Annotated in this window: 220 protein-coding genes and 3 pseudogenes (2 of these 223 only partly in view); 120 read left to right on the top strand and 103 right to left on the bottom strand. The window is 71.5% G+C overall.

The window, feature by feature from the left end; all coding sequences use genetic code 11:
- Together ACH54P_RS25795 and ACH54P_RS25790 are read left to right on the top strand one after the other, a co-directional pair.
- On the top strand, positions 1-2,535 hold the 3' portion of the coding sequence (locus ACH54P_RS25795) for a WXG100 family type VII secretion target (protein ID WP_489905958.1). Its footprint begins 27 nt before the window's first position; the window shows 2,535 of its 2,562 coding nt (coding positions 28-2,562); its start codon lies beyond the left edge, outside the window; it ends in the stop codon at positions 2,533-2,535.
- Positions 2,536-2,554: 19 nt separating this feature from the next.
- Positions 2,555-3,037 carry a hypothetical protein gene (locus tag ACH54P_RS25790; RefSeq protein ID WP_489905957.1) on the top strand — a complete coding sequence of 161 codons (483 nt, stop codon included), beginning with the start codon at positions 2,555-2,557 and terminating at the stop codon, positions 3,035-3,037.
- A gap of 176 nt (positions 3,038-3,213) precedes the next feature.
- Here the strand turns inward: ACH54P_RS25790 and ACH54P_RS25785 are convergent, their stop codons facing one another.
- Positions 3,214-4,038 carry a dienelactone hydrolase family protein gene (locus ACH54P_RS25785; protein ID WP_489905956.1) on the bottom strand — a complete coding sequence of 275 codons (825 nt, stop codon included), beginning with the start codon at positions 4,036-4,038 and terminating at the stop codon, positions 3,214-3,216.
- Between the two features lie 275 nt (positions 4,039-4,313).
- On the opposite strand from ACH54P_RS25785, the gene glmS reads away from it, so the two are divergent.
- From glmS to tsaE, 8 genes are all read left to right on the top strand, one after another.
- Positions 4,314-6,176: a glutamine--fructose-6-phosphate transaminase (isomerizing) gene (gene glmS, locus ACH54P_RS25780; protein WP_489905955.1), complete on the top strand. Its 1,863-nt coding sequence runs from the start codon at positions 4,314-4,316 to the stop codon at positions 6,174-6,176.
- 15 nt (positions 6,177-6,191) lie between these two features.
- Positions 6,192-7,631, top strand: a complete 1,440-nt coding sequence (locus ACH54P_RS25775) for an NAD(P)H-hydrate dehydratase (RefSeq protein WP_489905954.1) — start codon at positions 6,192-6,194, stop codon at positions 7,629-7,631.
- A gap of 56 nt (positions 7,632-7,687) precedes the next feature.
- Positions 7,688-8,524 carry a DeoR/GlpR family DNA-binding transcription regulator gene (locus ACH54P_RS25770; protein WP_489905953.1) on the top strand — a complete coding sequence of 279 codons (837 nt, stop codon included), beginning with the start codon at positions 7,688-7,690 and terminating at the stop codon, positions 8,522-8,524.
- Positions 8,514-9,944 (top strand): xylulokinase, encoded by a 1,431-nt coding sequence (gene xylB, locus ACH54P_RS25765; RefSeq protein WP_489905952.1) that lies wholly within the window; start codon positions 8,514-8,516, stop codon positions 9,942-9,944. The genes ACH54P_RS25770 and xylB overlap by 11 nt, the downstream gene beginning before the upstream one ends.
- A 3-nt stretch (positions 9,945-9,947) precedes the next feature.
- On the top strand, positions 9,948-11,039 hold the full coding sequence (locus ACH54P_RS25760) for an ABC transporter ATP-binding protein (RefSeq protein ID WP_489905951.1): 1,092 nt from the start codon (positions 9,948-9,950) through the stop codon (positions 11,037-11,039).
- Between the two features lie 127 nt (positions 11,040-11,166).
- On the top strand, positions 11,167-12,282 hold the full coding sequence (gene alr, locus ACH54P_RS25755; RefSeq protein WP_489905950.1) for an alanine racemase: 1,116 nt from the start codon (positions 11,167-11,169) through the stop codon (positions 12,280-12,282).
- Entirely contained in the window at positions 12,279-13,376 is a 1,098-nt protein-coding gene (locus ACH54P_RS25750; RefSeq protein WP_489905949.1) for an alpha/beta fold hydrolase, read from the top strand. Before alr ends, ACH54P_RS25750 begins: the two co-directional genes overlap by 4 nt.
- The gene (tsaE, locus tag ACH54P_RS25745) at positions 13,373-13,834 is read left to right on the top strand and encodes a tRNA (adenosine(37)-N6)-threonylcarbamoyltransferase complex ATPase subunit type 1 TsaE (RefSeq protein WP_489905948.1); all 462 of its coding nucleotides are present in this window, start codon (positions 13,373-13,375) and stop codon (positions 13,832-13,834) included. Before ACH54P_RS25750 ends, tsaE begins: the two co-directional genes overlap by 4 nt.
- A 100-nt stretch (positions 13,835-13,934) precedes the next feature.
- Here tsaE and ACH54P_RS25740 read toward each other — a convergent pair whose 3' ends face one another.
- From ACH54P_RS25740 to ACH54P_RS25730, 3 genes are all read right to left on the bottom strand, one after another.
- Positions 13,935-14,897 carry a serine hydrolase gene (locus ACH54P_RS25740; protein WP_489916636.1) on the bottom strand — a complete coding sequence of 321 codons (963 nt, stop codon included), beginning with the start codon at positions 14,895-14,897 and terminating at the stop codon, positions 13,935-13,937.
- A gap of 102 nt (positions 14,898-14,999) precedes the next feature.
- On the bottom strand, positions 15,000-16,328 hold the full coding sequence (locus ACH54P_RS25735) for a carboxyl transferase domain-containing protein (protein WP_489905947.1): 1,329 nt from the start codon (positions 16,326-16,328) through the stop codon (positions 15,000-15,002).
- Positions 16,321-17,745 carry an acyl-CoA synthetase gene (locus ACH54P_RS25730; protein ID WP_489905946.1) on the bottom strand — a complete coding sequence of 475 codons (1,425 nt, stop codon included), beginning with the start codon at positions 17,743-17,745 and terminating at the stop codon, positions 16,321-16,323. The genes ACH54P_RS25735 and ACH54P_RS25730 overlap by 8 nt, the downstream gene beginning before the upstream one ends.
- Positions 17,746-17,844: 99 nt before the next feature.
- Here ACH54P_RS25730 and tsaB point away from each other — a divergent pair, with 99 nt between their 5' ends.
- Genes tsaB through tsaD form a run of 3 tightly spaced genes read left to right on the top strand, consistent with a single transcriptional unit; the run spans position 17,845 to position 20,032 of the window.
- Positions 17,845-18,510: a tRNA (adenosine(37)-N6)-threonylcarbamoyltransferase complex dimerization subunit type 1 TsaB gene (gene tsaB / locus ACH54P_RS25725; protein ID WP_489905945.1), complete on the top strand. Its 666-nt coding sequence runs from the start codon at positions 17,845-17,847 to the stop codon at positions 18,508-18,510.
- Complete coding sequence (gene rimI, locus ACH54P_RS25720) at positions 18,507-18,986, top strand: ribosomal protein S18-alanine N-acetyltransferase (protein ID WP_489905944.1); 480 nt, start codon at positions 18,507-18,509, stop codon at positions 18,984-18,986. The genes tsaB and rimI overlap by 4 nt, the downstream gene beginning before the upstream one ends.
- Complete coding sequence (tsaD, locus tag ACH54P_RS25715) at positions 18,986-20,032, top strand: tRNA (adenosine(37)-N6)-threonylcarbamoyltransferase complex transferase subunit TsaD (protein WP_489905943.1); 1,047 nt, start codon at positions 18,986-18,988, stop codon at positions 20,030-20,032. The genes rimI and tsaD overlap by 1 nt, the downstream gene beginning before the upstream one ends.
- Here the strand turns inward: tsaD and ACH54P_RS25710 are convergent.
- From ACH54P_RS25710 to ACH54P_RS25690, 5 genes are all read right to left on the bottom strand, one after another.
- Positions 20,029-20,466, bottom strand: coding sequence for a hypothetical protein (locus ACH54P_RS25710; protein WP_489905942.1), 438 nt, complete (start codon positions 20,464-20,466; stop codon positions 20,029-20,031). The genes tsaD and ACH54P_RS25710 overlap by 4 nt on opposite strands.
- Positions 20,467-20,557: 91 nt before the next feature.
- A complete protein-coding gene (locus tag ACH54P_RS25705; RefSeq protein ID WP_489905941.1) occupies positions 20,558-21,034 on the bottom strand; it encodes a hypothetical protein in 477 nt (158 codons plus the stop codon).
- Between the two features lie 53 nt (positions 21,035-21,087).
- Positions 21,088-22,239, bottom strand: coding sequence for a non-hydrolyzing UDP-N-acetylglucosamine 2-epimerase (gene wecB, locus ACH54P_RS25700; RefSeq protein ID WP_489905940.1), 1,152 nt, complete (start codon positions 22,237-22,239; stop codon positions 21,088-21,090).
- A gap of 95 nt (positions 22,240-22,334) precedes the next feature.
- A complete protein-coding gene (locus tag ACH54P_RS25695; RefSeq protein ID WP_125307442.1) occupies positions 22,335-22,514 on the bottom strand; it encodes an LAXTG motif-containing small protein in 180 nt (59 codons plus the stop codon).
- An 11-nt stretch (positions 22,515-22,525) separates the two neighbouring features.
- Positions 22,526-23,296, bottom strand: coding sequence for a choice-of-anchor protein CoaP (locus ACH54P_RS25690; RefSeq protein WP_489905938.1), 771 nt, complete (start codon positions 23,294-23,296; stop codon positions 22,526-22,528).
- Between the two features lie 364 nt (positions 23,297-23,660).
- On the opposite strand from ACH54P_RS25690, the gene xrtP reads away from it, so the two are divergent.
- On the top strand, positions 23,661-24,170 hold the full coding sequence (gene xrtP, locus ACH54P_RS25685) for an exosortase P (protein WP_489916634.1): 510 nt from the start codon (positions 23,661-23,663) through the stop codon (positions 24,168-24,170).
- Complete coding sequence (locus ACH54P_RS25680; RefSeq protein WP_489905937.1) at positions 24,167-25,543, top strand: XrtP-associated glycosyltransferase; 1,377 nt, start codon at positions 24,167-24,169, stop codon at positions 25,541-25,543. Before xrtP ends, ACH54P_RS25680 begins: the two co-directional genes overlap by 4 nt.
- 22 nt (positions 25,544-25,565) lie before the next feature.
- On the opposite strand, the gene ACH54P_RS25675 is transcribed toward ACH54P_RS25680, so the two are convergent.
- On the bottom strand, positions 25,566-27,440 hold the full coding sequence (locus ACH54P_RS25675; protein ID WP_489905936.1) for an N-acetylmuramoyl-L-alanine amidase: 1,875 nt from the start codon (positions 27,438-27,440) through the stop codon (positions 25,566-25,568).
- Positions 27,441-27,518: 78 nt separating this feature from the next.
- Positions 27,519-28,037, bottom strand: a complete 519-nt coding sequence (locus ACH54P_RS25670) for a DinB family protein (RefSeq protein ID WP_489905935.1) — start codon at positions 28,035-28,037, stop codon at positions 27,519-27,521.
- Between the two features lie 214 nt (positions 28,038-28,251).
- Between ACH54P_RS25670 and groES the strand changes: the two genes are divergently transcribed.
- Positions 28,252-28,545 (top strand): co-chaperone GroES, encoded by a 294-nt coding sequence (gene groES, locus ACH54P_RS25665; RefSeq protein WP_007031106.1) that lies wholly within the window; start codon positions 28,252-28,254, stop codon positions 28,543-28,545.
- Positions 28,546-28,643: 98 nt separating this feature from the next.
- Positions 28,644-30,257 carry a chaperonin GroEL gene (groL, locus tag ACH54P_RS25660; protein WP_489905934.1) on the top strand — a complete coding sequence of 538 codons (1,614 nt, stop codon included), beginning with the start codon at positions 28,644-28,646 and terminating at the stop codon, positions 30,255-30,257.
- A gap of 119 nt (positions 30,258-30,376) precedes the next feature.
- On the opposite strand, the gene ACH54P_RS25655 is transcribed toward groL, so the two are convergent.
- Positions 30,377-30,679: a WhiB family transcriptional regulator gene (locus tag ACH54P_RS25655; RefSeq protein ID WP_033261506.1), complete on the bottom strand. Its 303-nt coding sequence runs from the start codon at positions 30,677-30,679 to the stop codon at positions 30,377-30,379.
- A 248-nt stretch (positions 30,680-30,927) separates the two neighbouring features.
- Between ACH54P_RS25655 and ACH54P_RS25650 the strand changes: the two genes are divergently transcribed.
- From ACH54P_RS25650 to ACH54P_RS25630, 5 genes and pseudogenes are all read left to right on the top strand, one after another.
- Positions 30,928-31,833, top strand: a complete 906-nt coding sequence (locus tag ACH54P_RS25650) for a MerR family transcriptional regulator (protein WP_489916632.1) — start codon at positions 30,928-30,930, stop codon at positions 31,831-31,833.
- A gap of 390 nt (positions 31,834-32,223) precedes the next feature.
- Entirely contained in the window at positions 32,224-33,078 is an 855-nt protein-coding gene (locus ACH54P_RS25645) for a hypothetical protein (RefSeq protein WP_489905933.1), read from the top strand.
- 131 nt (positions 33,079-33,209) lie between these two features.
- Positions 33,210-33,806, top strand: a pseudogene (locus ACH54P_RS25640) (response regulator transcription factor).
- A 395-nt stretch (positions 33,807-34,201) separates the two neighbouring features.
- Complete coding sequence (locus tag ACH54P_RS25635) at positions 34,202-34,774, top strand: sigma-70 family RNA polymerase sigma factor (protein WP_072474704.1); 573 nt, start codon at positions 34,202-34,204, stop codon at positions 34,772-34,774.
- Complete coding sequence (locus ACH54P_RS25630) at positions 34,775-35,707, top strand: anti-sigma-D factor RsdA (RefSeq protein WP_489905932.1); 933 nt, start codon at positions 34,775-34,777, stop codon at positions 35,705-35,707. It abuts the gene before it with no gap.
- A gap of 66 nt (positions 35,708-35,773) precedes the next feature.
- On the opposite strand, the gene ACH54P_RS25625 is transcribed toward ACH54P_RS25630, so the two are convergent.
- Positions 35,774-36,169, bottom strand: a complete 396-nt coding sequence (locus tag ACH54P_RS25625) for a DUF5319 domain-containing protein (RefSeq protein WP_489916630.1) — start codon at positions 36,167-36,169, stop codon at positions 35,774-35,776.
- 129 nt (positions 36,170-36,298) lie between these two features.
- On the opposite strand from ACH54P_RS25625, the gene guaB reads away from it, so the two are divergent.
- From guaB to ACH54P_RS25600, 5 genes are all read left to right on the top strand, one after another.
- Complete coding sequence (gene guaB / locus ACH54P_RS25620; RefSeq protein ID WP_489905931.1) at positions 36,299-37,810, top strand: IMP dehydrogenase; 1,512 nt, start codon at positions 36,299-36,301, stop codon at positions 37,808-37,810.
- A gap of 79 nt (positions 37,811-37,889) precedes the next feature.
- Entirely contained in the window at positions 37,890-38,348 is a 459-nt protein-coding gene (locus ACH54P_RS25615) for a DUF3574 domain-containing protein (protein WP_489905930.1), read from the top strand.
- A 74-nt stretch (positions 38,349-38,422) separates the two neighbouring features.
- The gene (locus ACH54P_RS25610) at positions 38,423-38,953 is read left to right on the top strand and encodes a hypothetical protein (RefSeq protein ID WP_489905928.1); all 531 of its coding nucleotides are present in this window, start codon (positions 38,423-38,425) and stop codon (positions 38,951-38,953) included.
- A 2-nt stretch (positions 38,954-38,955) separates the two neighbouring features.
- The gene (locus ACH54P_RS25605; RefSeq protein WP_489905927.1) at positions 38,956-39,438 is read left to right on the top strand and encodes a hypothetical protein; all 483 of its coding nucleotides are present in this window, start codon (positions 38,956-38,958) and stop codon (positions 39,436-39,438) included.
- A gap of 76 nt (positions 39,439-39,514) precedes the next feature.
- Positions 39,515-40,648 carry a GuaB3 family IMP dehydrogenase-related protein gene (locus tag ACH54P_RS25600; RefSeq protein WP_489905926.1) on the top strand — a complete coding sequence of 378 codons (1,134 nt, stop codon included), beginning with the start codon at positions 39,515-39,517 and terminating at the stop codon, positions 40,646-40,648.
- Here the strand turns inward: ACH54P_RS25600 and ACH54P_RS25595 are convergent.
- Entirely contained in the window at positions 40,632-40,826 is a 195-nt protein-coding gene (locus ACH54P_RS25595) for a DUF397 domain-containing protein (RefSeq protein ID WP_489905925.1), read from the bottom strand. The genes ACH54P_RS25600 and ACH54P_RS25595 overlap by 17 nt on opposite strands.
- Before the next feature lie 164 nt (positions 40,827-40,990).
- Between ACH54P_RS25595 and ACH54P_RS25590 the strand changes: the two genes are divergently transcribed.
- From ACH54P_RS25590 to ACH54P_RS25580, 3 genes are all read left to right on the top strand, one after another.
- Positions 40,991-42,703, top strand: a complete 1,713-nt coding sequence (locus ACH54P_RS25590) for a GMC family oxidoreductase N-terminal domain-containing protein (RefSeq protein WP_489905924.1) — start codon at positions 40,991-40,993, stop codon at positions 42,701-42,703.
- Positions 42,704-42,713: 10 nt separating this feature from the next.
- A complete protein-coding gene (locus ACH54P_RS25585) occupies positions 42,714-43,424 on the top strand; it encodes a maleylpyruvate isomerase N-terminal domain-containing protein (protein ID WP_489905923.1) in 711 nt (236 codons plus the stop codon).
- 172 nt (positions 43,425-43,596) lie between these two features.
- On the top strand, positions 43,597-45,069 hold the full coding sequence (locus ACH54P_RS25580) for an FAD-binding oxidoreductase (protein WP_489905922.1): 1,473 nt from the start codon (positions 43,597-43,599) through the stop codon (positions 45,067-45,069).
- Here the strand turns inward: ACH54P_RS25580 and ACH54P_RS25575 are convergent.
- Both ACH54P_RS25575 and ACH54P_RS25570 read right to left on the bottom strand, forming a co-directional pair.
- Entirely contained in the window at positions 45,066-46,511 is a 1,446-nt protein-coding gene (locus ACH54P_RS25575; protein ID WP_489905921.1) for an aldehyde dehydrogenase family protein, read from the bottom strand. The two genes, ACH54P_RS25580 and ACH54P_RS25575, sit on opposite strands and share 4 nt — an antisense overlap.
- A 55-nt stretch (positions 46,512-46,566) precedes the next feature.
- Positions 46,567-47,601: a zinc-dependent alcohol dehydrogenase family protein gene (locus tag ACH54P_RS25570; protein WP_489905920.1), complete on the bottom strand. Its 1,035-nt coding sequence runs from the start codon at positions 47,599-47,601 to the stop codon at positions 46,567-46,569.
- Between the two features lie 121 nt (positions 47,602-47,722).
- Between ACH54P_RS25570 and ACH54P_RS25565 the strand changes: the two genes are divergently transcribed.
- Positions 47,723-48,328 (top strand): rhomboid family intramembrane serine protease, encoded by a 606-nt coding sequence (locus ACH54P_RS25565; protein ID WP_489905919.1) that lies wholly within the window; start codon positions 47,723-47,725, stop codon positions 48,326-48,328.
- On the opposite strand, the gene ACH54P_RS25560 is transcribed toward ACH54P_RS25565, so the two are convergent.
- Positions 48,296-48,841 (bottom strand): DinB family protein, encoded by a 546-nt coding sequence (locus tag ACH54P_RS25560; protein WP_489905918.1) that lies wholly within the window; start codon positions 48,839-48,841, stop codon positions 48,296-48,298. The genes ACH54P_RS25565 and ACH54P_RS25560 overlap by 33 nt on opposite strands.
- 109 nt (positions 48,842-48,950) lie before the next feature.
- Here ACH54P_RS25560 and guaA point away from each other — a divergent pair, with 109 nt between their 5' ends.
- A complete protein-coding gene (gene guaA / locus ACH54P_RS25555) occupies positions 48,951-50,507 on the top strand; it encodes a glutamine-hydrolyzing GMP synthase (RefSeq protein WP_489905917.1) in 1,557 nt (518 codons plus the stop codon).
- Positions 50,508-50,575: 68 nt separating this feature from the next.
- Here the strand turns inward: guaA and ACH54P_RS25550 are convergent, their stop codons facing one another.
- Positions 50,576-50,818, bottom strand: coding sequence for a hypothetical protein (locus ACH54P_RS25550; RefSeq protein ID WP_489905916.1), 243 nt, complete (start codon positions 50,816-50,818; stop codon positions 50,576-50,578).
- Positions 50,811-52,097 carry a PspC domain-containing protein gene (locus tag ACH54P_RS25545; protein WP_489905915.1) on the bottom strand — a complete coding sequence of 429 codons (1,287 nt, stop codon included), beginning with the start codon at positions 52,095-52,097 and terminating at the stop codon, positions 50,811-50,813. The genes ACH54P_RS25550 and ACH54P_RS25545 overlap by 8 nt, the downstream gene beginning before the upstream one ends.
- A gap of 133 nt (positions 52,098-52,230) precedes the next feature.
- Between ACH54P_RS25545 and ACH54P_RS25540 the strand changes: the two genes are divergently transcribed.
- Positions 52,231-52,845, top strand: a complete 615-nt coding sequence (locus tag ACH54P_RS25540) for a restriction endonuclease (RefSeq protein ID WP_489905914.1) — start codon at positions 52,231-52,233, stop codon at positions 52,843-52,845.
- Between the two features lie 6 nt (positions 52,846-52,851).
- On the opposite strand, the gene ACH54P_RS25535 is transcribed toward ACH54P_RS25540, so the two are convergent.
- On the bottom strand, positions 52,852-53,589 hold the full coding sequence (locus ACH54P_RS25535) for an SDR family oxidoreductase (protein WP_489905913.1): 738 nt from the start codon (positions 53,587-53,589) through the stop codon (positions 52,852-52,854).
- 58 nt (positions 53,590-53,647) lie between these two features.
- On the opposite strand from ACH54P_RS25535, the gene ACH54P_RS25530 reads away from it, so the two are divergent.
- The gene (locus ACH54P_RS25530; RefSeq protein ID WP_489916628.1) at positions 53,648-54,955 is read left to right on the top strand and encodes a PspC domain-containing protein; all 1,308 of its coding nucleotides are present in this window, start codon (positions 53,648-53,650) and stop codon (positions 54,953-54,955) included.
- Between the two features lie 40 nt (positions 54,956-54,995).
- Entirely contained in the window at positions 54,996-55,664 is a 669-nt protein-coding gene (locus ACH54P_RS25525; protein ID WP_489905912.1) for a response regulator, read from the top strand.
- Between the two features lie 7 nt (positions 55,665-55,671).
- Here the strand turns inward: ACH54P_RS25525 and ACH54P_RS25520 are convergent, their stop codons facing one another.
- Positions 55,672-56,649 (bottom strand): DMT family transporter, encoded by a 978-nt coding sequence (locus ACH54P_RS25520; protein WP_489905911.1) that lies wholly within the window; start codon positions 56,647-56,649, stop codon positions 55,672-55,674.
- A 103-nt stretch (positions 56,650-56,752) separates the two neighbouring features.
- On the opposite strand from ACH54P_RS25520, the gene ACH54P_RS25515 reads away from it, so the two are divergent.
- Complete coding sequence (locus ACH54P_RS25515; RefSeq protein ID WP_489905910.1) at positions 56,753-57,655, top strand: LysR family transcriptional regulator; 903 nt, start codon at positions 56,753-56,755, stop codon at positions 57,653-57,655.
- Here ACH54P_RS25515 and ACH54P_RS25510 read toward each other — a convergent pair.
- The 7 genes from ACH54P_RS25510 to ACH54P_RS25480 form a co-directional block, all read right to left on the bottom strand.
- A complete protein-coding gene (locus tag ACH54P_RS25510) occupies positions 57,652-58,749 on the bottom strand; it encodes a serine/threonine-protein kinase (RefSeq protein WP_489905909.1) in 1,098 nt (365 codons plus the stop codon). The two genes, ACH54P_RS25515 and ACH54P_RS25510, sit on opposite strands and share 4 nt — an antisense overlap.
- Before the next feature lie 13 nt (positions 58,750-58,762).
- Entirely contained in the window at positions 58,763-60,391 is a 1,629-nt protein-coding gene (locus ACH54P_RS25505; RefSeq protein WP_489905908.1) for a serine/threonine-protein kinase, read from the bottom strand.
- 215 nt (positions 60,392-60,606) lie between these two features.
- Positions 60,607-61,467, bottom strand: a complete 861-nt coding sequence (locus ACH54P_RS25500) for a hypothetical protein (RefSeq protein WP_489905907.1) — start codon at positions 61,465-61,467, stop codon at positions 60,607-60,609.
- A 259-nt stretch (positions 61,468-61,726) separates the two neighbouring features.
- Positions 61,727-62,947 (bottom strand): hypothetical protein, encoded by a 1,221-nt coding sequence (locus ACH54P_RS25495; RefSeq protein WP_489905906.1) that lies wholly within the window; start codon positions 62,945-62,947, stop codon positions 61,727-61,729.
- A gap of 334 nt (positions 62,948-63,281) precedes the next feature.
- Positions 63,282-63,599, bottom strand: coding sequence for a hypothetical protein (locus ACH54P_RS25490; RefSeq protein WP_489905905.1), 318 nt, complete (start codon positions 63,597-63,599; stop codon positions 63,282-63,284).
- Between the two features lie 63 nt (positions 63,600-63,662).
- A complete protein-coding gene (locus ACH54P_RS25485; RefSeq protein ID WP_257926867.1) occupies positions 63,663-63,959 on the bottom strand; it encodes a chorismate mutase in 297 nt (98 codons plus the stop codon).
- A 161-nt stretch (positions 63,960-64,120) separates the two neighbouring features.
- On the bottom strand, positions 64,121-64,546 hold the full coding sequence (locus tag ACH54P_RS25480) for a DUF1707 SHOCT-like domain-containing protein (protein WP_489905904.1): 426 nt from the start codon (positions 64,544-64,546) through the stop codon (positions 64,121-64,123).
- 108 nt (positions 64,547-64,654) lie between these two features.
- On the opposite strand from ACH54P_RS25480, the gene pcrA reads away from it, so the two are divergent.
- Positions 64,655-67,075, top strand: coding sequence for a DNA helicase PcrA (pcrA, locus tag ACH54P_RS25475; RefSeq protein WP_489905903.1), 2,421 nt, complete (start codon positions 64,655-64,657; stop codon positions 67,073-67,075).
- Between the two features lie 815 nt (positions 67,076-67,890).
- Here pcrA and ACH54P_RS25470 read toward each other — a convergent pair.
- Positions 67,891-68,571, bottom strand: coding sequence for a M23 family metallopeptidase (locus ACH54P_RS25470; protein WP_489905902.1), 681 nt, complete (start codon positions 68,569-68,571; stop codon positions 67,891-67,893).
- Positions 68,572-70,074: 1,503 nt separating this feature from the next.
- Between ACH54P_RS25470 and ACH54P_RS25465 the strand changes: the two genes are divergently transcribed.
- The 9 genes from ACH54P_RS25465 to ACH54P_RS25425 all read left to right on the top strand — a co-directional run bounded on the left by ACH54P_RS25465 (position 70,075) and on the right by ACH54P_RS25425 (position 79,773).
- Positions 70,075-71,640 carry a hypothetical protein gene (locus tag ACH54P_RS25465; RefSeq protein WP_489905901.1) on the top strand — a complete coding sequence of 522 codons (1,566 nt, stop codon included), beginning with the start codon at positions 70,075-70,077 and terminating at the stop codon, positions 71,638-71,640.
- Entirely contained in the window at positions 71,630-71,962 is a 333-nt protein-coding gene (locus ACH54P_RS25460; RefSeq protein WP_489905899.1) for a hypothetical protein, read from the top strand. Before ACH54P_RS25465 ends, ACH54P_RS25460 begins: the two co-directional genes overlap by 11 nt.
- A gap of 117 nt (positions 71,963-72,079) precedes the next feature.
- Positions 72,080-73,249 (top strand): ADP-forming succinate--CoA ligase subunit beta, encoded by a 1,170-nt coding sequence (gene sucC / locus ACH54P_RS25455; protein ID WP_489905898.1) that lies wholly within the window; start codon positions 72,080-72,082, stop codon positions 73,247-73,249.
- Between the two features lies 1 nt (position 73,250).
- A complete protein-coding gene (gene sucD, locus ACH54P_RS25450; protein WP_489905897.1) occupies positions 73,251-74,141 on the top strand; it encodes a succinate--CoA ligase subunit alpha in 891 nt (296 codons plus the stop codon).
- Between the two features lie 209 nt (positions 74,142-74,350).
- A complete protein-coding gene (locus tag ACH54P_RS25445) occupies positions 74,351-75,118 on the top strand; it encodes a DUF5336 domain-containing protein (RefSeq protein ID WP_489905896.1) in 768 nt (255 codons plus the stop codon).
- A 145-nt stretch (positions 75,119-75,263) separates the two neighbouring features.
- A complete protein-coding gene (locus ACH54P_RS25440; protein WP_489905895.1) occupies positions 75,264-76,742 on the top strand; it encodes a cell division protein PerM in 1,479 nt (492 codons plus the stop codon).
- Between the two features lie 77 nt (positions 76,743-76,819).
- Positions 76,820-77,437, top strand: coding sequence for a phosphoribosylglycinamide formyltransferase (purN, locus tag ACH54P_RS25435; RefSeq protein ID WP_489905894.1), 618 nt, complete (start codon positions 76,820-76,822; stop codon positions 77,435-77,437).
- Positions 77,427-78,986: a bifunctional phosphoribosylaminoimidazolecarboxamide formyltransferase/IMP cyclohydrolase gene (purH, locus tag ACH54P_RS25430; RefSeq protein WP_489905893.1), complete on the top strand. Its 1,560-nt coding sequence runs from the start codon at positions 77,427-77,429 to the stop codon at positions 78,984-78,986. Before purN ends, purH begins: the two co-directional genes overlap by 11 nt.
- A 25-nt stretch (positions 78,987-79,011) precedes the next feature.
- Positions 79,012-79,773, top strand: coding sequence for a hypothetical protein (locus ACH54P_RS25425; protein ID WP_489905892.1), 762 nt, complete (start codon positions 79,012-79,014; stop codon positions 79,771-79,773).
- 99 nt (positions 79,774-79,872) lie between these two features.
- On the opposite strand, the gene ACH54P_RS25420 is transcribed toward ACH54P_RS25425, so the two are convergent.
- Together ACH54P_RS25420 and ACH54P_RS25415 are read right to left on the bottom strand one after the other, a co-directional pair.
- On the bottom strand, positions 79,873-80,616 hold the full coding sequence (locus tag ACH54P_RS25420; protein WP_489905891.1) for a hypothetical protein: 744 nt from the start codon (positions 80,614-80,616) through the stop codon (positions 79,873-79,875).
- 40 nt (positions 80,617-80,656) lie between these two features.
- A complete protein-coding gene (locus ACH54P_RS25415) occupies positions 80,657-81,145 on the bottom strand; it encodes a GNAT family N-acetyltransferase (RefSeq protein WP_489905890.1) in 489 nt (162 codons plus the stop codon).
- Between the two features lie 226 nt (positions 81,146-81,371).
- Here ACH54P_RS25415 and ACH54P_RS25410 point away from each other — a divergent pair, with 226 nt between their 5' ends.
- The 4 genes from ACH54P_RS25410 to ACH54P_RS25395 all read left to right on the top strand — a co-directional run bounded on the left by ACH54P_RS25410 (position 81,372) and on the right by ACH54P_RS25395 (position 87,710).
- Entirely contained in the window at positions 81,372-82,082 is a 711-nt protein-coding gene (locus ACH54P_RS25410) for a hypothetical protein (protein ID WP_489905889.1), read from the top strand.
- A gap of 175 nt (positions 82,083-82,257) precedes the next feature.
- A complete protein-coding gene (locus ACH54P_RS25405; RefSeq protein ID WP_489916626.1) occupies positions 82,258-83,820 on the top strand; it encodes a DNA polymerase Y family protein in 1,563 nt (520 codons plus the stop codon).
- A 2-nt stretch (positions 83,821-83,822) separates the two neighbouring features.
- Positions 83,823-84,404, top strand: a complete 582-nt coding sequence (locus tag ACH54P_RS25400) for a hypothetical protein (protein ID WP_489905887.1) — start codon at positions 83,823-83,825, stop codon at positions 84,402-84,404.
- Positions 84,405-87,710 carry an error-prone DNA polymerase gene (locus ACH54P_RS25395; RefSeq protein WP_489905886.1) on the top strand — a complete coding sequence of 1,102 codons (3,306 nt, stop codon included), beginning with the start codon at positions 84,405-84,407 and terminating at the stop codon, positions 87,708-87,710. It begins immediately after the preceding gene.
- Here the strand turns inward: ACH54P_RS25395 and ACH54P_RS25390 are convergent.
- The 3 genes from ACH54P_RS25390 to ACH54P_RS25380 are packed head-to-tail and all read right to left on the bottom strand — an operon-like array spanning position 87,703 to position 89,672.
- A complete protein-coding gene (locus ACH54P_RS25390; protein WP_489905885.1) occupies positions 87,703-88,431 on the bottom strand; it encodes a class I SAM-dependent methyltransferase in 729 nt (242 codons plus the stop codon). The genes ACH54P_RS25395 and ACH54P_RS25390 overlap by 8 nt on opposite strands.
- Before the next feature lie 31 nt (positions 88,432-88,462).
- Positions 88,463-88,891, bottom strand: a complete 429-nt coding sequence (locus ACH54P_RS25385; protein WP_489905884.1) for an acyl-CoA thioesterase — start codon at positions 88,889-88,891, stop codon at positions 88,463-88,465.
- Positions 88,860-89,672, bottom strand: coding sequence for a helix-turn-helix domain-containing protein (locus ACH54P_RS25380; protein WP_489905883.1), 813 nt, complete (start codon positions 89,670-89,672; stop codon positions 88,860-88,862). Before ACH54P_RS25380 ends, ACH54P_RS25385 begins: the two co-directional genes overlap by 32 nt.
- 73 nt (positions 89,673-89,745) lie before the next feature.
- Between ACH54P_RS25380 and ACH54P_RS25375 the strand changes: the two genes are divergently transcribed.
- Positions 89,746-90,219: a VOC family protein gene (locus ACH54P_RS25375; RefSeq protein ID WP_489905882.1), complete on the top strand. Its 474-nt coding sequence runs from the start codon at positions 89,746-89,748 to the stop codon at positions 90,217-90,219.
- 45 nt (positions 90,220-90,264) lie between these two features.
- On the top strand, positions 90,265-90,852 hold the full coding sequence (locus ACH54P_RS25370; RefSeq protein ID WP_489905881.1) for a pentapeptide repeat-containing protein: 588 nt from the start codon (positions 90,265-90,267) through the stop codon (positions 90,850-90,852).
- Between the two features lie 43 nt (positions 90,853-90,895).
- On the opposite strand, the gene ACH54P_RS25365 is transcribed toward ACH54P_RS25370, so the two are convergent.
- A complete protein-coding gene (locus ACH54P_RS25365; RefSeq protein WP_489905880.1) occupies positions 90,896-93,640 on the bottom strand; it encodes a TNT domain-containing protein in 2,745 nt (914 codons plus the stop codon).
- Between the two features lie 187 nt (positions 93,641-93,827).
- Between ACH54P_RS25365 and ACH54P_RS25360 the strand changes: the two genes are divergently transcribed.
- Together ACH54P_RS25360 and ACH54P_RS25355 are read left to right on the top strand one after the other, a co-directional pair.
- Positions 93,828-94,685 carry a bifunctional methylenetetrahydrofolate dehydrogenase/methenyltetrahydrofolate cyclohydrolase gene (locus ACH54P_RS25360; RefSeq protein WP_470280444.1) on the top strand — a complete coding sequence of 286 codons (858 nt, stop codon included), beginning with the start codon at positions 93,828-93,830 and terminating at the stop codon, positions 94,683-94,685.
- Positions 94,682-95,005, top strand: coding sequence for a DUF3017 domain-containing protein (locus ACH54P_RS25355; protein WP_489905879.1), 324 nt, complete (start codon positions 94,682-94,684; stop codon positions 95,003-95,005). Before ACH54P_RS25360 ends, ACH54P_RS25355 begins: the two co-directional genes overlap by 4 nt.
- On the opposite strand, the gene ACH54P_RS25350 is transcribed toward ACH54P_RS25355, so the two are convergent.
- Both ACH54P_RS25350 and ACH54P_RS25345 read right to left on the bottom strand, forming a co-directional pair.
- Entirely contained in the window at positions 95,002-96,186 is a 1,185-nt protein-coding gene (locus ACH54P_RS25350; RefSeq protein WP_489905878.1) for an MFS transporter, read from the bottom strand. The two genes, ACH54P_RS25355 and ACH54P_RS25350, sit on opposite strands and share 4 nt — an antisense overlap.
- A 195-nt stretch (positions 96,187-96,381) precedes the next feature.
- The gene (locus ACH54P_RS25345) at positions 96,382-96,705 is read right to left on the bottom strand and encodes an ArsR/SmtB family transcription factor (RefSeq protein WP_489905877.1); all 324 of its coding nucleotides are present in this window, start codon (positions 96,703-96,705) and stop codon (positions 96,382-96,384) included.
- 110 nt (positions 96,706-96,815) lie between these two features.
- Here ACH54P_RS25345 and ACH54P_RS25340 point away from each other — a divergent pair, with 110 nt between their 5' ends.
- Positions 96,816-97,994, top strand: coding sequence for an MFS transporter (locus tag ACH54P_RS25340; protein ID WP_489905876.1), 1,179 nt, complete (start codon positions 96,816-96,818; stop codon positions 97,992-97,994).
- Here the strand turns inward: ACH54P_RS25340 and ACH54P_RS25335 are convergent.
- A complete protein-coding gene (locus tag ACH54P_RS25335; RefSeq protein ID WP_489905875.1) occupies positions 97,991-98,179 on the bottom strand; it encodes a DUF1918 domain-containing protein in 189 nt (62 codons plus the stop codon). The two genes, ACH54P_RS25340 and ACH54P_RS25335, sit on opposite strands and share 4 nt — an antisense overlap.
- 123 nt (positions 98,180-98,302) lie before the next feature.
- Between ACH54P_RS25335 and ACH54P_RS25330 the strand changes: the two genes are divergently transcribed.
- The 3 genes from ACH54P_RS25330 to ACH54P_RS25320 are packed head-to-tail and all read left to right on the top strand — an operon-like array spanning position 98,303 to position 100,029.
- Positions 98,303-98,821 (top strand): TrmH family RNA methyltransferase, encoded by a 519-nt coding sequence (locus ACH54P_RS25330; RefSeq protein WP_489905874.1) that lies wholly within the window; start codon positions 98,303-98,305, stop codon positions 98,819-98,821.
- A gap of 12 nt (positions 98,822-98,833) precedes the next feature.
- Positions 98,834-99,475 carry a spermidine synthase family protein gene (locus tag ACH54P_RS25325; RefSeq protein ID WP_489905873.1) on the top strand — a complete coding sequence of 214 codons (642 nt, stop codon included), beginning with the start codon at positions 98,834-98,836 and terminating at the stop codon, positions 99,473-99,475.
- Positions 99,457-100,029 carry a hypothetical protein gene (locus tag ACH54P_RS25320; RefSeq protein ID WP_489905872.1) on the top strand — a complete coding sequence of 191 codons (573 nt, stop codon included), beginning with the start codon at positions 99,457-99,459 and terminating at the stop codon, positions 100,027-100,029. The genes ACH54P_RS25325 and ACH54P_RS25320 overlap by 19 nt, the downstream gene beginning before the upstream one ends.
- Here ACH54P_RS25320 and ACH54P_RS25315 read toward each other — a convergent pair.
- Genes ACH54P_RS25315 through ACH54P_RS25305 form a run of 3 tightly spaced genes read right to left on the bottom strand, consistent with a single transcriptional unit; the run spans position 100,026 to position 101,942 of the window.
- Positions 100,026-100,607 carry an HhH-GPD-type base excision DNA repair protein gene (locus tag ACH54P_RS25315; RefSeq protein ID WP_489905871.1) on the bottom strand — a complete coding sequence of 194 codons (582 nt, stop codon included), beginning with the start codon at positions 100,605-100,607 and terminating at the stop codon, positions 100,026-100,028. The two genes, ACH54P_RS25320 and ACH54P_RS25315, sit on opposite strands and share 4 nt — an antisense overlap.
- Positions 100,608-100,636: 29 nt before the next feature.
- Positions 100,637-101,134 carry a DUF2165 domain-containing protein gene (locus ACH54P_RS25310; protein ID WP_489905870.1) on the bottom strand — a complete coding sequence of 166 codons (498 nt, stop codon included), beginning with the start codon at positions 101,132-101,134 and terminating at the stop codon, positions 100,637-100,639.
- Positions 101,135-101,165: 31 nt separating this feature from the next.
- Positions 101,166-101,942, bottom strand: coding sequence for a helix-turn-helix transcriptional regulator (locus ACH54P_RS25305; protein ID WP_489905869.1), 777 nt, complete (start codon positions 101,940-101,942; stop codon positions 101,166-101,168).
- 50 nt (positions 101,943-101,992) lie between these two features.
- Between ACH54P_RS25305 and ACH54P_RS25300 the strand changes: the two genes are divergently transcribed.
- On the top strand, positions 101,993-102,406 hold the full coding sequence (locus tag ACH54P_RS25300; protein ID WP_489905868.1) for a DUF2000 family protein: 414 nt from the start codon (positions 101,993-101,995) through the stop codon (positions 102,404-102,406).
- Between the two features lie 84 nt (positions 102,407-102,490).
- Positions 102,491-102,979 (top strand): hypothetical protein, encoded by a 489-nt coding sequence (locus ACH54P_RS25295; RefSeq protein ID WP_489905867.1) that lies wholly within the window; start codon positions 102,491-102,493, stop codon positions 102,977-102,979.
- On the opposite strand, the gene ACH54P_RS25290 is transcribed toward ACH54P_RS25295, so the two are convergent.
- From ACH54P_RS25290 to ACH54P_RS25275, 4 genes are read right to left on the bottom strand one after another with little or no spacing between them, the layout of a single operon-like run.
- Entirely contained in the window at positions 102,969-103,655 is a 687-nt protein-coding gene (locus ACH54P_RS25290; protein WP_489905866.1) for a hypothetical protein, read from the bottom strand. The genes ACH54P_RS25295 and ACH54P_RS25290 overlap by 11 nt on opposite strands.
- Positions 103,652-104,269: a class I SAM-dependent methyltransferase gene (locus tag ACH54P_RS25285; RefSeq protein ID WP_489905865.1), complete on the bottom strand. Its 618-nt coding sequence runs from the start codon at positions 104,267-104,269 to the stop codon at positions 103,652-103,654. The genes ACH54P_RS25290 and ACH54P_RS25285 overlap by 4 nt, the downstream gene beginning before the upstream one ends.
- A 9-nt stretch (positions 104,270-104,278) precedes the next feature.
- Entirely contained in the window at positions 104,279-104,659 is a 381-nt protein-coding gene (locus ACH54P_RS25280) for a DUF2203 domain-containing protein (RefSeq protein WP_489905864.1), read from the bottom strand.
- A gap of 25 nt (positions 104,660-104,684) precedes the next feature.
- Positions 104,685-105,194, bottom strand: a complete 510-nt coding sequence (locus ACH54P_RS25275; protein WP_489905863.1) for a hypothetical protein — start codon at positions 105,192-105,194, stop codon at positions 104,685-104,687.
- 257 nt (positions 105,195-105,451) lie between these two features.
- Between ACH54P_RS25275 and ACH54P_RS25270 the strand changes: the two genes are divergently transcribed.
- On the top strand, positions 105,452-106,675 hold the full coding sequence (locus tag ACH54P_RS25270; RefSeq protein ID WP_489905862.1) for an NADP-dependent isocitrate dehydrogenase: 1,224 nt from the start codon (positions 105,452-105,454) through the stop codon (positions 106,673-106,675).
- A 168-nt stretch (positions 106,676-106,843) separates the two neighbouring features.
- The gene (locus ACH54P_RS25265; RefSeq protein WP_489905861.1) at positions 106,844-107,140 is read left to right on the top strand and encodes an SH3 domain-containing protein; all 297 of its coding nucleotides are present in this window, start codon (positions 106,844-106,846) and stop codon (positions 107,138-107,140) included.
- A 501-nt stretch (positions 107,141-107,641) separates the two neighbouring features.
- Here ACH54P_RS25265 and ACH54P_RS25260 read toward each other — a convergent pair.
- Positions 107,642-108,400 carry an MBL fold metallo-hydrolase gene (locus ACH54P_RS25260; protein ID WP_489905860.1) on the bottom strand — a complete coding sequence of 253 codons (759 nt, stop codon included), beginning with the start codon at positions 108,398-108,400 and terminating at the stop codon, positions 107,642-107,644.
- Positions 108,401-108,452: 52 nt separating this feature from the next.
- Between ACH54P_RS25260 and ACH54P_RS25255 the strand changes: the two genes are divergently transcribed.
- The gene (locus ACH54P_RS25255; RefSeq protein ID WP_489905859.1) at positions 108,453-109,259 is read left to right on the top strand and encodes an exodeoxyribonuclease III; all 807 of its coding nucleotides are present in this window, start codon (positions 108,453-108,455) and stop codon (positions 109,257-109,259) included.
- On the opposite strand, the gene ACH54P_RS25250 is transcribed toward ACH54P_RS25255, so the two are convergent.
- Positions 109,256-109,729 carry a cupin domain-containing protein gene (locus ACH54P_RS25250; RefSeq protein WP_489905858.1) on the bottom strand — a complete coding sequence of 158 codons (474 nt, stop codon included), beginning with the start codon at positions 109,727-109,729 and terminating at the stop codon, positions 109,256-109,258. The two genes, ACH54P_RS25255 and ACH54P_RS25250, sit on opposite strands and share 4 nt — an antisense overlap.
- Before the next feature lie 81 nt (positions 109,730-109,810).
- On the opposite strand from ACH54P_RS25250, the gene ACH54P_RS25245 reads away from it, so the two are divergent.
- Positions 109,811-110,308, top strand: coding sequence for a MarR family winged helix-turn-helix transcriptional regulator (locus ACH54P_RS25245; RefSeq protein WP_489905857.1), 498 nt, complete (start codon positions 109,811-109,813; stop codon positions 110,306-110,308).
- A 60-nt stretch (positions 110,309-110,368) separates the two neighbouring features.
- On the opposite strand, the pseudogene ACH54P_RS25240 reads toward ACH54P_RS25245, so the two are convergent.
- Positions 110,369-111,003 (bottom strand): annotated as a pseudogene (locus tag ACH54P_RS25240) (chitinase); the annotation flags it as partial.
- A gap of 561 nt (positions 111,004-111,564) precedes the next feature.
- Between ACH54P_RS25240 and ACH54P_RS25235 the strand changes: the two are divergent.
- Genes ACH54P_RS25235 through ACH54P_RS25210 form a run of 6 tightly spaced genes read left to right on the top strand, consistent with a single transcriptional unit; the run spans position 111,565 to position 116,155 of the window.
- Complete coding sequence (locus ACH54P_RS25235) at positions 111,565-111,918, top strand: hypothetical protein (protein WP_489905856.1); 354 nt, start codon at positions 111,565-111,567, stop codon at positions 111,916-111,918.
- Positions 111,919-111,964: 46 nt separating this feature from the next.
- Positions 111,965-112,999, top strand: coding sequence for a tryptophan--tRNA ligase (gene trpS / locus ACH54P_RS25230; RefSeq protein ID WP_489905855.1), 1,035 nt, complete (start codon positions 111,965-111,967; stop codon positions 112,997-112,999).
- A complete protein-coding gene (locus ACH54P_RS25225; protein ID WP_489905854.1) occupies positions 112,996-113,499 on the top strand; it encodes an AAA family ATPase in 504 nt (167 codons plus the stop codon). Before trpS ends, ACH54P_RS25225 begins: the two co-directional genes overlap by 4 nt.
- A gap of 45 nt (positions 113,500-113,544) precedes the next feature.
- Positions 113,545-114,555 (top strand): inner membrane protein YhjD, encoded by a 1,011-nt coding sequence (gene yhjD, locus ACH54P_RS25220; RefSeq protein ID WP_489905853.1) that lies wholly within the window; start codon positions 113,545-113,547, stop codon positions 114,553-114,555.
- A gap of 56 nt (positions 114,556-114,611) precedes the next feature.
- Positions 114,612-115,721: an acyl-CoA dehydrogenase family protein gene (locus ACH54P_RS25215; RefSeq protein WP_489905852.1), complete on the top strand. Its 1,110-nt coding sequence runs from the start codon at positions 114,612-114,614 to the stop codon at positions 115,719-115,721.
- A complete protein-coding gene (locus tag ACH54P_RS25210) occupies positions 115,718-116,155 on the top strand; it encodes a winged helix-turn-helix transcriptional regulator (RefSeq protein ID WP_489905851.1) in 438 nt (145 codons plus the stop codon). Before ACH54P_RS25215 ends, ACH54P_RS25210 begins: the two co-directional genes overlap by 4 nt.
- On the opposite strand, the gene ACH54P_RS25205 is transcribed toward ACH54P_RS25210, so the two are convergent.
- On the bottom strand, positions 116,152-117,396 hold the full coding sequence (locus ACH54P_RS25205; RefSeq protein WP_489905850.1) for a D-alanyl-D-alanine carboxypeptidase family protein: 1,245 nt from the start codon (positions 117,394-117,396) through the stop codon (positions 116,152-116,154). The two genes, ACH54P_RS25210 and ACH54P_RS25205, sit on opposite strands and share 4 nt — an antisense overlap.
- A 43-nt stretch (positions 117,397-117,439) precedes the next feature.
- Here ACH54P_RS25205 and ACH54P_RS25200 point away from each other — a divergent pair, with 43 nt between their 5' ends.
- Together ACH54P_RS25200 and ACH54P_RS25195 are read left to right on the top strand one after the other, a co-directional pair.
- Positions 117,440-117,676 (top strand): SCO4848 family membrane protein, encoded by a 237-nt coding sequence (locus ACH54P_RS25200; protein ID WP_489905849.1) that lies wholly within the window; start codon positions 117,440-117,442, stop codon positions 117,674-117,676.
- Between the two features lie 63 nt (positions 117,677-117,739).
- The gene (locus tag ACH54P_RS25195; protein WP_489905848.1) at positions 117,740-119,137 is read left to right on the top strand and encodes a S8 family peptidase; all 1,398 of its coding nucleotides are present in this window, start codon (positions 117,740-117,742) and stop codon (positions 119,135-119,137) included.
- A gap of 60 nt (positions 119,138-119,197) precedes the next feature.
- On the opposite strand, the gene ACH54P_RS25190 is transcribed toward ACH54P_RS25195, so the two are convergent.
- The 4 genes from ACH54P_RS25190 to sdhC are packed head-to-tail and all read right to left on the bottom strand — an operon-like array spanning position 119,198 to position 122,599.
- Entirely contained in the window at positions 119,198-119,968 is a 771-nt protein-coding gene (locus ACH54P_RS25190; protein WP_489905847.1) for a succinate dehydrogenase iron-sulfur subunit, read from the bottom strand.
- A complete protein-coding gene (sdhA, locus tag ACH54P_RS25185; RefSeq protein ID WP_489905846.1) occupies positions 119,968-121,722 on the bottom strand; it encodes a succinate dehydrogenase flavoprotein subunit in 1,755 nt (584 codons plus the stop codon). The genes ACH54P_RS25190 and sdhA overlap by 1 nt, the downstream gene beginning before the upstream one ends.
- Positions 121,723-121,740: 18 nt before the next feature.
- Positions 121,741-122,154: a succinate dehydrogenase hydrophobic membrane anchor subunit gene (locus tag ACH54P_RS25180; protein WP_489905845.1), complete on the bottom strand. Its 414-nt coding sequence runs from the start codon at positions 122,152-122,154 to the stop codon at positions 121,741-121,743.
- 1 nt (position 122,155) lies between these two features.
- Positions 122,156-122,599, bottom strand: a complete 444-nt coding sequence (gene sdhC / locus ACH54P_RS25175; RefSeq protein WP_489905844.1) for a succinate dehydrogenase, cytochrome b556 subunit — start codon at positions 122,597-122,599, stop codon at positions 122,156-122,158.
- Between the two features lie 416 nt (positions 122,600-123,015).
- On the opposite strand from sdhC, the gene ACH54P_RS25170 reads away from it, so the two are divergent.
- The 7 genes from ACH54P_RS25170 (at position 123,016) to ACH54P_RS25140 (ending at position 132,132) form a co-directional block, all read left to right on the top strand.
- Positions 123,016-124,986, top strand: coding sequence for an NPCBM/NEW2 domain-containing protein (locus ACH54P_RS25170; protein ID WP_489916624.1), 1,971 nt, complete (start codon positions 123,016-123,018; stop codon positions 124,984-124,986).
- Positions 124,987-125,305: 319 nt separating this feature from the next.
- Positions 125,306-126,445, top strand: coding sequence for a BMP family lipoprotein (locus ACH54P_RS25165; RefSeq protein ID WP_489905843.1), 1,140 nt, complete (start codon positions 125,306-125,308; stop codon positions 126,443-126,445).
- 78 nt (positions 126,446-126,523) lie between these two features.
- Positions 126,524-128,095, top strand: coding sequence for an ABC transporter ATP-binding protein (locus tag ACH54P_RS25160; protein ID WP_489905842.1), 1,572 nt, complete (start codon positions 126,524-126,526; stop codon positions 128,093-128,095).
- Complete coding sequence (locus ACH54P_RS25155; RefSeq protein WP_489905841.1) at positions 128,092-129,189, top strand: ABC transporter permease; 1,098 nt, start codon at positions 128,092-128,094, stop codon at positions 129,187-129,189. Before ACH54P_RS25160 ends, ACH54P_RS25155 begins: the two co-directional genes overlap by 4 nt.
- Positions 129,190-129,236: 47 nt before the next feature.
- Positions 129,237-130,466 carry an ABC transporter permease gene (locus tag ACH54P_RS25150; RefSeq protein WP_489916622.1) on the top strand — a complete coding sequence of 410 codons (1,230 nt, stop codon included), beginning with the start codon at positions 129,237-129,239 and terminating at the stop codon, positions 130,464-130,466.
- Between the two features lie 2 nt (positions 130,467-130,468).
- Entirely contained in the window at positions 130,469-130,858 is a 390-nt protein-coding gene (locus ACH54P_RS25145; protein WP_489905840.1) for a cytidine deaminase, read from the top strand.
- Positions 130,855-132,132 carry a thymidine phosphorylase gene (locus tag ACH54P_RS25140; RefSeq protein WP_489905839.1) on the top strand — a complete coding sequence of 426 codons (1,278 nt, stop codon included), beginning with the start codon at positions 130,855-130,857 and terminating at the stop codon, positions 132,130-132,132. The genes ACH54P_RS25145 and ACH54P_RS25140 overlap by 4 nt, the downstream gene beginning before the upstream one ends.
- On the opposite strand, the gene ACH54P_RS25135 is transcribed toward ACH54P_RS25140, so the two are convergent.
- A complete protein-coding gene (locus ACH54P_RS25135; protein WP_489905838.1) occupies positions 132,129-132,644 on the bottom strand; it encodes a hypothetical protein in 516 nt (171 codons plus the stop codon). The genes ACH54P_RS25140 and ACH54P_RS25135 overlap by 4 nt on opposite strands.
- Positions 132,645-132,845: 201 nt before the next feature.
- Positions 132,846-133,970 (bottom strand): PA containing protein, encoded by a 1,125-nt coding sequence (locus ACH54P_RS25130; RefSeq protein ID WP_489905837.1) that lies wholly within the window; start codon positions 133,968-133,970, stop codon positions 132,846-132,848.
- Positions 133,971-134,182: 212 nt separating this feature from the next.
- On the opposite strand from ACH54P_RS25130, the gene ACH54P_RS25125 reads away from it, so the two are divergent.
- The gene (locus tag ACH54P_RS25125; protein ID WP_489905836.1) at positions 134,183-135,277 is read left to right on the top strand and encodes an adenosine deaminase; all 1,095 of its coding nucleotides are present in this window, start codon (positions 134,183-134,185) and stop codon (positions 135,275-135,277) included.
- Positions 135,278-135,378: 101 nt separating this feature from the next.
- The gene (locus tag ACH54P_RS25120; RefSeq protein WP_489905835.1) at positions 135,379-136,590 is read left to right on the top strand and encodes an MFS transporter; all 1,212 of its coding nucleotides are present in this window, start codon (positions 135,379-135,381) and stop codon (positions 136,588-136,590) included.
- A gap of 60 nt (positions 136,591-136,650) precedes the next feature.
- On the opposite strand, the gene ACH54P_RS25115 is transcribed toward ACH54P_RS25120, so the two are convergent.
- Positions 136,651-137,919 carry a primosomal protein gene (locus ACH54P_RS25115; RefSeq protein ID WP_489905834.1) on the bottom strand — a complete coding sequence of 423 codons (1,269 nt, stop codon included), beginning with the start codon at positions 137,917-137,919 and terminating at the stop codon, positions 136,651-136,653.
- A gap of 151 nt (positions 137,920-138,070) precedes the next feature.
- Between ACH54P_RS25115 and ACH54P_RS25110 the strand changes: the two genes are divergently transcribed.
- Together ACH54P_RS25110 and ACH54P_RS25105 are read left to right on the top strand one after the other, a co-directional pair.
- On the top strand, positions 138,071-140,575 hold the full coding sequence (locus ACH54P_RS25110; protein WP_489905833.1) for a DEAD/DEAH box helicase: 2,505 nt from the start codon (positions 138,071-138,073) through the stop codon (positions 140,573-140,575).
- Positions 140,576-140,613: 38 nt separating this feature from the next.
- Positions 140,614-141,654, top strand: a complete 1,041-nt coding sequence (locus ACH54P_RS25105) for a C45 family autoproteolytic acyltransferase/hydrolase (protein ID WP_489905832.1) — start codon at positions 140,614-140,616, stop codon at positions 141,652-141,654.
- Between the two features lies 1 nt (position 141,655).
- On the opposite strand, the pseudogene ACH54P_RS25100 reads toward ACH54P_RS25105, so the two are convergent.
- Positions 141,656-142,252: pseudogene (locus ACH54P_RS25100) on the bottom strand (NADPH-dependent F420 reductase); the annotation flags it as partial.
- Between the two features lie 59 nt (positions 142,253-142,311).
- Here ACH54P_RS25100 and ACH54P_RS25095 point away from each other — a divergent pair.
- The gene (locus ACH54P_RS25095; protein ID WP_489905831.1) at positions 142,312-142,638 is read left to right on the top strand and encodes a winged helix-turn-helix transcriptional regulator; all 327 of its coding nucleotides are present in this window, start codon (positions 142,312-142,314) and stop codon (positions 142,636-142,638) included.
- Here ACH54P_RS25095 and ACH54P_RS25090 read toward each other — a convergent pair.
- Positions 142,526-143,230: a hypothetical protein gene (locus ACH54P_RS25090; RefSeq protein WP_489905830.1), complete on the bottom strand. Its 705-nt coding sequence runs from the start codon at positions 143,228-143,230 to the stop codon at positions 142,526-142,528. The two genes, ACH54P_RS25095 and ACH54P_RS25090, sit on opposite strands and share 113 nt — an antisense overlap.
- A 196-nt stretch (positions 143,231-143,426) precedes the next feature.
- Complete coding sequence (locus ACH54P_RS25085) at positions 143,427-144,413, bottom strand: sugar-binding transcriptional regulator (RefSeq protein ID WP_489905828.1); 987 nt, start codon at positions 144,411-144,413, stop codon at positions 143,427-143,429.
- A 128-nt stretch (positions 144,414-144,541) separates the two neighbouring features.
- Between ACH54P_RS25085 and ACH54P_RS25080 the strand changes: the two genes are divergently transcribed.
- Genes ACH54P_RS25080 through ACH54P_RS25060 form a run of 5 tightly spaced genes read left to right on the top strand, consistent with a single transcriptional unit; the run spans position 144,542 to position 149,714 of the window.
- Positions 144,542-145,546: a zinc-dependent alcohol dehydrogenase family protein gene (locus ACH54P_RS25080; RefSeq protein WP_489905827.1), complete on the top strand. Its 1,005-nt coding sequence runs from the start codon at positions 144,542-144,544 to the stop codon at positions 145,544-145,546.
- Entirely contained in the window at positions 145,539-146,873 is a 1,335-nt protein-coding gene (locus tag ACH54P_RS25075; protein WP_489905826.1) for an ABC transporter substrate-binding protein, read from the top strand. The genes ACH54P_RS25080 and ACH54P_RS25075 overlap by 8 nt, the downstream gene beginning before the upstream one ends.
- Positions 146,873-147,805: a carbohydrate ABC transporter permease gene (locus tag ACH54P_RS25070; RefSeq protein ID WP_489905825.1), complete on the top strand. Its 933-nt coding sequence runs from the start codon at positions 146,873-146,875 to the stop codon at positions 147,803-147,805. The genes ACH54P_RS25075 and ACH54P_RS25070 overlap by 1 nt, the downstream gene beginning before the upstream one ends.
- Positions 147,802-148,638 carry a carbohydrate ABC transporter permease gene (locus tag ACH54P_RS25065; RefSeq protein ID WP_489905824.1) on the top strand — a complete coding sequence of 279 codons (837 nt, stop codon included), beginning with the start codon at positions 147,802-147,804 and terminating at the stop codon, positions 148,636-148,638. The genes ACH54P_RS25070 and ACH54P_RS25065 overlap by 4 nt, the downstream gene beginning before the upstream one ends.
- Positions 148,639-148,640: 2 nt before the next feature.
- On the top strand, positions 148,641-149,714 hold the full coding sequence (locus ACH54P_RS25060) for an ABC transporter ATP-binding protein (RefSeq protein ID WP_489905823.1): 1,074 nt from the start codon (positions 148,641-148,643) through the stop codon (positions 149,712-149,714).
- Between the two features lie 66 nt (positions 149,715-149,780).
- Here the strand turns inward: ACH54P_RS25060 and ACH54P_RS25055 are convergent, their stop codons facing one another.
- The 3 genes from ACH54P_RS25055 to ACH54P_RS25045 are packed head-to-tail and all read right to left on the bottom strand — an operon-like array spanning position 149,781 to position 152,446.
- Positions 149,781-149,975: a ferredoxin gene (locus ACH54P_RS25055; protein ID WP_489905822.1), complete on the bottom strand. Its 195-nt coding sequence runs from the start codon at positions 149,973-149,975 to the stop codon at positions 149,781-149,783.
- A 37-nt stretch (positions 149,976-150,012) separates the two neighbouring features.
- Positions 150,013-151,212, bottom strand: coding sequence for a cytochrome P450 (locus tag ACH54P_RS25050; RefSeq protein WP_489905821.1), 1,200 nt, complete (start codon positions 151,210-151,212; stop codon positions 150,013-150,015).
- Between the two features lie 10 nt (positions 151,213-151,222).
- Positions 151,223-152,446 (bottom strand): cytochrome P450, encoded by a 1,224-nt coding sequence (locus ACH54P_RS25045; protein ID WP_489905820.1) that lies wholly within the window; start codon positions 152,444-152,446, stop codon positions 151,223-151,225.
- A gap of 179 nt (positions 152,447-152,625) precedes the next feature.
- On the opposite strand from ACH54P_RS25045, the gene ACH54P_RS25040 reads away from it, so the two are divergent.
- Together ACH54P_RS25040 and ACH54P_RS25035 are read left to right on the top strand one after the other, a co-directional pair.
- On the top strand, positions 152,626-153,264 hold the full coding sequence (locus ACH54P_RS25040; RefSeq protein ID WP_489905819.1) for a TetR/AcrR family transcriptional regulator: 639 nt from the start codon (positions 152,626-152,628) through the stop codon (positions 153,262-153,264).
- Between the two features lie 276 nt (positions 153,265-153,540).
- Positions 153,541-154,203: a glycoside hydrolase family 12 protein gene (locus ACH54P_RS25035; RefSeq protein ID WP_489905818.1), complete on the top strand. Its 663-nt coding sequence runs from the start codon at positions 153,541-153,543 to the stop codon at positions 154,201-154,203.
- On the opposite strand, the gene ACH54P_RS25030 is transcribed toward ACH54P_RS25035, so the two are convergent.
- The 6 genes from ACH54P_RS25030 to ACH54P_RS25005 all read right to left on the bottom strand — a co-directional run bounded on the left by ACH54P_RS25030 (position 154,200) and on the right by ACH54P_RS25005 (position 159,102).
- A complete protein-coding gene (locus ACH54P_RS25030) occupies positions 154,200-154,775 on the bottom strand; it encodes a hypothetical protein (RefSeq protein ID WP_489905817.1) in 576 nt (191 codons plus the stop codon). The two genes, ACH54P_RS25035 and ACH54P_RS25030, sit on opposite strands and share 4 nt — an antisense overlap.
- A 122-nt stretch (positions 154,776-154,897) precedes the next feature.
- Entirely contained in the window at positions 154,898-155,764 is an 867-nt protein-coding gene (locus tag ACH54P_RS25025; RefSeq protein WP_489905816.1) for an aldehyde dehydrogenase family protein, read from the bottom strand.
- A complete protein-coding gene (locus tag ACH54P_RS25020; RefSeq protein ID WP_489905815.1) occupies positions 155,757-157,190 on the bottom strand; it encodes an aldehyde dehydrogenase family protein in 1,434 nt (477 codons plus the stop codon). Before ACH54P_RS25020 ends, ACH54P_RS25025 begins: the two co-directional genes overlap by 8 nt.
- A complete protein-coding gene (gene deoC, locus ACH54P_RS25015; RefSeq protein ID WP_489905814.1) occupies positions 157,190-158,164 on the bottom strand; it encodes a deoxyribose-phosphate aldolase in 975 nt (324 codons plus the stop codon). The genes ACH54P_RS25020 and deoC overlap by 1 nt, the downstream gene beginning before the upstream one ends.
- Positions 158,165-158,274: 110 nt before the next feature.
- Complete coding sequence (locus ACH54P_RS25010) at positions 158,275-158,472, bottom strand: hypothetical protein (protein WP_489905813.1); 198 nt, start codon at positions 158,470-158,472, stop codon at positions 158,275-158,277.
- Between the two features lie 15 nt (positions 158,473-158,487).
- On the bottom strand, positions 158,488-159,102 hold the full coding sequence (locus ACH54P_RS25005) for a DUF1707 SHOCT-like domain-containing protein (RefSeq protein WP_489916620.1): 615 nt from the start codon (positions 159,100-159,102) through the stop codon (positions 158,488-158,490).
- An 85-nt stretch (positions 159,103-159,187) separates the two neighbouring features.
- Here ACH54P_RS25005 and ACH54P_RS25000 point away from each other — a divergent pair, with 85 nt between their 5' ends.
- The 3 genes from ACH54P_RS25000 (at position 159,188) to ACH54P_RS24990 (ending at position 161,205) form a co-directional block, all read left to right on the top strand.
- A complete protein-coding gene (locus ACH54P_RS25000) occupies positions 159,188-159,625 on the top strand; it encodes a protein-tyrosine phosphatase family protein (RefSeq protein WP_489905812.1) in 438 nt (145 codons plus the stop codon).
- Positions 159,626-159,630: 5 nt separating this feature from the next.
- Positions 159,631-160,254 (top strand): uracil phosphoribosyltransferase, encoded by a 624-nt coding sequence (upp, locus tag ACH54P_RS24995; RefSeq protein WP_489905811.1) that lies wholly within the window; start codon positions 159,631-159,633, stop codon positions 160,252-160,254.
- 114 nt (positions 160,255-160,368) lie between these two features.
- Positions 160,369-161,205: a pentapeptide repeat-containing protein gene (locus tag ACH54P_RS24990; RefSeq protein WP_489905810.1), complete on the top strand. Its 837-nt coding sequence runs from the start codon at positions 160,369-160,371 to the stop codon at positions 161,203-161,205.
- On the opposite strand, the gene ACH54P_RS24985 is transcribed toward ACH54P_RS24990, so the two are convergent.
- Positions 161,187-162,590 carry a hypothetical protein gene (locus ACH54P_RS24985; RefSeq protein ID WP_489905809.1) on the bottom strand — a complete coding sequence of 468 codons (1,404 nt, stop codon included), beginning with the start codon at positions 162,588-162,590 and terminating at the stop codon, positions 161,187-161,189. The genes ACH54P_RS24990 and ACH54P_RS24985 overlap by 19 nt on opposite strands.
- 109 nt (positions 162,591-162,699) lie before the next feature.
- Here ACH54P_RS24985 and ACH54P_RS24980 point away from each other — a divergent pair, with 109 nt between their 5' ends.
- Both ACH54P_RS24980 and ACH54P_RS24975 read left to right on the top strand, forming a co-directional pair.
- Positions 162,700-163,242 (top strand): RNA polymerase sigma factor, encoded by a 543-nt coding sequence (locus tag ACH54P_RS24980; RefSeq protein ID WP_489905808.1) that lies wholly within the window; start codon positions 162,700-162,702, stop codon positions 163,240-163,242.
- Positions 163,239-164,471, top strand: a complete 1,233-nt coding sequence (locus ACH54P_RS24975; protein WP_489905807.1) for a hypothetical protein — start codon at positions 163,239-163,241, stop codon at positions 164,469-164,471. The genes ACH54P_RS24980 and ACH54P_RS24975 overlap by 4 nt, the downstream gene beginning before the upstream one ends.
- Here the strand turns inward: ACH54P_RS24975 and ACH54P_RS24970 are convergent.
- Positions 164,444-165,061 carry a TetR/AcrR family transcriptional regulator gene (locus tag ACH54P_RS24970; RefSeq protein ID WP_489905806.1) on the bottom strand — a complete coding sequence of 206 codons (618 nt, stop codon included), beginning with the start codon at positions 165,059-165,061 and terminating at the stop codon, positions 164,444-164,446. The genes ACH54P_RS24975 and ACH54P_RS24970 overlap by 28 nt on opposite strands.
- Before the next feature lie 84 nt (positions 165,062-165,145).
- Between ACH54P_RS24970 and ACH54P_RS24965 the strand changes: the two genes are divergently transcribed.
- Complete coding sequence (locus ACH54P_RS24965; protein ID WP_489905805.1) at positions 165,146-165,547, top strand: MerR family transcriptional regulator; 402 nt, start codon at positions 165,146-165,148, stop codon at positions 165,545-165,547.
- 50 nt (positions 165,548-165,597) lie between these two features.
- Positions 165,598-166,521 carry an aldo/keto reductase gene (locus tag ACH54P_RS24960; RefSeq protein WP_489916618.1) on the top strand — a complete coding sequence of 308 codons (924 nt, stop codon included), beginning with the start codon at positions 165,598-165,600 and terminating at the stop codon, positions 166,519-166,521.
- Positions 166,522-166,578: 57 nt separating this feature from the next.
- On the opposite strand, the gene ACH54P_RS24955 is transcribed toward ACH54P_RS24960, so the two are convergent.
- The 9 genes from ACH54P_RS24955 to ACH54P_RS24915 all read right to left on the bottom strand — a co-directional run bounded on the left by ACH54P_RS24955 (position 166,579) and on the right by ACH54P_RS24915 (position 175,396).
- The gene (locus ACH54P_RS24955; RefSeq protein WP_489905804.1) at positions 166,579-167,862 is read right to left on the bottom strand and encodes a HEAT repeat domain-containing protein; all 1,284 of its coding nucleotides are present in this window, start codon (positions 167,860-167,862) and stop codon (positions 166,579-166,581) included.
- A gap of 32 nt (positions 167,863-167,894) precedes the next feature.
- Positions 167,895-169,184, bottom strand: coding sequence for a histidine--tRNA ligase (hisS, locus tag ACH54P_RS24950; RefSeq protein WP_489905803.1), 1,290 nt, complete (start codon positions 169,182-169,184; stop codon positions 167,895-167,897).
- 24 nt (positions 169,185-169,208) lie between these two features.
- Positions 169,209-169,598, bottom strand: a complete 390-nt coding sequence (locus ACH54P_RS24945) for a hypothetical protein (RefSeq protein WP_489905802.1) — start codon at positions 169,596-169,598, stop codon at positions 169,209-169,211.
- Positions 169,599-169,680: 82 nt separating this feature from the next.
- On the bottom strand, positions 169,681-170,847 hold the full coding sequence (locus ACH54P_RS24940; RefSeq protein ID WP_489905801.1) for an amidohydrolase family protein: 1,167 nt from the start codon (positions 170,845-170,847) through the stop codon (positions 169,681-169,683).
- A 1-nt stretch (position 170,848) separates the two neighbouring features.
- Positions 170,849-171,940, bottom strand: a complete 1,092-nt coding sequence (locus tag ACH54P_RS24935) for an MAB_1171c family putative transporter (protein WP_489916616.1) — start codon at positions 171,938-171,940, stop codon at positions 170,849-170,851.
- A 135-nt stretch (positions 171,941-172,075) separates the two neighbouring features.
- Positions 172,076-172,597: a hypothetical protein gene (locus ACH54P_RS24930; protein ID WP_489905800.1), complete on the bottom strand. Its 522-nt coding sequence runs from the start codon at positions 172,595-172,597 to the stop codon at positions 172,076-172,078.
- Positions 172,594-172,998, bottom strand: a complete 405-nt coding sequence (locus ACH54P_RS24925; RefSeq protein WP_489905799.1) for an XRE family transcriptional regulator — start codon at positions 172,996-172,998, stop codon at positions 172,594-172,596. Before ACH54P_RS24925 ends, ACH54P_RS24930 begins: the two co-directional genes overlap by 4 nt.
- A gap of 311 nt (positions 172,999-173,309) precedes the next feature.
- Positions 173,310-173,762 carry a flavodoxin family protein gene (locus ACH54P_RS24920; protein ID WP_489905798.1) on the bottom strand — a complete coding sequence of 151 codons (453 nt, stop codon included), beginning with the start codon at positions 173,760-173,762 and terminating at the stop codon, positions 173,310-173,312.
- Positions 173,762-175,396 (bottom strand): phospho-sugar mutase, encoded by a 1,635-nt coding sequence (locus ACH54P_RS24915; RefSeq protein WP_489905797.1) that lies wholly within the window; start codon positions 175,394-175,396, stop codon positions 173,762-173,764. Before ACH54P_RS24915 ends, ACH54P_RS24920 begins: the two co-directional genes overlap by 1 nt.
- A 30-nt stretch (positions 175,397-175,426) precedes the next feature.
- On the opposite strand from ACH54P_RS24915, the gene ACH54P_RS24910 reads away from it, so the two are divergent.
- Positions 175,427-176,575 (top strand): glycosyltransferase, encoded by a 1,149-nt coding sequence (locus tag ACH54P_RS24910; protein WP_489905796.1) that lies wholly within the window; start codon positions 175,427-175,429, stop codon positions 176,573-176,575.
- 84 nt (positions 176,576-176,659) lie between these two features.
- Here ACH54P_RS24910 and ACH54P_RS24905 read toward each other — a convergent pair whose 3' ends face one another.
- The 3 genes from ACH54P_RS24905 to ACH54P_RS24895 are packed head-to-tail and all read right to left on the bottom strand — an operon-like array spanning position 176,660 to position 178,811.
- Positions 176,660-177,439, bottom strand: a complete 780-nt coding sequence (locus ACH54P_RS24905) for a purine-nucleoside phosphorylase (RefSeq protein WP_489905795.1) — start codon at positions 177,437-177,439, stop codon at positions 176,660-176,662.
- A complete protein-coding gene (locus ACH54P_RS24900) occupies positions 177,436-177,855 on the bottom strand; it encodes an ABA4-like family protein (protein ID WP_489905794.1) in 420 nt (139 codons plus the stop codon). Before ACH54P_RS24900 ends, ACH54P_RS24905 begins: the two co-directional genes overlap by 4 nt.
- Positions 177,852-178,811 carry a hypothetical protein gene (locus ACH54P_RS24895; RefSeq protein WP_489905793.1) on the bottom strand — a complete coding sequence of 320 codons (960 nt, stop codon included), beginning with the start codon at positions 178,809-178,811 and terminating at the stop codon, positions 177,852-177,854. Before ACH54P_RS24895 ends, ACH54P_RS24900 begins: the two co-directional genes overlap by 4 nt.
- A gap of 113 nt (positions 178,812-178,924) precedes the next feature.
- Between ACH54P_RS24895 and ACH54P_RS24890 the strand changes: the two genes are divergently transcribed.
- Entirely contained in the window at positions 178,925-179,566 is a 642-nt protein-coding gene (locus tag ACH54P_RS24890; protein WP_489905792.1) for a MerR family transcriptional regulator, read from the top strand.
- Here ACH54P_RS24890 and ACH54P_RS24885 read toward each other — a convergent pair.
- The gene (locus ACH54P_RS24885) at positions 179,563-181,287 is read right to left on the bottom strand and encodes a serine/threonine-protein kinase (protein ID WP_489916614.1); all 1,725 of its coding nucleotides are present in this window, start codon (positions 181,285-181,287) and stop codon (positions 179,563-179,565) included. The genes ACH54P_RS24890 and ACH54P_RS24885 overlap by 4 nt on opposite strands.
- Positions 181,288-181,439: 152 nt before the next feature.
- Here ACH54P_RS24885 and ACH54P_RS24880 point away from each other — a divergent pair, with 152 nt between their 5' ends.
- The 6 genes from ACH54P_RS24880 (at position 181,440) to ACH54P_RS24855 (ending at position 189,366) form a co-directional block, all read left to right on the top strand.
- Entirely contained in the window at positions 181,440-183,275 is a 1,836-nt protein-coding gene (locus ACH54P_RS24880) for a methylmalonyl-CoA mutase family protein (RefSeq protein ID WP_489905791.1), read from the top strand.
- The gene (scpA, locus tag ACH54P_RS24875; protein ID WP_489905790.1) at positions 183,272-185,440 is read left to right on the top strand and encodes a methylmalonyl-CoA mutase; all 2,169 of its coding nucleotides are present in this window, start codon (positions 183,272-183,274) and stop codon (positions 185,438-185,440) included. Before ACH54P_RS24880 ends, scpA begins: the two co-directional genes overlap by 4 nt.
- A gap of 3 nt (positions 185,441-185,443) precedes the next feature.
- Positions 185,444-186,439 (top strand): methylmalonyl Co-A mutase-associated GTPase MeaB, encoded by a 996-nt coding sequence (gene meaB / locus ACH54P_RS24870; protein WP_489905789.1) that lies wholly within the window; start codon positions 185,444-185,446, stop codon positions 186,437-186,439.
- Positions 186,440-186,488: 49 nt separating this feature from the next.
- On the top strand, positions 186,489-186,794 hold the full coding sequence (locus ACH54P_RS24865) for a hypothetical protein (protein WP_489905788.1): 306 nt from the start codon (positions 186,489-186,491) through the stop codon (positions 186,792-186,794).
- 197 nt (positions 186,795-186,991) lie between these two features.
- Positions 186,992-188,293 (top strand): amidohydrolase, encoded by a 1,302-nt coding sequence (locus ACH54P_RS24860; protein ID WP_489905786.1) that lies wholly within the window; start codon positions 186,992-186,994, stop codon positions 188,291-188,293.
- Between the two features lie 239 nt (positions 188,294-188,532).
- Entirely contained in the window at positions 188,533-189,366 is an 834-nt protein-coding gene (locus ACH54P_RS24855; RefSeq protein ID WP_489916612.1) for a type IV toxin-antitoxin system AbiEi family antitoxin, read from the top strand.
- A gap of 70 nt (positions 189,367-189,436) precedes the next feature.
- Here ACH54P_RS24855 and ACH54P_RS24850 read toward each other — a convergent pair whose 3' ends face one another.
- On the bottom strand, positions 189,437-189,889 hold the full coding sequence (locus ACH54P_RS24850) for a gamma-glutamylcyclotransferase family protein (RefSeq protein ID WP_205660905.1): 453 nt from the start codon (positions 189,887-189,889) through the stop codon (positions 189,437-189,439).
- 126 nt (positions 189,890-190,015) lie between these two features.
- Between ACH54P_RS24850 and ACH54P_RS24845 the strand changes: the two genes are divergently transcribed.
- The 5 genes from ACH54P_RS24845 to ACH54P_RS24825 all read left to right on the top strand — a co-directional run bounded on the left by ACH54P_RS24845 (position 190,016) and on the right by ACH54P_RS24825 (position 194,380).
- The gene (locus tag ACH54P_RS24845) at positions 190,016-191,419 is read left to right on the top strand and encodes an NAD(P)H-quinone dehydrogenase (protein WP_489905785.1); all 1,404 of its coding nucleotides are present in this window, start codon (positions 190,016-190,018) and stop codon (positions 191,417-191,419) included.
- A 73-nt stretch (positions 191,420-191,492) separates the two neighbouring features.
- Complete coding sequence (locus ACH54P_RS24840; RefSeq protein ID WP_489905784.1) at positions 191,493-191,948, top strand: hypothetical protein; 456 nt, start codon at positions 191,493-191,495, stop codon at positions 191,946-191,948.
- A 192-nt stretch (positions 191,949-192,140) separates the two neighbouring features.
- Complete coding sequence (locus ACH54P_RS24835) at positions 192,141-192,707, top strand: hypothetical protein (RefSeq protein ID WP_489905783.1); 567 nt, start codon at positions 192,141-192,143, stop codon at positions 192,705-192,707.
- A 79-nt stretch (positions 192,708-192,786) separates the two neighbouring features.
- Positions 192,787-193,443 (top strand): class F sortase, encoded by a 657-nt coding sequence (locus ACH54P_RS24830; protein ID WP_489905782.1) that lies wholly within the window; start codon positions 192,787-192,789, stop codon positions 193,441-193,443.
- Between the two features lie 133 nt (positions 193,444-193,576).
- Positions 193,577-194,380: a VOC family protein gene (locus ACH54P_RS24825; protein ID WP_489905781.1), complete on the top strand. Its 804-nt coding sequence runs from the start codon at positions 193,577-193,579 to the stop codon at positions 194,378-194,380.
- 91 nt (positions 194,381-194,471) lie between these two features.
- On the opposite strand, the gene glpK is transcribed toward ACH54P_RS24825, so the two are convergent.
- Together glpK and ACH54P_RS24815 are read right to left on the bottom strand one after the other, a co-directional pair.
- Positions 194,472-195,986: a glycerol kinase GlpK gene (gene glpK / locus ACH54P_RS24820; protein ID WP_489905780.1), complete on the bottom strand. Its 1,515-nt coding sequence runs from the start codon at positions 195,984-195,986 to the stop codon at positions 194,472-194,474.
- Positions 195,987-196,017: 31 nt separating this feature from the next.
- A complete protein-coding gene (locus ACH54P_RS24815) occupies positions 196,018-196,767 on the bottom strand; it encodes an MIP/aquaporin family protein (RefSeq protein ID WP_489905779.1) in 750 nt (249 codons plus the stop codon).
- A 198-nt stretch (positions 196,768-196,965) separates the two neighbouring features.
- Between ACH54P_RS24815 and ACH54P_RS24810 the strand changes: the two genes are divergently transcribed.
- Entirely contained in the window at positions 196,966-198,735 is a 1,770-nt protein-coding gene (locus ACH54P_RS24810; RefSeq protein ID WP_489905778.1) for a glycerol-3-phosphate dehydrogenase/oxidase, read from the top strand.
- Positions 198,736-199,050: 315 nt separating this feature from the next.
- Here the strand turns inward: ACH54P_RS24810 and ACH54P_RS24805 are convergent, their stop codons facing one another.
- From ACH54P_RS24805 to ACH54P_RS24785, 5 genes are all read right to left on the bottom strand, one after another.
- A complete protein-coding gene (locus tag ACH54P_RS24805; protein ID WP_489905777.1) occupies positions 199,051-199,581 on the bottom strand; it encodes a GNAT family N-acetyltransferase in 531 nt (176 codons plus the stop codon).
- A 52-nt stretch (positions 199,582-199,633) separates the two neighbouring features.
- On the bottom strand, positions 199,634-200,023 hold the full coding sequence (locus tag ACH54P_RS24800) for a DUF1707 SHOCT-like domain-containing protein (RefSeq protein ID WP_489905776.1): 390 nt from the start codon (positions 200,021-200,023) through the stop codon (positions 199,634-199,636).
- Between the two features lie 7 nt (positions 200,024-200,030).
- On the bottom strand, positions 200,031-200,558 hold the full coding sequence (locus ACH54P_RS24795) for a DUF1707 SHOCT-like domain-containing protein (protein ID WP_489905775.1): 528 nt from the start codon (positions 200,556-200,558) through the stop codon (positions 200,031-200,033).
- A 58-nt stretch (positions 200,559-200,616) separates the two neighbouring features.
- Positions 200,617-202,413: an acetyl/propionyl/methylcrotonyl-CoA carboxylase subunit alpha gene (locus tag ACH54P_RS24790; protein WP_489905774.1), complete on the bottom strand. Its 1,797-nt coding sequence runs from the start codon at positions 202,411-202,413 to the stop codon at positions 200,617-200,619.
- A gap of 107 nt (positions 202,414-202,520) precedes the next feature.
- On the bottom strand, positions 202,521-202,826 hold the full coding sequence (locus ACH54P_RS24785; RefSeq protein WP_489905773.1) for an SAV_915 family protein: 306 nt from the start codon (positions 202,824-202,826) through the stop codon (positions 202,521-202,523).
- A gap of 110 nt (positions 202,827-202,936) precedes the next feature.
- Here ACH54P_RS24785 and ACH54P_RS24780 point away from each other — a divergent pair, with 110 nt between their 5' ends.
- The gene (locus ACH54P_RS24780; protein WP_489905772.1) at positions 202,937-203,659 is read left to right on the top strand and encodes a hypothetical protein; all 723 of its coding nucleotides are present in this window, start codon (positions 202,937-202,939) and stop codon (positions 203,657-203,659) included.
- Positions 203,660-203,706: 47 nt separating this feature from the next.
- Here ACH54P_RS24780 and ACH54P_RS24775 read toward each other — a convergent pair whose 3' ends face one another.
- Together ACH54P_RS24775 and ACH54P_RS24770 are read right to left on the bottom strand one after the other, a co-directional pair.
- Positions 203,707-205,059, bottom strand: a complete 1,353-nt coding sequence (locus tag ACH54P_RS24775; RefSeq protein ID WP_489905771.1) for a dicarboxylate/amino acid:cation symporter — start codon at positions 205,057-205,059, stop codon at positions 203,707-203,709.
- A gap of 100 nt (positions 205,060-205,159) precedes the next feature.
- Positions 205,160-205,789 (bottom strand): Maf family protein, encoded by a 630-nt coding sequence (locus ACH54P_RS24770; protein ID WP_489905770.1) that lies wholly within the window; start codon positions 205,787-205,789, stop codon positions 205,160-205,162.
- Positions 205,790-205,901: 112 nt separating this feature from the next.
- Between ACH54P_RS24770 and ACH54P_RS24765 the strand changes: the two genes are divergently transcribed.
- Entirely contained in the window at positions 205,902-207,761 is a 1,860-nt protein-coding gene (locus ACH54P_RS24765) for a glycoside hydrolase family 3 protein (RefSeq protein ID WP_489905769.1), read from the top strand.
- Positions 207,762-207,837: 76 nt separating this feature from the next.
- Here ACH54P_RS24765 and ACH54P_RS24760 read toward each other — a convergent pair whose 3' ends face one another.
- Both ACH54P_RS24760 and ACH54P_RS24755 read right to left on the bottom strand, forming a co-directional pair.
- A complete protein-coding gene (locus ACH54P_RS24760) occupies positions 207,838-209,451 on the bottom strand; it encodes a DHA2 family efflux MFS transporter permease subunit (RefSeq protein WP_489905768.1) in 1,614 nt (537 codons plus the stop codon).
- On the bottom strand, positions 209,432-210,058 hold the full coding sequence (locus tag ACH54P_RS24755) for a PadR family transcriptional regulator (protein ID WP_489905767.1): 627 nt from the start codon (positions 210,056-210,058) through the stop codon (positions 209,432-209,434). Before ACH54P_RS24755 ends, ACH54P_RS24760 begins: the two co-directional genes overlap by 20 nt.
- Positions 210,059-210,255: 197 nt before the next feature.
- Between ACH54P_RS24755 and ACH54P_RS24750 the strand changes: the two genes are divergently transcribed.
- From ACH54P_RS24750 to ACH54P_RS24740, 3 genes are all read left to right on the top strand, one after another.
- Positions 210,256-211,149 (top strand): LLM class flavin-dependent oxidoreductase, encoded by an 894-nt coding sequence (locus ACH54P_RS24750; protein WP_489905766.1) that lies wholly within the window; start codon positions 210,256-210,258, stop codon positions 211,147-211,149.
- A 9-nt stretch (positions 211,150-211,158) separates the two neighbouring features.
- The gene (locus tag ACH54P_RS24745) at positions 211,159-211,611 is read left to right on the top strand and encodes a MarR family winged helix-turn-helix transcriptional regulator (protein WP_489905765.1); all 453 of its coding nucleotides are present in this window, start codon (positions 211,159-211,161) and stop codon (positions 211,609-211,611) included.
- A gap of 70 nt (positions 211,612-211,681) precedes the next feature.
- Positions 211,682-213,064, top strand: a complete 1,383-nt coding sequence (locus ACH54P_RS24740; protein WP_489905764.1) for a hypothetical protein — start codon at positions 211,682-211,684, stop codon at positions 213,062-213,064.
- On the opposite strand, the gene ACH54P_RS24735 is transcribed toward ACH54P_RS24740, so the two are convergent.
- A complete protein-coding gene (locus ACH54P_RS24735) occupies positions 213,061-213,276 on the bottom strand; it encodes an acyl-CoA carboxylase subunit epsilon (protein ID WP_489905763.1) in 216 nt (71 codons plus the stop codon). The genes ACH54P_RS24740 and ACH54P_RS24735 overlap by 4 nt on opposite strands.
- Positions 213,273-214,910: an acyl-CoA carboxylase subunit beta gene (locus ACH54P_RS24730; RefSeq protein ID WP_489905762.1), complete on the bottom strand. Its 1,638-nt coding sequence runs from the start codon at positions 214,908-214,910 to the stop codon at positions 213,273-213,275. Before ACH54P_RS24730 ends, ACH54P_RS24735 begins: the two co-directional genes overlap by 4 nt.
- Positions 214,911-214,964: 54 nt before the next feature.
- Between ACH54P_RS24730 and ACH54P_RS24725 the strand changes: the two genes are divergently transcribed.
- Positions 214,965-215,747, top strand: coding sequence for a GNAT family N-acetyltransferase (locus tag ACH54P_RS24725; protein WP_489905761.1), 783 nt, complete (start codon positions 214,965-214,967; stop codon positions 215,745-215,747).
- Here the strand turns inward: ACH54P_RS24725 and ACH54P_RS24720 are convergent.
- The 4 genes from ACH54P_RS24720 to ACH54P_RS24705 are packed head-to-tail and all read right to left on the bottom strand — an operon-like array spanning position 215,731 to position 218,789.
- Complete coding sequence (locus tag ACH54P_RS24720; RefSeq protein WP_489905760.1) at positions 215,731-216,381, bottom strand: response regulator; 651 nt, start codon at positions 216,379-216,381, stop codon at positions 215,731-215,733. The genes ACH54P_RS24725 and ACH54P_RS24720 overlap by 17 nt on opposite strands.
- Positions 216,378-217,484 carry a sensor histidine kinase gene (locus ACH54P_RS24715; RefSeq protein WP_489905759.1) on the bottom strand — a complete coding sequence of 369 codons (1,107 nt, stop codon included), beginning with the start codon at positions 217,482-217,484 and terminating at the stop codon, positions 216,378-216,380. Before ACH54P_RS24715 ends, ACH54P_RS24720 begins: the two co-directional genes overlap by 4 nt.
- A 34-nt stretch (positions 217,485-217,518) precedes the next feature.
- Positions 217,519-218,316 carry an SRPBCC domain-containing protein gene (locus ACH54P_RS24710; RefSeq protein ID WP_489905758.1) on the bottom strand — a complete coding sequence of 266 codons (798 nt, stop codon included), beginning with the start codon at positions 218,314-218,316 and terminating at the stop codon, positions 217,519-217,521.
- A 56-nt stretch (positions 218,317-218,372) separates the two neighbouring features.
- A complete protein-coding gene (locus ACH54P_RS24705; RefSeq protein ID WP_489905757.1) occupies positions 218,373-218,789 on the bottom strand; it encodes a MarR family winged helix-turn-helix transcriptional regulator in 417 nt (138 codons plus the stop codon).
- Between the two features lie 79 nt (positions 218,790-218,868).
- Between ACH54P_RS24705 and ACH54P_RS24700 the strand changes: the two genes are divergently transcribed.
- Positions 218,869-219,432, top strand: a complete 564-nt coding sequence (locus ACH54P_RS24700; protein WP_489905756.1) for a flavodoxin family protein — start codon at positions 218,869-218,871, stop codon at positions 219,430-219,432.
- 90 nt (positions 219,433-219,522) lie between these two features.
- Here ACH54P_RS24700 and ACH54P_RS24695 read toward each other — a convergent pair whose 3' ends face one another.
- Positions 219,523-220,125, bottom strand: coding sequence for a TetR/AcrR family transcriptional regulator (locus ACH54P_RS24695; protein WP_489905755.1), 603 nt, complete (start codon positions 220,123-220,125; stop codon positions 219,523-219,525).
- Positions 220,126-220,198: 73 nt separating this feature from the next.
- Between ACH54P_RS24695 and ACH54P_RS24690 the strand changes: the two genes are divergently transcribed.
- Entirely contained in the window at positions 220,199-221,389 is a 1,191-nt protein-coding gene (locus ACH54P_RS24690; RefSeq protein WP_489905754.1) for an FAD-dependent monooxygenase, read from the top strand.
- On the opposite strand, the gene ACH54P_RS24685 is transcribed toward ACH54P_RS24690, so the two are convergent.
- Positions 221,361-221,686, bottom strand: the 3' portion of a protein-coding gene (locus ACH54P_RS24685) for a winged helix-turn-helix transcriptional regulator (RefSeq protein WP_489905753.1). It continues 34 nt past the right edge of the window; the window shows 326 of its 360 coding nt (coding positions 35-360); its start codon lies beyond the right edge, outside the window; its stop codon occupies positions 221,361-221,363. The two genes, ACH54P_RS24690 and ACH54P_RS24685, sit on opposite strands and share 29 nt — an antisense overlap.

Here is a 221,686-nt window from a genome sequence, read left to right as displayed (position 1 = left end):
GTCCTCGACGACCCGAACGTCTCGATGGAAACCAAGTCCAAGCTGATGGAGGAGTACAGCGAGGACACGGTCAACTTCAACGAAGAAGAAGAGGCGTACGCCGCCAAATACATCGAGAACTACACCGACAGCGTCAGCTTCAACGACGACTGGCTGCCGGGTTCGTCGTCCGACGTCGACGAAGCGCTGAAGCAGGCGCAGCAGGAAGCGGCGGCCAAGAAGCAGGAACACGACCGCGACACCGCCGATCGGGACCAGGCGAAGAAGAACCTCGACGGCATCGGCACGCCGACGCTGGGGGCCGGCGCGAAGAGTTCCGACGAACAGCTCGACCAGGGCAACGTCGCGGTCGACATGCTCGCGAAGTGGACCGACGAGGTCTGGAACAAGTTCGGCCAGAAGAAGGATTCCCAGAAGGAGCTCAAGGACAAGTTCCACGAGAACCGCGGGATCCAGTACCAGAAGTTCCTCGCCGACGCCGACGACCTCGGCAAGGCGCACAAGGTCGTCGAGGACGCCCTCACCAAGAGCGACACCGAGCTCCAGACGCTCTTCGGGGAGTGGAAGGGCAAGGGCGCCAACGCGGCGGAGATCAAGTACGACGAGACGATCAAGCCGCACGCCAAGGAGCTGTCGCAGCAGATCGACGGGGCGGCGAAGCTGATCCCGCAGACCGTGACGCACGTCTTCGACGCCGTCAAGAAGAAGGTCGACGAGGTCCTGCAGCTGCACCGCCCGGTGATCGCCGAGGCCGACATCTCGATGGCCAAGGACGTCCTCAAGGTCGCCAACAACGAGACCGAGGAATTCGACGACTTCATGAAGGTCGCCGGCTGGATCGACGCCGTGAACGCCAAGCACGGCAACAACTCGAACCTCGCCGAGCGCCTGCAGAACGACGACGGCTGCTTCAACCAGGAGAACATCGACTACGGCCGGAGCGTCTGCCGCTACTGGCGCGACGGTGCCTTCTCGACCGAGTACCGGAGCCTGATCGCCGCGTTCGACGGTTCCTGCAAGGCCGCCAAGGACACGATCGACCAGCAGTTCGGCGCGCTGGCGCGGTACATGGACGGCTACCGCAACCAGCTGACCGAGGCCAAGAACGACGGCGGCGGCGACAAGGGCGGCAACGACAAGGGCGGCGACAAGCCCGGCAACACCGGCGGCGGCGACAAGACCGGCAACGGCGGCGGTGGCACGACCGGTGGCGGGGGCAGCACCGGCGGCGGCACCACGACGCCTTCGGCAACCGAGCCGCCCAAGACCGAGGACCCGGCGAAGCCGGAAGAAGGCAAGAACCCGATCACCGGCAAGCCCCTCGAGGTCGACCCGGCGACCGGCGAGCCGTACCCGATCGACCCGAAGACCGGCGAAGCCATCAAGGACATGGACGACACGGACACGGTGTCGGTCAAGAAGGGCGACAACACGATCACGATGTCCGAGCCCGACCAGGCGGGCAAGCAGGACATCTCCGTGGACGACGGCCAGGGCCACAAGAAGGACTACCACCTCGACTGGGGTGACGACGACAAGGCCGAGGCCGGCAAGGGCGCGGACGGCAAGGACGGCGCCAAGGCCGACGGCAGCTTCGGCCCGCAGGGCAGCCAGCAGGCGGTCAAGGACGGGCAGCCCTCGGCCGACGGCAGCTACAAGCCGGGTCCGGACGGCAAGATCCACATCCAGGACGGCAACCTCAAGATCACGGCCGAGCGGCCGGAGGGGCCGGACGGCCCGACGATCGTGACCGTCGACGACGGCAAGGGCGAGCCGACCACCTACACGCTGGACGAGAAGGACGACCCCAAGGCGGGCGACCTCAAGGCGGACGCCACGACGGGTTCGGCCGCGGACGGGACCGCCGGTTCCAACGGCTCGGCGATCCAGCACGACGCGGACGCCGAGTCGGCCGTGCTGAAGGACCCGGCGCCGGCCAACCCCGACCCGGGCTTCACGGCTCCCGAGACGGCGTCGGCGGGCGGCGGCGGCTTCAGCTCGCCGGGCGGGCTCGACCTCGGCGGTGACTTCGGCGGCGGCGCCGGCGGTGGCGTCACGGCGGAACCCGCGATGGCGACGGCCGACGCGGGCCTCGGCGGTGGCGACGCCGGCGTCGCCGGTGGTGGCGGCGGGGACGCGACGACGACGGCCGGGGCGAGCGACTTCGGCTCCGCCGTCACCGGCGGCGGGTCGGCGGACTTCGCCGGCGCCGTCTCGCTGGACCCGGGCGCGCAGACGGGCAGCGACGCGTCGCTCCCGACGGCCGACGGCGGCGGGCTCGGCGCGACCCCGGTCGACCCCGGCGGGCACCAGGGCGCCGCGGGCGGCTCGTCGGCCATGAGCGGCATGGGCGGCGGCATGGGCATGATGGGCGGCATGGGCGGCGCGCCGGGTGGCGGCGGCGGGGGCGACCAGCAGCGTGGCCCCAGCCAGTACCGCGTCGAAGGCAATGTCTTCGAAACGAGCGGCGCGAAGGGCCGGATCAGCGGCTCGCTGGACGACGAGGGTGACCGTTCGATCCGGTACGACCGGTGACGAGGGCTGAGGAGGGGCGATGAGCAGCGCCGAAGACCGGTACCGCGCGGCGATCTCGACGATGGACGCCGCGGCGCGGGAGCAGGACGAGCAGCGGGGCCTGCGCGAACGCCGGGTCGCGGAGGCCCAGGAGCAGGCGCGCGCGGGTCTGCAGCGGGAGATGGGTGCCGCGCAGAAGTACGCCGAGCACATGGACGAGCTCAACAAGCGCAAGCAGAGCGCGGGCGGCTGGGCCACGGAGAAGACCCTCGCCGACAAGGGCCGCGAGTCCCTGATGCAGTTCGGGGCCGAGGACGAGGAAGCGGACACGGGCTACACGAACTACCCGACGCCGAGCTACGGAACCCCGGCCCCGGCGGCGGTGGCACCGCCGCGCCCGGAACCGGTGCCGGTGCCGGTGCCCGAGCCGACGGCCCCGGCCCCCGAGCCCCCGCGCCGCGGACGGCACGCGCGCCCGGTGGAGGACGAGGACGACTTCTCCAGCACGAGCTGGCTGGTCTGAGCAGAGGGAAGGGGCCCGGCTTCGGCCGGGCCTTTTTCGCGGGCGAACGCGGTTCGCGCGCCGGGGAGGGGACATCTGCCCGCGCGAGCCGGCCTCGATCCAGCGGGCTGGCCCGGCTTCCGCCCGAGCCGGCCCGATCGGGCGGGCGGGCCCGGCCTCGGCCGGACCTTCCGCCCTCAGTGGGCGGGTTCTTCCTCGCGCTCGATGGGGGCGCGCTTGACGTCCGCGTCGAGAAGGGGGCGGTACTTGTCCGTCCCGGTCAGGTGCGTCAGGAAGAACGCCGTGAACAGCGCGCGCGTCAGCTGCTGCGTGCCGCGGTGGGGCTTGCCGTGCAGGAGCAGCTGGGACCAGTGCCTGCCCTCGGTGACGCCCAGGTGGGTCGCCTTGCCGAGGGTCCGCAGCTGGACGTCATCGCCGCCCCAGGCGTTCGTGATCGCCTCCGCGTGCCCGACCGCCGGGGCGACCAGGTCCTCCTCGGCGGCCAGGTGCAGCCCCGGGACGGTGATGGCCTTCGCCGACTCGGTCGCCGGCGGGAGGGTCTGGGCGGCGGTGATCGTCGCGACCGCCTTGATCCGGGGCTTCTCGGTCCGCGCGTCCTGCGCCGCGGCCAGGACGGCGGAACCGCCGCCGGTCGAGTGGCCGGCGAGGCCGAGCTTGGCCGGGTCGACGCTGATGCCGTCGGGGCCGAGCCGGACCGTCGTGACGACGTCGAGCGTGGTCATCAGGTCGGCGGCGAGCAGCCGGTGCGACGGCAGCGGCCCCCGCTGCGTCGACGGCGCCGCGGCGACGATGCCCCAGCTGGCGAGGTGGTGCAGCAGCTGCCGGTACCGCTCGGGCGGCTGCAGCCAGCCGTGCCCGAAGGCGACGGCCGGCAGGCCGAGGCCGGCGCGCGGCGTGAACACCACGCCGGGCAGCCCGACCAGGGCGAGATTGCCCCGCAGGACCTCGTGCGGACCCGGGTGCGTCAACTCCGCGAGCAGCTGCTTGGGCTTGCTGGCCATGGCCGGAACCCTACTGCCCGCACCCTGCCCCGGCTCGCCCGCCGCCCCGACGAGCCCACGCGCCCCAACGTGGCGTTCGGTGCGTCGAGCGCACCCAATGTGGCGTTCGGTGCGTCGGACGCCACCAGCGCCACGTCGGGGCGCACGGCCGGACGGCGAGGCCACTGTCCGGTTTCCGGTATTGGTCCGAACCACCTGGGGTCAGGTAACTGCAGGTCAACGATCGTTTCCGGACCCCGTCAACCCGCTGAATGTCCCTCGTTAGGCTGGTGCGCGTGTGTGGAATCGTGGGATACGTCGGGCACCGCCCGGCTCTGGACGTCGTTCTCGGCGGGCTCCGGCGCATGGAGTACCGCGGGTACGACTCAGCCGGTGTCGCGGTCCTCGACGGTGACGGCGCGCTGACCGTCGAGCGCAAGGCCGGCCGGCTCGCCAACCTGGAAAGCCGGCTCGACGAGGTCGGCCGGGACGCCTTCACCGGCACCGCCGGCATGGGGCACACCCGCTGGGCCACCCACGGCGCACCGATCGACCGCAACTCGCACCCGCACCGGGACACCTCCCAGCGCGTCGCCGTCGTGCACAACGGCATCATCGAGAACTTCGCCGCCCTCCGCGCCGAGCTCGAGGCCGACGGCGTCGAGATGGCCAGCGACACCGACAGCGAGACCGCCGCGCACCTCATCTCCCGCGCGTACACCGAAGGCGACACCAAGGGCGACTTCACCGCCAGCGTCGCCGCCGTCTGCCGCCGCCTCGAAGGCGCGTTCACCCTGGTCGTGACGCACGCCGACCACCCGGACACCATCGTGGCCGCGCGCCGGTCGTCGCCGCTGGTCGTCGGGGTCGGCGAGGGGGAGCACTTCGTCGCCTCCGACGTCGCCGCGTTCATCGAGCACACCCGCGAGGCCGTCGAGCTCGGGCAGGACCAGCTCGTCGTCATCACCCGCGAGGGCTACGAGGTCACCGACTTCCACGGCGACGCCGCCCAGGCGAAGCCGTTCACCGTCGACTGGGACCTCTCCGCCGCCGAAAAGGGCGGCCACGAGTACTTCATGCTCAAGGAGATCGAGGAGCAGCCCGAGGCGCTGGCCAACACGCTGCGCGGGCACTTCGAGTCCGGCCGGATCATCCTCGACGAGCAGCGCATCTCCGACCAGGACCTCCGCGACGTCGACAAGGTCTTCGTCGTCGCCTGCGGGTCGGCCTACCACTCCGGTCTGGTCGCCAAGTACGCCATCGAACACTGGACGCGCCTGCCGGTCGAGGTCGAGCTGGCGTCCGAGTTCCGCTACCGCGACCCGGTCCTCGACCGCGACACGCTCGTCGTCGCCGTGTCCCAGTCCGGCGAGACGGCGGACACGCTCGAAGCCGTCCGGCACGCCCGTGAGCAGAAGGCCCGCGTCCTGGCCGTCTGCAACACCAACGGCGCGCAGATCCCGCGCGAGTCCGACGCCGTCCTCTACACCCACGCCGGCCCCGAGATCGGCGTCGCGTCGACCAAGGCGTTCCTCGCCCAGATCGCGGCCAACTACCTGGTCGGCCTGGCGCTGGCGCAGGCCCGCGGCACGAAGTACCCGGACGAGGTCGCGCGCGAGTTCGCCGAGCTCGAGGCCATGCCCGCGGCCGTCCAGAAGGTACTGTCCACTGTGGAGCAGGTGCGCGATCTCGGCCGCCGGATCGCGGACTCGAAAGCCGTGCTCTTCCTCGGCCGCCACGTCGGCTTCCCGGTCGCGCTCGAAGGCGCGCTGAAGCTCAAGGAACTGGCGTACATGCACGCCGAGGGCTTCGCGGCCGGCGAGCTCAAGCACGGCCCGATCGCGCTGATCGAAGAGGGCCTGCCGGTCGTCGTCGTGATGCCCTCGCCCAAGGGCCGCGCGGTGCTGCACTCGAAGCTGGTGTCGAACATCAGCGAGATCCAGGCGCGCGGCGCCCGCACGATCGTGATCGCCGAAGAGGGCGACGAGACGGTCCGGCCGTTCGCCGACGAGCTCATCGAGGTCCCGGCGGTGCCGACGCTGCTGCAGCCGCTGGTGTCCACGGTGCCGCTGCAGGTGCTGGCCGCGGAGATCGCCCGCACCCGCGGGTACGACGTCGACAAGCCGCGTAACCTGGCGAAGTCCGTGACTGTCGAGTAGCGGGAGGCCTTCGCCGTGCAGGGAATCTGGACCACGGAACGGATTCGCGAGGCGGAGGCACGGGCGTTCGCCGTCACGCCCGATGGCGAGCTGATGCGCCGGGCGTCCTTCGGGCTCTCGGTGCAGATCGCCGACCTGCTCGAAGACCACACCGGCGCGGTGGCCGGCCGCCGGGTCGTGCTGCTCGTCGGCTCCGGCGACAACGGCGGTGACGCCCTCTGGGCCGGAGCCTTCCTGCGCCGACGCGGGGTCGCCGTCACGGCGATCCTGCTCAAACCCGAGAAGGCGCACCCCGCCGGGCTCAAGGCCCTGAAGCGGGCCGGCGGCCGCGCCGTGTCCGCCGAGGACGGTCCACAGTGGATCGCCCGGGCCGACGTCGTCGTCGACGGGATCGTCGGCATCTCCGCCAGCGGCTCGCTGCGGCCGGACGCCGCGCGGCTCGTGGACCTCGTCGAAGCGCCGATCGTCGCGGTCGACCTGCCCAGCGGCGTCGACCCGGACACCGGCGCGGTCGACGGCCCCGCGGTGAAGGCGGCCCGCACGGTGACGTTCGGAGCGCTCAAGCCGGTGCACGCGCTCGCGCCGTCGTGGTGCGGCGAGGTCGTGCTGGTCGACATCGGCCTCGAGCTGACGGACCCCGACCTGCGGCGCCTCGACATCGCCGACGTCGCCGCGGCCTGGCCGGTGCCCGGCCCGGACGACGACAAGTACAGCCAGGGGGTCGTCGGCATCGCGGCGGGCTCGGCGACGTACCCGGGCGCGGCGGTGCTCGCGGCGGGCTCGGCGGTCCGCGCGACGGCGGGCATGGTGCGGTACGCGGGCCACGCGGCCGACGTCGTCCGGGCGCAGTGGCCGGAGATCATCGCGACCGGCACGGTCGCCGACGCCGGGCGCGTCCAGGCCTGGGCGGTCGGGCCGGGCATCGGCACCGGCTCCGACGGCCGTGACGTGCTGCGGCACGTGCTCGGCCAGGGCGTCCCGGTCTGCGCGGACGCCGACGCGACGACGATCATCGCGAAGTCGCCGGACGTCCTCGACGCGCGCGACCCGGACACGCCGCTGGTGCTGACGCCGCACGCGGGCGAGTACGAGCGCCTGATGGGCCGGAAGCCGGGCGCGGACCGGGTGACAGCGGCGCGTGAAGCCGCGAAGAAGCACAACGCCGTGGTGCTGCTGAAGGGGCACTGCACGGTGATCGCGGCCCCGGACGGCCGCGTGGCGGTCAACACCCCGCGCGGAGCGTGGCTCGCGACGGCGGGCTCGGGCGACGTCCTGTCGGGTCTGGTGGGCTCACTGCTGGCGGCGGGCCTGGACCCCTGGCTGGCGGCCGCGGCGGCCGCCCACGTGCACTCGCTGGCGGGCGCGATCGCGGCCCAGAACGCCCCGACGTCGGCGTCCGGCCTGGTCCGCGCGATCCCGGAGGCGATCCGTGCGATCCGCTCGCTAACGTCCTGAGAAGAGTTATCGAGTTCCCTGTTAACTCCTGGGGATAAATCTGGTAAGAATGCCGTGTGAGCGGCGGCACAGCATCCTCGGGAGACCGGAAGACCCGGCCGTCCGATGCCGTCGTCGAGCAGCGGCGGCAGGACATCCTCGACCACGTCATCGAGCAGGGCGAGGTCCGGATCGACGACCTGACCGCGCGCTTCAAGGTCAGCCTGATGACCATGCACCGCGACCTCGACGACCTCGCCGAGCGCCGGCTCCTGCGCAAGCTCCGCGGCAAGGTCGAGGCCTATCCGGCGCTCACCATCGAGACCGCCGCCCGCTTCCGCGACACGCTCCACCACGGCGAGAAGGACGCTCTCGGCGCGGCCGCCGCCCGGCACGTGCAGCCCGGCCAGACCGTCTTCGTCGACGACTCCACGACGCTCCTGCCGCTGGTGAAGCGGCTCGCCGAGGTCGACGCGCTCACCGTCGTCACGAACTCGCTGCACGCCGCGCGCCTGCTCGGGCCGCAGGTCGACGTCGTACTCGCGGGCGGCCGCTACAGCCACGAGTACGACTCCTGCGCCGGCCCCGAGGTCATCAACCTGCTGGGCAGCATCCACGCCGACGTCTCGTTCGTCTCGGTGACCGCGGTCGCCGTCGGGCGGCTCTTCCACCCCGACCGCGACTACGCCGAGCTGAAGAAGGCCGCGCTGAAGGTCGCGAACCACAACGTCCTGGTCGTCGACCACTCGAAGTTCGGCCGCACCGCCACTTACGCGCACGGCGACGTCGGCGACTACGACCTGCTCATCACCGGGGAGACCACCCCGACCGAGGAGATCGAGGCCGCGCTCAACGCGGGCACCGCGATCGAGATCGTCGAACACGTCGAGGAGGGTCAGCCGTATGACAGCTGAGCTGGTGGCCGGCATCGATTCGTCCACGCAGTCGACCAAGGTCGTCGTGTGCGACGCCGAAACCGGCGAGATCGTCCGCACCGGCCGCGCGCCGCACCCCGAGGGCACCGAGGTCGACCCCGCCGCGTGGTGGGAGGCCTTCGGCGAAGCGTCGAAAGGCCTGCTCGACGACGTCAAGGCCATCGGCGTCGGTGGCCAGCAGCACGGCATGGTGACGCTGGACGAGGACGGCGGCGTCGTCCGGCCCGCGCTGCTCTGGAACGACACGCGCTCCGCGCAGTCGGCGCTCGACCTCATCGACGAGCTCGGCGGGCCGTCGGTCTGGGCGAAGTCCGTGGGCTCGGTGCCGGTCGCCAGCTTCACCGTCACGAAGCTGCGCTGGCTGGCCGACCACGAGCCGGAGCTCGCCGACCGCGTCGCGCGCGTGCTGCTGCCGCACGACTGGCTGACCTGGAAGCTCACCGGCGGCGACCCGGTCACCGACCGCGGTGACGCGTCCGGCACCGGCTACTTCTCGCCGTCCGACAACGCCTACCGCCTCGACGTCCTCGCGCACGCCTTCGGCGGCCGGACGCCGGCGCTGCCGACCGTGCTGGGCCCGGCCGAAGCCGCCGGCCACACCGCGGACGGCGTGCTCGTCTCGGCAGGCACCGGCGACAACATGGCCGCCGCGCTCGCCCTCGAGCTCCAGCCCGGCGACGTCGTCGTGTCGCTCGGCACCAGCGGCACGGTGTTCGGCGTCGCCGAGACCGGCGCGGCCGACGCGTCCGGGGAGGTCGCCGGGTTCGCCGACGCGACCGGCCGCTTCCTCCCGCTGGCCTGCACCCTCAACGCCGCCCGCGTCCTCACCGCGACGGCCACGATGCTCGGCGCGACGCTGTCGGAGTTCGACCGGCTCGCCCTGCGGGCGGAACCCGGCGCCGGCGGCCTGACGTTCCTGCCCTACCTCGACGGCGAGCGCACGCCGAACCTGCCCGGCGCCACCGGCTCACTGGCCGGCCTGACCAGGGCGAACATGACTCCGGAGAACCTCGCGCGCAGCGCCGTCGAAGGCATGCTCTGCGGCCTGGCCGCCGGCCTCGACGCGGTGCGCGCGCACGGCCTCGACGTCCGCCGCGTGCTGCTGATCGGCGGTGGCGCCCAGTCGGCCGCCGTCCGCGCGGTCGCGCCGCTGGTGTTCGGCGTGCCCGTGCAGCTGCCCGAAGTCGCCGAATACGTCGCGATCGGCGCGGCGCGGCAGGCGGCCTGGGCCCTGGCTTCCAGTGCGGAACCCCCGTCCTGGCAGAAGAACACCAAGACGCGGCTCGAGCTGGACGAGCCGACCGAGGCGCAGCGCGCCGAGGGCCACCGGATCCAGCAACGCCACCTCGAAGCCCGCGAAGCGGCTTACGGGGTCCGGCGAGAGAACCGAGAGGACTGACCGATGGCTTCCATCACCTACGACAAGGCGACCCGGCGCTACCCGGGTTCGGAGCGCCCCGCGGTCGACGCGCTGGACCTGGAGATCGCCGACGGCGAGTTCCTGGTGCTGGTCGGCCCGTCCGGCTGCGGCAAGTCGACCAGCCTGCGCATGCTCGCCGGGCTCGAGGACATCGACGACGGCGCCGTCTGGATCGGCGACCGCGACGTCACCCAGCTGCCGCCGCGCTCGCGCGACATCGCGATGGTGTTCCAGAACTACGCGCTGTACCCGCACATGACGGTCGCGCAGAACATGGGCTTCGCGCTGAAGATCGCCGGCCGCCCCGCGTCCGAGATCAAGCAGAAGGTGCTCGACGCGGCGAAGCTGCTGGACATCGAGCAGTACCTCGACCGCAAGCCGAAAGCGCTCTCCGGTGGTCAGCGCCAGCGCGTCGCGATGGGCCGCGCCATCGTGCGGGAGCCGCAGGTCTTCCTCATGGACGAGCCGCTGTCGAACCTCGACGCGAAGCTGCGCGTGTCGACGCGTACGCAGATCGCCGCGCTCCAGCGCCGCCTCGGCGTCACGACCGTGTACGTCACGCACGACCAGGTCGAGGCCATGACGATGGGTGACCGCGTCGCGGTGCTCTCGGACGGCCTGCTGCAGCAGTGCGACACCCCGCGCGCCCTGTACGACCGGCCCGCCAACGCGTTCGTGGCCGGCTTCATCGGCTCGCCCGCGATGAACCTCGTCACGGCGAAGCTGACGGCCGACGGCGCCGAGCTGGGTGGCGGCAGCGTGCCCCTGACCCGCGAGGTCCTCCAGGCCGCCGACGGCGACACGGTCACCCTCGGCTTCCGGCCCGAGTCGCTCGAAGTGGCCAGCGAGGGCGACAACACCGTGCCGATCAAGGTCGACCTCGTCGAGGAGCTCGGCTCGGACGCGTACGTCTACGGCAAGCTCGCCGAGACCGACGCCGAGGGCACCAAGTCCAACGTCGTCGCCCGGGTCGACCCGCGCACGCCGCCCGCCATGGGCGACACGCTCCACCTGCGGATCCGCCCCGACGAGCTGCACGTGTTCTCCGCCACGTCCGGGGCGCGCCTGCCCTGACCTCGGGTCATGGGTGGCTGGAGGTCGTCATGACCTTGGCGAGTTTCAGCCCGAGGGGCGGGGTGGGCGTGCTCACGTGTGGGGCGCGGCTGCCCTGACCTCGGGTCATGGGAAACTGGAGGTCGCCATGACCTCCAGTTTCCCTCGTGCCCAGGTCGACATCGACCTCGACGCGATCCGCCACAACCTCACCCTGCTGGGCGCCCGCGCGCCCGGCTCCGCGGTGATGGCCGTGGTGAAGGCCGACGCCTACGGCCACGGCGCGCTCCCGGTGGCGCGCGCCGCGGTCGAGGCCGGGGCGAGCTGGCTCGGCACCTGTTCGCTCGGCGAAGCCCTCGACCTGCGCCGGGCCGGGATCACGACCCGGCTGTTCAGCTGGCTGGACACCCCCGACGTCGACTTCGCGCCGGCCGTCGAGGCGGACATCGACCTCGCCGCCAGCTCCCTGGGTGAGCTACGCCGCATCGCGGCCGCCACCACAGCGGGTACCCCCGCCCGTGTGCACCTCAAAATCGACACCGGGCTGTCGCGCAACGGCTGCCCGCCCGCCCGCTGGGCCGAGCTGGTCGAATCGGCGGCCGCCGAACCGCGGGTCGAGGTCGTCGCGATCTGGTCCCACCTCGCGTGTGCCGACGAACCCGGGCACCCCTCGATCGACCTGCAGGCCAAGCGGTTCGCCGACGCCTACGACGTCGCCCGCGGCGCCGGGCTCGACCCGTTGCGGCACCTGGCGAACTCGGCCGCCCTGCTGACCCGGCCGGACCTGCACTTCGACGTCGTCCGGCCCGGCATCGCGATGTACGGGCTCAACCCGGTGCCGCAGGACGAAGACCTGCGCCCGGCCATGACGTTCCGGTCGGCGGTCGCGCTGGTCAAGCGCATCGAAGCCGGGGAATCGGTGTCCTACGGGCACACCTGGACCGCGCCGCGCGACACGAACCTCGCGCTGGTGCCCGCCGGGTACGCCGACGGCGTGCCGCGGTCGCTGTCCGGGCGGATGGACGTGTGGCTCGGCGGGCAGCGGCGGCCGGTCGCCGGGCGGGTCTGCATGGACCAGGTGGTCGTGGACTGCGGTGACTACGAACCCGCGGTCGGTGACGAGGTCGTCCTGTTCGGCGCCGGTGCGCACGGTGAGCCGACGGCCCGCGAATGGGCCGACAAGCTGGGCACCATCGACTACGAGATCGTGACTTCGATGTACCGCCCGCGGGTGCGGCGCCGGTATCTGGGGGAGCGCTCGTGACACCTTCACGTCGACTGCTGGCCATCGCCGGCGGGGTCGGGGCCATTGCCACCGGGACCGCCGCCGCCGCTATCGTCGCCGCGCAGCAGCGGCGGCACAGTGAGGATCCGTACGTGGACGAGCCGCTGGGGGAGCTGAAGCCGGACCGCACGTCGACGGTCGCGGCCGAGGACGGCACGCCGCTGTCGGTCGAGGAGATCGACCCGGAGGACGGCGGGAAACCGGAACTGACGGTCGTGGGGGTGCACGGCTTCGCGCTTTCGCGGCGCTGCTGGCACTTCCAGCGTCGCGACCTCGCGTCGCTCCGGCTGCCGCGCGTGCGCCAGGTCTACTACGACCACCGCAGCCACGGCCTTTCCGGCGCGGCTTCCGCGGAGACGTCGACGATCGAGCAGCTGGCGCGCGACCTGGACTGCGTGCTGCGGTCCGTGGTGCCGGAGGGGCCCATCGTGCTGGTGGGGCACTCGATGGGCGGCATGGTGCTCATGGAGCTGGCCGCCGAGTTCCCGTCGCTGTTCGAAGACCGCGTCTGCGGGGTCGCCTTCATCGCGACGGCGGCGGGCGAGGTGGGCGCACGCGGGTTGCCGCGTTCGCTGCTCTCGAAGTACAACCCGCTGACGCGTGCGGCCGGCGGACTCGCGGGCTGGCAGCCGGGGCTGGTGGAGTTCGTCCGCGCGGCGGGCGGCCAGCTGACGCGGCAGGCGGTGCGCCGGCTGGCGTTCGGCAGCCGCGACGTCGCGCCCCGGCTCGTCGACTTCATGCTCGAGATGCTGGAAGTGACGCCGGTGCGCGGTCTCGTCAACTTCGTCGACACCCTCGGCAGCCACAACCGGTACGCCGCGCTGGCGGGCCTGAAGCACGCGGAAGTGCTGGTCATCGGCGGCGACTCGGATCGCTTCACGCCGTTCGCGCACGCCGAGCGGATCGCCGCGGAGCTGCCCGACGCGGAGCTGGTGCGGGTGCGCGGCGCCGGGCACATGGTCCAGCTCGAGCAGCCCGAGCTGGTGAACAGCCATCTGATCGACCTCCTGCAACGCTGTTCCGGTGTGGACGGCGAAACCTCGTCCCGACGGAACTGGTGGTGGCCCCGTTGACGTTCGTGTTCCCGACGCCCGAAGAAACGATGGACTTCGGCCGCGCGCTCGGCCGCGTCCTGCGCGCCGGTGACCTGGTCCTCCTGGCCGGCCCGCTCGGCGCGGGCAAGACCACGCTGACCCGCGGCATCGCGGACGGCCTGGGCGTCGGTGGCCGGGTGAGCTCACCGACGTTCGTGCTGGCCCGCGTCCACCCGGCGGGCGCCCCCGGAGTCCCCCTGGTCCACGTGGACGCGTACCGCCTGGGCGGCGACCTGTCCCAGCTGGACGACCTGGACCTGGACACGGACCTGGAACGCTCGGCCATCGTCGTCGAGTGGGGCGAGGGGTCGGCGGAGCGCCTGTCGGAGGATTACCTGGTGGTCCGCCTGGACCGCCGTGAGGACGACGTCCGCGAGATCACCTTGGAGCCGCACGGTTCCTGGGCGGACCGGACGCCGGAGCTGGTGCGGGCGTAAGTCCGCACACCGAACAAGCTGATCGGATCACGGCGGCAGAACCGCTGGAGGGCAGCGACCGCCCGGTGTCCACGGTGGTCGCTGCCCTCGGTAGCTGCTCTCAGCCGCCGTTGGACGGCTGGTAGGCCGGTGCCCGGAATGCCCTGGCGCCGGCCCCCGCGATCTTGTCGACCGCGCGCAGGAACTTCGGCCCCATCTTCGCGTTGGCCTGCCGGACCGGGTGCGTGGCCCCGAAGTCCTCCGGGTTCGCCTGGCCGTGCGCGAACATCGAGTAGATCAACACCGGCTTGCCCGCGGTGTCGAACATGATTCCCGCCTCGTTGCGGCCGTCGTTCAGCCAGCCCGCCTTCGTGGCGATCCTCGCCCGATCGGCGGACGACATCTCACGCCGGATACCGTCGGTGAACGCCACCTGCGACCGCAGGATGGACAGCAGGTAATCCGTCGACGCCGGGCTCAGCAATGTGCCCGCGACCAGCGCCTTCAGCAGGTCGTGGGTCTCGCGCGGAGTGGTCTTGCCGAGGAAGTAGCGGTTCGGGTTGGCCACCGGCGTGACCTGGGTGTTGGGGAAGCCCTTGGTCACCAGGATCTGGTTGATCTCGGCCGCCGGAACCACGAGCCCCACCAGCCGGACGCACGTGTCATCCGAAACAGTGAGGAACAGCGACAGGACGTGACCCAGCGTGAACGCGCTCGGGTACGCCTTGTCCAGGATGATGATGCCGTCGCCACCCGGCACGACGATGCTCGCCGGCACCTGGACCTGCTGGTCCAGCGTGAGCAGGCCACGGTCGATCTTGTCCATCAAGGTGACCGCGACGGCCACCTTGTTGACGCTGTACGCCTCGACGACCTCGTCGGACGCCACGTCGACGGCCACCTGGTCGGCCACGCTGATGTAGGAGTTCCAGATGCCGCCTGCCTCAGCGGCCGCGTCGTCGTAGACGCGCTTCACTCTCTGCCTGGCCCGGTCCGGTGTGGCCGGGCTGGCCTCGATGTCTGCTTCCTGCGCGTACGCGGGAGAGCCGGCCAGAATGCTTCCAGCGGCGACAGCGGTCCCCAAACCGAACGCCGCTCGCCTGTTGAGTTGATACCCCATCACGAGATCCAACCACGGATGGATGCCGTATTTCTCCAATTGGCCCCAGTCCTGATCGGACGTCGATCATCGAGCCGGACTCACCACCGCGCGGGCGACGCCCAGGTCCACCAGGTCCTGGGGCCGCAGGTGCAGCTGGTTGGCGATGGCGGGCACCTCCGACGCGGGACGTTTCAGGATCGCCGCCGCGGCCTCGGGGGATGTCACCGAGAAGTACGCGTCCGGGGTCACCCAAGTCGAGCCCGCCGCCGCGAACGCCAGCGCTCCGCCCGAGCCGCCTTCGCCGATCACCAGCGTGGTCACCGGGACCGAAGCCGTGGCGACCGCCTCGAACAGCTCGGCGATCGCGCCGCCCGCGCCCGCCTGTTCCGCCGCCGCGTCGTTGGCCGCGCCCGGGGTGTCGACCAGGGTCAGGACCGGGATCCTCAGCCGCGATGCCAGGCGCACCAAGCGGGCCGCCGTCCGGAAGCCCGCGGGTGACGTCGGCGTACCGCACTGGGCCGCGTACGCGATCGTCCGTCCGTCGCGCCAGCCGAAGCCGCACGCGACGCCGGGATCGACGCCGCCGCAGCGGTCGCCGCTGATGTCCTGCCGCCAGGCGAAGTACGCGTCGAGGTACTCGGCCGCCCGCGCCCGCTCGGGTGACCGCGCCGCTTGGACCGCTTCCCAGCCCGACGACGGCGGCGACGCCGGCCGCAGCGCGGACGGCAGCGGTGCCGCCGCCGTCGAGCGGGAAGTCAGCAGCCGCAGCCACCGTGCCAAGGCCGCGCCGAGCTCGTCGGGGGGAACGATCGCGTCGACCTGGCCCCATTCGAAATGCGCCTCCGCGGTGTACGCCTCCGGCGATTCCGGCGGCCGCACCCGCGAGCCCGCGAAGCCGACCTGCGCCTCCGGCAGCGCGAGGATGACGTCGGCGCCCGCGCCCAGCGTCGCCCAGCCGCCGCCGGTCGTCGGGTCGCGCAGCACCGAAATCTGCGGGATGCCCACCGAACGCGTCAACGCCGACGCCCGCGCCACCCGCTGCAGCTGCATCAACGCGCGCATGCCCTGCTGCATGCGGCTGCCGCCGGTCGCGATCAGCGAGACCACCGGCAACCGCGCGTCGCGGGCGTGCGCGAACGCCGCCTCGATCCGGTCGCCGGTGCGCTGCCCGAGCGACCCGCCGAGGAAGCCGAACTCGAACACGACCAGCACGGCCTCGACGTCGCCGATCTTCGCCGTCCCGCAGACGACCGATTCCTTCTCACCCGTGCGTTCCGAAGCGGCAGCGCGTGCTTCGCGGTAGCCGGGCCAGCCGATCGGGCCGTCGGCCGGCTCTTCGCGCAGCGGGGTCGGGAACTCGGCGAAGCCGGTCGCGATCGCGTCGACGACCTCGCGCGCCGGCAGCCTAGCCACCGAGCGCCCGCTTCATGACCTTGCCCATGTCGTTGCGCGGCAACGCGTCCAGGTACCGGACGACCCTCGGGCGCTTGTGCGGCGCGAGCAGCTTCGCGACGTGGTCGGCGAGCTCCTCGGCCGGAGGCGGCGAACCGGCCGGCACGATCCACGCGACGATCCGCTCGCCGAGGTCGTCGTCCGGCTCGCCGGTGACGGCCGCCTCCGCGACGCCCGGGTGCTCGAGCAGCGCGTTCTCGATCTCGCCGGCGCCGATCTTGTAGCCGCCGCTCTTGATCAGGTCGGTCGCCTTGCGCCCGACGATCTTGACGTACCCGTCGGCATCGCGCGTGGCCATGTCGCCGGTGCGGAACCAGCCGCCGTCGAACGCGGCCGCGGTCGCGTCCGGGCGGTTGAGGTACTCGGTGAACAGGTTGGGGCCGCGCACCTGGATTTCGCCGACGGTCTCGACGTCTTCGATCACTTCGCCCGCGTCGCCGACCAGCCGCAGGTCCACCCCGCGCAACGGCACGCCGACGGTGCCGGGCTTGCGCTCGCCGTCCGCGCGGACGCTCGTGTTCATCAGCGTCTCGGTCATGCCGTAGCGCTCGACAACCTGCTGGCCGGTCGCCACGGTGATCCGCTGGTGGTCGTGCACCGGCAGCGCCGCGGACCCGGAGACGAGCAGCCGGGCGCCGCGCAGCGCGTCGGCCAGCGCCGTGTCCGTGCCGACCTCGCCGGCGATCCGGTGGTACATCGTCGGGACGCCGAACAGCATCGTCGCGCCGGCCGCCAGCTCGCGCGCGACGCCGTCGGTCGAGAACCGGCCGAGGTGGCGCACCGAGCCGCCGCGGCGCAGCGGGCCGAGGATGCCGAGGATCAGGCCGTGCACGTGGAACAGCGGCAGCGCGTGCACGAGGACGTCGTCGCCGGTCCAGCCCCAGGCGTCCTCGAGGGCGTCGAGCGTGGTCGCGATCGCGCGGCGGGGGAGGACGACGCCCTTCGGCGGCCCGGTGGTGCCCGAGGTGTAGACGATCAGGGCGGGCGTCTCGGGGTCCGGCTCGTCGTACGTCCCGGCGCGCCCGCCGGTCAGGGGGATGTCGCGGCGGGGGAGCGCGGCAAGGCCTTCGGGGAGCTCGACGCCCGGTTCGGCGAGCACCAGCTGCGGCTCGCTGTCGGCCAGGATGTGCGCCAGTTCACGTTCGCCGATCTTCGGGTTGAGCGGCACGGCCGCAACTCCGGCGAGCAGCGCGGCGACGACCGCGACGCTCGTGTGCACGGTCGGAGTCGCCCACACCGCGACCCGGCCGCGCGGCAGCTCCGCGGCGAGGCCGCCGGCGACCGCGGCGAGGTCGTCGTGGGTCAGCGTGTGGTCGCCGAACCGCAGGGCCTCCCTGTCAGATCCGCCGGCGAGGGTGGGGAACATGGGGTCGGGCACCGCGGGGACCTCCCAGTGTCGAGCTCGATCCGCACGTTACCGTGCGGATCCGTCCCCTGCAGCCAACCGTCGAAGGGCCTGGTCGTAGGCTGGGACACCGTGTTGGTACTGGCGATCGATACTTCGACCCCGGCGGTGACCGCGGGTGTCGTCACGGTGGACGACAGCGGGGTCGGGACGCGCGGTGACCGCGTCACGGTCGATCCCCGCGCCCACGGCGAGCTGATCACCCCGCACGTGCTGGCCGCGGCCGAAGCCGCCGGTGTCACCCTGAAGGACCTCGACGCGATCGTCGCCGGCGTCGGCCCCGGGCCCTTCACCGGCCTGCGCGCCGGGATGGCCACCGCCGCCGCGCTCGGGCACGCCCTCGGCATCCCGGTGTACCCCGTCTGCAGCCTCGACGCACTGGCCGCCGACGTCGAGCCCGGGCACGAAGCCTTCCTGGTCATGACGGACGCCCGCCGCCGCGAGGTCTACTGGGCCGCGTACGACGCCGAGGGCCGCCGCACCGACGGCCCGAACGTCCAGCGCCCCGCCGACCTCGAGACCGGCGTCAAGGTCGCGGCCGGGGACGGCGCCCTGCTGTACGCCGCCGCCCTCGACGTCCAGCCGATCGAGCCGCGTTTCCCGTCGCCCGCCGGGCTCGTGAAGGCCGCGAAGGCCGCGCTGCTGGCGAAGGAACCGCCCGCGCCGCTGACGCCCCTCTACCTGCGCCGTCCCGACGCCGCCGAGCCCGCCGCGCCGAAACGGGTGACCGCCCCGTGAGACTCGAGCCGCTGCGCCGCATGGACATCGCCCGGTGCGTCGAGATCGAGAAGATCCTCTTCCCCGGCGACAACCCGTGGAGCGCCCGCGCCTTCCACTCCGAGCTGGACGCCGGCAACTTCTACCTCGCCGCCCGCCCGGACGAAGGCGACGAGCTCCTCGGCTACGCCGGGCTGGCCGTCGTCGGCCGCCGCCGCGGCGAGTACGAGGCGACCGTGCACACGATCGGCGTCGCCCCCGAGCACCAGGGCCAGGGCATCGGCAAGGCGCTGCTGCAGGCGCTGCTCCTGCGCGCGGACGAGTTCGAGGCGCCGGTCTTCCTCGAGGTCCGCACGGACAACACCACCGCGCTCGCCCTGTACGAGCGCCACGGCTTCGAACGGCTCGGCATCCGGAAGCGCTACTACCAGCCTTCCGGCGCCGACGCGTACACGATGGTCCGCCCGGCGCGGACGCGAGACGGGGTGGCGGGCTGATGGCACGCATCATCATGGGCATCGAGAGCTCGTGCGACGAGACCGGCGTCGGCCTGGTCCGCCTGCACGACGACGGCACGGTCGAGCTGCTCGCCGACGAGGTCGCCTCCAGCGTCGAGCAGCACGCCCGCTTCGGCGGCGTCGTGCCCGAGGTCGCCAGCCGCGCGCACCTCGAAGCGATGGTCCCGACGACTTCGCGCGCGTTCGAGAAGGCCGGGCTGGCACTGTCCGATGTGGACGCCATCGCGGTGACGGCGGGGCCGGGCCTGGCGGGCGCGCTGCTCGTCGGCGTCTCCGCGGCGAAGGCGTACGCGACGGCGCTGGACGTGCCGCTCTACGGCGTCAACCACCTGGCCGGGCACATCGCGGTCGACACGCTGCAGCACGGGCCGCTGCCGACGCCGTGCCTGGCGTTGCTGGTGTCCGGCGGGCACACGCAGCTGCTGCGCGTCGACGACATCGCATCGTCGATCACCGAGCTGGGGTCCACTGTGGACGACGCCGCGGGCGAGGCCTACGACAAGGTCGCCCGCGTGCTCGGCCTGCCGTACCCGGGTGGCCCGCCGATCGACAAGGCCGCGAAGAACGGCGACCCGGCGGCGATCGCGTTCCCGCGCGGCATGACCGGCCCGCGCGACGCGAAGTTCGACTTCTCCTTCTCCGGCTTGAAGACGTCGGTGGCGCGCTGGGTCGAGGGCGCGGCGCGGCGCGGCGAAGAGATCCCGGTGGACGACGTCGCGGCGTCGTTCCAGGAGGCCGTCGCGGACGTCCTGACCATGAAGGCGATCCGCGCGGCGAAGGAGCAGGAGATCGGCACCATCGTGATCTCCGGCGGGGTGGCGGCGAACTCGCGGCTGTCGTCGCTGGCCGCGGAGCGCTGCGCGGCGGCGGGGATCGAGCTGCGGGTCCCGCGCCCGCGGCTGTGCACGGACAACGGCGCGATGATCGCGGCGCTGGGCGCGCACGTGGTGGCGGCGAAGCGGCCGACGTCGGCGCTGGACTTCAGCGCGAACCCGGCGTTGCCGGTCGGGGTGGTCTCGCTCTAGCCCGCGGCTCCGCGGCTCCGCGGCAATCGCAGGCGGTGCTTGAGCCGGCGAAGCACGGCCTTGGCTTCGGAACCGCTCAGGTTTTCGTGCTGAGCCGCCTCGGTCCAGGTCATGCCCTCCGAAACCCGCCAGACGATCCGCCGCTGCTGAGTGGTGAGTATCCGCCGAACGCCACGGACGAGATCCCGCCTGACGATGCTGTCCTCGACGCGGGCGAGACCGGTCAGCATGTCGACGCGACTGATCACCTGCCCGTCCGCCGACGTGAGCGCCTCGTCCAGGCTGGAGATCGGCCGACCGCCGATCTCGTGCTGGGACTCGGCTTTCCAAGCACCTCGGGCCGAGGAAACGTCGGCGCGGAAGGCCCGCACCACCTCTTCGTAGTCTTCGGCCGTGATGGGGGGAAGTTGTCCCTCCGCGTACTTGAGGAGCACGTCGGCGACCGCTTCAAGGGTGGCGGTTCGCAACTGGGGCCGCGGACGGAAACCCAGCCAGCCGAAGGCGAAGTTCGCCAGTGCGCGGTGGTCACCTCTGCTGTTGAGGTCGCTTTGCCGCGCGCTCTGCGGCGAGGAGAAAGAGCCGGTACAGCAGCTTTCCGTCCAGGTCCGCCGAGTCGGGAGCGGACTGGAGGGCCGCCGTGGTCTTCCGGGTGATGGTGAGCTGGAGTGCTTCGGCCGCCCGAGTGCGTTCGGTCTGCAGCTGCGGAGCGATCCACGGCGGCACCCGCGAGTACCGGCCGACCAGGATCTCCGGATCCCGTTCCCGCAGACCTTGGGGCAGCTCTCGTGCCGCGATTTCGAAGAACTCCGCGGCTTTCCCGATCTGTGCCCGAGCCAGGTTCATCTCGGGGATGGCGAGCCGGAAGGCGTTGCGCTCCGCCGGTGGGTGGTTCGCGCTGACAGCGAGGCTTGAAATCCGGTCGGTCAGCAGCTGAAGCCTCGGTGCCAGCGCCTGTGTTCTGCTGATGAGCTGCTCGAGCCGCCACTGCGCCGAGAGCGTCACCTGATCCCGCGGCCGGCCAGGTTCACTCGGATGGAGCAGTCGCCATTGTGCGGCTACGAAGCCGCGACCTCACGCCGGGCCGGGGACCGCACGCCGAGCAGTTCCTCGATCGCCGCGACCGCCAGGACCGCCGCATTGCCTTCGCCGTAGGGGTTGCCCTCCTGCGCCGGACGCAGCTCGCCGCTCAGCAGCCGTGCCGCCGTGTCGGCGATGCGGGCCGTGTCCGTGCCGACCAGCCAGGCGCTGCCCGCGTCCACCGCTTCCGTGCGCTCGGTGACGTCACGCAGCACCAGCACCGGGGTGCCGAACGTCGGCGCCTCCTCCTGGATGCCGCCGGAATCGGTCAGCACCAGCGACGCCAGCCGCAGCGCCCGCACCAGGTCCGGGTACTCCAGCGGATCCGTCACCGTCACGCGCGGCACGCCGTCCAGCGCGGCCTCCACCTGGCCGCGGACCTCCGGGTTCGGGTGCGCCGGGAACAGCACCTGCACGTCCGGGTGCTCGGCCACGATCAGCTGCACCGCGGCCAGGGTCCGCTCGAGCGGCTCACCCCACGACTCCCGGCGGTGCGAGGTGACGAGCACCAGCCGTTCACCCGCCTCCGCGATCTCCATCTCCAGCAGCGCCAGCGCCGTGTCCCGCGCCGGCAGGTCGCGTGCGGCGATCTCCAGGACGGCGTCGACAACCGTGTTGCCCGTGACCGCGATCCGCTGCCGCGCAACGCCTTCCGCGCGCAGCTCCGCGGCCGCGCGCAGCGTCGGCGCCAGGTGCAGCGCCGCGAGCCGCGACACCATCTGCCGCGCGCCCTCCTCCGGGAACGGCGCCGCGAGGTCGTGCGTGCGCAGCCCGGCTTCGAGGTGCACCACCGGGATCCCCAGCCAGAACGCGGCCAGCGCGCCCGCGAGCGTCGTCGTGGTGTCGCCCTGGACGACGAGCGCGGCCGGGGCGTGCCGGCGCAGCGCGTCGTCGAGGGCGGGCAGCAGGCCCGCCACGAGCTCCGCCTGGCCGCCGGTGATCCGCGGCGGCACGTCGAGCCACGCGTCCACGGCCAGCCCGAACGGTTCCAGGGCCTGTTCCACCATGCCCGCGTGCTGGCCGCTGTGGACCAGGACCGGCCGCAGCGCCGGGTGCGCCGCCAGGGCCAGCGCCAGTGGCGCGAGCTTGAGCGCTTCCGGCCGCGTCCCGGCCAGCAACATCACATCCACCCCGCGGTGCCCCTTCTCCACATCGTCCAGTGTCCAGCAATTTCCCACCTGCGGGGCCGCCGGCGTGCGAGGGGCACACGCCGGCGGGCCCGATCTCACTCCCGCGCCTGGGAGAGACGGCGGTTGCGGCGGTGGACGGCGATCAGCGCGACGGTCCCGAGCAGGACCAGGAGCACGCCGACGGCCAGCCACCACCCGATGTCGGCCCCGGTGGCGGCGAGGGTGCCCACCCCGCCACCGGCCACGCCGACGCCCGCGCCCGGCATCTTGTACATCGCGGCCTCGCTCAGGCCTGGGCCGCGCGGCGCTTGCGGATGATGCGCGTGCCGACCGGCAGCGCGACGGCGCCGAGCAGGCCGAGCCCGATCCACAGGCCGGCTCCGGACGCCAGCGGCATCGGCGGTGCGGCCGGGCCGCAGGTCGCCGACGACACCACGACGTCACCCGAGCCGAGCGCGTTGAGGCCCTCGCCGAGCAGCTTCACGTGGACGGCGTTGACCGTGAGGCTGCCGTCGGAGTTCTTGATCTGTTCGTTGAGGATGATCGTCGCGACGTTGAGCGCGCCGAGACCGACCTTGATCTGCGTGTTCGCCGCCGGGGTGGAGTCGACGTCGCCGACGCTGCCGAGGTTCGCGCCGACCAGCTTCGTGCTGCCCTCCACGCCCTTCTGCGTCGCGGTGCAGACGGCCTCGACGAGCTTGACGCCGACGTCGCCGAGCGCGGCCTTGAGCAGCGGCAGCCCGACGTCGGCGGTGCTCGCCTTCGCCGTCACCGCCCCGGAATTGTCGTCGCGCTTGGCCTCGGTGTTGATCACACCGGTGGTCAGGACGCCGGTCAGGTCGACCTTCGCCAGGCTGTTGCCGGTCGGGCCGGCGGTGTTCGCGGCCGCGAACGGCCCCGCCTTCACCGCCTGCTTGCCGAGCAGCTTGACGTCGACCTTGACGCCGTACGCGGACCCGTCGCCGGGGGCCGCCGAAGCGGGGGCCGCGCCGGCGAGCACGACGCTCGCCACGACCGCGGCGAGCAGTCCGCCACGGCGCACGAGGGAGCTCTTCATCAACTGATCCTCCGAATTCGCTGGATTTCTCGGGGGTTTCGCGTGACCGCGGCGCGGATGGAACCGGCTTGCCTCGACTCGGCACGCGAATCGACTATCGCGAAGTGCGGTCCGAATAGCACACAAAATTTCCCGAATCACCGGATCGGGTATCACCGGACGCCGTTTCCGCAGGTCGCCTTCGACGTCACTCGATCGGCGTAACAAGTTCGGCTTCGGTTCAACCGATTGGGGTGCCCTTTCCACCCCTCCGGGTGGAAAGGCCGTGCACACATGTCTTACGCTCGCCCGGGGTCCGCAGCTTGATCCAGAAATCGACACCGAGAGGAACGTCGTGGCCGTAGCGAGCGCTCCGAACTCAGGAATGGCACGGTTTCCGCTGGTCATGGCGCTCAGTGCGCTGGCCGCAGCGGGTGTCGTGGTGGTGCTGGCCGAGCGGTTCTACCGGGAGCTGGAAGTACGGCTCGCCGGCGCGATCCTCGACCTCGTCACTACATCGGGTGTTTATGTGGCACCCGATCGGGAGACCGTTTACTTTGGGTTGACCAGCGCTACTCCGTTCGGGTTGAGAATGACGCCGGAATGCTCTTCGGCGTTCCTTTTGCTCCCGCTGCTCGTTGTGACCATGGTCATGGTGTACTTCCGGCCCGCCAATGCGCGGCGCCTGTTCTTTTCGCTCGGTATTGCGGCCGTGGTCGTGGTGCTGGCGAACCAATTGCGCATTCTCACGATCGTCGGGCTCGTGCACCGGTTCGGCACCGACGAGGGCTACTACTGGGGACACACCCTGCTCGGCTCGATGGTGAGCGTGTTCGGCGGTGCCGTCTCGCTCGTCCTGTTCGTCTGGCTCGCCACGCGAAAGAAGAAGGCATGAGCGTCAAGGTCCTGCTGGCGATCACGCAGGCGTTCGCGCTGACCATGAGCGTCGCGTTCCTCGTCTACGTCGTGGTGATCGTGGTGCCGTACCTGCGGCGCAAACCCGGCCCGGTAGGCGATCCGGCCGACTTCACGTGGCACTTCTTCGTGCCGTGCCGCGACGAGCAGACGGTCATCCGCGAGACCGTCCGCTACCTGCGCACGACGTTCCGCCGGGCGCACGTCTGGGTCGTCGACGACGACTCCGACGACCGCACCGCCCGCGTCGTCCGGATGCTGTGGCGGCGCCACGGTGGGTACGACCCGTACCTGCACCTCGTGCCGCGCACGCGTCCCGAGGCCAGGACCGGCAAGGGTGACGCGCTCAACGCCGCCTACCGGGCCCTGAACGACTGGATGGGACCGGACGCCTCGCGGGACGACGTCGTCGTCGTGGTCGTCGACGCGGACGGCCGCCCGGCGCCGAACTGCCTGGAGGTCTGCGCGGCCGACCACCTCTTCGGCGACGCCGAGATCGGCGCGGTCCAGCTCGACGTCTGGATGAGCAACGTCGGAACGCCGCCGCCGTCGCGGAACCCGGCGGGGCGGTGGTTCGGCCTGAAACTCGCGCAGCTGCAGGACCTGGAGTTCCGGACGGCGATCGCGGCGATCCAGACGTCCCGCGGGTTCACCGGCACGATCTCGATGGGCGGCAACGGCCAGTTCACCCGGCTCACCGCGCTCGACTCCATCGCGGGCGCCACCGAAGAGCCGTGGCGCGGCTCGCTGCTGGAGGACTTCGAACTCGGCGTCCACCTGCTGACGGCGGGCTGGCGCACCGGGTTCACCCCGGATTCCCATGTGGCGCAGGAAGGTCTGTACAGCCTGCGGCGGTTCCTGGTGCAACGCACGCGGTGGGGCCAGGGCACCATGCAGTGCGCCCGGTACCTGCGGCGGATCTGGGACTCGCCGCACGTCAGCACGCTCGGCGCGGCGGAGATGATGTACTACCTCGCCCAGCCGTGGCTGCAGCTGCTCGGCTCGCTGCTGTACCCGATCCCGTTCGTGCTGCTGGTGGTGAGCACGGCGGGCGACCCGGCGCAGATGTGGACGTGGTTCACCGGCGGCGCCTGGATCCTCTTCGCCATCTACGGCTCGTTCGGGCTGCTGCCGTTCCTCGTCTGGGGCCCGATCTACCAGCTGAAGTGCTTGCGCAGCAAGAACATCCTGCGCGGCATCGGCCTGGGCTTCGCCTACGCGGCGTACATCTACACGTTCTACGTGACGTCGTGGCGCGCGCTGTTCCGCCTGGTCCGCGGGCGCAACGGGTGGGCGAAGACGCGCCGCAACACCGAGCAGGCGGCCGGGGTGAAGGTCGCGCTCGACGCGTGAGCGCGACCTCCACCGGACCGGTCTAGAACGCCGGCGCGATCCGGACGTCGTCCGCCTTGACGAACGCGATCCGGTGCCCGAACTGGATCTGGACGTACTTGAGCTTGCCCTTCACGACCACGTGGTCGGCCGGGTCGAACGTGGTCGCCGAGTAGTACTCGGAGCCGACCGTCCCGCCCGAGGAGTACTTCTGGCCGGCGGAAAGGGTGTACGGCAGCGGCGTGATGGCCTGCGCCGGCACGTTCGCCGGGTAGGCCTCGGGCTCGGGGTAGGCGCGCCCGTACACCGGCACCGACGCGACGCCGGGCTTCGGCGTCACGACCCAGCCGATCGCGGGCTTCGCGACGCGCGCGTTCCGCGGGTTGTGGAACCAGCCCTTCTGCCCGAGGTACCAGATCGCCGTCCAGTCGCCGCTGACGCCGGCGACGGCGTACTGCTGCCCGGTCGCGGCGCGGCTGCCGACGTCGGAAACCTCCATCGTGGACGCCGTGCCCTTCGGGTGCAGGCCGACGTCGACCAGCAGCGGTGACGCCTCGTCGGGCTGCGAGTGCAGCACGACGGCCTCCGAGCCGCGCGGCACGCAGGCCGTGCCGGGGCCGTCGCAGCCGGTGAACGCAGGCTGGTTCTTCGCGAAGTCCGGGTCGATGGTGACCAGCGACGAACCGGGCAGGCCGAACCCGCCGAGCGGCGCGCCGAGCAGGTCGAAGTAGTGCGACCAGTCCCAGTAGGGACCCGGGTCCCAGTGCATGCCCGGGATCGTCGCGGGGGTCGTGCCCGGCACGTTGTCGTGGCCGATGATGTGCGCCCGGTCGAGCGGGATGCCGTACTTGCGCGCGAGGTAGCCGACGAGCTTCGAGCTCGACCGGTACATCGCTTCGGTGTACCAGGTGCCCTTCGCGGCGAAGCCCTCGTGCTCGATGCCGATCGACTTCGCGTTGACGTACCAGTTGCCCGCGTGCCAGGCGACGTCCTTCGTCGGCACGTGCTGCGCGATCAGGCCGTCGTTCGAGCGGATGGTGTAGTGCCAGCTCACGTACGTCGGGTCCTGGGCGAGCTTCAGGACGTTGTCCCAGTAGCCCTCGGTGTCGTGGATGACGATGTGGTCGATCTTCTGGCCGGCCGGCCGGTTCGCGAGGTCGTGGTTGCCGTAGTCGTCGTTCGGCAGCTCCTGGTACGGCGCCGGCACCGACTCGCAGGCGACGGTCCGGGGGCATTCGACGTTCGACGGGTTCGCCGCGTGCGTCGGCAGCTGCAGGTCCGGACTCGCGGCGAGGGTGACCTGCTGGCCGTCGTCGGTGGTCCGGGACACGCCGCTCTTGAGGGTCTCGAAGACCTCGTCGGCGAAGGTCTGCGCGGCGGCTTGGTCCCTGGAGCCGCTGTAGCGCGCGACGGCGCCGTACCAGTCGCTCTGGCCGGCGTGGTACTTCGCGAGGAGGGCGGCGCCCCCGCGGATGTTCTGGGTGGCGTCGGTGCGCAGGGTCGCCGCGTCGGTGCCGATGAGCTGCGCGGCCTCGTCGACGGTCTGCAGCTCCGGCGGCGGGGCGGCCGGCCCGGCCTGCGGGTGCAGCGCGGGCCGCGCGTCGTCGCCGCGCGGGTCCTCGATGCCTTCGTCGTGGTGCGAGCCGCCGGTGCCGGCTTCGCGCAGGTCGGTGAGGTGCATCGGGCCGTAGCCGGCGGACGTGCTGGGCGTGCCCGCGTTGAAGTCCCACCGGGACTCCAGGTACGAGACGCCGAGCAGCACGTTCTGCGGGACGCCGAACTCGCTCGCGGCGGCGGCGAAGTCGTGCTGCCGCTGCTGCTGAGCGGCCGGCCCGGCCTGAGCCGGCGCGGCGGCGAGACCGGAGAGGAGAGCGACGGCGGCGGCCAGCGCCGCCGTTCTCGGAACAGGGCGGGACATGGGCATAAACCCCCAGGGTTCAGGTGCCAGACGGTGAGAACCTAACCAGAAACTCACCCCGGGGGTAAGAGGGCGCCGCTAGCCGCCCGGCAGGGTCAGCTGGCGGCGGTGGAAGCCGAAGTGCCGGGTGGGGAACCGGTACACGTCCGCCAGGGTCATGTAGTCCTCGAAGAATGGGTCCCACCGGGTCGGGTAGTGCATGCCCCTGGCCAGGTCGTCGTCGGTCTCGCCGTCGAGGCGGCGGTGCAGGGCCGCGACCGTCCGGTCGAACAGGGCGAGCATCCACCGCCGCGGCAGCACGGTGCCGGCCAGCCAGGAGCCGGCGAAGTTGACGGCGTCGAAGGGCACGGTCCCGGCGTCGAGCAGCCGTGCGAAGCGACGGCTCGCACCGTCGGGCAGCCGGTCGAACAGCCGCACCAGCCCCAGCAGCGCGCGGATGATCAGGTAGCCGAGCAGCATGTGGAACAGCAGCTGCCGGTTGGTCCAGCGCGTGCCCGCGCTCCGGCGGCGCAGGTCGCTCGCACTCGCCCGGTCCAGCAGTTCGTGGAAGGCGTCGCGCGCCTGGTCCAGTTCCTCGTGAACGGCCGTCTTGTCCACCTCTGGAGTGTCCTCCGTCACGGCGCGAAAAGGAACGGAAGAGGCCGGTCAGGGGCGCCGTCGCACGTAAGGAGCACCCTCCTTGCACGACTGGCACTCCCGTGGCTAGAGTGCTAATCGCACGGCCCGACAGCCCCGGCACCCGCGACGGCGGGGGTGGTAGAGCCGTAACCACATCCTGCCAACGCTTTCGACAACCGTGGAGGTCAACCCGGTGAGCGTGAACATCAAGCCGCTCGAGGACAAGATCGTTGTCCAGACGAGCGAGGCCGAGGAGACGACCGCTTCCGGCCTCGTCATCCCCGACACCGCGAAGGAAAAGCCCCAGGAGGGCAAGGTCCTGGCCGTGGGCCCGGGCCGGATCGACGACAAGGGCAACCGCGTCCCGCTCGACGTTTCCGTCGGCGACGTCGTCATCTACTCGAAGTACGGCGGCACCGAGGTCAAGTACAACGGTGAGGACTACCTGATCCTGTCCGCCCGCGACGTGCTGGCCGTCATCAACTGACGTCCGCTCGCAGCGCATGACGCCCCGGGCCCCGCACAACGCCGGGGAGCGGGGCGTTCTTGCGTTCTAGACCCACCGAAAGGTAAGCGGAAAACGCTATGCCCAAGCAGATCAGTTTCGACGAGGACGCTCGTCGCGCGCTGGAGCGCGGGGTGAACAAGCTCGCGGACGCGGTCAAGGTCACCCTCGGCCCGCGCGGCCGTCACGTCGTGCTCGACAAGAAGTTCGGCGGCCCGACCATCACCCTCGACGGCGTGACCGTCGCCCGGGAGATCGAGCTCGACGACCCGTTCGAGAACCTCGGCGCCCAGCTCGCCAAGAGCGTCGCCACGAAGACCAACGACGTCGCCGGCGACGGCACCACGACCGCGACCGTGCTCGCGCAGTCGCTGGTGAAGGTCGGCCTGCGCAACGTCGCGGCCGGCGCCAACCCGACCTCGATCGGCCGCGGCATCGAGGCCGCCGCGGAGAAGGTCATCGAGGTCCTCAAGGCCAAGGCCACCCCGGTCAAGGGCCGCGAGAACATCGCCCAGGTCGGCACGGTCACCTCCCGTGACGCCAACATCGGCGCCCTGCTCGGCGAAGCCGTCGAGAAGGTCGGCGAAGACGGCGTCATCACCATCGAGGAGTCGTCGACCCTGGCGACCGAGCTGGTGATCACCGAGGGTGTCCAGTTCGACAAGGGCTTCCTCTCGGCGCACTTCGCGACCAACCCGGAGGAGCAGAAGGCGATCCTCGAGGACGCCTACATCCTGCTCGTCCGCGAGAAGGTTTCGTCGCTGGCCGAGCTGCTGCCGGTGCTCGAGAAGGTCGTCGAGGCCAAGAAGCCGCTGCTGATCATCGCCGAGGACGTCGACGGCGAAGCGCTGTCCACCCTCGTGGTGAACTCGCTGCGCAAGACGATCACCGCCGTCGCGGTCAAGGCGCCGTTCTTCGGCGACCGCCGCAAGGCGTTCCTGGACGACCTCGCGGTCGTCACCGGGGGCGAGGTGATCTCCGCGGAGATCGGCCGCAAGCTGTCCGACGTCGACCTCGGCGCGCTGGGCAAGGCCCGCCGGATCGTCGTCACCAAGGACGACACCACGATCGTCGACGGTGACGGCACCAAGGACGCCATCGCCGGGCGGGTCGCGCAGATCCGCAAGGAGATCGAGACGACCGACTCTGACTGGGACCGCGAGAAGCTGCAGGAGCGGCTCGCGAAGCTCGGCGGCGGCGTCGCGGTCATCAAGGTCGGCGCGGCCACCGAGACCGAGCTGAACGAGCGCAAGCACCGCATCGAGGACGCCGTGGCTTCGACCAAGGCGGCCGTCGAAGAGGGCATCCTGCCCGGCGGCGGTTCGGCTCTCGTGCACGCGGTCAAGGAGCTCGAGGGCTTCCTCGGCCTCGAGGGCGACGAGGCGACCGGCGTCAAGATCGTGCGTGACGCGCTGTCGGCCCCGCTGTTCTGGATCGCGACCAACGCGGGCCACGAGGGCGCGGTCATCGTCAACAAGGTGCGCGAGCAGGGCTGGGGGCAGGGCTTCAACGCCGCCACCGGCGAGCTGACCGACCTGCTGGCCGCCGGCATCGTGGACCCGGTCAAGGTGACCCGGTCCGCGGTGGCGAACGCCGCCTCCATCGCGCGTCTCGTGCTGACGACGGAGTCGTCGATCGTCGAGAAGCCGGTCGAGGAAGAGCCCGCCGCGGCGGGCCACGGCCACTCGCACTGATTTCGACGGGACGGGGCGGCACTCCTGCTGGGGTGCCGCCCCGTTTTGCGCGTTCCCGCCCTTGAACAGCACGGAGGGCGGCACCCCACCCGGTGCCGCCCTCCGATGTCGTGGGGCGCTCAGCCGCCGGACATGCTGAGCGCGCGTTTGTCGGACTTGATGATGTGCTCCCGTTCGGACTCCGAGAGCCCGCCCCAGATGCCGTAGGGCTCGTGCACCGCCAGCGCGTGGCTGCGGCACATCTCCAAGACCGGGCAGCTCAGGCAGACGGCCTTCGCCCTGGCCTCCCGCCGTGCCCGCGCCGGGCCGCGCTCGCCGTCCGGGTGAAAGAAGGACGCGCTGTCCATCCCCCGGCACGACCCTTCGAGCTGCCAGTCCCACATGTCGGCGTTGGGTCCTGGGAGCCTGCGCGTGTCTGCCATCCTGACCGCCTCCGTCATCCGGTCGATGCCGCTAGCTGCTCTGCTGTGGTGCCGATACTCCATTCGGTGCAACGGCGGTAACGTTAGAAGCGCGCCAATAGTTGTTCAAGCGATCCGGCCCGATTCAGCCGTTAGGCATCCCCCGGATGTGTGAGCAGGCATTTCGCCTCCGGTTGCCGACTCCGCTGAGTGCCTGGATATTGAGGCTCGTGGGAGCTGGGTCGGGCACCGAAGAACCCACCCTGCCGGTGGCCTCCGTCGCCCGCCGGCTCGGGGTCGCCCCGTCCACCCTCCGAACGTGGGACCGCCGCTACGGGCTGGGCCCCAGCCGGCACACCGACGGCCGTCACCGCCGTTACGGCACCTCCGACATCGGCAGGCTGGAACTGATGCAGCGCGCGTTGCTGAGCGGCGCGTCGACGGCGGAGGCCGCGCGCTACGCCCTCGAGCAGATGCCGCGGTCCGGACCGGCCCAACAGGAGGAGCCTTCCGAACCCGCCGGCGCCTCGGCGGCCGACGACGGGCAGGAGGTCCGTTCCCGCCTGGCCCGCCGCCTGAGCACGGCGGCGCTCGCCATGGACGTCGGCGCGGTGCAGCGCATGCTGGCGGACACGATCGACGAGCTCGGCGTGCTCCCCGCGTGGACGGGGGTGATCGAGCCGGTGCTGTCGGCGCTCGGGGCCCGCTGGCGCGGCGCGAGCGCGGGCGCCGAGGTCGAGTACCTGCTCGCGGAGTGCGTGTTCGCGGCGCTCGTGCGGGCGACCCCGGTGCTCGACGAGCCGCGCAACACCCGCCCGGTGCTGCTCGGCTGCGTCCCGGAGGAGCGCGACACGATGCCGATGTACGCACTGGCGGCCTCGTTGGCCGGCCGGCGCATCGGCGCCCAGCTGTTCGGCGTCCCGCTACCGGCGGAGGTTCTGGCGGTCGCGGTCCGCCGCAGCGTCCCGGCAGCGGTGGTGCTGTGGGCCCACCGCCGGGGGGTGGCGGACACCCGGCTGTTCGCGAGGGTGTCCCGCGGGCGGCAGCGGAGCCGGCTGTTCGCGTGCGGGCCCGGCTGGGACCCGGCGGGGCTGCCGGACAAGGTGGAGCTGTTGACGGACCTGCCGGGGGCCGCGGACCGGATCGAGCACGTGCTGGTGGGCACGCGGCAGTAGGGGTGGTGGTGGGCGGCGGGTGCAGCGGTCCGGCATCGGCCCACGGCGGGCTCGGCCCGGGGTCCGGCATCGGCCGCGGCGGGCTCGGCCCGCGCTCCGGCATGGGTCGCGGCGGGCTCGGCCCGCCCGCCGTCCGGCACCGGACGGCAACCCCGCCAAACCGGCTCTTCCGCCCGGCCCGGCCCGCCACCTCGCCCAACCGGGCCCAGTTCGGCCCGGCAAGCCCGCCACCTCCCTCACCTCGCCCAACCCGGCCCCAGTCCGGCCCGGCAAACCCGCCACCCGTCCTGCCCCGCCCTCCCGCGCCCGCCGCTGTGAGGTGGCGAACCCTCCGGCCCGGCCCGCCACTTCGATCATGTTTCTGTCGGTGGGACCCGCTAGAAAGGACGGGTGCACGAACCCGCCCTCCGGGCCGCCGCTTTCGGGAGTGATCCGCTGCCCGATCCCGCCGTCGTGCGCGGCGGTGGCAGCCCCAAGGCGAGGCTGCTCGCCGCCGTCGTGCTCGGCGCCCAGGGCCGGTATGCCGCCGCCGCCACCCTCCTGGATGCCCTCCGGCGCGAACCGAACCCCCTCGAAGCTTCCCTCGCCGCCAGCGCCCTCGGGTCGCACCGGCGGCAGCTGGGCGGCCACCCGCAGGCCCGCGCCCTCGACGGCGAGGCCTTCGCCCGCGCCGCCACGCTGACCAGCGACCCCGACCCCGACGGCCTCGACGCCGCCGGCGCCCGGGCCGACGCCCTGCTCGGCCTGGCCGCCGACAACCTCGCCCTGGGCCGCCTCGGCGCCGCGCGGCGGCTCGCCGCCCGGGCGGCGGAGCAGGACGCCGGGTGGCGGGCGCGGGTCCGTGGTGGCTGGGTCGGTGCCGAGATCGAGCTCGCCGCAGGTCACGGCGCCGCCGCCGTGCCGCACGCCCGGTGCGCATTCGAAACCGCCTCCGCGCGCGGTGCGCGGCGGCACGCGACCAAATCCGCGATTGTGCTGGCCGTGGCCCTGCGGGCGGCCGGGGCTCCCGATCACCGGGAGATTTCGGACGGTCTTGTCGGAAATGCGATGGCGACCGCCGAGGAATGCGAACTCCTTTCACTTTTGTGGCCGGCTGCCCTCGTCGCGGCCGACCTGCGCCCAGGACACGCCGAGGAGTATCGATTCAGAGTGGCGGAGGTGTTGCACGCAGTGTTACGAAACGCAGATCCTTGCGGGAGGAGGGTTGCGGGGGAATCACCATGGGTCCCGGTCCCGGGTGGTTGAGCCGTCGGAATGGGGTGTTCCGGCATCCGGGCTAAGAAACTTCAAAAAAAGCCACCGGATCGTGTCAAGGTTCGGGCTAAAGCGTCCGATAGGGGAAGTGGAATGTCACCCGGCTGCAGGAAGGAAACCCCGTGACGACGGTCTTGATCTGCGACGACCGACGCAGTGTCCGTGAAGGGCTCACCCGAGTGATGTCCGCGGTCCCTGGGGTCAGTCGCATCGACTGCGTAGCGCACGGTGACGAGCTGCTGGCCCGGTACTCCCGTCAGCCCGTCGACGTCGTGCTGGTCGGGACGCAACGCGCGGTCCCGACGGGTGTCGAAGCCACCCGACGGCTCGTCTCCGCGAACCCCCAGGCGAACGTCATCGTGTTCGGCGCCCCCGACGACGCGGGCAGCATCGCCGCGGCGATCGCCGGCGGCGCCCGCGGCTACCTCCGCTGGGACGCGTCCCGGCCGGAGCTGGTCGCCGCACTGGCCCACACCCTCGCGAGTACTTCGGTGCCCGCGCCCCGTTAGCCGTCCGACCCGGGCGTCCAGCTGACCGAGCGCGAGCTTCAGGTGCTCCGCGGGATGAGCCAGGGCAAGAGCAACGGCCAGATCGGCCGCGAGCTCTACCTGTCCGAGGACACGGTGAAGACCCACGCCCGGCGGCTGTTCCGGAAGCTCGGTGTGCGCGACCGCGCGCAGGCCGTGGCCCACGGCTTCCGCCGCGGCCTGGTCAGCTGACCCGTTCCGCGGCACTCTCCTCGATCCTGACACGGCCGGAATACAGGTGACGACGGGCCAGGGCGGCACCGCCCTGGCCCGTACCTGTGTGGTCCCCATCACACTCCGGCGCCCGATGTGGCAGCCGCCACGGCGGATTCCCGCCTCGCCACCCGTCCCTCCGACGGATCTCGTACCCGCGACGGCGTTTGCTCGTTGAATCGACGACAGCGACCGCGGGTCTGCAGGACAATCCGTATTTACGCGGCTCCGGTGGCCGCGGCGCGCCCGGGAAGACCGCGCGCGCCGGTCCGGAGCGGGCCGCAGGTACGGTAGCGGTCACGGTGCGCGGTGGAGGGCAACCACGGGCCGGATTCTTTGCACGCCTACACGTAACACTGGGACTGTTGTCTGCGATGGCCAATGTGGGGGATGGACTGGATGAGCCGGTCGCCGCTGCTGTCGAGGGAGATCCCCAGGCAGTCGAGCGGCTGCTGGCTGCTATCCGTCCACTGGTAGTGCGGTATTGCCGCGCTCGGGTTGGCAGGCAGGAGCGATCGTTCGCTTCGGCAGACGACGTTGCGCAGGAGGTGTGTCTCGCGGTGCTAACGGCATTGCCTTCGTACCGTGACCAAGGCCGCCCATTTTTGGCGTTCGTCTACGGGATCGCCCAGCACAAGGTGGCCGACGCGCACCGCGCCGCGGCGCGCAACCGGGCCGAGCCGGTGGCCGAGATCCCCGACGAGATCGAAGGCGGGGTGGGCCCCGAGCAGCGCGCGCTGCAAGGTGAGCTCAACGAGCGGATGTCCCAGTTGTTGCAGGTGCTGCCGGACAAGCAGCGGGAGATCGTGGTGCTGCGCGTGGTCGTCGGCCTGTCGGCGGAGGAGACCGCGGACGCGGTCGGCTCCACCCCCGGCGCCGTCCGCGTCGCCCAGCACCGCGCCCTCGCGCGGCTGAGAAAGGTCCTGGCCGCGGAGGAGGTGATCTGAGTGACCGGTCACGAGAACGGTTTCGAGCCGGACGACGTCTTCGGTAGTGGCCTGTCGGCGTCGGAGGCGGAGTTCGCCGCCGACCTGTCGGCCGTCCAAGCCGACGACGCGCTGCTCGATGCGCTCGGCGGGTCCGACCCGGCGCTTGCCGACGGTCTCGGCGACCAGGAGCTCAACGCGTTGCTGGTGGCGTGGCGAAGAGACATCGACAGTGAGCCCCTGGCCGAACTGGTCGACGTCGACACCGCTGTGCGCACCGTCAGCACCGCCGCTCTCGCGAAGCGGCATTCTTCGAGCGGACGCCGCCGCAGGCTGCTCGTCCCGGTCGCCGTCGCCGCCGCTGTGCTGGCGATCGCGTTCACCGGAACCGGGCTGGCCGCGCGCTCCGCGCAACCCGGCGACACCCTGTGGGGCCTCGCGAAGGTCCTCTACGCCGACCACACCCGTTCGGTCGAGGCGGCCGCGAACGCGAAGCTCGACCTCGAGAAGGCCAACCTCGCCATCGCCGGCGGCAACCTCGACGCCGCCCGCCAGGCCCTCCAGGACGCCCAGGCCGCCCTGTCGCAGGTGTCCGACGAGGACAACCGCGACCAGCTGATGGAGCAGCACCGGCAGCTCGCCGCCCAGCTGCAGAACCCGGAGGCCCCGGTCCAGGGCCCGATCCAGACCTCTTCGCCGCAGGTGCCGCCCGGCGCGTCGGCGACGCAGGTGCCGCCGGCCGGTTCGGCGACGTCCATCCCCGGCAGCGGCAGCGGGACCACCAGCCTGCCGGGCAGCGGGACGCCGACCCCGACGCCCCCGCCGCCGACCAGCGACACGCCGACCCCGCCGCCGACCACGCCGACCACCACGGTCGCGAGCGGCAACGACCCGGGCACGCCGCGCAGCGAGTCCGCCGGCGGCGCCCCGCAGGGCGTCAGCGAATCGCCCTAGGTCACGAGACCACGAAAAAGCCCTGGTGAGCAAAGTCACCAGGGCTTTTTCGTGGTCTCAGGTGCCTCAGTAGGCGCTTTCGTTGGCCGTCACGCCGTCGGCGAAGCCGCGGCAGTAGTCCCAGCTCACGTAGTCGCCGGGGTTCGGGTCGTAGGCCGGCTCGTGCGGGCGCATCCGCCCGTCGGCCAGCAGCTGCTCCAGGCTGGCCCGCAGCAGGTGCCAGTCGTGGTAGTGCGGTTCGTCGCACTCACCGCAGTCGACGACGATCCCGCGAACCCCGCGGGGTTCGAGAAGTGCCTGGTAGACGGCCAGATCCGAGAGATCGGCCAGTAGCTCGGTGCGTTCGGAGTCGCTGATCGGCTCGTCCAGCCGGTCCTCGTGGTCGAGGAACGCGCGGGCGGGGTCGTCCGGGTCGTCCGCGAACGGGTCTGGAGGCAGGACATCATGCGCCACGGCCTGCACGGTACCGGTCGGCCCGCACGGCTCGCCCACCGCCCGGGGCGGGGCCACCCGGCGGATATCATGAGGGGAAGGCTCCGAGTCGCCACAGCGACCCCGCTCATCCCGCGCCAGGAAGGCCCTTCACCCGCTATGACCAGCGACGGCACCACCGCCCCCGTTCCGGCCAAGTTCGCCATGCTCGGCCTGACCTTCGACGACGTGCTGCTGCTGCCGGCCGAATCGGACGTCGTGCCCAGCGGGGTCGACACGAGCACCCGGCTGAGCCGGAACATCACCCTCGGCATCCCGCTGGTCTCGGCCGCGATGGACACCGTCACCGAAGCCCGGATGGCGATCGCCATGGCCCGCCAGGGCGGCATCGGCGTCCTCCAGCGCAACCTGCCGATCGACGAGCAGGCCGCGCAGGTCGAGGTCGTCAAGCGGTCGGAGGCCGGCATGGTCACCGACCCCGTCACTTGCGCGCCGGACGCGACGCTGGCCGAGGTCGACGCCCTGTGCGCGCGGTACCGCATCTCCGGCGTGCCGGTGACCGACGCGGCCGGGACGCTGGTGGGCATCATCACCAACCGCGACATGCGGTTCGAGGTCGACCACAGCCGCCCGGTGTCCGAGGTCATGACGAAGGTCCCGCTGGTCACCGCGCAGGTCGGGGTGTCCGCGGACGCGGCGCTCGGCCTGCTGCGCCGGCACAAGATCGAGAAGCTGCCGATCGTCGACGGCGCGGGCAAGCTCCGCGGCCTGATCACGGTCAAGGACTTCGTGAAGACCGAGCAGTACCCGAAGGCGACGAAGGACCCGGACGGCCGGCTCATCGTCGGCGCCGCGGTCGGCGTGGGCCTGGACGGGCACAAGCGCGCGATGGCGCTGGCCGACGCGGGGGTCGACGTCCTGATGGTCGACACCGCCCACGGGCACTCCCGCGCGGTCGTCGAGACGGTCGCGCTGCTGAAGAAGGAGCTGGGCGACTCGGTCGACATCGTCGGCGGCAACGTCGCGACGCGGGCGGGCGCGCAGGCGCTGGTCGACGCGGGCGCGGACGGCATCAAGGTCGGCGTCGGCCCGGGCTCCATCTGCACCACCCGGATCGTGGCGGGCGTCGGCGTGCCGCAGATTTCGGCGATCTACGAGGCCGACCAGGCGGCGCGCCCGGCGGGCATCCCGGTGATCGGCGACGGCGGCATCCAGTACTCCGGCGACATCGCGAAGGCCATCGCGGCCGGCGCGTCCACCGTGATGCTCGGCAGCCTGCTCGCCGGCACGGCCGAGTCGCCCGGCGACCTCATCCTGGTCAACGGCAAGCAGTTCAAGGTCTACCGCGGCATGGGCTCGCTGGGCGCGATGCAGTCGCGCGGCGTGGGCAAGTCCTACTCCAAGGACCGCTACGCCCAGGACGACGTGCTCAACGAGGACAAGCTGGTCCCGGAGGGCATCGAAGGCCGGATCCCGTTCCGCGGGCCGCTCGCCAACGTCGTGCACCAGCTGGTCGGCGGCCTGCGTGCCGGGATGGGCTACGCGGGCGCCGAGACCGTCGCGCAGCTGCAGGACGCGCAGCTGGTGCGGATCACGGCGGCCGGGCTCAAGGAGAGCCACCCGCACGACATCACCATGACGGTCGAGGCCCCGAACTACACGACTCGCTAGGTCCGCCCCTTCGGACGTTCCGCTCGCCCTCCTCCGTCGGAAGACTGGTTCTCCTCGACCGACCGAGGAGGGAAGCGGGATGGCGGTTTCGCGACGGGTGGCGGCAGCGGTGGCCACGGCGGCGGTGCTCGGGCTCGGCGGTGGCGCGGCGGCTTCGTCGGCGTCGGCGGCTTCGGGCGCGGTGACCGCCGAGGCGGTCCAGGCGTCGCCCGGGGAGATCTGGAAGCGGACCGAGCTGTTCTTCGGCACCGGCAAGCCGGACGGCACCGAGGTGACCGACAAGGAGTTCGCCGCGTTCTCCGACCGGGAGATCACCCCGGCGTTCCCGGACGGCTTCACCCGGCTCGACGGGAGCGGCCAGTGGCGCGGCGGATCCGGCGCGATCGTGCGGGAGCACACGCATGTGATCGTGCTGCTCTACCCGTTCGGCGACCGTACCGCCGAACGGGAGATCGAAGAGCTCCGAACCGACTACAAGAAGCAGTTCCAGCAGGAGTCCGTACTGCGTTCGGACTCCGTGGAGAAGGTCTCGTTCTGAGTTCCCGTGACCTAGCGTGCTTACGGTAATCGGTCTATCGCCTTGCGTGCTGGTCGTGGTGTGCACTAAGGGGCATGACGGTCAGCCGCTTCACGCGCGTGCTGCGCAAGGTGTTCTTCACGGCCGTCGCGCTCGTCTCGCTGGCCCTCGGCGGCATCGTCTGCCTGATGTGCCAGGTGCTCGCCGGCCGGGACGCGCCCACCTACCGCGTCGAGGGGCACGTGGTGTCCCACGAGCGGGGAGCGCTCCCGGTCGGGGGTGACGAGGACGCGCTGAGCCACACCGTCGCCGTCGACGCCGCCGACGGGCACCACTTCCGCGTCACCGCCTTCGGCCCCGGCCTCGACCTGCCGCTCGGGCAGCCGGTGACGCTCGACGTGTCGACCGCCGACGGCACCGTCGCGTACCTGCGGGCCGGCGGCGGGGTGTTCGACCTGCGCTCGGGCGTGGTCCGGCCGGTGCTGCTGATCGCCGCGGCGCTGCTCGCCCTGGGCTCGGTGTACTTCGGCGCGGTCCGGCTCAACGTCTACCCGCCGGTGGCGACCTGGCTGGCCCTGGCCCTGGGTGCGCTGCTGGCCCCCGTCGCCGTGTTCGTGCGGGTGTAGCCGTGGTCGGCAAGCTGCTCTCACCAGGGCTTCTCGGGGTCGTCGCCGGGGCGGCGCTGGCCTTCGGGACGTACGAGGGCCTCGAGGCGTTCGGGCCGTCCGAGCGGGAAGAAGCCACCGTCGAGACGCGCAGCTACGCGGAGGCGAATTCGGGGCAGCGCGTCTACGAGCTCGTCCTGCGCACGACGTCGGGCGAGCACTTCAAGGTCCGGGACACCGACGGGAACCTCGATCTGGAGCCGGGGCTGCCGGTCGGGCTCGACGTCTCCGACGTCGGACGGGCGGTGCAGGCCGTCGAGGCCGGCGACCACCGGGTGCGCCTCGATTCCCTCCCCACCCTGGCCGTCTTCGCGGTCGGGTTCGGCGCCGCCATGGTGCTCTGGATGCTGACCACGGCCGTCGACACGGGACGGTTCGGCCTGGCCGTGCTGAGCGCCACGGCCGGGTTGGCGGTGGGCGCACTGCCCGTGGTGCTGCTGTTCTAACCCCCGTGCGCAGGTCACCCACGCGGCCTAGCGACAATGGGGCACGGCAGATTGTCGTCGGCGGAGGAGGCTTCACGTGCGGGACCTGGTCGAGATCGGGATGGGCCGCACCGCGCGGCGGGCGTATGACCTCGACGACGTCGAGATCGTGCCGTCGCGGCGGACTCGCTCGTCTTCGGTGGTGTCCACCGCCTGGCAGATCGACGCCTACCGCTTCGACCTGCCGCTCGTCACGCACCCGACCGACGCGATCGTCTCGCCCGGCACCGCGGTCGCCGTCGGCGAGCTCGGCGGCCTGGGCGTGCTCAACGCCGAAGGGCTCTGGGCGCGGCACGCCAACGTCGAGGACGCCATCTTCCAGCTGGTCCGCGCGGCGGAGGACCTCGAGGACCCGACCGCGGTCGGCCGGGTGCTCCAGGAGCTGCACGCCGCACCGATCCGGCTCGACCTGCTGACCGAGGCGATCAAGACGGTCCGCGAATCCGGCGTCACGGTGGCCGCGCGCGTCAGCCCGCAGCACGCCGCCGAGCTGACCCCGGACCTGATCTCGGCCGGCGTCGAGATCCTCGTCGTGCAGGGCACGATCATCTCCGCCGAGCACGTCGTGCGCGACGCCGAGCCGCTGAACCTCAAGGACTTCATCGGCCGCCTCGACGTCCCGGTCATCGCCGGCGGCGTCAGCGACTACCGCACCGCGATGCACCTGATGCGCACCGGCGCGGCCGGCGTCATCGTCGGCCACGGCTACACGCCCGGCGTCACCAGCACCGACCGCGTCCTCGGCATCGGCGTGCCGATGGCCACGGCGATCATCGACGCCGCCGCCGCCCGCCGCGACTACCTCGACGAGACCGGCGGCCGCTACGTGCACGTGCTGGCGGACGGCGGCATGACGACGTCGGGCGACATCGCGAAGGCCATCGCGTGCGGCGCGGACGCCGTCATGCTCGGCTCCCCGCTGGCCGCCGCGTCGGACGCGCCCGGGCAGGGCCTGTACTGGACGGCGGCGGCCGCGCACCCGTCGCTGCCGCGCTCGCGCGTGGCGGCCGGGCCGGACTACGCCGTCGACCTCAAGACCCTGCTGTTCGGGCCGTCGTCCGACGCGGAAGGCGTCGTGAACCTCTTCGGGGCGCTTCGCCGGGCGATGGCGAAGACGGGTTACTCGGACCTCAAGGAGTTCCAGCGGGTGGGGCTCACCGTTCGCCGGTGAGGTGGGCCAGGAACGCGGCGAAGGCGTCGGCGGAGTAGACGAGGATCGGGCGGGGCGCCGGTTGCTTGGTGTCCCGCACCCCGACGGCGCCGGGTGCGGTGCCGATCTCGACGCAGGCGTTCTCCTCGAAGTGGCTGTGGCTCGACTTGCGCCAACCGGTGAGCTGCTGGGGGATCATCGTGGTCCCTCCCGGAAATCGTGTTCCACCGGCGGGTCTCGCCGACGTGAACATCGAGCTCTTTGATAATTACCCACGATCGTCTCCGGCGATGCGCCAAAACGGGTGACTGGTGAGTAACTTACCTCTGGTCAGGATGCGAACCCCGGGTTACGCTCCCAGGTGTGACTGCCAGTAACACCACCACCAGTGCAGGTGGCTTCGACTACGACGTCGTCGTGGTGGGGTCGGGGTTCGGCGGCAGCGTCGCGGCGCTGCGGCTCACCGAGAAGGGCTACCGGGTCGCCGTCGTCGAGGCGGGACGCCGGTTCGCCGACGACGAGTTCGCGAAGACGTCGTGGGACCTCAAGCGCTACCTCTGGGCGCCGCAGGTCGGCTGCTACGGGATCCAGCGCATCCACATGCTCAACGACGTCATGGTGCTGGCCGGCGCCGGCGTCGGCGGCGGGTCGCTCGTCTACGCGAACACGCTGTACCGGCCGCTCAAGCCGTTCTACCGCGACCGGCAGTGGTCCCACATCACCGACTGGGAGTCCGAGCTCGCCCCGCACTACGACCAGGCGAGCCGCATGCTCGGCGTCGTCACGAACCCGACGGTCACGCCGTCGGACGTCGTGATGCGCGACGTCGCGAAGGACATGGGCGTCGCGGATTCGTTCCACCCGACGCCCGTCGGCGTGTACTTCGGGAAGCCCGGCTCGAAGGCGGCCGATCCTTACTTCGGCGGCGCCGGTCCCGAGCGCGTCGGCTGCACCGAGTGCGGCTCGTGCATGACCGGCTGCCGCGTCGGGGCGAAGAACACGCTGGTCAAGAACTACCTCTACCTCGCGGAGCAGGACGGCGCGCAGGTCATCCCGCTCACCACGGTGACCGCCGTGACACCCGTCGACGGCGGCTACGAGGTCAGCCTGAAGAAGACCGGGACGACGTCCAAGCGCTTCCGGACGACGATCACGGCCGAGAAGGTCGTCTTCGCCGCCGGCACCTGGGGCACGCAGAACCTGCTGCACAAGATGAAGGACACCGGGCGGCTGCCGCGGCTGTCCCGCCGGCTCGGCGAGCTGACCCGGACGAACTCCGAGGCGATCATCGGTGCCGCGCGAACGGAGGTTGACGAGAGCCGGAACTTCAGCCGCGGCGTCGCGATCACGTCGTCGATCCACCCGGACGAGAACACCCACATCGAGCCGGTCCGCTACGGCAAGGGCAGCAACGCGATGAGCCTGCTGCAGACCATCGCGACCGACGGCGCTTCGCCGGTGCCGCGGTGGCGGCAGGCGGTCACGTTCATGCTCAAGCACCCGGTCCAGACGGCGAAGCTGCTCAACGGCTACCGCTGGAGCGAGCGCACGGTGATCCTGCTGGTGATGCAGAGCCTGGACAACTCGATCACGACGTACACGCGGCCCGGCCTGTTCGGGCGGCGCAAGTACACGTCCAAGCAGGGCCACGGCGAGCCCAACCCGAGCTTCATCCCCGCCGGCCACGAGGCCAACGAGCGCACGGCCGAGCACATCGGCGGCATCGCCGGCGGCACGTGGGGCGAGATCTTCGACATCCCCCTGACGGCCCACTTCATCGGCGGCGTCCCGATCGGCGCGTCCGCCGAGGAGGGCGTGATCGACCCGTACCACCGCGTGTTCGGCTACCCGGGCCTGTCGGTGGTCGACGGCGCGGCGATCACGGCGAACCTGGGGGTGAACCCGTCGCTGACGATCACGGCCCAGGCGGAGCGGGCGTTCTCGTTCTGGCCGAACAAGGGTGAACCGGACGCGCGGCCGCCGCAGGAGGCGTCGTACGTGCGGTTGGAGCCGATCGCGCCGAAGAACCCGGCGGTTCCGGCTGACGCGCCCGCTGCTCTGCGCCGGTCCTCCTAGACTCGGGGCCGTGACCACGGCATCGGAGAAGGCGCACGCGCTGCTCGGCGGTATCCGGAAGCTCGACGACGAATGGGCAAGGGCCATCGGTGGCCTCGGCGAACCCGAACTGCGCGCGCCCAGTGCGTTGCCGGGCTGGTCGCGCGCCCACCTTCTCTCGCACCTCGCGCGCAACGCCGATGGGCTGCGCAACCTGCTGACCTGGGCGAACACCGGTGTCGAGACGCCGATGTACCCCAGCGCCGAAGCCCGGGAGGCCGACATCGAGGCCGGGGCACAGCGCGGGGCCGCCGACGTCCTCGCCGACTTCGTCGCGTCGGCCGGGCGCTTCGAGCAGTACGCCGCCGCGATGCCGGAGGACGCCTGGGCGCGGGAGGCGCGCAACCGGCAGGGTGCCCCGGTCACCGGGACCGTCGTCGCGCGGATGCGGCTGTCCGAGCTCACCATCCACCTCGCCGACCTCGGCCGCGGGTACGACCTCGACCGGGTGCTCGGGCTGCTCGGCCCGCTGACCGACGACGTCGTCGAGCACGCGATCACCTCCCGCAGCGCCCACCTCCCCGCGTTGCGCCTGGTCGCCGGCGACTTCGCGTGGACCATGGGCGCCGCCCCGGGCGCGACGGTCAGCGGCACGAGCGGGCAGCTCCTCGCCTGGCTCAGCGGGCGCTCCGGCGGCGAGGGCCTCGACGGCGACGTCCCGCCACTCCCCGCCTGGGCGTGAACTCACCGGGACCGTCCTCCGTGTACCGATCGGGAGTGAGCGTCGCCGGGTGAACGCCGGGGGCCGGTCCTAAACTGGGCGTCCCCGGCAGCGAGGAGTCCGATGTGGACAGCGTGAGCAGGCCGGCCCGATGACCGGGCAACCCGCCGGACGGCCGCACGTCTCCGAGCATATGGACAGAAGGGCGTTCCTGCGGATCGCCGGCGTGTCGGCGGCCGGTGCCGTCGTCGCCGCGTGCGGCCCGGAGAGCCCCTCGGCGCCCGTCGCGTCGACCACCCCGGAGGCGCCGACGACGGCCGGGCCGTCCGGCACCCGGTTGCCGACCGGCCCGCCGAACTGGGACGACCTGCGCTCCAAGCTGACCGGCGGCCTGCTGCGCCCGGGCAGCGACGGCTACGACACCGCCAAGCGCGCGTTCAACCCGCTCTTCGACACCAACAACCCGGTCGCCGTGGCGACGGTGTCGACCGTCCAGGACGTCCAGACCTGCGTGCAGGGCGCCGCCGGTCGCGTGACCCTCGCCGCGCGCAGCGGCGGCCACAGCTACGCCGGCTACTCGGTGCCCGGAGGCGGGCTGGTCATCGACCTGTCCGCGCTGAACAAGGTCGACGTCCAGGGCAGCAAGGCCGTGATCGGCGCGGGCGCGAAGCTGAAGGACGTCTACGCCGCGCTGGCGGCGGCCGGGCGCGCGCTGCCCGCGGGGTCCTGCCCGACCGTCGGGATCGCCGGGCTGACCCTCGGCGGCGGCATCGGCGTGCTCTCCCGCAGGTACGGCCTGACCTGCGACCACCTCAGCTCCGCACAGGTCGTCACGGCCGACGGCCGGCTCCTCACCGCGTCCGCGACCTCCGAACCGGACCTCTTCTGGGCACTGCGCGGCGGGGGCGGCGGCAACTTCGGCGTCGTCACCGAGTTCACGTTCGACACCGACCCGGCGCCGGACCTGACCGTGTTCTCGCTGCACTTCCCGGCCGGTTCCGCGGCCGGCGTGCTCGGCGCGTGGCAGCAGTGGATCGCCGCGATGCCGCCGGAGCTGTGGGCGAACCTGGTGCTCTCGGGCGGCTCGCCGGTCCAGTGCCGGGTCGGCGGCTGCTACGTCGGCGGTGCCTCCGGGCTGAACACGCTGCTGAACAACCTGACCACCAATGCCGGCGCGCGGCCGACCCAGCGCACGGTGAAGAGCCTGGACTACCTCGGCGCGATGAACTACTTCTCCGGCAGCTCGGCCCGGCAGTCGTTCGTGGCGTCGTCGCGGATCATCACCAGCCCGGTCGACGCCGGGAAGATCGTCGCGCTCGCCGACGGCAGGCCGGGGATGGACCTGCTCATCGACGGCCTCGGCGGGAAGGTCGCCGAGCCGGCGAAGAACGCGACGGCGTTCTGGCACCGAGACGCGCTGGCCAGCGTCCAGATCTACGCACCGGCGACGGCGAAGAACCGGACGAAGGTCACGCAGTCGGTGGGCGACGTCGCCGCGGGCCTCGCCGCGGCCGGCGCGGGCGGCGGGTACGTCAACTACATCGACCCGGCCCTGCCCGACTGGAAGACCGCCTACTACGGCGACAACGTGAAACGCCTCGTGGACGTCGCGAAGAAGTACGACCCCTTCAACGTCTTCCGGTTCGGGCAGAGCGTCGTCGCCTAGAGGTCGATGCCGGTGAACACGGTGACGCGCTCCTCGGTCAGGTCGTGCATCGCCGCGAGCACGCCTTCGCGGCCGACGCCCGAGCCCTTGACGCCGCCGTAGGGCATCTGGTCGGCGCGGTACGAGGGGACGTCACCGATGATCACGCCGCCGACCTCCAGCTCCGCCGACGCGTGGAACGCCAGCTGGACGTCGGTGGTGAAGACGCCCGCCTGCAGGCCGTACGCGGATTCGTTGACCGAGCGGAAGGCCTCGTCCACACCGTCCACAACGGACACCGCGAGCACCGGGCCGAAGATCTCCTCGTTCCACGCCTTCGTGTCCGGCGGGACGTCGGTGAGCAGCGTCGGGGCGACGGTCGCGCCGTCGCGGGTGCCGCCGGTGAGCACCTTCGCGCCCGCCGCGACGGCCTCGTCGACCCACGCCACGATCCGCTCGGCGGCGGCCTCGTCGACCACCGGCCCGACGTCGGTGTTGCGGTCGTACGGGTCACCGGTCCGCTGCGCCTCGACGGCTTCCAGCAGCGCGGGCACGAACTCCTCGGCCACGGCGGCGTCCACGATCACCCGCTGCACCGCGATGCAGGACTGCCCGGCCTGGTAGTTGCCGAAGGTGGCGATGCGGTGCGCGGCGCCTTCGGGGTCGGGCCAGTCGCGCAGCACGACCGCCGCCGCGTTGCCGCCGAGCTCGAGCACGACGTGCTTGCGCGGCGCGGCGTCCTTGAGCGACCAGCCGACCGGGCCGGAGCCGGTGAACGACACGACGGGCAGCCGCGGGTCGGCGACGAGCGCCTTTGTCTCCTCGTTCCCCAGCGGCAGTACGGAGAACGCGCCTTCCGGCAGATCCGTCTCGGCGAGGATCTCGCCGAGGATGAGCGCCGACAACGGCGTCCGCGGCGCGGGCTTGACGATGATCGGCGCGCCGATCGCCAGCGACGGCGCCACCTTGTGCGCCACCAGGTTGAGCGGGAAGTTGAACGGCGCGATGCCGAGCACGGGCCCGCGCGGGACGCGGCGGGTCAGCGCCAGCCGCGCCTCGCCCGCGGGGTCGGTGTCGAGGCGCTGGACGTCGCCGGTGAAGCGGCGGGCCTCCTCGGCGGCGATGCGGAACACCGACACCGCGCGCTTGACCTCGGCTTCGGCCCACTTGAGCGGCTTGCCGTTCTCGGCGGTGATCACCTCGGCGATCTCCTCGGCGCGCGCGGCGAGCACGCGGGAGACGTGCTCGAGCGCGCCCGCACGGACGTGCGCGGGGGTGCGCCGCAACTCCTTGGCGACCGACACGGCGGCGGCGACCGCGCGTTCGACCTGGTCCGGCCCGGGCACGGCGACCGTGGCGACCTCGCTGCCGTCGTACGGGTGGTGCACGACGAGGGTGGTCGCGCCCGCTTCGGGGCGGCCGGCGATCCAGGCGGGGCGCGGCTCGGGGGTGATCATGTCCATGCGTACCAACGTAATCCGGGTGGGGATCCACCACGGGGACCCCCACCCGGACGGGTCACGGCTTGATGAGCACCTTCAGCGCTTCGCGGTCCGCCATCGCGCGGTAGCCGCCGGGGACATCTTCGACGCCGATCGTGCGGTCGAAGACCTTGCCGGGCTGGTACTTGCCGTCGAGGACGTCCGGCAGCAGCTCCGGGATGTAGTGCCGCGCCGGGGCGACCCCGCCGGTGACGGTGATGTTGCGCCGGAACAGCGTCGGGCCGATCGGGCCCTCTTCGTACTGCGGGACGCCGACGCGGCTGACCGCGCCGCCCGCGCGCACGACGCCGACGGCCATTTCGAAGGCCGGCTTCGTGCCGACGCATTCGAGGACGGCGTGCGTGCCTTCGCCGTTCGTCAGCTCGCGGACCTTCTCGATGCCTTCCTCGCCGCGCTCGGCGACGACGTCGGTCGCGCCGAACTCGCGGCCGAGGTCGGTGCGGTCCTGGTGGCGCCCCATCAGGACGATCCGCCCGGCGCCCAGGCGCTTCGCCGCGAGGACGGCGGAGAGGCCGACGGCGCCGTCGCCGATCACGGTGACGTTCTGGCCTTCGCTCACGCGCGCCTTCGTCGCGGCGTGGTGCCCGGTCGGGAAGACGTCCGACAGCGTGAGGAACGAGGCGAGCAGCGCGTCGTCCTCGGTGTGGGGCAGCTTGACCAGCGTGCCGTCGGCCTGCGGCACGCGGACCGCCTCGCCCTGCCCGCCGTCGACGCCCTTCGCGCCCCAGAACCCGCCGTGCAGGCAGGAGGTGTGCAGGCCTTCGCGGCAGAACTGGCAGGTGTTGTCCGAGTAGACGAACGGCGCGACGACGAGGTCGCCCTTCTTGACGGACGCGACGTCCGCGCCGGTCTCTTCGACGACACCGAGGAACTCGTGCCCGATGCGGCGCCCGTGCTCACTCGGCGCCATGTCGGCGTACGGCCAGAGGTCGCTGCCGCAGATGCAGGACCGCACGACCCGGAGGATGACGTCGGTCGGCTCGACGAGCTTCGGGTCGGGGACGGTCTCCACCCGCACGTCGCCGGCGCCGTAGATGACTGTCGCTCGCATGCAAGTCCTTTCGTTAGCTTCCCTAAGCAAGACCGGCGGCGAGGGGACGGGCATTCCCGGGTGTGTCGACCATGACAAACGGCGGAGGTGCCGCGCCGGTGTCGCGCCTAGATTTTCGGTCATGACCGCTCGCGCCGCAGCCCGCAACCCGTTCGGGGCACTCGCCACGGGACCACGCCGCCCGATCCTCACGGCCGCGGTCTTCGCGGTGACCCTGGCGTGCGGGATCGCCCAGCTGGGGCACCCGCCGCTGTACGACGCGGTCGTCCGCGACGCGGCCCGCATCGACGCCGGCGAGTGGTACCGCCTGGTGACGGGCATGTTCTTCCAGGACGGCTGGGCCCTCGGCCTGGTCTCGAACCTGCTCTGGCTGGCGGTGTTCGGCACGCTCGCCGAGCGCGTGTTCGGCCGCGCGCGGTGGCTCGTCCTCTACTTCGGGTGCGGCCTGTTCGGCCAGGTCATGAGCTACCTCTGGCTCAACCCGGTCGGCGCGGGCAACTCGATGTGCGTCACCGGCCTGATCGGCGGCCTGGCGGCCGTGGTCATGGTGGCGTCGCGCCGCTACGGCGTTGTGCTGCCGGTGCAGTTCCGGGTGCTGGCGTTCGCCGCGCCGGTACTGGCCGTGGCCGACACGCTGGCGCACGACAACCACGGCCTCCCGCTGCTGCTGGGCCTGGCGCTGGGCTTCGCGCTCCTACCGGCTCCGGTAGAGGTCGCGCAGCAGTAGGACTTCGGCGCAGTGGTGGATCATCTCGCGGTGGATGTGCAGCACCAGGGTGGCCATCGGGTACTCCGCGTACGGCCCCTCGGCCGGTCCGCACGGCCGCGCCAAGGCCTCTTCGTCGAGCGACTTCACCCCTTCGACCCACTGCGCGTAGAGCTTGTCGAGTTCCGACAGGGCCTGGGCGGCCGTTCCCGGGTAGGGGTAGCTGTCGTAGCCGATGGGCTCGCCGCCGAAGTGCGAGCCGATCCGCGCGCCGAGGACGCCGACGAGGATGTGGCCGAGCCGCCACGCGATCGTCGTGACCGGCGGCGGGGTCGGCTCGGGGAACGCGAAGTCGATGGTGAACGGGCCGGTGCCGGGCTCGTCGTCCGACTTCCGCGGCCGCACGGTCCAGCAACCCGTGACCGGCTCCCAGAAGTACTCGTCGTCCGTGAGCCCCTCGAGCTTCGGGCGCACCAGGACGTTCCAGTGAAAGTCGAGCTGGTCGGTCAGTTCCTTCGTCCAGTTCACAGCCATACCGGGCACCGTAGGCCCGATCGCGGACAGGACCGGCCCTGAATCCCGGGTGACCCAGCCCACCTGGGACGATGGAGGGGATTCCCGCTTCTCGCCAGGAGGTCCTCAGGTGCCCAACCCCACCGGTCCGGTTCTCGTCGTGGACTTCGGGGCGCAGTACGCGCAGCTGATCGCCCGGCGCGTCCGCGAGGCACAGATCTACTCGGAGGTCGTCCCGCACAGCGCGTCCACCGAAGAGATCCTCGCGAAGAACCCCGCGGCGATCATCCTCTCCGGCGGCCCCTCGAGCGTGTACGCCGAAGGCGCGCCGGGCATGGACCCGAAGCTCACCGAAGCGGGCGTGCCGATGTTCGGCATCTGCTACGGCCACCAGCTGCTCGCCAGCGCGCTCGGCGGCGTCGTCGAGCCGACCGGCGTCCGCGAGTTCGGCCGCACTGAGGTCCGCGTCGCCGGCGACGGCGGTGTCCTGCACGCCGGCCTGCCCGCGCACCAGCCCGCTTGGATGAGCCACAACGACAGCGTCACCAAGGCCCCGGAGGGCTCCGTCGTCACGGCGTCTTCCGACGGTGCCGAGGTCGCCGGCTTCGAAGACGTCAAGCGGCGCTTCGCCGGCGTCCAGTACCACCCGGAGGTCGCGCACTCGCCGCACGGCCAGGAGGTGCTGCGCCGGTTCCTGCACGACATCGCCGGCATCCAGCCGCAGTGGACGACGTCGTCGATCGTCGAGGAGCAGATCCAGCGGATCAGCGACCAGATCGGCGACGGCCGCGCGATCTGCGGCCTGTCCGGCGGGGTCGACTCCGCCGTCGCGGCCGCGCTGGTGCAGCGCGCCATCGGCGACCGGCTGACCTGCGTGTTCGTCGACCACGGCCTGCTGCGCGCGGGGGAGCGGACCCAGGTCGAGCAGGACTTCGTCTCCGCCACCGGGGTCAACCTCGTCACCATCGACGCGCGTCAGCGCTTCCTCGACGCGCTGGCCGGCGTCACCGACCCGGAGCAGAAGCGCAAGATCATCGGCCGCGAGTTCATCCGCGTGTTCGAGCAGGCCGAGCGCGACCTCAAGGCCGCGGGCGACTACCGGTTCCTCGTCCAGGGCACGCTGTACCCGGACGTCGTCGAGTCCGGCGGCGGCGAGGGCACGGCCAACATCAAGAGCCACCACAACGTCGGCGGCCTGCCGGACGACCTGCAGTTTGAGCTGGTCGAGCCGCTGCGGCTGCTGTTCAAGGACGAGGTCCGCCGCGTCGGCCTGGAGCTGGGGCTGCCCGAGACGATCGTGCAGCGCCAGCCGTTCCCCGGCCCCGGGCTGGGCATCCGGATCATCGGCGCGGTCGACCAGGAGCGCCTCGACACGTTGCGCGCGGCCGACCTGATCGCCCGCGAGGAGCTGACGGCGGCCGGGCTGGACCGCAGCATCTGGCAGTGCCCCGTGGTGCTGCTCGCCGACGTCCGCAGCGTCGGCGTCCAGGGCGACGGCCGGACGTACGGGCACCCCGTGGTGCTGCGCCCGGTGTCCTCGGAGGACGCGATGACCGCGGACTGGACGCGCCTGCCCTACGAGGTCCTGGAACGGATCTCGACCCGGATCACCAACGAGGTCCCGGAGGTCAACCGGGTGGTCCTGGACGTGACGTCCAAGCCGCCGGGCACCATCGAGTGGGAGTGACCTTCCCGTAGACAGGACTCGAGGCCCTGGCGTGGGATCCAGGGCCTCGAGAGAGTGGTGGTCTCCGGTTACCGACGGCGTTTGCTGCCGAACGACGCGCCGAGGAGCAGCAGCCCCACGAACACCGCGCCGCCGGCGATCACCCAGCGGAAGTCGAACCGCGGCAGCCAGCTCGCGCCGTCCGAGAGGACGTAGGCCGACACCAGCAGCGTCGCGATCCCGACGATCAGGGTGAAGACGTCGAAGCCACCGCGCTTGGCGGGCTGGGTCTCGGCCGGGTTGTCGTAGGCGTAAGGGTTCTGGTCAGTCACGCCGCACCTCCACGTTGCCCACACTGTTCTTGACGTGCAGGGTGATCTGCTGGCCACCGGGGCCGTCCGGGCCGTTGTCCGTGCCGGTCAGCGGTTCCTGGCTGATGCCGTCGGTCTCGCGGTCGAAGCACTCCGTCGTGCCGGCGCCGGTGTGGCAGTCGTAGGTGACGTCCGCCGTCTTCGGCACGATGACCGTGGTGTCGCCCGCGCCGTTGACCACGTTGGTCGTGATCGGCGAGCCGGCGGGCAGCTTGCTCAGGTCGAGGTCGATGTCGCCCGCCGCGTGCTGGTAGAGCGGCCGCACGTCGGTCACCGCGTGCGGGGTCTCCGTGAGGTCGCCGGCGCCGCCGCGGAAGTCGAAGTTCTCGAACGGCACGGTCGTCAGCACCATCCCGGCGATCGCCAGCGGCACGGCGAGCCCGATCAGGCCGCGGCCGCCGCGGGCGAACGCCCCGGTGACCAGGCCGATCCCGACGACGCCGAGCACCAAGCCGATGACGTGCTGCGCGGAGAACCAGGTCGCGCCGTTGAGGTTGGCCAGCACGCCACCACCGGCGGTCAGCACGGCGAGCGCGAAGGTCGCCGAGCCCACCTTGGAGTTGCGGCGCCGTTCGGGCCGCTGGTACGTCGGCGGCGTGGGTGGGGGCGGCGGCTGCGTCGACGGCGCGTCGGGCAGGTCCCAGCCGGCCGGGTCGGCGGCGAGGGGGTCCCAGCCCGGCTTCGCCCCCGCCTCGGCGGCCGCGGTGTCGGTCATGGTGAAGGCTCCGTTCCCGGTGAAGGCGGTGTACGACGACCGCGCGGCGACCGGCGCGGGCCGGTTCTCCTGCCCGCGGCTGCGGTGCAGCAGGTAGAGCGCGATGGCGATGAGCGCGAAGCTGATGAGGCCGCCGCCGTCGAACCACGAGCCGCCGAAGGCACCCCCGGCGCAGACGACGGTGAGGACCATCAGCACAACGGCGAACGCCGGCGACACCGACGACCGCCCCCGCCCGATCAGTGCTTCGAAGCCGGAGACCTCGTCGCTTTCGCCGGGCAGGAACAGCCACCCCAGCAGGTAGAAGGGAATCCCGAAGCCCCCGAAGATCGTGGCGACCACCAAGGCGATCCGCACGACGACGGGATCGATCCCGTACCGGTACCCGATGGCCGCGGCCACCCCAGCCAGCTTCCGCCCGGCATGCGGCCGCCGAGGCCGGCTGACCCAGAAGTCCTTCACGGTCTCCTCGAAGCCGTTCAACGGACTCGGCTTCGGTGCCCGTGTTTCACTCGCACCACTCATGGTGAAAAGCATGCGCCAACCAGGGCGGCACTACATCGGGGATGGTCCCTGAGGTTTCCCGGAGAGGGTCCGGGGTGTAACAGGCGACTGCCGGCGGCGACCTTGTTCCGAGCGACGCGGAGAAGGAGCTGCTTTGGGGCGATCGAAGAAGCGGGCCGAGGTAGCCGGCTGTGTCCTGCCTGCGCTGGGGATCGGCGCGGTGCTGGCCTTGGTCTTGAACCTCGTCGCAGCGCACCCGATCACTTCGGTCGTCGTGGGCACGGTGGTGCTCGGTGTGACGGTCTTCGGGCTCGTGCTGCGGCAGCAGGCGCGCGCTCGCGACGCGCGGCAAGCGTGGCAACTCGAGGTCGTGCGGTCGCAAGAGATCGCGCGCTACCACTCGATGGGGCCGAACGAGTTCGAGCGGGCGCTGGCGTTCCTGTGCGCGCGAGATGGTTGCTCACAGGCCCAGGTGACCGGCCGCGCGGGCGACCTCGGCGCGGACGTGATCGCCTACGCGCCCGATGGGCGCAAGATCGTCCTGCAGGCCAAGCGGTACGGCGTCACCACCAAGGTCACCGGTCCGGATCTGCAACGCTTCGGCGGTACCTGCTACAGCGTGCACGGTGCGCGGGTCGCCGCCGTGGTCACGACCTCGACGTTCACCAAGCAGGCCCAGCAGTACGCCGCGCACCAGGGCATTCGCCTTCTCGACGGGCCCGGCCTGGCCGCGTGGGCGAGCCGGACGGGGCCGGCGCCTTGGCACTGACCCGGGTCAGCGCCGGAAGCCGCCCTCGGAGTTGATCGTCTGGCCGGTGATCCAGCCCGCGTCCTCCGAGACCAGGAATGCCACCAGCTTTGCCGTGTCCTCCGGGACGCCCCACCGTCCCCGGGGAAACCGGCGCCGTACCTCTTCATGCGCCTCCGGCGGGGCGTACCCCGTGTCCACCGGGCCCGGGTTGACCGCGTTCACCGTGATGCCGCGGCCGGCCAGGGTGTCGGCCAGCGAGCGTGTGATCGACGCCAGCGCCCCCTTGCTCGCCGCGTACGCGAGTTCCCCCGGCATCGGGCCCAGGTCCTGGCCGGAGGTGAACAGGACGACGCGGCCGCCCGGCCGTCCGTCGTGCTGGGCGGCGAACGCCTGCGTCAGCAGGATCGACGAACGCGCGTTGACCGCCCAGTGTGCGTCGAGCATCGCCGCGTCGAGTTCGCCGAGCCCGCCGTCGGCGCCGCTGCGTGCGTGGTTGCAGACCAGGATGTCGACGTGCCCGTGTGCCGCCACGGCCGCCGCCATCAGCCGCTCCGGTGCCTCCGGGGCCGCCAGGTCGAGCTCGAACCCGGCGGGCGCGGAAGGGTCCGCGCCCCACGGCTGGTCACGGTCGTGGGGCGCGTAGTGGTGGCGGAAGACGTCGGCGCCGAGCGCCGTCAGCCGTTCGGCGATCGCGTGCCCGATCCCGGCCCGGCGGCTGACGCCGGTGATCAACGCGACCCGGCCGCGCAGTGGTGGTGGCATGCCCGGCAGTTTCGCACCGGATCAGGGGTTTCCCCGATGGAACCCCACGCCGGTGCGTGTGACCATGGACGGCGTGCAGGAGTCCCTCGACCACGTCACCGCCGACCAGGTGACCCCCGTCAGCACCGACCTGTCCGCGCCGAAGATGTTCCGGCGCCGGTCCGGCCGGGCGATCGCCGGGGTCGCCGGTGGCCTCGCCGATCACCTCGGCGTGCCGGTCGTCTGGGTGCGGACGGCGTTCGCGCTGCTGGCCGCGCTGAACGGGGCCGGCCTGCTCGCCTACGGCCTCCTCTGGGTGTTCGTCCAGCAGCAGTCCGAAGAACCGGCCGAGGCGCCCACCCCGAAGGAACGCCAGCAGGCGTTCGGCCTGATCGCGCTGGGGGTCGGCCTCGCCGTCGCCAGCGGGACGCTGACCGGGTTCATCAGCGGCTGGGTGGCGGTGCCGCTGGCCGTGGCGATGATCGGTGCCGCGGTCGTCTGGCGGGAGGCCGACGAGTCGCAGCGCCGCCGCTGGCGGGTCGGCGCGAAGGACGGCTTCGCGGGGGCGTTCCTCGGCGGCGGTGGCTGGTCGGCGGCGATCCGGATCGTCGCGGGCGTCGCGCTCGTGATCACCGGCATCGGCGTCGTCGTGCTCCGCAGCGGCAGCCTCGACCAGGTCCAGTTCGCGCTGATCGCCGTCATCGCCACGCTGATCGGCGTCGCCGTGCTGACCGTGCCGTTCTGGCTGCGGCTGGTCCGGGACCTCTCCGACGAGCGCAAGGCGCGCATCCGCACCGACGAGCGCGCCGAGATCGCCGCGCACCTGCACGACTCCGTGCTGCAGACCCTCGCGCTCATCCAGAAGCAGAGCGAGCAGCCGCGCGAGGTCGCGCGGCTGGCCCGCAGCCAGGAACGCGAGCTGCGCGGCTGGCTCTACGGCCCGAACGGCTACGGCAAGCCCGCCGAGAAGGTCGAAGAAGCCACGGGCCAGCTGTCCGAAGCGCTCGCGACGGCGTGCGGCGAGGTCGAGGACACCTTCGCGATCTCCGTGGGCCAGGTCGTCGTCGGCGACGCCGAGCTGGACGAGGCGCTGGTCGCGCTCGTCCAGGCGGCGCGGGAGGCGATCGTCAACGCCGCGAAGCACGCCGGCGTCGACGAGGTCAGCGTCTACGCCGAGGTCGAGCCGACGTCGGTCACGGTGTTCGTCCGCGACCGCGGCAAGGGCTTCGAACCCGATCTCGTCCCCGACGACCGGCACGGGCTCGCCGACTCGATCCGCGGCCGGATGACCCGGCACGGCGGGACGTGCAAGGTGCGGACCGCGCCGGGGGAAGGCACCGAGGTGCAGCTCGCCATGCCGGTGAAAGCGGGCAAGGGCGCCGCGTGAGGCGGCTATGCTCGGGGCTCAGGGCTAGCGAGGGAGAGTCGTGACTGAGAGCCAGCGGGAACCGGTCAAGGTGTTCCTCGTCGACGACCACGCGCTGTTCCGCGCCGGGGTGCGCACCGAACTCGACTCGATCACCGACGAAGTCCGCGTCGTCGGCGAGGCCGGTTCGGTCGCCGAAGCGGTCGCCGGGATCGCCCGGACCAAGCCGCAGGTGGTGCTCCTCGACGTCCACATGCCGGACGGCGGCGGCGCCGAGGTGCTGCGCCGCGTCCGCCCGGAGCTCCCCGACGTGGTGTTCCTGGCGCTGTCGGTTTCGGACGCGGCGGAGGACGTCATCGCGGTCATCCGCGCGGGCGCCCGCGGGTACGTGACGAAGACGATCTCGTCGAAGGAGCTGGTCCGCGCGGTGGTCCGCGTGGCGGACGGCGACGCGGTGTTCTCGCCGCGGCTGGCCGGGTTCGTCCTGGACGCGTTCGCCGACCGCCCGGGCTCGGCGCCGATCAACGACCCCGAGCTGGACCTGCTGACGCCCCGCGAGCGCGACGTCCTGCGGTTGCTGGCGCGGGGGTACGCGTACAAGGAGATCGCGTCGGAGCTGTTCATCTCGGTGAAGACGGTCGAGACGCACGTCTCGAGCGTGCTCCGGAAGACCCAGCTGTCGAACCGCTACGAGCTCTCCCGCTGGGCTTCCGACCGCCGCCTGGTCTGAGCCGCGCTCAGTCCGCCAGGGGAGCGAGAGGCCGCGACGCGCGTCCGGTGGTGTCGTCACCGGGTGCCTGGGTGTCGGCCGCTCGGTCACCGGCGTCCGCCGCGCCCTCTCGCTCCGGCTTCTGGAGGCGGGTCAGCGCGACCCCGCCGAGGACGACCACCATGCCCGCGATCACCCGCAGGTCCAGCTGCTCGCCCAGGAACACCGCGCCCAGCAGCACCGAAACCACCGGCAGCAGGTACCCGACCACCGATGCCGCGACCGCGCCTTCGCTGGCCAGCAGCTGGTAGTTGAGCGCGAACGCGATGCCCGTCGACCCGACGCCGAGCACCAGCACCGCCAGGAGCGGCCCCGTCGAGACGTGCACCGGCGCGAACCCGCCCGCCGGCAGCGCCAGCACCAGGAACCCGCTCGCCAGGAGCATCTGCCCCGCCGAAGTCGCGTACGGCGACAGCGACGGGTCCGACAGGTACTTCCCCTCGTAGACGAACGCGAAGCCGTAGCTCGCCGCCGCGGCCAGACAGGCCAGCGCGCCCCAGCTCAGCAGGCCCGAGGCCTGCCACGGCGCGAAGATCAGCAGAATCCCGCCGAGCCCGACGAGCAGACCCGCCAGCCGCGTCCCGGTCATGCGCGAAGACGTCCCCATCATCGGCGCCGCCAGCAGCACCCACAGCGGCGTCGTCGAGTTGAGCACGCCGGTGATCCCCGAATCGACGGTCGTCTCGCCGACGGCGAACAGCAGGAACGGCAACGCGTTGTGGAAGAACGCCGCGACCGTCAGGTGTCCCCACATCCGCCGTCCGCGCGGCAGCCGCGCCCGGTGCAGCCGGCACAGGACCAGCAGCATGACCGCGCCCAGCACGAGCCGCGCCAGCACCAGCTGCACCGGCGAAAACATGCCCAGTCCCAGCTTGATCCAGAAGAAGCTCGAGCCCCACATCAACGCCAGCGCGCCGATCCTGAGCAGCGTCTTCGTCTCGCCCACCCCAGTCCTCCTTCGACGATCGACGCCAGCTTCGTCGCGGCAAGACGTAAGGACAAGCGAAATTAACTGCAGGAACACTTAAGCTGAGCTGTACGATCAGGGCATGCTCGACGTCCGCCGCATGCAGGTCCTCCGCGCCGTGATCACCAGCGGGTCGATCACCGCCGCGGCCCGCAACCTGGGCTACACGCCGTCCGCGATCAGCCAGCAGCTGTCCGCGCTGGAGCGTGAAGCCGGCACCGAGCTGCTCGAACGCGTCGGGCGCGGCGTCCGGCCGACCCCGGCGGGCGCGCTGCTGTCCGAGCACGCCGAGACCCTGAGCACCGAGCTCGCGAAGGCCGAAGCCGCGCTGACCGAGCTCAAGGAGGGCCGCATCGGCCGCGTCACCATCCGCTACTTCGCGACGGCCGGCGCGTCGCTGGTCCCGCCCGCCATCGCCGCGGTCCGCCGCGAGCACCCCGGCGTGCGCCTCGACCTCAAGCTCGTCGAGCCCGACAACCCGATGGTCGACGTCGAGGCGGGCGACGCCGACGTCGCGATCACCGTTTTCCCGCGCAAGAGGCCGCCCGCCAAGGGCGTCGAACTGGTGCACCTGCTCGACAACCCGTACCGGGCCGTGCTGCCGAAGACCCACCCGCTGACCCGCAAGCGGGTGCTCGACCTGACGGACTTCGCCGAGGAGCCCTGGGTCGGCGTCGACGGCCTGCCCGGCATCTGCCGGGAGATCCTGGACGGCGCCTGCGCGTCCGCCGGGTTCGCGCCGAACGTCGTCGTCGAATCCGAGGACTACCAGACCGCGCAGGGGTTCGTGGCCGCCGGCATCGGCGTCGGCCTGATCCCGGAGCTGGGCCTCGGCGCGCAGCACCCCGGTGTCGTCGTCCGCCGGATCCGCAACCCGGAGCCCTTCCGCGCGATCCACGCCGCGGTCGCGTCCCGTGCGTGGGGCCACCCGGCCGTCCGCACGCTGCTCGAAGCCATGCGCGCGGCGACCGCCAAGGTCGCCTAGACGAAGAACAGCTCGGAAACGAGGACGCCGACCAGCACCGCCGCGAGGATCGCGGCCACGGTGATCAGCGTCTTCTTCGACACCGGCAGGTTCCACTCCGGCGGCCGCGGTCCCGGCGCGGGCGGCGGCGCGTACTGCGTCGGCGGCCCCACCGGCTGCATCCGCTGCGTCTCCTCGGCCGAGGAGTAGCCGGGCGGGGCGACCGGGATCTGCTGCTGGAACTGCGGTCCCGACGGCGGCATCGGCGGTCCGGCGGCCGCCAGCCCCGGGTTGAAGGGCGGGGGCGGCAGGGGCGGCGGATGCATCCCGGGTGCGGTCGGCGGGATGAACGCCGTCTCCCGGCCTTCGGTGATCGCGCTCAGCGAGCGGACCGTGTCCGCCATCGTCGGCCGGGTCGTCGGGTCGGCGCGCAGCATCTTGCGCAGCGCCGGCGTCAGCACGCCCGCGTTCTGCGCCGGCCGCTCGGACGACTGCCCGTCGTCCCCGAACGGGGGCACGCCCTCCACGGACGTGTACAGCGTCGCGCCGAGGGAGAAGACGTCCGCGGCCGGCGTCGGCGGCAGTCCCCGCGCGACTTCCGGCGCCACGTACGCCGAGTGGGGCCCGCCGCCGCTGATGCCGATGTCGGTGAGCTTGACGCCGCCGTCGTCGGCCAGCAGCACCGTGCCCGGCTCGAGCGTGCGGTGCACGAACCCGGCCGCGTGCATCGCCGAGAGCGCGTTCCCGAGCTGGATGCCCAGCTGCGCCGCCTGGTCGGGGGTGAGCCTGCCGTGCTCGGCGAGGAACGTCGCCATGCTGCGCGACGGGATGTACTCCATCACCAGCCAGACGTCCTGGCCGTCCGGCAGCACGTCGAACACCTTGATCGCGCACGGGTGCTCGATCCGCGCGGCGTCCTTGCCCTCCTGCATGGCGGCCGAACGCGCCTGCTCGGCGCGCTCGCCGGTCAGCCCGACGGGCAGGTACATCCGCTTCATCGCGACGGTGCGGAACAGCCGCGTGTCGAACGCCAGCCACACGATGCCCGCGCGGCCGCGGCCGATCGGCTGGTCCAGCCGGAACCGGCCGCCGACGATGGTGCCTTCAGAACTCAAGTGAAATCCTCGATCATCCGCCGGCCGGGGGCTGCGAACTCGATGTGCTTGTCGGGGGCTCGCTGCTTGTCGTCGGAGCTTCTGAAGACGACGTCGTCGGCCTTGTGCTCGGCTTGGTCGCCGTCGTCTGAGGCTCGGTGTTGCGGGTGCTGGAGCGGCGCGAGGACGACGTCGCTTCCTCCGTGCTGGACGGCAGCTCCACCGTCGAGGTCGGCTCCTCCGTCGTCGACGGCAGCGACTCCGAGGTCGCGACGGGCGCCGGCTTGCTGCTCGACACCGGCGCCGCCGGCGCCTGCGGGTTGTTCGGGCTCAGCAGCCAGACGGCGAGCGCGACCAGGCCCACGACCACGATCCCGCCGATGATCGCCGGGCGCTTCCAAGCGCCGGGCTTCTCGTCGTCCTCCGGGCTCGTCTGGGGACGCGGCCGCGGCGGGGGCGGCGGGGCGGGCTCGTCGTCGTAGTCGTCGTCGTCGTACCGGTCGTCGGCGTACGGGTTTTGGCCGTGCGGGGGCACCGGCACCGCGCGGGTCGCGGCCAGCCCGGGCGGCACGTTCCCGGCCGCGTACTGGTTGTCCTCGGGGTAGTGGTCGTACCCGTCGTAGTCGTCCTCCGGGTAGCCGGTGCCTTCCGGGTAGTCGTCCTCGTCGTAGTACGGCACGGCCTGGGTGGGGGCCGCGTCGCCGACGAGCGTGCCCGAGTGACCCGCGGGGATCTCGTCGAACATCTGGGTCGCGTTCGGGTCCGCGACGGCGGCGGCGCCGAGGACGCCGGCGGACGGCGCCAGCATCGTCTCCTCCGCCGGGCCGCCGAGCGGCAGCTCGCCCCGGGCGACGGCGGCGAGCAGCTCCTCGCACTCTTCGGCGGTCGGGCGGTGCTCGATGTCCGGGTGCAGCAGCACGGCCAGCACGCTGGCCAGGGGGCCGGACTGGCGCGGCGGGTTGATCTGCCCGGCCGCGACGGCGTGCAGCAGGCTCAGCGTGTTCTCGGACAGCCCGAACGGCGGCTGGCCCTCGCACGCCGCGTAGAGCGTCGAGCCGAGGGAGAAGACGTCGGACTCCGGCCCGGGCTCGCCGCCGATGGCGACCTCGGGGGCCAGGTAGGCGGGCGTACCGGCGATCATGCCGGTCTTGGTGACCGTGACGTCGTCCTTGGCGCGGGAGATGCCGAAGTCGGTGATCTTCACGACGCCGTTGGAGCCGAGCAGGATGTTGCCGGGCTTGATGTCGCGGTGGACGATGCCGACCGCGTGCGCCTCGCGCAGCGCCGCGGCGACCTGGGCGCCGATGCGCGCCACCTCGGTCGGCGGCAGCGTGCGGCGTTCCTGCAGCACGGCGGCCAGGCTGGTGGAGTCGAGGTACTCCATGATCAGGCACGGCTGGCCGCTGTCGTCGGTGACGACGTCGAAGACGGAGATCGCGTTCGGGTGGTGCAGCCGCGCCGCGATCCGGCCCTCGCGCATCGTCCGCTGGCGGGCGTCCTCGGCGTCGTGCTCGTCCAGGTGCGGCTGGAGCAGGAGCTGCTTGATGGCCACGGTGCGGCCCAGGACCTCGTCGTGCGCCTGCCAGACGGCCCCCATCGCGCCCGTGCCGATCCGGCCGACGATGCGATATCGACCGGCGACCAGACGACCCTCGTCGCTCACGCGACCTCCCTTTGGGCTCCGACTTCACCAGGGCGTGAGGATAGGTGCCTGGTGACGCGGCCACGAGCACGCCGCGTCGGTGGAGCGTATGCACATGTCGTGGGCTGTGTGCCGGCTTTTCCGAGACCGGCCCGTGACAAGGCTAGGCGCTCACTCTGCGCACACGAATCCGGTAGGGGCACTTGAACCACGGGTGAAGGGGTGATCGCCGAGGGCTACATGTACTGGGCCGAGACGAGCTCGGCTTCGGTGATCAGCCCGCCGGTGTCGGCGACCCGGAACAGCTGGGTGACGCGCACCAGGGCGCCGTCCGGCCGGTGCAGCGTGGCGACCGCGAGGATCGAGCCGTCCGGCTTGATCTGCGTGTCGGCCTCCTGGACGTCGATGGCGTCCATCGAGCTCCAGGTGCGGACCAGCTCACCGGCCGCGCCGTCGACCAGCGTCGGGCTCAGCAGCGCCAGCGCGCCCGCCGAGTCCCGCGCGATGGCGGCGTAGAAGTCCTTGACGGCCTGGATCTTGCGGCTCGCGCTGCGCGCGTCGGCCGCCTTGTCCGGCACCGGGGCCGGCCGGCTCGTCTCCGCCTGGGGCTGCGGGCCGCCGTCGGCCGATTCGGAGGCCGACGGGGCGCCACCGGAATGCGTGCCCTGCGTCGACGGGCCGCGTTGCGCCGGCGCGCCGCCCCCGGCCTGGTGCTGCGGGACGGCCAGGCCGCCGAGCTCCGCGGCTCCGCTGAAGCCGGCGGGCGTGGCCTGGCCGCCTTCGGACGCGGCGCGGTGGGCGCTGGTCAGCATCGGCGCGGCGATGACGGCGCCGGCGACGAGCGCGCCCGCGGCGACGAGGCCGGCGAGCTTGGCGCGGCGGGCGAACCGGCTCTCGGGCTCGCCGGCGTCCTCGGCCTGCTCCGGCTCGCGGGTGGCCTCGGGCCGCGGCGGCAGGAACTTCTGCGGGTCGCGGAAGACCTGCTCGAGATAGTCGCGGTCGGCGTCGCCGACGTCGTCGAGAATCTCGGCCGGGATGACGTCCTCGACGCGGACGGCGTGAGCTGACTCACGTCGTGTGCGCTGCCGATCAAGCACGAAAGTCCTCGCTCTGGGTTCCGGGGACGTTCACTCCGCCGTTCGGCGGAGCTTCCGTTGGTCCGGTCGGCCGACTCGTGGCCGGTTCCGGATCCGCTGTCGTCAGGTAACCCTGTGCGGACGGCCACCACCAGGCTCTGTCGCCGGAATGCCGTCGCGATACGACGAGCGGCAGCATATGTCACCCACCCGGACCAGGCATTACCGCTCGGCGCACCGCACGTGCATCAGAACGGGCGAACCGCACGTGCAGGTCCGGCTACTGGCCGTCAGCGGTGATCTTGTCGCCGTCCCCGAACGTCAGCGTGCGTTCCTCGACCGTCTTGGTGCCGTCGGTGTGGGTGACCTCGACGGTGTTCACCGTAACCCCGCGTTGCTGGTCGATGCTGACCTTCTTGACCTGGAAGTAGGCGATGCCGGCGTAGCGGTCCGCGAGCGCGTGCGGTCCCTGGTCGTGCAGCTCGCCGGTGGTCACCGACGACGCCGCGGAGGGGTCGGTGGTGACGGTGTTGAAGAACTTCTCCGAGTTGTCCCCCATGGTCTGGGCGTCCGGCGGGAAGGAGTACCACCACGGCGGCTTGACCGGGGTTTCGCGCTGGGCGGGCGTGACGGGCGGCTTCTGCGGCACCCGGCTCGGCCTGGCCGCACCGGTGGTCGTCGGCCGGGCGGTGCTGCCGGCGGGCGGCGGGGCCACGCCGTCGACCGGCCCGGCGCCACCGCCGCCGTTCGTCTTCCCGGCGGCGTTGTCGTTCTCCGGCCGGGCCGGGCTCTCGGGCCCGGCCGCGGACCCGCCCTCCGACGGCGGCTGCCGCACGTCGGTCGGGTCGCTGATCGTCGGGGCGCCCTGGTAGCCCGGCCACGCGCCCTGCACGGCCTGGTCCACCGGCGGCTTCCCGACGAGGAACGACCCGGCGCACAGCAGCCCGACGACCACGGCGCCGGACGCGCCGGTGGCGAACCAGGCCGCCTTCCGCCACGTCTTCGGCGGGGTCACCGACGCGGGCACGGACCCGATGGTGAAGCCGCCCAGCCCGTCGATCGGCGGCACCGCGTAGATGCGGACGTCGTCGTCTTCGTCGTCCTCGCCGCGGGGTTGCGGGGTGGCCAGCGAAACGCGGGTGCGCCGCGGGGCCTGGTCGGCGCCCGGTCGCGGCTCTTCGTCGAGGGGCAGGCTTTCGAGGGGCAGGCTGCCGTGCGCGGCGGGGAACAGCGGCGGCGCGGGCCGCCGGTCACGGGGCTGCGGCAGCGACGGCTGGGGGAGTGACGGCTGGGGCAGCGGGAGCGAGCCGGACCCCGGCGGCTGGGGCAGCGGCAGCGAGCCGGACACCGGCGGGTCGATCGGCGCCGGGCCGGCCGCGTGGTGGCGCACCGGCCGGTGCTGGGGCAGCGGCGGCGTCCAGCTCTCCGCGCCGCCGCGCCGGTGCCGTCCGGGGTGCGCGGGCGCGGTGCCGCGTCCGTGGAACTCCGTGCCGTGGGTCATGTGGGCTCGACCACCCGGCCGCCCGGTCCTGACGCCATCCGGCCGTGGAACGACCCGATCGGAGCACCCTCACGCGCGGAATCTCGTTCGGAATCCTGCGCAGATGCACGCGCATGCGAGACTGGGCGCGCGGGGCTGATGCCCCCGCGCGTCCTCCGGGCTTCGCCCGACCCAGACGCAAGGGTCCTCACGGCGTCAACCCTAGGAGCATCCGGCGTAGAAAGTCGCCCCCAAACCTGCAAGTTGCAGAGGTTTCACTCGGTCGGGCGCGACCGAACGGGCGATGGTGACGCTGCGAAGTTTTACGCAGCGCCATCGGTCCGGCCAGTGGAATTCAGCCGCCGGTGCGGTAACGGTCCCGCGTGGACTGCAGCGCCTTGGTGGCCACCACGCCGCTGCCGGCCGCGACGATGATCGCGAAGACGTCGAGCGTCGGTCCCCCGGCCGTGAGCAACCAGGCGAACAGGGACGCCGCGGTGGTGCCGCCGGCGACGGCCCACCGGCTGCGGACGTACTGCCCGACCGGGGCACCGCTGGCCCCGCGCTTGCCCGCCGCGTTGTTGAGCAGCGCCAGATACCCGACATGACCCAGCGCGGCCAGCACGCTCGCGAGCGCGACGATGACGGCGATGAGGTTCACGAGCCAGTCCATGACCCCAGTCTGCCCGCACCCGGGCCGCCGGTGCCTCGGGGAAGCCCCTGATTCGGGCAACCGTTACCGGCCGAGCCGCCCGCGTCCCAGGTTCAGCAGCGCCATGGCCAGCTGGCGGCCGTCCGGGCCGAGCTCGCGGTAGCGCGCGAGCACGTCCATCTCGCGGTTGTAGACGATGCGCGTGCCGCCGGCGGCCATCCGCGCGGCCCCGATCGTCTTGGACACCTCGACCCGGCGTTTCACCAGGCGGAGGATTTCCTTGTCCAGCCAGTCGATCTCTTGCCGGAGCGACGCGATGTCGTCACCGGCGGGGGTGTGCTCGGCGGGCTGGCCGTCGGCGTTCGTCGCTTGTGCGTTCATCGGGACCTCTTCCTCGATGCCCGGACCCGGCCCCCAGGACGGCGACAGCCCCGGGTCCGTGGACTCCGGGGCTGGCGTGATGGCGGTGCGGGCACTACGCGATCACGGGAGCCGGAGTCCGGATCCCGTAAAAAAATCGCTCTGCGTGGTGCCGCACGGGCTCAGTATGGCACAGCGGCGCGGGACCGCTCCCGGAACGACCGGACCCTGGCGTGCACCAGGAGACTGACCGCGAGCCAGAACATCGGGAACGCCGGCCAGAAGAACCCGGCGCCCAGCACGGCCCAGCGGACGATCACCAGCACCGCCACCGCGACCACCACGGCGAGGTGGACGCGCAGTGCCGGGTGGCGCCGCAATGCGGCCAGGGTGAGCGGGAAGCCGGGCGGGGACGGCGCCGGGCGCGGCAGGTCGGCGGTGAGCGCGCCCAGTTCGTCGGTGAACCGCGCGGCGTAGACGTGGCCGAGGCGTTCCTCGACCTCTTCGAGGGTGAGCCGGCCTTCGGAACCGGCGGTCTGGACGGCGGTGGCGACGCGTTCGCGGTCGGCGTCGGCGGCCCGGATGCGGGCGGAACGGGTGTCTTCCATGTCCGTCGATGCTCCGCGCGCCGGCCCCGCGGCGCGTCGGGCGCCAGGCGACATCTCCCGCTACGCCTGCCGCGGTAGCCCACCCGCCCGGGGTAGCGTGGACGCACGATGGACACCCTCTTCGATCTCCCCGCCGAGACCCCTGTGCGCAAGCCCGCCACCGGCGGGCAGGCCGAGCTGCTCGACGACCTGAACCCCGCCCAGCGCGAAGCCGTCACCCACGCCGGTGGCCCGCTGCTGGTGGTGGCGGGCGCGGGATCGGGCAAGACCCGGGTGCTGACCCGCCGGATCGCCTACCTGCTCGCGCAACGCCGCGTGCACCCGGGCGAAGTCATGGCGATCACCTTCACCAACAAGGCGGCCGCCGAAATGCGCGAGCGCGTCGCCGCGCTCGTCGGGCGCCGCGCGAACGCCATGTGGGTGTCGACGTTCCACTCCATGTGCGTGCGGATCCTGCGCCGTGAAGCCAAGGTCCTCGACATGTCGTCGAGTTTCTCCATCTACGACTCGGACGACACCAAGCGGCTGATCACGCTCGTGGCGCGGGACCTCGACATCGACCCGAAGCGGTACGCCGCGCGCACGCTCGCCGTGCACATCTCGAACCTGAAGAACGAGCTCGTCGACCCGGACACCGCGGCGGCGAACGCGGCCAACGACCTCGAGCGCCGCGTCGCCGAGGTCTACGTCGAGTACCAGCGGCGGCTGAACCAGGCCAACGCCTTCGACTTCGACGACCTCATCATGCGCACGGTCTCGCTGCTGCAGGCGTTCCCGGACGTCGCCGAGTACTACCGGCGCCGGTTCCGCCACGTGCTGGTCGACGAGTACCAGGACACGAACCACGCGCAGTACACCCTCGTCCGCGAGCTGGCCGGGACCGCGCCGAACTCCTCGGGCGTCGAGCCGGCCGAGCTGGTCGTCGTCGGCGACGCGGACCAGTCGATCTACGCCTTCCGCGGCGCGACGATCCGCAACATCGAGGAGTTCGAGCGGGACTTCCCGAACGCGCACACCATCCTGCTGGAGCAGAACTACCGGTCCACGCAGACGATCCTGTCCGCGGCGAACGCCGTCATCGAGCGGAACCCGAACCGCCGCGCGAAGCGGCTGTGGACCGACTCGGGCGACGGCGAGAAGATCGTCGGCTACGTCTCGGACAACGACCACGACGAAGCCGCGTTCGTCGCGAACGAAATCGACGCGCTGGCGGAGAAGGGCGAAGCGGACTACTCCGACGTCGCCGTCTTCTACCGCACCAACAACCAGTCCCGCGTCTTCGAAGAGATCTTCATCCGGCTCGGCCTGCCCTACAAGGTTGTCGGCGGCGTGCGGTTCTACGAGCGCCGCGAGGTCCGCGACATGATCGCGTACCTGCGCGTGCTGGCGAACCCGGAGGACACGGTCAGCCTGCGGCGCGTGCTGAACGTGCCCAAGCGCGGCATCGGCGACCGCGCGGAAGCCGTCGTGGCGACGCACGCCGAGCGCGAGCGGATCTCGTTCGCCCAGGCGCTGCGCGACGCCGTCGACGGCAAGGTGCCGCTGCTGAACCCGCGTTCGGTCAAGGCGATCGGCGGGTTCGTCGCGATGCTCGACGAGCTGGGCACGCTGGTCTCCGAGGGCGCCGAGGTGCACGACGTCCTCGAAGCCGTGCTGGAGAAGACCGGCTACCGCGTCGAACTCGAGGAGTCGGACGACCCGCAGGACCACACGCGCGTGGAGAACCTGGACGAGCTCGTCACGGTGGCGCGCGAGTTCACCGAGATCACCGCCGAGGTCGCCGCGGACGAGAACGCCGAGCTGGTCGTGGAGCCCGGGGTGCCGGCGCCGGGCTCGCTGCCCGCGTTCCTCGAGCGCGTGTCGCTGGTCGCGGACGCCGACTCGGTGCCTTCGCCCGACGGCGGTGAAGACGGCGACGGCGGCGCGGGCGTGGTCACGCTGATGACCGTGCACACCGCGAAGGGCCTGGAGTACCCGGTGGTGTTCTGCACCGGCTGGGAGGACGGCGTCTTCCCGCACATGCGTGCCCTGGGTGACCCGACTGAGCTCGCCGAGGAACGGCGGCTGGCGTACGTCGCGATCACGCGCGCCAGGAAGCGCCTGTACGTCTCGCGCGCGATCACGCGGTCGGCGTGGGGCCAGCCGTCGATGAACCCGGCTTCGCGGTTCCTCGACGAGCTGCCGCCGGACCTCGTCGACTGGCGGCGGCTGGAGCCGTCCAGCGCCGGGTTCGGCTTCGGTTCCGGGGCCGGTTCGCGGGGGACCCCGCGGGCGGCGACCACGTGGGGCGGCCGCCGGTCTTCTTCGCCGTCTTCTTCTTCGGGGACGCCGTCGTTCGGCAAGGGCTGGAAGGACACGGTGGCGCTGAAGCTGGACGTCGGCGACCGCGTCAGCCACGACAAGTACGGCCTGGGCACGGTGATCTCCTGCGACGGAGTGGGCCCGCGCGCCACGGCGACGATCGACTTCGGCGCGGCGGGCAAGGTCCGCCTGATGCTGATCGGCAGCGTCCCGATGGTGAAGCTCTAACCACCCCGAACGAGTGATTCCGGCGGCGATCTCCGCGATCGCCGCCGGAATCGTCGTACCCACCCGGTACAACTGACCCCGTAATCGAACAGGAGTTCGACGGAGGGGGTAGTGTGGTGTGGACGCGGTGCTGTTTGGGCTGCTGGCCGAAGGGGTACAAAAATATCTGCGAGGAGTCCTGGGGACGACGGTTCCGGATCGGGGTCGGGAGCCTTCGGGGGCTTCAGGAAATCCTTCGCGTGCGGGAGCGGAGGCGTGCCGGCTGGCCGCCGCCTGGCGAGCGCTGCTCAGGCAGCACGAGCTCGGTGCGGACGGGCGTTGTGTCACCTGCGGCCGGGGACGCCGCTGGACGACCAGAGCCCGGAGGGCCGCGCGTGTCCGCTCCGCGGGGGGCGCAGGGGGAGCTGCGCCCTGGGGTTGGCTGCCGGTGCGGCGGTCCGCGGAGTTGTGCACGGTGTGGCAGGTCGCGGTGGCCTACTTCATCCGCCGGTTGCCGGGTGGGCAGCGTTAGCTGTTTCCGGGCGCTGAGGGCGTTGTGGGCGGTTTTTCCCGGCCGCGGAGTGGTCTCGGGTGCGCCGGAGGTCTCGGCGCGCTCTGGCGAGGCTGCGGCGGGTGTGGCTGGTTCTCCGGCAGCCTTGCCGGGGCCGGCTGTGGTGGAGCGTCCTCGGTCCTCGCCGGCGAATCACGGCGCTACGGCCCGGGTTCCCGTGTCGGCGGCACACCGTCGGGAGGCGGCACTTTCGCCGGATCCGGGGCAGGCCACGGGATTCGACGTGGCGGCCGTCCAGCCGGACGGCCGCGGTGGAGCGGACGGATCAGAGAACGACGCCGCGCGCGGCCAGCCAAGGCCGGGGGTCGATCTTCTTGGTGCCGTTCTGCCACACCTCGAAGTGCAGGTGCGGGCCGGTGCTCTGGCCGCGGTTGCCGATCTCGGCGATCTGCTGGCCGCACTTGACCTTCTGGCCCTCCTTGACGGAGAAGCTGTTCATGTGGCCGTAGACCTGGACCGTGCCGTCGTCGAGCTGGATCCGGACCCAGAGGCCGAAGCCGCTGGCCGGGCCGGCCTCGATCACGGTGCCGTCGGAGGCGGCGTAGATCGGGGTGCCGATCGAGTTGGCGATGTCGATGCCGAGGTGGCTCGTGCCCCACCGGGCACCGAAGCCCGAGGTGAAGGTGCCGTGGGCCGGCAGGCAGGTCTTGGGGCGAGCGGCTTCTTCGGCGGCACGCTTGGCGGCGTCGGCTTCGCGCTGCTCACGGGCCTGCGTGACAGAAGCGCTGTCAGCGAGCTTCGCGGCTTCGGCGGAGGCGTCGACGACGTGGCCGGTCGGCAGGAGTTCCGGGGCACCCCCGGAGCCCGCACCTCCCGCGGTCAGCGAGGCGCTGGCGTCCTGGCTGTTGGCCAGGGGCGTGACGGCGGTGTCGGAGTCGGTGACTGTCTTGAGGGTCGAGCCCGCAGCGGCGGCGGCGAACGCACCAGCCGCGACGGCGGCAACCACGACACGGCCGCGAAGGGCCGAAGAGGGCGGAGCGATGCGGTGCGCACCCCGGACACGAACGACCGCACCTTCCAGTGCGTCCTTCAATGCCGGGGAAGGAGCTTGGCCGCCGGGGGAGCGGTGTGAAGCCAAGACAGGGCCTTCCATCGTCGGGGAGCCGGGTCGAGGACTGCGGGCGGGGGAACCCGGTGAGCCAACCTCGGGGGCGGTTCGCTCGGTGTCCTACTTCGTGACCTGACTGTAATGGGGACCCCGGGACAGTAACGAAGGGGCACCTCTATCGGCAAGATCTGCCCCCGGTGTCGGCCGATCGGGTGGAACCGCTGCGGCCCTCACCTGTGGGAATTACCCAAAGTTAGAGGGGGTTTACGGCGTTCGGTGTGACTTGGCTTACAAGGGTTTGAGGTGATGGAAGGGGGTTCGACGGGTCTCGAGGGCCCCAGAGGCCGGAATAAGGGTTTGAAACCGGATGTTGAAGCACTCTCGACGACTCGCGCCCCGTCAACGGCTCCCCGGCGGCCCGGACTTGCTACCTTCGCGGGCAATATGCCCCCACGCTCAAAGCCCCCCGCCGGGAGCGCCCCCAGCTCCCCGGGCACCCCGCAGGACCCCGCGGCTCACAGTCCCGAGACGCCTCGCCCCGCGGCGCACGCAGCCGGCCCCGCGCAGGCACCGGCCCCCGCGGCGGCGGAGCCAGCCGAGCCCGCGCAGGTATCGGCCCCCGCGGCGGCGCACGCAGCCGGCCCCGCGCAGGCACCGGCCCCCGCGGCGGCGCGCGCAGCCGACCCTGCGCAGGCACCGGCCCCCGCGGCGGCGCGCGCAGCCGGCCCCGCGCAGGTATCGGCCCCCGCGGCGGCGCACGCAGCCGACCCTGCGCAAGCCCCGGCCCCCACGGCGGCGCACACAGCCGACCCTGCGCAAGCCCCGGCCCCCACGGCGGCGCACACAGCCGACCCTGCGCAAGCCCCGGCCCCCGCGGCGGCGCACGCAGCCGACCCTGCGCAAGCCCCGGCCACCGCGGCGGCGCACACGCCCGGCCCCGCGCAGGCACCGCAAGCCCCGGCCACCGCGGCGGCGGAGCCAGCCGAGCCCTCCGCGGCCGAGCCGAGGTCGGGAGGTGTTGGTTCGCCGCGGGACTCCGGCAAGCCGGGCCAGGGCGAGCCATCCTCCGCGGGCGCCGGCGAGCCGTCGCGAGAATCCCGGCCCGAGTCGCCCTCCTCCGCTAGCACCCCGGCTTCCGCGCGGAAGTCCGGTCAGTCCCGCCCCACAGCCGGTCCCGGGCGAAGTCGCACCAACCCCGGCCCCGATATCCCCGAACCCCCCGCTACCTCCTGGGCCGACGACGGCGACGACGGCCCCTCCCGTCCCCTGATCGCCGCACTCGCGCTCGCCGCCCTCGGCGCGGTCGCCCTCACCGCCGCTGCCGTTGTTCCCGTCTCGCCCTCCGCCAACCCCGGATTCGCCGGCTGGCCGTGGCTGGCCCTTCTCGCGCTCGGTCCGGTCGTGGCCGCCGCTTGGGCTGCCGCCGCCGGGAAGGCCGGGCTCGGCAAGGGACTTCTCCTCGGCCTGGCCGCCCTCGCTCCCGGCCGGCTCGTTCTCGACCTGCAGTTCGCCGTCAACGGGCCGCTCACCATCCGGCCCGAGCTCTACCTGCCCGACCGGTTCGTCGGCGGCTCGGCGGTCGGTGCCGGGTTCTGGCTGCTCGTCGCCGGGGACGTCCTCACCGCGGCCGCCGGTGTCGTCGCCTGGCGGGCGCACCGGACCGCCGACGAACAGCCCGAACGACGCCGCTGGCGGTTGCTCGTTCCGCTGCTCGCCGTCACCGCCTCGGTCGGGTTGCTGACTGCTCCCGTCCGCTCGGACAACGGCTTCCTGCTCGCCCGCGCCGCTTTCGAAGGGCCGTGGCCCGCGCTCGGCGGTTATCTCCTGCTCGCCGCCGCGCTGCCGCTGACCGCCGTCTTCGCGCTGGCCGCCCCGGCCGAAAGCACCGCGCGCGGCGCCCTGGCCGGACTGACCGCCGCCGCCTTCGGGGTCGCCGTGCCGCCCGTGCTGGCCGGCCTGCTGCGGACCGACCTGCACGTCACCTGGGGTCCCCTCGTCGTGCTCGGCGCGACAGCGATCATCGCCGGCCTCGCGTTCACGCGGCTGAGCGAACGAGCCGAAAAGCCCGAAGCCGACCTCGCCGGCGCCGCGAAGCTGCCCGGGCTCTTCTGGTGGCGGCTCACCACCGGCCTGCTCGGCCTGGCCACCGCGATCGCCGCCCTGATCGGCACCTTCGCGCCGCAGGTCGCCGTCACCGCGCTCAACCCCGGCGCCACCACGCCGGTCAGCGCGGCCGCCGAGAGCCCCGCGCGCTCGTTCCTGCTCGTCGCCGCCCTCGTCCTCGCCGTCCTCGCCCTCGGCGTCCTGGTCCCGAAGACCGCACCGGCGGCGCGGCCGGTGCTCGGGATCGCCTGGGCCGGGATCGTCCTGGCCGGCACCGCCGTCCTGAACACCGCGCTGACCGCCACCCAGGCCGGCAACCTCGCCGGCTTCGGCGGCACCGGCGCCACCCCGGCCTTCACCTACGACCTCGGCGCCGGCGCGGCCTGGACGTTCGCCGCGCTCGTGCTCGCCGTCCTGGTCGCGCTCGCCGCCGTCGGGACCGGCGTCGTGGAACGCGAAGACGCGGGGAACGGCACCGAGCCGGGCAGGAACGTCCTCACACCCGTCGTCGCCGGCGCGGTGCTGGCCGTCGCCGCGTTCGGGCTGCCCGTCTTCAGCGTCCCGGGCTACGTCGTGCCCGGGCTCTGGTCGAACTTCGACACGCCTTCGTGGGGCCTGCTGACCGCCGTCGTGGTCGTCGTCGGCGCGGCCGCGCTGGCGCTGCGGTCCCGGCCGAAGCCGGCGGCGGCCCTGCTGACCGGCGCCGCGCTGCTCGTCGCGCTGCACGCCGCGGAACTGCCGCTCGTCGGCAGCGCCCTCGGCGACGCGAGCCCGTCGACCGGCTTCTGGGTCGCCCTCGCCGCCGCGGTCGCCCTGCTCGTCGCCGCGGGAACGGCCGCCGCCGGCGGACGCCGTGAGCCGTGACCGCCTGCGGGTGCTCGTCGTCGAGTTCGCCCGCCCCGACCCGGCCGCGGTCGCGCTCGGCCGGGTCCTGCGCGACGAGGGCATGGAGGTCGTCCACGCCGGCCCGCTGGACACCGTCGAGCAGGTCGTCCGCACCGCCGAGCAGGAGGACCCGGACGCCGTCGGCGTGCTCGGGGAACGTCCTCCCCAGGACCTGAAAGCCCTTCTCGGCGAGGTGCGCGTCTTCACGAACGACGACTTCGCGACCCCGGAAGAAGCGGCGAACTGGCTCGCCGGTGGGCGGTCTCACACCCCGGACGCACCGTCTGACCGCGCACGGTGACCGACTTCACCAGGTGCGGAGTGCCCTGCGTTCGCGCAGGTCGCTAACCTCGACTGGTCCGACAGCGCGGTCCGGTAACGGGCCACCACAGTGGCGTGTCGTCAGGAGACTGGAGTAGTGGACCTCTACGAGTACCAGGCGAGGGATCTCTTCGCCGCCCACGGAGTACCGGTTCTGCCGGGAGCCGTGGCTAGCACCCCCGAAGAAGCCAAGACCGCCGCGGAGCAGATCGGCAACCAGGTCGTCGTCAAGGCGCAGGTGAAGGTCGGCGGCCGCGGGAAGGCGGGCGGCGTCAAGCTGGCCCAGACGCCGGACGAGGCGAAGGAGAAGGCGGAAGCCATCCTCGGCCTCGACATCAAGGGCCACATCACGCGTCGCGTGCTCGTGGCCGAAGCCTCGGACATCGCGTCCGAGTACTACTTCTCCTTCCTGCTGGACCGCGCGAACCGCACGTTCCTGGCGATGGCGTCCTCCGAGGGCGGCATGGAGATCGAGCAGCTCGCCGTCGAGCGCCCCGAAGCGCTCGCGAAGATCCCCGTCGACGCGATCGCCGGCGTGGACAAGGCCAAGGCGCTCGAGATCCTGAAGGCCGGCAACTTCCCGGCCGACATCATCGACGAGGCCGCCGACGTCGTCGTGAAGCTCTGGGAGACCTTCGTCTCCGAGGACGCCACCCTGGTCGAGGTCAACCCGCTGGTCCGTGACCCGCAGGACAAGATCATCGCCCTCGACGGCAAGGTCACCCTCGACGAGAACGCCTCCTTCCGCCAGCCGGGCCACGAAGCCCTGGTGGACAAGGAAGCCGAGAACCCCCTCGAAGCCAAGGCCAAGGCCAAGGACCTCAACTACGTCAAGCTCGACGGCGAGGTCGGCATCATCGGCAACGGCGCGGGCCTCGTGATGTCCACTTTGGACGTCGTGGCGTACGCGGGCGAGAAGCACGGCGGCGTGAAGCCCGCCAACTTCCTCGACATCGGCGGCGGCGCGTCGGCGGAGGTCATGGCGGCCGGGCTGGACGTCATCCTCAACGACACCGACGTGAAGAGCGTCTTCGTCAACGTCTTCGGCGGCATCACCGCCTGCGACGCGGTCGCGAACGGCATCGTCGAGGCCCTGAAGATCCTGGGCGACGAGGCCTCCAAGCCGCTGGTCGTCCGCCTGGACGGCAACAACGTCGTCGAGGGTCGCCAGATCCTGGCCGACGCGAACCACCCGCTGGTCACCGTGGTGGACACAATGGACAACGCGGCCGACAAGGCTGCCGAGCTCGCCGCGGCAGGTGCGTGAGATGTCGATCTTCCTCAACGAGAACAGCAAGGTCATCGTCCAGGGGCTCACCGGCTCCGAGGGCATGAAGCACGCCACCAAGATGCTGAAGTCCGGCACCAACATCGTGGGCGGTGTCAACGCCCGCAAGGCCGGCCAGACCGTCACGATCGAGGGCAAGGACCTCACGGTCTTCGGCACCGTCGAAGAGGCGATCAAGGAGACCGGCGCCGACGTGTCGGTCATCTTCGTGCCGCCGAAGTTCGCCAAGGACGCGGTCATCGAGGCGATCGACGCCGCGATCCCGCTCGCCGTGGTGATCACCGAGGGCATCCCGGTGCACGACTCGGCCTACTTCTGGGCCCACGCCGTCGCGAAGGGCAACACGACCCGCATCATCGGGCCGAACTGCCCCGGCGTGATCAGCCCCGGCAAGTCGAACGCCGGCATCATCCCGGCCGACATCACCGGCCCCGGCAACATCGGCCTCGTGTCGAAGTCCGGCACGCTGACCTACCAGATGATGTACGAGCTGCGGGACATCGGCTTCTCGACCGCGGTCGGCATCGGCGGTGACCCGATCATCGGCACCACGCACATCGACGCCCTCGAGGCGTTCGAGGCGGACCCCGAGACCAAGGTCATCGTGATGATCGGCGAAATCGGCGGCGACGCCGAAGAGCGCGCCGCGGCGTACATCAAGGAGAACGTGACGAAGCCGGTCGTCGGCTACGTCGCGGGCTTCACCGCGCCCGAGGGCAAGACCATGGGCCACGCCGGCGCCATCGTCTCCGGCTCCTCCGGCACGGCCGCCGCGAAGAAGGAGGCCCTCGAGGCCGCCGGCGTCAAGGTCGGCAAGACCCCGAGCGAGACCGCCGTCCTCGCGCGTGAGCTGTACAACAGCCTCGGCTGAGTACGGGCAGTAATCGCAGGTAGAGCCGGGCACCCACGAGGTGCCCGGCTCTTCCGCGTTTCCGGACGAAACCTCCCGAGGTATTCACGCGTCTGGTGGGCTGGCGGCCTTCGAGTGCGCTAGCGTTCTGCGCACACAAGCCGCCTCGTCTTCCCCCCGGGTGCCCGCGCGCGCCCGGAGTGCCGGTCGAACCGACAGGAGTGCATCCGATGACCTTCCCCAGCGGCGGGCCCGGCTACCCCCAGCAGGGTGGCGGCCAGCAGCCCCCCGGACCGCCGCCCACCGGCGGCTTCGCACAGCAGCCGCACTCGCACCAGGCGCCGTCGGGGGCCGCGGGCCTGCCCCAGAACCTGCCGCTCCTGCTCGCCCTGGTGGTCGCGGTCTTCGGCCTCGTCCAGTACTTCCTCGGCTTCTCCGACAACGCCGACGTCGGCCTCGGCACGACGCTGCTGCTGGCCGGCGGCCTCCTCGCCGGGCTGCACGCGCTGCCGAAGGGCCCGAAGACGCTGCCGTTCGCGGCGCTGTTGAGCGTCCTCGGCGCGCTCGACGTCCTGGACACGCTGGTCTCGCTGCAGACGACGCCCGGCATCGTCACCGTCATCCTGATCCTGGCGATCCTGCAGATGATCGTCGCGGTCGGCGCGCTGCTGATCGAGCACGACGTGATCAAGCCGCCGTCGCCGAAGCCCGCCGCGCCGTCCTACGGCGGCCAGTACGGCCAGCAGGGTGGCCAGCAGCAGTACGGCCAGCAGGGGCAGCAGTTCGGCCAGCCGGGCCACGGGCCGGTTTCCCAGGCCGGGGAGCCGTCGGCGCCGTTCTCGCAGCCGGGCCAGTACGGCTCGCCGAACCCGCCGTCGACCACCCCGCCGCCGGGGCAGCAGGCCACGACGTACGCCCCGCAGCAGGGCCAGTTCTTCCAGCAGCCGCCGCCGGAGAACCCGGGCACCCCGCCCGGCGGCTTCGGCAAGTCGAACTGACGCAGCTCACGACAAACACCCGCTGTGACCCTCGGTGTCACAGCGGGTGTTTTGCACCCGGGGGTTACCCGACCGGGTGGGTTAGCTTCCCCACGCTGCCCGGCGGCGGCGTGGCTCACCCGGACGGAGCAGCCCGGATGTCAGGGTGCGGATCATGGAGCTGCTCACCGACGACCCTCGCCCGCCGGGCGAAGAGGTGGGCGACCCCGGACCCGACGTCCAACTCTCCCGGGCGGCGCGGGTGCGGGTGTTGCTCGCCGCCGCACTCGGACCGCTGGTCACCGGCTATGCCGCCGTCGCGACCGTGCTGGCCCTGATCGCCCTCACGGCGGAGCACACCGTCTTCTCCGGCACCGGTGTGCTGCTGGCCGCCGGGCCCGGCTGGCTCGCCGCGCACCAGGTGCGCCTCGGCATCGGCGGTCACCCACTCGGGGTACTGCCGCTGCTGCCGACGCTTGGCGCGGTCGCGCTGGCCGCGCGGACGGCGTCCGGCGCCGCCGAGCGCCTCGGCTGCCGATCGGCCCGCGAAGCGCGGCCGGTCCTGGTCACGATCACCGGCGCGCACGCGGTGCTGGGGCTCGTCATCGCGCTCGCCGCGCAGGGCTCGCCGGTGACGGCCCACCCGGTGCTCGCCTTCGCCGTGCCCGGGCTGCTCGCCGCGGCGGCCTCGTTCGCCGGGATCACCCGGCGCTGCGGGCTGCCGGACGTCGTCGCCGACCGCCTCGACCCGCTGGCGCTGCGCGGGCTCCGGGCCGGTGCGCTGGGCCTCGCCGTGCTGGTGGCCTGCGGCGCCGGCGTGTTCACCGTCGCGACCGCGCTGTCCTGGCGGACGGTGTCCGACACGTACGAGCCCGCGCTCGGCAGCAGCTTCGGGCTCCTCCTGCTCTCCGTCCTGTACCTGCCGAACGCCGTGACGGCCGCGCTCTCCTTCGTCACCGGGCCCGGCTTCTCGATCGGCGACCTGAACGTCGGCGTGTTCGGCTACCGCGGCGGTGCCGTACCCGGGGTCCCGCTGCTCGGCGGGCTGCCCGAGCACCACGCGACGTGGTGGCCGGCACTGCTGGTGCTGCCCGCGGCGGCCGGTGCGCTGGTCGGCTGGTCGCTGCGCAAGGCCGACGCCGATCCGGCGCAGCGCATCCGCGCGGTCGCGGTGGCCGGCGCGGTCGTCGCGCTCGGGTGCGTCCTGCTGGGCACGCTGTCCGGCGGACGGCTCGGCGACGGCCCGTTCGACCCGGTGAGCGTGCCGGTCGGCGTCGCTTCGGTGGTCGCCTTCTGCTGGATCGTCATCCCGGGTTCGTTCGTGGCGTTCTTCGCCGGTGAGCACGAGCCGCCGGCGCCGCCGCCCGAGGCGCTCGAAGACAACCAGGCCTTCGAGGACGCCGACGCGGTCGACGCCGAAGAAGCGTCCGAAGCGGTCGAGGAGCTCGAAGCGTCCGGAGCATCAGAAGCGTCCGAAGAGGACGAAGAGACTCCGGACGAGCCCGAAGAGTCCGACGAGGACGCGGAGTTCGAAGCCGAGGCGGACGCCGAACTGGGCCTCGACGAGGCTCCCGAAACGGACGACGCTGTGACCGGAGGCACCGAGACCTGCGGCGACGTCGAGCCGGGCGAGGCCGACCGTTAGGGTTGACGTGACCTGGTGAAGCGCCGTGCGCCCGGCTGCGCACCGCCCGCGGCAAGGAGCCCGCTCTGTCTCAACGGTTGGACCTGCCCACTCCGGTGAAGCTCGTCGTGCTCGCGTCGGGCTCCGGCACCCTCCTGCAGGCGGTGCTGGACGCCACCGGGCGGTCCGGCTTCCCGGCCAAGGTCGTCGCCGTCGGCGCCGACCGCACCGGCATCGAAGCCCTCACCCGGGCCGAGCGCCTGAGCATCCCGGCGTTCACCGTCCGCGTCGCCGACCACCCCGACCGCGCCGCCTGGGACAAGGCGCTGACCGAGGCCGTCGCGGCGTACCGGCCCGACCTGGTCGTCTCCGCCGGGTTCATGAAGATCCTCGGCGAGCAGTTCCTGGGCCGCTTCACGGTGATCAACACGCACCCGGCGCTGCTCCCGTCGTTCCCCGGGATGCACGCGGTCCGCGACGCCCTCGCCGCCGGGGTCAAGGTCACCGGCTCGACCGTGCACTTCGCGGACGCCGGGGTCGACACCGGGCCGATCATCGCCCAGGAGGCGGTCGCCGTGGAGAGCGACGACGACGAAGACGTCCTGCACGAACGGATCAAGGCCGTCGAACGCAGGCTGCTGGTGGAAACGATCGAGCGACTCGGCCGCGGTGGCTGCACCGTGGACGGACGAAAGGTGACATTTCGTGAGCACTGACCTGGGACGGCGCCCGGTCCGCCGGGCGCTGATCGGCGTCTCGGACAAGGCGGGCCTCCTGGACCTCGCGACCGGCTTGCACGCGGCCGGCGTCGAGATCGTCTCCACCGGCGGGACGGCGAAGGCCATCGCCGACGCCGGTGTCCCGGTCACCCCGGTCGAGCAGGTCACCGGTTTCCCGGAGTCGCTGGACGGCCGCGTCAAGACGCTGCACCCGAACGTGCACGCCGGGCTGCTGGCCGACCAGGGCAACCCGGACCACGTTGAACAGCTGCGCAAGCTGGACATCGCGGCGTTCGACCTGCTGGTGGTCAACCTGTACCCGTTCGCGCAGACCGTCGCGTCCGGCGCGAGCGCCGAGGACTGCGTCGAGAACATCGACATCGGCGGCCCGGCGATGGTCCGCGCCGCGGCGAAGAACCACGGCAGCGTCGCGGTCGTCGTCGACCCGGCCCGCTACGGCTGGGTGCTCGAGCGCGTCGCCGACGGCGGCTTCGAGTTCGAAGACCGCAAGCGGCTCGCCGCGCAGGCGTACGCGCACACGGCGGCCTACGACACGGCTGTCGCGTCGTGGTTCGCCAGCGCGTACGCGCCCGCGGACGACGCCGGCTTCCCGGACTTCCTCGGCGCCACCTGGGAACGCGCCGACGTCCTGCGCTACGGCGAGAACCCGCACCAGAAGGCCGCGCTGTACAAGAGCGACCGGCCCGGCCTGGCGCACGCCGAGCAGCTGCACGGCAAGGCCATGTCGTACAACAACTACGTCGACACCGATGCCGCGCGCCGGGCCGCGTTCGACTTCGCCGAGCCCGCCGTCGCGATCATCAAGCACGCCAACCCGTGCGGCATCGCGGTCGGCACCGACATCGCCGAGGCGCACCGCAAGGCGCACGCGTGCGACCCGGTTTCGGCCTACGGCGGCGTCATCGCGACGAACCGGCCGGTCAGCCGCGAGGCGGCCGAGCAGATCGGCGAGGTGTTCACCGAGGTCGTGCTGGCGCCGGACTTCGACGCCGAGGCCCTGGAAATCCTGCAGCGCAAGAAGAACATCCGGCTGCTGAAGCTGCCGGCGGCCCCGGCGTCGCCGATCGAGTTCCGCCCGATCTCCGGCGGTGTCCTGCTGCAGACGGTCGACGCGATCGACGCTCCGGGCGACGACCCCGCGTCCTGGACGCTCGCCACCGGCACCCCGGCCGACGAGCAGACCCTGCGCGACCTCGAGTTCGCGTGGCGTTCGCTGCGCGCGGTCAAGTCGAACGCGATCCTGCTGGCCGCCGACGGCGCGACCGTCGGCGTCGGCATGGGCCAGGTCAACCGGGTCGACTCGTCGCGGCTCGCGGTCACCCGGGCGGGCGACCGGGCCAAGGGCTCGGTCGGTGCGTCGGACGCGTTCTTCCCGTTCCCGGACGGCCTGGAAGTGCTGGTCGAGGCGGGCGTCCGCGCGATCGTGCAGCCCGGCGGCTCGGTCCGGGACGCCGAGGTCATCGCGGCCGCGGAGAAGGCCGGTGTCACGATGTACCTGACGGGGACGCGCCACTTCGCGCACTGACCCGCGCTTCGAGAGGGAGGGCTCGATGCAGCAGCCGCCGCCGTACGGCCAAGGTCAGCAGGGGTACCCGGGCTATCCGCAGCAGCAGCCCGGGTACCCCCAGCAGCCCGGCTACCCGCCACCGGGCTACCCGCCGCAGCAGGGGTACCCGCCACCCGGGTACGGCGCGCCGATGCCGCCGCCGAAGAAGAAGCGGACCGGGCTGGTCCTCGGCGTCATCGGCGGGGTCGTGGTGCTGCTCGGCGCCGGCATCCCGCTCGGGATCGTCGCGAGCGACTACTTCGCGAGCACCGGCGAGGCACCGTCGTCCTCGCCGGTGCCCGCCGAGTGCCAGGTTCCGGCGCCGGTGCTGGCGAAGGCCGGGTTCCCGAGCTTCGTCCTGGCCGGCCAAGGCGCCCAGGACCTGCCGGGGCTCAAGCAGGTCGGCTGCAGCTGGAAGCCGGGGCCGGACGAGAACGTCCGCGACGCCACCCTCCACGTCCAGATCACGAAGTACTCCGGGGAGAACGCGCGCGAGCAGGCGAACGACATGTTCCTGCCGACGAACCCGGAGATCCCCCCGACCGACGTCCAGGGCATCGGCGACAAGGCGGCGCTGGTCCGGCTGGCCACCAAGAGCGCGTTCAGCGGGGCCGAACTGCACGTCCTAGAGGGCACGACCGTCGTCATGGTCGAGGTGACCGGCTGGGACAAGGGCTTCTTCTCGAACTCACCGATGCCGCAGCAGGAGTCCGACGAAACCGTGAAGGCGGTCGGCGCGGAGATCGTGAAGAAGCTGGGGCGTTAAGGGCGGTCCACTGGTGGGGGCCCAGCACCGCCGGGTCGGTGGCGAACCGGTCCAGGACCGGCAGGTCCTCCTCGCGGAACGGTCGCAGCGCGACGTCGGTCACGCGGGTGCGGGCAGGCTCTTGCAGAGCGCGACCGGGAACGCCGGCTCGGCCGCCCGGATCTCCGCACAGCCGGCCGACCTGACCTGCGCGAACGACGTCCAGCCCGTGGCGCCCCAGCGGAACGCGGTGCGGGACGGTGGTTCGGCCTGGCGGTCGAGGACCAGCCAGTCCGGGTCGCAGGCGCGGGTGGTGCCCGGGCTTTCGGCGCCCGTCGCGGACACCGCCGCGCCGATCCACGCGGCGTCGCAGTGGTCGGCGGGCGGGGCGCAGGTGCCCTGGCGGTCGCAGTGGCCCCAGCCGGCGCCGAGCCGGTGCCAGGCGCTGCCGGTGTCGGAGTTGAGGATCACCGTGCGGTCCGCGACGGGCGCGGACGTGGTCAGCCGCAGCTCCGCGGGAACCTTGTCCTGGCAGCCGCCCGCCGCGGGCCGCGTCGAGTAGACGACGTCGGCGCGGATGTCGGTCTTGGCCTCCACGACCTGCTCGATGCGCGGGTCCCGGACGCAGCCCGGGTCCTTGCCGGGCAGGGCGACCTGCACGAACAGGCTGAACTCGTCGGGGCCGGGGCGGATCCCGGTGACGTCGGCGCGGAACGAGCGCCACTGCGCGCCGATGGTGGTCGGTGCCGGGGCCGCGGCCTTGGCGCCGGGCACCCCGCCGCCGGTGGTGACCACGACGGCGACGATCGCACCCGCCGCGGCCAGCGCACCGACGATCCACAGAACCCGCTGTTTCACCGTCACCCCCGGAAGTCCACGGGGCAATCTAGCCGACGCCGCAGCGTCAGGCGGGTGGACCGGGTTTTTCGCGCTGCGTGACGTCCTTCTCCAGGTACACCGCGCCGCGGATGTGGCCGCCGGCTTCGGGGGCGTCGGTGAGCCGGTAGCCGGCCCGCTGGTACAGCTCGATGTTGCGGGCGCTGCGGGCCCCGGTGAACAGCGCGAACCGGCGGGCTTCGGCGGGCGCCTGCGCCTCGGCGTGCTCGAGGAGCCGCCGGCCCAGCCCGCGCCCGGCGAGGTCCGGGGCGACCATCAGCCTGCCGAGCTCCCAGCGGTCGCCTTCGAGGCGGGCGCGCACCGCGCCGACGAGCCGGTGGTCCTGCCGCAGGACCCACACCGACCACGTCTTCGTCCAGTCGCGCACGTCTTCGAGCGTTTCGTGCAGGGCGGGGATCTCGAGGGTGTCGTTGAGGACGGCTTCCTGGACCCAGCAACAGCGTTGCAGGACCAGCAGTTCCGGGCAGTCGTCGGGCCCGGCTTCGGTGAGCTCCACGCGAGTGTGTCTAGCGAGCGGTTTCGGCGCGGGCAACTTCATTTACCGCCGCGGACGTTCCACTACCGGGTGACTTGACACCCCTGGCGGTTCACGGTTGACTTGAGTACGTCGAACAGGTGTTCGATGTGGAACCGCCGCCTTCCCCGCGGCGAACCAGCGCCGTCGGTCGTGTTTTGGGAGAGGCCCGACCGCCGGCCTAGTCCGTGGTGGGGAGGTGCGTGCGGTGACTGCTGTGGTGGAGCCGCCGGTGGCCCGGCTGGCGGCCCTGCCCGGGGTCAGCACGGCGAGCCGGGTGGCGGCCCAGGCCGAGCGGGCCAGGGCGACGGGAAGGGTGCTCCCGGTCGCCCCGGCGCTGGCCGGGCTGCTGCCCGGCGCCGGGCTCCGGCGCGGGAGCACGCTGGCGGTCCACGGCTCGACGTCCCTGCTGTTCGCCCTGCTCGCCGAGGCCACCACGGCGGGTTCGTGGGCGGCGGTGGTCGGCATGCCGTCCGTGGGGCTCGCGGCGGCGGCCGAGTACGGCGTCGACCTCGCCCGGGTGGCGCTGGTCCCACGTCCCGGGGCCGAGCTCCCGGCGGTGGTGGCGGCCCTGCTCGACGGCGTGGACGTGGTGGCGGTCCATTCGGAGACGGTCCAGACGGCCGTGGCGCGGCGGCTGTCGGCCCGGGCCCGGCACCGAGGAGCGGTGCTGCTGGCGTTCGGCGCCTGGCCGGGCGCCGACGTCGAGCTTTCGTGCCGGTTTTCGGAGTGGGCCGGTCCGGCCGACGGTTACGGCCACCTGCGGGAGCGGCAGGTGCTGGTCCGTGCCCGCGGGCGCGGTGCGGCGGCTCGTCCGGTCTCGGCGGAGTTGTGCCTCCCGGGCCTGGGCGGCGGGGTCACGTCCGCTGCGCGCGGGCTGGACGCCGCGCCGACGCTCCGCGAGGAGGCAACAGCGTGAGCGTTCGTCCAGCTGAGTCGAGGCGCCTCCCTGGGGACGCGAACCGACTGTCTGGGTACGCGAGTCGTCCGTCCAGGCACGCGTGCCGACCCCTCCTGCACATCGACCACCTTCACGGTCGGGAGGCGGTGTGACCGTCCCCAGCCAGCGCGGTACCTCCGACGCCCCCACGCGGATGCTGGTCCTGTGGTGCCCGGACTGGCCCGTCGTCGCCGCGGCGGCTGTTGCCGGTGTGCCCGTTACCCAGCCTGCCGCCGTCTTCTTCGCGAACCGGGTCGTCGCCGGGAACGCCGTTGCGCGGCGGGACGGCGTCCGGCGCGGGATGCGGCGGCGGGAAGCTCAGTCGTGCTGTCCGGAGCTGGCCGTCTTCGAGGCGGACGACGGCCGGGACGCTCGGCTCTTCGAGGCCGTCGCGCGGGCGGTCGAAGGGCTCGTCGTGGGCGTCGAGGTCGTGCGGCCGGGGCTCGTCGCCGTGCCCGTGGCCGGTGCCGCCGGGTACTTCGGGGGTGAACACGCTCTCGTCGAGCGGCTCGTCGACGAGGTGTCGGCCGCGGCGGGCGTCGAGTGCCAGGTCGGCGTCGCCGAGGGGCTCTTCGCCGCGACGCTCGCGGCGCGGCGGGGCGAGTTCGTCGAACCCGGGTGCGTAGCCGAGTTCCTGGCTCCGCTGCCCATCACCGAGCTCGACCAGCCCGGCGCCGAGCGCGCGGAGCTGGTCGACCTGCTGCGACGGCTCGGGCTGCGCACGCTCGGCGCCTTCGCGGCGCTCCCGGAGCGTGACGTCGTCAACCGCTTCGGCACCGCCGGGCTGCTCGCGCACCGCCTGGCGCGAGGACGCTCCGAACGACCGCCGCTGCGTCGCCGTCCGCCGCCGGAACTGACGTTGACCGAGGAGTTCGACCCGGTCGTCGAGCGGATCGACGTCGCGGCGTTCCTCGCCAAGGCCCTCGCGACGCGGTTCTGCGCGGACCTCGCCCGGCACGGCCTGGCCTGCACGCGGCTCGGCATCTACGCGGTCACCGAAGAAGGCGAACACCTCGGCCGGGTGTGGCGGTGCGCGGAACCCCTGACGCCCGCAGGCGTCGCCGACCGCGTTCGCTGGCAGTTCGAAGGCTGGCTGCGCGCCGCGCCGGGGCAACGCCCGACGTCCGGCGTGGTGCGGCTGCGGCTGGAACCCGAGGAGACCGTCGAAGGCCGGTCCCTGCAGCTCGACCTGTGGCAGAACGGCGGTTCCGACGAGGACGACGAGCGCGCGGCGCGGGCGTTCGTGCGCGTCCAGGGCCTGCTCGGGCCGGAGGGCGTGCTCACGCCGGTCCTCGACGGCGGTCGCGACCCCGCGAGCCGCGTCCGGCTGGTGCCGTGGGGCGACCCGCGCGAGCGGACGACGCCCGCGGACGCGACCTGGCCGGGACGCCTGCCGGCCCCGTCCCCGGCGACGGTCCTCGACCGGCCGGTGCCCGCGCAGGTCTTCGACGCCGAGGGCAGACCCATCGGCATGACGGCCCGCGAGCAGCTCACGGCGGTTCCGAAACGGCTGAGCATCGTGGGAGGCCCGCACCGTGAGGTGGTCGCCTGGGCGGGCCCGTGGCCCCTGGCCGGCGACCGACGGCGCCCGGGCCCCCGGCGAGCGCGGCTGCAGCTGGTCCTCGCAAGCGAGGGCGACGACCCGCCCGAAGCGGTGCTGGTGCACTGCGCGGGCACGGAAAATCCAGTGTGGACGGTCGAGGGAGTGTACGACTGAGCATGGACGAGGACTACGCACGAAAGCTGCGCAACTGGCTACGCGCCGAACCGGCGGCAACGGCCCGCCAAGCCGCCGACGAGCGCGAGTGGCTGCGCGAGATCCCGGCACCCCAGCCGGCTGCGGACGACGAGCAGCTACCGGAGACCGCGGGGCCCGTGGCCGGTGAGCGGCTGCCGGAGGGGGCTGCCGCTGATGAGCCCGAGTGGCCGCGGGAAATCCAGCCCGCGCGCGACGAGACCGGGGAGGTCGGCGAGCCCGAGTGGCCGCGCGTAACCCGGCCAACCGGCACCCACTACCCGAAGCTGGTGCTGATCCCGTCCCCTCGCTCCTCCGACGAGAACGGCTGCCGCATGAGCGAAGCCGAAGCTCGGAGCCGTCGGAATCATCCGTCGAGCTGGGCCCCGGCTTCCGAGCCGGGCCGCTTGAGTGGAGCCGAAGCTCAGAGTCGTGGCCCGGCTCCCGAGGCGCGTCCCATGAGCGAAGCCGAAGCTCGGAGCCGCTGGAACCATCCCTCGAACTGGCACCGCCGTCGCCGTTCCGCGAACGCCGACCAGGACCGCCCTGAAGACCGGGGCCGTTAGATGGGCTGGAACAACCCTCCCGTGCGGTGGAAGGACCTCGCTCGGACCCTCGCCGGTGGCCCGCCGCCCGGGGATCACGGGGACAGTCCTGCCTGGGGCCGGCGCCGCGAGGCCTACCAGCGGCCCGGGGACCTCCCGGCGCGCGGCAATGACGACGGCGGCGAGGCCGTCCGCGTGCCCTACGCCGAGCTGCACTGTCACTCCAACTTCAGCTTCCTCGACGGCGCCAGCCACCCCGAAGAACTCGTCGAAGAGGCCGCGCGGCTCCAGCTCGACGCCATCGCCCTCACCGATCACGACGGCATGTACGGCGTCGTCCGGTTCGCCGAGGCCGCTCGGGAACTGGGCGTCAACACCGTCTTCGGGACCGAACTCAGCTTCGGGCTGACCGGCCCGCAGAACGGCGTCGCCGACCCGGAAGGCGAGCATCTCCTGCTCCTCGCCCGCGGTGACCAGGGCTACCGGGCGCTCTGCCGCGCCATCACCGCCGGACAGATCCACCAAGAGGCCGAAAAGGGCAAACCCCTCTACGACCTCGGCGCAGTCGCCGAGGAGGTCGCCGGGCAATGCGTGGTGCTGACGGGCTGCCGCAAGGGCGCGGTGCGCTCCGCCCTCGTCCACCACGGTCCGGCAGCCGCCGCGGAGAAACTGAAAGAACTGAAAGACCGCTTCGGCCACGACAACGTCTACGTCGAACTCACCGACCACCGCCAGCCACTCGACAGCACGCACAACGACCTCCTGACGCAGCTCGCCGGCGAACTGGACCTGCCGACCGTCGCCACCACCGCCGCGCACTACGCCCGTCCGGAACGCGCTCCGCTCGCCGACGCGCTCGCCGCGATCCGGGCCCGCCGCGGCATCGACGAGCTGGAGGGCTGGCTCCCCGCCGCCGGGACGGCCTTCCTCCGCAGCGGCGCCGAAATGGACGTCCTCTTCCGCCGGTACCCCGGCGCGGTCCGCCGATCCGCGCTCCTCGGCATGGAATGCGCGTTCCCGCTCAAGCTGATCGCCCCGGAGCTGCCGCCCTTCGACGTCCCCGAGGGCCACACCGAGACGACCTACCTCCGGCACCTCACGCGGGAAGGCGCGAAAGAGCGTTTCGGGGGCAAAGAACACGAAGAAAAGGCACGCGACCAGATCGAGCACGAACTGGCCATCATCGAGGAGCTCGGCTTCCCCGGGTACTTCCTGATCGTCTGGGACATCGTGCGCTTCTGCAACGACAACAACATCCTCTGCCAGGGCCGCGGCTCGGCCGCGAACTCGGCCGTCTGCTACGCGCTCGGCATCACGAAGGTCGACTCCGTCGCGTACGAACTGCTCTTCGAGCGCTTCCTCGCCCCGGACCGCGACGGCTACCCCGACATCGACCTCGACATCGAGTCCGACCGCCGCGAGGAGGCCATCCAGTACGTCTTCCGCAAGCACGGACGCCTGAGAACCGCCCAGGTCGCGAACGTCATCACCTACCGCGCGCGCTCCGCCGTCCGCGACGCGGCGCGGGCGCTCGGCTACTCACCCGGCCAGCAGGACGCCTGGAGCAAGCAGATCGACCGCTGGGGTTCGTTGCGCAGCACCGAAAAGGACCACGACCACGACATCCCGGACGACGTCGTGCAGCTGGCGTTCGCCCTCGAGGACTTCCCGCGGCACCTGGGCATCCACTCCGGCGGGATGGTCATGTGCCAGGAGCCGGTGAGCCAGGTCGTGCCGGTCGAGTGGGCGAGGATGGCCGACCGCAGCGTGATCCAGTGGGAGAAGGAGGACTGCGCGAGCGCCGGCCTGGTCAAGTTCGACCTGCTCGGCCTCGGCATGCTCTCGGCGCTGCACTACATGATCGACCTCGTCGAGGAGTACAAGGGCGAGCGCGTCGACCTCGCCGAACTCGACCTCGCCGACGAGAAGATCTACGACATGCTGTGCCGCGCCGACGCGATCGGCGTGTTCCAGGTCGAGAGCCGGGCGCAGCTGGCGACCCTGCCCCGGCTGCAGCCGCGGGAGTTCTACGACCTCGCCGTCGAAGTGGCGCTGATCCGGCCGGGTCCGATCCAGGGCGGCTCGGTGCACCCGTACATCCGCCGCAAGCAGGGCCGCGAGCAGTGGAGCTACGACCACCCGCTGCTGGAAAAGGCGCTGCACAAGACCAAGGGCGTGCCGCTGTTCCAGGAGCAGATGATGCAGATCGCCCTGGACGTCGCGAACTTCACCGCGGCGGAGGCCGACCAGCTGCGGCACGCGATGGGGTCGAAGCGGTCGGACCGGAAGATGGACCGGCTGCGGCAGCGGTTCCTGGAGGGCGCCGCCGCGAACGGCGTCGAAGAAGAGCTCGCGCAGAAGATCTTCCTGAAGCTGAAGGCTTTCGCGAACTTCGGCTTCCCGGAGAGCCATGCGCTGAGCTTCGCGCACCTGGTGTTTTCGAGCGCCTACTTCAAGTACTACCACCCGGACGCGTTCCTGGCGGGCCTGCTGCGCGCGCAGCCGATGGGCTTCTACTCACCGCAGTCGCTGGTCGCCGACGCGCGGCGCCACGGCGTCACCGTGCACGGCCCCGACATCAACCGCAGCCTGCCGCACGCCACCCTGGAACCCGGCACCGGGAAGTTCCACGACGTGCGCACCGGGCTGAGCACCGTGCGCAAGATCGGGGACGACCTCGCGACGCGGATCGTGGCCGAGCGAAAGGAGAACGGCGACTACGCCGACATGGCCGACGTCGCCCGCCGGGTGCGGCTGACGACCCCGCAGATCGAGGCCCTGGCCACGGCAGGCGCGTTCGCCGGCTTCGGCGGTGACCGCCGTCAGGCGCTGTGGACGGCGGGCGCGGTCGCCGGGGAACGCCCGGAGAAGCTGCCGGGCCTGGTCGGCGCGCAGGCGCCGGCGCTGCCCGGGATGGACGGCCTCGACCTCGCGGCGGCGGACGTCTGGGCGACGGGCGTCTCGCCGGACAGCCACCCGACCGAGTTCATCCGCGACCGCCTCGATGCGCTCGGCGTGGTCCCGGCGAGCGGCTTGGCCGACCTCGACGACGGCGCGAGGGTGCTGGTCGGCGGCGCGGTCACCCACCGCCAGCGCCCGGCGACCGCGGCCGGGGTCACCTTCCTCAACATCGAGGACGAGACGGGGATGGTCAACGTGATCTGCACGCTCGGCCTGTGGCAGCGCTACCACCGCGTCGCGCGCGCCAGCCCGGCGCTGCTGATCCGCGGGGTGGTGGAGAAGGCCGACGGCGTGGTCAGCGTCCTGGCCGACCGCGTCGAGGCGCTGCCGATGCGGATCAAGGCGAAGTCGCGGGACTTCAGGTGAGGGGACGCCGGACGATCGTGATGATCTCCGGGCTGTTGTCGGTCACGGGACTGCGGTCCCAGTAGCCGTACTGCTCGTCGGCGACCAGCCCGGCTTCCTCGATGAACGTCGAAAGCGCTGGAACGTCGAGGAACCGCAGCGTGCTTTCGCTGTACTGCGGAGCGTCCCAGTTCGGGCTTTCGTACGTCGTCGTGAAGCTGACGTACCCGTTCTCGAACGGCCCGGCGTCGTTCCACGAGCGCACTTCGCCGGCTTCCCAGACGAGCGAAGGCGTCCAGCGTTCCCAGCCGCGGGCGGCGGGGTTGCGCGTCTCGAAGCCGAACCGGCCGCCCGGCTTCAGCGCGCGGTGGACAGCCGCGAACGCCGTCCGCAGCTCCTCGTCGGTGAGCAGCACCTGGAACGCGTGCCCGGTCATCACGGCGAAGTCGAACTCGCCGTCCCAGGCGGCGGTCGACAAATCGCCGTGCACCCACTCGATGTCGTCCCGGCGGCGGGCCTGGATGAGCATGCCCTCGGCGGGGTCGAGACCGACGAGCCGTCCTGCGTGGCCGGACTCGCGGGCCCAGTGCAGCAGGGAACCGGTGCCACACCCGACGTCGAGCACCGACTCCGCCGCCATGATCATCGGCAGGTAGAACGCGAAGTCACCGCTGCTCTCCCGCGGGTTCATCGCGTCGTAGAGCGAGGCGAGGTAGGGATCGACGTAGTCGTGGTCGGGCACGGCGTCACCGTAGTGAGCGGGCCGGGAAAGATCACGTCGTTTTCGGGTCCAAGCCGAGGAGTTCCGGCCGCGCGGCCAGTTCCCGCCAGTACGCGCCGGGGTCGGGCAGCAGCCGGCGCCGGTCCAGGTCCAGCAGGCCGGACACGCTGGCGACGTCGGCGACGAGCGTGCCGTCCGGCGCGCGGAACTCCTGCGTCACCCGCGAAGTCTTCCCGGTACCCCAGTGGAATTCGCAACCGACGGATACCTCGCTGCCGGGCACGAGCTCCCGGTGGAACCGCACGGTCGTCTCCAGGTTCACCGGGCCGATCCGGCGCGCGGCCAGCTCGGCGAGGTCGATCCCGGCGTCCTGGACGCACACCCAGCGCGCGTGGTCGGCGTAGGCGAGGTAGGCCGGGCCGCGGACGTGACCGTTGACGTCGAGGTCGTCAGCGCGCACCGCGATGGTGACTCGGAACATGCGTCCGATCGTGGCGCGCGGGCGGCGCCGGCGTCTGGAACTTTTCGGCCACCCGCACGAGCGCGGCGGGGGAGGAGCCGGACAGGCGACGGCACTCGCGGCCGAGGTGCGACTGGTCGGCGTACCCGAGCCCGGCGGCGACGCCGGCCAGCGACGCCCGCCCGGCCGCGAGGGGCTCCAGGAGGCCCAGGAACCGCTGGAACCGCCGGACGCGGTGCAGGTGCTTCGGCCCGGCGCCGACGGCGTGGACGAAGTGTCGCCGCAGCGCGCGTTCGCTGATCCCCACCGCGATGTCGGACGTCCGCGTGGTCGTGCCGAGGGCCTGGACGGCGGCCAGTACCCGGCGATCCGGCGTCCCGCCCCGGCGGGCGACGAGCGTCTCGAGGATTCCGCGCTGGGCCTCGGGATCCGCGGTCGCCGCCAGCATTTCTTCGGCACGGCGCGCGGCTGGGCCCCAGAGGTCGCTCAGCCTGGTCACGGGGGACAGCTCCGGCATGGACGTGCCGAGCACGGCGGCCGCGGCACCGCAGCGGAGCCGGACGCCGACCCGCGACGCGGACGCCGGGACCCACACCCGCAGGGGAGCGCCGACGGTGACGACGACCGTCAGCGCGTCGCCGTCCCAGACGAGGTCCGCGCAGCCGTCGGGGAGGACGCGCAGCGGCCGCGCCCAGCCGGTGCGCCCGTGCCAGCCGCAGGCCAGCACGGCCTCGAGGCCGGGCGGCGGGGCGACTTCGCGGTACACCGACCGCGCCGCCACCGGCCGCAGCGGAACTCCCATGGGCCCAGTATGCAGCGGCCGGGAACTGACCTATTTCGCCGCTAGCTTCCGGGCACCAATCCAAGGAGGAAACATGGTTCCTGACGGCTACACGACGGTCACCCCGTGGATCATCGGTCACGACACCGCCGGCCTGATCGACTTCCTGAAGCGCGCCTTCGACGCCGAAGAGCTCGGCCGGGTCGTCGGCGAGGACGGGAAGATCGGCCACGCGGAGGTGCGCATCGGCGACGCGGTCGTGATGGCGTTCGACTCGCCGGCCGACTGGGCCGAAACCCCGGCCTACCTGCGGCTCTACGTGCCGGACAGCGAGGAGACCCAGCGGCGCGCGATCGAAGCGGGCGCGACCGAGGTCACGCGGCAGACGGTGCTGTTCTTCGGCGACCGCGTCGGCCGGGTGCGCGACCCCTTCGGCAACCTCTGGTGGATCCAGACGCGGCTGGAGACCCTCGACGAGGCCGAGATGGCGCGCCGCGCGCAGCTGCCCGAGTACCTCGAGGCGATGGCGTACGTCCAGGGCGCGGACCTGGTCCATCGCCGTCCATAGTGGACGGACGCGGGCGGCTCCCGGCGATGTGGCACCCTGGGGGCCGTGCTGGAGACCGGGGAGGACTACCGCGAAGCGGTGTTGTCCGGGCAGTGGTGGGAAAAACGCCGGTTCACCGGCTGCGACTTCACCGGGGCGGACCTGAGCGGGCTGCGGACCCGCGGGTGCACGTTCGACGACTGCGTGTTCAGCCGCGCGGACCTGTCGCGTTCGCGGCACGACGCGTCGGCGTTCCGCTCGTGCACCTTCGACCGCACGGTGCTCGTCGAAAGCCGCTGGACGGGGTGCTCGCTGCTCGGCACCTCGTTCGGTGACAGCGGGTTCGGCGGCATCGCGCTCACCGACTGCGACCTGTCGATGGCGTCACTGGCGAAGGCGCGGCTGCGCAAGCTCGGGCTGTCCGGCCTGCGGCTGCGGGAAGCCAACCTGACCGAGGCCGACCTCACCGGCGCCGACCTGCGCGGCAGCGACCTGACCGGTGCGCGCCTCCTCGGCGCGAAGCTCGACGGCGCGGACCTTCGCGGCGCGCGTCTCGACGCGAACGCCCTGGTCCAGGCCGATCTCAAGGGCGCGGTGGTCGACGTCGACACGGCGATCGCCTTCGCCGCCGCGCACGGGCTCGTCATCCGCTGAAACGACGAAGGCCCCGGCAGCGCCGGGGCCTTCGAAGCGGGACTCAGTCGATCGGCGGTTCGCCCGGGTCGAGCTCGATCAGGGCGCCGTCGGCGAGCAGCTCCTCGATCGACGCCGGCAGCAGGTACGCCGACCCGCCGCCCGGCTGGTTGAACCACGGGATCGCGACGCCGGCGAGCGTCTCCAGGGGCCGCTGCACCCGGTAGACGTGGTACGGGCGGTTCACCCACTCCGGCACCAGCGACCGCTCGGCGAACGGCGTGCCTGCCGCGTACGTCAGATTGCCGTTCGGGCCGCCGAAGCGGTCCAGCTCGCTGCCCACCGGCAGCTCGCGCAGCTCCTTGCCGCGGAACAGCGTCAGCGGCGGCTCGCCGGCCATCGGCCCGATCGGCCACTGCTGCTGGCCACCGCCACCCCCGCCGTTGACGGCCGGGCGCGCCGGCTCCTCACGGCGCGGCGGCGCGGGCGGCGGGACCGGCGGAGCGCCCGGCGTCACCGCCGGAGCCAGGAGCGTCGGGGCCGACTGGGGCGGCTCGCGCCGGGGCGGTGCCGGCGGTGCGGGCGGCGGGCCCGCCTGCTGCTGCGCCAGGGGCGGCGGCCCGGCCGGGACCGGTGCGGGCGGCGCGGGCTGGCGCGGCGGAGCCGGCGGCTCGTCGTCTTCGAGGTCGCCGAACAGCTCCTCGGCGCTGGTGAACGCCGTCTGCTCCTGGGCGGGGACCGGTTCCGGCTTGCGGACCGGGTACGACCCGGTCGCGACCTCCGGCGACAGCGTCGCGACGACCCGCTGCGGCGCCGGTTCCGGCTCGGGCTCGGGTTCCGGTTCGGGCTCCTCCTCCGGCACCTGGCCTTCCGGGTTGAGCAGCAGCTTGCCCAGCATGAACGCGGCGGCGTCCTCGGCGTCGCCGAACACCGCGGGGTTGCTGAGCTTGCCGTCGTACCAGCCGACGCGCCAGCCGTCCTCGACCTGCTCGACGCTCCAGCCGTGTTCGGCGGGTTCGCCCAGCTTGTAGCCGCTTTCGGGCACCTCGAGCTCGTCCAGCTTGGCCTGCAGCCCGGCGAGCACCGGGTGGTCCGGCGTCTCGCGGCGCAGCGCCCGGCGGCCCGACCGGGGCGCCTGCTGCGGCGGCGCGGGCGGCTCCGCCTGGGCCGACGGCGGGGCCGACGGCGGTTCGGGCACCGGCAGCACGCCGGGCACCTCGGGCTGGGTGATCATGGTCGGCGGACCGGGGTCGAACGCGGCGGCGTGCGACGGCTCGTCCTCGCGCCGGGGCGGCTGCGGGGGCTCGAACGCATGCGACGGCTCCTCGGGACCCGTGGCGTACGCCGAGTCGTCCTCCCGGTGCACCGCGGACGCCGGCTCGGGCTGGAACGCGGCGTGCGACGGCTCGTCCGCCTGGTGGGCGGACGGGAAGGCCGGTTCCCCGTCGTGCTGGAGCTGGAAGGACTCGCCGTCCCGCGGCGGTTCCTCCTCGTGCCCGATCGGCTGGTCGGGGACGTATTCCGCGGTCTCCTCGAGGTCGGGCACGCGGCCCGGCTCCGGCGTCGAGCCGTTCGACCCCGCGGCGTGCTCGGGGTGCTCGTACTCCTCGTCGCCGTACTGCTCCTCTTCGGCGAAGCGGTCGTCGAACTCCTGGTCGTCGTAGCCGTCTTCGGCGTACTGGTCCTCTTCGACGTAGTCGTGCTCTTCGGCCGCGGCCTCGGGCTCGGCGGGCGCGTGCACCGCGAGCGGCGCCTCCACCGGCGCGGGCGGCTCCTGGTGCTGCGGCGGCTGCTGCTGCGGTTGCTGCTGCTGCGCGGGCGGGGCCGGTGCGGCCGCGGCCATGGCGGCCGCGCCCGGGGGCGGGCCCGCGGGGGCCTGCTGCTGGGGCGGCGGGCCCTGGGGCGGCGGCCCGGCCGGGCGCTGCTGCGGCGGCGGGGGCGGCTGGTTGCCGCGGGTCAGGTACGCGGCGGCGGCCTGCAGCGTCGGCTCGTCGACCGGCGGCGGCGCGAAGCCGACCGCGCGGACGTGCTCGACCAGGTCCGGCTCCGGCGAGACGCCGTACTTGTGCAGGTAGAAGTTGACGGCGGCGGGCCAGATCCACTGGCCGTCGCTGTGGAAGGCGACCGGGACGGTGGCCTCCGGCGTCGCGGCCAGCCGGTCGATGTCGTAGCCGCGCTCGGGCACCACCAGCGGCGCGCGCTCCAGGTACTCCAGCAGCCGGTCCTGCTCCTCGACCTCGAGGTCGGGGCGGTTGATCACCGGGCGGCCCGCCGGGCCGACGGTGTCGAAGATCCGGGCGATCCGGAAGTGCGGCCCCGGCTGCTCCGGCCCGAGCCCGGACATCCGCCGGATCAGCCATTCGGGGACGTTGTCCTCGGTGCGGGGGAACATCCGCAGCTCGTCGGAGTAGGCCTGCGGCGGCGGCGCGAGGTTCCACACCGGCTCGTCGCGGTTGTACTCGAGGTTGTAGCTGGACGGGTGGTCGAGCTGGTAGCGCGCGTTGAACCACGTGCCACGGCCGTCCCGGTACATGCCGCCGCGCAGCCTGCCGAAGAGCGTGGCGATGTCGTGGGTGGCCAGCCAGTCGTGCACCGAGCCGTCCTCGGTGACGATCTCGCCGGTCAGCTCGTGGTACCTCCCGACGGCTCGGTACTCCGCGGTGACCTTGCGCCAGTCGCGCGGGGCGGCACGGAGCAGGGCAAGGCCGATCTGCTTGACCAGGGTGTCCTGCTCGGTCGCGTTCAGCTGCGTCGTCGGTTGTGCCACGGGGACATTTTGACTGTTCGCGCGCGCGAGTGCACCCCGCATGGGGGTTTTACCGCCCGGTCACCCGGTGGCACACCGTCTGACCTCGCGAGATGCGACATGTCATAAATCACAGCTTGATCGCGGCGAGCGTCGCGAATGGACCGTGTGGGGTAGCGGCCAGTCTACGGGCAGCGACCACCCGTGCCTGGAAGCGACGCGCGGGGGTCGCTTTGCCAGAATGGGGCGTGTGACGGCGAAGATTCTCGACGGCAAGGCCACCAAGAACGCCATTTTCGCGGAGCTCGAGCCGCGCGTCGCGGCGCTGGCCGCGAAGGGGGTGACGCCGGGCCTGGGCACCGTCCTGGTCGGCGACGACCCGGGGTCGCACTCGTACGTGCGGATGAAGCACGCCGACAGCGGGAAGATCGGCGTCAACTCGATCCGCCGCGACCTGCCGGCCGACATCACCCAGGAGAAGCTCGAAGCCGTCATCGACGAGCTGAACGCCGACCCGGCCTGCCACGGCTACATCGTCCAGCTGCCGCTGCCGAAGCACCTCGACGCGAACCGCGTCCTCGAGCGCATCGACCCGGAGAAGGACGCCGACGGCCTCGCGCCGGTCAGCCTCGGGCGGCTGGTGCTGGGCCAGCGGGGCGCGCTGCCGTGCACGCCGTACGGGATCATCGAGCTGCTCAAGCGCCACGGCGTCGAGCTGAACGGCGCGCGCGTCACGGTCGTCGGCCGCGGGATCACCGTCGGCCGCACGCTGGGCCTGCTGCTGACCCGCCGCAGCGAGAACGCCACCGTCACCCTGTGCCACACCGGCACCCGCGACCTGGCCGCCGAGGTCCGCCGCGCCGACATCGTGGTCGCCGCGGCCGGCGTGCCCGGGATCATCACGCCGGACATGGTCGCCCCGGGCGCCGCGGTGCTCGACGTCGGCGTGTCCCACGTGGACGGCAAACTCACCGGCGATGTTCACCCGGACGTGGCCGAGGTGGCCGGCTGGATCTCGCCGAACCCCGGCGGGGTCGGCCCGATGACCCGGGCGATGCTGGTCAGCAACGTCGTCGAGGCGGCGGAACGCTCGGTCCAGGGCCGATGACCATGACGGAGGACCGGCGGGACGTCCACGACCGCCGGAGCCGGCAGTCCCGGTTCACCCAGCTCCCGTTCGCGGTGGTGCTGCTGGTGGTGGCCGTCGCGGTGCTGCGGATCGTCCAGTACCACTGGCGGGAGGGCGCCGCGCTGATCGGCGCGGCGCTCCTCCTCGCCGCGGTGCTCCGGGCGGTGCTGCCGACGGAGCGGGCGGGGCTGCTGGCCATCCGCGGCAAGATCGTCGACGTGGTGACGTTCGCCGGCCTCGCCGCGGCGGTCCTCTACGTGGCGTTGACGATCATCGGTGGCCCGTTCGGCTCCTCTTAGGACGCCATCGCGAGTTCGCGGTGACGTTCGGCTTTTGCCTCGCGACGGTCCAAAGTGCCCGAGACGATGGCCAGGGTCAGCCCGAAGACGGCCAGCAGGGCGCCGACCCAGTTCGGGGCGACCAGGCCCAGCCCCCCAGCGATCACCAGGCCGCCGAGGTACGCCCCGATCGAGTTGGCGATGTTGAACGCCGACTGGACGGCGGCCGACACCAGGGACGGGGTGCCGCCCGCCTTCTCCATGATCCGGGCCTGCATCATCGGGCCGATCATGAACCCGGCGACGCCGACGAAGAAGATCGTGATCGCCGCGCCGACCTTGCCCTGTGCCGTGATGGTGAAGATGCCCAGCACCGACGCCAGCGCCAGCAGCGCGATGTACAGGCTCGGCATCAGCGCGCGGTCGGCCAGCCGGCCGCCGAGCAGGTTGCCGATCGTCATGCCGACGCCGGCCAGTGACAGCAGCAGCGTGACGTTCGACGGCGAGTAGCCGGCGACGTCGGTCAGCATCGGCGTGATGTAGGACAGGCAGGCGAACACGCCGCCGAGGCCGAAGGTGACGATCGCCAGCGCCAGGTGCACCTGCGGGCGCTTGAACGCCCCGAGTTCGGTGCGCAGCGACGCCTCGGCGGGCTTGCCCTGGTGCGGGACGAGCTTCGCGATGGCCGCGATGGCGACCAGCCCGATGAGGGCGACGACGCCGAAGGTGGCGCGCCAGCCGACCTGCTGGCCGAGCAGCGTGCCCAGCGGCACGCCGATCACGTTCGCCAGGGTCAGGCCGAGGAACATCATCGACACGGCCTTGGCGCGCTCGCCCGGGCCGACGAGGCCGGAGGCGACGACGGCCCCCGCGCCGAAGAACGCGCCGTGGGGCAGGCCGGCGAGGAACCGGAACGCGACGCCGAACTCCTGGTTGGGCGACAGCGCGAAGAGGGCGTTGCCCAGCGTGAACAGGCCCATCATGGCCAGCAGCATGGTCTTGCGCGGCAGCCGCACGGCGGCCGCGGTGAGCAGGGGGGCGCCGATGACGACGCCGAGGGCGTAACCGGAGATGAGGTAGCCGGCGGTCGGGATGTCGACGCCGAAGTCGGCGGCCGCCTGGGGCAGCACGCCCATCATGACGAACTCGGTGGTCCCGATGCCGAAAGCTCCGATGGCGAGCGCGAGCAGCGCGACGGGCACGGCACTCCTTCCAGGGTGGGTAAACGATTACTTGGGCGATCTCAGCACGAGTACTGGATCGGTTCAGTTCGGGGACAAAATTAAAGACAGCCATGCGGCCCCAGCGCCGTGAGCTGTCCTACGCACAGTCCAACCGACGAGGGGGGTCGTTGTCATCCCGATATCGGGTGACGATCCACACCCGTAACGCCCGGCTCAGCGGGGCGCGGCCAGGACGCCGGCGAGCAGGCCCGGGAACAGCGCGTCAAGATCCTTGCGGCGCAACGAGTTGAACCGCGTCGTGCCTTCCTGGCGGCCGGCGACGACGCCGGCCTGGCGCAGGATGCTCAGGTGGTGGGTGATTGTGGACTTCGTCACCGGCACGGTCAGCCCGCTGCACGAGATCTCCCCGTCGGTCGCCGCGAGCTGGCGCACGATGGCCAGCCGCACCGGGTCGGCGAGGGCGCGCAGCACGCCCTCGACGGTGATCTCCTCCTGCGCCGGGTAGTGGAGCGGCGGCAGGGTCGCGTGCTTGGCCATGGGCCCATTGTACGACGGCGGTCGAAATTGTCGCAGCCACGTAGTACGGTGACTATCGAACTACGACGTTCATCGAACCAACCGCCCGCCTCGCTTGGGAGCCCACACCCATGTCCACACCCTCGTCCTCGAGGATCTCGGTGCTCGCGTTCGGCGCGTTCGGCGTCGGGACCAGCGGCTACATCGTCGCCGGGCTGCTGCCCGCGCTGACCGGCGAACTGCACGTCTCGGCCACGGCCGCGGCGCAGCTCGTCACCGCCTTCGCCATCGCGTACGCGGTGGGCTCGCCGCTCTTCGCCGCCGCCACCGGCACCTGGGAACGCCGGTCGCTGCTCGTCGCGGCCCTCGTCGTCACCGGCGCCGGCAACCTCTTCGCGGCGCTCGCTCCGGGCTACACGAGCTTGCTGGTGGCCCGGGTGGTGACGGCGGTCGGCGCCGCCGTGTTCACCCCGGCGGCGAGCGCCGTCGCGGCCGAGCTGACCGTCCCGGAACGCCGGGGCCGCGCGGTCGCGCTCGTGTTCGGCGGGCTGACCGTCGCGCTCATCTTCGGCGTGCCGCTCGGCAGCCTGATCTCCCAGCACCTCGGCTACCGGCCGGCGTTCGCCCTGGTCGCCGCGTTCTCGCTGGTCAGCGCGCTGGCCGTGCGGCTGGCGCTGCCCACGGTCGCCGCGCCTCCGCGGGTCCGCCTCGCCGAGCGGTTCGCCGCCGGCCGCGACCCGAGGGTGCTCGTCATGCTGGCCACGACGGTCCTCGCCTGCCTGGCCGCGTTCATGGTCTACACGTTCGTCTCGCCGCTGCTGGCCGCGACCGCGGGCGTGCACGGCACGACCGTGACGATCCTGCTCTTCTGCTACGGCGTCGGCGGCGCGGTCGGCAACTTCGCCGGCGGCCGGGCGACCGACCGCTGGGGTTCGCGGGCGCCGCTGCTGGTGGTCACCGTGGCCATCACCGTCGTGATGGCGCTGCTGCCCGTCACGACCGGGACGCCGCTCGCGGCCGCCGTCACGCTGTTCGTGTGGGGCCTGGCGACGTGGTCGTTCAACCCGCCGGTGCAGCACCGCCTGATCGAGCTGTCCCCGGGCCACGCCGGGCTGGTGCTGTCGCTCAACGCGTCCGCCATCTACCTGGGCGTCGGCCTGTCCGGGGTGGTCGGCGGTGCGGTGCTGGCGTCCGGCGGGCCGCTGCTGCTGCCCGAGGTCGCGGCCGCGCTGACCCTGGTCGCCTTGGTGCTCGTGAGCGCGGCCTGGGGGCGGGTCCGCGAGCCCCGGGAACAGGTCGCCGTCGGCTAGTCGGCGTGGGCCTGGACCTCGCAGTCGGGCCCGGGGTAGACCAGCGCCTCGTGCCCGTCGGCGAACCGGACCAGGTAGGGCGGCGCGCCGTCGGGCCCGCGGACTTCGAGGATCTCGCCGCGCTGCTCGGCCGACCCGACCGTCCGGCCGTGCACCTGGATCTCGTCTCCCACTGTGGCGTGCATGGGCTTTCACCTCCGCATCCAGGGTAGGAGCGTCCCGCGGCCGCGGGTAGGCCCGTGAGCACGCCGAACGGGTAAACTCCGGGCCATGACCAACGAATTCGGAGGCGCCGCGCCTCGGCGCCGGTGACGCCCTCGGTCCGGGTCCGCACGCCGAACGAGCTGCGGAAGGCCCGGCGGAACAAGGCACATCCCTGTTGGGGCCACCTGGTGGCCGCCCCGCTGTGGCCGTTGCACGGCGCGAACCTCGGCACGTTGCTCCGCACCTGTGACGCCGTCGGCGCGTGTCTCGCCGTCCCGCGGTTCCCGTGGGTGCCCGAGGCGCTGCGGCGGGGGAACACGTTGCGGCGCCCGGCATGCGTGCACTGGGTGCACGATCCGCCGGGCTGGCTGGCCCGCGAACGGGCGGCGGGCACGAAGGTCGTCGGCGTCGAACTCGCCGAGGAAGCGGTGCGGCTGGCCGACCTGCCCGCTGCCCGCGGCCGCACGATCGCCGTGCTCGGCCACGAGCAGACCGGGATCCCGCCGGACGCGCTGGACCTGCTCGACACCGTCGTCGAAATCCCGATGGTGGGCATGGGCGCCAGCCTCAACGTCGCGGTGGCGGGGAGCCTGGTCCTCTACAAACTCGCCGGCCTGCTGTGAGAAGGTCGAAGCGTGGTCGAGGTGGTGGAGACGGTCCGGGGCCGCGGCGGCGAACTGGTGCTGCGGCGCGACGGCGAGGCGTTCGAAGTGATCGAGAACGGCGTGTTCCTGATGGACACGCGCAACGGCGAGTCCGAGCGGCTCCTGGTGACCGGGGCGCTGGACCGCCTCGGCCCGGGCCCCCGGCTGCTGATCGGCGGCCTCGGCGTCGGGTTCTCCCTCCGCGCGGCGCTCGACGGGGGAGCGGCGTCCGTCGTGGTGGTGGAACGGGAACCGGCGGTGATCGCCTGGAACCACTCCGGTCCACTGCGGACGGTGCACGGCGACGCGCTCGCCGATCCCCGCGTCCGGCTGCTCGAGACGGACCTCGTTCCCTGGCTGCGGGAGACGTCCGAACGCTTCGACGCGCTGTGCCTCGACATCGACAACGGTCCCGAGTGGACGGTCACGGAAGGCAACGCGCGGCTGTACACCGACGCCGGGCTGCTCCGCCTGGCCGGCCTGCTGAACCCGGGCGGGGTGCTGGCGGTGTGGAGCGCGTCCGCGGCTCCGGCGTTCGCCGCCCGGCTGCGGGCGCACTTCGCCGACGTCGACGAGGTCGCGGTCGAGGTCCCGCGCGGCGAACCGGATGTCCTGTGGTTCGCGCGGAACTAGCGGTCGCGGAGAACGCGTCCTGGTGCGAGGCGGTCTGCGGCGCCGGACGGTGGGGCCCGCGAGCCTGGACGAGCCCGCGCCGCACGCCGCCGTACTACCCGGACGCCGTGACGCTCACCCCGGACGCCACGGCCGCCGACGTCCTGCCGTTCGTCGACGGCTCGGCGGGCTGCTCGGTGAAGGACAGCTTCGCGACGCTCGACCTGTCCGGCGAAGGCTTCGAGGTGCTGTTCGCCGCGGTGTGGATCGCCTGCGGGCCGGGCGTTCCCGAGCCGGGCTGGCACCGCGCCGCCGATCCCGGGGGTTTCCCGGACGGCGATTCCGTGGTGGTGCTGCGTCGCGGCGAAGACGTGGTCGTGGCGCACCGCGGCGACGGCGTCACGGGCCTGTCCAACTTCGCGGCACCCCCGGCGAGCTGGCCCGGCGCGGTGGCGGCGGTGGCGTCGGCCTTCCCGGGCCTCCCGGTCGTCGGCTACGAACACGGTGACGCGCTGGACAACGCCTTGGCCCACGGCGCCGAACCGCTCGGGCCACTGCGCGTCTGGGTGCGTTAGGTCGAGGGAACCGTGGCCTTGGCGGCCTTCTTGAACGCGCGGACCTGGGCGAGCGTCTCGGCGTTGGTGACGTCGGCGATCGAACGGCGGGACCCGCGGTCGCCGTAGGCGCCGGCCGCCTCGCGCCAGCCCTTCGGGGCGACTCCGCGTTGCTTGCCGAGGAGCGCGAGGAAGATCTTCGCCTTCTGCTCGCCGAAGCCGGGAAGGGCCTTCAGGCGCTTCAGGACTTCGGGGCCGTCGGGCTTCGGGCGGCCTTGGAGCCAGATGCCCTCGGTGCGGCCGTCGTAGGTTTCGATGATGTGCTGGGCGAGCGCGTGGACGCGACGGGCCATCGAACCGCCGTACCGGTGGATCGCCGGCGGCACCACGCACATCTCGACGAAGGTCTCGACGTCCGTCGCGGCGATCTTCGCGATGTCGAAGCCGTCCATCCGGTCGGCGATCTTCCGCGGGCCGGCGAACGCGTGCTCCATCGGGTACTGCTGGTCGAGGAGCATCCCGACGAGCAGGGCGAACGGGTCGTCGTTGAGCAGCTTGTCGGCCGCCGGGTCACCGGTCAGGTGCAGTTCGCGCAGCATGTCGACATCTTGACACAACGGCCCTCTTCCTACGTGCGCTCTTTGCCCGGGAGGTGGGCGACGACGAGCGCCGCGGCCGCGATGAGGAAGTTCTGCAGCGCCGGCTGCAGGCCGTTCCACTTGTCCGACTGCCACATCTGGAACCACTCGCCGCCGATGGCGAGGAAGCCGACGCCGAACAGCAGCAGCCACATCACCCAGCCGAGTGTCGAAAGCCGGCGGGCCGTGTCCGTGCGGGCGCGCAGCCACGCCACCAGCGCCGCGACCAGCACCAGGGCGGTCAGCGTCTCCCACGCGATGATCACGACGTAGGCCGTGTTCTGCAGCCCCGGGCTGGTGATCGCGCGCCACATCATGTCCGGCGAGCGGAACGTCGTGTCCATCGCGAGCACGTGCTGCACGAAAGCCTGGTTCGTGCCGAAGTCGGTGATGTTGCCGAACGCGATGAGCGCCATCTGGAGCGCGGTCATGGCGGTGAGGACGACGACCGCGAACCGCAGGCCGCCGATCCTGGCGAGGAACCCCATGGCCGGATCGTAACTACGCGCGTACCGGGCGTCAGCGGATTTTCGAGTACCGCGACGGCGTCGTCCCGAGGTACCGCTTGAAGTGCCGCGTCAGGTGGGCCTGGTCGCTGAACCCGGCCGCGGCGGCGACGTCGGCGGCCGGGGCGCCGTCGAGCAGGAGACGGCGGGCGCGGTCGACGCGGCGGCCGGTCAGGTAGCGGTGCGGCGGCAGGCCGAACTTCGCGCCGAAGCAGCGGACGAGGTACGCGGGATGCGCGCTGAGCGTCTCGGCGGCTTCGGCCAGCGTCAGCGCTTCGGGGAGCTTCGCGTCGAGGAGGTCCCTCAGGTCGTCGGCGAGGCCGCGCTTCGGCTCCGGGGAGACCGGCCGCCCGAGGTGGGTGCGCAGCCGGTCGGCGACCAGGACGAGCCGGCTTTCCGCTTCGAGCGCGTCACCGGGGTCGGCGAGGGACTCGTGGAGCTGGTGGATCCGGGTGCGCAGCAGGCCGTCGGCGAGGCTCGGCCGGTCGACGGCGGCGCCGACGAGGTCCTCGCCCAGCACGGACGTGTCCAGGTAGAGCACGCGCTTGCGGAAGCCGTGGCTGGTGGCGGCCCGCCCGTCGTGCGCGACGTTCGGCGGCAGCAGCGTCACGGCCGGGCCGAGCGCGCCGTGGTGGTGGCGGTCGAGGTCGTAGCGGATGACGCCGTCGTCGACGATCAGCAGGGTCCACGTGTCGTGCGTGTGGAGCGGGTAGGCGTGGGTGGTGAAGCGCGCGTGGAAGACCTCGGCGATCCCCGGGACCGCCGGCCGCCAAGCCGCGACGTCCGCCATGTCAAGAACGTACAAGACGCGGCGGTCGCGGGCGGGCGAGTCTTGCGGGCATGAGTTCCTTCGACACGAAGATCGCCGTCCTGCTCCGCGACGACCTGGCGTCCTGGCAGCGGCTCAACGTGACCGCGTTCCTGGTGAGCGGGATCGCCCACGTGACGCCCGAGCTGATGGGCGAGCCGTACTTCGACGCGGACGACACGGAGTACCTGCCGATGTTCGGCCAGCCGGTGATGGTGTTCTCGGGCAGCGCGGACGTCCTGACCGCGGCGCACGGCCGCGCGCTGGGCCGCGGCTTGCGGATTTCGATCTTCACCGACGAGCTGTTCCACACGGGCAACGACGTCGACAACCGGGCGGCGGTCCGCGCGGTGCCGGCGGAGAAGCTCGCCCTGGCGGGACTCGCGGTGCACGGGCCGAAGAACGCGGTGGACAAGATCCTCAAGGGCGCTTCGCTGCACCGGTGAGCAGAAACCCCCTATCCGGTCCGGGCCGGCACTGGCAGCATGATCGGCGGTGCCGGGGAGAGCGGCTCGGACTGGGGAGGTTCCGTGAATTCGTTTCGTCGTGCGTGCGTGGTCCTGACGGCGGCGGCCGGGCTGGGCTTGGGGCTCGTGCCGGTCGCGTCGGCGGACCCGGTGCAGACGGTGAGCTACACCTCGGAGACCGGCGCTTGGCCGATGCAGGGCAGCGTCCAGTACGCGTCGCCGGGCGACGAGATCGCTGCGTGGGAGCGCGACGGCAGGCTGACGATCGACGTCGACGCGGGCTTCGACTACCTCCGCATCGAGCTGAGCGCCCCGGCGGGGGAAACCCTGCACACCGGGACGTACACGGGTGCGCGCTACCGCGGTCAGAGCGACCCGGCGCTCAGCACACCGGGGTTCATGGCGGTCACCGGCGGCTTCGGCTGCGGCGACGACTACGCGGACTTCACGATCGACCGCCTCGACGCGACGGGCGTCGACCTGACGTTCGTCCAGCACTGCGGCAGCCCGGACGGCCCGGCCACCCGCGGCGAGGTCCACTTCACGGCCTGAGCCGCTCCACGGGCGGCAACCGGCCGGTCGTCACCCAGGTGACCCAGTCGGCGGGGCGGAACACGCAGTTCCCGGACCGGACCCGGCTCGCGTGCCGGCCGAGCAGCCGAACCGCGCGCCACAGCTCGTCGTCGGCGTCGTGGCGTTCGAACGTGACGGGGTTCGTGGCCCGGCAGAAGACACCGGTCAGCGAGCTCGCCGGCCGGTCCCGGCGCTGGAGGAACCAGCCGCCGGGATCGGCGGGCGTGCCCGCGTCACCGCCGAGGGTGCGCCACACGACGTCCGGACCGAGCCGGGTCGCCAGCTGGAGCGCCTCGGTGGACTCGAAGGTGCAAACGCTTGCGGAGGGCGACGGCGGTACCGGCCGCGGCTCGGTTCCCAGCGACGTCAGCTCGAAGGCGGCCGCCGTCACCCGGATCCGGAGCGGGGCGAAGAACTCGACCGTCACCAGTCCGTCGTGTTCCCAGCTCCCCGGTTCCTCGAGCGCGTGGCCCGGCGCCGGCGGCTCGGCCGCCTCCAGCTCGCCCGGGTCGGCGCTCAGCTCGAAGACCTCGACGACGGAGACCTCGCCGGGCACGAGCCGGTACTCCACGTACGCCTCCAGCCGCAGCGAAACGCGGCTGCCGTCCGTGGTGACGTCCGTCAGGTGGCCGTCGGCGAACTGGTCCAGCTTCACGGGGCCGTCGCGTGCACCACGAAGACGCTCCGCACCCGGTCCGCGCCCTCGACGGTGAACGTCCGCGCCGACGCGTCCACGAACCCCGCCGACGAGGCCAGCGCCGCCGCCTCGGCGTCGTTCGTCGGGAACGTGATGTCCCTGGGCACGAAGTCCGCGAACGCCCCCGATGGCCGGAACCGTGCCCCGGAAACCACCGAGAACGCCAGCCGGCCGCCCGGCCGGAGCACCCGCAGCCAGTCCGCGAACGCGACTGCCCCGAGGAAGTGCAGCGAGGACGCGCAGAGCACGACGTCGGCCGAACCGTCGTCCGCCGGCATCGGCACCGCCGGCCCGACCTGCCACGTGATCACGCCCGACGGATCCTGCGAAGCCGCTTTCGCCGTGGCCCGGGCGACCATCGCCGGCGACAAGTCGACAGCGAGCACGCGACCCGGCTTCAGCCGTAGCGCCGCGTACGCCGCGAAGCCCGTCCCGGTGGCGACGTCCAGCACGAGCCCCGGCTCGGACGGCAACGGCTCGACCAGCGCGTCGGCCACCAAGGCGTGAAACGTGTCTTCGTCGTAGTGCTCGGCTGTGCTGTCGAAGAGGGCTGCCCTCGAGTCGTGGTCCACGGACCCAACCTAGCTGGGGCCTCCAGGGGTTTTCAGCGGCCGACGGCCCGCGAAGCCGAGGTCGGTGCGGTGGTACCAGCCCAGCTCGCGGTCGCCTTCGAGCCAGCACAGCAGGACGTCCGTGCCGTCGAGCTCGGCCGGGAAGTCGACCAGCAGCGGCGCGAACCCCTTGAGCTCGGCGCCGGTGCGCTGCACCGTCGTCATCAGGTCGTCGAGCCGCGCCTGCGCGGCCTTCCACTCGGGCAGCCCGCCCAGCTCGGTGGCCCGGCCACCCGGGCGCAGCGACGCCGCGAGCTCGGCGGCGTCGGCCCGGACGCGCACCAGCTCGTCGAGGACCGGCCGCAGCCGCGCCAGTTCGTCGCGGGCCTCCGCGACGGTGAACAGTCCCATCCGCCGATGATCCCACCGGCGCGAGTCACGCTTCGCGGCGCCGCCGGACCAGTGCGTTGGCCAGCCCGCTGCCCACCAGCAGGAAGCCCACGCCGAGCAGCCCGCCGATGAAGAGGAAGTCCATGACGCCGTACGCGATGTCGCTCTTCGGCATCAGGTTCACCAGCCGGAAGCCCCATTCGGGCATGGCCATCGCGGCGACGCCGGGCAGCACGCCGTAGATCAGCCCGCCCAGGATCGGGCCGACCGCCGACAGGGCGCCGAACGCGGCGACGACCAGCAGCAGGATCGCCCCGCCGGCCAGCAGCGCGATGCCCAGCGCGTCGCGATTGGTGCTGAGGGTGGCCTGGACGAGCTGCTGCTGGCGCAGCCCGCCCCAGCTCAGCAGGCCCAGCGCGACCGGCGTCAGCACGAGCCCGCCCAGCGCGCTGACCACGTGCGCGCCACCTCGGCGCGGCCGCTCGTCGAGCACGTCGGTGGTGTCTTCGTAGTCCTCGTAGTCGTCTTCGTAGTCGGCGTACCGATGGGTCGACATGGCCGTCACCTCCCGCATGATGAGTTCACGGGTGGCATCGTGCCTCGGTTCACCCTCCGGCGCGACGGTCGCTCGGCGAGCGGTCGGATCGGCTGACCGGCGGGTTCCGCCCTGGTGATCCGCGCCACAAAGCGCGGGTGGAGACTTGATACCGACCACTACTGGAACCATCCAGCTCCGTCAAGCAGTACGCTTGTACCGCTACCGGCGAGACGTATCGAAGAACGCGAAGATCCGCGGAAGGAGCACCGCTGCTCATGGCCAAGATCAAGGTCCAGGGCACCGTCGTCGAACTCGACGGCGATGAGATGACCCGCATCATTTGGCAGTTCATCAAGGACAAGCTGATCCACCCGTACCTGGACGTGAACCTGGACTACTACGACCTGGGTATCGAGGAGCGGGACCGCACCGACGACCAGGTCACGGTCGACTCCGCGAACGCGATCAAGAAGCACGGCGTGGGCGTCAAGTGCGCCACGATCACCCCGGACGAGGCCCGGGTCGAGGAGTTCGGCCTCAAGAAGATGTGGCTGTCCCCGAACGGGACGATCCGCAACATCCTCGGCGGCGTGATCTTCCGCGAGCCGATCGTCATCCAGAACATCCCGCGGCTGGTGCCGACGTGGACGAAGCCGATCATCATCGGCCGGCACGCCCACGGCGACCAGTACAAGGCGACCAACTTCAAGGTCCCCGGCCCGGGCACGCTGACCATCAGCTACACCCCCGAAGACGGCTCCGAGCCCATGGAGTTCGAGGTCGCGAAGTTCCCCGAGGGCGGCGGCGTCGCGATGGGGATGTACAACTTCAAGAAGTCCATCGAGGACTTCGCGCGCGCCTCGCTGCAGTACGGCCTCGACCGCGGCCTGCCGGTCTACCTCTCCACCAAGAACACGATCCTCAAGGCCTACGACGGCCAGTTCAAGGACGTGTTCGAGGAGATCTTCCAGAACGAGTTCAAGGCCGACTTCGACGCCAAGGGCATCTCCTACGAGCACCGCCTGATCGACGACATGGTCGCCGCGGCGATGAAGTGGGAGGGCGGCTACGTCTGGGCGTGCAAGAACTACGACGGTGACGTCCAGTCCGACACGGTCGCGCAGGGCTTCGGCTCGCTCGGCCTGATGACGTCGGTGCTGCGCACGCCGGACGGCCGGACCGTCGAGGCCGAGGCCGCGCACGGCACGGTCACCCGGCACTACCGCCAGCACCAGCAGGGCAAGCCGACGTCGACGAACCCGATCGCGTCGATCTACGCCTGGACCCGCGGCCTCGAGCACCGCGGCAAGCTGGACGGCAACCAGGAGCTGATCGGCTTCGCGAACAAGCTGGAGCAGGTCGTCGTCGAGACCGTCGAAAGCGGTCAGATGACGAAGGACCTCGCGCTGCTCATCGGCAAGGACCAGCCGTGGCAGACGACCGAGGAGTTCCTCGCGACGCTGGACGACAACCTGGCGAAGAAGATCGCCCAGGGCTGAGTTTTCCCGCTGGAAACCCCCTTCCCGGCTCGCCGGGGAGGGGTTTTCGCGTGTTCACGCGCAGTGACGGGACTGGCGCCTCCGGGTGGTTGCGGCGTCCGGCGCTGTCGGTGTGGGTAAAGGATTGCCTACCCTTGGCGGGGACGGGGCTCGCGGTTGGAGGAAGGCATGTCGAAGAAGACTCTGATCATCTTGGGCGCCATCGTCCTGGTCATCGTCGTGTACGTGATGAACACGGACAAGCAGGCCTCGGGTGCCTCGGCCACCGGCTGCAAGGTGACCGTGACGGCGGACGTCCTCAACGCCCGCGAGACCGCCGACGGCAACGCGAAGATCGTCGGCAAGTACCTCCGCGACGCCCAGTTCGACGCCTTGCCGGGCGTCCAGAACGGCTTCCGCAAGGTGGCCGACGACAAGTGGGTGGCGGCGGCGTTCACCGAGCCGGTCGCGGGTTCCGCCTGCTGACCGCTCGTGCTCCTCTCCGGCTTCGGCGCCGTTTTTGTCGGTGGTGGCTGCTAGAACTGACCACGTCGAAAAACGCTGGTCGGCGGCCTGGGTTGCCGGGGAGGAGGAAGCGTCCGGGGACGGGCGAAAACTGAATGCGGCACCGGGTGTGGTGAGTGTCCGCGGGGTCTCCAGGGGGAGTTCCGCGGGCTGAGGAGCCAGGCCGTGGGGGTTGGAACAGAGGCTGGGTCGGGTTTCGGTGGGGTTCGAAGCGCGGCGGCGTTCTCGGGGATTGCGCTCAGACGGGGGTCAGAGCGCGGGGAAGGTCTTCGAGGGCACGCCCCAAGAGGGCACCGCGCGCAGAGGGCACCGCGCCCAGAGGGCACCGCGCCCAGAGGGCACCGCGCCCAGAGGGCACCGCGCCCAGAGGGCACCGCGCCCAGAGGGCACCGCCCCCAGAGGGCACCGCCCCCAGAGGGCAGGCGCGGGGACGTCTCCGTCGGCGCTGCGCCCGGTCGGCGGTCAGAGCGCCACGACGAGGTCCTCCTCCGCCACCAGCACCTCGCCGCCGAAGCGGCTTCGGGCCTCCTCGGCCGCCGCCGCTCGATCCGTGCCCGGCCAGAAGTGGGTCAGCATGAGTCGGCGGGCTCCGGCCTTCTCGGCCCAGTCGCCCGCCTCCGCGGCGGTCATCAGGTAGCGGGGCTCTCCCGCCGGCGGTGGGGTGCGGAGGGTGGCGTCGCAGATGAACAGGTCCGCGTCGCGACCCAGCTCGGACAGCCGGGGCGACGGTCCCGTGTCGCCGGTGTAGGCCACCGTCAGCCCGGGCGCCGTGAGGCGGACGCCGAAGTTCGGCTGGTGGTGGGGCAGCGGGAACGGTGTCAGGCGGAACGGTCCGAGGTCGGCCGGCTCGCTCAGGTCGTGCACGGCGAACAGCTCCGTGGGGTGCGGCCGCGGCTCCATCGCCTCCAGCCGCCGGACCGTGCCGGGCGTGCAGTGCAGCGGCAACCGCTCGCCGGGCGCCTGCGCCTGGACGGTGTAGTGCCACGCCCGCCCGAGGGCGCTGACGTCCGCGCAGTGGTCGGGGTGCTCGTGCGTCACGACGACGGCGTCCGGCAGCCGGTCCCGGCCGTGCGCGAACAGCCGGGACGCGGCGCCGTAGCCGAGGTCGAGGACGACCCGGAAGCCGTCGTGCGACAGCAGGAAGCCGGCGCACGCGCGCCCCGGTTCCGGCCAGGCACCACAGCTGCCGAGCACGGTCAGCCGGCTCACGACGTCGCCCATGCGCGGCAGTCTGGCAGAGCGCCGTCGGCCCCGGCCCGGCCCGGCCGGTAGCGTGCACGACGTGCTGACCGTGTCCACCGTGAACGTCAACGGCCTCCGCGCCGCCGCCAAGAAGGGCTTCGTCGAGTGGCTCGCCACGACGAAGGCCGACGTGGTCGCCTGTCAGGAGGTGCGCGCCGAAGCGAGCCAGCTGCCCGCGGAGGTCGTCGAGCCCGAAGGCTGGTTCTCGGTGCACGCCCCCTCGGCCGTCAAGGGGCGCAACGGCGTTGCCATCTACAGCCGCGTCGAGCCCGAAGAGGTGCGCATCGGCTTCGGGGAGCCCGAGTTCGAGGACAGCGGGCGCTACCTCGAGGTGCACCTGCCGAACGTCGTCGTCGCGAGCCTCTACCTGCCCAGCGGGGACGTCGGCACCGAACGCCAGGCCGAGAAGGAACGCTTCATGGCCGCGTTCCTGCCCTACCTCGTCGAGCTGCGGGCGAAGGCCGCCGCGGCCGGGCGCGAGGTCGTCGTCGTGGGGGACTGGAACATCGCCTACGACACGGTCGACCTCAAGAACTGGCGCGGCAACCGCAAGAACTCCGGCTTCCTGCCCGAAGAGCGCGAGTGGCTCGGCCGCGTCTACACCGAGGCGGGCTACACGGACGTCCAGCGCCGCCTCGACCCCGAAGGCCCCGGCCCCTACACGTGGTGGTCCTACCGCGGCCAGGCCTTCGACAACGACTCCGGCTGGCGCATCGACTGCCAGCTCGCGACGCCCGGCCTCGCCGAAAAGGTTGTCGAAGTCGTGGTCGAGCGCGCCGCGGCCTACGACCAGCGCTGGTCCGACCACGCGCCCGTCACGGCCACCTACGACATCTAGGCCGCGCGGGCGGCGCGCCAGGCCGCGCTGTCCACGAAGTGGTTGTCGAACCGGTCCTGCGACGCCAGGATCTCCGACGGCGACGCCTCGCCCCGCCGGATCCGGTCGATCATCCGGAAGTACTCGAAGCGCTCGACGCCGGGCGTGAACACGATCAGCACGTCCGCACCCGACCGCGAAGTCGCGCCGAAGGCGTGGTTCGTGTGCGGCGGCACGAACAGCATGTCGCCGGTCCGCACCGTCACGATCTCCTCGCCGTTCAGCACCTCCAGCTCCCCGTCGAGCATGAAGAACATCTCCGCCGACGACGTGTGGAAGTGCGGCGTCGCGCCGTCACGCCCGCGTCCCAGTGAGGCACGGTTGGTGCTCAGGTGCCCGCCGGTCTGGGAGACGTCGGCAAGCAGCGTCATGGTGTCGGGGGTCGAGCCGAGCTGTTCGGCTTCGTCGTGGCGTACCAGCAAAGTCGTCATGCCCGAGATGGTTCCACGCCTGATAGTTCGCTGTCAAACTATCCGGCGACGAATAGTGCTGGCGTCGAATAGGCTGGGCGGGTGACTGACGAAGACGCCGTCGATGCCGTCGTTTCGGCGTGGCAACGCGAACGCCCCGACCTCGACCTGACGGCCATCGGCGTCGCCGGGCGGCTCGGGCGGCTGAGCCTGGTGCTCGGGCCCGCCCAGGAGCGCGTGTTCGGCAAGTTCGGCCTGCAGCGCGGGGAGTTCGACGTCCTGGCCGCGCTCCGGCGGTCGGGGCCGCCCTACACGCTGATCCCGTCCGAGCTGTCCGCGACGCTGATGATGTCGCGCGCCGGCATGACGAGCCGCCTCGACCGGCTGGAGAAGGCCGGGTTCGTCGAGCGCACGCTCGACCCGAACGACCGCCGCAGCTTCCGCATCCGCTTGACCGACCAGGGATTCGAGACCGTCGACGCCGCGATGACGGAGCACACCGCGAACGTCAGCGAACTGCTTTCTTCCTTGCCGGACAAGGAAATCGGCCTGCTCGACGACGTCCTGCGCAAGCTCCTCCGCCGGTTCGACACCCCCTGAGCGCGAAAAGGGCCTCCCCGGCCAGTGGCGACCGGAAAGGCCCTTCTCGCCGCGCCCGGCTCAGCAGGACAGGTTGCCGCCCGTGGGGACCCCGAGGATCCCGGCGAACCGCGTGTACAGGTCGATCCGGCTCTGGACCTGGGCGGGGTTGCCGCCGTTGCACTCCAGGGAACCGTTGATGCTGCGGATGGTCTCGCCGAACCCGCGCTGGTTGACCATCGCGTCGTGGGGCGTCATCGTGCCCGGGCCGCTTTGGGTGTTCCAGTACCAGAGCCCGGTCTTCCACGCGACGGCCGCGTCCTGTTCGACCAGGTACGGGTTGTGCAGCAGGTCGATGTCGAGCGAGTCGCCGGCGGCCTTGTAGTTGAAGTTCCAGCTCAGCTGGATCGGGCCGCGGCCGTAGTAGGCCGCGGTGCCCGCCGGGCAGCCGTAGGACTGACTGGTGTCGCAGTAGTGCGGGTAGTTCGCGGTGTTCTGCTCGACGACGTAGACGAGGCCGCCGGTTTCGTGGCTGACGTTCGCCAGGAACGCCGCGGCCTCCTGCTGCTTCACCGTGTCGTCGCCGGTGTTCGTGAACCCGGGGTAGGCCGACAGGGCCGCCGTGAGCCCGCTGTAGGTGTAGAAGCTGTTGCGGCCGGGGAACATCTGGTTGAACTGGGCTTCGCTGACGACGAAGGAGGCGGCGGGCGCGGCGGACGCGGTCGTGGCGGGGAGCACGACGGCGGCGGCCGCGGCGGCGAGCGCGCTCACCGCCACTCCGGCGCGCTTCAGGAACCGGGGGATCGACATGCGGACTCCTCTTGATCACGCCGGTCGTGCGCGGTCCGACCGAGCCGGATGGGCTACCCCAAGAGGTATAGACCAATCACTATCGAGTTAATAGTTTTCCGAACAAGACGACGCGATCGGACCAGCGAGCACTGCGACGAACGGCAGAGCGTGAAGCGAGCTTGCGATGAACGGGTGATGCCCGAGCGGACACGAATCGGCCAGCTGCTACTCCCGGTATGAGCGTTCCGTCGTGCGCAACGGCCGCTTGGGCGGTTGGAGTGAACCGCAGGGCCGCCCGGACCGTGTCCCCGGTTGGGGGCTAGTCTCGGCTCCCGAGTCGATCAGTACCGACAGGTCTTGACACGCTCGGTAGTTTTTTGACCAGTAGCATGCAGCGTCTCACTCGGATGGGTGAGCCATTAGGTGAGACACAGCGCTCGTCACTCGCGGGAGGCACTCCGGTGCGCAACCCAGGTCAAACCCTGATGCGGTCCACGCTGCGCGCGTTCCGCGCGGCCGTGGTGGTCGCGCTGGTCCCGGCGGGCCTGCTGCTGGCCGGCGGCGGAAGCGCGTTCGCCGACGTCGTGACGACCGCGCGGGCCGACGCCAACGCGGAGAGCTTCGGCGTGCTCGGCCCGGTCGGGCTGGTCGCCGTCGCGCTGGGCATCGTCGGGATGACGCTGGGTGTGCTGCGCCAGCGCCGCAAGACCCGGGTGGCCGAAGCCGCCCCGGCCGTCCCCGAAGTCCCGGACCCGGTCACCGCGATGGCCGAAGCCGTCCTCGGCGAGCCCGACGCCACGCCGACGCGCCCGTTCCTCACCCAGCGCCCGCACGCCTGAGGGCCCTCGGCGCCCGCCGCGCGTCCCGGCCTGAAAGAATCCTGACGTGTCCGAAGAGCAGACCGTCGCAGCAGAGCGCCGCCCGCGGGTCCTGTCCGGGATCCAGCCCACCGCCGACTCGTTCCACCTCGGCAACTACCTCGGCGCGCTGCGCCAGTGGGTGCGGATGCAGGACACGCACGAGACGTTCTACTGCGTGGTCGACCTGCACGCCATCACCGTCGAGCAGGACCCGAAGGTGCTGCGGCAGCGCACCCGCGTCTCGGCCGCGCAGCTGCTGGCGATCGGCATCGACCCGGCGCGCAGTGCCCTGTTCGCGCAGAGCCACGTGCCGGAGCACGCCCAGCTCAGCTGGGTGATGGAGTGCCAGACCGGCTTCGGCGAGGCCGGCCGGATGACGCAGTTCAAGGACAAGTCCGCGAAGCAGGGCGCCGACCGTTCGAGCGTCGGCCTGTTCACGTACCCGATCCTGCAGGCCGCGGACATCCTGCTGTACCAGGCCGACGCCGTCCCGGTCGGCGAGGACCAGCGCCAGCACCTGGAGCTGACGCGCAACCTCGCGCAGCGGTTCAACAACCGGCTGGGCAAGACGTTCACGGTGCCCGAGCCGTACATCATCAAGGACACGGCGAAGATCTACGACCTCCAGGACCCGACGGCCAAGATGAGCAAGTCGGCGTCCAGCGCGAACGGTCTCGTGGAGCTGCTCGAGGACCCGAAGCGCTCGGCGAAGAAGATCCGCTCGGCGGTCACCGACACCGGCCGCGAGGTGGTGTTCGACCCCGAGAACAAGGCGGGCGTTTCGAACCTGCTGACCATCTACTCGGCGCTGACCGAGCGGCCGATCGCCGACCTCGAGGCCGCGTACGAAGGCAAGGGTTACGGCGACCTGAAGAAGGACCTCGGCGAGGTGTTCGTCGAGTGGGTCACCCCGATCCAGGAGCGGGTCAAGTCCTATTTGGACGACGTCGCCGAGCTGGACAAGGTCCTCGCGGCGGGAGCCGAGCGGGCTCGCGAGGTGGCTTCGAAGACGCTGGCGAAGACGTACCAGCGGATCGGGTTCCTGCCGCCGGTGCGGTGAAGCTGATCCTGGTGAACGGCCCGCCGGGCAGCGGGAAGTCGACGCTGGCCCGGCGCTACGCCGACGACCACCCGCCGGCTCTGGCCCTGGACGTGGACCGGGTCCGAGCGCTGATCGGCGGCTGGCGTGCGTCGCCCGGTGAGGCGGGGTTGCTGGCGCGGGACATCGCGGTGGCGGCGGCGCGCACGCACCTGGCGGCGGGACACGACGTGGTGGTGCCGCAGTTGCTGGCCCGGCCGGGGTTCGCCGAGCGGCTCGAAGGGCTGGCCCGCGAAGGCGGCGCGGAGTTCCACGAGGTCGTGCTCCTGCCGGGCCGTGAAGAGACGTTCCGCCGTTTTGCGGGCCGCGGATCGTCGGAGATCGAGACGGCCGCGCCGCTCACCGAAACCGAGCTGGCCGACGCGTACGACCGGGTGGCCGAGTACACCACGACCAGGCCCAGGGCGTTGGTCCTCGGCGGGGCGACGACCTACCAGGCGTTCCTCGCCTCCCTCACGTAAGCCGCTCGCGTTGCGGGAGTCACCGGGCGTGGTTAGCGTTTCACAGTGGCGAACGAAGAGAAGGAAAAGCTCCTGCCGCGGTTGCGGCGGAAGTACCCGTGGCTCGATCACCTCATCCGGGCCAACGACGCCTTCACCGAGCGGTACGGCAACCACTACGCCGCCGCGATCACCTACTTCAGCGTGCTCTCCGTCTTCCCGCTGTTCATGGTCGCGTTCGCCGTGGTCGGGCTGGTCGTCAACCACGATCAGACGATCATCACCAAGATCACCGACGGCATCGACAACTCCGTGCCCGAAGGTCTCAAGGACCTGGTCAACGGCATCGTCAAGGGCGCGCTGGACTCCGGCGGCGGGATCGGGATCTTCGGTCTGCTCATCGCGCTCTACTCCGGCATCGGCTGGATGTCGAACCTGCGGGACGCGCTCACCGCCCAGTGGGGTCAGGAAAAACAGTCGCAGCCGATCGTCAAGCAGACGCTCAAGGACCTCGTCGCGCTGATCGGGCTCGGCGTCGCGCTCGTCGTCTCCTTCGCGCTGACCGCGGTCGGCGGCGGTGTCGGGCAGTTCCTGCTCGAACTCGTCGGGCTCGAACAGCAGACCTGGGCGATCGTCCTGCTCCGCGGCGCGACCATCGTGCTCGGCCTGGCCGCGAACACCCTCGTCTTCATCTGGGTGATCGCGCGGCTGCCGCGGGAGCGGGTCGCGCTGCGGAGTGCCGTCAAGGGCGCTGCCGTCGCCGCCGTCGGGTTCGTCATCCTGCAGCAGGTCGGCTCGATCTACCTGGCCAGCGTCACGAAGTCGCCGTCGGCCGCGCTGTTCGGGCCGGTCATCGGCCTGCTCGTGTTCGCGAACCTCGTCTCGCGCTTCCTCCTGCTCATCACGGCGTGGACCGCGACGGCGAAGGAGAACCAGCGCACGGTCGTCGAGCCACCGCCGCCCGTGCTGCTGGAGCAGCGCGTCACCGTGCAGCGCGGGCCGGGGCTCGGCGCGGTCGCGGGGGCGTTCAGCGCCGGCGCCCTGCTCGCGTGGCTGGGTGGCCGCCGGAAGTCTTGACAGCGACGGTGGTGGTAAAGAAACTGAACCGGTAAGAATTCTGAACCGGAGGTTTCATGCTGCTCGACGCCGCTCGCGAGTGCGCCGCCCTCGCCAAGACGCTCGCGCCCGTCACCGAGCAGCAGCGCGCGCTGCCGGCCGAGCTGGTCGAAAAGCTGACCGACGCGCAGCTCTTCCGCACCGGCGTCCCCGGCTACCTCGGCGGCCCCGAAGCGCCGCCGGCCGTCAGCCTCGAAACCGCGGAGACGATCGCGCGCGGTGACGCGTCGGCCGGCTGGTGCGTCTCGATCGCCGTGACGAGCAGCCTGCTTTCGGCCTACGCCCCGCGCAAGTGCGCCGAGGAGGTCTTCGGCGACCCGAAGACCGTCGCCGCCGGGGTGTGGGCGCCGCGCGGGACCGGCGAGAAGGTCGACGGCGGCTACGTCGTCTCCGGCCGCTGGGCGTTCTGCAGCGGTATCCCGCACGCCGACTGGCTCTTCGCCGGTTTCGTGCACCAGAACGAGCTGTACGTCGCCGCGTTGCCGAAGGCCGAAATCGAGGTGCTCGACACGTGGCACACGAACGGCCTGCGCGGCACCGGCAGCCACGACTGCGTCGCCGACGAGCTGTTCGTCCCGGACCACCGCGTCTTCTCGGTGATGGGCGGGCCGCCCGCGGAAGCCGTTGCGCTGCACCGGTTTCCGCTCTTCGGCTTCTTCGCGCTGTCGGTCGCGGCGGCCGCGCTGGGCAACGCGCGCGGCGCGATCGACGACCTCGTCGAGCTCGCCTCGACGCGGAAACCGCTCGGCTCCCGCCGTTCGCTCGCCGAACGGTCCCAGACCCAGGCCGCCGTCGCGGAAGCCGAGGCCGCCCTGCGCGCGGCGCGGCTGCTGTTCTACGCCAGCATCGACGACGCCTGGCAGGCCGCGCAGGGCACCGATCCGGTGCCGGACACGCTCAAGCTCGGCCTCCGGCTGGCCGCCACGCACGTGACGCGCACCGCCGCGAAGGTCGCCGAGAGCATGTACGACCTCGGCGGCGGCGCGGCGATCTACGAGACTTCGCCGTTGCAGCGCCGGTTCCGCGACGCCCACACCGCGACCGCGCACTTCCAGGTCAACCCGGCCAGCTTCGAGCTGTCCGGCAAGCTGCTGCTGGGCGTCCCGGCGCGCACGGAGCAGCTGTGACCGGCCTCGAGCACCGGTTCACGGCGGACTCGGTCGGGCGGGCGCTCGACCTGGTCGGCGAGCGGTGGAGCCTGCTCATCCTGCGGGAGACGTTCTTCGGCGTGCGCCGCTACGGCGAGTTCGCGCGCAACCTGGCCATCCCGCGCCCGACGTTGTCCGCCCGGCTGAAGACCCTCGTCGACGCGGGCGTGCTCGACCGCGTCGACCCGGTGCCCGAGTACGTGCTGACCAAGGCCGGACGCGATCTCTTCGGGGCGGTCGTCACGCTGATGCAGTGGGGCGACCGGCACCTCGCGGGGCCGGAGGGGCCGCCGATCCTGTTGCGGCACAACGACTGCGGCCAGATCGCCGAGACGTTCGTGGCCTGCGGGCACTGCGGCGGCGCGATCTCGACCGGGACCGTGACCCCGGAGCCCGGCCCCGGGTTCGGCTAGTTCGCGGCCTTCTTGCGCTGGTGCCCGACCACGAACCCGCCGACGATGACCAGGAACACGATCAGCGTGAGGATCCAGCCGGTGACCCCGAACGGGTCTTCCTTGGCGGCGGCCGCGGACGAGGACGTCCCGCTGTTGCCGGTGCCGCCGTCGGCGAGCACGGACGGGTCAGTGCTCTCCGGCGTCGCCACCGGGGCCTGGTAGCTGATCTGGCCGACCGGCTCGGCGCGGTCGGCTTCCAGCTCGAAGCCGTAGTCGAGCAGCTTCGACGCCTGGTCGACCACCTTGGTCGGCTTCTGCTCGGCGCGCAGCATGACGACCGCGAGCCGCTTCCCCTTCCGCTGCGCCGCGCCGACGTAGGTGTGGCGGGCGTCGTCGGTGAAGCCGGTCTTGCCGCCGAGGAAGCCGGGGTAGACGCCGAGCAGCTTGTTGTCGTTGTAGATCGGGATGGCCGGCTTGCCGCCGGTCGGCGGGATCTCGAAGTTCTTCGTCGAGACGACCCGCGCGAACTCCGGCTGCTTCATCGCGTAGTGGAAGATCAGGCTCAGGTCGTAGGCCGAGGTCGACATACCCGGCCCGTCGAGGCCCGACGGCGTCGCGGCGCGCGTGTCGAGCGCGCCGATCTTCGCCGCCAGCGTGTTCATCTTCGCCACCGCGGTGTCGACCCCGCCGAGCGCCGTGGCGAACGCGTGCGCGACGTCGTTGCCCGAGTGCATCAGCAGGCCGTGCAGCAGCTGGTCGACGGTGTACTGGCCGCCGGCGACGAGGCCGACGCAGGTGCACTCCTGCTCGGCGTCCTCCTTCGTCGCGACGATCACCTGCTGGGGGTTCAGCTGGGTGACGACGACCAGCGCGAGCAGCGTCTTGATCAGCGACGCGGGCCGCTGCCGGGCGTGCGGGTCCTTCGCCGCGACGACCGCTCCGGTGTCGAGGTCCTGCACCAGCCACGACGCCGCGGTGTTGCCGTCCGGCGGGTTGAGCGCGCCGGCGGGGGTGACGAGGCCGCACTCGGCCATCCGCGCGCCGCCGGCCGGGACCGCGGGCACGGTCAGCGGGGGCGGGGTAGGCCGGCCCGGCGCGGGCTTCTCCGACGTGTCGACCGGAGGCGGCGGGGACTGGCGGTTCGCGCACGACCCCTGCTGCGGCGCCGCGGCCGCCAGTGCCGGGGTGCTCAGGGCCAGGAGGGCGGCGGCGAGCGTCGTCGTGAGGACCTTGAGCGACCGGGAGACAGCGGAGTGCACCCACGCAATCTAGCGCCGCGGCCCGCGTCGCATACTCAGGGGCATGCGCATTTCGCGAGGCACCTCGCTGTTCCTGCTGGCCTTCGGCGTGTGGTCGTGGATCATCTGGATCACCTTCGCCAAGAACCTGTGGGACAGCGACCGGGCCTGGACCCCCGACGGCTCGCCGACCGCGTACTTCGTGGTGCACGCCGTGCTGACCGTCGTGTCGTTCGTGCTCGGCACGATCATCGGCGTGCTGGGCTGGCGCGGGGTGCGTGCTTCGTCGCGGGCCTCCTGACTTTGGTCGGTGGCGCGGTCTTCCGGGCCGGTTTAGGTTGACGCCACCGACTCTGGAGGTGGAATGTCCCGTTTACGCCGAATGGCGGCCCCGCTGGTGCTGGCCGTCGCGGGTGGCCTGTTCGCCGCGCCGGCCGCCGAGGCCGCGCCGGTCGCCTGTGACACGACGAGCACGCCGTACACCTATGTGGTGACGTACCAGCCGGGCACGCGCGCTTCGGCCGTCGACAAGGAGCTGGCGGCCAAGTGCGGCACGAAGGTGGCGTACTACGGCGAGATCGGCGTCGCGATCGCCAGCTCGCGCAACGCGGACTTCCAGCAGAAGATCGGCGTCTACCGGGCGTATTCGGGCGGCAAGGACGTGGCTTCCGCGGGTTCGGCCGCTTCGGCTCGTTCACTCGGTGCGGTGAAAACGCTGGAGGACACGCGTTCGGTGGCGGCCGCGGGTGACCTGTCGGCCCAGCAGTGGGACATGAAGGCGATCCACGCGCCCGAAGCGAACAAGATCAACCAGGGCAGCCGCGCGGTGACGGTCGGCGTGCTCGACTCGGGCATCGACGCGACCCACCCGGCGTTGAAGGCGGCCGTCTCCGCTTCCGCCTCGGCCGGGTGCGTGAGCGGGGCGCCGGACCTCTCGCCGGCGTCGTGGGCGCCGACGACGTCCGACCACGGGACGCACGTGGCGGGCACGATCGCGGGCAAGGACCCGGCGGCGGGCTTCACGGGCATCGCGCCGGGCGTGCGGCTGGCCTCGGTGAAGGTCGTCAACGACGACGGCTACATCTTCCCGGAGTCGGCGGTGTGCGGCTTCGTGTGGGCGGCCCAGCACGGCTTCCAGGTGACGAACAACAGCTACTACGTCGACCCGGGCATGTTCTTCTGCTCGCGCGAGCCGGGCGACGCGGCGGCTTTCGAGGCCGTCCGCCGCGCGATCGAGTACTCGACGCACCACGGCGTCCTGAACGTCTCGGCGGCGGGCAACTCGGGCTTCGACACGACGAAGCAGACGACGGACCCGAACCGCCCGCACCCGGTGGACTCCTCGTGCGGCATCCTCCCGAAGGCGATCGACGGGGTCGTGACGGTGTCGTCGGTGGGCTACGCGGGCACGAAGTCGTCGTTCAGCAACTACGGTTCGATCGACGTGACGGCCCCGGGCGGCGACTTCTCGCAGCTGCCGCCGGACGGCTCCGGTCCGGCATGCCCGCTGTCGACGACGGTGTTCGGCGGGCTGTACGGCTCCAAGTGCGGAACGTCGATGGCGTCCCCGCACGCGGCCGGTGTGGCGGCGCTGCTGGCGTCGAAGTTCCGCGGGGCCCCGCCTTGGCTGCTGGCCCAGCTGCTGGAGGGCGAGGCGGACGTGGTGAAGTGCGCGTCGGCCGAGACGGAGTGCACGGGTCCGGCGAAGAACAACTCCTACTACGGCCACGGCCTGGTCAACGCTCTGGACGCAGTGCGCTGACCGCATGCGAAGGGCCTCCTCGCTCGGCTGAGCGGGGAGGCCCTTCGTCGTGTTAAAACGTCAGACGCGCTTGAAGAGCAGGGCGCGCTTCACTTCCTGGATCGCCTTCGTCACCTGGATGCCTCGCGGGCAGGCGTCGGTGCAGTTGAACGTCGTGCGGCAACGCCACACGCCTTCGCCGTCGTTCAGGATGTCCAGCCGCTCCTCCGCCCCCTCGTCGCGGGAGTCGAAGATGAACCGGTGGGCGTTGACGATCGCCGCCGGGCCGAAGTACGAGCCGTCGTTCCAGTACACCGGGCAGGACGACGTGCAGCACGCGCAGAGGATGCACTTCGTCGTGTCGTCGAACCGGTCGCGATCCGCCTGGGACTGGATGCGCTCGCGCGTCGGCTCGTTGCCGTAGGTGATCAGGTACGGCTTGATCGCGCGGTACGCCTCGAAGAACGGGTCCATGTCGACGTAGAGGTCCTTCAACGTCGTCAGGCCCTTGATCGGGGCGATCGTGATCGTCGTCTGCTTGCCGTCCTTGGCCAGCAGGTCCTTCATCAGCACCTTGCAGGCCAGCCGGTTGATGCCGTTGATCTGCATCGCGTCGGACCCGCACACGCCGTGCGCGCAGGAGCGGCGGAACGAGAACGTGCCGTCGATGTAGTCCTTGACGTAGAACAGCAGGTTCAGCAGCCGGTCGGTGCGCTGCGCCGGGACGTCGTAGGACTCCCAGTGCGGCTCGCTGTCGACCTCCGGGTTGAACCGGAGGATCTTCAGCGTGACCGTGATCGGCGTGTGGTCCGACTCCGACGAAGCGGCCGGAGCTTCAGTAGCGGTGGTCATCAGTACTTCCGCTCCATCGGTTCGTAGCGGGTGAAGGTCACGGGCTTGTAGTCGAGCCGGATGTCCGCGGACAGGCCGGTGCCCTGCTTGTAGGCCATGGTGTGCCGCATGAAGTTCGTGTCGTCGCGGGTCGGGTAGTCCTCGCGGGCGTGGCCGCCGCGGGACTCCTTGCGCGCCAGCGCGCCCACCACGAGCACCTCGGCCAGCTCCAGCAGGAAGCCGAGCTCGACGGCCTCGAGCAGGTCGGTGTTGTACCGCTTGCCCTTGTCCGCCACGGTGATCCGCTGGTACCGCTCCTTCAGCGCCTGGACGTCGGTCAGCGCCTGCTTCAGCGTGTCCTCGGTCCGGTACACCGACGCGTGCGAGTCCATCGTCTGCTGCATTTCCTTGCGGATGTCGGCGACGCGCTCGTCGCCGTGCTCGGAAAGCAGGCCCGCGAGCTGGTCCTCGACCAGCTTGGTCGGGTTCTCGGGCAGCTCGACGTGCTCGTGCGCCAGCGCGTACTCCGCGGCCGCGAGGCCGGCGCGGCGGCCGAAGACGTTGATGTCGAGCAGCGAGTTCGTGCCGAGCCGGTTGGAGCCGTGCACGGACACGCACGCGACCTCGCCCGCGGCGTACAGGCCGGGGATGACGTTTTCGTTGTCCCGCAACGCTTCGCCGTGGATGTTGGTCGGGATGCCGCCCATCACGTAGTGGCAGGTCGGGAAGACCGGCACCGGCTCCTTCACCGGGTCGACGCCCAGGTAGGTCCGGGAGAACTCCATGATGTCCGGGAGCTTCGCGTTCAGCGTCTCCTCGGGGATGTGCGTGACGTCGAGGACGACGTAGTCCTTGTTCGGGCCGCAACCCCGGCCCTGCAGCACTTCCTGCACCATCGAGCGGGCGACGATGTCGCGCGGCGCGAGGTCCTTGATGGTGGGGGCGTAGCGCTCCATGAACCGCTCGCCGGAGGCGTTGCGCAGGATCCCGCCCTCGCCGCGGACGGCTTCGGAGATGAGGATGCCCAGGCCCGCGAGGCCGGTCGGGTGGAACTGGAAGAACTCCATGTCCTCCAGCGGGAGGCCCTTGCGGAAGATGATGCCGAGGCCGTCACCGGTCAGGGTGTGCGCGTTCGACGTCGTCTTGAAGATCTTGCCCGCGCCGCCGGTGGCGAACACGATCGACTTCGCCTGGAAGACGTGCAGCTCGCCGGTGGCCAGCTCGTAGGCGACGACGCCGGAGGCGACCGGGTTGCCGTTCTCGTCCGGGCTGGTGACGAGGTCGAGCACGTAGAACTCGTTGAAGAACTCCGTGCCGTACTTGACGCAGTTCTGGTACAGCGTCTGCAGGATCATGTGCCCGGTGCGGTCCGCGGCGTAGCAGGCGCGGCGGACGGCGGCCTTGCCGTGGTCACGCGTGTGCCCGCCGAAGCGGCGCTGGTCGATCTTGCCTTCGGGCGTGCGGTTGAACGGCAGGCCCATCTTCTCGAGGTCGAGGACGGCGTCGATGGCCTCCTTCGCCATGATCTCGGCGGCGTCCTGGTCGACCAGGTAGTCGCCGCCCTTGATCGTGTCGAAGGTGTGCCACTCCCAGTTGTCCTCTTCGACGTTCGCCAGCGCGGCGCACATGCCGCCCTGGGCCGCGCCCGTGTGGGACCGGGTCGGGTAGAGCTTGGTGAGGACCGCGGTGCGGGCGCGCTGGCCGGACTCGATGGCCGCGCGCATGCCGGCGCCGCCGGCACCGACGATCACCACGTCGTACTTGTGGAACTGCATGGTGGGAAGTCTCCGGAGTCAGTTCGCGGGCATGTTCGGGTCGAACGTGAAGATCACCATCGTGCCGACGGCCAGGATCAGCACCATGGACGTGTACAGCATGATCTTCAGCCAGAACCGCGTGCTGTCCTTGCGGGCGTAGTCGTCGATGATGGTGCGCAGCCCGTTGCCGCCGTGGATTTCGGCGAGCCAGAGCATCGCGAGGTCCCAGAACTGCCAGAACGGCGAGGCCCAGCGGCCGGCGACGAAGCCCCAGTTGATCCGGTGCACGCCGCCGTCGAGGATGTTCATGATCAGCAGGTGGCCGAGCACCAGGATGATCAGGGCGAGGCCCGAGATCCGCATGAACAGCCAGCTGTAGAGCTCGAAGTTGCTCCGGCGGGCGGCGGGACGCTTCGGCGCGCGCGGGTTCGCGAGGGCGAGGTCGGCCATGTCAGTTACCCCCGAAGAGCGTCTCGGCGGTGCGCTTCAGCATGAAGAACGCACCGGGGACCATCACGACGACCCAGATCACGCCGATGACCCACAGCATCGCCTTCTGGACCTTCGGGCCCTTCGACCAGAAGTCGACCAGCATGACGCGGATGCCGTTGAGCGCGTGGAACAGGACCGCGCCGACCAGGCCGACCTCGAGGAGGTTGACGATCGGGGTCTTGTAGGTCTCGATGACCTGGTCGTAGGTGTTCGGCGACACGCGCACCAGCGCGGTGTCGAGCACGTGCACGAACAGGAAGAAGAAAGTGAGCACGCCGGTGATGCGGTGCAGGACCCAGGACCACATGCCGGGGTCGCCCCGGTAGAAGGTCCCCTGCCGGCGTGAGGCACCCGCCCGATCGCTCGCCCCTGCCTCGGGGGCAGTGCTCGCCGTGGTGGACATCGGTGAACGGCCTCCAACGTCTGACTGTGCGCCCGGTGGCCGGTGAGGTCCGCAGCCGCTGCCGGAGCGGCGGCGATGCCGAGATCAACGTCATCGAGCCTGGATGAATCGGATGCTAGACCCGCACCAGGCAAGCGGCTCACCTCCGGGTTCCCCTCTGTGATGGACCAGACACCGGTACTCGCGCACCGCCACCCGGCGGTGTGGCGTGGCGCACTCGGTCGTGCGGTCGTCCCGGTCATCGGGAACACCGGAGATCTGACCTCTGCAAAATCTGATATCTGATGCGCTACGCCAAAAGACTGGTGCAGTCGATTAGTCGTTGACCAGGCCGGTCGTCATTCCTACTGTCGCTCGCACATACATCGGATCTCTCACGATGGGGTGACGTTCTGGTGAGACGACTCGGCCTGGTGATGACCGTCGCGGCCCTGCTTCCCGTGGTGGTGGTCACGCCCGCGCAAGCGCTGCCCGGCGGACTGGCGCTGACGCCCCCGATGGGCTTCAACAACTGGAACACGACCGGCTGCGCCGTCGACGAGCAGCTCATCCGCGACACCGCCGACATCTTCGTCGCCCAGGGCCTCAAGGCCGCCGGGTACGAGTACGTCAACGTCGACGACTGCTGGGCCGAACCCGCGCGCGACGCCGAAGGGCGCATGCAGGCGAACAAGGCCCGGTTCCCGAGCGGCATCAAGGCGCTGGCCGACTACGTCCACTCGAAGGGCCTCAAGTTCGGCATCTACACCAGCGCGGGCACCCTCACCTGCGCCAAGACCCAGCCCGGCGCGCTCGACCACGAGGACGTCGACGCGCAGACGTTCGCGGACTGGGGCGTGGACTACCTCAAGTACGACAACTGCAACAACCAGGGCCGGCCCGCGCTCGAGCGCTACACGAAGATGCGCGACGCGTTGAAGAAGACCGGTCGCCCGATCGTGTACTCGCTGTGCGAGTGGGGCGAGAACAAGCCGTGGACGTGGGGCGCCGACGTCGGGCACCTGTGGCGGACGACCGGCGACATCAAGGACAACTGGGCGAAGACGGTCCAGATCCTCAAGGCGAACGCCCCGCTCGCGCCGTACGCCGGGCCGGGCCACTGGAACGATCCCGACATGCTCGAGGTCGGCAACGGCGGGATGACGACGGAGGAGTACCGCTCGCACTTCTCCCTGTGGGCCATGATGGCCGCGCCGCTGCTCATCGGCGCCGACCTGCGCAAGGTGTCGCCGGAGAACTTCGACATCCTGCGCAACGCCGAGGTCATCGCGCTCGACCAGGACCGCCGGGGTGTCCAGGCGACCGTGCTGTCCAACCAGGACGGACACTGGGTGTTCGCCAAGCCGCTGGCCAACGGTGACGTCGCCGTCGCGCTGTTCAACGAGACGTCGGTCAACGCGACGATCGGCACCACCGCGGCCGCGGCCGGCCTGCCGAAGGCCGCCGGGTACTCCGTGCGGGACCTCTGGGCGCGCCGCGACCTCCAGACCGCCGGGCGCCTCTCCGCGGTCGTCCCGCCGCACGCGACCGTGGTGTACCGGGTCCGCGCGGGCGGCTCGTGGTGGCGCGACGCGCCCCTGGTGAGCACGGGCATCGAGCCGGTCGCGCCGGTGCCGGGCGTGCCGGGCGAGCTCACCCCGGCCGGGAAGCCGTTCGAGGTCACCGTGTCCGCGACCGACGAGGCCCGCGTCCCGGTGTTCGACCCCCGCGTCACGCTGACCGCGCCCGCCGGCTGGCGGGTGGAGCAGGTGGCCCGGCCGCGGGCCGTCGTGCTCGGGACCGGCGACACGGCGGCCGGGCGCTGGCGGGTCACCCCGCCCGCCGGGACCGAGGGCACGACGGCGGTGCTGCGCGGTGTCGTCACCTACCGGGCCCTCGGGTTCGGCCAGGTGAGCTGGACCGGCTCGCAGCAGCTGACCGTGCCCGCGGCACCGCCGACGGCGCCCGCGTGGGCGAGCGACCTGCGCTGGGCGGCGGAGAAGAACGGCTACGGTCCCGTCGAGCGCGACATGTCCAACGGCAGCATCCCGGCCGGCGACGGCAAGCCGCTGACGATCAACGGCGTCGGCTACCCGAAGGGCCTCGGCGCGCACGCCCCCAGCGAGGTCGTCTTCTACCTGGGCGGACGCTGCACGGCGTTCACGGCGGACGCGGGGGTCGACGACGAGCGCGAGGCGACGAACAAGCAGGGCTCGGCGACGTTCGAGATCTACGCGGACGCCGCGAAGGTGGCTTCGACGGGTGTGCGGACGTGGCAGGACCCCGCGGTGCCGCTGGCCGCGGACCTGACCGGCGCCCAGTACCTGCGGCTGGTCGTCACCGACGGCGGCGACGGCAACTCCTACGACCGCGGCGACTGGGCCGCGGCCCACCTGACCTGCGCCTGAAGCCGTCATCTCACTGAGTGACCGGGCCGGCCGGAATCCCGGCCGGCCCGGCACACTGAGTGACAGAAAACGGGATTTCGGCCGTCCCGCCGCCCGCGATCCCGCCGAAAGTAGCGCCGACGCCGCCCGATGATCACGGGCGGTATCCAGTTCGTCGCGCGCGAGACTGCTGAGTAAACGTTTGTGTTACGTAGCGTGCCTTTCCTATGGCGCATTCCTGTCCGTTGGGTACGGTCTGGCGGTCGACCCGGCAGTAGGGCCGGGTCGTGCCCTTGACCATCCGCTGGATCAGCGGGGAGGGAGACACACGTTGCGTCGCATGCGTGGAACCGCGCTGGCCGCCGCGGCCATGGCCGGGGTGCTCGCCCTGGCCGGGTGCGCCAAGGACTCGAGCGGTGGCAGCACCAACAACACCGCGAGCTCGTCGGGTGGCTCGGACTGCGTCACCGCGCAGAAGCCGCCCGCCGCGCCCGCCGCCTCGAGCAGCACCGCGGCCGCCGGTGGCAAGGTCGACGGCAGCAAGCTCAAGATCGGCCTGGCCTTCGACGTCGGCGGCCGGGGTGACGCGTCCTTCAACGACGCCGCCGCCGCGGGCACCGACAAGGCGAAGTCCGACCTCGGCGTGACGACGGTCAGCGAGAGCACCGCCAGCGCCAGCGAGGCCGAGTCGGCCAAGCAGCAGCGCCTCGACCAGATGGCCTCGTCGGGCCTGAACCCGATCATCGCGGTCGGCTTCGCCTACGCGCCGTCGGTCAAGGTCGTCGCCGCGAAGTACCCGAACACCAAGTTCGCGATCGTCGACGACGACTCGATCCAGCTGCCGAACGTGACGCCGCTGGTCTTCGCCGAGGAGCAGGGCTCGTTCCTGGCCGGCGTCGCCGCCGCGTACAAGAGCAAGAGCTGCCACATCGGCTTCGTCGGCGGTGTCAACACCCCGCTGATCCAGAAGTTCGAGGCCGGCTTCCTGCAGGGCGCGAAGACCGTTTCGAGCAAGATCAAGATCGAGGACGAGTACCTCACCCCGGCCGGTGACTTCTCCGGGTTCCAGGACCCGCCGAAGGGCAACGCGAAGGCCGCGGCCGAGATCGCCAAGGGCGCGGACGTCATCTACCACGCCGCCGGCGCTTCCGGTAAGGGCGTCTTCGACGCCGCCAAGGCGGGCAACGCGCTGGCCATCGGCGTCGACTCCGACCAGTACAACCAGAAGACCGTCGAGGCCGACAAGGACGTCATCATCACGTCCATGCTCAAGCGGGTCGACGTCGCGGTGTTCGACTACGTCACCGCGCTGGCCAAGGGCGACCTGACGACCCTGCCGAAGCGGTTCGACCTCAAGGTCGACGGCGTCGGCTACGCCACCTCCGGCGGCAAGGTCGACGACATCAAGGACGTCCTGGACGGCTACAAGGCCCAGATCATCTCGGGCGCGATCACCGTTTCGGACAAGCCGCAGAAGTAACTCTCGACGCGGCAGGGCTCGGAGGGATTTTCCCTCCGGGCCCTGACGTGTTTTGACAGATATGGAATTCTCCCGCCCATGAGCACAGCCGAGGCCCCGGCCGAGGCCGTCCCCGACCGGGGCGCCCCCGCCGTCCAGCTGACCGGGATCACCAAGCGCTTTCCCGGCGTGGTGGCCAACTCCGACGTCAACCTCACCGTCGCCGCCGGCGAGGTGCACGCCATCTGTGGCGAGAACGGCGCCGGCAAGTCCACCCTGATGAAGATCCTCTACGGCATGCAGCCGCCGGACGAGGGCACGATCGCGATCAACGGCGCCGAGGTGAAGCTGCGGAACCCGCAGGACGCCATCCGCGCCGGCATCGGCATGGTGCACCAGCACTTCATGCTCGCCGACAACCTCACCGTCGGCGAGAACGTCTTCCTCGGCGCCGAGGGCCTGCACGGCATCGGCCGCGCCGCCCGCGCCCGGCTGGCCGAGCTCGCCGAGCGGACCGGCCTGCACGCCAAGCCGGACACGCTCCTCGAAGAGCTCGGCGTCGCCGACCGCCAGCGGGTCGAGATCGTCAAGGTGCTCTACCGCGGGGCGAAGATCATCATCCTGGACGAGCCGACCGCGGTGCTCGTGCCGCAGGAGGTCGACGCGCTCTTCGCGACCGTCCGGGAGATGAAGGCCGACGGCTACACCTTCCTCTTCATCTCGCACAAGCTCGACGAGGTCCGCGCGATCGCCGACACCGTCACGGTGATCCGGCGCGGCACGACCGTCGGCACGGCGGACCCGAAGACGATCACGTCCCGTCAGCTCGCGGAGATGATGGTCGGGTCGGAGCTGCCCAGCCCGGAGACCCGCGAGTCCACCGTCACCGACCGCGCCGTGCTGCGGCTGACCGGGTTGACGCTGGGCGCCGAGGGTTCCGACCGCAACGCGCTCGACGACGTCACCTTCACCGTGCGCGCGGGCGAGGTGCTCGGCATCGCCGGGGTCGAGGGCAACGGCCAGACCGAGCTCGTCGAGACGATCATGGGCATGCGCAAGCCGTCCGGCGGCACCATCGAACTGGTCGACGCCGACGGAAAGGCCCGCGACCTCACCAAGGCGGGCACGCTGGCGCGGCGCGAGGCCGGCATCGGCTACATCGCCGAGGACCGCACGCGGCACAGCCTGCTGCTCACGCAACCGTTGTGGGTCAACCGGATCCTCGGCTACCAGACCCGCGAACCGGTCTCCAAAGGACAGTTGCTCGACATCGCCGGCGCCCGCGCGGACACCGAGCGGATCGTGCGGGACTACGACGTCCGCACGCCGGGCATCGACGTCCCGGCCGCGGCCCTGTCGGGCGGCAACCAGCAGAAGCTGATCGTCGGGCGGGAACTGTCCGGCAACCCGGTGCTGCTCGTGGCTTCGCACCCGACGCGCGGTGTCGACGTCGGCGCGCAGGCGCTGATCTGGGAGCAGATCCGCCAGGCCCGCGCCGCCGGGCTCGCGGTGCTGCTGATCTCCGCCGACCTCGACGAGCTGATCGGCCTGTCCGACACGATCCGGGTCATGCTGCGCGGGCGCCTCGTGAGCGAGGCCGACCCCGCCACCGTGACGCCGCAGGAACTGGGTTCGGCGATGACCGGCGCCGGAGAGGGTGACGACGAATGACCTCCTGGCGCACTAAACTGCTGCCGCCGCTGCTGGCGATCGTGTTCGCCGTGCTGCTGTCGGCGATCGCGCTGATCATCTCCGGGGCCGACCCGCTGCAGGCGTACGGCACGATGATCGGCCAGATGTTCAAGGGCTCGACCTCGGTCGACACGGTGAACCTGGCGACGGTCTACTACCTGTCCGGGCTCGCGGTGGCCATCGGCTTCCAGATGAACCTGTTCAACATCGGCGTCGAAGGCCAGTACCGGTTCGCCGCGGTCGTCGCGGCCATCGCCGGCGGTGCGCTGAAGCTGCCGCCGGTGATCCACACCCTGGTCATCCTCGTGGTCGCCGTCGCCGCCGGTGCGGCGTACGCGGCGATCCCGGCGATCCTCAAGGTCACCCGCGGGGTGAGCGAGGTGATCGCGACGATCATGCTGAACGCGATCGTCGGCGGCATCATCGCCTTCCTCATCAACGCCGACCAGTTCGGCGTCCAGACGGGCAACAACATCGGCACCCGCGTGATCGAGCCGTCCGGCCGGATCCCGGGCATCCCGCTCGGCTCGGGCACGCTGTTCGGGTTCGTGCTGATCGCCGCCGTCATCGGCGCCGCGTACTGGTTCATGCTCAACCGCACGCGGTTCGGCTTCGAGCTCAAGGCGTCCGGCGAGTCCACCACCGCGGCCGCCGCGGGCGGGGTCAACGCCAAGAAGATGACGCTGATCGCGATGCTGCTCTCCGGCGGTGTCGCCGGCCTGGTCGCGATGCCGGAGCTGCTCGGCCGCGACTACACCTACGGCATCACTTCGACCCAGATGTACGGCTTCACCGGCATCGCGGTCGCGCTGCTGGGCCGCAACCACCCCGGCGGCATCGCGCTCGGCGCGCTGCTGTGGGCGTTCCTCGACACCTCCGCGGTGTCGCTGGAGCAGATCAACGTGTCCAAGGAGATCGCGACGATCATGCAGGGCATCATCGTGCTGTCGGTCGTCGTGGCGTACGAGGTCGTGCGCCGCGCCGACCTGGCCGCCGAACAACGCAGGGTCGGCCGCGCACTCGGCGGCAACGGCCGCAAGGGCGCTTCGGTCGCCGAAGGGGGTGCGGTCTGATGGCCGTCACCGACGTCTCCCGGCCCGACGCGGGCAGCCCCGGCACGATGCCGGTGCACCGCAAGCGGTCCCGGATCCCCGGCTGGCTGCGCGGCGTGCTCTGGGCCGTGGTCGCCATCGCCGTCCTCTCGTCGGCTTCGTACTCCACCGGTGTCGCCGCGCTGACGTCGTCGAACACGGCGTCGACGGCGTTGCGCCTGGCCCTGCCGATCCTGCTCTGCGCGCTGGGCGGCCTCTGGGCCGAACGCGCGGGCGTCGTGAACATCGGCCTCGAGGGCATGATGATCCTCGGGACCTGGGGCGCCGCCTGGGGTTCGTACAACGGCGGCGTGTGGGCCGGCCTGGTGGCCGCCCTCGTCTTCGGCGCGCTCGGCGGCCTGCTGCACGCGGTGGCGACGGTGACGTTCAACGTCAACCACATCGTCTCCGGCGTCGCGATCAACCTGCTCGGCCTCGGCGTCACGAAGTACCTGGCGAACCTCATCTTCGAGCCGTTGTCGGGCAACCCGCGGCAGTCGCCGGTGGTGCCGAAGTTCGACACCTACTCCGCGTCGTTCCTCTCGGACTGGCTGGGCGACCTGGAGAAGGAGCAGCGCGTCGGGATCTCCGACGTCGCCGGCATCCTGCGCGGCCTGGTCACCGAGGTGGCGCCGCTGACGATGATCGCGATCATCCTGGTGCCGGTCAGCTTCTGGGTGCTCTGGAAGACGCGGTTCGGCCTGCGGCTGCGGTCGTGCGGCGAGAACCCGGTGGCCGCGGAGTCCCTCGGCGTCAACGTCTACCGGCACAAGTACATCGCGATGCTGATCTCCGGCGCGTTCGCCGGGATGGGCGGTGCGTCGCTGGTGCTGCTGCGCGGCGGCGCGGACTACCTCGAGAACCAGACGAACGGCCGTGGGTACATCGGCCTCGCGGCGATGATCTTCGGCAACTGGCGGCCCGGCGGCCTGCTCGGCGGCGCGGCGCTGTTCGGCTACGCGGACGGTCTCCAGCTCGCCGGTGGCGGCGAAGCGGTGCTCGCGCTGCTGTACGGCGCGGTGATCCTGGTCGGCGTGATCGTCGTCGTCCAGCTGTTCCGCAAGCAGTGGATCGCGGCCGGGCTCGGCGTCGTCGGCGCCGGCGTGCTGTACCTGATCTACTGGTCCAACGACACGCTGCCGTCCGACCTGATCCCGTACACCGCGCACTTCGTGACGCTGATCGTGCTGGCGGTGGCTTCGCAGCGGCTGCGGCCGCCGAAGGCCGACGGCCAGCCGTACCGGCGGGGTGAGGACTGACAGTGTCTACAGTGGATTGGGACGCGCTGCGTTCTCGTGCCATCGAAGCGGCTTCCCACGCGTACGCGCCTTATTCGGGCCTGCACGTCGGGGTCGCCGGGATCGTCGACGACGGCCGCGTGGTCACCGGGTGCAACGTCGAAAACGCGTCCTACGGGCTCGGGCTGTGCGCGGAGTGCACGATGGCCGGGCAGCTGCGGCTGTCCGGCGGCGGTCGCCTCGTCGCCGTGGCGTGCCGCAGCGGTGCCGGTGACCTGCTGATGCCGTGCGGGCGCTGCCGTCAGATCCTGTTCGAGCTGGGCGGTTCGGCGTGCCTGGTGGACACCCCGCGCGGGGTGCTGCCGATGTCGGACGTGCTGCCGGACGCCTTCGGCCCGGACGACCTGCCGTGACCGGCTTCGCCGCGGTCGACGTGATCCGCACCAAGCGGGACGGCGGCCGGCTCTCCGACGAGCAGATCGACTGGGTCGTCGACGCCTACACGCGCGGGGACGTCGCCGAAGAGCAGATGTCGGCGCTGGCCATGGCGATCTTCCTGCGGGGGATGGCCCCTGAGGAGATCTCCCGCTGGACGCACGCGATGATCGCGTCGGGGGAGCGGCTGTCTTTGGACGTCTCGCGCCCGACGGTCGACAAGCACTCGACGGGCGGGGTCGGCGACAAGATCACGCTGCCGCTGGCGCCGCTGGTGGCCGCGTGCGGCGCGGCCGTGCCGCAGCTGTCCGGACGCGGGCTCGGGCACACCGGGGGCACGCTCGACAAGCTCGAGTCGATCCCCGGCTGGCGGGCTTCGCTGTCCACGGCCGAGATCCAGGCGCAGCTCGAGGACGTCGGCGCGGTGGTCTGCGCGGCGACGGCCGGGCTCGCGCCGGCGGACAAGAAGCTGTACGCGCTGCGGGACGTCACCTCGACCGTGGAGTCCATCCCGCTGATCGCCAGCTCGATCATGAGCAAGAAGATCGCGGAAGGCGCGTCCGGGCTGGTCCTGGACGTGAAGTTCGGGTCGGGCGCGTTCATGAAGACGCTCGACCAGGCGCGTTCGCTCGCTTCGACGTTGACTTCGATCGGGGTCGCGCACGGCGTCCCGACGACGGCGTTGCTGACCGACATGAACGTCCCGCTCGGGCGGGCGGTCGGCAACGCGGTGGAGGTCGCGGAGTCGGTTTCGGTGCTCCAGGGCGGCGGCCCTTCGGACGTCGTTTCGCTGACTCTCGCCTTGGCGCGGGAGATGCTGGCGCTGGCCGGTCTCGACGTCGATCCGGCGGCCGTGCTGGCTTCCGGCGAGGCGTACGAGACGTGGTGCCGGATGATCTCCGCCCAGGGCGGCGACCCTTCGGCGCCCTTGCCTACGCCGTCGCACGTTCACACCGTGGTCGCTCCGGCCTCGGGTGTGCTGGCTTCGCTGGACGCGTACGCGGTGGGTATCGCGGCGTGGCGCCTCGGCGCGGGCCGGGCCCGCAAGGAGGACCCGGTCCAGGCCGCGGCCGGCGTGCTGTGCCTGGCGAAGCCGGGCGACGCCGTCTCGGAGGGCGAACCGCTGCTGGAACTGCACACGGACACCCCGGACGCGGTCCCGGCGGCGCTGGCGGCACTCGAAGGCGGGTTCTCGGTCGCCTCGTCGGCGCCTCCGCCGGGACCGATCGTCGTGGAGACCGTGCGGGGCTAGGACACCTGGATGGTGGCGGCGACCGGCTTGGCGCCGCCGCCGCAGGAGAACCACCACCCGGAGGGCGCGAACTGCACGTAGCCCGTCGTCGCGACGGTGACCTGACCGGCGGCGGCCAGGGTGGCCTGCGCGGTCCCGCCGGTCATCCGGAACGGTGCCCCGGCTTCGATCGCGGGATTGGTCAGGCCGTTGGCGTCGATCCGGCCCGAGGCGGCGCCGCCGAGTTCGAGCGCGACGCGGCCGGTGTACGTCCCGGCGGCCTCGGCGGGTCCCCACGGCGTCACGAGCCGGACGTCCGCCTGCACGGTGACGGTCTGCCCGGCGGTGGCGGTCGCCGGAGCGGTCACGGTGAACTCGATGGTCTTGGTCCCGGCGGGGCCGCCGAAGGTGCCACAACCCCAGGTGGCGGTGACGGTCCCGGCCTCGGCGACGGCGGGAGCGACCACCCCCACCCCGGCGGCGACGGCCACGACGGCCACGATCCTGCCGATCTTCCGGCGTACTGCCTGCATCACGAATCCCCCTCGGTGTCGGGTTCCGAGGATGGCGCGAGCGGGGACGCGGCGACGTCTCCCGAAATGCCGGACTGATCCGGTTCGCGAGCAAGATGATCACCCGACCGAGTGATCTTCAAAGGTCCCTCGGGCTGCTGCGCCCCGGATACGACGAGGCCCCCGCCGGTTCTCCGGCGGGGGCCTCGTCAGCGTGCTTGCTTACTCCGTGGCTTCTTCCGAGCCCTCGCCCGTCTTGGCCTTGGCGTCGGCCGGCTTCGGCGCGCGGCCGTTGCGGGAGCTGCGACGCGGCTGGCGCGGGGCCGGCGGGGGCGGGGAGATCTGCTGGACCGCCGGGCCGCCGCCGAGCATCAGCTCCGCGAACGTCGCCATCGCCTCGTCGAGCTGGCCGCCGATGCGGCGGACGCTCTCGTCGTTGCTCTTGCGGACCAGGGTGTCCACCGAGTCGGTGTCCGGCTGCTTCGACAGCGTGCCCTCGACCTTGGCCAGCCCGCTCTTGAGCGCGCCGTCGAGGTCGCCGATGCCCGACAGGAAGCCGTCCTCCACCTTGTCGAGGCGGCCGGCCAGGTCGTCCAGGCGGGTGGTGACCGTTTCGAGCCGGTTGCCCAGGTTCTCCAGCCGGTCCGAAGCGTCGATCATCTCGCCGGTCTCGGTCAGCGCGACCTTGAGCGCCTCGGTGTTCGCGTCGATCCGCTCGTGCGTCGTGCGGCCCAGTTCGCCGACCCGCTCCTGGGTGACGCGGCTCAGCTCGTCGACCTTGTTCCGCAGCTCGTGGTCGGCGTGGTCGACGCGGTCGCGCAGCGCCGACTCGGCCTGCTCGATCCGCTCGCGGACCGGGCCGTTGACCGACTGCGGCAGCGCCTCGATCTTCGCGTCCTGCTTGTCGAGGTGCCCGCCCAGCTCGTCGATCCGGCGGTGGATGTTCTGGAGCTTGTCCTCGAGCCCGTCCATCCGCCCGGCGACGCCCTCGAAGCGCGCGGCGACGCCGTCGAGACGGCCGTCGAGCTGCGCGAACGGCTTGGCCAGCTTGTCGACGATGCTCTCGACGGCGCGGGTCAGCGCGGCGATCGCGTTGTCCTGGGCCTCGAGGCGGGACATCGTCTCGTCGAGGCGCTCGGCCAGGACGCTGACCTCGGTGCGGTCGGGCATCTCGGACAGCCGCTTGCGGACCGCGCCCAGCGAGTCCACCGGCGCGAGGCGGGCGTAGATGTCGTCGAGCGCGTCGAAGATCTGCTGCTGCTCGCTCTCACGCACTTCGGCCGCGCGCACCAGCATGTTGCGCATCCGGTCGAAGGACGGGGCGGCAATGTGGTTGTCAGTGGTCACTGCTGTGTGTCCTTCGTCGGCGGGGAAATGGAGGGACGTGCCACGAAGCTTATCGATTGCGAAATTGCTGTGCGTATGGCCCCCGTGAAGTACGTATTGCGGAGGCCGCCCCCGGATGGCCGATTCGGGACGTGATCCTCAACGCTGAGGGTTAGCCCGAGCCTGAGAGTTACGGCCATGTAGGGGAATGACACCGAGGTTACCGTTGGGGGATGCCTGACGAAAGCCCTGTTCTGACCGGCGGGACACTCCGCCGCGCGCCCAAGGTCCTGCTGCACGACCACCTCGACGGCGGCCTCCGCCCGGCGACCGTCGCCGAGCTCGCCGAAGCCACCGGCTATGCCGGGTTGCCCACCACCGACCCGGCCGAGCTGGGCACCTGGTTCCGCCGGGCGGCCGACTCCGGCTCGCTCGTTTCCTACCTCGAGACCTTCGCCCACACCTGCGGGGTGATGCAGACGGAGGAAGCGCTGGTCAGGGTCGCCGCGGAGGCGGTGGAGGACCTGGCCGCCGACGGCGTCGTCTACGCCGAGGTGCGCTACGCACCGGAGTTGTTCGTCGAACGCGGTCTGTCACTCGATGCGGTGGTCGAGGCTGTCCAGGCGGGGTTCACGGAGGGCACACGGCGAGTGGCCGCGAACGGCGGCAGGATCCGCGTCGCGACGTTGCTCTGCGCGATGCGCCAGCACGCCCGCGCCCTCGAGATCGCGAACCTGGCCGTCCGCTACCGCGACGTCGGCGTCGCCGGGTTCGACATCGCCGGACCGGAGGACGGATTCCCGCCGACCCGCAATCTCGACGCGTTCGAGTATTTGCGGCAGAACAATGCGCATTTCACCATTCACGCCGGCGAAGCGTTCGGTTTGCCGTCCATTTGGGAGGCGATTCAGCACTGCGGCGCCGAGCGGCTCGGCCACGGCGTGCGCATCGTCGAGGACATCAAGACCGACGCGGACGGCACGGTCCACCTTGGACGGTTGGCCGCGTACGTCCGCGACCGCCGCATCCCCCTGGAGATCTGCCCGACGTCGAACGTCCAAACAGGCGCGGCGCGCTCGATCGCCGAGCACCCGATCGGCCTGCTCGCCAAGCTGCGCTTCCGGGTGACCGTGAACACGGACAACCGGCTGATGAGCGGATGCACGATGACCAGCGAATTCGCCGCGCTGCACGAGACCTTCGGCTATGGCCTCGACGACTTCCGCTGGTTCACCATCAACGCGATGAAATCCGCCTTCATCGATTTCGACGCCCGGCTCGCGCTGATCGACGACGTCATCAAGCCCGGGTACGCCGCGCTGGCCTGACCTGCCCCGCTGAGGACCGCAACTCGCTTGCGGTCCTTAGCCATGCCAACTATTGTTCACGATGTAGGAACTTCTTCTCATGATTTGAGACGGTGAGGAAGATGGCGCAGGTCGCGGACGGGTCGGTCGAGCAGTTCCAGGCGAGCTCACGACGGTGGCTCATCCTCGCGCTCGGCCTCGCCGCGCAGACCGCGAGCTGTTCCTTCCTCTACGGCATCCCGTTCCTGGTCCCGGCCATGCGGGAGGCGGAGGGGCTGACGCTGGCCGAAGCCGGGACGGTCGTCGCGGCGCCGAGCATCGGGCTCCTGTTCACCCTGATCGTGTGGGGCGCGGCTGCGGACCGTTACGGAGAGCGCCTCATCATGGCCCTCGGGCTGGGCGTCTCGGGGTTACTCCTGGTGTACGCCGGGGTAGGAACTCACCCGATCGGGCTCCTCTTTGGGGTGTTCTTGGCGGCCGGTGCGTGCACGGCTTCGGTGAACGCGGCGAGCGGCCGCGTGGTGATGGGCTGGTTCGCGAAGTCGGAGCGCGGCGTCGCGATGGGGATCCGCCAGACGGCCCAGCCACTCGGCGTCGGCGTCGCGGCGCTGGGGTTGCCGCCGCTGGCCGCGCACTTCGGCTTCCGCGCGGCCATCCTGCTGCCGGCCGGGCTGGCGATCGCCGTCGCGCTGCTGGTGGCGTGGCTCGTCACGGACCCGCCCCGGCCGCCCAGGTCGGCTTCTGCGGTCAAGCCGCCTTCGCCGTACCGGCACGCGACGCTGTGGCGGGTGCACGGCGCGAGTGCGCTGCTGGTGGTGCCGCAGTTCGCGGTGTCGGCGTTCGCGCCGGTGTACCTGGTGGCGGTGCAGCACTGGAGCGCGCTGTCGGCGGGCTGGTACCTGGCGGTGGTCCAGGTGCTGGGCGCGTTCGGGCGGCTGGGTTCGGGCTGGTGGTCCGACCGCGTCGGCAGCCGCCTGCGCCCGATGCGTCAGCTGGCGGTCCTGAGTTGCCTGGTCATGCTGCTGGTGGCCCTCGGCGACGTCTCTTGGCTCTGGCTGGTGCTGCTGGCGCTGGCGCTGGCGGGAATCATCACGGTGGCCGACAACGGCCTGGGCTTCACGGCGTCGGCCGAGCTGGCGGGCCTGGCGTGGTCGGGCCGCGCGATGGGCACGCAGAACACGGGCCAGAACATCGCGGCCTCCCTGACCCCGCCCCTGCTGGGCCTGGTGATCGGCGACAGCAGGTACGCGCTGGCCTTCTGCGTGGCGGCGGTGTTCCCCGCCCTGGCGGTGCTGGTGGTCCCGGTCCGGGCGGAACGCGCGTCGGAGGACTGACGACACGACGAAGGCCGCCTCCCCGACTCGCGGGGAAGCGGCCTTCGGCAAACCAAAAACTCAAGCCACCGTCAGGCGGTTCTCGAACGTCTCCACGAGCTTCCGCCAAGCGCCCTGTTCGGCGTCGAACGGGGCCGACGGCTCCAGGCGCGTCGGGTCGGGGCGGAGCACGAACGACACCAGCCAGCCCAGGCTCTCGTTGCCCGCCAGCGCCGTCTCGGCCGTGTCGTCGCCCGCCCAGTCCGCCGCGTCCGTGATCAGCTCGACCGCCAGCTCCAGCTGCGTCGGGTCGATCGCCTCCGGGCCCTCCGCGATGTCCGCGTCGAGGCCCGTCAGGACGTACGTGTTCTCCGGGTCGATCTCGATCTCGAGCTCGCCCGCGGTCGCCTTCGCCAGGACCTCGTCCCACGTGGACACCTCGGCGAGGTCGGTGTCGGCCAGGTCCTTGCCGTCGGCGAGCGCCCGTGCCAGGGCCTTCTCCGACGTGAACACGTCGATCTCGCCCTCGCTGCCGAGGAACACCGGCGCGTCGTCGAGGTAGCAGCGCAGCGTGTAGTACTCCGCGCCGGACGTGATGATCTTGATCGGGTCGATGCCGACCTCGGCCCAGAAGCCGACCGGGCCTTCGTCCTCGTCGGCGTCGTCCTCGTCGTCGTCGGCCGAAGCGGAGTCCAGCGCCTCGAGGTCCTCTTCGCCCTCGGCGCCGGCCTCGGCCTCCGCGGACTCCTCGTGGAACGCCGCCAGCTCCTCGGCGGTCTGCTCCAGGACCTTCTCGTCGACGTCCGGCACCGTCACCAGGCCGTCGATCGCGTCGAGCACGGTGTCCCACTTCTGCGACACCGTCTCGGACAGGTCGTTCCACACCTGGACGCCGACGCCGCCGGTGAACGGGAGCGTGCCCTGGTCGAGCAGCGAGAAGCCCTCGGTCGAGTCGAGGATCTCGTGGACCTCTTCGAGGTCGCAGACGTCGGCGAGCGAGCGCACGATGCCGATGATCTCGGCCAGCTCCGCGATGTGCCAGACGTCCGGCTCCTCGGCGACGAGCTCCGGGACGCCGACGAGGTCGTAGGTGTGGTCCTCGTCCGGGATCAGCTCGGGCACGTTCAGCGACGGCACGGCGTCCCAGGCCGGGTGGTCGAGCAGGTCGTGCCGCTCGGACGTGCGGACGAAAGCGGCCAGGTGAGCGGCGTCGGGGAAGGCGTACAGGTCGTCCTCGTCGCCGAGGAACGCTTCCCACTCCTCGCCGTCTTCCCGCCAGCGCGGGGCCCACAGGGTGACGACGTCGCCCTGCGGCAGCCCGAGTTCGATCGGGATGATGTCCTGTGCCATTCCTAAGCCCTCCGGATTACCGCCCGTGTGCGCGCGAGACCGGAAGTATGCTCCGGTCGGTGCGCGGTACCGCGAAGCCTACGGGTTTCGCACTCGCGATGCGATCGCCCCTGCCGACTTTGCGACGAGCGGATGGCACGATGGACGCCTGATGACTCTCACAGACCTCCTGCCTGCGGATCCCGACCCCGACGCCCTCTTCGAAGCCTTCACGACCTGGACGGCCGAACGGGGCATCGAGCTGTACCCGGCGCAGGAGGAGGCGGTGATGGAGGTCGTCTCCGGATCGAACGTCATCCTCTCCACGCCCACCGGCTCCGGGAAGAGCCTCGTCGCCGTCGGCGCGCACTTCACCGCGCTCGCCCAGGGCCGCCGCAGCTACTACACCGCGCCCATCAAGGCGCTGGTGTCGGAGAAGTTCTTCCAGCTCATCGAGATCTTCGGCGCCGACAACGTCGGGATGATGACCGGCGACTCCAGCGTCAACCCGGATGCCCCGATCATCTGCTGCACGGCCGAAATCCTGGCGAACATCGCGTTGCGGTTCGGTGCCGAGGCCCCCGTGGGGCAGGTCGTGGCCGACGAGTTCCACTTCTACTCCGAGCCCGACCGCGGCTGGGCGTGGCAGGTGCCGATCCTCGAGCTGTCGGGAGCCCAGTTCGTCCTGATGTCGGCGACCCTGGGCGACGTGTCCTTCTTCGAGAAGGACCTCACCCGCCGCACCGGCAAGCCGACCGCCGTCGTCACGTCGGCGCAGCGCCCGGTGCCGCTGACCTTCCGGTACGCGCTCACCCCGCTGCACGAGACGATGTCCGAGCTGCTCAACGGCGGCCAGGCGCCGGTCTACGTCGTGCACTTCTCGCAGGCCGCGGCGATCGAGCGGGCGCAGACGCTGATGAGCATCAACGTCACGACGAAGGCCGAGAAGGAGGCCATCGCCGAGCTGCTCGGCGACTTCCGGTTCTCCGCCGGGTTCGGCAAGACGCTCTCGCGGCTGGTCCGCCACGGCATCGGCGTGCACCACGCCGGCATGCTGCCGAAGTACCGCCGGCTGGTCGAGACCTTGGCCCAGTCCGGGCTGCTCAAGGTGATCTGCGGGACCGACACGCTCGGCGTCGGCATCAACGTGCCGATCCGGACCGTGGTGTTCTCCGCGCTCACCAAGTACGACGGCGTCCGCCAGCGGCACCTCAAGGCGCGCGAGTTCCACCAGATCGCCGGCCGCGCCGGGCGCGCGGGCTACGACACCGACGGCTACGTCGTCGTCCAGGCGCCCGACCACGTCGTCGAGAACGCCAAGGCCCTCGAGAAGGCGGGCGACAACCCGAAGAAGAAAAAGAAGATCGTCCGGAAGAAGGCGCCGGAGGGCTTCGTCAACTGGACCGAGAGCACGTTCGACCGGCTCATCGCGGCCGACCCCGAGCCCCTGACGTCCAGCTTCAAGGTGACGCACTCGATGCTGCTCAACGTCATCTCGCGGCCGGGCAACGCCTTCGACTCGATGCGGCACCTCCTCGAGGACAACCACGAGGACCGGCCGTCGCAGCGGAAGCTCATCCTGCGCGCCATCGCGATCTACCGCGCGCTGCTCGCCGCCGGTGTCGTCGAACGGCTGCCCGAGCCGGACGAGCAGGGCCGGATCGTCCGGCTCACCGTCGACCTGCAGTTCGACTTCGCGCTCAACCAGCCGCTTTCGCCGTTCGCGCTGGCCGCGATCGAGCTGCTCGACGTCGACTCGCCGTCCTACCCGCTCGACGTCGTGTCCATCGTGGAATCCACTGTGGACAACCCGCGGCCGGTGCTGTCGCAGCAGCAGTTCAAGGCGCGCGGCGAGGCCGTGCAGGCGATGAAGGCCGAGGGCATCGAGTACGACGAGCGGATGGAACTGCTCGAGAACATCAGCTACCCGAAGCCCCTCGAGGAGCTGCTGCAGGCCGCGTTCCACAGCTACCGGCAGGGCCACCCGTGGGTCGCCGACTACGAGCTGTCGCCGAAGTCGGTCGTGCGCGACATGTACGAGCGCGCGATGAACTTCGTCGAGTACATCGGCTTCTACCAGCTCGCCCGGTCCGAAGGTCTGGTGCTGCGGTACCTCGCGGACACCTACGACGCGCTGCGCCACACGGTGCCGGACGAGGCGAAGACCGAGGCGCTGCAGGACCTCATCGAGTGGCTGGGCGAGCTCGTCCGGCAGGTCGACTCGAGTCTGTTGGACGAGTGGGAGGCGCTGCGCCACCCTTCGGAAGAAGGGCCGGTGTCGCACCGGCCGCCGGAGCTGCCGCCCGCGGTCACCCGCAACGAGCGCGCGTTCCGCGTCCTGGTGCGCAACGAGCTGTTCCGCCGGGTCGAGCTGTTCGCGAGGCGGGCGTGGAACGTGCTGGGCGAGCTCGACGCGGCGTCCGGCTGGGACGCCGAAGCGTGGGAAGACGCCATCGAGGACTACTTCGAGGAGTACGGCGCGCTCGGCACCGGCCCGGACGCGCGCGGCCCGGCGCTGATCATGATCGAGCAGCTGCCGGACGTCTGGAAGGTGCGGCAGATCTTCGACGACCCGGCGGGCGACCACGACTGGGGCATCAGCGCGGAGGTCGACCTGGCCGCGTCCGACGAGGCCGGGCTGGCCGTGGTGCGGGTGACCGAGGTCGGCGCGCACTAGCCGTTGCCTTTTCCTGACTGCTCAGTCATCGTGATCACATGGTGGCGACGGTCGTGGAGCACCGGATCGGCGACGTGCGCTGGACGATCGTCCGCGGACCGCGGGAAGCCGCTTTCCGGGAGCTCGGCGCGTATGCCGCCGCCGACATCCGGACCGTCCTCGCCGGACTGGCCGGCTGGCCGGTGACCGCGCGGGCCCGCCGGTCACCAGTGCTGTTCCGGGCGATCGAATCGGCGTCGCAGGTCGAGCACCCGGACGCGTACGCCGAGCTGACGGCGCTGGCGGCGGGGGCCGGCGTGCCGTTCGACGACCTGCTGCTGGCCAACCTGCGCGGCGACCTCGGCGCGGGCGACGGGACGGGCTGCACGGACCTGGCGTGGGCGGGCGCGTCGTCGCTGCTCGGCCACAACGAGGACGGCGCCCCGGTGTTCGACGGCCTCGGGCGGCTCCTGACGCTGCTGATCGACGGTGAGCCCGGCGTCTGCGTCTGGTGGTACCCGGGGTTCCTGCCGGCCAACACGTTCACGCTCACCACGCACGGGCTGGTGTGGGGGATCGACAGCGTCGGCGTTATCGCGCCCTCGCCGTGCGCCGGACGGCACTTCGTCGCGCGCACGGCGCAGCGCGCGTCCGGGCTGGCGGAGGCGGTGTCGGTGCTGCGGTCCCGTCCTTCGGCGGGCGGGTTCGCGTACACGATGGGCCAGGTCGGCTCGCCGGGCGTGACGGTGGTCGAGAAGGCAGGTCACGACACGGCGGTGACCACTGTGGTCAGTGGGCTTTCCTGGCACACCAACCACTTCCGTCGGCTGTCGCCGGAGCTGGACGTGGCCTCGGAGGAGAGCCTGGACCGGGCGGAGGTGTGCGCGCACCTGGCGCCGATCGCTCCGGACGCGAAGTGGCTGGTTTCGGCGTTGACCCACGACGTGCGTCGGGACGCCGTCGGCGGTGATCCGCTGATGACGTTGAGCACGCTGGTGACGGACCTGGCTTCGGGAGAGGTGACGTTGGTTCCCCGAGGTGGCGCGCCGCTGCAGGCGCGGGTGGCGGACCTCGCCTCGGGGAACGTCGGCGCCGTCTGACTCACCCGGCCGGCGCGAGGATCGCCTGGGCGTCTTCGCCCGCGAACCACAGGCCGATGGCGAACGCCGCCGTCGCCTCCAGCAGGGGCGCCCGGTCCAGACCACCGCCGAGCACCGGCGTGCAGCCGACGTCGTGGACCAGCGTGCGGACCGCGTCGAGGGCCGCCGGGTCGTCACCGCAGAGCGGGACCGCGAGGGTGCCGGGTGGCTCGCGCCAGACGTCGGCCGAGGCCAGGTTGAACGCCTTGACGACGTGCGCGTCCGGGGCGGCGGCCGCGATCCGGGTCGCCACCGGGGTTCCCGGCGGGGGTTCGGTGCCGGTCGGGCCGGGCTGGTTGGTGCAGTCCACCAGCACCTTCCCGGCGACCGGGACCGCGGCGAGCAGCTCGAAAACGGCGTCCGCGGGAACGGCGAGGACCAGGACTTCGGCGTCCGCGGCGACTTCGCGCCAGGTGCCGCTTCGCGCGCCGAGCCGCTTCGCGAGCGCGGCGGGGTTGCGGCCGGCCACCCCCAGTTCGTGGCCCGCGCGCGCCCAGTGTGTGCCGAGCGCCTCCGCCATGGCGCCCGTGCCGAAGATCCCGATCCGCATGCGTCCTCCTTGTGCTTGGCTGGTACCAGCACGACGGTAGGAGCCCCGGCAGGAACCGAAAGGTAACCATGGACTTTCTCGCCGACTGCCGGACGCGGCTCGCGTTCGACCTGGTCGCCAACACGTGGAACCCGGTGGTGCTCTGGGCGCTGCGCGACGGGCCCCGCCGGCACGGCGAGCTGCGGCGCACCATCGGCGGGATCAGCGCGAAGGTGCTCACGGAAACCGTGCGGCGCCTGGAGTCCGACGGCCTCCTCGAGCGGCGCGAAGGCGTGTACGCGCTCACGCCGTTGGGCGGGACGCTGCTGGCGCCGATCGAGGGCTTCGGTCGCTGGGCCGCCGAGCACGGCGACGACGTCGTCGCTGCTCAAACCCGAGCAGGACGACCAGCATGACCAGCGACAACGCCGGGAGCGGGCGGCCCCAGAACGTGCTGATCGTGACGTCGGCCAACGGCGTGAAGACCCCGGCGGCGAAGACCCACGTCGGCGCCGTACTCGGCTTCGCGGGCGGAGACCACGAAGTCCGCTTCCACGGCTTCGCCACCGAAAGCCACACCTGGAAGGCGAGGACGCTCGCCATCAGGGCCGTCCCGGCGATCTGCGGCCAGGCGACGACGTCCGCCGCGCCCGCGCGGGCCGCGGCCGCGGAGTCGTGCAGGGCGCCGGAAAGCAGGAAGATCCCGGCGTAGAGCTGCGCGAACGTCAGCACGAACTTCGCCAGCACCCACCAGTGCCGGAAGTAGCCCCACGCCGTCGAGCCGGCCAGCACCAGCCCGGTGAACGCCGCCGCGTTGGCCATCGGCGCGAGCAGGACGGTGTCGATCCGCTGCGCCATCGACGTCGCGGCGACGGCCTGCCCGGGATCCGACGCGGCGAGCGTCATCAGCACCACCAGGCCGAGGGCCTGGCTCATCCAGGCGACCGACGACACGACGTGCAGCCAGACGACGGCCTGCCGCCAGCGGGGAGAAGTCTTGGTAGTCACGGGATCCAGGCTCGCCGAGCCGCCGCGCCGGCACATCGGGCGCGACCCGGGTTTCGCCCCGGACCCGCCGAGACGGGGTTTGCGCCTGCCGGAGTACGCCGCGGAGGCGGGCGTACGCCCGGGGGAGTAGGGCCGCAACCCGGAACTCGCGTGATCAGAAGCGGGACTCGCGTGATCGACGGCGGATCTCGCGTGATCAGCGGGGCATCACGGGGTTCTTCGCCGCCAGCGTCAGCAGGGGGACGGCGGCTGCGGCGTCGGTGATCAGCGTCGACACCATGCCGGACCGCAGGACCGCGTCCACCGCCGCCGCCTTGGGCCTGCTGTAGCCGAGGGCGATCACCTCCGGCACCGCCATCAGCTCCTCGTGGCTGATCGCCAGGACGTGGTGGGCCAAGCCGGTGGAGAGAGCGTTGCCCGAAGCGTCGAACAGCCGCGCCGCCACCTCGGCCGTCGCGCCGCGGGCCGCGATCGCCGCGCGCTCGGCCTCGTCCAGGGCGTCGTACACCGTCGACTCCCCGGGCTGCCACGCGCCGATGCTGACCACCGCCTTGGTCAGGTTCCGGAACTGGCCGAACGTCTCCGCGATGCCGGGCTGACGCCGGAGCGTCTCGGTCGTGCGGCGGTCGGGCAGCACCAGCGGGCCGAAGATCGGGTAGGCGTCGCCGCCGGACACCGCGGTCACCCGGCTGACCGTCTCGACCGAGCGCCCCCGCATGTCCATCCCGGCCTGCACCCCGCAGAGCTGGACGACCGGGCACCGCGGCAGCGCCCGGATCGCCTCGGTCATCGCGTTCACCGACCGGGCCCACGACAGCCCGATGACGTCCTGCGGGGTCGCGATCTCCTCCAGCAGCCGGGCTGCCAAAGTCCCGATCTTCGCCCGGACGACCTCCTTCGGCTCGCGCTCGGTTGAGCGTTCGAGCACCAGCGCCTGCTTCAGGCCGTACGCCGAGCGCACCTCGTCCGACAGGGCCAGGTCCACCGGGGCCGGCAGCGAGAACTCCACCCTGACCAGGCCGGACTCCCGGGCGGTGTCGAGCATCCGCGCCACTTTGAACCGGCTGACGCCGAACTCGTCGGCGATCTCCAGCTTGGAGCGTCCCTGCACGTAGAAGCGCCGGGCGACGGTGGCGAGCAGCATCGCTTCCGAGAGCGAAGCACCCTTGCGTGAAGCGCTCATCTGAGCACTATAGCGCGAAATCTCCCCGAAAGGTTGACGTAATACCGACGTCAGACCTCTAATGCCTTCACATGTTCTCGACGCCATAGGTCAACGCCGCTCATATGAGCGCGAGAAAGGGGCAAGGCATGCGTGCCGCCATCGTCGACCGGCCCGGTGAGATCAGGGTCGGCGAGGTGCCCGATCCGAAACCCGGGGAACGCCAGGTCGTCGTCAAGGTCGGAGCGTGCGGGATCTGCGGGACCGACCTGCACATCGCGGACGGGCACTTCCCGCCCACGCCGTATCCCATCGTCCCCGGGCACGAGTTCGCCGGGGAGATCGTCGAGCTCGGCGCGGACGTGCCGGGCGAGTGGAAGATCGGCGACCGCGTCGCGGTCGACCCGTCCCTGTTCTGCGGCTACTGCGGCCCGTGCCGCGCCGGCCACGGCAACCTCTGCGCGAACTGGGGCGCCACCGGCGACACCGTCGACGGCGCCTTCGCCGAGTTCGTCGCCGTCCCCTCGGCCAACTGCTACCGCATGCCCGGCTCGATGACCTGGGAGCAGGGCGCGCTGGTCGAGCCCGTCTCCTGCGCGGTGCACGGCGTGCGCCGCGTCGGCGTCGAAGCCGGCGAGCGCTTCCTCGTCGTCGGCGCCGGGACCATGGGCCTGATCATGCAGCAGCTGCTGCAGCGCTCCGGCGCGCAGGTCACGGTCGTCGACCGCAACGAAGCCCGGCTGCCCCGCGCGAAAAACCTCGGCGCCGTCGCCACCGCGGCCGATGTGAAAGACCTGAACGGCGAGAAGTTCGACGTCGCCGTCGACTGCACCGGTGCCGCCCCCGCCATCGAAGCGGCCTTCGACTCGATCCGGCGCGGCGGCCGGCTGCTCGTCTTCGGCGTTGCCCCGGCCGAAGCCCGCGTCGCGCTTTCGCCGTTCCGCATCTACAACGACGAGATCACCGTCGTCGGCTCGATGGCCGTGCTGCACAGCTTCGGCGCCGCGCTCGACCTCGTCGCGAGCGGCGCGATCGACACGGATTCGCTGCTCACGGACACGCTGCCGCTGGAGCAGTACCCCGAGGCGCTGGCCAAGATGCGCAGCGGCTCGGGCCTCAAGGTGCAAGTCCTTCCGGGAGGCGGCCGTGCGTAAGCTCTTCACCCTGCTCGCCGCCGCATCCCTGCTGGTCACCGGCTGTGCGGGAGCCGGATCGGTCGGCACCGGCGGCAGCACGCTCGTCATCGCGATCGTGTCCAACCCGCAGATGAAGGACGCGATCTCCCTCGCCCCGGAGTTCGAAAAGGCCACGGGCATCAACCTGAAGTTCGTGTCCCTGCCGGAGAACCAGGCCCGCGCCAAGATCACCGCGTCGACCGCCACCGAGGGCGGCGAGTTCGACGTCGTCATGATCAGCAACTACGAGGCCCCGCAGTGGGCGGCCAACGGCTGGCTGGAGAACCTCGAACCGCACATGGCGGCCACCCCCGGTTACGACGAGGGTGACTTCATCCCCAGCATCAAGCAGTCCCTGTCGTACCAGAACCAGATGTACGCGGTGCCGTTCTACGGCGAGTCGTCGTTCCTCGCCTACCGCAAGGACCTCTTCGACAAGGCCGGGATCACCATGCCGGCCAAGCCGACGTGGCAGCAGATCGCCGATTACGCCGCGAAGCTCGACGACAAGGCCAACGGCGTCGCCGGCATCTGCCTGCGCGGCAAGCCGGGCTGGGGCGAGAGCCTCGCGCCGTTCACCACGGTGGCCAACACGTTCGGCGCGCAGTGGTTCGACAAGGACTGGAACGCCAGGCTGACGTCGCCGGAGTTCACCGCGGCCGCGAACTTCTACGTCAACCTGATCCGCGAGCACGGCGAGGTCGGCGCCTCCAGCGCCGGGTTCTCCGAGTGCGGCACGCGCTACACGCAGGGCAACGCCGCGATGTGGTACGACGCGACGGTCATGGCGGGCACCAACGAGGACCCGTCGAGCAGCAAGATCGTCGGCAAGTCCGGCTACGCGCCGGCCCCGGTCGTCAAGACGCAGGCCAGCGGCTGGCTCTACACCTGGGCGCTCGGCATCCCCAAGGTCGCGAAGGACAAGGACGCGGCCTGGAAGTTCATGGCCTGGATGACCGACAAGGCGTACGTCCAGAAGGTCGGCCAGACCTACGGCTGGAACCGCGTCCCACCGGGCGTGCGCCAGTCGACGTACGACATCCCCGACTACGCCAAGGCCGCGCAGGCCTACGCGAAGCCGACGCTGGACGGCATCGCGGACGCGAACCAGCAGAAGGCGATGGCGAACCCGGTGCCCTACCCCGGCATCCAGTTCGTCGGCATCCCCGAGTTCCAGGACCTGGGCACCCGGGTGAGCCAGCAGCTGTCGGCGGCCATCGCCGGCCGCGAGTCCGTCGAAGAGGCCCTGAAGCAGTCCCAGGACTACGCCCAGACGGTGGGCGACTCCTACAAGGCGGTGCAGTGATGTCCACGCTCTCCGTAGACACCCCCACGTCCCAGACCCACGCGAAGGTCGAGGAGAAACGCGGCCTGAGCACCGCGGCCAAGCGGCGGCTGCCGCTGCTGCCCGCGCTGATCTTCGTCATCGCGGTGACGCAGCTGCCGTTCCTGCTCACCGTGTTCTACTCGTTCCAGTCGTGGAACCTGGTCCGGCCGGGCTCGCGGCACTTCGTCGGCCTGGACAACTACGTCGACGTCTTCAGCGACACGACGTTCCTGGTGGCGCTGCTCAACACGGTGGTGCTCACCGTGGTGTGCGTGTTCGTCGCCCTGCTGCTGGGCCTCGGCCTGGCGATCCTGCTGGACCGGAAGTTCCTCGGCCGCGGCGTCGTCCGGACGCTGCTGATCACGCCGTTCCTCATCCTGCCCGCGGCCGGCGCGCTGCTGTGGAAGACGACGATGTTCGACCCGACCTACGGGCTGCTGCACTTCGTCTTCGGCACCGACGTCGACTGGCTTTCGGAGTTCCCGCTGGCCTCGGTGATGGCGCAGGTCGTGTGGCAGTGGACGCCGTTCATGATGCTGCTCATCCTGGCCGGCCTGCAGAGCCAGTCCAAGGAGGTCCTCGAAGCGGCCTCTGTGGACGGTGCGAGCCGGTGGCGGACGTTCGCGTCGATCACCCTGCCGCACCTGTCCCGGTTCCTGCAGCTGGCGACGCTGCTGGGCGCGATCTACATCGTGAACAGCTTCGACGCGATCTTCCTGATGACCCAGGGCGGGCCGGGCACGGCGAGCACCAACCTGCCGTACTACATCTACCAGCGCGCGTTCGAGGGCTTCGACGTCGGCCAGTCGTCGGCGATGGGCGTGATCGTGGTCATCCTGACGATGATCGTCGCTACCTTCGCGCTGCGCCTGATGTTCCGCACGTTCTCCGTGAGCGGAGGGATCAAATGACCACCACCGTCGCTCCCCGCAAGCGGCAGTACGGCAAGGGCTCGCTGACCGTCGCGACCTGGGTGATCGCCATCCTGTTCGTCTTCCCGCTGCTGTGGATGATCCTCACGGCGTTCAAGCAGGAGGCGGACGCCTACACCGACCCGCCGAAGCTGTTCTTCACGCCGACGTTCGAGCAGCTCGGCAACGTCCTGAGCGGCGGGTTCCTGCCGTACCTGTCGAACTCGGCGTTCGTCACGATCCTCTCGACCCTGCTGGTGCTGCTCTTCGGCGTCCCGGCGGCGTATGCGCTGTCGCTGGCGCCGGTGAAGGGTACGTCGAACGCGCTCGGGTTCTTCCTCTCGACGAAGATGCTGCCGATCGTGGCGGCGATCATCCCGCTGTACGTCATCTCGCAGAACACCGAGCTGCTGGACACGGTGTGGGCGCTGGTCATCCTGTACACGTCGATGAACCTGCCGCTGGCCATCTGGATGATGCGGTCGTTCTTCCTCGAGGTGCCGCACGAGATGATCGAGGCGGGCCGGATCGACGGCGCGAACCTGCCGACGCTGCTGCGCAAGATCATCATGCCGGTGGTCGCGCCCGGGATCGCCGCGACCGCGCTGATCTGCGTGATCTTCTCGTGGACCGAGTTCTTCTACGCGGTCAACCTGACCGCGGCCCGGGCCGGCACGGTGCCGGTCTTCCTCGTCGGGTTCATCACCAGCGAAGGCCTGTACTGGGCCCAGCTGTCGGCCGCCGCGCTGCTGGCGTCGCTGCCGGTGATGATCGTCGGCTGGATCGCGCAGAACCACCTCGTCCGGGGGCTGTCCATGGGAGCGGTGAAGTAGCCATGTCTGCTGTCGTTTACGAAAAGGCGTCGCGGATCTACCCCGGCGTGCAGGCGGTCAAGGCGGTCGATCGGCTCGACCTCGCGGTGCCGGACGGCGAGTTCCTGGTGCTGGTCGGCCCGTCCGGGTCGGGGAAGTCGACGGCGCTGCGGATGCTCGCCGGGCTGGAGGACGTCGACGAGGGCGTCATCCGCATCGGCGACCGCGACGTCAGCCAGCTGCCGCCGAAGGACCGGGACATCGCGATGGTGTTCCAGTCCTACGCGCTGTACCCGCACATGACGGTGGCCGACAACATGGGCTTCGCGCTGAAGCTGCGCGGCTTGTCCAAAGAGGACATCTCGGCGAAGGTGGCCGAAGCCGCGGCGATGCTGGACCTGACGAAGTTCCTCGACCGCAAGCCCAAGGCGTTGTCCGGCGGGCAGCGCCAGCGCGTCGCGATGGGCCGCGCGATCGTGCGCGAGCCCAGCGTGTTCCTGATGGACGAGCCACTGTCCAACCTGGACGCGAAGCTGCGGGTGGAGACCCGGGCCAACATCGCGCAGCTGCAGCGGCGCCTGGGCACGACGACCATCTACGTCACGCACGACCAGGTCGAGGCGATGACGATGGGCGACCGGGTGGCGGTGCTCCGCGACGGGGTGCTGCAGCAGTGCGCGTCGCCGCGGGAGCTGTACGAAAACCCGACGAACTCGTTCGTGGCGGGCTTCATCGGCTCACCGGCGATGAACCTGGCGACGCTCCCGCTGGCCGAGGGCGGCGTCCGCCTCGGCGACGTCGTGCTGCCGCTGCCGCGCTCGGTGGTCACCGCCGCCGGCGACCTCCGCGAGGTGGTCTTCGGCGTGCGCCCGGAGTCGCTGCAGCTGGTGTCCGATGGCGGCTTCGAGCTGGTGGTGGAGCTGGTCGAGGAGCTCGGCGCGGACGCGTACGTGCACGGCAAGGTCGGCGACGACCGCTTCGTGGTCCGGGTCGACGGCCGGACGCCACCGCGCATGGGCGACAACGTCCGGGTGGCGCTGCGCGGCGAAGGCGAAACCCACGCCTTCCACCCGGAGACGACGCTCCGGCTCGGCTGAACCCCCAGCCGCGGCCACCTGCCTCCTGGGACCCCCCACGTCCCACGAGGCAGGTGGCCGCCCTCGTCACTCCTCGAGCGAGAGGGCCTGGCTGGGGCAGACGTGCACCGCTTCGCGCGCCTTCTCCACCAGCTCGCCCTGCGGCTGGTCGTCGAGCACGATGACCGTGCCGTCGTCCTCGCTCTGGTCGAACAGCGCGGGCTCGGTGAGCACGCACTGACCGGCGCCGACGCACTTGCCGGTGTCCGCGATGATCTTCATGGTTCTTCTCTCCTGTGGTGGGATGGCAGTTCGATCTCTACCAGGTCACCGGCAGCCGGTACAGGCCGTAGATGTTCGCGTCGTCCTTGAACGGCAGGTCGTCCACGTCCGCGGCCAGCGCCAGCGTCGGGATGCGGCGGAAGAGCGTGTCGAACACGATCTGCAGCTCCATCCGGGCGAGGTTCTGGCCGAGGCACTGGTGCGGGCCGAAGCCGAACGCGACGTGGTGGCGCGCGCCGCGCTCGATGTCCAGTTCGTCGGCGTTCTCGAACGCCCGCGGGTCGCGGTTGGCCGCGTAACCCAGCGCCAGCACGCCTTCCCCGGCGCGGATCAGCTGTCCGCCGACCTCGACGTCCTCGACGCACAGGCGCGCCGTGGCCGCGTCGACGATCGTCCAGTATCGCAGCATCTCCTCGACCGCGTCGAGCGTCTTGCCCGGGTCGGCCTTGATCGCCGCGAGCTGCTCCGGGTTCTGCAGGAACGCCACGGTGGACAGCGAGATCATGTTCGCCGTCGTCTCGTGCCCGGCGACGAGCAGCAGGAAGCCCGTCGCGGCCAGCGAAGCCCGCCGGTAGGTGCCGTCCTCGCGGAGCTTGACGATCTGCCGGCCGAGCAGGTCGTCCGGCGGGTTGTCCTCCTTCTCCGCGATGAGGTCTTCCATGTAGCCGCGGATGGTGTCGAACGCCGCCCGCCGCTCCTCCGGCGTCGTCGAGCGCTTGATCAGCTTCGCCGTGTGGGTCTGGAAGAAGTCGTGCTGGTCGTACGGCACGCCGAGCATCTCGCAGATCACCAGCGACGGCACCGGCAGCGACAGCGTCTCGACCAGGTCACCCGGCTTCGGCCCGGCGAGCAGCGCATCGATCTGGCCGTCGACGATCTCCTGGATCCGCGGCCGCAGCGCCTCCATCCGGCGGACGGTGAACTCGCCGAGCACGGCCTTGCGGGCCGGCCCGTGCTCGGGCGCGTCCATGGTGATCATGGTGCGCTCGTCGCCCTGCCGCCGGAACCCGCCCTTGACCAGCTGCGGGAAGTCCGGGTGCTGCCGGTCGGCGCTGAACCGCCGGTCGCTCAGCACGGTCCGGACGTCCTCGTGCCGGGTGACCACCCAGGCCCAGCCGCCGTCGGGCAGCCCCACCTTCGTGACCGGATCTCCTTCGCGGATCTCCTCGTACGCCGGCGGCGGCGCGAACGGGCACGTGCGGGTCATCGGGAACTGGCGCTCTTCGACAGTCGTCATGGCTTCCCCTTCACCAGGTCACGGGCAGGCAGTAGAGCCCGAAGATCGACGAGTCGTGCTTGAACGGCAGCTGGTCGACCGGGGCGGCCAGCTTCAGCTCGGGGATGCGGCGGAAGAGCGTGTCGAACACGATCTGCAGCTCCATCCGGGCGAGGTTCTGGCCGAGGCACTGGTGCGGGCCGAAGCCGAACGCGACGTGGTGGCGCGCGCCGCGCTCGAGGTCGAGCTTGTCGGCGTCGTCGAACGCGGCTTCGTCGCGGTTGCCGGAGTAGCTCAGCCCGAGCACGCCCTCGCCTTCGCGGATCAGCTGCCCGGCGATCTCGACGTCCTCGGTGGCGACGCGCGAGGTCGCGAACTCCGCGATGGTGAAGTACCGCAGCAGCTCCTCGACGGCGTCGAGCGTCTTGCCGGGGTCGTTCTTGATGATCGCGAGCTGGTCGGGGTTCTCCAGCAGGGCGACGGTGCCCAGCGAGATCATGTTCGCCGTCGTCTCGTGCCCGGCGATGAGCAGCAGGAAGGCGAGCGAGACGAGCTCGTCGTGGGCGACTTCGCCGTGCTCCTCGCGCTGCTTGAGGATCTGGCGGCCGAGCAGGTCGTCGGTCGGGTCGGCTTCCTTCGTGCCGACCAGCTGGTCGAGGTACTCCTGCAGCTCGTCGACGGCCTTGAGCCGGGTGTCCTGGTCGACGTCCCGGTTGAGCAGCGTCGAGCTGCGCACCTGGAAGAAGTCGTGGTCGGCGTACGGGACACCGAGCAGCTCGCAGATGACCAACGACGGCACCGGCAGGCTCAGCGCGGTGACCAGGTCGGCGGGCTTCGGGCCGGCCAGGACGGCGTCGATGTGCTCGTCGACGATCTGCTGGATCCGCGGCTGCAGGGCCTTCATCCGCTTGACGGTGAACTCGCCGACAACCTCGCGCCGCGCCGCGCCGTGCTGCGGCGGGTCCATGTTGATCAGCGACGGGGTGAAGTTGTTCCGCCGGACCGGGCGGCCCTGCTTGGTCAGGATCGGGAAACCGGGGTTGAACCGGTCGGAGCTGAACCGCGGGTCGGTGAGCATCTGCCGGACGTCTTCGAGCCGCGTCAGCGCCCAGGCCTCCTGGCCGGACTGCATCTCGACGCGCTGGACCGGGCCTGCTTCGCGCAGCGTCTTGTAGGCGGGCGGCGGCGAGAACGGACAGGTGCGTTCGAGCGGGAAGACAGCGTCCTTCGTGGCGGGTTCGGCGACTTCGGTCATTTCGGGCCCCCTAAATCGGACGGAAAGTATGCGGAGGATTACATTCCGGTTCTACGATCCAAGGTACCGAAGCGGAAGGAAGTCGTCCACTAGCTAACGGGTGACCGGTCGCGGAAGCAGTGTGTGGCCGCTTGGCCATGCGAGAATCAGGCCGCGCGATCCAGCGAGAGGCGAACGGCATGACGGCAGACCCCGAGACCACCCTGCGGGCGGACGCGCGGCGCAACCGCGACCAGATCCTGGCCGCCGCGAAAAGCATCTTCGCCGTCTCCGGTCCCGAGGTGCCGATGGAGGAGATCGCCCGCGCGGCCGGCGTCGGCGTCGGCACGCTCTACCGGCGGTTCCCGGACCGGGACGCGCTGGTCCGCGCGGTCGCGATGGACAACTTCGAGCGGGTCCTGATCGACGCCAGGACGATCGCCGCCGAGGAGACGTCGTCGTGGCAGGCGCTGGAGCGCCTGCTGCGGCAGTCGGTGGCGCTGCAGCTGAGCGTCCAGCTGGCGATGGTGTCGCCGCGGGCACTGGCGATCCTGAAGAACGACCCGGACGTCCGCCGGCTCCGCGACGAGATCCTGACCGTCCTCGACGACTTCGTCGACGGCGCCAAGGCCGAGGGCAAGCTCCGCGCGGACGTCGGCTCGGGCGACATCGCGATCCTGCTCGCGACGCTGCTGCGGCAGGTGCGCGCGAAGAGCTCGGACGTGGCGGAGCTGGCGGCGCGCCGGTGCGTCGGGATCATGATCGACGGGCTCAGCGCGCGGCCGGGCAGTGAGCTGCCGGGCCGTCCGATCACTTCGCGGGACCTCGACCCCACCTGATTCACATTTTTCCGTGTTAGGGTTCCGCCTCGTTCTGCCGGAATTGCGGGTGCGGGCGGGAAAATGCGACGAAGAATGCTGGCTGCGTGGTTGACGATTCCCGTGCTCTGCCTCGCGGGGTGCGGCCGCGGTGACGAGCCGACCGCCGGTGCGGCCGTGCCTTCCGATGCGGCCTCGGTGACTCCTTCGACTTCGGGGGCCTCGGCGACTTCGGTGTCGCCGGTCGCGCCCTCCACCTCCGCAAGTGCGCCTCGACCTGCGCCGAGCCCGCCGCCGGTGACGCCGGTGCGGAGCTGCCGGACGCCGGAGTTCACCACGAGCGCCCCCGACGGCGGCTGGTCGACCGGCGGCTACTACGTCCACAACAACATGTGGAACAACGACGAAGCCGGTCCGGAAACATTGCGGGCCTGCGCGTACAACAACTGGTACGTCGATTCTTCGCAGCCTTCGTCGACGTCGGTGAAAACCTATCCGAACGTGCACAAGGACATCAACAACCTGAACGGAAAACCGTTCGACGACTATTCGGTGATCAAATCGACCTTCGCGGGCCGCGGGCCGGGCGTCGGCATCTACGACGTGGCGTACGACGTGTGGCTCAACGGCGTGGGCGACGGCGACGGCGTCACCGAGCTGATGGTGTGGACGGAGAACCTGAAGCAGGTCCCGTCGGGCGACAAGCTGACGACGTACGCGTCGGCGGGCTCGACGTACGACGTCTGGGCGGACGACGACGGGTACGTCGCGTTCGTCTCGCGGGCAACGCAGTACTCGGGCGGCGTCGACCTGAAGGCCATGATCGCGTGGGCCATCGGCAAGGGCCTGATCCCCTCGAACCCGACGGTCAACCAGATCGGCTACGGCATCGAGTTCTGCTCCACGGGCGGCGGCAAGGCGAGGTTCACGCTGACGGACTTCTCGGTGACGATGAGCTAGAGCCGGCTGTAGCGGTGGAGGGTCCGCGGCGAGGGACGCAGGAGCGGCCACCCGACAGCGGCGTCGACGACACCGAGCGCGAAGGCGACCAGGGGCATCAGCAGGTAGACGAAGATCCCGAAGGTGATCTGCGTGTACCCGTGGGGGTTGTCCGGACCGGGGTCGGACCAGGTCAGCGACGTTGCGTAGAAGAGGTAGAAGAGCGGGAGCACGACGACCGACACGCAGCCGCCGCAGAGCGGGCCGACGGACATGGAGGCCGGGCGGAGCCGCAGGATGTGCCCGGTGCCGCCGGGGTAGTGGCCCACCTCGACCCACGTGGGGGCGAACAGCAGCGCGACGCCGGACATGAGCAGGAGCACGGCACTGAACATGCCGAGCATGACGGAGATGCCGTTGGTGGCATCGTGGCTGGTCGGCAAGCTGTAGCCCATGACGGGGACGGCAATGCACATGGCCAGCGCGACCACGGTGGTGCCGCCCCCGAGGAGCGGCAGAGTGCGTTTCAGCTTGACGGCGAGCCGGGGCGGGAGCCAGACGCAGGCCCGCGGATCCATCGGGAAATCGACCATCGGCTGACGCACCCTCCCCGGCGCCGCGAAAACACCCTCCGTGCTCGTTCGGCAGCTTAGCGTGGCCGGGACAAGAGGAGGCCACCGCCCGGCGAACCGGGTGGTGGCCTCCGCTCACGACGTCAGACGCCCAGGGGGTGCCAGACCGTCTTCGCTTCCAGGTACCGGCGCAGCCGGGTCATGTCCGGAGCCGTTGTCCAGTCCGGCTCGGCCTCCGGGACCGTCAGGACCCTCTTCACCGTGTTCGCCGCGTCGCGGGCCAGGCCCGGGCGGTCCGCCGGGGCGGCTCCCGTCGGGTCCAGGGCGTTGACGTCGCCGTGCGAGGCCAGCCAGGGGCCCAGCTCCGACGCGTGGCCCGTCAGGATGTTCGCCACGCCGCCCGGGAGGTCGGAGGTCGCCAGGACTTCCGACAGCGTGATCGCCGGGAGGGGACGCTCGGCGCTCGAGACCACCACCGCCGTCGAGCCCGTCGCCAGGACCGGGGCCAGCACGCTGACCAGACCGAGCAACGACGACTGCTGCGGCGCCAGGACGCCCACCACGCCCGTCGGTTCCGGGACCGTGAACGAGAAGTACGGGCCCGCGACCGGGTTCGCCGCGCCGAGGACCGTGGCGATCTTGTCCGTCCAGCCCGCGTACCAGACCCAGCGGTCGATGGCCGCGTCCACCAGGGTCTCGGCCTTCTTCGCCGCCAGGCCTTCGGACGCCGACACCTCCGCGACGAACTGGTCGCGCCGGCCTTCCAGCACCTCGGCCACCCGGTACAGCACCTGGCCGCGGTTGTACGCCGTCGCGGCCGACCAGCCGGGGAACGCCTTGCGGGCCGCCACCACCGCGTCGCGGACGTCCTTGCGGGACGCGTGCGCCGCGTTCGCCAGGAACTTGCCCTTCGCGTCCGTCACCGGGTAGACCCGGCCGGACTCCGAACGCGGGAACTTGCCGCCGAGGTACAGCTTGTACGTCTTCGCGACGGAAATCCGGTCAGACATTCAGGTACGCCTCCAGCCCGGTGCGGCCGCCTTCGCGCCCGAAGCCGGATTCCTGGTAGCCGCCGAAGGGGGCGGTGGGGTCGAAGCGGTTGAAGGTGTTGGCCCAGACGACGCCGGCGCGCAGCTGGTTCGCCATCCACAGGATCCGGGAGCCCTTTTCGGTCCAGATGCCGGCCGAAAGCCCGTACGGCGTGTTGTTCGCTTTCGCCACGGCCTCGTCCGGCGTGCGGAAGGTCAGCACCGACAGCACCGGGCCGAAGATCTCCTCGCGCGCGATCCGCATCGACTGGTGGACGTTCGCGAACACCGTGGGGGCGAAGAAGAACCCGCGGTCCGGCACCGGGCACGGGCTGGTCCAGCGCTGCGCGCCTTCGGCGTCGCCGGACTCGACGAGCCCGCGGATCTTGGCCAGCTGCTCGGCCGAGTTGATCGCGCCGACGTCGGTGTTCTTGTCCAGCGGGTCGCCGACGCGCAGCGTCGAGACGCGGTAGCGGAGCTTCTCCAGCACCTCTTCGGCGATGGACTCCTGCACCAGCAGCCGCGAACCCGCGCAGCAGACGTGGCCCTGGTTGAAGAAGATGCCGTTGACGATGCCTTCGATCGCCTGGTCCAGCGGCGCGTCCTCGAACACGATGTTCGCCGCCTTGCCGCCCAGCTCCAGCGTCAGCTTCTTCGCCGTGCCCGCGACCTGGCGCTGGATCGCCTTGCCCACCTCGGTGGACCCGGTGAAGGCGATCTTGTCGATGTCCCCGTGCTCCACAATGGACGCACCGATGTCACCCGCGCCGGGCAGGATGTTGACGACGCCCGGCGGCAGCTCGGCCTGCTGGCAGATCTCGGCGAACACCAGCGCGGTCAGCGGGGTCGTCTCGGCCGGCTTCAGCACCACGGTGTTGCCCGTGGCCAGCGCCGGCGCGATCTTCCAGGCCAGCATCAGCAGCGGGAAGTTCCACGGGATGATCTGCCCCGCGACACCCAGGGGGCGCGGATCGGCGCCGTACCCCGCGTACTCCAGCTTGTCCGCCCAGCCGGCGTGGTAGAAGAAGTGCGCCGCCGCCGTCGGGACGTCGGAGTCGCGCGACTCCTTGATCGGCTTGCCGTTGTCGAGGCTCTCCAGCACCGCCAGCTCGCGCGAGCGCTCCTGGATCAGCCGCGCGATGCGGAAGAGGTACTTCGCGCGCTCGGTGCCCGGCATCTTCGACCACACGCTGGTGTAAGCCTTGCGGGCGGCCTTGACCGCGGTGTCCACATCGGACTTCGACGCCGTGCCGACCTCGGCCAGGACCTCTTCGGTGGCCGGGTTGATCGTCTTGAGCGGCTCACCCGAGCCGTCGACGAACGCGCCGTTGATGAACGGCTTGTAGGAGTCCTTCAGGTTCGCGATGGCGCGCGACTCCGGCGCCGGTGCGTACTCGAAAACAGGCATCAGTCCACCGTCACGTAGTCGGGGCCGCTGTAGTGGCCGTCCACCTGGGTGCGGCGCTGCAGCAGCAGGTCGTTGAGCAGGCTGGACGCGCCGAAGCGGAACAGGTCCGGGGTCAGCCACGGCTCGCCGGCGACCTCGTGCACCGCGACCAGGTACTTGATCGCGTCCTTCGTGGTCCGGATGCCGCCCGCGGGCTTGACGCCGCGCAGTTCGCCGGTCTGGACGTGCCAGTCGTGGACGGCCTGCAGCATGATGTGGGTGACCGGCAGCGTCGCGGCGGGGGAGACCTTGCCGGTGGACGTCTTGATGAAGTCACCGCCGGCGAGCAGCGCCAGCCACGACGCGCGCCGCACGTTGTCGTACGTCGCCAGCTCGCCGGTTTCGAGGATGACCTTCAGGTGGGCGTCGCCGCACGCGGCCTTGATGGCCCGGATCTCCTCGAAGACGTCCATGTAACGGCCCTCGAGGAACGCGCCGCGGTCGATCACCATGTCGACTTCGTGCGCGCCCGCGTCGACGGCGATCTTGGTGTCGGCCAGCTTGATTTCCCGCGAAGTGCGCCCGGCGGGGAACCCGGTCGCGACGCTCGCGACGTGCACGCCGCTGCCCTTGAGCGCTTCGACGGCCGTGGCGACCATGTCCGGGTACACGCAGACGGCGGCGACGCGCGGGGTGTCCTGGCGTTCGGGGTCGGGGCGGACCGCCTTCGCGGCGAGCGCCCGGACCTTGCCGTGGGTGTCGGCGCCCTCCAGCGTGGTCAGGTCGACCATGGAGATGGCGGTGTCGATGGCCCACCGCTTGGCGTCCTTCTTGATGCTGCGCGTGCCGAGGCCCGCCGCGCGCTGCTCGACGCCGACCTGGTCGACACCGGGCAGCCCGAGCAGGAAGCGGCGCAGGCTCGCGTCGTCGCGAGTCGCGTCCGCCAGCGGTGCCGGGGTGGCCGGCGCCGCTGACGTGCTGGTCGTGGCTGTCATGGGCCTGAGTCTAGGCGGCGGTCCCGACAGTGTGGTCCCGACAGTGCGGTCCCGACAGCGCGCGGCGTCCGGAGGCGGGTCACCCTGTGTCACACCTCAGGTGGCGAGGGTCAATATCGACGGCAGATGTCCGACCCGGGAAGCACACACCAGCCGTCGGGGGCGGCGGCAGCCGGCGCGGACACGGTGCAGGGCGAGTCGCTGTCCGAGCACCAGCCGGGTTGGGCCGCGGAGGACACGGGCACGAGCGTCAGGACGGCCGCCGAGACGAAGAAGCCGGCCGTGGTGATCCGAGCAAGAGAGCGCATGGTGCCACGCTAGCGTCAATTCCCTTCGATCTGCGGTGGTTCCGACCGCTTCGCCGGTTTCCGGTACACGACGACCCCGCCCCAGAAGCCCAGCCCGTTGATCTTCACCGTCGGGGCCGTCGGCGGGGCAGGTGGTGCTCCCGACTTGTCCTCCAGCACGAAGCCGCCCATGAAGCCGATGCCCGTGACGTCCACGTTGATGTCGTCGGGGACCGTGATCTGGATGCCGCCCATGATCGCGACCGCCGTGATCGTGCAGTGCTTGTCCGCGAAGCGGGCCTGGCGCAGGTCGATCTCCGTGCCGCCCCAGAACGCGAAGCTGTTGTGCTGCGGGGGCAGGACCCAGCTGCCCTTGCGGACCGCGCCGGACATCACGCCGATCGACACCGGGGAACCCGGGTGGCCGCCGATCCGCTGGTCCGGGAAGCCCAGCGCCCGCGTGGTCGCCGGCTCGACCGCCGCGCCGGAGGACGGCAGGTCGGCCGTCACCGGTTTGAGCTCGCCGATCGTCTTCGCCGCGTAGACCGTCGTGAGCCGTTCTTCCAGCTCGTTCACCGTGATCCGCCCTTCGGAGAGGGCGTTGTGCAGCACCTGGGCGACGCGCTCACGGTCGGCGTCGGAGGCCCGCATCTGGTCGGGCGTCAGTTCGCTCACCCGGGGCAGCTTATCGGCGAAAACCACTCAGCGTGTCCATCTTCTGGAGGACACTGACCCGATGGGATCACCGACCGTCGAATTCCCGGACGGCGTCCGGGTCCGCGGCCGCGGGCTGGGCCGCCCGCGCCCGCACGAACCCGAGCCGGACTTCGGGCTCTACCTGGGGACGAGCCGGCTGCGGCGCAAGTACGGCACGGGCATCACCTGGCCGCACGAATGGGTCACCTGGCCGGACTTCCTGCTGCCGCTGGACGCCGGGGCCGCGCGCCGGGAGATCAAGGCGCTGCACGCCCGCGCCGCCCACGGGGAAACCGTCGAAGTCGCTTGCTACGGCGGCGCCGGGCGGACCGGCACGGTGATGGCCTGCCTCGCGATCCTCTCCGGCGTTCCCGCCGAGGACGCCGTCACGTGGGTGCGAGCGAACTACCACGAACGCGCCGTCGAAACGCCCTGGCAGCGCGGCTGGGTGAAACAGTTCGCGGGACGGCTAGATTGACCCGCATGGATGTGCACGTCGTCGATCACCCCCTCGCGAAGGCCCGGCTCTCCACGATGCGCGACGCGCGCACCGACAGCGCCGCGTTCCGGGCCGCGCTGCACGAGCTGACCGTCATGCTGGTCTACGAAGCCACGCGTGACGTGCCGGTGAAGACCGAGCGGATCCACACGCCGGTCGCCCGCACCGAGGGCTACACGCTGGCCAAGCCGCCGCTGCTGGTGCCGGTGCTGCGCGCCGGGCTGGGCATGGCCGACCAGGCGCACAAGCTGATCCCGGACGCGCAGATGGGCTTCGTCGGCCTCGCGCGCGACGAGGAGACGCTGAAGCCGACGCCGTACCTCGAGTCGCTGCCGGAGTCCCTCGCCAACCGGCCGGTCATGGTGCTCGACCCGATGCTCGCCACGGGCGGCTCGATGGAGTACACGATCCGCCTGCTGACCGACCGGGGCGCCGACGACGTCACGGCGATCTGCGCACTGGCCGCACCGGAGGGCCTGGCGCACCTGGAGAAGACGGGTTTGCCGGTCCGGGTGGTGACGGCGAGCATCGACGAGCGCCTCAACGACTCGGGCTTCATCGTGCCGGGTCTCGGCGACGCCGGTGACCGCCAGTACGGCGCCGTCTGAGCCTTGCCGGTTCTCAAGTGGCGGTGGGTCGCCGCGGCGGGCGCCGCGGTCGCGGTCGTCACGGCCGGGCTGCTGTAGCTGCTGCTGGGCTGGTCCGGGTTGCCGGACGCGCCGGTGCGCATCGACGCCGTCAAGACGGCGTTCGGCATCGGCGCGGGCGCGGGTGGCGTCTTCGCGCTGTGGCTGGCGACGCGCCGCCAGCGCACGATGGAGCTACAGCTCGCCGAGACGACCCGAGTCGCGGGCGTGACCGAACGCGACCTCGAGGAGCGGCGGGTCACCGAGCTGTACACGAAGGCCGTCGAGCAGCTCGGCAGCGACAAGGCACCCGTGCGGCTCGGCGGGCTCTACGCGCTGGAGCGGCTCGGGCAGGACAACCCGAAGCAGCGCCAGACGATCGTGAACGTGCTCTGCGCCTACCTGCGGATGCCGTTCAAGGCCCCGGTCGTCGGGCTCAAGGGCACCGCGGCCCGCGACTTGGCCGACAACCCCGAGGAGGGTGAACTCCTCGTCCGGCTGGCCGTGCAGGAGCTGCTCAAGACGCACCTGAGCCACGACGCGGCGGGCTACTGGCCGGGGATGTCGATCGATCTGCAGCGGGCCACTCTCGTCGACTTCCGGTTGAGCGGGTGCACCGTCGCCGCCGCCGACTTCAGCCGCGCCCGGTTCGTCGGTCAGCTCCACATCCGCGGCACGCACTTCACCGGCCAGGTCGGGTTCTACGGCACGGAGTTCCGCGACATCGTGAACTTCGACCGGTCGGTCTTCGAGGAAGGCGCTTACTTCTCCCGGGCGCACTTCGACAGCAACGTCCGCTTCACCCGGATCCGCTCCGGGGGGCGGTTCGAGTTTTCGCGCACGGTCTTCGAAGAGGGAGCCGACTTCGAGGGCGGCGAACACCAGGAACTCGTCCTGACGGACGCGCAGTTCCCTCAGGACGGCACCAAGTAGAGCTCCTGCCTCCCCAACGTCGGCGCGTCCAACGTCCAGTGCGCGAGCGCGTCCGGCGGCGGGCTCGGCAGCCGCTTCAGGACGAGGTCCGGCCGGCGCGGGTGGACGTCGAAGTCGAAGAACGCGTAGTCCACCCGCAGCGCCGCGCGAACCCAGCGGCTGCCCGCGCCGCGGGCTTCGATGGCCGCGGGGAGCAGGCCGCGGTCGGCGAACACGTCGACGATCGCGCACTCGCACGTGTAGGCCAGCACGCCGATTTCGCCGGCGCTCCCGACGACGCGTGACCCGGCCAGCGTGCGGAGGTCGCGGCCGATCTCGGTGTACTTCGCCGTCGAGGCGTAGTTGGACGTCAGCGGCGCGAACTCGCGCGGCAGCCCCGGAGCCGCGTACGCGACGACGGAAGCGGACACCAGCCCCAGCACCGCCCCGGTCGTGAGCCGGCGGGAAGCCGCCCAGGCGCAGGCGAACACCGTCGCCGCCGTGATCCCCGGGCCGTAGTACCAGTGGTAAGGCGGGACGTTCAGCAGCACGTACACCCCGTGGTACAGCGCTCCGCCCAGCGCCCACAAGGCGAACGGCCGGAGCGCGCGCCGGCGCCGCAAAGCGAACGGCACCACCGCGAGCGGCAGGAACGACAGCACCGTCGCCCACCCCGCCGTGCGGGCGTAGAAGAGCGGGCCGTCGGCGAAGTCCCAGCCACCCCAGGCCCGTTGTGCGCCCTGCAGCGTCTTGATGACGAACGTGTCGGGCACCGCCGCGCCGAGCACCACCCAGCTGAACGCGAACCACGGCAGGGCGACGAGCACCGCCCCGAGCACCGCCCGCCCGGAACGCACGGAGAAACCCAGGAAGACGGTGAAGACCAGCAGGTCCAGCCGCACGAGCGCGAGCGCGCCGGCGGTGAACCCGAAGGCCAGCGGCTGCTGCGAGACCGCGAACACCGTCAGCCACCCGAGCACCGCGGCGCCCAGCGCGACCTCCAGCCCGATCGACGAGAGCAGCAGCGGGTTCACCGTCAGCGCCGCGAACGCCAGCGCGGGGAACCAGCGCGGCAGCGCGGCGCCGAGCCGTCGCAGGGCCAGGACGAGCGCGACCTGGCACAGCACGTACAGCACTCCGGCCGCGACGACGGCGTCGCGCACCACGAAGGTCAAGGCGGCCAGGGCGAGGACGTTCGCCGGGGACGTCGCGGAGTTCGACGTCGCGTCGGCCAGCAGTCCCCAATGCCCGTGGAAGGCGAGGTTGCGCGCGTAGGCGAGCGTGATGAACGTGTCGTCGACGAGGTGCGGGCGGGCCAGCAGGTACACCGCCGCCGACACGCACGCCACCGCGGCGGGCAGCCGCCAAGACCGGGTCTGGTTGTCCGTGGTCCGGACCTGCTCCATGATCACGACCGGAAGTGGCCGTCCGGTTCGGGGAAGTTGCGCGCAACACCCCCGCCGGTGCCGGCCACTGAAGGGTGTGACCAGCCATGCGACCGCGTCGGAGGTGCCGGTGGGGGACAGGGTCCTGTGGGACCGGGCCTCCGGCGGCGACGAAGCGGCCTTCAGCGAGCTCTTCGAGCGGCACGCCGAAGCCGTCTGGAACCACGCCTACCGGTTGACCGGGTCGTGGGCCGGCGCCGAAGACCTGACGTCCACGACGTTCCTGACCGCCTGGCGCCGCCGCGCCGAAGTGACGCTGGTGCGCGACAGCGCCCTGCCGTGGCTCTACACGGTGGCCGGCAACGCCGCCCGCGACGAGTACCGCGGCGCGAAACGGCGGCTGCGGCTGCTCCGGAAGATCCCGGACCCGCCGGTGGTGTCCGACCACGCCGACGCCGTCGCCGAGCAGCTCGACGGCGAGCAGCGGCTCCGCGAGATCGTCGAAGCCGTGCGGACGCTGCCGAAGGCGCAGCGCGCCGTCGTCGAGCTCTGCCTGCTCGGTGACCTGAGCGTCGCCGACGCCGCCGAGCTGCTGGCCGTCGCCGAAGTCACCGTCCGCGCCCACCTGTCCCGGGCCCGCGCCCGGCTGCGCACGCTGCTGGAGGAGAAATGAGCGTTCGAGGTCTGCCGCCCCGGCGCGCGCTGCCGGACGACGTCCGTGCCCGGCTGCGCGCCGAAGTCCGCGCCGGCATCGGGAAGCGCCGGCCGTCCCGCGTCTGGTACGCCGCCGCGGCCGCGGTGGTGCTGCTGGCCGCGGGCGCGGTCGTGGTCACCCAGAACCTGCGCCGGACCGCCGAGGTGCCTCCCGCGGTCACCGGGGGACTGACCCTCGACACCCAGCTCGCGACGTCGGCACTGGACCGCTGCTGGGCGGCCGTGCGGGCGGCGGGGAAGGCCGGGGGCGTGCCGGACCGCGCCGACTGGGTACCGCTGTTCACCCAGACCCAGGGCACCGACGCGGTCGTCGCGGCGACGGCCGCCGGCCGGCCGATGTTCTGCGAGGTCACCTTGACGACGGTGACCCTGTCGGATCCGGCGGCCACGCCCGGCTACGCCCCGGGCAGCCGGTCCGGGCTCCTCCTGCACAGCGCGACCGGGCTGGCCGCCGGGGTCGTCGACCCGGCGTGGCCCCAGGCGGACTTCTCGGTGAAGACGGCCGGGGGTTCCTCGGGTGCGTGGAGCCTCGACTTTTCGCGGGTCAGCCGCCAGTTCGCCACGTTCACCGGCACGGTTCCGGCGAAGGCGGAGCTGGTGATGGGGGACGGGCCGAGCACCCGGCCGATGCTCACCCTGCCCGCCGCGCCGGCGCCCCTGCTCTCGGTCACCGACCGCCCGGCCGCCGCCGACCGGACCTCGGCCGCGGGCCAGGCGCTGGACGACTGCCTGGCCGGCGCGGAGGAGGTCGTCCCGGACGCCGCGGTCTACCGCGCCGGCCCGCTGCTGCGCGAGCAGGGCTACGAGATCGTGCTCGGCCGCCTCGGTGAACGGGTCATCGCGTGCACGACGGAGCCGAGCCCCGGGGGAAAGCGGCTGCGGGCCTACCCGGACCACTACGCGGGCCCGCCGCTGGCCGCCCGCGCACTGGTGCTCGACACCCTGGGCGCGACCGACGGCGGCGGGCAGGACCGGCCGCACACGCCGTTCGCGGCGGTGGTCCCCGCCTCGGCGACCACGGTGGTGATCGACTTCGGCGGCGGGAACGGCGCCGACGCGCTCGTGACCGACGGCGTGTTCGCCGTCTGGCTCCCCGTGAGCCGGCTCCAGCCGGACGCGAAAGGCCACGTCGTCGCGCGGGACGCGCACGGCACGGTCGTCTACGACGGGTGGTTGCCGTTGTTCTGAGGCCGCAGCCAGCCGGAGGCGTTCGCGCGCAGGGCCGCTTCGTAGGACGCCGTGACGTCGAACCCCTCCGGCAGGTTGCCGGTCAGCTCCAGCGACACGAGCCCGTGCACGATGGCCCAGCAGCCGACCGCCACCGTCTCGGGCGGGACGTCGAGGAAGACGCCGTCGGCGATGGCGCGGCGGATGATCCGTTCGAGGGGCTTGAGCGTTTCGCGGGCGAGCTCCTCGGCGTCTTCGTTGGGCTCGAAGCCGGGGACCGACCTGGTGAACATGATCCCGTACAGGTGGGGGTCGGCCAGTGCGCTCGTGCGGTAGGCGCTGCCGAGCGCGACGAGGTCCTCGACGACGTCCCCGGTCAGCGGCGTGCCGGCCATCCGCGCGCCGAAGCGGCGGAAGCCCTCGGTGTAGAGGGCGTTCACCAGATCGGGTTTGCTGCCGAAGAGGGAGTACACGGCGGTGGTCGACGTCCCGGCGTCGGCGGCCAGCTTCCGCAGGGAAAGCGCCTTTGGCCCGTCCGCGGCGATGAGCTCACCGGCCCGGTCGAGGAGCTTGAGCCGGAGCGCTTCGTCGTGCGTGCGGGGTCGAGCCATCTACGCAGCGTATCGCAACGGTGTTATTTTTGTCAGGACCGCGGAGTTGACCTGGAGTGCACTCCAGGTCGTAGTGTCGGGCTCATGAGCTACTCGATAGCGGAAGCCGCGCGACGTAGCGGACTGTCCATCGACACCCTCCGGTACTACGAGCGCATCAAACTGCTCGACCCGCCCGCCCGGGACGCCGCGGGCCGCCGGGCGTACTCCGACGACGACCTCAACTGGCTCGGGTTCCTGACCAAGCTGCGCACCACGGGGATGCCCATCAAGAGCATGCGCGAGTACGCGTCGCTGCGCCGCCACGGCGTCGCCAGCGCGGGCCGCCGCAAGGCCCTGCTGGTGGAGCAGCGCCGGTCGGTCGCCGAGCGGATCGCCGAGCTGCAGGGGTGCCTCGACATCCTGGACTACAAGATCGAGAACTACGAACGGGTCGAGCAGAAGGTGCTCGGCACCCAACCCGGCATGGAGGGAATTTCCGCGTGAAGACCAGGAAGCTCGGCGAACTGGAAGTCAGTGCCCAGGGGCTGGGCTGCATGGGGATGAGCCAGGCCTACGGGGTCCGCGACAACGACGAAGAGTCGATCGCGACGATCCACCGGGCCCTCGACCTCGGCGTCACGCTGCTCGACACCGCGAACGTCTACGCCAACGGCGTCAACGAAGAGCTCGTGGGCCGCGCGATCGCCGGCCGCCGCGACGAGGTCGTGCTGGCGACGAAGTTCGGCATCGTCTGGACCGACGGCGCGATGGGTGCCCGCGGCGACGCCGAGTACGTCAAGCAGTCCTGTGACGAGTCGTTGCGACGCCTCGGCGTCGACCACATCGACCTGTACTACCAGCACCGCGTCGACCCGGACACGCCGATCGAGGAGACGTGGGGTGCGCTGGCTTCCCTGGTGGAGGCCGGGAAGATCCGGTACGCGGGCATCTCGGAGGCGAGTGCCGCGACGATCCGCGCCGCGCACGCCGTGCACCCGGTGACCGCGCTGCAGAGCGAATGGTCGCTGTGGACCCGCGGCATCGAGGGCGAAATCCTCGGCACGTGCCGGGAGCTGGGCATCGGTGTCGTGCCGTTTTCCCCGCTGGGCCGGGGTTTCCTGACCGGCGCGGTGAAGTCGGTCGCGGACCTGCCCGAGGATGACATGCGCCGCGGGCTGCCGCGGTTCGCCGAGGGCAACTTCGAGCGCAACATGGCGATCGTCGACGCGCTGCGGAAGCTCGCCGAGGAGAAGGGCGTCACCGCCGGGCAGCTGGCGCTGGCCTGGGTGCAGGCCCAGGGCGAGGACGTCGTCCCGATCCCGGGCACCAAGCGCCGCAAGTACCTCGAGGAGAACGTCGCGGCGGCGGCCCTCGACCTGACCGCGGACGACCTGGCGGCCATCGAAGCGGCCGCGCCCCTGGACGCGGTCGCGGGAGAGCGCTACCCCGAACGGCTGGCTCGCGCCGCCGGCCGGTAAGGCGGATCCCCGGTCCGTGAAGGCCCGTTCGATGGGGCCTTCACGGACTCCGGGGAGTCACCTCGCGGAGTCCAGCAGGAGGCGGATTCCCCGCGCCCGGGCCGGCCCGAGGTCGTCGCAGGCGGCCTCGAGCTCCGCCCTCAGCCGGGCCGGCGGTTTCGTGTAGACCCCGGCCAGGTGCTGGTGGCACGCGTGGAGGTCCTGCTCGGCTTCGGCGGCCAGGTCCGGGTCGCGCAGCAGGCTCAGGTCCGTGTGCAGCCGCAGCCAGGTGTCCCGGTCGCGCAGCAGCGCCGCACCCGCCCGTCGCGTGTGGACCGGGTGGGCGGGGGCGAGCAGCTCCCGGAGCGACGGGACGTCCACCAGGGCCGGCTTGCCGCGCAGGAACTCCACCACCTGACGGGTCACCGCGGGCGAGGTGTCCGTCAGCAGCGGCCGCACCGCCGTCGATTCCGGCGCCACCCGGCGCAGGCCGCGGACCGCCGCGCGCCGGATCCGCGGACGCTCGTCCGTGAGGCGGCGTTCGAACAACCCGGTGTCGGCGGCCGTGCCGGTTTCGCCGAGCCCGGTGAGCACACCGAACGAGACCGGCAGCGCGCGGTAGTGCGCGGCCGGATCGCCGCCCGCCTTGAGGACCAGCGCCTGCGCCATCGACCGCACCGCGGACACCCGGTCGGTCAGGTGCGCCACCGCGACGTCGAGATCCCGGAGCGTCAACGCCCGCATCCGGACCTTCGGGGTCCCGGCCGCCAGCAGCTCCTCGACGCACTCGCCGCGGTCGAGCAGCGCGTTTCCGCAGATCGAGCGCACCACGAAGTCGGGGTCCGTGGAAGCGATGGTCAGCAGCCGCTCGCGCGGCAGGAGCCCGACCGCCTCCGTGTGGACCCAGCGGCGGGTTTCCCGGCCCTCCAGCGCCAACGCGTCTTCGACCAGCCGAGGTGTCAGCGCCTGCCGGAACAAGGTCGTCATCCAGTCGTCGACGGCACGCCGCCGCAGCACCCCGATCAGCGGCAGCACCGCCCGGAACGCCCGTTCGTCCAGTTTGGACAGTGCGATCGGGCGCGCGCGTTCGCGGATCGGGCGGACCCAGTCCACGCACCGGATCAGCAGCAGCGGCAAGGCCTCCGGAGTGGTGCTGACGGCCAGCCGCTCGACGGCGGCCTCCCGCAGCCGTCCGTTCCCGTGGCAGGCGGCGATGGCCAGGTCTTCCCGCGTGGGACGGCGGCCCAGCCGCATCTCCCACGAGACCCACCACGTCCGCCGCACAGCCACGTCGAACTCCGCCCAGCGCCGGACGTCACCGGCCGCGAAGGCGTCGAGATCGGGCACCTCGGTTTCGAACACCCCTCCAGCGTGGCAGGGGTGTCGAGCCGATTTCAGGCCAGCAAAGCCTGGACCGCCGCGGGGGCGTCGGCGACCGCGACCGGGTTCTGCTCCCGCGTCGCCAGGCTCCGGACCGTGACGTTCCCCGCCGCCCAGTCCTCCTGGCCGACGATCACGACCGCGGCCGCGCCCGCCTTGTCCGCGCGGGCCAGTTCCTTGCCCAGCTTGCGGTGCTCGATCGGCGTCGACGTCCGCAGCCCGGCCGCGCGCAGCGACGTCGCGACCGAGCGAGCCGCGTCCGAGAGGTCCTCGGTCACCGGGATCACCATGACGTCGACCTCGCTGCGCGGTGCCGGTGTCAGGCCGTGCGTGTCGAGGAAGTCGATCAGCGTCACGTCGCCCATGCCGAAGCCGATGCCCGGGATCTGCTGCGGCGTGAACATCGACGCGAGGTCGCTGTAGCGGCCGCCGCCGAACAGGGCCCGGCGGTTCTCCGGCGAGGTGTCGAAGACCTCGAACACGGTCGACGTGTAGTACGCCAGCCCGCGCACGATCATCGGCTCGTACTTGACGAGCGAACCGGCGCTGCTGTTCAGGACGCGAACCAGGTTCGACTGCTCCCGCACCTCGGCCGGCAGCTCGTCGAGCAGGGCCTCGCCCGCGTCGAGCGTCTCGGCCAGCTTCTCGAACTGCTTGTCCGACAGGCCGATCTCCGCGGCGCTCTCCGCCAGCTTCTCGCGCGGGTACTTCTCCCAGCGGTCGACCAGGGCGAACACCTGGGCCAGGTGGTCTTCGGAGACGCCGGCGACGTCGGTCAGCGCCGACGTCAGCAGGTTCCGGTCGTTGACGCGCAGCACGAACATGTCCGGCGTCGCGCCGAGCGCGCCCATCATGTCGTGCACCAGCTCGAAGATCTCGATCTCGCAGTTGGCGCTGTCCGAGCCGAAGATGTCCGCGTTGATCTGCCAGTGCTCGCGGACGCGGCCGCGCTGCGGCGCCTCGTACCGGTGGCAGTTCGGGTGGCTGTACCAGCGCACCGGGAACGACAGCGACTTCGCGCTCCCGGCGATCATCCGCGCCACCGACGGCGTCATCTCCGGGCGCAGCGCCAGCCGCCGCCCGCCCTTGTCGGTGAGCGTGTAGAGCTGCTTGTCCGCGAGTTCCTGGCCGGACTTCCGCTCGTAGATCTCGGCCGATTCGAGGATCGGGCCGTCGTAGCGGAGGAAGCCGCGGCGCTCCAGGACGTCGTAGAGATGCCCGAAGACCTGGGTACGCACGGACATTTCGGCGGGCAGGAAGTCCCGGGTCCCCTTGTAGGGCGCGGTCGGCAGGTATTCAGGCACGTCACCCAGCTTAACGACCGGCGCTCAGGCGAAAGCGACCCCGTACGCCGTGAGCAGCGTCGCGGTGCCCAGGAACACCGCGCCGGCGGACGTCACGCGGCCGCCGAGCCTGCCCCGGCCCGGGATCAGGTGGAGGAAAAATCCCCCCGATTGGGCGAGGATCCCGAACAGCAGCAGGAAGCAGGTGATCCACAGCGTCGGGCCGGGCAGCGTCGTGCGGCTGAGGATCTGCAACGCGACCAGGGCGAGGAGCAGCAGGACGCCGGCGTGGGCGTGGCCGGCGCGGAACATCGCGCGCTGGTGCTCGGTGAGCTTCCGGTCGCGCAGGACGCCCATCAGCGCGTAGCCGCCGTACATCACGGTCGGCAGCGAAACCAGGGCGATCACCGTGAACAGCTGGGTCGGTCCGTGCATGGGGACTCCTTCGATCGAGTGGCCCTAGCGTAACACTGTTTTAAAACGCTGTCACCAAAGCGGGCACTCCCCGGTCGGGGACCTAGGCTTCCTGGCCCCGGGCCAGCACGAGCAGCGGGTTGCGGAGGGCCGAGAGCGACGCCAGCGGGTCACCTTCGACGACGAGGACGTCCGCGGCGAGCCCGGCCTCGAGGCGTCCGGTCACCGAGCCGAGCCCGAGCCCGGCCGCGCTGTCTTCGGTCGCGATCTCGAGGATCCGGCGCCGGGGGAAACCGAGCCATTCGTAGAGCTCCAGTGCGCCGACCGGGTCGTCGAACACCGAGCCCGGCAGGCCCGCGTCGGTCCCGGCGAGCAGCCGGACGCCGTGCTCCTCGAGCCACGGCAGCCGTCCGTACATCGCCTGCGCGACGTCGTCGCCGAGCTTCTCGACGATCACCCGCCAGTTGCGGCTGCTCGTCGAGCACGCCGAGATGCCCTCGGCGGCCATCCGCTTCGCCACCGGCTCGCGCCGGTCGAAGGAGCGGGGTCCGGTCAGGAAACTGCAGTGCTCGACCGTCGACACCCCGGCCTCGACCGCCGCCTCGATCGCGTCGGCACCGTGGGCGTGCGCCGCCACGGGCAGCCCGTGGGCCGCCGCGTGCGCGACGATCAGGGAAAGCCGCCGGACGTCGAACTGCGACTCCCACATGTCGGCGCCGCCCTCGGTGATCTGGCCGCCGCTGGCCATCACCTTGATCACGTCCGCGCCGGCTTCGGCGTTTTCGTCGATCCGGGCGCGGATTTCGGCGTCCGACGCGGTGGCGCCGCCGAAGAAGTGGCAGTGCCCGCCCGGCACGGTGATCGGCGGACCGGAAACGAGCAGCCGCGGTGCCGCGGAACCCTCGAACGTGTGACGGACGGCGGCGCCGAGGTGCCCGCGGTCCCCGAGGTCCCGCACGGTCGTGACCCCGCTGCGCAGCAGCTGCCGGACCCGCGCGCGAGCGCCTTCCCACGGCGAGGAGTCCGCCTCGAAGTGCGCGAGCATTTCGCGCGTCGCGTCGAACGCCAGGTGCACGTGGGCGTTGCACAGCCCGGCGAGCGCGGTGCCGGTCGGGAAGTCGCGCCGCTCGGCGCCGGGCGCGGCCTGCGCGACGACGTCCGCGCGCGGGCCGGCCGCCACGATCACGCCGTCGCGCACCAGCACGGCGCCGTCTTCGACCGGTGCCGACGGCCGCGGCAGCACCCGCCCGGCGGTGATCACGAGGTCCACGTCAGTTTCCGTTCGCCATCGCGGCCGACAGCGCGAGCAGCGGCCGGACGTCGGATTCGATGTCGTCGGCCCGGGCGGGCAGGACCTGCTTGGCGCGGCCGTCGCTGGCCTCGCCCGCCGCGTGCCGCTCCAGCGCCGTCTTCAGCGCGGCCGCCGCGGCACCGGGATCGCTGGCGACAACCTCGCCGAAGTCCGCGTCCAGGTACGGCGACAGCTGCACCAGGCCGTCCCGGATCTCGATCACCCGGCGGTAGTACACGCGGTGGACGCTGCGCGGCGAAAGCCGCTCGCCGCGGCCGCGCGGCGGCGTCCGCAGCACGATGCTGGGGAACGCGCGGACCAGGACCGTCCACAAGGGAGCGAGCGCCTCGTGCTCGCGCCGGTGCTGACGGCGTCGCCGCAGGGCCGAGACCCGCGCCCGCACCCCGGGGTAGGTGACGCCGGCGAGGAACAGCATCCCGCCGAGGATCACGAAGGGCACGCCGAGCAGCAGGAGGATCTTCACGACCGGGCCGAACGCCCACGCCACCACGATGTACAGCGCGCGGAAGACACTACCCACCGCCGCGCTGGCCAGGCCGAACGCGCCCAGCCGCAGGCCGATCCGCAGGTTCCGGTCGGCCACCCGCTGGTACCGCACGATCCAGGCCGTGCAGGCGATCAGCCCGTAGATCAGGTACAGCCCGGCACCGAGGTAGAACACCGCGATCCCGCTGTCGTGGATCGTCGACGGCCCCAGCGGGAGCCCCCGCAGCTCGGGTGGTGTCAAGGCCATCGCGACAACCATCAGCGTGATCGTCGCCGCCAGCGGCACCAGCTCCACCGCCACCCGGCGGTACCGCCGTGGCCCCAGCGCCGAGCCGAGGAAGAAGATCACCAGCGCGCAGAGGCCGCACGCCAGCAGGGCGTTGTTGGCCACCCGCGCCGCGCCCCGGCCGACGACCGCGTCGACCTCGTCGGAGATCACCGTCTGCTGCAGCAGGAACGCGGCCGCGAACCCGGCCACGCACGCCGTGACGGCCCAGTTCGGCACCGTCGGCGCGCGTGCGACCTGGTAGATCCGCCACGCCAGGGCAGCGGCGAACAGCACCATCGCGATCAGGTTCACGGGGCTGCTGCGCCTTTCGTCACCAATCCGGCCACAGTCACGGCCGGATAGCTTTCGTAGCAATGGTCACGTGCCGCTCGGGGAGCGGCCTGCTTTTGGTCGGATTGGTCAGAAGTGTGCTCACAACCACCCTTGGTGATCGCCGAGCGCCCCCTGGATCCGGCGGAGATCCCGGTCAGCGGCGCGCCGGGGGATCGTGTAGTTCAGGACCGACGCCCATTCGAGGATGATCGTCGCGACCGTTTCGGCTTCCCACTCGTGCGCGTCATCGTAGGACGAGCGGCGCAGTGCGCGGTGTACGGCATCCGGGTCAAGATCGGGAGCGGGGCCGCGCAGGAAGTCGGCCGGCTCGGCGTCGCCGTGCGGGTGGTGGTCGGCCAGCATGTGCCCGAGCTCGTGCAGGATGATGTGGTCCTGGTGCGATTTCGTCGTCTCGGCCTGGTAGAAGATGTAGTCGGCGGACGACGTCGCGATCCAGCAGCCGAACGGCCCCGGCACCTCCAGCGGGTAGGCCATCAGCCGGATCGGCTTCCCGCGCTGGTCGCCCAGCCGCGCGCACAGCACCTCGACGTCCAGCGGCGGCCCGATGTCCAGCTGTTTCAGCAGCTTCCGGCACCGGCGGCGCAGCTCGCGTTCCTTCATCGCGGCGCGTCCTCGGGGTTGCGGCCCTCGCGTTCGGCCCGTTCGTAGCGCTCGACGAGCTCCAGCAGGTCCATCACCTGCCGCCGTCCCTGCGGCGACAGCTCCTGGGCGCGCATCGCCATCAGCTGCGCTTCGCCTGCCGGCGCGGCGGCCACCTCTTCGTCGAAGAAGTACGTCACCGGCACCCCGAACAGCTTCGCCAGCGCCTCGACGTAGTGGATCTTCGGGTTGACCCGCTTGCCGGTCGCGAGCTGCTGCAGGTAGGCGGGCGACATCGCCGGCCCGCCCGCCCGCTCCACGGCGGCCGAGATCTCCCGGTAGCTGTGCGGCGCGCGGCCGTCCACCCGAGCGGCCTCGATCAGGGCGCTCAGGCGCTCCGCGAAGGTGCGTTCCCGTGGCATACCCGCCCCCTAGCAATCCAGCAGTGAAAATACTAGCCGGGAAACCACTGTACGCACATGTTGACAGCTGACGTATGCAGTGGTTTACAGTTGGCTCGTCTCTCGCCTGGCGATCCGTACCCTGGGGGTGTACGGAACCGCCCAGGCGAGAGTCTCCTCGCGCCTCCGGCTCGTCATGATCGGCCGTCTGTAGTACGCTTTGGAAGCCAAGGTCGATCGCCCTCGTGGCGAACCCTTGGTTACGGCCTGTCGCCGGAGGTCGACCCCCAGGGCTTCCGGTGACAGGCTCCTTTTTGGCCCAGCACCCCTGCTCAGGTCATCAGCGTGGCGGCCAGCGTGCCGCCCAGCTCCGTGCACGCGTCCAGGATCATCTTGTCCGGCTCACCCGTCGTGATCACCGGGTCCGCCGCCTTCACCCACGCGAGCCCCGTCGTGATGGCCAGCAGCTGCCGTTCCGTCCCCGACGTGTCGCTGTTGCCGTGAATCCAGTACCCGAACGGGCGACCTCGGGTCGCGTCCAGGCACGGGTAATAGACCGTGTCGAAGAAGTGCTTCAACGCGCCGCTCATGCTGCCGAGGTTCGCCGGCGTGCCCAGCAGGTAGCCGTCCGCTTCGAGGACGTCCGGGACCGTCGCCGCCAGTGCCGCGCGGCGGACGACCTCCACCCCTTCGACGTCCGGGTGCGAAGCGCCCGCCAGCACGGCCTCGAACAGCGCCTGCGTCGACGGCGACGGCGTGTGGTGCACGATCAGCAACCTCGGCATCAGGCGAGCAGCTCCTCGATGTCTGCCCGCAACGCCGTCAGCCGCGCCGAAGCCGCCGCCCGCGCGTCCGCCAGGGAGCCCGTCACCGGGGCCACCACCTGCAGGTACGCCTTCAGCTTCGGTTCGGTCCCGGACGGCCGGACCACCACCCGGACGCCCTCGCCGGTCAGGCGCAGCACGTCCGCGTCCGGCAGCAGGTCCTCCAGCGCGACCTCGACGCCGCCGAGCCGCGACGGCGGCGTCTCCCGCACCTTCGCCATCAGCTGCCCGCGGACGGCCAGGTCCGTGACCCGCAGCGAAACCTGGTCCGTCAGGTGGACGCCGTGGCGTTGCGCCAGCTCGTCGAGGACGTCCAGCGGTGTGCGGCCCCGCGCCTTGAGCTGGGCGGCGAGCCCGGCCGCCATCGTCGCGGCGGCGATGCCGTCCTTGTCCCGCACGAAACCCGGGTTGACGCACAGGCCGAGGGCCTCTTCGTAGGCGAACACGAGGTCGTCGCCGGCCCGCACCAGCCACTTGAACCCGGTCAGCGTCTCGGCGTAGCGGGCGCCTTCGGCCTTCGCGATCTCGCCCAGCATCGACGACGACACGATCGTGGTGGCCACCAGCGGGTCCGGCACGAGCGTACGGTCCACAGTGGACAAGACGTGGGAGCCGAGCAGCACGCCCGTCTCGTCGCCGCGCAGCATGCGCCACGCGCCGTCCCGGTCGCGGACGCCGAGCGCGCACCGGTCGGCGTCCGGGTCGAGGGCGATCGCCAGGTCGGCGTCCACATCGGACGCCAGGGCCAGCAGCAGGTCCGTCGCCCCCGGTTCCTCCGGGTTCGGGAACGACACCGTCGGGAAGTCCGGGTCCGGTGCGGCCTGGTCGGCGACCAGGTGCAGGTCGGTGAACCCGGCGCGCTCGAACGCGGCGAGCAGCGTGTCGGCGCCGACGCCGTGCAACGCCGTCGCGGCCACCCGCACCGCGCGTTCGTGGCCCAACGGCAGCGTCGCGACCTCGTCGAGGTAGCGGTCCAGCAGGTCGACGACCTCGGCGCCGGCGGCGCGCGGCACGCTCACCGCGGCCGGCGCGGCCTGGATGGCGCGCTCGATCTCGCCGTCGGCGGGCGGCACGATCTGGCCGCCGGTCGCGTCGTAGAGCTTGTACCCGTTGTCCGCCGGGGGATTGTGCGACGCGGTGATCTGGATCCCGGCCACCGCGCCGAGCCGCCCGACGGCGAACGCGAGCACCGGGGTCGGCAGCGGCCGCGGGAACACCTTGACGTCGAAGCCGGCGGCGGCGAGCACCTCGGCGGCCGCGGTGGCGAAGGCTTCCGAGCCGTGCCGCGCGTCGCGGCCGACGACGACCAGCGCGCCGGCGTGCCCGTGCGCCTTCAGCCACTCAGCCACCCCGGCCGTCGTGCGCGTGACGACGGCGACGTTCATCCCGTTCGGCCCGGCGCGCACCGGCCCGCGCAGGCCGGCGGTGCCGAACTCCAGGGGCCCGGCCATCCGGTCGGCCAGCTCGGCGGCGGCGTCCGGTTCGCCGCCCATCGCCTTCGCGAGGACGTCCTGCAGCTCGGCGCGGGTGGTGTCGTCCGGGTCGTCGGCGATCCAGCGGAACGCGGCGTCGCGCAGCGTGGAGGTCAAAGTCACCGCGCCAGCCTACGGGCTAGGGTCGGGGGAGTGCGCTTGCTCTTCACCTCACTGGGGTCCTTCGGTCACACGTTCCCGCTCGTCCCGCTGGCGGTCGCCGCGCGCGACGCGGGCCACGACGTCGTCTTCGCCACCTCCGGAGACTTCCTGCCGGAACTGAGGAAAGCCGGGCTCGAGACGGCGGCCGCCGGGCTCGCCATCAAGGACGCCTTCGGCCAGGTGTTCGCCGAGTCCGGGCCGCCCGGCCCGCGGCGCCCGCCGGGCGAGATCCCGCCGGAGGTGCTGGCGCCGATCGTCGCGAAGGTGTTCGGCGAGGTCATGCCGCGGCGGTTCGTCGCCGACCTGGTTCCGCTGTTCGAGCACGTCCGGCCCGAGCTCGTCGTGAACGAGTTCGGCAACGCGGGCGGGTCGTTCGCCGCGGTCAAGGCCGGGATTCCGCTGGTGTCGCACGGTTTCGGCCGGGTGTCGACCGGCGACCCGATGGTCACGGAGATCCGGGCCGCGATCCGCGAGCAGGGTGCCGCGCTGGGGATCGAGGCCGGCGACGACGAGCCGTTCCTCGACATCTGCCCGGAATCGGTGCAGGACCCGGACTTCCGGACGCGCACCCGCCGCGTCCCGCTGCGCCCGGTCGGCTGGAGCGAGCCGGGCGAACTGCCGTCGGGCGTGCTCGACCGGTCGCGGCCCCTGGTGTACCTGACGCTCGGCACCGCGATGGGGCACGCGGGCGTCTTCGGCGCGGCGATCGCCGGTCTGTCCGGTTTGGACGTCGACGTCCTGGTCGCCACCGGTCCGACGGTCGACCCGGCCGTCATCGGCGAGGTGCCGCCGAACGTCCGGCTCGAGGCGTGGGTCCCGCAGGCGGCGCTGCTCCCGCACGTGGACCTGGTGGTCCACCACGGCGGCAGCGGCACGACGCTCGGCGCGTTCGGCGCGGCCCTCCCGCAGCTGCTGCTGCCGCAGGGGGCCGACCAGTTCAGCAACGCGGACGCGGTCCTGGCGGCCGGGGTCGGCGACCGCCTGCTCGGCGCCGAAGTCACGGCCGAGGCGGTGGCCGCGAAAGCGCGGCACCTGCTCACGGACACCGCGGTCCGCGACGCGGCCCGTGCCCTCGCGGCCGAAGTCGCGGCCATGCCGTCCCCGGCCGAGGTGGCGGCCCAGCTCCCGGCCCTGATCTGAGGCACGTCTCCGGACACGCGAGTCCCGGATTCGATCACGCGAGTGCGTGATCGAATCCGGGACTCGCGTGATCGGGGCCGGAAGTCAGGCGCGGGTGACCAGCTCGCGCAGCAGGGAGCCCATCTTGGTCGCCGCCGCGCGGCCCGCTTCCAGGACCTCCTGGTGGTTCAGCGGTTCGCCGGTCATGCCCGCGGCGAGGTTCGTCACCAGCGACAGGCCGAAGACCTCGACGCCGGCCGCGCGGGCGGCGATGGCCTCCAGGACCGTCGACATGCCGACCAGGTCCGCGCCCAGCGTGCGCAGCATCCGGATCTCCGCCGGCGTCTCGAAGTGCGGCCCCACCAGGCCCGCGTAGACGCCCTCTGCCAGCGCCGGGTCGATCTCCCGGGCGATGTTCCGCAGCCGTGCCGAGTACAGGTCCGTCAGGTCGACGAAGTTCGCGCCGACGATCGGCGAGCGCGCGGTCAGGTTCAGGTGGTCCGAGATCAGCACCGGCTGGCCCACCTGGAAGCCCTCGCGCAGCCCGCCCGCCGCGTTCGTCAGCAGCACCGACCGGACGCCGGCCGCCGCGGCGGTGCGCACGTTGTGCACCACCTGGTCGACGCCCTTGCCCTCGTAGAAGTGCGTGCGTCCCAGCATGACCAGGACGTTCTTGTCGCCGACGCGCAGCGAGCGGATGGTGCCGCCGTGGCCCACCGCGCCGGGCGTGGTGAAGCCGGGCAGTTCGGCGAACGGGATCTCCGTCTCGCACTCCCCGATGACGTCCGCCGCCGGGCGCCAGCCCGATCCCAGGACCACCGCGATGTCGTGCGCGTCCACGCCGGTGCGCTTGGCGATGGCGGCCGCGGCCTCGTGTTCACTCATGCCCGCGAGCGTAACCGGGCACTTCGCACCGCCAGGAACGCGACCAGCCCGAACGGCGAGAGGAAGATCGTCAGCACCAGGATCGGGCTCACGATCCACGGCGAGATCTCCCGCGACCGCGCCTCGAAGTACACCCACCGGGCGATGAACAGGTCGAACGCGATGAGGTGCGCCCAGACCAGACCGGCACCCCACGGCGTCGCGAGCAGCCCCTGCAGCACCCCGAGGTCCGGCGAGAGCATCGCCCGTCCCCACTCGCCGAGGTGCGGCACCGCGAGCCCGAAGTAGCAGACCAGCGGGAGCAGTGGCACCCACGGCGACGCCATGATCCGCGCCGTCCAGCGCCACTTCGGCGCCAGGACCATCAGCGCCCAGAACGGCGCGGCCAGCGGGAACGCCAGTGCGAACAGCGTCATCGGACCGCCACCCGCGACGGGACGCGGACCGCGGCCACCGCGCCCAGCGCGACCAGGCCTGCCAGCAGGGTGCCCGCGCCCAGCGTCGCCGCGTCCGGGTGCACGATCGACTGCGCCCGCAGCGCCTGCCACGTCAGCAGGGCGATCAGTCCCGCGTAGCCGGCCGCACCGACCAGGACCAGCCGGGCGCGGACGACGTCGTCCCGCAGCCGCGGGAAGCGGGCGGCCAGTGCCGCGAGCGCGATGGCCAGCAGCGGCAGCGCCTGCAGGGCGTGCAGGCCGGCGAAGTGCGGGATCCGCAGGTCGCCCGCCACCGTGCTCCAGCCGAGGATGGGCAGGCCGGGGCCGCCGTCGACGAGCCCGACGGTGTGCGCGCCGACCATGTCCGGCGTGCCGCCGGTCTTCCACTGCGCTAGCTGCTGCGCGGTCGGGTTCGTCATCAGGATGCCCAGGGAGATCCCCACGAGCGAGAGCACGGCGCCGGCGCGGACGGCCCAGAAGCTCGCCCGGTCCTCGACCTTCGTGATCATCACCAGCACGGTCAGGACGAGCGTCGCCACCCACAGGCCCATGATCATCTTGCCCATGACGTTGTAGATCGCGGCGTCCTGCGGGGTCGCGATGTTGAAGTGGCTGGCGTGGCCCCGCGCGGCCTGGAACACCAGCAGGACGTACTCGGCGGCGAAGATCAGGACCAGGAGGTTCGTGAGCCAGGACGCCGTGCGCCGGAACCGCGGCAGCAGCGAGACGAGCCAGCTCCAGGTGGCGAAGTAGACCGCGCCCGAGACCGCGAACTTGAACGGCTTGGCCCAGATCGGCGCGCCGGCGAGGGTGCGCTGGTCGACGAGCAGCGCGGCGACGCAGAGCACCGCCACCACCCCGTAGGCGGCGGCCGCGACCGCGGACGGCCGGTGCCACCCGCGCGTTCTGCTCCGGAGATCGGCAAGGATGGTCATGGTTCCTCCCAGAATGGATAGTCAAGCTCTCCGTTATGGGAAGCTAAACTATCCATACTGAGATGTCTTCAGGGTTGCCCCCGAGTCCGACCCTGGGATCGGAGCGAGTGCGCATGCGGATGGCCGAACTGAGCGCCGAGTCCGGGGTGCCGGTCGCGACCGTCAAGTACTACCTGCGCGAAGGCCTGCTCCCGCCCGGGGAGCGCACCAGCCCGAACCAGGCCCGGTACTCCGCGGCGCACGTCCAGCGGCTGCGGCTGATCAAGGCGCTCACCGAGGTCGGCGGGCTGACGCTGGCCTCGGTCGGCGCCGTGCTGAGCGCGATCGACGACGACGAAACCCCGCACCAGACGATGGGCGTCGTCCAGCAGGAGCTGGCCGGGCCCGCGCCGACGGTGTCCGACGAGGCCGCCGGGTGGGCGACCGGGCTGCTCGAGGACCTCGCCGGCCGCCACGGCTGGAAGTGGCACGAACACGGGCTCGGGAACGCCGAGGTCGCCAACCTCGTCGCCGCGCTGGCCACGGCGAAGGAGCTCGGCCACGAGGAGCTGGCCGGACGGCTCGACGAGTACGTCCACCTGGCCATGCGCGTCGCCGAACTCGACGTCGAGGTGGTGACCGGGCTGACCTCGGTCGACAAGATCATCGAAGCCGGGCTGATCGCCACCGTGCTCGGCGACCGGATCTTCGCCGGGCTGCGCCACCTCGCCCAGGAGCAGGTGTCCCGCGAGGTGCTCGGCGGGCGGTCCCGCTAGTCGGAGACGCTCAGCGAGGGCGCGATGCGGTCGAAGACGTCCCGCCGGGCCGTGTTCTCCTGCTCGGACGGCGCGGTGACGGAGAGGAGCCACAGGCTGGTGTCCGCCCGGACCAGGTTCACGAACGTCACGCGGGTGCCCCCGCCGCCGTCGCTTTCGGGCAGGGCGCCGCCTTCGGCCAGCCGGTAGGTCAGCGTCGTGCCCTTGCCGTCCGGCAGCGGCGACGGCGGGAAGAGCTCGAAGGCGTTGCCGGGGTAGGACTGCTTCAGCCAGGTGATGTACTCGTCGTCGTCGAACTTGGGGAAGTAGTTCGCCAGCCGTTCCAGCCGCAGCGACCGGCGGCCGTCGGGCGAGACGTACTGGACGACCGTGCTCGCCCCGAACCGGGTGGCGTGCGGGGCGACGAACTTCTGCCAGCCCTGCGGCACGTCGAGGCCGAACTGCCCGCCGTCACCGGTCGCGTAGCTCGCGTCACCGGTCTGGCGCACCAGCGTCGGCGCGGGCACCTCGGTGGGCCCGTTCGGCGTGCTCCGCGGCTCGGCGGCCGGGGGCAGCAGCGGCTGCCCGCCGACCGTCCTGGCCAGCGCGAACCCGCCGCCGGCGGCGAGGAGGAAGAGCAGGATCGCCACGGCGACGAGCACGGCGGTGGCCGCGGCGCTGCGGTGCGCGGGCCGCGGCGGCGGGACGAAGACCGTCGGCGGGTCCGTGGCCGGCGCCGGGGCGGGCGGGCGCAGGAACGGCAGCGGGCCCGGGTCGGTGGCGAGTTCGCTGCTCGACCCCTCGGCGTTCTTCTCCGCCTTGTCCTTGTCCTTCTCGGGCAGGACGGTCTTGATCACCTGGGTGTCGGTGGCGTCCGGCTGCGCGGACGTCTTCTTGCCGTCGGGGGTGTGGAACAGCTCGGAGCCGAAGAGGTCGAGCGGGGTCTTCGACTGCAGCGGGTAGAGGCGGTGCCGGACCTCGCGCAGGGTGATCCGCTTGCCCGGTTCCTTCCGCATCAGCGCGCCGATGACGTCGGCGAGCGGGCCGGCCTTCGGCTTGGGCACCTTCCCGTTGACGACCTTGCCGACGGTCTCCAGCGGGTCGCCGTCGGCGTCGTACGGCGGCGCGCCCTCGACCGCCGCGAACAGCGTCGCGCCGAGGCCCCAGAGGTCCGCGGCCGGCGTGACGGCGCCGCCGGAGGCGACCTCCGGCGCGATGTAGGCGGGGGAGCCGAGCATGATCCCGGTGCGGGTCATGGTCGCTTCGGAGACGTTGCGGGCGATGCCGAAGTCGGTCAGCTTGATCCGGCCGTCGCTGGCGACCAGGACGTTGCCCGGCTTGACGTCGCGGTGGGTGATCCCGGCGGCGTGCGCGGCTTCGAGCGCGGACGCCACGGCGATGCCGACCGCGGCGGCCTGCTCGACGGTCAGCGGCCCGTGGTCGCGCAGGATGTGCGCCAGGCTGCGTGACGGCAGCAGCTCCATGACCACGAACGGCTGGTCGTCCTCGCGGGCGACGTCGTGCAGGATGATCACGTTCGGGTGGGACAGCACGGCGATCGCGCGCGCCTCGCGCAGCGTCCGCTCCCGCAGCTCGTCCGCCTGCGACGCCGGGATGCCCGGCGGCACCTTCATCTCCTTGACGGCGACCTGCCGGTGCAGGAACTCGTCGTAGGCCGACCAGACGGTGCCCATCGACCCGGAGCCGAGCACCGAACGCAGCCGGTAGCGACCGGCGACCACTCGTGTCTCTTCGCTGGAGGGGGGCACGGGCCAATTGTGGCGTACGCGACCGGCGGTCCGGACGCAGCGTGCGCGTTCGGGCCCCTAACGTGCCCCCTAGCGCGACTAGAGTCACAGGTCGGGCGCGGCGAGTGCCTCTACCATCACTGGGTATGACTGAAGTGGCCGGTCCGGAGTCAGCGCCGATCTCCGAACTCGACCTCGCGGCCGAGTTCCCCCAGGCGACGCGCGAGCAGTGGCAGGAGCTCGTCGCCGGGGTCCTGCGCAAGAGCGGCAAGCTGCCCGAGGACTTCACGGGCGCCCCCGAGAGCAAGCTCGTCACGCGGACCTACGACGGCATCGAGATCCAGCCGCTGTACACGGCGGACGACGTACCGGACGACCTCGGCTTCCCCGGCCTGCCGCCCTTCGTGCGCGGCGCACGCCCCGAAGGGCACGTCAGCACCGGCTGGGACGTCCGGGCGCGGTTCACCGGCGACGACGCCCGCGCGGTCAACCGGGCGGTCCTCGCCGACCTCGAAGGCGGCGTGACGTCGATCTGGCTCTCGGTGCCGCCCGCGTCCCTGGCCGACGCGCTCAACGAGGTCCACCTCGACCTGGCGCCGGTGGTGCTGGACGCCGGCGCGTCGTACGAAGCCGCCGCCGAAGCGCTGTTCGAGCTGTTCGCCGAGCGCGAGATCCCGGCCAGCGAAGCCACCGCCGTCCTCGGCGCCGACCCGATCGGGCTCGCCGCGCGCACCGGCTCGGCCGTCGCGCTGGAACCGGCCGCCGCGCTCGGCGCGCGTGTCGCCGGGAAGTACCCGAAGGTGCGCACGATCGTCGCCGACGGCCTGCCGTTCCACGAAGCCGGCGGCTCGGACGCGCAGGAGCTGGGCGCGCTCGTCGCGGCCGGCGTCACCTACCTGCGTTCGTTGACCGACGCGGGCCTGGACGTCGAGGCCGCGGCCGGGCAGCTGGAGTTCCGGCTCGCCGCGACCGCCGACCAGTTCTCCACCATCGCGAAGCTGCGCGCGGCGCGCCGGCTGTGGGCGCGCGTCGCCGAGGTGTGCGGCTTCTCCTCGCCGATGCGCCAGCACGCCGTGACGTCGCCGGCGATGCTGACCCGGCGCGACCCCTGGGTGAACATGCTGCGGACGACGGTCGCCTGCTTCGGCGCGGGCGTCGGCGGCGCGGACGCGGTCACCGTGCTGCCGTTCGACGCGGCCATCGGCCGTCCCGACGCCTTCTCCGCGCGGGTCGCCCGCAACACCCACGCCGTGCTGCTGGAGGAGTCCAAGCTGGCCGGCGTCGTCGACCCGGCGGGCGGCTCCTGGTACGTCGAGAAGCTCACCGACGACCTGGCCCGCGCCGCGTGGGCCGAGTTCACCGCGATCGAGGCGGCGGGCGGCCTGGTGGCCGAGCTCGCGTCCGGCGCGCTGGCCGGGCGGCTGGCGTCGACGTGGGAGAAGCGCTCCTCGCGGATCGCGACCCGGCGTGACCCCCTCACCGGCGTCAGCGAGTTCCCGAACCTCGCCGAGAAGCCCGTGGTCCGGGAGCCGGCGGAGTTCCCTGTGGACGGCGGTCTGCCGCGGCACCGGTACGCCGAAGGCTTCGAAGCGCTGCGGGACGCCTCCGACGCGTACCTCGCCGAGCACGGTTCGCGCCCGAAGGTCTTCCTGGCAACGCTGGGCCCGGTCGCCGCGCACACCGCGCGCGCCGGGTTCGCCGCCAACCTGTTCCAGGCGGGCGGGCTCGAAGCCGTCAACCCGGGGGCGACGGACGACCTGCCCGGCGCGTTCCGCTCGAGCGGGGCGCGGATCGCCTGCATCTGCGGCACCGACGACGCCTACGCGGCGCAGGCGGCCGACGTCGCCGCGTCCCTCGGCGCCGAATACGTCTTACTGGCGGGCAAGGGTTCCTACGACGGCGTGGACGCCAACGTCTTCGCCGGCTGCGACGCCCTCGAAGTCCTCAACGGCCTGCACGCCAAGCTGGGAGTTGCGCGATGACCATCCCGAACTTCGCCGGCGTCGACCTCGGCACGCCTTCGCCGGGCGACCGCGACACGTGGGCGCGCGCGGTGGAAGCCGCCACCGGCAAGGGCCCCGACGCCCTGGCCTGGGAGACGCCGGAGGGCATCGGCGTCAAGCCGGTCTACACCGCCGCCGACCTGTCCGATGTGGACTTCCTGGGCACGTACCCGGGGATCGCGCCGTTCCTGCGCGGGCCGTACCCGACGATGTACGTCAACCAGCCGTGGACCATCCGCCAGTACGCCGGGTTCTCCACCGCCGAGGAGTCCAACGCCTTCTACCGGCGCAACCTCGCCGCCGGTCAGAAGGGCCTGTCGGTCGCCTTCGACCTGGCCACCCACCGCGGCTACGACTCCGACCACCCGCGCGTCTCCGGCGACGTCGGCATGGCGGGCGTCGCCATCGACTCCATCTACGACATGCGGCAGCTCTTCGACGGCATCCCGCTCGACAAGATGTCGGTGTCGATGACGATGAACGGCGCGGTGCTGCCGGTGCTCGCCCTGTACGTCGTCGCGGCCGAGGAGCAGGGGGTGAAGCCGGAGCAGCTCGCGGGGACCATCCAGAACGACATCCTCAAGGAGTTCATGGTCCGCAACACCTACATCTACCCGCCGCAGCCGTCGATGCGGATCATCTCCGACATCTTCTCCTTCACTTCGCAGCACATGCCGAAGTACAACTCGATCTCCATCTCCGGCTACCACATGCAGGAAGCCGGGGCGACCGCCGACCTGGAGCTGGCGTACACGCTGGCCGACGGCGTCGAGTACATCCGTTCGGGTGTCGACGCGGGGCTGAGCGTCGACAAGTTCGCGCCGCGGCTGTCCTTCTTCTGGGCGATCGGCATGAACTTCTTCATGGAGGTCGCGAAGCTGCGCGCGGCGCGTCTGCTGTGGGCGAAGCTGGTGAAGGACTTCAACCCTTCGTCCTCGAAGTCGCTGTCGCTGCGGACGCACTCGCAGACGTCGGGCTGGTCGCTGACCGCGCAGGACGTCTACAACAACGTCGTCCGCACCTGCGTCGAGGCGATGGCCGCGACCCAGGGGCACACGCAGTCGCTGCACACGAACGCCCTCGACGAGGCCCTCGCGCTGCCCACCGACTTCTCCGCGCGGATCGCGCGCAACACCCAGCTGCTGCTGCAGCAGGAGTCCGGCACCACGCGCGTGATCGACCCGTGGGGCGGCAGCGCCTTCGTCGAGAAGCTCACCTACGACCTCGCGCGCAAGGCGTGGGGCCACATCGCCGAGGTCGAGCAGGCCGGCGGCATGGCCAAGGCGATCGACGCGGGCATCCCCAAGCTGCGCATCGAGGAGGCCGCCGCGCGCACCCAGGCGCGCATCGACTCCGGCCGGCAGCCGGTGATCGGCGTCAACAAGTACCAGGTCACCGACGACATCGACATCGACGTCCTCAAGGTCGACAACGCCGGCGTCCGCGCCCAGCAGCTCGAGAAGCTGCGGCGGCTGCGGTCCGAACGCGACCCCGCCGCGACCGAGGACGCGCTGCGCCGGCTCACCGAGGGCGCCCAGCAGGGGGGCAACCTCCTCGAACTGGCCATCAACGCCGCCCGCGCGAAGGCCACGGTCGGCGAGATCTCCGACGCGCTCGAGAAGATCTGGGGCCGGCACTCCGGCCAGATCCGGACCATCTCGGGGGTGTACCGGGAGGAGGTGGGGAAGACGCAGAACGTCGAGAAGGCCCGCGCGCTGGTCGAGGAGTTCGCCGCGGAGGAGGGCCGGCGTCCCCGGATCCTCGTCGCGAAGATGGGCCAGGACGGCCACGACCGCGGCCAGAAGGTGATCGCCACCGGCTTCGCCGACCTCGGCTTCGACGTCGACGTCGGCCCGCTGTTCTCCACCCCCGCCGAGGTCGCCCGCCAGGCGATCGAGGCGGACGTGCACGTCGTCGGCGTCTCGTCGCTGGCCGCCGGGCACCTCTCGCTGGTGCCCGCGCTGCGGCACGAGCTCGCCGAGCTGGGCCGCGAGGACATCATGGTCGTCGTCGGCGGCGTCATCCCGCCGCAGGACTACCCGGCGCTGCGCGAGGCCGGTGCGGCGGCGATCTTCGGCCCCGGCACGGTGCTCGCGGACGCCGCCATCGACCTGCTCGGCCAGCTGACCGCGCAGGAGTCCTGACCCTTGCCCCGCAAGATCGACGTCTCCGCGTACGCCAAGGGGGTGCTCGCGGGCGACCGCGGGACGCTGTCGAAGGCGATCACGCTGGTCGAGTCGCAGCGCGAGGACCACCGGGCGCAGGCGCAGGAGCTGCTGGTCGAGCTGCTGCCGTCGTCCGGCGGCGCGCGGCGCGTCGGCATCACCGGCGTCCCCGGGGTCGGCAAGTCGACGTTCATCGACCAGCTGGGCACCGACCTGACCGCGGCCGGGCACCGCGTGGCCGTGCTGGCGGTGGACCCGTCGTCGACGCGCACCGGCGGGTCGATCCTCGGCGACAAGACGCGGATGGCGCGGCTGGCCGTCGACCCCCGCGCGTTCATCCGGCCGTCGCCGACGTCCGGGACCCTCGGCGGCGTCGCGCGGGCGACGCGCGAGACGATCGTGCTGATGGAGGCCGCCGGCTACGACATCGTGCTGGTCGAGACGGTCGGCGTCGGGCAGTCCGAGGTGACCGTGGCGAACATGGTCGACTGCTTCCTGTTCCTGACCCTGGCCCGCACCGGCGACCAGCTGCAGGGCATCAAGAAGGGCGTGCTGGAGCTCGCCGACGTCATCGCGGTCAACAAGGCCGACGGCGACCACGAGCGGGACGCCCGGCGGGCGGCGCGGGAGCTGGCCGGCGCCCTGCGGATGATCTACGGGCCGGAGGCGTCGTGGACGCCGCCGGTGCTGACCTGCAGCGGCCTGCACAACCTGCGTCTCGACGAAGTCTGGGGCGCGATCGAGAAGCACGGGGAGACGCTGACGGCGTCCGGCGAGCTCGAAGCGCGGCGCCGGCAGCAGCAGGTCGACTGGACCTGGGCGATGGTGCGCGAGCAGCTGCTCAGTCGCCTGGCGGTGCATCCGGACGTGCGAACGGTCGTTCCCGACGTCGAACGGGCGGTGCGGGACGGTGAACTGACGGCTACCCTCGGTGCGCAGCGGATCCTCGACGCGTTCGGTCCACCGCGTGGTGGCTGACGGACCGGGGGTTCGCGGGCAGAATGCCTGGTCGTGGCGAAGGGATGACATGGCGAAACTGCGGGGTCTGGTCCTGGTCGGGGTGCTCGGCGCGGTGCTGTTCACCGCGTCGCCGGCACTGGCCGAGCCGGTGCGTCCGGTGGCCGTGACGGTGACCGTGGCGCACGCGGGGGTGCTCGTCCCGGCGCAGACCGCCACGCCCGGCCCGGGCCCGGTGCTCGACCCGGCCCAGACCGACAAGGCGAACAGCGAAAAAACGAAGAACAAGCTGATCGCGGGCCTCGTGGCGGTGGTTTTGCTCGCCATCGTCGTCTGGGGCAGGCGGATCCGTTCGAAGAAGGCGAAGAGTTCGTGAGGCGTTCGGCTTTGCCGAACTCGTGCACGCCGTTCAACGCAGATCCGGTACCGGCCATCTAGGACAGCCCTTTTCGAGGCGCGCCTTGCCGCCTGCATGGTGCACGATCGTCTGCAAATGCGTACGACAGATCGATCGGCACGACGCGTGACCCCAGCCGCTGCGCGGGTTACCCGTGTTGCGGGAGGAGGTGCGGCGTGACGGTGTTGGACTCACGACCGGACGTTCCAGGCGACCCCCATGGGCGCATCATCAACCCCATGGAGGGGCCCGAGGCGCTCATTTCCGAAGCCGGCGTAAGCATGGCTCCCGTGGAGGACCTTGGTGCGGGCCGCGGCCCGTTCTGGCTCGATGACTGGCTGCGCGCCAACGCGACCGACGTGCTCGCCTGGCGGCGGCACATCCACGCGCACCCGGAGCTGTCGCGGCACGAGTTCGCGACCACGGAACTGGTCGTCACGCTGCTGCGCGCGGTCGGGCTCAAGCCGTGGGTGCTGCCCGGCGGCACCGGCGTCGTCTGCGACATCGGCAGCGGCGAGCGGTGCGTCGCGCTGCGCGCGGACATGGACGCGCTGCCGCTCACCGAGGCGACCGGGCTGCCGTACGCGTCGACCGTCGAGGGCGCGGCCCACATGTGCGGCCACGACGCCCACACGGCGATCCTGCTCGGCGCGGCCCGTGCCCTGGCCGGCGCGCCGGAGCTGCCCGGCCGCGTGCGGCTGATCTTCCAGCCCGCCGAGGAGGTCATGCCCGGCGGCGCGCTGGACATGATCGCGGCGGGCGCGCTGGACGGCGTCGAGCGGATCTTCGGCCTGCACGTCGACCCGCGGCTCGAGGTCGGTTCGGTGGGGATGCGGGTGGGCGCGCTGACGTCCGCGGCGGACCTGATCGAGCTGCGCCTCACCTCGCCCGGCGGCCACACGTCCCGCCCCCACCTGACGGCCGACCTGGTCCACGCCCTGGGCACGGTGATCACCGGGCTGCCGGCGCTGCTTTCCCGCCGGGTCGACCCGCGGTCCGGCACGGTGCTGGTGTGGGGCGCGGTCCACGCGGGCCAGGCGGCCAACGCGGTCCCCCAGGACGGCGTCCTGCGCGGCACGCTCCGCACGGCGGACCACGAGGTCTGGACGGCCCTGGAGCCCCTGGTGGCGTCCTCGGTGGAGTCCCTGCTGGCCCCGACGGGGGTCGGCTTCTCGCTGGACTACCGCCGCGGAGTCCCCCCGGTGGTCTCGGACGCGGAGTCGACGGCCCTGATGCGCGCGGGCGTCGATGCAGCCCTCGGCGAGGGCGCGGTGGCCTCGACAGAGCAGTCTTCCGGCGGCGAAGACTTCGGCTGGTACCTCGAGCACGTCCAGGGAGCCTTCGCCCGCCTGGGCGTCTGGCCCGGAGCCCCGGACCCCCAGTCGGACATCCACCGCCCGACGTTCGTCCTGGACGAGCGTTCCCTCCTCTGCGGAGTCCGAACCCTGGTCCACACCGCCCTAACCACCCTGGCCTAACCCGTGTCGTCCACCTGAGTACGCGTGTCGTCCATTCACGTACGCGTGTCGTCCCGCCGGGTACGCGTGTCGTCCACCTGGGTACGGGGGCTGTCCACAGGGTTATCCACAGGCTGGTAGTTATCCACAGCTGTTGAATCAGGCTCTTCCGAAGATCACGGGAGAGCCTGATTCTTGGTGTCGTGACCGAGTGGGGAGGACGGCACGGCGCGGCTTCGCGTCGGCGTGCCGTGGAAGTGATGGGGCAGCGCGCGGTGCGCGAAGCGCTGGCGAGTGGTCTGCTCACGCAGCCATGGCGAGGCGTTGTCATGCGCGCGAGCGATGCGCTCGCATTGAAGACGCGCGCGGAGGCGGCGCTGCTGGCGGTGGCCCAGCCTGTCGTGTTGTCCGGGCAGACTTCCCTTGCCTTGCACGGGATTTCGGCAGCCGAGAGCGCAAGTATCCACGTCACGGTGCCCTATGAACGCAGGATCAAGTCGAAGCCCGGGCTCATCGTGCACCAGGGTTATTACCGGCCGACGGACGTGATCGAACTCGATGGGCTGCCCACGCTCCCCATCGACCTCGCGATGGCCGACTTCCTTTGCGACGGCGACCGCCGGACGGCCTTCGCTGCCCTGGACGAGTGCCTCCGAGAGCTGCCACCCGATCACGACCGAAAGCTCCGCGAGAACATTCGCGACCGTCTTGACGACCGCCGGGATCGCCGAGGTATCCACAGGGCGCTGACGCTCCTCGAACTCGCCACCGGCAAGGCTGAGTCGCCACCGGAGAGCATCTTGAGACTGGTCGTTGTCGAGGCGGGCTTCCCGGTGCCGGAGCCCCAGTACGAACTATTTGCGGTCGATGGCCGGCTTCTCTATCGACTCGATATGGCGTGGCCATCCCGGCGGATAGCGCTGGAGTACGACGGCTATGCCGCACACGAGGACCGGAGGGACTACGACGCCGAGAGAGACGCGCGCATGTCGGCACGCGGCTGGATCACGGTCCGCGCCGTGGCGGCGGACCTCCGGGACCCGAGTCGGTTGCTGAAGGACCTCGGCGAGGCTTTCCGGCTGCGCGCCGCGTAGACCGCCGTACTTGACGGGACGACACGCGTACCTAGGCGGACGACACGCGTACTCAGGCGGACGACACTCGTCAGCCGGTGATGCCGGTGCAGGGGCGGGTTCTGAGGTCGTCGACGTAGTCCGCTGGCGCACCAGCAGCCTCAGCGGCATCCGCCAGCACCCCCAGGTACCGCGCTGAAGGCAACCCGCCCTCGTAGGCGTCCAGGACGTACAGCCAGGCCAGCACCGAGCCGTCCATGGTCTGGACGCGTAGCCGGATCTTGTTGTGGATGCCCAGCTCGCCACCCTCCCAACGGTCCAGGCCGGTCTCGTCCAGCGGGGTCACGTCGTAGAGGACGACGAAGACCCGCGACCCGGGGTCCTCGACGATCGTGGCCAGGGCACCTTCCCAGCCGAGGTCCTCGCCGCCGAAGGTCAGGCGCCACCCCTCCAGCCAGCCGGTGCCGGCCATCGGAGAGTGCGGCGCGCGCTCCAGCATCTGGGCGGGCTCCATGTTCGATCCGTACGCGGCATACAACGGCACGCCGACAGCGTAGCGACACCTTGCTCACCCGAGTGGACGCACTCGCCGTGTTCGCCCACTTCAGTGTCCGGTCACCTTCGCCGCGTACGGTGAGACCACCGCACGAACAGGCAGAGGAGGACCCAGGTGACCAGGATCGTGATCATGGGCGGGGGCCCGGCCGGCTACGAAGCCGCGCTCGTCGCGGCCCAGCACGGCGCCGACGTCACGATCGTCGAGCGGGACGGCCTCGGCGGCGCCTGCGTCCTCTACGACTGCGTCCCGTCGAAGACGTTCATCGCGAGCTCGGGTGCCCTGGCGAAGATGCACGACCTGGGTGAGCTCGGCATCAACACCGACATGGCCGACACGCGCGTCGACCTCCCGACCGTCCACGGCCGGGTGAAGGGCCTCGCGCTCGCCCAGTCCGCCGACATCCGCGCCCGCGTCCAGCGCGAAGGCGTCCGCGTCGTGATCGGCCAGGCCCGTTTCTGCGACGAAGAGCCCGGCCTCGCCACCCACAAGGTCGCCGTGACGACGCAGGACGGCGAGACCGAGAAGTTCCCCGCCGACGTCGTCCTGATCGCCACCGGCGCCACCCCGCGCGTCCTGCCCGGCGCGGTGCCGGACGGCGAGCGCATCCTCGACTGGCGCCAGCTCTACGAGCTCCAGGAGCTGCCCGAGCACCTCGCCGTGATCGGCTCGGGTGTCACCGGCGCCGAGTTCGCGTCCGCCTACACCGAGATGGGCGTCAAGGTCACCGTCGTCTCCAGCCGTGACCGCGTGCTGCCCCACGAGGACGCCGACGCCGCCGCGGTGCTCGAGGAGGTCTTTTCGCAGCGCGGTACGACCGTCGCGAAGCAGGCGCGCGCCGACCGCGTCGAGCGCACCGAAAAAGGCGTCGAGATCTTCCTCGCCGACGGCCGCGTGATCGAAGCCAGCCACGCCCTGATGACCGTCGGGTCGGTCCCGAACACCAAGGACATCGGCCTCGACAAGGTCGGCATCTCGCCCGGCCCCGGCGGGTTCATCACCGTCGACCGCGTTTCGCGCACCTCCGTTCCCGGGATCTACGCCGCCGGCGACTGCACCGGCGTGCTCATGCTGGCCTCGGTGGCGAGCATGCAGGGCCGCATCGCGATGTGGCACGCGCTGGGCGAGGGCGTCGCGCCGATCAAGCTCAAGACCGTCGCCGCCAACGTGTTCACCCACCCGGAGATCGCGACCGTCGGCATCAGCCAGCAGGCGATCGACTCCGGCGAGGTGCCCGCGCGCACCATCATGCTGCCCCTGGCCACCAACGCGCGCGCGAAGATGGAGGGCCTCCGCCGAGGCTTCGTGAAGCTGTTCTGCCGCCCCGCCACCGGCGTGGTCGTCGGTGGAGTCGTCGTGGCGCCGCAGGCGAGCGAGCTCATCCTTCCCATCGCGCTCGCCGTCCAGAACCAGCTCACAGTGGACCACCTGGCACTGACATTTTCGGTCTACCCGTCGCTGTCGGGCTCGATCACCGAGGCCGGGCGCCAGCTCATGCGCCACGACGATCTCGACTGACCCGGCACGCAACCAGGGCGCACCCCGTCGCGTCTTGTCGGTGGTAAGGCTGAAGGACGCGAAGGGTGCGAACGTGCGCAAGACGGTGGTTTTCGTTGCGGCAGCGGTGATCGGGGCGACGGCGCTGGCGGGGCCGGCGATGGCGCAGAGCACCAGCCCGGCGCCGGCGCAGAAGGCTCCCGCCGGCAGCGTCCAGCTCAACGTCAACACCGCGATCAACCAGTCGCTCGTGGACAAGTACGTCCGCGACGCGCCGAACGTCGCGCTGGCGAAGTGCGAAGGCGCTTCGCCGACGTTCGCCTCGCCAGTGCTGACCTTCTCCAACTACACCCCGGGCCCCTTCATGGGCACCGACGCGAACATCAGCGCCGACGCGGCGCTCAAGCCCGGCACCGCGGCGGGGACGTACCCGCTGACCGTGGCCTGCGGCGGCAACACCTACAGCACGCAGTTCACCGTGCCCGCCGCCCAGGTCGCGAAGGTGCCGTCGGGCGCCGCGAAGGCGGGCGACGGCAGCATGGCCGGCTGAACGAACTCCCGAAGAAACCACTCCGGAACCATTCCGGGGTGGTTTTTTCTTTTCTCCATTCGCGCAACCCGGTCGGGTGCCGGACGTCTTCCTGAGTACAAGCAAGCGGGAAACGCCGAGGCAGGGGGACTGCGACCGGTGTCCGCGAGCCGACCAGGGGAATTGTTTCCACGCTGTCCAAAGGGGAGAACAATGCGCAGGACTTTCGTGATCGCCGGTGTTTCGACGGGGCTGCTGCTCGGCGCTCCGGCGGCCTTCGCCGCCACGACGCCGACGGCGTCGCCCACGCCGTCCACCACGGCGGAGCAGCCGCCCGGCCACGCGGGGAACCCGAAGGCCTACCTGCGCGTCCTGCCGACGGCCGCCCGCTCCGGCGCGAAGGTCGAGATCCGCCTCGGCTGCGAAGCTTCCGCCACCCAGGGGCTGACCTCGCCCGTCCTCACCATCGGTGCGCTGCGCCGCGTCGGCCCGCAGGACGACCCGGCGAAGGCACCCGCCGCGGCCGCGTCGGCGGTCGTGAAGCAGGCCAAGCCGGGTACGTACCCGGTGTCCTTCTTCTGCGGCGGCGCCAAACTGACCGCGAAGTTCACCGTGCTGGGTGACTCGAAGCAGGTCGCGAAGGTACCTTCGGGGGCGCCGCAGACCGGCAGCACGGACGCGCCGGCCGACGGCGGTCCCCTGGCCGCCGCGGCAGCCATGGGCGTGCTGGCCCTCGGCGGCAGCGGTCTCGTGCTGGCCGGCCGGGCCCGCCGGCGCTGATCGCGACGGTTTCGTGACCCGGCCGGCCAAACCGGCGGGGTCACCCGGGCGTGTGACCGGTACGAGCGAGGGGGAGAGCATGACCGCGAAGATCACCGGCAGACGGGGCGTTCTGATCGCCCTGGTCGTGGCGCTGCTGGCCGCGCTGACGGTGCTGGCCCTGACGCTCGGCGGCGGGAACGGCGGGAGTGCCGCGGACACCGCGCAACCGCCGCCCGCCCCGCCGGTCGCGGTGGACCCGGAACCCCGGGGTGAGGTCCAGGACGCGGTGGCCGCGCTGCCGAAGTCCGAGCCGGTTTCCCTGGACATCCCGAAGATCGGTGCGCACTCGTCGCTGGTCCCGCTGGGACTCAACCCGGACAACACCATCCAGGTGCCGTCGGTGACCACGCCGCTGCAGGCGGGCTGGTACACCTACGCGCCGACGCCGGGCGAGGTCGGCCCGGCCGTCGTCCTCGGGCACGTCGACGGCAACCACCAGAAGGGCATCTTCTTCCGCCTCAAGGAGCTGGCCGCCGGCGACCGCGTCTCGATCGCGCGCAAGGACGGCACGACGGCGTCCTTCGAGGTGACGAAGGTGCACCAGGTGCCGAAGAAGGACTTCGAGGCCGAGGGCGTCTACGACGACACGGCCGGTCCCGAGCTGCGGCTGATCACGTGCGGCGGGGTCTTCGACCGGAGCGCGCACAACTACGTCGACAACATCGTCGTCTACGCCCGCCTCGTCCAGGGCTGACGCCGTTCACCGACCGTCCACGGCCGTGCCGCGTCCGTGGTGGGGAGTCCTTCGGCCCTGTTTTTGTCGGTGCCCGGTGCCACACTGTGTCGGCCGTCACCCGAGGCGGCGCGGACGAGGGTTGGGAGACGAAATGTTGTTCCGGGACGAGCGGTGGCCCGACGGCACACCCAGCTGGGTGGACCTGATGGTGCCCGACCAGGCGAAAGCGGTGGCCTTCTACAGCGGCCTGTTCGGCTGGGACGTGCAGACGGGCGGCGAGGAGACCGGCTTCTACGGCATGGCGATGCTGCAGGGCCGACCCGTCGCCGGGATCGGCCAGACCCCACCGGGCCAGGAGATGCCCGCGGTGTGGACGACGTACCTGTCGGTGTCCGATGTGGACAAGACAGCCGCGGCGATCACCGAGGCCGGCGGGCAGATCATCATGCCCGTGATGGAAGTGATGAAGGAGGGCCGGATGGCCGTCGCGGCCGACCCGGCGGGCGCGGTCTTCGGCCTCTGGGAGGACGGCAACCACATCGGCACGCAGGTCACGGCCGCACCGGGCACGCTGGCCTGGAACGAGTGCATGAGCCGTGACTACCCGGCGGCGAAGGCGTTCTACGAGCAGGTCTTCGGCTACGGCTTCCAGGACCTGTCCAACGACGACTTCACGTACGCGGTGCTGCTGCTCGACGGCCGCCCGGTGGGCGGGCTCGGCGCGCTGCCCGCTTCGGTGCCGGCGGAGGTGCCGTCGAACTGGTCCACCTACTTCTCGGTGGCGGACGCCGACGCGAGCGCGGCCAAGGTGGCCGAGCTCGGCGGCCGGGCGCTGGACCAGCCGTTCGACTCACCGTACGGGCGGCAGGTCCGGGTCGTGGACGACCAAGGCGTGCCGTTCCTGGTCATCGCGCCCAACGAGCAGTCCGGCAAGCCGGAGGGCTGGGACGCCTGACCGGGCGGCGCCGGGTGGCTGGAGAGCGGCGGCGTCCCTGGTGAGTGGCTGACCGGAGGTGCCGCGTGGTGGCACCCCCGGCCCTCGCCGGTCAGTCCTCGTCGGCGACCCAGTCGAACGTCTTGGTGACAGCCTTCTTCCAGTTGCGGTACTCACGCGCGCGGCGGGTCTCGTCCATGGCCGGGTCCCACTGCTTGTCCTGGGCCCAGTTGGTGCGGATGTCGTCCTCGGACTTCCAGAACCCGACGGCCAGGCCGGCGGCGTACGCGGCGCCCAGCGCGGTGGTCTCGTTGACCACCGGGCGGATCACCGGCACGCCGAGGATGTCGGCCTGGAACTGCATGAGCAGCTCGTTGACCACCATGCCGCCGTCCACCTTGAGCGACTTCAGCGGGACGCCGGAGTCGGCGTTCATCGCGTCGATGACCTCGCGCGACTGGAAGGCGGTCGCCTCCAGCACCGCGCGGGCCAGGTGGCCCTTGTTGACGAACCGGGTGAGCCCGACGATCGCGCCGCGAGCGTCGGATCGCCAGTAAGGAGCGAACAGACCCGAGAACGCCGGGACGAAGTACGCGCCGCCGTTGTCCTCGACGCTGCGCGCGTGTTCCTCGATCTCGGCCGCGGTCGTGATCATGCCGAGGTTGTCGCGCAGCCACTGCACCAGCGAACCGGTGACGGCGATGGAGCCTTCCAGCGCGTAGACCGTGTCGTTCGAGCCGATCTTGTAGCAGACCGTGGTGAGCAGCCCGTTCTGCGACATCACCTTCTCGGTGCCGGTGTTGAGCAGCATGAAGTTGCCGGTGCCGTAGGTGTTCTTGGCCTCGCCGGGCGAAAGGCAGGCCTGGCCGAACGTCGCGGCCTGCTGGTCGCCCAGGATGCCCGCGATCGGCACGCCGGCCAGCGCGCCCTTCTCGCGGACCTTGCCGTACTCCTCGGACGAGGAGCGGATCTCCGGCAGCATGGACAGTGGGATCGTCATTTCGGCGGCGATCTCGGGGTCCCACTGCAGCGTGTCGAGGTCCATCAGCATGGTGCGGGAGGCGTTGGTCGGGTCGGTGACGTGCACGCCGCCGTCGGCCCCGCCGGTCATGTTCCACAGCACCCAGGTGTCCATGTTGCCGAAGATCAGGTCGCCGGCTTCGGCCTTCTCGCGAGCGCCTTCGACGTTGTCCAGGATCCACTTGATCTTGGGGCCGGAGAAGTAGGTCGCGAGCGGGAGGCCGACCTTCTCGCGGTAGCGCTCCTGGCCGCCGCCGAGGTTGCCGAGATCGGTGACGATCTTGTCGGTGCGGGTGTCCTGCCAGACGATCGCGTTGTACACCGGCTTGCCGGTCGTCTTGTCCCAGACGAGCGCGGTCTCGCGCTGGTTGGTGATGCCGACGGCGACGATGTCGCGGGCGTGCAGGTCGGCCTTGGCGAGCGCGCCCGCGGCGACCTGGCGCGTGTTCTCCCAGATCTCCTCGGCGTTGTGCTCGACCCAGCCGGCGCGGGGGAAGATCTGCTCGTGCTCGCGCTGGTCGACGGCGACCACGCGGCCCTCGTGGTTGAAGATCATGCACCGGGTCGACGTGGTGCCCTGGTCGATCGCGGCTACGTACGAAGTCATGTGTGCTCCAGGAATTCGGTCGGTCGGGCGATCAGGTCAGGTTGTGGACGAGGAGGTAGACCAGCGCGGCGAGGGCGCCGCCGACGAGCGGGCCGACGACGGGGATCCAGGAGTACCCCCAGTTGGCGTTCGCCTTGTTCTTGATCGGCAGGAGGAACGCGTACGCGATGCGCGGGCCGAGGTCGCGGGCCGGGTTGATGGCGTAGCCCGTCGGCCCGCCGAGCGAGGTGCCGATCACCAGCACCACGAACGAGACACCCGCGTACCCGAGCGCGGAGTTGCCGAAGTTCGGGGTGCCGCCGTCACCGGCGGCGAAGGTCGGGCTGAGGAGGATCCACACGACCAGCACGAAGGTGCCGATGATCTCGGTGACGAGGTTCCACGCGGTGTTCGGGATCTGCGGCGCGGTGGAGAAGATGCCGAGCGTGTTCTCCGGCTCGGGGTGGTCGTCGAACTGCAGTTTGTACGAGGCCCAGCAGAGGACGGCGCCGATGATCGCGCCCGCGAACTGGCCGATGAAGTAGAACGGCACGTCGGCCCACGGGGTCTTGTCGGCGATGGCGAGCCCCAGGGTCACCGCCGGGTTGAGGTGGGCGCCGCTGGGTGCGGCGATGCTGGCGCCGGTGAACACCGCGAACGCCCAGCCGAAGTTGATGAACAGAAATCCCGCGTTGTGACCGTTGTTCTTGCGCAGCACGTGGTTGGCCACCACGCCGTTGCCGAGCAGGATCAGCGCCGCCGTTCCCAGTAGTTCCCAGACGATTATTGCCCCAGCACTCACCGCTGCACCTCCACACTGGACACTCTGCGCAGGGTCGTTCACGGCGTGCCACGGCACCGTTGCCGACCCACGTCCGGGCGACGTTACCGGGGTGGCGAAGATCATTCCAAGCACCGGGTAGCGGAATCTTTCCAAGATCGCGGAGGGTTACGCCACAAGTGTCATCCGTGGACGGGCGGATGATCACCAGGTCGTGCGATGCTGGAACCCTCGCCAGCACGAGGAGGATGTCACGTGGCGCAGCACGCAGCGGAGACGAACCCGGCTCGACTCGGCCCGGCCAGGCGGGAAGAGACCTGGCAACGGCTCGGCAAGGAAACCTTCGACCTCGTCGTCATCGGCGGCGGTGTCGTCGGCGCGGGGACGGCCTTGGACGCCGCGACGCGCGGGCTGCGGGTCGCCCTCGTCGAGGCCCGCGACCTCGCGTCCGGGACGTCGAGCCGATCGAGCAAGCTCTTTCACGGCGGCCTGCGGTACCTGGAACAGCTCGAGTTCGGCCTGGTCCGGGAAGCGCTTCGCGAGCGTGAGCTGATGCTGACGACCATCGCGCCGCACCTGGTGAAACCGGTCAGCTTCCTCTACCCGCTGACGCACCGCGTGTGGGAGCGGCCGTACACCGCGGCGGGCCTGCTGATGTACGATACGATGGGCGGCGCCCGCAGTGTCCCGGGGCAGAAGCACCTGACCCGCGCGGGCGCGCTGCGGATGGTGCCGGCGCTCAAGCGGTCCGCGCTGATCGGCGGGATCCGCTACTACGACGCGCAGTCCGACGACGCCCGCCACACGATGACGGTGGCGCGGACGGCGGCCCACTACGGCGCGGTCGTGCGGACGTCGACCCAGGTCGTCGGGTTCCTGCGCGAGGCCGACCGGGTGTCGGGCGTGCGCGTGCGCGACGTCGAGGACGGGCGCGAAACGGAGATCTCGGCGGCCGCGGTGATCAACTGCACCGGCGTGTGGACCGACGAGCTGCAGCGCCTGTCCGGCGGCCGCGGGCGGTTCCGGGTGCGGGCGAGCAAGGGCGTGCACATCGTCGTCCCGCGCGACCGGATCGTCTCGGAGTCGGGGATGATCCTGCGCACGGAAAAGTCGGTGCTGTTCGTGATCCCGTGGCGCAACCACTGGATCGTCGGGACCACCGACACCGACTGGAACCTCGACCTGGCGCACCCGGCGGCGACGAAGCACGACATCGACTACCTGCTGGAGCACGTCAACAGCGTCTTGGCGACGCCGCTGACGCACGACGACATCGAAGGCGTGTACGCGGGCCTTCGCCCGTTGCTGGCGGGGGAGAGCGAAGAGACGTCGAAGCTGTCGCGCGAGCACGCGGTGGCGCGGGTGGCCCCGGGCCTGGTCGCGATCGCGGGCGGCAAGTACACGACGTACCGGGTGATGGCGGCGGACGCCGTCGACGCGGCGGCGGTGGACCTGCCGGGCCGCTCGCAGCCGTCGATCACGGACAAGGTCCCGCTCCTGGGCGCGGACGGTTACCACGCGCTGGTCAACCAGGCGGACCACCTGGCCGCCGAGCACGGCCTGCACCCCTACCGGGTGAGGCACCTGCTGGACCGCTACGGCTCGCTGGTCCACGAGGTCCTGACCTCGGCGAACGGCCGCCCGGAGCTCCTCAAGCCGATCGAGCACGCCCCGGACTACCTGGGCGTCGAGGTGGTGTACGCGGCTTCGCACGAAGGGGCCCTGCACCTGGAGGACGTGCTGGCCCGCCGGACGCGCATCTCGATCGAGTACGCGCACCGCGGAGTCGACTGCGCCGACCAGGTGGCCACCCTGGTGGGCGAAGTCCTCGGCTGGTCACCCGAAACGGTGAAGCGCGAGGTCGAGGTCTACCGAGCCCGGGTCGAGGCGGAGCGCAAGTCCCAGTCCCAGCCCAGCGACGAAGCGGCGGACGCCCTGAGGTCAGCGGCCCCGGAGGCCCGAGCGGGAATTGTGGAGCCGGTGAGCTGAGCACGGCGGGTATCCACAGCCCCGGCGAGTTGTGGACAAAGCCGCCCGCCGGGCGCCTTCAGCACGGGTTTGGTCCGGGGGCGCCGATAGACTGGCCTCGGGGCCGCCCCCTGGGAAGGCGGTTTCTAGGGGTGGTTGCAACACCTGAGTGTTCAGGAGTTGCGTATGTCCAGGCCGGATCGAGACCGTGCCATGGGTGACCCGCGAGACGGTGGAGAGCCACCGCTCGAGCGGTCGCGGCAGCGGCCGAGGCTGTGGCTGCGGTGTCGTCGCGGTTTCTCAGCCTGGACTCGGCGGCGGCGGGCTCTGCCCGGCTCAGGAAGTTCGGTGCCAGCGGATCAGCCGCTCCCCGGTTGGGGCTCGGTCGGCCTCGGGGCCGATCAACGTGAAGCCGCAGCGCTGGGCCACGATCGCCGATGCGGTGTTGCTCTCCTCGTAGCGGTAGCTCACCTCGGTCAGGCCCAAGCCGCCGAAGCCGAAGCGGAGGGCTGCGTTCAGCGCCGTTGTGGCGATGCCCTTGCCTCGCTCGGCCGGGTGGACCCAGATCGTCGCCTCGGCGTAGGCGGAGGACAGGTCCAGCTCGCGCAGCCCCACCTCGCCCAGCAGCCTGCCTGACGTCGGCTCCGCGATCGCCCAGGAACAGCGCTCGTCGCCCGCCCACTGGGCCGCTCGCAGTGCCACGTACTCCGTGGCCTCGTCCAGGGTGCGCAAGCGGTAGTTCAGCACGTACTTGCGGTGCGTCGGGTCGGCGAACGCCTCCATCAGGAGCGGGCGGTCGTCGATGTGCCGGTCGGCGCGCAGCTGGCGCAGGTAGTACGTGCCCGCGTTGATCTCCACCGGTTCCACTCCACCCAGCCTAGCCGGGCTGCGAAAGGGCCGGGACCTGGGCGTTGACTGCTCAGCGCCGGCGGCGGAGCCCCGCGAGCATCGCGACCACCAGGGGCAGCGCGACCGAGATGATCAGCAGCCGGCCGCGGGAGAGGATCAGCACCACGATCGCCAGCACGATCGCGATCGGGACCGCGCTCGCGGTCAGGAACCGCGTCAGCTGGTTTTCGCCGGACATCACCGGCACCTGCGGCGCCGAAGCCCCGTTGAGCAGGGCGCTCGGGCGGGGGGACGGCAGGTCGTCGAACAGCGGCACGAGCTCGCTGACCCGCTTGGCCGCGGTGACCTTCGCGGAGCGGGCGCCGTACTCGTCGATGTCGAGCCGTCCGCTGCGGACGTGCTCTTCGAGGACGTCCAGGGCGTCCTGGCGTTCGGAGTCGCTCAACCGCATGTCGCCCACGGCGGGATCAGCGGCCCAGCTCGCGCCGGTAGGAGTCACGCAGCTCGCGCCGGCGCCGGCGGTCGTGCCGATGCCGGTCGTGGCGGTCGTGACGGTGGTGGTCGTGGCCCCACATCGACCGGCCGAAGACGGCCAGCCCGATCGGGACGAGGATGAGCGCCCCGTGGACGACGCCCGTGGCGATGAGCGCGATGGTGACGAGGAAGGCCAGCGGCACGAACGCCGTGATGAACCGCTGCGCCGGCGACCACTGGGCCGGCGAGCCGGACCGCTGCGGCACCGGCTCGGCTTCCGCGGACGGCTGCGGAGCCGCGACGGCCTGGGGGGCGTCGTCGTACCCGGGGTGCGGCGCCGGCAGGTCCGCGAAGATTTCGACGAGCTCGCCGCGCGTCTTGGCCGCGGTGATCCGCGCCGAGCGCTCGCCGTACTCGTCGATGTCGATCCGCCCCGCGGTCATGTGCTCACCGAGCGCGGACAGCGCGGATTCGCGGTTCTGGTCGCTGATCCGCAGCTGCGGAGACGGGACTTCGGTCACGTAGTCGATGGTAGGCCGCCTCGGGGGCGGCCCACCACGACATCTGTAACGAACTGTCCTACTTGATCTCGAGAAGCTGCGTGCCCTGCGTCACGGCGGCGCCCACCTCGACCGAAAGGCCGGTGACGGTGCCCGCTTTGTGCGCGGTGACCGGGTTCTCCATCTTCATCGCCTCGAGGACGACGATCAGCTCACCGGCTTCGACCGTCTGGCCCTCTTCGACGGCGACCTTCACGATGGTCCCCTGCATCGGCGCCGTGACGGCGTCGCCGCTCACCGCGGCCTTGCCGCCGCCGGCGCGCTTGCGCGGCTTCGCCTTGACGGCGGTGCCGCCCCCACCGCCGCCGCCTTCGAGCGCGAACCCGCCCGGCAGCGACACTTCGAGACGCCGTCCGCCGACCTCGACCACGACGTTCTGCCGCGGCTCCTCCTCGGCGGCCTCGACGTCCGGCGCCACGAACGGCTCGATCTTGTTGTCGAATTCCGTCTCGATCCAGCGCGTGTGCACGCTGAAGCCGTTCTCGTCGCCGATGAAGGCCGGATCGTTGACGATCACGCGGTCGAACGGCAGCACCGTCGCCATGCCCTCGACGACCATCTCGTCGAGCGCGCGGCGGCTGCGCTCCAGGGCGTTGTTCCGGTCCGACCCGGTGACGATCAGCTTCGCCAGCATCGAGTCGAACTGGCCGCCGATGACGCTGCCGGACTCGACGCCGGAGTCGACGCGCACGCCCGGCCCGCTCGGCGCGACGAACTTCGTCACCGTGCCCGGCGCGGGCAGGAAGCCGCGGCCGGCGTCCTCGCCGTTGATGCGGAACTCGATCGAGTGCCCGCGGGGTTCGGGATCGGAGGTGATCCGCAGCTTTTCGCCGCGCGCGATGCGGAACATCTCGCGGACGAGGTCCAGACCGGTGGTTTCCTCGGAAACCGGGTGCTCGACCTGCAGGCGGGTGTTGACCTCGAGGAAGGAGATGGTGCCGTCGACCGCGACGAGGTATTCGACCGTGCCGGCGCCGTAGTACCCGGCTTCCTTGCAGATCGCCTTCGCGGACTCGTGGATGCGCTTGCGCTGGTCGTCGCTCAGGAACGGCGCGGGCGCCTCTTCGACGAGCTTCTGGTGCCGGCGCTGCAGCGAGCAGTCGCGGGTGCCGACGACGATCGCGTTGCCGTGCATGTCGGCCAGCACCTGCGCCTCGACGTGCCGCGGCTTGTCGAGGTAGCGCTCGACGAAGCACTCGCCGCGGCCGAAGGCGGCGACCGCCTCGCGCGTGGCCGACTCGAACAGCTCGGGGATCTCTTCGCGGGTCCGCGCGACCTTGAGGCCGCGCCCACCGCCGCCGAACGCGGCCTTGATGGCGACCGGCAGGCCGTGCTCGTCGGCGAACGCGACGATCTCGCTCGCGTCCTTCACCGGCTCCTTGGTGCCCGGCACCAGCGGCGCGCCCGCGCGCATGGCGATGTGGCGGGCGGTGACCTTGTCGCCGAGGTCGCGGATGGCCTGCGGGCTCGGCCCGATCCAGGTCAGCCCGGCGTCGAGGACGGCCTGGGCGAAGTCCGCGTTTTCGGAGAGGAAGCCGTAGCCGGGGTGCACCGAGTCGGCGCCCGAACGCTTGGCGGCCTCGAGCAGCTTGTCGAAGTTCAGGTAGCTCTCGGCGGCGGTCGTGCCGCCCAGCGCGAAGGCTTCGTCGGCCAGGCGCACGTGTGGTGCGTCGCGGTCCGGGTCGGCGTACACCGCGACACTGGTGAGCCCAGCGTCCTTGGCGGCTCTGATCACCCGCACCGCGATTTCGCCCCGGTTGGCGACCAGGATCTTGGTCACCGGACCACCCGTGGTTTCGCCGACCTGCTCGGCCACCCCGCACCTCCTGCGTCCCGACAGCTGCATTGCTGACCGCCCACGCGGCATCTCGGAAGTCTACGGATATGACGTCGCGAGTCTCTGGAGTGAGAGCTGAACCACGCTCAGACGTGGTGGCGCAGCTCTTCGGGCAGCGGCGAGTCGAGCACGATGACGTCGTACGGGTTCGCCGCGTGGACCTTCGGCAGGTGCTCGGTGTTCACCAGCACCCACGGCTGGTGCGCGCCGCAGCAGTCGATCAGCCGGTCCAGCGCGGTGAACGCGACCAGCGCGGTGCGGCCGTCCGGCGTGCGGCGCAGCTCGATCGACGCGCCTTCGGTCTCGGCACTGGCCGGGCCGGTCGGCAGGTACAGGGCGGGGGAAGGTTCGGGTTCGTCACCCGGACAACATAGACGGACACGCTCCGCCAACAGCGCCCCCGTCGTCGCACACGGGGCGTGGTCCACCGCCGGGGGATTTCAGCCACACCCCACCGGGGCGCTGCCCACACACAGTCGCGAAGCGGCTTACGCTCTGTCTTATGCGGACTACGGCAGCGCGGACGCCTCGGTCGGCGCTGCTCACCGCGGTGCTGGCCGCGGTGGTGACCTTCGGCGCGATCGGCGCGGTGTTCCTGCTGCGGCCGCGGCCGGAGGTGCCCTCCGGCGCGGCCGAGCCGGCCGCCGCTCCGGTGGCGCCCGTGGTGACGTGCGGTGGCGGCCCGTGCCGCGAGCTCGCGGCGGTGACCGTCGGCGGGACGCCGGTGGTGCTGCTCACCGACGCCGACGGGGGTTCGGCGCGGCTGCGCGTCGGGCCCGAGCCGGGGACGGTGTTCGAGCTGTCGATCGCCCAGCTGGGCGTGCGGCTGGACCAGGACTCGCTGCGCTGCATCGACGGCGCGGCGCCGACGTGCCTCGTCCGCGGCGACGTCGGAGACAACGGCACAGCCGCGTACGGCGAGCTGCTGGTCGCGAGCGGGGGAGTGTGGCGCGACCCGGGCAAGCCGTACTACGCGGACGCCGGGACGCTGTCGCTCTACGACGTCACGGCCGACGGCCGCCCGGACGTGATCGTGGTCCGCCACGACTGCCCGGGCGCGGCGTCCGACACCCCGAAGTGCGAGGCGGCGCCGGTCCTCGGCGAGGTGTACGACCTGGCGGGCGATTCGGTCGGCTGCACGCGGCGGGTGACGTCGCCGTCGGACCTGCGTGGCTGGCCGGACATCCGCCTCACCCGCGCCGACCTGCGCGCCTGCCCGTCCTGAACCGCCGTGAAGGCCACCGATGAGGTGGCCTTCACGGGACTCGCGGGTCAGGCGGGGGCGGGTTCGGTGTGCCGGGCCGCCGAGCCGTCGTCGCTGTGCAGCGGGTTGTCGGTCGGCGAGTTCAGGACTTCGTCGTCGAGGAGGCCTTCGCCGCGCGCCACGATCGTCGGGACCACGATCTGGCCGGCCACGTTCGTCGCCGTCCGCATCATGTCCATGATCGGGTTGACCGAGTAGATCAGCGCCAGGCCGAGCGCCACCTGCTTCGCGTCGAGGCCGATGAACGACGTCGTCAGCGTGAACGCCGTCAGCCAGCCCGTGGTCCCGGCGGTCGCCAGTGCGCCGACCACGGCCACCACGACGATGCCCGCGTACTGCCAGAAGTTCAGCGACACCCCGGCCAGGTTCGCCACGAAGATCGCCGCGATCGCCGGGAACACCGCCGCGCAGCCGTCCATCTTCGTCGCGCTGCCGAGCGGGGTCGCGAAGGCCGCGTACGCCGGCTGGACGCCGAGGTTCACCGCGGACTGGCGGGTCAGCGGCAGGGTCGCGGCCGAGGACTGCGAAGCGAACGCGAACTGGATCGCCGTGCCCGCCTTCGCGAAGAACTTCAGCGGGCTGACCTTCGCCACGAACTGCAGCAGGATCGGGTAGACGACGAACAGCACCAGCAGGCAGCCGACGTACACCGCGAGGGTGGTCGAGAACAGCGGCCGGAACAGCGCGTCGCCGTAGTTGGAGACCGCCGCGCCGATCAGGCCGATGATGCCGATCGGGGCCAGCCGCACGATCCAGCCGAGGTACCGCTGGATGATCTCGAAGACGCTCGTCGTGAAGTCGACGAACGGCTTGGCCTTGTCACCCAGGCTGTACGCGGCGGCGCCGATGACCAGGGCGAGGAACAGGACCTGCAGCGTCTCGCCGTCGGAGAACGCTTTCACGAAGTTCTCCGGCAGCAGCCCGTCGACGAACGCGCTCCACGAGCCCCAGTGGTCGACGCTGGCGGCGGCCTTGTCCGCGTTCTTCGCGGTCGCCGTGACGCCGCCGAGGCCACCGGAGCCGGGGTCGAAGATCCGGCCGACCGCGATGCCGATCAGCGACGCGATGAACGACGTGATCGCGAACCACAGCACGGTCTTGCCGCCGAGGCGCGCGGCGGTGCGGCCGCCACCGAGCCCGCGGAGGCTGTTGATGCCGACCACGATCGCCGTGAAGACCAGCGGGATCACCGCGATCTGCAGCAGCGTGGTGAAGATGGTGCCGATCTGGTCGAGGAGATCGGTCAGCCAGCCGGCCTCGGTCTGCCGTGCGACGACGCCGAGGAGGGCGCCGACGACCAGCGAGCCGAGAACCGCGGCCGCGAACACCCGCGGCTTGGTGTATGTCCGTACAAAAGACACGGGGCGACTCCGGTGCTCGAAAGTTTCCTGTCTTGCCTCGTGAAGAGAACGTTAGGCAAGGGGGCACTCTTCCGGATCACCCGTTCGTGTGGCGCCTTTCTCAGGATGCGGGAGAACGCCAGAGATCCACGACACTCACGCCGACCTCGGCCAGCAGGCGGCGCGTCAGCGGCAGGCTGATGCCGATGACGCTCGTGTGGCCGCCGTCGAGCCCTTCGACGAACCAGCCGCCCAGGCCGTCGATCGTGAACCCGCCGGCCACGTGCAGCGGCTCGCCGCTGGCGACGTAGGCGTCGATCTCCCGTTCGCTCGGCGTGCCGAACCGGACGGTGGTCGACTCCCAGCCGGACGCCTCCTTCGCGCGCGTCCCGCCGTCGAGCCGGACGACCGCGTGTCCGGTGAGGAGTTCACCGGATGTCCCCGCCATCGCGGCCCAGCGGCGCCGCGCGATGTCCGGGTCGCCGGGTTTGCCGACCATCTGCCCGCCGATGTTCAGCATCGAGTCGCAGGCGACGACGACGGCGTCCGGGTGGGCCGCGGCGACCTGCTCGAGGACCGCTTCGGCCTTGGCCGCGGCGAGCGCCATGACCAGCTCCGACGGCGAGGGATCGGTCAGCGCGGCGGCGACGGCGTCTTCGTCGACGCCGGACACGAACACGGCCGGATCGAGGCCCGCGGAGCGCAGGAGGGAGAGGCGGGCGGGGGACTGGGAGGCGAGGACGAACTGCACACCGGGAACGTACCCGCCCGGCCGTCGTGACCGAATTGTGACCGGCGTCACCATGGATACAGAGCTATTTTGTTGTGGCTCGCAACATATGGATCGTCCTCCGGAGGGAACAATGCCGCTCCTCCGCGCCAAGAGATCGCTGCGCGCCACCCAGACCGCCGTCCTGGCCGGTCTCCTCCTCTCGGGTACAGCCCTCGTGCCCGTGGCGTCCGCTTCCGCGACGCCGCTGTACAAGAACCCGCACGCTCCAGTTTCCTCCCGCGTCAAGGACCTCATGGCGCGGATGACCCTCGACGACAAGATCGGGCAGATGACCGAGGCGGAGCGCCAGGCCGCGACGCCCGCCCAGGCCGCCACCGCCCGGCTCGGCTCCGTCCTCTCCGGCGGCGGTTCCACCCCGACGCCGAACACGCCGGCCGGGTGGGCGGACATGATCGACGCCTACCAGAAGGCGGCGACGTCCACCGGCCTCGGCATCCCGATCGTCTACGGTGCCGACACCGTGCACGGCCACAACAACGTCTACGGCGCCACGGTCTTCCCGCACAACATCGGCCTGGGGGCCGCGAACGACCCGCGTCTGGTCGAGAAGATCGGCGCGGTGACCGCTTCGGAAGCCGCCGCCACCGGCGTGAAGTGGGGCTTCGCGCCCTGCCTGTGCGTCGCCCGCGACAACCGCTGGGGCCGCACCTACGAGTCCTTCGGCGAGATCCCCCGCAACGCCGTCGCGAACTCCGTGATCATCGAAGGCATGCAGGGCCGCTCGCTCTCCGGCAAGGCGTCGATCATGGCCACCGCCAAGCACTTCATCGGCGACGGCGGCACCACCGGCGGCGTCGACCAGGGCAACACCCAGATCAGCCTCGACGAGCTGCGGCGCATCCACCTGCCGCCGTTCCGCGCCGCGGTCGACCACGGCGTCGGCTCGGTGATGATCTCCTTCAACAGCTGGAACGGTGTCAAGGACCACGGGAACAAGTTCCTGATCACCGACCTGCTCAAGGGCGAGCTGCACTTCTCCGGCTACGTCATCTCCGACTGGGACGGCATCAACCAGATCGACGGGCAGCCCGGCTTCACCGCGGCCGAGGTCAGCCAGGCCGTCAACGCGGGGATCGACATGGTGATGGTCCCCTACGACTACCAGAAGTTCATCGACACGCTGCGCGCCGAAGTCCTCAACGGACACGTCCCGATGTCGCGCATCGACGACGCCAACCGGCGCATCCTGACGAAGAAGTTCCAGCTCGGCCTGTTCGAGCACCCGTACACCGACCGCTCGCTGCAGAAGGACTTCGGCAGCGCGGCCCACCGCGCCGTGGCGCGGCAGGCGGTGCGCGAGTCGCAGGTGCTGCTGAAGAACTCCCACGACGTCCTGCCGCTGGCGAAGCGGAACAACAAGATCTTCGTGGCCGGGAAGAACGCGAACGACATGGGCAACCAGGCGGGCGGCTGGACGCTCACCTGGCAGGGTCAGAGCGGCGAGCGCGTCATCCCCGGCACGACGATCCTCGACGGCATCCGCGCCGGTGCCGGGAAGGGCACGGAGGTGACCTATGACCGTGAGGGTGACGGAATCGACTCCGGCTATGAGGTCGCGGTCGCCGTGGTGGGCGAAACGCCGTACGCCGAAGGGCAGGGAGACCGGCCGGGCGGACTCGGTCTCGACGCCGAAGACCTCGCCCTCCTCGGCAAGCTGAAGGCTTCGGGCGTGCCGCTGGTCGTCGTGACGGTTTCCGGGCGGCCGCTGGACATCACCGGTCTGCTGCCGTCGATCGACGGGCTGGTGGCGGCGTGGCTGCCGGGGTCGGAAGGCGCGGGCGTCGCGGACGTGCTGTACGGCGACTACAACCCGACCGGGAAGCTGAGTTTCACCTGGCCGAAGAGTTCTTCGCAGGAGCCGATCAACGTCGGTGACGGGCAGCAGGGGCTGTTCCCGTACGGGTACGGCCTGTCCTACCGGCGGCACTAGACCACCGCTCCCGCGGTCCGTGCAGGCCCCCGCTCCGGTACCCGACACCCGGAGCGGGGGCCTGCGCGGTTCGGTCTCAGGCCGCGGCGGCCTCGGGAGCCGGCGCCGGGGTCTCCCAGCGCGGCTTGACCCTCCGCATCACGGCGGCCGAGCCCACGCCCAGCAGCAGGACCACCATCGGCAGCAGCATCGTCACCCGGGCGGCGTCGGTCAGTCCACTGTGGACCGCGTCGGTGGCGAGCTTCCCCGCCTGGGCCGCGATCTCCGCCGGCAGGCCCGGCATCGGCGCCGGGCCGCCGGTCGAACCGAACTCGCCCGTGCTCGCCGCGGCGTGGGCGATCCCCTCCGCGAAGGGCGCCCGGTACTGCTCCGGCAGCTGCGAGGCCGCCTTCGTCGCTTCGTCGGCGACGGACGCGCTGATCCGCGCCTGCAGCAGCACGCCGATCGCCGCGCTGCCGAGGACGCCGCCCACCTGGCGCGCCGTGTTGAAGATGCCCGACGCGGTGCCGGCCAACCGCGGCTCGACCGAGCCCATCGTCAGGTTGCTCATCGGCGAGAAGATGCAGCCGATCCCGAGCCCGCACACCAGCAGTGCCGGGATGAAGCTCCACGCGTTGCTCGTCGGCGACGCTTGCAGCGCGATGATCCCCAGCCCGGCCGCGAGCGCGGCGAGGCCGAACATCACCAGGTACTTGCCGTTGACCTTGTCCGACGCGCGCCCGACGAACGGCGCCACGATCCCGGACAGCAGCGACATCGGCGCGGTCAGCAGGCCGCCCATGGTCGGCGTCAGCCCGAGCACCGACTGGATGTAGATCACCAGCGGCAGGAACATGCCGGTCATCGCGAAGCCGACCGTGGTCGCGGTGAGCGTCCCGGCCGAGAAGTTCCGGTTCGAGAACACCTGCAGCGGCAGCAGGGGCTCACGCTTGTTGAACCGCTGCCACACCAGGAACGCCACCAGCAGCAGCACGCCCGCGCCGATGATCTCGAACACCGTGATCCCGCCCCAGACGGTGCCCCAGTCGTACTGCTGGCCGTTCTGGACGCCGAACACGATGCAGAGCAGCGCCGCGCTCGACAGCACGACCCCCAGCAGGTCGAACGCGTGCGAGTGCTTCGGCTGCCAGTCGGGTACCAGCAGCAGCGTGAGCACGATGGCGATCACGCCGATCGGCACGTTGACGAAGAAGATCCACTCCCAGCCGAAGTGGTCCACCAGCACGCCGCCGAGCAGCGGGCCCGCGATCGTCGCCAGCCCGGCGACGCCGCCCCACATGCCCATGGCCGGGCCGCGCTTGGCCGGCGGGAAGAGGTGCGTGATGAACGCCAGCGTCTGCGGCGTCATCAGCGCGGCGCCGAGCCCCTGCACGGCCCGCGCGGCGATGAGCATCTCGGCGTTGCCGGACAGCCCGCACCACAGCGAGGCGCCGGTGAACACGACGAGGCCGGCGAGGAAGACGCGCTTCGGGCCGAAGCGGTCGCCGAGCCGGCTGGTGAACAGCATCGGCACGGCGTAGGTGAGCAGGTAGACGCTGATCACCCAGACGATCGCGTTCAGCCCGGTGTTCAGCTCGCGCAGCATGGTCGGGATCGCGATCGACACGATCGTCGTGTCGAGCAGGATCATGAAGAAGCCGAGGCACAGCGCGCCGAGCGCGGCCCACGGGTTAGCTTGTCTTGCGTTCATCGTCGTCTTCCCTGGTGATGAGCGTGAGCTTGGGTGCTTCGCAGTCCTGGAACGGGATCCGCCCGGACTTGAGGTCGTCGAGGAGCCGCTCGGTCCACTCGAGCTCGAACTGCCGGTGGTCGCACTTGTAGCGCCAGTCCAGCCAGTAGATCGGCGGCGTCTCGTCTTCGGCCAGCCGCTGCAGCACGGCCTGGTCGGCGGCCACCGCGGCGCGCAGCCGCGTGACCCGGTGTTCGAGCTCGATCAACGAGGTTTCTTTCCCCAGTTCGTCGATCACGGCGAGCCCGGACAGGTAGGCGGGGAACTCTTCGACGAGGTCACCGAGCAGCTCGCGGCCGCGCTGGTTGAACTCGTCCAAGCCCGTCTGCGTCATGCCGTAGACGGTCCGTTCGGGCCGTCGCCCGTCACGCTGCGTGTCCACGACCTCGATGAAGCCGTCGCGGTGCAGGCGTTCCACGGTGTGGTAGAGCGAGCCCGCCTTCACGTTGACCCGCGTGTTGACGTACCGCTCCCGCATGAGCTGGGCCATCTCGTACGGGTGCATGGGCTTCTCGTGGAGCAGCTCCAGCACGGCGATGCCGAGCGGAGTCAGCTTGGCCGAGGCCATGGTCTTGGTCCCTCCGGATGAGTCCCTGCCGGTTATTCCACGTGGACTATACGGCGCGGACCAGTGGACGGTCTACTCCTATCGTGGTAACGGCACGTGTACGTCCAGTGAGCGCCAGCGCCTTCAGTTGCACAAGAAGTTCGTGACAAGAACTATGTACACTAAGTTCGTAGTGCGAACTAAAACTGGGAGGAATCATGGTGCACTTCGGTATCGGTGTGTCCACGGCGGTCGCCGCCGCGGCCGAGACGTTGCGGCTGGCCGTGCAGGCCGATCGGGCCGGGCTCGACCTGGTCACGGTGTCCGATCACCCCTACCACGCGGACCGCCTCGACGCGTATGCCGAGATCGGCGTCCTGCTCGGGCGGACCGAACGGGTCGCCGGCCTGGTCAGCGTCACCAACCTGCCGACGCGGCACGCGCCGATGCTCGCCCGCACCGTCACGTCGCTGTCCGCCCTGAGCGGCGGCCGGATCGTGCTGGGCATGGGGGTCGGCGGGCTTTGGGACGACATCGCCCGGCTCGGCATCACGAAGCTGACCCCGGGCCAGGCCGTCCGCGCGTTCGAGGAGGGGATCCGGCTGGTGAAGCTGCTCGGCGGGGGTGGCGAGCCGGTCACGTTCGACGGCGAGTTCTACCGGGTCACCGACCTCGAACCGGCCGCGACGCCGATGCCGCCGGTCTGGACCGGCTCGGTCGGGCCGAAGTCCCTCGCCGTCACCGGCCGCGTCGCCGACGGGTGGATGCCCGGCCACGCCGCGGACTGGCTGAGCGAGCGCTACCGCACGTCCCGCCCGGTGATCGACAAAGCGGCGGTGGACGCCGGCCGCGACCCCGCCGACATCGCGACGGTCTACAACTTCCCCGGCCGCATCACGGCGGAACCGCTGCGCGCCACCCGCACCGACGACGGCCGTTGGATCGGCGGCTCGCCGGAGCAGTGGGTCGAGGAGCTGACCGGCGCGGTGCTGGAGCACGGCGCCGCCGGGTTCGTGCTCTTCGGCCCCGGCGGCAGCACGCCCGACGAGGCCGCCACCGCGCGCTGGGCCGGGGAGATCGTGCCCGCCGTGCGGGAAGCCGTCGCGAAGTAGGCTGGCGTGATGGGGAAACGCGGGGAGGACCTCGGTGTGGTGGCCGGTCTCGTGCGGGCGTCGTTCCTGGTGAACGCCGTCTACGCCGAGTCGGCGCGCGAGTACGGGCTCACCGTGCAGCAGGGGCAGCTGCTGTGCGTGCTGATGGCGCAGCCGTACGGCATGGGCGACCTCGGCGCGACGCTCGGGCTGGAGAAGTCCAGCCTCACCGGCCTGGTCGACCGCGCGGTCCGGCGCGGGCTCGTGCGCCGCGAGCCCGACCCGGACGACCGCCGCGCGGTGCACGTGGTGCTGACCGAGGAAGGCCGCGAACTGGCGGAGGAGTTCTACGCGGCGACGTGCCGCCGCGTGGACGAACTGGCAGCGGGTCTGGCCACCCCGGACCGCGACCGGCTCGCGTCCCTGCTGGGTCGGGTGGTGCGGGACAACGAGGTCCCGACGGTGTTCCTCGACGTGGTCTGAACCCGACTTTCGTCGGGCCGCGGCCGGGTGACAGTGGGAGCGCCAGGTTCCCCTTTCGCCGAGGAGCACCATGAAGCGCCTCATCCCCTTCGCTGTCGCCGCGCTCGCCGCGGGCCTGCTCGCCGTGCCGGCGGGTGCGGCGACCGTCCACCGCGTCCTGTTCGACAACACCAAAGCCGAGACGGCGGGCAACGCCGACTGGGTCGTCGGCACCTCCCAGCCCGACCCGACGGCGCAGAACTCCGCGCCGCAGAAGGAAACCGACTGGACCGGCGCGCTCTCGGCGTGGGGGGTCGCGCTGCAGAAGACCGGGCAGTACAGCCTCAAGACGCTGCCGCCGGGCAGCACCATCACCTACGGCACCAGCGGCGCGCTCGACCTCCAGAACTTCGACGAATTCGTGCTGCCCGAACCGAACGTCGTGCTGAGCGCGTCCGAAAAGACCGCCGTCCTGCGGTTCGTCCAGAACGGCGGCGGCCTGTTCCTCATCTCCGACCACACCGGCAGCGACCGCAACAACGACGGCTGGGACTCCCCGGAGATCATCAACGACCTGATGACGAACAACGGCGTCGACAACACCGACCCGTTCGGCTTCTCGGTCGACCTCAAGAACATCTCCAGCGACCACCCGGTGGCCATCGGCGACACCACGAACCCCGTGCTCAACGGCGCTTTCGGCACCGTCAAGCACAGCCTCATCGCCAACGGCACGACGTTCACCCTCAAGCCCGCGGACAACGCGAACGTGAAGGGCCTCGCGTACCTGAGCACGTCGTCGCCGGGGAACTCCAACGCTTTCTTCGTGACGAGCACCTTCGGCTCCGGCCGCGTCGCGATCTGGGGTGACAGCTCGACCATCGACGACGGCACCGGCCAGTCCGGCAACACCCTCTACAACGGCTGGACCGATTCCACCGCTGACAACGCGGCGCTCGGCCTCAACGCGACGGCGTGGCTCGCGGGCAGCGGCACCTCCACCCCGCCGCCGGGCGGGTGCACGGCCGGACAGCTCCTCGCCAACCCGGGCTTCGAATCGGGGGCCACGGCCTGGACGGCGTCCGCGAGCGTGATCGGCCAGCACAGCACCGACGAGCCCGCCCGCACCGGAACCTGGAGTGCCTGGCTCGACGGCTACGGTTCGGCGCACACGGACACGGTGAGCCAGACCGTGACGTTGCCGAGCGGGTGTTCGGCGTACACGTTCTCGTTCTGGCTGCACATCGACACGGCCGAGACGGGCACGACCGCGTACGACAAGCTGACCGTGAAGGCGGGCAGCACGACGCTGGCGACGTACAGCAACCTCAACGCGGCCAGCGGCTATCAGCAGCGAAGCTTCTCGTTGTCCGCGTACGCGGGCCAGTCGGTGACGCTCACCTTCAGCGGCGTAGAAGGCTCACAGCTTCAGACGTCCTTCGTCGTCGACGACACCGCCGTCACCGTGAGCTAGCTGGGGAGGCCCGAAGCGCGCCAAGCACCTTCGCCGGGGTGGAGCGGTCTACGCAGCGAAGCAGCGTGATCGCCCCACCACGACGTACGCGGCTTCGGCTTCTCCGGCGCCTTCGCGGCCGACGCCGCGGCGACGACCGCCGTCAACGCCGCCAGTTCGGCGTCGCTCGGGTTCCCGCGGACCACCCTCAGGAGGGGTTTTTCGTCGCTCACAGCGGGATGTTCCCGTGCTTCTTGGGCGGCAGCGACTCACGCTTGTTGCGCAGCAGCGACAAGGCCCGCGCGATGTGCCCGCGTGTGTGCGCCGGCACGATCACCGAGTCGACGTAGCCGCGCTCGGCCGCCGCGTACGGGTTGAGCAGCGTGTCCTCGTACTCCTGGATCAGCTGCGCGCGGAGGGCGTCGACGTCCTTGCCCTCGTTCGCCGCGTTGGCGAGGGTCTTGCGGTGCACGATGTTCGCCGCGCCCTGGGCGCCCATCACCGCGACCTGCGCGGTCGGCCAGGCGAGGTTGATGTCGGCGCCGAGGTGCTTGGAGCCCATGACGTCGTACGCGCCGCCGTAGGCCTTGCGCGTGATGACCGTGACGAGCGGGACGGTCGCTTCCGCGTACGCGTAGATGAGCTTCGCGCCGCGGCGGATGATGCCGTTCCACTCCTGGTCGGTGCCGGGGAGGAAGCCCGGGACGTCGACGAAGGTGAGCACCGGGATGTTGAACGCGTCGCAGGTGCGCACGAACCGCGCGGCCTTCTCGGACGCGTCGATGTCGAGGCAGCCGGCGAACTGCGTCGGCTGGTTGGCGACGACGCCGACGCTGCGGCCGTCGACGCGGCCGAAGCCGACCAGGATGTTCGGTGCGAACAGCTCGTGGACCTCGAGGAAGTCGCCGTCGTCGAGGACGCGGGTGATCACCTCGTGCATGTCGTACGGGGTGTTCGGCGAGTCCGGGATGATCGTGTCGAGCTCGCGGTCGGAGTCGGTCACGTCGTCGAAGAAGCCGGCCGGGCTGTCGGACGGCTCGAACACCGGGGCGTCCGACAGGTTGTTCTGCGGCAGGTAGGAGAGCAGTTCCTTGACGTAGGCGATCGCGTCCTCGTCGTCGGAACCCAGGTAGTGCGCGACGCCGGACTTCGTGTTGTGGGTGCGGCCGCCGCCGAGCTCCTCGAAGGTGACGTCCTCGCCGGTGACCGTCTTGACGACGTCCGGGCCGGTGATGAACATCTGCGAGGTCTCGTCGACCATCACGATGAAGTCGGTCAGCGCGGGGGAGTAGACGTGCCCGCCGGCGTTGGCGCCCATGATCAGCGAGATCTGCGGGATGACGCCGGACGCCTTGACGTTGCGGTTGAAGATTTCGCCGTACAGGCCGAGCGAGACGACACCCTCCTGGATGCGCGCGCCGCCGCCCTCGTTGATGCCGATGATCGGGCGGCCGGTCTTGATGGCCAGGTCCATGACCTTGACGATCTTCTCGCCGTACACCTCGCCGAGGCTGCCGCCGAAGACGGTGACGTCCTGGCTGAACACGCAGACGGGACGGCCGTCGACGGTGCCGTAGCCGGTGACGACGCCGTCGCCGTACGGCCGGTTCTTCTCCTGGCCGAAGTTGGTCGAGCGGTGCCGGGCCAGCTCGTCGAGCTCGACGAACGAGTTTTCGTCGAGCAGCAGCTCGATCCGCTCGCGCGCGGTCTTCTTGCCCTTGGCGTGCTGCTTCTCCACCGCGCGGGCCGAGCCCGCGTGCACCGCCTCGTCATAACGGCGGTACAGGTCGGCCAGCTTGCCGGCCGTGGTGTGAATGTCCGGTTCGTCCTCGGGCGGCGTCCCGAGCGGCTCCGTCGCACTGCTCATTCTCGGGAGCTTAACTACTTGTCGGTCACTTCGCGTGTGGCGTAGGCAACGTCCATGGCTTTCCGGGTGCTGGGTGCTGCCGACCTGTCCGCGTGCTCCGACCTGGCGGAGTCCCGGTCGTGGCCGCGCGAGCCGCCGAAGTGGGCGCTGCTGCACGAGGTCGGGCAGGTGTTCGGGGTGGCCGCGCCGGACGGCGACGGCCTGGCCGCCACGGCCGCCCTCGTGGCGTTCGGGTCGGTGGCGTCGATTTCGATGGTGCTCGTCGCGCCCCGGTACGAGCGGCGGGGCCTGGGCCGGGCGATCACGGCGCACGCGATCGCGGCGGCCGGCGAGCGGGTGGTCTGGCTCCACGCCTCGAAGTTCGGCCGGCCGCTGTACGAGTCGATGGGTTTCGTGGCCGGCGGCGGCTGCCAGGGCCACGTCGGCACCTTCGCCGACGACGGTGGGCCGGGTGCCGCTCCCGGCGACTTCGCCTCGGTCCCGCGGCTGGACCGGCTCGCCCACGGCGTCGACCGGCGGCCGCTGCTGGACCGGCTGGGAACGCCGTACGTGGTGGACGGCGGCTTCGCGTTCGGCGTGGACATCGGGCACGTGACGGTGATCGGCCCGGTCGTCGCCGGCTCCGAGGAACAGGCGAAGGCCTTGATCCGCGGGGTCGCGCGGTCGGCGCGGGGGGAGGTGCGGGTCGATCCGGACTTCCGGTTCCCTTCGCTGACGGCGTGGGTCCGGGAGCGCGGGCTGGTCCCGACGGCCCCGGCACCGAGGCTGGTGCTGGGCGGCCGCGCGCTGCCCGGCGACCCGTCGATGCGGTTCGCGCCGTTCACCCGGGCGATGTAGGCCGCACCAGTCCGGACTCGTACGCCGCGATCACCAGCTGGGCCCGGTCCCGGGCCGCGAGCTTGTGCAGTAATCGGCCGATGTGGGTCTTCACCGTGGCGATGCCCAGGTGCAGCCGCCCCGCTATCTCGTCGTTCGACAACCCGCGGGCGATCAGGGCCAGCACCTCCTGTTCGCGCGCGGTCACCCCTTCGAGGCGGGTCACCGGGCCCGTCGGGAGCCGGGCGAACTCGGCCACCAGGCGGCGCGTCACCGAGGGGGCCAGGAGCGCCTCGCCCGAGGCCACGATCTCGATCGCCGCCAGGAGGTCCGGCGGGCGGGTGTCCTTCAGCAGGAAGCCGCTCGCGCCCGCGCGCAGCGCCGCGTACACGTATTCGTCGAGGTCGAACGTCGTCAGCATCAGCACCCGGACGGCCGACTCGGCGCAGATCCGGCGGGTCGCCTCGATGCCGTTCATCTCCGGCATCCGGACGTCCATGAGCACGACGTCCGGCTGCTCCCGCCGCGTCAACGCGACCGCCTCGACGCCGTCGGAGGCCTCGCCGACCACCGTCAGGCCCGGTGCGCTGTCGACCAGCACGCGGAAACTCCCCCGCAGCAGCGCCTGGTTGTCGGCGATCAGGACGCGCGTCATCGGGCCACCGCCGTTTCGTAGGGCAGCCGGGCGAACACCCGGAAGCCGGTTTCCGCAGGGGCCGCGGAGAACTCCCCGTCGTAGACGGCGACGCGTTCGCGCATTCCGATCAGCCCGTGGCCGGGCACGGCCTCGCCGCCGCGGCCGTCGTCGAGCACCTCGATGCTCACCTCGCCGTCGCCGCCGGTGACGCGGATCCGGCACGTCTTCGCGGCCGCGTGTTTGACCACATTGGTCAGTGCCTCCTGCACGATCCGGTACACCGACTGGCCGACGCCGCCCGGGAGCTCGTCGAGCCCGTCGACGGCGAGGTCGACCGCCAGTGCGCCCGCCAGCTGCGCTCGGTCGGTGAGCGCGCGCAGGTTGTCGAGCGTCGGGGCGGGCGCCAGGGCCGGGACGCCGGTGCCGTCCCGCAGCACGCCCAGCATCCGCCGCAGCTCGGCCAGGGTCTCGCGGCTGGTGTCTTCGATGACGCGCAACGCTTCCCGCGCCTGGTCGGGCTGCTCCAGGGCGACGTGGTTGCCGACCGCCGCCTTGACCGCGATCAGGCTCATGCTGTGCGCGACGACGTCGTGCATCTCGCGCGCGATCCGCAGCCGTTCCGCCGTCACCGCCTCCCGCGCGTGGTTCTCCCGCTCGATCGCGGCGTATTCGCGGCGTCCGTGCACGGCGATGCCGAGCGCGAAGCCGACGATCAGCGCCGACGCGCCGAAGTTCACGGTCGTGGCCGTGCTCGGGTTCGGCACCGCGAACCCGAGCACGCCGATCCCCAGCAGCCCGGCCACGAACCCGATCCGCGAGGCCCGGCTGCCCCGGTGCACGACGAACGTGTAGAGCGCGCACCCCGCCGAAACCACGGCGATGGCCAGCACCGGCCCGCCGATCGGCACCGCCGCCGCGGTCAGGACCAGGGACAGCACGTAGGCGGGCTTCGGCCACCAGCGCCGCAGCACGATCGGCGTGACGCTCGTCAGCAGGATCGTCCAGCCGAGCCAGGCGGGCAGCCACGACGGCAGCGACCACGCGCCGGCGGCGAGGTTGCCGCCGGCGCCGATCGCCAGCAGCAGGACCGCCAGCACGTCCAGAGCCGCCCGAATGCGCATGACACGAACGTAATGCGGACTCCGGGCTCGCGCGTCAACCCTGGGTCGGACGCTCCGCGTACCTCTTCTTCACGGCCTCGACGCGGTCGGGTGTCCAGTCCGGCAGGGTGACGCCGTGGGTGGCGGCGAACAGCTTGTCGAGCTGCTCGTGCCGCCGGGCGAGCTGGGCCGGGACGTCGTCTTCGGGCGCTTCGGTGAACTCGACGCGCGTGCCGTCCAACGGGTCCTGGACCACCTGCCAGCCGGGTTCTTCGGGCAGGAGCGCGCGCACCTCGTCCACCGGCTTCCAGACGAGGTCGCGGCGGAAGCGGATCGTGCCGTCTTCGAGGACCTCTCCCTCGTCGAGGCCGAATTCCTCCACATAGGACGCCATCCGGTCGTGCCACTGCGTCGGCTGCTCGAAGCCGCGTCGGCTGAGGCGCGCGTCGAGGGCGTCGAGGCAGACCTCCCAGCCGGCGGCGTTGCGGCCCGCGGCGAGCTTCGCGATCGCCGGGTCGCCGCGGCCGAAGGTGTGGGTGAACTCGAGGAGGCTGCCGTCGCCGTCGGGGGAGATCAGCCAGCGCAGGGTGTCGTCGTTCCAGACGAACGTGAACTCGCGCGGCGGGTCGACGGTGACGACGTGCCCGGTTGTCGTGGTGTCCTCGCCGGGGAAGGTGAACCGGATGGCGCCGCCGTCGCGCAGTTCGACGTCCACCTTGGCGGGGAACCAGTGCTCGAGCTCGCCCGGGTCGGTGAGGGCGCGCCAGACCTTCTCGGGGGCGTGTTTCAGGCGGCGCTCCAGCCTGAGCACGGGGCGTTCGTCGACGGTCTGCAGCTTCGCGCGTCCGGACACGGCGTCCTCCCGTTAGGTTGCCTGTGTCGGTATATAACCACTGCGGAATATTCGGGTCAAGCGCCGCGGACGGCGACGACCGCGGCGGCGAGCTCCGGATCGCCCGCGGCCTTGTCGAGCGCGGTCCGCAGCACCGAGCAGTACGTCGGCTCGGTCTCGGCGTAGCGCTTGCGGCCGGCGTCGGTGATCACCGAGTAGACGCCGCGGCGGTCGTCTTCGCACAGGTCGCGAAGGGTCAGGCCGGCGTCTTCGAGGCGGGCGCACATGCGGCTGACCGAGCTCTGGTTGAGCCCGATCGCCTCGGCGAGCTCCTGCATTCGCAGGCCGCCGCTCGGGCCGGCCACCAGTTTGCCGAGCGCGCGGTACTCGGACAGGCCGAGCCCGTGGCGCCGCTGCAGGGCTTTCGCGAGCTCCTGCTCGATCCGGGCGTGCAGCACGAGCACGCGGCCCCAAGCCTGTTCGTCGACGGTCATTTCGGGCCTCCTCTTGACGTCCAGGATAGTCCAGGGACAGTATTTATATGTACATGCAAATAACTGGAGGGGTTCGGACATGAGCGACCGCAGCTTCCTGTTCCTGGTCGGCGCCGCGCGGGCCGGGGGCAACACGGAGATGCTGGCCAGGCGGGCCGCGAAGGAACTGCCCCGCGACCACGAGCAGCGCTGGATCCGGCTGCCGGAGGTGCCGCTGCCGCCCTTCGAAGACCGACGGCACGGCGCCGGCGACCACCCGGACCCGGGGGAGAACGAGCAGCTCCTGATGGACGCGACGTTCGCCGCGACCGACATCGTGATCGCGTCCCCGGTGTACTGGTACTCGGTGGCGGCGAGTGTGAAGCTCTACCTCGACTACTGGTCCGGCTGGATGCGCCTGCCGGTGGAGTTCAAGCCGCGGATGCGTGGCAAGACGCTGTGGGGCGTCAGCGTCCTGAGTGAGACGGCGCGCGAGGCCCAGCCGCTGATCGGCACTCTCGAGCTCTGCGCGGAGTACCTGGGCATGAACTGGGGTGGGGTGCTGCTCGGCAACGGCAGCCGTCCTGGTGACGTGCTCGAGGACGCCGACGCGATGTCGGCCGCGCGGACGTTCTTCGCCGGCGCGGAGCTGGTCACGGCTTGAGCCGGCCCGGCGGCGACGGGCGTCGGGGCCGGCACCGTGATGGTGCCGCCCGGCGGTACCGCCAGGGCGAGCCGGCGCCCGGGGCGCAGGTCAGGCCGGCGACGCCGGGCCAGGTCCAGCCGACGTCTGGACGTCCTTCGCGATCAGGCGCAGGCCGCGGACGAGGTCGGCGCCCGAGGGGGCGTGGTCCGGGTCGATCAGCCACTGGAGCATCACGCCCGAGAGCAGGGCCTGGTGCACCGTGCCGGCGGCCCGGGCCTCGTCGCTCCCGTCGTCGAGGCCCTGGAAGAGGTTCGCCAGCCCGTGTCGGGCCAGTTCGAGGGCGTTCGCCAGCTGGGCGCGGACGGTTTCGTCGAGGTCCGGTTGCGCGTACGCCTCGAACGTCATCGCCCACATCCGCCGGTGCTCCGGGAACGACTCGATGACGCGCTGCCAGATCAGCTCGAACCGCTCGGCGGGCGACGCGTCCGGCGGAGTCTCGACCCGCAGGGTCTCCGCCAGCGTCTCGCCCCACTCTTCGTTCGCTTCGATGAGGGCGGCGTTGAGCAGCGCTTCACGGGAGCCGAAGTGGTAGCCGATCGCGGCCATGCTCACGTCCGCCGCCGAGGCCAGGTCCCGCACGGTCGTGCGGGCGTAGCCCTTCTCGTTCAGACACTGCTTCGCGCCGGCCAGGAGCGCCTCTCGGTTACCCATGGGCGCAGACTAGCACGAACGCCTTAGGCGATCGTCTTGCGCGATCGCCCAAATCGCGGTTATGGTTCTCGGCATGCAGAACGGACGAGTCCTCATCTCCGGCGCCAGTGTCGCCGGCCCCGCCCTGGCCTTCTGGCTCCGCCGCTACGGCTTCACGCCGACGGTCGTCGAACGCGCACCTCGGCTGCGCGATGGCGGCTACGCGGTCGACTTCCGGGGCGCGTCGCTGCGCGTCCTCGACCGGATGGGCCTGCTCGACGCGGTCGAGGCGGCCGCGACCCGGATGGGCGATGTGTCCTATGTGGACAAAGACGACCGGACGCTGGTGGTCACGCCGTCGACGTTCCAGAGCGGCGAGCTGGAGGTCCTCCGCGGCGACCTCTCGCGCATCCTCCACGACGCCACGAAGGACGACGTCGAATACGTCTTCGGCGACTCGATCACCGGCATCACCGAGCACGGCGACGGCGTCACGGTCACTTTCGAGCACGGCGAGCCGCGGGAGTTCGACCTGGTCGTCGGGGCCGACGGGCTGCACTCGAACGTGCGCTCACTGGTCTTCGGCGACGAGTCGCGGTTCCGCCACGACCTCGGCTACTACGTCTCGATCTTCACCGTGCCGAACCACCTCGGCCTCGACCGCACCGGCCGGTTCTACAACGAGCCGAACCGCACGGTCGGGGTCTACAGCGCGCGGGACAACACCGAGGCCAAGGCGTTGTTCTGGTTCGGCTCGGACCCGCTCGGCTACGACCACCGAGACGTCGGGCAGCAGCGCCGGATCGTCGAGGAGAGGTTCGGCGGCGTCGGCTGGGAGACGGCGAAGCTGCTCGAAGCGATGCGGGAGGCGCCGGACTTCTACTTCGACTCGGCCAGCCAGATCAAGCTCGACTCGTACTCGCGCGGCCGCGTCGCGCTGGCCGGCGACGCCGCGTACTGCGCCGCGCCGCTGTCCGGCATGGGGACGAGCCTCGCGATCGTCGGCGCGTACGTGCTGGCGGGCGAGCTCGCGGCGGCCGGCGGCGACCACGTGACGGCGTTCCGCGCGTACCAGGAGGAGATGCGCGGGTTCGTCGATGCCTGCCAGAAACTGGCCCAGGGCAACGGGAAGTGGTTCGTCCCGCCGACCCGCGCGTGGATCCGGCTGCGCAACCTCAACTACCGGCTGCTGCCGTACCTGCCGTGGCGCAGGCTGATCGAGGAGCTGCCGCTCAAGGCGGGCAACGCGATCACCCTCAAGCCGTATGCGACGGTGCCGGCGTGACGCCCCGGCGCTTCGCGATCCCGGCCATGTTCTCCTCGCCCCAGTCGCCCAGCGGCAGCAACGCGGTGTTCAGCCGCTGACCCAGTCCGGTCAGCGAGTACTCGACCTTCGGCGGGATTTCGTGGAACACCTCGCGGTGCACGATCTCGTCCGCCTCCAGCTCCCGCAGGGCCTGGATCAGCATCTTCTCGCTGATGCCGGACACCTTCCGCTTCAGTTCGCCGAAGCGCAGCGGCTCGGCGTGCAAGGCCCACAGGATCAGCGCCTTCCAGCGGCCGCCGATCACGTCGACGGCGG

The organism is Amycolatopsis sp. N2S4-7 (assembly GCF_058119595.1).
This window is presented reverse-complemented; position numbering and strand designations above follow the sequence as displayed.

Excerpts from the sequence above, each read along its gene's own strand:
- ACH54P_RS25790 (WP_489905957.1), top strand. The coding sequence starts at position 2,555 with ATGAGCAGCGCCGAAGACCGGTACCGCGCGGCGATCTCGACGATGGAC.
- ACH54P_RS25785 (WP_489905956.1), bottom strand. The coding sequence starts at position 4,038 with ATGGCCAGCAAGCCCAAGCAGCTGCTCGCGGAGTTGACGCACCCGGGT.
- xylB (WP_489905952.1), top strand. The coding sequence starts at position 8,514 with ATGACAGCTGAGCTGGTGGCCGGCATCGATTCGTCCACGCAGTCGACC.
- ACH54P_RS25760 (WP_489905951.1), top strand. The coding sequence starts at position 9,948 with ATGGCTTCCATCACCTACGACAAGGCGACCCGGCGCTACCCGGGTTCG.
- alr (WP_489905950.1), top strand. The coding sequence starts at position 11,167 with ATGACCTCCAGTTTCCCTCGTGCCCAGGTCGACATCGACCTCGACGCG.
- tsaD (WP_489905943.1), top strand. The coding sequence starts at position 18,986 with ATGGCACGCATCATCATGGGCATCGAGAGCTCGTGCGACGAGACCGGC.
- ACH54P_RS25695 (WP_125307442.1), bottom strand. The coding sequence starts at position 22,514 with ATGTACAAGATGCCGGGCGCGGGCGTCGGCGTGGCCGGTGGCGGGGTG.
- ACH54P_RS25690 (WP_489905938.1), bottom strand. The coding sequence starts at position 23,296 with ATGAAGAGCTCCCTCGTGCGCCGTGGCGGACTGCTCGCCGCGGTCGTG.
- xrtP (WP_489916634.1), top strand. The coding sequence starts at position 23,661 with ATGGCACGGTTTCCGCTGGTCATGGCGCTCAGTGCGCTGGCCGCAGCG.
- ACH54P_RS25680 (WP_489905937.1), top strand. The coding sequence starts at position 24,167 with ATGAGCGTCAAGGTCCTGCTGGCGATCACGCAGGCGTTCGCGCTGACC.
- ACH54P_RS25675 (WP_489905936.1), bottom strand. The coding sequence starts at position 27,440 with ATGTCCCGCCCTGTTCCGAGAACGGCGGCGCTGGCCGCCGCCGTCGCT.
- groL (WP_489905934.1), top strand. The coding sequence starts at position 28,644 with ATGCCCAAGCAGATCAGTTTCGACGAGGACGCTCGTCGCGCGCTGGAG.
- ACH54P_RS25655 (WP_033261506.1), bottom strand. The coding sequence starts at position 30,679 with ATGGCAGACACGCGCAGGCTCCCAGGACCCAACGCCGACATGTGGGAC.
- ACH54P_RS25635 (WP_072474704.1), top strand. The coding sequence starts at position 34,202 with ATGGCCAATGTGGGGGATGGACTGGATGAGCCGGTCGCCGCTGCTGTC.
- guaB (WP_489905931.1), top strand. The coding sequence starts at position 36,299 with ATGACCAGCGACGGCACCACCGCCCCCGTTCCGGCCAAGTTCGCCATG.
- ACH54P_RS25615 (WP_489905930.1), top strand. The coding sequence starts at position 37,890 with ATGGCGGTTTCGCGACGGGTGGCGGCAGCGGTGGCCACGGCGGCGGTG.
- ACH54P_RS25610 (WP_489905928.1), top strand. The coding sequence starts at position 38,423 with ATGACGGTCAGCCGCTTCACGCGCGTGCTGCGCAAGGTGTTCTTCACG.
- ACH54P_RS25595 (WP_489905925.1), bottom strand. The coding sequence starts at position 40,826 with ATGATCCCCCAGCAGCTCACCGGTTGGCGCAAGTCGAGCCACAGCCAC.
- ACH54P_RS25580 (WP_489905922.1), top strand. The coding sequence starts at position 43,597 with ATGGACAGAAGGGCGTTCCTGCGGATCGCCGGCGTGTCGGCGGCCGGT.
- ACH54P_RS25575 (WP_489905921.1), bottom strand. The coding sequence starts at position 46,511 with ATGGACATGATCACCCCCGAGCCGCGCCCCGCCTGGATCGCCGGCCGC.
- ACH54P_RS25570 (WP_489905920.1), bottom strand. The coding sequence starts at position 47,601 with ATGCGAGCGACAGTCATCTACGGCGCCGGCGACGTGCGGGTGGAGACC.
- ACH54P_RS25565 (WP_489905919.1), top strand. The coding sequence starts at position 47,723 with ATGACCGCTCGCGCCGCAGCCCGCAACCCGTTCGGGGCACTCGCCACG.
- ACH54P_RS25560 (WP_489905918.1), bottom strand. The coding sequence starts at position 48,841 with ATGGCTGTGAACTGGACGAAGGAACTGACCGACCAGCTCGACTTTCAC.
- ACH54P_RS25545 (WP_489905915.1), bottom strand. The coding sequence starts at position 52,097 with ATGAGTGGTGCGAGTGAAACACGGGCACCGAAGCCGAGTCCGTTGAAC.
- ACH54P_RS25535 (WP_489905913.1), bottom strand. The coding sequence starts at position 53,589 with ATGCCACCACCACTGCGCGGCCGGGTCGCGTTGATCACCGGCGTCAGC.
- ACH54P_RS25515 (WP_489905910.1), top strand. The coding sequence starts at position 56,753 with ATGCTCGACGTCCGCCGCATGCAGGTCCTCCGCGCCGTGATCACCAGC.
- ACH54P_RS25495 (WP_489905906.1), bottom strand. The coding sequence starts at position 62,947 with ATGACCCACGGCACGGAGTTCCACGGACGCGGCACCGCGCCCGCGCAC.
- ACH54P_RS25490 (WP_489905905.1), bottom strand. The coding sequence starts at position 63,599 with ATGGACTGGCTCGTGAACCTCATCGCCGTCATCGTCGCGCTCGCGAGC.
- ACH54P_RS25485 (WP_257926867.1), bottom strand. The coding sequence starts at position 63,959 with ATGAACGCACAAGCGACGAACGCCGACGGCCAGCCCGCCGAGCACACC.
- ACH54P_RS25480 (WP_489905904.1), bottom strand. The coding sequence starts at position 64,546 with ATGGAAGACACCCGTTCCGCCCGCATCCGGGCCGCCGACGCCGACCGC.
- pcrA (WP_489905903.1), top strand. The coding sequence starts at position 64,655 with ATGGACACCCTCTTCGATCTCCCCGCCGAGACCCCTGTGCGCAAGCCC.
- sucD (WP_489905897.1), top strand. The coding sequence starts at position 73,251 with ATGTCGATCTTCCTCAACGAGAACAGCAAGGTCATCGTCCAGGGGCTC.
- ACH54P_RS25445 (WP_489905896.1), top strand. The coding sequence starts at position 74,351 with ATGACCTTCCCCAGCGGCGGGCCCGGCTACCCCCAGCAGGGTGGCGGC.
- ACH54P_RS25425 (WP_489905892.1), top strand. The coding sequence starts at position 79,012 with ATGCAGCAGCCGCCGCCGTACGGCCAAGGTCAGCAGGGGTACCCGGGC.
- ACH54P_RS25405 (WP_489916626.1), top strand. The coding sequence starts at position 82,258 with ATGCTGGTCCTGTGGTGCCCGGACTGGCCCGTCGTCGCCGCGGCGGCT.
- ACH54P_RS25400 (WP_489905887.1), top strand. The coding sequence starts at position 83,823 with ATGGACGAGGACTACGCACGAAAGCTGCGCAACTGGCTACGCGCCGAA.
- ACH54P_RS25395 (WP_489905886.1), top strand. The coding sequence starts at position 84,405 with ATGGGCTGGAACAACCCTCCCGTGCGGTGGAAGGACCTCGCTCGGACC.
- ACH54P_RS25385 (WP_489905884.1), bottom strand. The coding sequence starts at position 88,891 with ATGTTCCGAGTCACCATCGCGGTGCGCGCTGACGACCTCGACGTCAAC.
- ACH54P_RS25380 (WP_489905883.1), bottom strand. The coding sequence starts at position 89,672 with ATGGGAGTTCCGCTGCGGCCGGTGGCGGCGCGGTCGGTGTACCGCGAA.
- ACH54P_RS25375 (WP_489905882.1), top strand. The coding sequence starts at position 89,746 with ATGGTTCCTGACGGCTACACGACGGTCACCCCGTGGATCATCGGTCAC.
- ACH54P_RS25365 (WP_489905880.1), bottom strand. The coding sequence starts at position 93,640 with ATGCGGGGTGCACTCGCGCGCGCGAACAGTCAAAATGTCCCCGTGGCA.
- ACH54P_RS25355 (WP_489905879.1), top strand. The coding sequence starts at position 94,682 with ATGACCATGACGGAGGACCGGCGGGACGTCCACGACCGCCGGAGCCGG.
- ACH54P_RS25345 (WP_489905877.1), bottom strand. The coding sequence starts at position 96,705 with ATGGCCAAGCACGCGACCCTGCCGCCGCTCCACTACCCGGCGCAGGAG.
- ACH54P_RS25340 (WP_489905876.1), top strand. The coding sequence starts at position 96,816 with ATGTCCACACCCTCGTCCTCGAGGATCTCGGTGCTCGCGTTCGGCGCG.
- ACH54P_RS25335 (WP_489905875.1), bottom strand. The coding sequence starts at position 98,179 with ATGCACGCCACAGTGGGAGACGAGATCCAGGTGCACGGCCGGACGGTC.
- ACH54P_RS25315 (WP_489905871.1), bottom strand. The coding sequence starts at position 100,607 with ATGCTGCGCGAACTGCACCTGACCGGTGACCCGGCGGCCGACAAGCTG.
- ACH54P_RS25310 (WP_489905870.1), bottom strand. The coding sequence starts at position 101,134 with ATGGGGTTCCTCGCCAGGATCGGCGGCCTGCGGTTCGCGGTCGTCGTC.
- ACH54P_RS25305 (WP_489905869.1), bottom strand. The coding sequence starts at position 101,942 with ATGGCGGACGTCGCGGCTTGGCGGCCGGCGGTCCCGGGGATCGCCGAG.
- ACH54P_RS25300 (WP_489905868.1), top strand. The coding sequence starts at position 101,993 with ATGAGTTCCTTCGACACGAAGATCGCCGTCCTGCTCCGCGACGACCTG.
- ACH54P_RS25280 (WP_489905864.1), bottom strand. The coding sequence starts at position 104,659 with ATGGGACTGTTCACCGTCGCGGAGGCCCGCGACGAACTGGCGCGGCTG.
- ACH54P_RS25275 (WP_489905863.1), bottom strand. The coding sequence starts at position 105,194 with ATGTCGACCCATCGGTACGCCGACTACGAAGACGACTACGAGGACTAC.
- ACH54P_RS25270 (WP_489905862.1), top strand. The coding sequence starts at position 105,452 with ATGGCCAAGATCAAGGTCCAGGGCACCGTCGTCGAACTCGACGGCGAT.
- ACH54P_RS25265 (WP_489905861.1), top strand. The coding sequence starts at position 106,844 with ATGTCGAAGAAGACTCTGATCATCTTGGGCGCCATCGTCCTGGTCATC.
- ACH54P_RS25260 (WP_489905860.1), bottom strand. The coding sequence starts at position 108,400 with ATGGGCGACGTCGTGAGCCGGCTGACCGTGCTCGGCAGCTGTGGTGCC.
- ACH54P_RS25250 (WP_489905858.1), bottom strand. The coding sequence starts at position 109,729 with ATGACGACTTTGCTGGTACGCCACGACGAAGCCGAACAGCTCGGCTCG.
- ACH54P_RS25235 (WP_489905856.1), top strand. The coding sequence starts at position 111,565 with ATGCGGTCCACGCTGCGCGCGTTCCGCGCGGCCGTGGTGGTCGCGCTG.
- ACH54P_RS25215 (WP_489905852.1), top strand. The coding sequence starts at position 114,612 with ATGCTGCTCGACGCCGCTCGCGAGTGCGCCGCCCTCGCCAAGACGCTC.
- ACH54P_RS25200 (WP_489905849.1), top strand. The coding sequence starts at position 117,440 with ATGCGCATTTCGCGAGGCACCTCGCTGTTCCTGCTGGCCTTCGGCGTG.
- ACH54P_RS25195 (WP_489905848.1), top strand. The coding sequence starts at position 117,740 with ATGTCCCGTTTACGCCGAATGGCGGCCCCGCTGGTGCTGGCCGTCGCG.
- ACH54P_RS25190 (WP_489905847.1), bottom strand. The coding sequence starts at position 119,968 with ATGACCACCGCTACTGAAGCTCCGGCCGCTTCGTCGGAGTCGGACCAC.
- sdhA (WP_489905846.1), bottom strand. The coding sequence starts at position 121,722 with ATGCAGTTCCACAAGTACGACGTGGTGATCGTCGGTGCCGGCGGCGCC.
- ACH54P_RS25180 (WP_489905845.1), bottom strand. The coding sequence starts at position 122,154 with ATGGCCGACCTCGCCCTCGCGAACCCGCGCGCGCCGAAGCGTCCCGCC.
- sdhC (WP_489905844.1), bottom strand. The coding sequence starts at position 122,599 with ATGTCCACCACGGCGAGCACTGCCCCCGAGGCAGGGGCGAGCGATCGG.
- ACH54P_RS25170 (WP_489916624.1), top strand. The coding sequence starts at position 123,016 with ATGACCGTCGCGGCCCTGCTTCCCGTGGTGGTGGTCACGCCCGCGCAA.
- ACH54P_RS25165 (WP_489905843.1), top strand. The coding sequence starts at position 125,306 with ATGCGTGGAACCGCGCTGGCCGCCGCGGCCATGGCCGGGGTGCTCGCC.
- ACH54P_RS25160 (WP_489905842.1), top strand. The coding sequence starts at position 126,524 with ATGAGCACAGCCGAGGCCCCGGCCGAGGCCGTCCCCGACCGGGGCGCC.
- ACH54P_RS25155 (WP_489905841.1), top strand. The coding sequence starts at position 128,092 with ATGACCTCCTGGCGCACTAAACTGCTGCCGCCGCTGCTGGCGATCGTG.
- ACH54P_RS25150 (WP_489916622.1), top strand. The coding sequence starts at position 129,237 with ATGCCGGTGCACCGCAAGCGGTCCCGGATCCCCGGCTGGCTGCGCGGC.
- ACH54P_RS25135 (WP_489905838.1), bottom strand. The coding sequence starts at position 132,644 with ATGCAGGCAGTACGCCGGAAGATCGGCAGGATCGTGGCCGTCGTGGCC.
- ACH54P_RS25125 (WP_489905836.1), top strand. The coding sequence starts at position 134,183 with ATGCCTGACGAAAGCCCTGTTCTGACCGGCGGGACACTCCGCCGCGCG.
- ACH54P_RS25120 (WP_489905835.1), top strand. The coding sequence starts at position 135,379 with ATGGCGCAGGTCGCGGACGGGTCGGTCGAGCAGTTCCAGGCGAGCTCA.
- ACH54P_RS25115 (WP_489905834.1), bottom strand. The coding sequence starts at position 137,919 with ATGGCACAGGACATCATCCCGATCGAACTCGGGCTGCCGCAGGGCGAC.
- ACH54P_RS25110 (WP_489905833.1), top strand. The coding sequence starts at position 138,071 with ATGACTCTCACAGACCTCCTGCCTGCGGATCCCGACCCCGACGCCCTC.
- ACH54P_RS25105 (WP_489905832.1), top strand. The coding sequence starts at position 140,614 with ATGGTGGCGACGGTCGTGGAGCACCGGATCGGCGACGTGCGCTGGACG.
- ACH54P_RS25095 (WP_489905831.1), top strand. The coding sequence starts at position 142,312 with ATGGACTTTCTCGCCGACTGCCGGACGCGGCTCGCGTTCGACCTGGTC.
- ACH54P_RS25085 (WP_489905828.1), bottom strand. The coding sequence starts at position 144,413 with ATGAGCGCTTCACGCAAGGGTGCTTCGCTCTCGGAAGCGATGCTGCTC.
- ACH54P_RS25080 (WP_489905827.1), top strand. The coding sequence starts at position 144,542 with ATGCGTGCCGCCATCGTCGACCGGCCCGGTGAGATCAGGGTCGGCGAG.
- ACH54P_RS25070 (WP_489905825.1), top strand. The coding sequence starts at position 146,873 with ATGTCCACGCTCTCCGTAGACACCCCCACGTCCCAGACCCACGCGAAG.
- ACH54P_RS25065 (WP_489905824.1), top strand. The coding sequence starts at position 147,802 with ATGACCACCACCGTCGCTCCCCGCAAGCGGCAGTACGGCAAGGGCTCG.
- ACH54P_RS25060 (WP_489905823.1), top strand. The coding sequence starts at position 148,641 with ATGTCTGCTGTCGTTTACGAAAAGGCGTCGCGGATCTACCCCGGCGTG.
- ACH54P_RS25055 (WP_489905822.1), bottom strand. The coding sequence starts at position 149,975 with ATGAAGATCATCGCGGACACCGGCAAGTGCGTCGGCGCCGGTCAGTGC.
- ACH54P_RS25050 (WP_489905821.1), bottom strand. The coding sequence starts at position 151,212 with ATGACGACTGTCGAAGAGCGCCAGTTCCCGATGACCCGCACGTGCCCG.
- ACH54P_RS25045 (WP_489905820.1), bottom strand. The coding sequence starts at position 152,446 with ATGACCGAAGTCGCCGAACCCGCCACGAAGGACGCTGTCTTCCCGCTC.
- ACH54P_RS25040 (WP_489905819.1), top strand. The coding sequence starts at position 152,626 with ATGACGGCAGACCCCGAGACCACCCTGCGGGCGGACGCGCGGCGCAAC.
- ACH54P_RS25030 (WP_489905817.1), bottom strand. The coding sequence starts at position 154,775 with ATGGTCGATTTCCCGATGGATCCGCGGGCCTGCGTCTGGCTCCCGCCC.
- ACH54P_RS25025 (WP_489905816.1), bottom strand. The coding sequence starts at position 155,764 with ATGTCTGACCGGATTTCCGTCGCGAAGACGTACAAGCTGTACCTCGGC.
- ACH54P_RS25020 (WP_489905815.1), bottom strand. The coding sequence starts at position 157,190 with ATGCCTGTTTTCGAGTACGCACCGGCGCCGGAGTCGCGCGCCATCGCG.
- deoC (WP_489905814.1), bottom strand. The coding sequence starts at position 158,164 with ATGACAGCCACGACCAGCACGTCAGCGGCGCCGGCCACCCCGGCACCG.
- ACH54P_RS25010 (WP_489905813.1), bottom strand. The coding sequence starts at position 158,472 with ATGCGCTCTCTTGCTCGGATCACCACGGCCGGCTTCTTCGTCTCGGCG.
- ACH54P_RS25005 (WP_489916620.1), bottom strand. The coding sequence starts at position 159,102 with ATGCGGGCCTCCGACGCCGACCGTGAGCGCGTCGCCCAGGTGCTGCAC.
- ACH54P_RS25000 (WP_489905812.1), top strand. The coding sequence starts at position 159,188 with ATGGGATCACCGACCGTCGAATTCCCGGACGGCGTCCGGGTCCGCGGC.
- upp (WP_489905811.1), top strand. The coding sequence starts at position 159,631 with ATGGATGTGCACGTCGTCGATCACCCCCTCGCGAAGGCCCGGCTCTCC.
- ACH54P_RS24985 (WP_489905809.1), bottom strand. The coding sequence starts at position 162,590 with ATGGAGCAGGTCCGGACCACGGACAACCAGACCCGGTCTTGGCGGCTG.
- ACH54P_RS24975 (WP_489905807.1), top strand. The coding sequence starts at position 163,239 with ATGAGCGTTCGAGGTCTGCCGCCCCGGCGCGCGCTGCCGGACGACGTC.
- ACH54P_RS24970 (WP_489905806.1), bottom strand. The coding sequence starts at position 165,061 with ATGGCTCGACCCCGCACGCACGACGAAGCGCTCCGGCTCAAGCTCCTC.
- ACH54P_RS24965 (WP_489905805.1), top strand. The coding sequence starts at position 165,146 with ATGAGCTACTCGATAGCGGAAGCCGCGCGACGTAGCGGACTGTCCATC.
- ACH54P_RS24960 (WP_489916618.1), top strand. The coding sequence starts at position 165,598 with ATGGGGATGAGCCAGGCCTACGGGGTCCGCGACAACGACGAAGAGTCG.
- ACH54P_RS24945 (WP_489905802.1), bottom strand. The coding sequence starts at position 169,598 with ATGCACGGACCGACCCAGCTGTTCACGGTGATCGCCCTGGTTTCGCTG.
- ACH54P_RS24935 (WP_489916616.1), bottom strand. The coding sequence starts at position 171,940 with ATGGTGCTGTTCGCCGCTGCCCTGGCGTGGCGGATCTACCAGGTCGCA.
- ACH54P_RS24930 (WP_489905800.1), bottom strand. The coding sequence starts at position 172,597 with ATGAAGGAACGCGAGCTGCGCCGCCGGTGCCGGAAGCTGCTGAAACAG.
- ACH54P_RS24925 (WP_489905799.1), bottom strand. The coding sequence starts at position 172,998 with ATGCCACGGGAACGCACCTTCGCGGAGCGCCTGAGCGCCCTGATCGAG.
- ACH54P_RS24920 (WP_489905798.1), bottom strand. The coding sequence starts at position 173,762 with ATGCCGAGGTTGCTGATCGTGCACCACACGCCGTCGCCGTCGACGCAG.
- ACH54P_RS24905 (WP_489905795.1), bottom strand. The coding sequence starts at position 177,439 with ATGAGTGAACACGAGGCCGCGGCCGCCATCGCCAAGCGCACCGGCGTG.
- ACH54P_RS24900 (WP_489905794.1), bottom strand. The coding sequence starts at position 177,855 with ATGACGCTGTTCGCACTGGCGTTCCCGCTGGCCGCGCCGTTCTGGGCG.
- ACH54P_RS24895 (WP_489905793.1), bottom strand. The coding sequence starts at position 178,811 with ATGACCATCCTTGCCGATCTCCGGAGCAGAACGCGCGGGTGGCACCGG.
- ACH54P_RS24890 (WP_489905792.1), top strand. The coding sequence starts at position 178,925 with ATGCGGATGGCCGAACTGAGCGCCGAGTCCGGGGTGCCGGTCGCGACC.
- ACH54P_RS24880 (WP_489905791.1), top strand. The coding sequence starts at position 181,440 with ATGACTGAAGTGGCCGGTCCGGAGTCAGCGCCGATCTCCGAACTCGAC.
- scpA (WP_489905790.1), top strand. The coding sequence starts at position 183,272 with ATGACCATCCCGAACTTCGCCGGCGTCGACCTCGGCACGCCTTCGCCG.
- ACH54P_RS24865 (WP_489905788.1), top strand. The coding sequence starts at position 186,489 with ATGGCGAAACTGCGGGGTCTGGTCCTGGTCGGGGTGCTCGGCGCGGTG.
- ACH54P_RS24855 (WP_489916612.1), top strand. The coding sequence starts at position 188,533 with ATGGGGCAGCGCGCGGTGCGCGAAGCGCTGGCGAGTGGTCTGCTCACG.
- ACH54P_RS24835 (WP_489905783.1), top strand. The coding sequence starts at position 192,141 with ATGCGCAGGACTTTCGTGATCGCCGGTGTTTCGACGGGGCTGCTGCTC.
- ACH54P_RS24830 (WP_489905782.1), top strand. The coding sequence starts at position 192,787 with ATGACCGCGAAGATCACCGGCAGACGGGGCGTTCTGATCGCCCTGGTC.
- ACH54P_RS24825 (WP_489905781.1), top strand. The coding sequence starts at position 193,577 with ATGTTGTTCCGGGACGAGCGGTGGCCCGACGGCACACCCAGCTGGGTG.
- glpK (WP_489905780.1), bottom strand. The coding sequence starts at position 195,986 with ATGACTTCGTACGTAGCCGCGATCGACCAGGGCACCACGTCGACCCGG.
- ACH54P_RS24810 (WP_489905778.1), top strand. The coding sequence starts at position 196,966 with ATGCTGGAACCCTCGCCAGCACGAGGAGGATGTCACGTGGCGCAGCAC.
- ACH54P_RS24780 (WP_489905772.1), top strand. The coding sequence starts at position 202,937 with ATGCGGACTACGGCAGCGCGGACGCCTCGGTCGGCGCTGCTCACCGCG.
- ACH54P_RS24765 (WP_489905769.1), top strand. The coding sequence starts at position 205,902 with ATGCCGCTCCTCCGCGCCAAGAGATCGCTGCGCGCCACCCAGACCGCC.
- ACH54P_RS24760 (WP_489905768.1), bottom strand. The coding sequence starts at position 209,451 with ATGAACGCAAGACAAGCTAACCCGTGGGCCGCGCTCGGCGCGCTGTGC.
- ACH54P_RS24755 (WP_489905767.1), bottom strand. The coding sequence starts at position 210,058 with ATGGCCTCGGCCAAGCTGACTCCGCTCGGCATCGCCGTGCTGGAGCTG.
- ACH54P_RS24750 (WP_489905766.1), top strand. The coding sequence starts at position 210,256 with ATGGTGCACTTCGGTATCGGTGTGTCCACGGCGGTCGCCGCCGCGGCC.
- ACH54P_RS24745 (WP_489905765.1), top strand. The coding sequence starts at position 211,159 with ATGGGGAAACGCGGGGAGGACCTCGGTGTGGTGGCCGGTCTCGTGCGG.
- ACH54P_RS24740 (WP_489905764.1), top strand. The coding sequence starts at position 211,682 with ATGAAGCGCCTCATCCCCTTCGCTGTCGCCGCGCTCGCCGCGGGCCTG.
- ACH54P_RS24730 (WP_489905762.1), bottom strand. The coding sequence starts at position 214,910 with ATGAGCAGTGCGACGGAGCCGCTCGGGACGCCGCCCGAGGACGAACCG.
- ACH54P_RS24725 (WP_489905761.1), top strand. The coding sequence starts at position 214,965 with ATGGCTTTCCGGGTGCTGGGTGCTGCCGACCTGTCCGCGTGCTCCGAC.
- ACH54P_RS24720 (WP_489905760.1), bottom strand. The coding sequence starts at position 216,381 with ATGACGCGCGTCCTGATCGCCGACAACCAGGCGCTGCTGCGGGGGAGT.
- ACH54P_RS24715 (WP_489905759.1), bottom strand. The coding sequence starts at position 217,484 with ATGCGCATTCGGGCGGCTCTGGACGTGCTGGCGGTCCTGCTGCTGGCG.
- ACH54P_RS24705 (WP_489905757.1), bottom strand. The coding sequence starts at position 218,789 with ATGACCGTCGACGAACAGGCTTGGGGCCGCGTGCTCGTGCTGCACGCC.
- ACH54P_RS24700 (WP_489905756.1), top strand. The coding sequence starts at position 218,869 with ATGAGCGACCGCAGCTTCCTGTTCCTGGTCGGCGCCGCGCGGGCCGGG.
- ACH54P_RS24695 (WP_489905755.1), bottom strand. The coding sequence starts at position 220,125 with ATGGGTAACCGAGAGGCGCTCCTGGCCGGCGCGAAGCAGTGTCTGAAC.
- ACH54P_RS24690 (WP_489905754.1), top strand. The coding sequence starts at position 220,199 with ATGCAGAACGGACGAGTCCTCATCTCCGGCGCCAGTGTCGCCGGCCCC.